We start from the raw sequence: 177,568 nt of genomic DNA, 5'->3' as shown, positions 1-177,568 counted from the left end.
CCCCAACAAAAACGACCAATGCGTCGGAAAGACCTTATTGATCGACCGCTTCGCGAACGCCGCGGCACGATACCGCTCATCCGCCTCGCTGGCTTGCGCGGTGATCGTGGAAGTCGAATCCACAGCCATGACCGACACTCCGCCCTCCTGAGAGCGCTACCCGCCCCCTACTACAGACGGTAGCAGAGCTACATGGTGGAATCGATGGGTTTCTCCGGCGAATTGTGAAACAAGATCGTATGTATGTGTCCTGGTGTGCCGAGGGCTCGCCACGGAGTCGATATCGTCCTACTCGTGAGCGCGATAGCACCGCAGGACGCGACCATATACTGGTTATCGGAACGCACCCGCAACGACATATTTCTGCTGTACTGCTTCACCGATCGCGGACAACCCACCGAGGAACTGCGCGCCGTGGTCGTCGAACGCAGTGCGCGCATCCCCGACCTGCGGGTCCATCTCCGCGAACTGCCAGCGGATATCGATTATCCTTCCTGGGCGTACTGCGGATTCGCCGCCGAGCAATTCATGGAACATCAACTGGTGAAACCTGATTGGTCGCATCTGCTGGAAGCGCTCGGCGAACTGCTCGGTACCGGCGTCGACGCCGCCGTGCGTCCTTGGCGCTTGCATGTGTTCCGCGGAATCGTCGATGCGCCGGGACCAGGAGATGGGTCCGCGCTGGTGGCAGTACTGCAGCTGTCGCACGCGCTGGCCGATGGCAGGCGAGCCTCGGCGATCGGACGCGCGCTGTTCAGCGAGTCCGATGTAGCCGGTGTGGCTCTCGCGAGTCCGGCGAGGCAGAGTCCGGCGAGGCAGAGGTGGCCGTTATCGTCCTTGATCGCTCGCGGTCGTGAGGTCGGCACGCTGGTGCTCACCCATAGCGCGCGGACGGATCCGGTGGTGCGGGCACGCCGGCAGGGGATTTCCGCCGCAGCAGTGGCAGGCTCGGCGCTCGGGGCGCTGCGCCTGCCGGTTCGACTGGTGACAACGGTATTGCGTGGGTATCAAGCCATGCGAGCACAGCGACAGCTCACGCAATTGACCGCGACAGGCCAGGTGCCACCACCTGGACCAGGTTTTCCGCCGTGTCTGGTGAACAGACCTGTGGCGGAACCGCAGGCAAAGCGCGGGGTGCGGATGCTGGTATTCGGGTCCGCGGAGGTGCGGGTACCTGGGCGCACTGTCACCGTGGTGGTTCTGACCGCGGTATCCGTGGCACTCGCCCGCTATCTGGACGACCGGGGTGAGCCGGTGCCGCGTCTCGGCGCCCAAGTGCCGATGGCTCTGCCGGAGCAGCCAACCGGACGTGGTGTCCACCCGCGCAATAGCTACCGAAGCCTTGGTGTCGACTTGTTCATCGACGAACCCGACCTGCGTCTGCGGGCCGACAAGATCGCAGCCGCGCTCGCCGACCGCCGCCTGCGGGCACAGCACCCGCTCCTATCCGTACAGGGTCGGGTCACCGCGACCGTGCCCGCGCCGCTGCTGCGCCGCGACGTCGCACGCTATCCCCTGGACACGGTCCCCGATTCGGTCGCAGGCCACACCGTCGTCTCCAGTGTCGACCGTGGCCGCGCCGATCTCACCTTCGGCGGCGGTGCGGTGCGCTTCACCGCCGGATTCCCGGCGCTCGGCTCGGTCATGCACCTCACCCACGGTGTGCACGGTCTCGGCGATACCGTCACTGTCTCCCTGCATGCCGATCCGGCGGTCCTGCCTGACCTCGACGCCTACGCGCACCATCTCCGCCACGCGCTGGCCGCCGTTCATGACGCACATCGCCCTGAGCCGGATCCGGTCTCGCGCGGGACACCGCCGCGGTAATGCCCGACCCCCGGTGAAGCCGGTGATTCAGGCTCGGGTGAGGGCGGGCTGCGGCGTAGGGTGCTGGAGCTCGTTGGAGATCTTGATGTCCAGATCGGTCCGAGCCGCGTTGATCACCGAGCGTTCTTCTTCGATGGTGTTCTCGATCGCCCGCGACCACAGTGCCTGAATTTCCGCGACTTCCTCGGCAGTGGCCTCACCATCGAGTTCGACCCCGCGGCGCTGCACGGTGATGTGCAGCGCCGCGGTGAGCGTGCGCATCAAGTCCTCGCAGCGATTGGGAATCTTGCGCTGCGACACCACGCGTAGGCCACTGATGAAGCCGCTCGACCCGGTGATGGTCCGGCGAAGCTCTTCGCCGACCCGATCCAGCTCCTCGGCTTCCCAGCGCTCGCAGTGCAGCAACTGCTGCCGGACATCATTGGATATCGCCAGTACCGCGGACACCGCGGACAGCACGGATTCCCGCCGCCACTTCTCGTGATCGCGGTGCGCCGCTGCCGCGTTGGTCAACTCCACACTGCGCTGCGCGGCATCGAGCGTCACCCGATTCCGCTCATCCGCGGCATCGACCGCGGCACGATTGGTGCGGTTGCCGACCAGTACGCCGACCAATGCCGCACCGGCGACGACGAGGGAACCGAGAAGTGGAAGCCACTGAGTCACGGGAACGATCATCGCATCGTAATCGGAAGCCACGCAGCCTCGATCGGTGAAGCCCTGTTCATGGCATCGGTAACCGGGTGATGGTTCGGCGGGGTCCGTTGATGTCGTATGGGCCGATGTCGAAGTCGCCGTAGCGCCGCGCATAGCTGTACCGTCGGTCTCCTTCCGCATCGAACCAGCTCGAGTAGCGGGGTGGCTGGGGCGCCGTGCGCGACGATGATTGAGCTTGGTGCAGTTCAGGATTGGGCTGCGGAGCATTACTCGGCGAGTGTGATGCGTGAGCCGGATATGTTGCGTAGGGTCTGTGATATGCGGGCGTATGTAGTCGGATACGTGCCGTGGTGGTGCGGAGGGCGTGATCGACTCGAGTGCCAAGGTTGTGCACGAACGGTAGGACTGGGGGGCTTTCATGTCGGGTGACGATGGGAAAATCGAGTCTCCGTTACTTGCCTGGCCGAGTGAATGGGGAAAGGAGCGTCTGCCCGGCAAGCTGTTGTTTTTTCTCGGGGTGCTCGGCGTCATTATTATTCTGCTGATACCGGAAGCAATCGATCATGCCGATAGCGGGGATTTGTCCGGGGCGGTATTCCTGGTTGTCGGCGGAGTGGGGATGCTGGCTCTCTTCGCCCCGGTGGCGCGAAACATACGTGTGCGGAGAAGTGGGCTACCGCACGATATCGATGCTCGTTGCCGTGACGGCGATCGGATGGGTTTGCGGATAAAGACCGAAGCCTATTGGAAGCCGGTTTTCCTCATCTGGCTCGTTGCGTCGGCGGTTTTCCTCGTCTATCATGGGTTTCTCCTCGTAACGAGGCTATCGGACGAGGACGTGTCCGGGTGGTCGGATGTGACCATCGGTGGACTCGTCGCAGTGCCCGTCGCCCTCGGTGCGATCGTATTTCTATTCTACTACTTGTTATGGGGGAATCGTCGTAGGGAATTCGTCTTCCTGAGTGGCGACGGCATATCCCAGGAAAGTGGGAGATCCAGGAAATACATTTCCTGGGCTGATATCGCCGGTGTTTCGCCGCTTATTGTCAACAGCTCACATGTTGTGCGGATTATACCGGTATCGGATATCAATATTCGTGTCGATACCAGCGAAAGATTTATCGATCGTCTGCAACGGGGGCAGCTCGAGCGCAGTATGGATTTCTATCCGTGGACTCTGAACGTCGACCCCGCGCTGTTCCTGCATCTCGTCCGGTTCTACTGGCGGCACCCTGATGCTCGGCATGAGCTCGGGACCGATGCGGCGATAGGCCGGATACGGCGCGGCGCTCTGTTCGACTGAGGACGGAGTTCGACTGAGGACGGAGCTCGGCTGAGGACGGAGCTCGGCTGAGGACGGAGCTCGGCTGAAGGGTGGACCGGATGAGGTGCGCGTACCGAGCGGTGGGCGGCCGTTGGTAACAGAATGGCCGGGTGGGTGCTACCGCACCCACCCGGCCATTCTTCGGCGGAGGATAGGGGATTTGAACCCCTGAGGGCGTTAACCCAACCCGCGTTCCAGGCGAGCGCCATAGGCCACTAGGCGAATCCTCCGTGGAGCAGCATACCGGTAAGCCCCACCCAGGTGCCAAATAGGGCGCCGCGATCGGATGAAATACCTGGTGGAGCGGGGTGGTGAACCCGGGAGTATGGAGTTGGGCGGCCGACCCGCTACACTGACCAACGGATCCCGCGCGGCGCGCATCCTGTGAACTCCCCCAGGGCCGGAAGGCAGCAAGGGTCAACGGGCTCTGCCGGGTGCGCGGGGTCCCCTTTCGAGGGACCCCGTGGCCGGAGGTCCCCGCCGTAGGACACAACGCATCCGATTTCGCGTGGCGTCCGAGTGGCGCCCGGGTAACGTGAACATCGGTCGCCGCCGCACATCGGCCCGGCCAGGTCCTCGCCCCTTCAGTCCTTGAAAGGCTACCCAGGATGCCCCGGCAAACGCAGATCGGTTTGATGAGCCATACGGAACTCGTGCGCGAGCACGAGGCCCAGTCCGCGAACTACGCGAAGCTCGGGGCCGAGAAGCTCACGCTGGACCTGACCAGGGGGAAACCTTCACCGGAACAACTCGACTTGTCCGCCGCACTGCTCGAGCTGCCTGGTGCGGACGATTTCCGGGACGGCGCCGGTACCGATTGCCGTAATTACGGTGGCTTACACGGTCTCCCCGAGCTGCGCGCGATCTTCGGTGAGTTGCTCCATATCCCGGTGGACAACCTGCTCGCGGGCAATAACGCCAGTCTAGAGCTGATGCACGATGTGATCACCTACGCGATGCTGTACGGCACCCCCGACTCCGAACGGCGTTGGGTCGCCGAGGACACCGTGAAATTCCTGTGTCCTGTCCCCGGTTACGACCGGCACTTCGCGATCACCGAGGCGCTCGGTGTCGAGATGATCCCGATTCCGATGCACCACGATGGCCCTGATATTCGCGTCATCGCCGATCTATTGGCGAACGATCCGCAGATCAAGGGTTTGTGGGCGGTACCGAACTACTCCAACCCCACCGGTGTCTGCTTCTCCGAAGAGGTTGTTCGCGAACTGGTTTCCCTGCCTGCCGCGGCGCCGGACTTCCGGTTGTTCTGGGACAACGCGTACGCGGTACATCCGCTCACCGATACCGCGGCTCCGGTATTCGATGTACTCGGTATGGCCGCCGCGGCCGGAAACCCCAACCGCCCACTGGTATTCGCCTCGACATCGAAGATCACCTTCGCCGGTGCCGGAGTGAGCTTCTTCGGCGGTTCGACGGCGAACTCGGACTGGTATCTGCGCCATGTGGCGCGTAAGAGTATCGGGCCGGACAAGATCAATCAGCTGCGCCATCTGCGTTTCTTCCGGGACGCCGACGGGGTGCGCACGCATATGCAGCGGCACCGCGCGATTCTGGAGCCGAAATTCGCTCTGGTGCTGCAGATTCTGGCCGACCGCCTCGGTCCGTCCAAGGTGGCTTCCTGGACCGAGCCGAAGGGTGGCTACTTCATCAGCCTGGATGTGCTGGAGGGCACCGCGACGCGGGTGATTTCGCTCGCGAAGGATGCCGGGATCGCGCTGACCGCCGCGGGCTCGGCTTTCCCGTACCGGAAAGATCCGGAGGATAAGAACATCCGGATCGCGCCGAGCTTTCCGAAGCTGCCCGAATTGGAGAAGGCGATGGATGGTCTGGCGACCTGTGTGCTGCTCGCGGCTACCGAGAAGCTGCTCGGCCAGTAGGAATACCGCATTATCGCATCGGACTCGCAGAATCCGATCGGAACCGGCCCGCGCCGGGCACGGGGTACCGTGCCCGGCGCGGGCTATCCATCGGTGCTCATCGATCCGTTCAGTGTGGTTTATGCGCGAGAACGGCGAACATGGTGACCGAGAGATGGATATCGCCGCCGGCCGCGGCTGCCTCCAGATCGGCGAGCAGTTGATCGCGCTGTGCTTCGGTGATCGCGCCGCGCGCGACCGTCATCGCGGAGATCCTGGTGACCAGTGCGCCCGCGCCGACACTGCGGTCCTGCACCAGGGCGTGTGAGCCGATATCGTCGACTACCAGTCCTGCTTCGGTGAGCAGGCCGGGGATGCGTCGCCCGGACAGCGGGTTGGTGGTCGCCGAAATCAGTGTGTCGATCACCGCGCGGGTAACCCGCAGTTCACCGGGATGCACGATCGCGGTGTCCCAGTCGCTGTCCACCACCACGACCCGTCCACCTGGCCGCAGCACCCGTGCTATCTCATCGGCCGCACGGGCTGGGGTGGTCAGGTGTTGAAAGACGCGCTCGCACAGGGCGGCGTCGAAGCTGTTCGCGCCGAACGGTATGCCATAGGAATCGCCGGGGTGGAATTTGACCGTGGCGCCGACTCGTGCGGCGCGGCGCTCGGCGGCGGCGAGCAGCTGTGGGTCCGGCTCTACCCCGACCGCGCTACCGCTCGGGCCGACGGCTTCGGCGAAGGTGATGACCTCGGTGCCGGTGCCGGAACCGATATCCACGGCGTGTTCGCCGGGTCGCAGCGCGAGCGCTTCGTGTGCCCAGGCGCGCAATCTGCGGATGCCAGGTAGTGCGGCCTTGAGATCGCGGACATCGACGAGTTGGTCTTGACCTGCTTGATCGAACCGATCTGGGCGTAATGCGTAGGCGTCCATGAACCCGTGTCCATCCCCGGCCGTTGCCGTCGTACTCGTCGATGTCGCCGTCATCGGAGGCATGGCCTGGAGCCTACGTGGCGGTTCGGTTACTCGCGCGTTAGAACTGTGATGTAGGTCACTATTGATATCACGGTATGGCGCGTATCGCGACTCCTGCTGTCACCTCCGGCGAAGATGACGGTTTTCATGCTAGCGATGTGAATCGTCCGCGCTGGTGAGCAGCACTGCCGATGCGGTGCTGAAGAACAGGAAGTCAATCGCGAAGCATGCGACCGAATGCGACACGTTCATCGCGCAGGGGAGTTCGGTGCGATGAACGGCTGACACCCCGCGTCCGCATCGGGAACGGTTGCGGTGTTTCCGGCGACTGCCGGGGTGTCGCTCGATGCACTCAGACCGCTCGGTCGTCTTCCAGTGGGCGGCCGAGGTGCCCCTCGCCGAGCCTGCGCTGCGCATGTCCGTGCACTCCTTCGGCATATGCCGTTTCGGCGTGCAGGGCGAAGTCGATACCCGCGGTTTCATCCTCCTTGCCGACCCGGAACCCGATCAGCTTGTCGATGCCTTTACCGAGTGTGAACGAGATCCCGAATGCGTAAGCCCCGACCACCAGCACTGCCACCAGTTGCTTGCCGAGCTGGGTGAAGCCTCCACCGAAGAGCAGCCCTTCGACGCCTCCGGTCATCACCTGGGTGGCGAGCAGGCCGATCAGCACGGTGCCGACGATGCCGCCGACCAGGTGCACGCCCACCACATCCAAGGAATCGTCGTAGCCCGCCTTGAACTTCCAGCCGACGGCGAACGAGCACACCACACCCGCGGTGAGACCGACGAGCAGCGCGCCGAGGGTATTGACCGATCCGCAGGAAGGGGTGATGGCGACCAGACCGGCCACTACACCGGAAGCCGCACCGAAGGTCGTGGGTTTGCCATCGCGAATCTGTTCCACCGCGAGCCAGCCCAACATGCCCAAGCAGCCTGCGACCAGAGTATTCAGGAAGACTGCCGCGGCGAGGCCGTCCGCGGCCAGTGCCGAACCGGCGTTGAAGCCGAACCAGCCGAACCACAGTAAGCCCGCGCCGAGTAGCACGAAAGGCAGATTGTGCGGGCGCATCGCGTCGATCTTGAAACCGATACGTGGGCCGATTACCAGGGCAAGTGCTAAGGCCGATGCGCCGGAGGCGATCTCGACCACCAGGCCGCCCGCGTAGTCCAACGCTCCGAATGAGGCGATCCAGCCATCCGGACCCCATACCCAGTGGGCAATCGGCGCGTACACCGCCAGTACCCAGAGCGGTACGAAGATCATCCATGCGGCGAACTTGGCTCGGTCGGCGATGGCGCCGCTGATCAGGGCGGCGGTCAGGATGGCGAAGGTTAACTGAAATGTTGCGAAAAGCAGTTCAGGAACCGAGCCCTGCATCGAATTCGGATCTATGCCGGCCATTCCGATATGGCTCAGATCACCGATCAGACCACCGCCGGCATCATCGCCGAAGGCGAAACTGTAGCCGAACAGTAACCATGTCACGGTTACCAGCGGAATGCTGATGAAGCTCATCATCAGCATGTTGAGTACGCCGGTCGAGCGCACCATCCCACCGTAGAAGATGGCCAGGCCCGGGGTCATCAGCAGGACCAGTGCCGTGCTGATGAGCAGCCAGGCGGTGGCCGCTGGATCGATGGTTGAGGACACGGTTGACTCCTTTCACGCGTACATGCGTTGCGAGAAAGTTACCGAATGGTCACGGTCGGTTCGACGGCTGTGTGGCGCGAGAGCCGGCCCGGTCGGGTCGCAGCCTGATCGCGACGGGGGTGCCGCGCATCGGTCCGTGTCTGAAATGAGTATTTCGTGAGGATTGCTTCATGAGCGCTGTGGCCGCTGTGAACATGATTGTCCACCACTGCTCATGTCCGCCCCGCGGTCTCCGTCGCACGAGTTCTGGTGGTTTCCTCGTCCTCGTTCAGCCCGATCGCGGCGTGTAGGCGGACAAGCGGCCCTGGCGCCCACCAGTTGACAGGCCCGAGCAGCCGCATGAGCGCAGGCGCGAGCAGGAGACGGATGATCGTGGCGTCGACCAGCACGGTCAGCGTGAGTCCGAGGCCCATCAGCTTGATGAATGACACCCCTGAGGTGACCAGGGCGCCGAATACGATAGCCATCAGCAGGGCCGCCGCGGTGAAGATCCGGCCGGTACGCGCTACCCCGGCCGCGATCGCATGGGTGTTGTCATGGGTGGCCAGCCATTCCTCCCGTACCCGCGACAGCAGGAACACCTCGTAGTCCATCGACAGGCCGAAGGCAAGGCAGAACATCAGGATCGGGATGGTCGGGATCAGATAGCCCGTCGCGGTGAAGCCGAGTAACCCGGACAGATGTCCCTCCTGGAACACCCATACCATCGCGCCGAATGCCGCACCGAGGGACAGTGTGCTCAGTGCGAGTGCTTTGATCGGCAGCACAACGCTTCCGGTGAACAGGAACAGCACGATGAATGTGGTCAGCGCGATCAGCGTACCCGCGAGTGGAAGCCGGTCGGACAGTGCCTTCAGGGAGTCGGCGTTGATCGCCGAAGTACCGCCGTAGAGCGCGGGGCCAGGCGGGGGTATCGCCTGGACCGTCCGCAGCTGCTGCGCACCGGCCGGTGTGGCAGGATCGACCGTGGTGACGAGATTCAGGTAGGTTCCGGCGTCATTGGCTATACCAGGCGGAGCTGAGGTGACGCGGGTTCCGGAGATATAGATCCCGGCACTGGACAGCACTGCGGCCACGTCGTCGACCCGGGATAGTTCGGTGGCATACGTGCCGATCGTCGCAGTATCGCCGCGGTAGCCTTTCAGCACGATTGTGATGTTGTCCCCTGGGTTGGCCTGCGGGAACTCGGCGCGCAGTATGTCACCGACCTGGCGGCTGGTGGTGTCGGCAGGTAGTACCTGATCGTCGGGGTAGCCGAATCGCACCGAAAGGAACGGGTAGCCGAGCGCCAGCAGTACCGCGATGATCACGATCGCGACCGGTGCCGCGTGCCGCATCACCAGGCTGACCAGTCGGTACCATCTGGTCTGCTCAGAGGGCAGGGGGCCGGGCGCCGGAGCTTCGCGGTGGAACAGGCGGCGCAGGGGAACTCTCAGGTCGAGTGCGTTCACCCGGGGACCGAGCAGGATGAGCGCCGCGGGCAGGAACAGGATCGCCGCGACCGCCGCCGCGCCGACGACCGCGACACCCGCGTAGGCGAAGGACTTCAGAAAGTAGACATCGAACACACTCAGAACAGCCATCGAGAGAGCCACGGTGATCGCGGAGAACAGCACGGTGCGTCCTGCGGTCTGCACAGCCCGGACGGTGGCCGCGGTCGGGTCGAGACCATTGCCGAGTTCTTCCCTGAAGCGGCTGACGATGAACAGGCTGTAGTCGATGGCCAGTGCCAAGCCCATCGCTGTCGTGAGGTTCAGCGCGTAGATCGAGACATCGGTGAACAGGGTGAACAGGCGCAGGATCGCCAGTGCCGCCACAATGGCGAACAGGCCGACGGCCACCGGAAGGGCGGCTGCGATCAGGCTGCCGAACACCAGGATCAGCACGATCAACGACAGGGGTACCGCGATGCCCTCCGCTATCGCGAGGTCCCGGGTGATCTGCGTATTCAGATCGTGATACAGCGAGGCGAGGCCGCCTTGTTTGACGGTGATGCCGTCGAAATCGCCGGTGAGTTGCTTCTCCAGTTCACCCGCGGTCTGCTCCATGTCGTTCTCATCACCTTGGAGATAGGCGATGACCAGGGCGTACTCACCATTGCTGCTGCGCAGCGAGTTCGCCATGAAGGAAGGAGCGGTCCAGTAGGAATTGACACCTTCGATATCCGGGCGCGCTTTCAGCGCCTCTGTCAGTTCGACACCCTTCGCCGCGGTGGCTGGATCGTCTACGCCTGCATCCGAGCTGACCAGCAGAGTGAAGTTGGGTACAGCGCCGCCGAATTCATCGGCCATGATCTGGAGTACCCGGGCGGACTCGGCGTCGGGAGAGATGAACCCGCCTGCTTTCAGATGCGAGGCCGCGGTCGCGCCGAAGGCGCCGCACAGCACGGTGACCAGAAACGCCACTGCCAGTATGGTGCGTGGCATCCGGGTTGCCAGCCGGGCTGTCCTGGTCAGCACTACCGCTCTGTTCGATATCTGATGGCGGGTAGGTCACACCGGGTCTCACCACTGTAAGGACAGCTCAGCATGGCGCTGGTCACCCGCGAGACTTGCGAATTGCCCGCATCCCCCTGCGGCCGGGCACGGGGAGGTCGTCGCGCATGTCAACCCACTCCGCGGTGGTCAACCAGAGCTGCTGGGCGCGCGCGTCGGCGGTGTTGTGGAAGATCCGCCGCCCACGGTCGTCGCGCAGTTCCTGCGCGACGACCGACCAGCGCGGTGGGTGGCCGTGCTCGTTCAGGTAATCGGCGAGATAGGTCGCGATCACAGTTCCGATGGTGTTCACCGGGCGCAGCGAGACCCGGTTACCGTATTGGGCGGCATGAAAGCGCCTGCCCGCGCACAGGGACCGTGGATTGGCATTCGAGGCTATCCAGCCTGCGCGCTGTGCCCGCTCGATCAGCCAGAGGTGTTTGACCGCGGCGGGTGCGATATCACCGACCCTGGCGCGGATCAGCGTCATGATCTGCTCACTGCACAGCACATCGCGGCGGGTGGGACCATAGCCGTGTGCGGTCCAGTGCGCGTCGGCGAGTTTGGCGAGCACCCGGCCGAAGTCGTCGATGCTGCGCTGGGCGCGGCGGCCGAGGCGTTCGATGCGTTCGGCCTCGCGGCGCATCTCGTTCTGCGTGGTCAGGGTGCGAATCGCGGCCATGGTCGGCACTTGGCCACGTTCGAGGAGTTCGAGGATGGCGGAGGCGGTGGCCGGGTCGGCCGCCGCGGTCACCGGTAGTGAATCGCGTTTGATCGCGAAATCCTGCGGGCTGATGGCCCGGCTCAACAGGGCGACAGCGGAATGGTCGCCCGCGAACTCGGTGCTGGACAGCCAGGCGGCGGCGATGTTGTCACACGACGGCACGGTGGAGGTTCCTCCGGTGGAAGTGTGGAAATCGGCACGGATGTCACCCCGGGCCGAACGTATTGGTTGTGCCCCGGTCGGGATGAGGGACCGGCCGGGGTCACCAACCTGATGAAGGTTTGGCTACCGAAGTTGCCGCTTGCCACGTTAGCTAGCGGATTGCATCGCTGTCACCCGTGGTGACGGATTCGTTATCTCGGAAAAGTCGCCGTTATCCGGGGCGTTAGTTCATATTTTTGGGATACAAGGGGTTATGTGACCTGTGAGGTCCGATTTAATCCAGGCGACATGAGTGATTGCTGTGAAGTTGCCTTCCGGTGTTCCCTGGTTGGCCGCTGAAGAAGTCGTGACGTATGTTGTGATGTGAATCACAGTTTGAGATGTGAATGTGTTGTGCGGTTATCGGGATGGGGAGGGATATCGCTCGTCGGCGGTCACCGGTAACCTCTGGCCGTGGCTCTGTACCGGAAGTACCGACCGGCAACGTTCGCTGAGGTGGTGGGTCAGGAGCACGTCACCGACCCGCTGAGTACCGCGCTCGACACGGGCCGGATCAGTCACGCCTATCTGTTCTCGGGTCCACGCGGCTGTGGCAAGACCTCATCCGCGCGAATTCTCGCCAGGTCGCTGAATTGTGCGCAGGGGCCGACCTCGACACCGTGTGGTGTCTGTCCGTCCTGCGTGGCGCTCGGCCCCGGTGGGCCGGGCAATCTGGACGTGGTGGAACTCGATGCCGCGAGTCACGGCGGTGTCGACGACACCCGCGAACTACGTGATCGTGCCTTCTACGCACCTGCCGAGTCCAGATACCGGGTGTTCATCGTCGACGAGGCGCATATGGTGACCACCGCGGGCTTCAACGCTCTGCTCAAGATCGTTGAGGAGCCGCCGGCGCATCTGATCTTCATCTTCGCGACCACCGAGCCGGAGAAGGTGCTGCCGACCATCCGTTCACGCACGCACCACTACCCGTTCCGGTTGCTGCCACCAGCGATCATGCGCGGTCTGCTCGGGCGGATCTGCGAGCAGGAGCGTGTTCCGGTGGAAGAAGCGGTATACCCCTTGGTGATTCGCGCAGGCGGTGGCTCACCGCGCGACAGCCTGAGTGTGCTCGACCAGCTGTTGGCGGGCGCGGGCACGGAGGGCGTGACCTATTCCAGGGCGGTCGCTTTGCTCGGCGTCACCGATGTGGCGTTGATCGATGACGCCGTCGAGGCACTGGCCGCCGGAGACGGGGCCGCACTGTTCGGCACGGTCGACAGGGTGATGGAGGCTGGGCATGATCCACGCCGTTTCACCGCCGACCTGCTCGACCGTTTCCGTGACCTGATCCTGCTGCGTGCGGTGCCCGACGCCGCGGAGCGCGGTCTGGTCACCGGTCCAGGCGATGTGCTCGACCGGATGCGCGGACAAGCCGAGCGTTCGGGTCCGGCCACCTTGACCAGGTATGCCGAGTTGTTGCACGAGGGGCTCGGCGAGATGCGCGGCGCCACGGCACCGCGATTGTTGCTGGAAGTGGTCTGTGCCCGCATGCTGCTGCCAGCGGCATCGGATACCGAATCCGCCACTCTGCAGCGGCTGGAACGGCTGGAGCGGGGATTGGCGAGCGGCTCTCCCGGCACCGGGCTCGCCACACCGACGACTGTGTCGTCCGCTCCCGTGGCAACGGATATGCCATCTGCTCCCGCGACAACGGGAATGCCCGCCGCCGCGCCGCCGCGCCGCCGCGGCGCGGAGGCATTGGCCGCCATTCGCCGGGAAAGCCGTGGGAGCGGCGGCACCGATATGAGTGGGGGGCAGGAGCGAGGTACCTCCGCCACTGATGCCGCTGTGGCCACTGATGCCGCTGTGACTTCCGATACCGGGGATGCCGGTCGGCGGGCTCCGCACGGTGGTCTGTCGGCCGGTAGCACCGAACCGGAGGCGCCGCTCGACGATACGGAGAGCGGGGTGAGTCGAGCCGCTCCCGACCACGGGCAGGCAGCGCCCGCGACGGCGGCGACACCTATGAGCGCGGCGCCACGAGCCGCACCGGAAGCGCCACCGGCCGCTGTCGCTGCCGCCAGTGCGCCGCCGCGTGAAGGCGATCCGCTGCGCGAAGAAGTGGAAGCGGCCTGGGCGGAGATCAAGACCGCGGTGCGGGAATTCGGTGCGGCCGTGCAGGCGATGCTCGCCGGTGCGTCGGTCGCGCGGGTCGAGGGCGCGGTGATCGTGTTCGCGCATCAGCACCCACCGCTGGCGCAGCGGTTATCGGACCCGCGGAACCTGGCGGCGGTACGGTCGGCAGTGCGTGTGGTGCTCGGACATGACTATGAGGTGCGCTGGGAAGTAGGCACGGCGTCGCCCCGGCCTGCAGCGTCGTCCCGATCCGGCGGCGCGGGGCAGCGTGCTCGTGGGCGCGGGGGTAGTCAGGCGGCCGGGCGTGAACCAGGGAACGTGGCCGGGCGTGCCGGGGCGGATTCCGCCCCGCCGCGTTATTCGCGCCCGAGTCGAGTGGGGAACGCGGGCGCGGGCAGGCCGGTCGACGAGGAGCGAGCGCGCCCGGGTGGCACCGCCGAGAGGCCGTATGCCGAAGACGATATTCCGCCGCCCGATTACCCCGACCTGCCGGACGATCCAGGGCCTGCGGACTACCGACGGTACGACGGTGCGCCGAGTGCCGAGGCTTCGCCGGATAGGGGTTGGTCGGGTAGCGGTGCGGTTCCGGCCGCGACGCCGGAAGAGGAGCAGGAGATGCTGGCCGCAGCAGCTGATCCGGTGTCTCCGAGCGACCGGCGCGACCCGGACGAGGTCGCCTTGGAATTGCTGAAGAGCGAACTCGGTGCCACGCCTCTCGACGGTTGACAACCACCGTTCCGAAGACGTTAAGTTAACCAGAGTTCGCACATCTCGCGGTAGTATGAACGGGTAGTCGCGAGCTTCGGCACGACGACGCTCTAAGGTATGCCCAGGCGTACGACCGAGTCGTGTGGCTGCTGTTCCTGCCTGTTTTTGTACAGCGTTAGGACCGGGTGGTCGCAGGGACGGTCGGCGAGGTCAGCCGCAGTTATGCCGCACCAGCGGTGTTGCCGCACCCCGGCGCTCGGACGGACGAAGGTCCGGCCCGCCGCACCCTAAGGAAGGAACACTCCGATATGACCACAGAGGCCTACATTTACGAGGCCATCCGCACTCCGCGCGGCCGCGGCAAGAAGACCGGCTCGCTGCACTCGGTCAAGCCGATCGACTTGACTGTTGGTCTGATCCAGGAACTGCGTGGCCGTTTCCCGAACCTCGACGAGGAGCGGATCTCCGACGTGATCCTCGGCGTGGTCGCGCCGGTCGGCGACCAGGGCGCCGATATCGCTCGCACGGCGGTCAACGCGGCCGGTCTGCCGGATACCGTCGGCGGCGTCCAGATCAACCGTTTCTGCGCCTCCGGCCTCGAGGCGGTGAACATGGCCGCGCAGAAGGTGCGCTCCGGCTTCGACGACCTGGTCCTCGCCGGTGGTGTCGAGTCCATGTCCCGCGTGCCGATGGGCTCCGATGGCGGCCCCTGGGCGCTGGACCCGGCCACCAACTACGACACCTACTTCGTTCCGCAGGGTGTGTCCGCCGATCTGATCGCCACCATCGAGGGCTTCTCCCGCGATGATGTCGACGCGTACGCGGTGCGTTCGCAGGAGCTGGCCGCCAAGGCCAGCACCGGTGGATACTTCGCCAAGTCGATCGTCCCGGTCAAGGATCAGAACGGCATCGTCGTGCTGGACCGGGACGAGCACATGCGGCCGGGCACGACCGCAGAGGACTTGGCCAAGCTGCAGCCGTCCTTCGCCACGATCGGCGAGATGGGTGGTTTCGACGCGGTGGCGCTGCAGAAGTACTACTTCGTCGAGAAGATCAACCACGTGCATCACGGCGGCAACAGCTCCGGCATCGTCGACGGTGCCGCGCTCGTGCTGGTCGGCTCAGAGGAAGCGGGCAAGGCCTCCGGTCTCACCCCGCGTGCGCGGGTCGTCGCGACCGCGACCAGCGGCGCCGACTCCACCATCATGCTCACCGGGCCGACTCCGGCCACCAAGAAGGTGCTGGCCAAGGCGGGGCTGACCATCGAGGACATGGACCTCGTCGAGATCAACGAGGCGTTCGCCTCCGTGGTGCTGAAGTTCCAGAAGGATCTGAACATCCCGGATGAGAAGCTGAACGTGAACGGTGGTGCGATCGCGATGGGCCACCCGCTGGGTGCCACCGGTGCGATGATCACCGGCACCATGGTCGACGAACTGGAGCGCCGCAACGGCCGCTACGCGCTGGTCACTCTGTGCATCGGCGGCGGTATGGGCGTGGCCACCATCATCGAGCGGGTCTGATTCCCAACCGGCAGCGGATAACGGCGGTGTGCGTATCGGTCCAGGAGGCGGTGGCCTCCATGATCACCGCGGGCCTGCGCACACCGCGCATTCACCAAGGAGACACAAAGCTGTGAGCGAAACCAACATGATCGGTTGGGAGCAGGATTCGGACGGCATCGTCGTGCTGACGATGGACGACCCGAACCAGGGCGCCAACACGATGAACGATCTGTACAAGAAGTCGATGGCAGCCACCGTCGATCGGCTGGAGGCGGAGAAGGACACCATCACCGGTGTCGTGCTGACCTCCGCGAAGAAGACCTTCTTCGCCGGCGGCGATCTGAAGAACATGATGAAGGTCGGCCCGGACGATGCCGCGGCCCTGATGGACGAACTCGGCGAGATCAAGGGTTCGCTGCGGCGCCTGGAACAGCTGGGCAAGCCGGTCGTGGCCGCCATCAACGGCGCCGCGCTCGGCGGTGGACTGGAGATCGCGCTGGCGACCCACCACCGCATCGCGGCTGATGTGCCCGGTTCGCAGATCGGTCTGCCGGAGGTCACCCTCGGCCTGCTGCCCGCGGGTGGCGGCGTTATCCGTACCGTGCGCATGCTCGGCCTGCAGAACGCTCTGATGCAGGTGCTGCTGCAGGGCCAGCGCAATAAGCCGGCCAAGGCAAAGCAGATCGGTCTGGTCGACGAACTCGTCGGTTCGGTCGAGGAGCTGATTCCCGCCGCCAAGGCGTGGATCAAGGCCAACCCCGAATCCGGTGTGCAGCCCTGGGACAAGAAGGGCTTCAAGATCCCCGGCGGTACCCCGTCCTCGCCCGCTTTCGCGGCGAACCTGCCCGCGTTCCCGGCGAACCTGCGCAAGCAGCTCAAGGGTGCGAACATGCCCGCACCGCGCGCCATCATGTCGGCCGCGGTGGAGAGCGCGCAGGTCGATATCGACAATGCGTCGCTGATCGAGTCCCGCTACTTCGTGAACCTGCTCACCGGCCCGGTCGCGAAGAACATGATCCAGGCGTTCTTCTTCGACCTGCAGCACATCAACAACGGTGGCTCGCGGCCGAAGGACGTGCCGAAGAAGGAGATCAAGAAGGTCGGCGTGCTCGGCGCCGGCATGATGGGCGCCGGTATCGCCTACGTCTCCGCCAAGGCAGGCTACGAGGTCGTGCTGAAGGACGTCTCGCTGGAGGCGGCCGAGCGCGGCAAGGACTACTCGGTGAAGCTGGAGGAGAAGGCGCTCTCCCGCGGTAAGACCACCGAGGAGAAGTCCAAGGCGCTGCTGGACCGGATCACGCCGACCGCCGACGCGGCCGACCTCGCCGGAGTCGACTTCGTCGTCGAGGCCGTTTTCGAGAACACCGAACTGAAGCACAAGGTGTTCAAGGAGATCGAGGACGTCGTCACCCCCGACGCGCTGCTCGGCTCGAACACCTCCACGCTGCCCATCACCGGTCTGGCGGCCGGGGTGAAGCGCCAGGAAGACTTCATCGGCATCCACTTCTTCTCGCCGGTCGACAAGATGCCGCTGGTCGAGATCATCCGGGGTGAGAAGACCTCGGATGAGGCGCTGGCCAGGGTGTACGACTACACGCTCGCGATCAAGAAGACCCCGATCGTGGTCAACGACAGCCGTGGTTTCTTCACCTCGCGCGTGATCGGCACCTTCGTCAACGAGGCGATCGCCATGCTCGGCGAGGGCATCGAGCCCGCGACCATCGAGCAGGCCGGTCTGCAGGCGGGCTACCCGGCCCCGCCGCTGCAGTTGTCGGATGAGCTCAACATGAAGCTCATGCTGAAGATCGCCAGGGAGACCCAGGAAGCCGCGGCAGCGGGCGACACAACCATGGGTTCCAAGCCGCATCCGGCGCAGGAAGTCATCAGCTACATGGTCGAGGCGGGGCGTCCTGGCCGTCTGGAGAAGGCAGGCTTCTACGAGTACGACGAGAACGGCAAGCGCACCGGTCTGTGGCCGGGCCTGCGTGAGCACTTCAAGACCACGGCGGGCTTCACCGCTCCGTTGCAGGATCTGATCGACCGCATGCTCTTCGCGGAGGCGATCGAGACCCAGAAGTGCTTCGACGAGGGCGTGCTGACCTCGACCGCCGACGCCAATATCGGTTCGATCTTCGGCATCGGCTTCCCGGCATGGACCGGTGGTGTGCACCAGTTCATTGTCGGCTACCCGGGTGGTCAGGAGGCCTTCGTGGCCCGCGCCGACTACCTCGCCAAGACCTACGGCGAGCGTTTCGAGGTTCCGGCTTCGCTGCGCAAGTAGTCTTCGCGCCGAGTACTGCGAAGAAACCCGCCACCGTTTTCGCGGTGGCGGGTTTCGCCGTCTGTGTGGACGATCACCTGCCCTCGAAACTTCTCCCGTGTGCTCTCCCGCCGCGCTAGGTTGGATTATGTGCGGACCTGCCGGAAACCACGGTGCTCGGCTCAGACGCGGAGATGATCTCTGATTCGATGTGAGACGAGGTGATCACATGAATCCACAGACGAATTCGGGAAGCAAGGGCCCCGAATCGACTGCGGACGAATCGAATACGAATATTCAGGTACTTACCGACTTCACCGATGAACTGGAGGCGATGGGCCTGTCGGGCGCGGTGGAGATCGGTCGTGGCGGGTTCGGGGTGGTGTATCGCTGCATCCAGACCACGTTGGACCGGGTAGTCGCGGTGAAAGTGCTGTTTCCGGAGATCGACGCGGAGGGCAGAGAGCGTTTCTTGCGCGAAGAGCAGGCCATGGGCAGGTTGTCCGGTCATCCGAACATCGTCGACATTCTCCAGGTGGATGTCACCGCCACCGGTATGCCACTCATCGTGATGCCCTACTGCATGCGGGGGTCCCTGGAAAGACTCCTGCGTGAGCAGGGACCCTTGACTTGGTCGGACTCGTTACGGGCCGGGGTGAAGCTGGCCGGCGCTATCGAGAGCGCGCATCGTGCCCGGATTCTGCACCGAGATGTGAAACCGGCCAATGTCCTGCTCAGCGGTTACGGTGAGCCGCAGCTGACCGATTTCGGCATCTCGCGCATCCAGGGCGGGTTCCGTACCTCGAGCAGAATGATCACCGGTTCACCCGCGTTCACCGCGCCGGAGGTGCTCAAAGGGGAAGAGCCCACCGTCCGCTCCGATATCTATGGCCTCGGCGCGACATTGTTCGCGTTACTCACCGGGCACGCGGCGTTCGAGCGGCAGGCCGGTGAGCGAGTGGTCGCGCAGTTCCTGCGGATCACTACCCAGTCGGCACCGGATCTGCGCGAATACGATATTCCGCCGGATGTGGCAGCCATCGTCGAAAAAGCCATGTCGCAGAATCCGCGGGATCGCCCGCCCAGTGCCTATGCGTTCGGCGAAATGCTCCGCGAGGCGCAACGTGATCACGCTCAGCTGCCCGATGAGATGGCGCTGTTGAGTACCGCGCCCGAGCCGGAGTCGAAGCCGGCGGCCGCGGAGGCAGTAGGCGAGCCGACTGTGGCATGGACCGGTTCCCCGCCCGCGGTCACCGCACGGCGTAGCTGGCCATTGTCATTGCGACCCGCGGCCTCCCCCCAGGGTGGGGTAGCGGCCGCTACATCCATGCCACCGTCGGCGGCGACGAAATTTCGTCCACCGACACCGACCCATGAGCCGATACCTCGGCCACTTTTACTGGAGACCCTGCGCGCGGCCGGTCGGCGCAGGCTCGTGGTGATTCACGCACCCGCGGGATTCGGTAAGAGCATCCTTGCCGCGCAGTGGCGTGCTGAGCTCACCGAGCAGGGGGTCGCGGTCGCCTGGCTCGGTATCGACCGCTATGACGACAACGAGATCTGGTTTTTGGCCCATTTGCTCCAGACGATCCGCCGGGTACGTCCGGATATCGGTAACGGGCTGGATCAAATGCTGGAGGAACGGCCCGCCGACGCCGCCGCGTTCGTGATTCCCACGCTTATCAACGAGATCCACACCGCGGGTAAGACAATTGTCGTAATCGTCGACGACTGGCATCGAGTCACCGACCCTGGTGCGCAACAAGCGATGGAGGCCCTGTTGGACAGCGGCTGTCATCACCTGCGTTTCGTGGTGACCAGCCGGGAACAGACCGGGTTGCCGACCGGACGGATGCGCGTGGAGGACGAACTCGTCGAAATCGGCTCGGCCGCGTTACGCCTGACCGAGGCACAGGTCAACGAGATCTTGGTGGAACGTAACGGTTTTGTACTCACTCCCGAGCAGGTCAACGAGATCTATACGGCCACAGACGGCTGGCCCGCCGCCATCCAGCTCATGAGTCTTTCATTACGTGGTGCCGCTGACCCGGAGGAGCTGATCGCCACCTTATCGGCAGGCAATCACGGCATCCGTGAGTACCTTGCCGAGAATGTACTGGCCACATTGGAGCCGGGCATGCTCGAGTTCCTGATCTCGATCGCCGTGACCGAGCGGGTATGCGGTTCGCTCGCCGCGGCGCTATCCGGTGAGAAGGACGCCGAACAGTTACTCGAGCAGGCCGAGCAGCGTGAACTGTTCCTGCGGCGGATCGAGCACGACCCGGAATGGTTCCGGATGCAGCCGTTGTTCGCCGAGCATCTGCGCAACAAGGTCGAACGCACTGATCCGGAGAAATTGAAGTCGTTGCACCGCAAGGCTTCACGGTGGTACTCCGAGCACCGGATGTTGCGGAAGGCGGTTGATCACGCGCTGGCGGCTACTGATCTGGAGATGGCGCTGGACCTGCTCGAAGGCGGCGGCATGGACCTGATCGATGCGTCCAGGATGGCCACATTGCTGGACAGTGTGTCGAAACTACCAGCGCAGCAAGTGGCTTCGCGATCGAAACTATTGATGGCGGTGGCCAGGGCCAATGTCAGCATGCAGCAGTCAGGCGCGGCGCGTGTCGCATTGAGCAGGTTGTCGAACATCTTGTCCCACAGCTCGCCCGGTGATACCGATGTGCGGGTACAGCGCTGCCAGGCAGCGGTGCTCAGCGCGTGGGAACAGATCGCCCGTGACAATACCGAGGGCGTACTGGATCGGGCTACGAACTGCTTGCAGCACTCGGATGAATTGCCCGGGTGGGCGGTCTCGGCCGCGGCGAACTTGATCACCTTCATACGTTTGTGCGAGTTCGACTTCGAGGGCGCGACGAAGATCCAGGAATGGGCCGAGGAGTATCACCAGAGCTCCAGGGATCCGCTCAGTATCGTCTTCGGGCGATGTGGTCTCGGCGCCGCCGCCTACGAGCAGCTCGATATCACCACCTCCACCCGACGCCTCGAGGAGGCGTGTCAGTCGGCCAAGACGCGTGCGGGCCCCCGTTCGCAGGCGATGCGCACCGCTACCGCGCTGTTCGGCGAGCTGACCTACCGCCGTGGCGACCTGAAAACCGCTGATCAGCTCCTCGACGTGAGCTATGAATTGGCCGCGAGGATGGGATCGGTGGATTCGCTGATCTATATTTTCGTCGTCGGCGCCAAGGTCAAGGCGGCCAGCGGCGACCTGTATGCCGCGGCCACCAGGCTGGAGGCTGGTGCTCGTATCGCCGCGGATAAACAGCTGCCCCGGCTACGCGCGTACGTCCACGCCGAACAGTTTCGGCTGGGACTGCCGGTAGCCGCGGAGGATCGCGGGTACACCGATGTGGTCGAGTTCATGCCGCTGCAGATGGGCCACCGGCTGACCGGTATCGCCTTGCTCACCGCCGAAGCCGAGGAAATCGCCGCGATTCGCGCGCTGCTCGCCGAACGCTGGTTCGGCGCCAAAGACCAAGCGGTGCGCCGCGCCCGCGCCCTGCACGGCCACACGCTGGAGAAACATCGTCCACGCGCACAACTGGACGCTGCGATACTGCTCGCGGAATGTCTGGCTGCCGCGGGGTGGGTCGGCGAAGCGACCAATCTGCTGCTGCCTGCCCTGACGACCTGCGCGGATCTCGACTGGACCCGGCCGCTGCTCGACGCGGGACCCGGTGTGGTCGGCATCCTGCATGTGTTGCGCGCCGGCCTGCCCAAGGCGGCCGAGCTCGGCAACACCGAACTGCCCGCCGCGTTCCTGGGGAAACTGCTGAACGAGGCGGGCAATCAGGCCTTGTGACGAATTGGATTACGGCTGCCACCAGGGACGAAGTGGCACCGTCCAGTTGCCGTCGGCGGGCAGTTTGACGCCGAGCACCTGATGCAGTTGCACGACGTTGCGTTGGAAGCCCAGCTGGGATCCCGCCATATACAGACCCCATACTTTCGCGGTGCCCTCACCGGCTTCCGCGACGCAGGCATCCCAATTGGCGGTCAGGTTCTCGCACCATTCGCGCAGTGTCAACGCGTAGTGTTCGCGCAGGTTCTCCTCGTGCAAGACTTCGAGCCCGGTGTTCTGGATCTCGGAGATGATCCGGCCGGAACCGATCAGCTCGCCATCGGGGAACACGTAGCGGTCGATGAAATCGCCTGCCCTGGTGGTGCGGGTATTGTCAGGGCGAGTGATGCAGTGGTTCAGGAACAGGCCGCCGTCGCGCAGCTTGCTTTTGACGTAGCCGAAATAGGACGGATAGTTCTGCACGCCGATATGCTCGGTGAGGCCGATCGAGGACACCGCGTCGAAGCCGCTCTCCGGTACATCGCGGTAGTCGGAATGACGCACCTCGGCCAGCTCGGTCAAGCCCTCCTCGGCGAGTTTCCGCTGCGCCCACTCCGCCTGCGCGGCCGAGAGCGTCGCGCCGATGACCCGGACACCGCGCTTCGCGGCGTAGCGCACCATGCCGCCCCATCCGCAGCCGATGTCCAACAGCCGATCGCCTTCCCGCAACCGTAACTTCTCGAACACCAAGCGGTACTTGTTCTCCTGCGCCTGCTCCAGCGACCAGTCTTCCTTCCCGTAGACCGCGCAGGTATATGTCATGGACGGGCCGAGCACATGCTCGTAGAAGGTGTTCGAGACATCGTAGTGATGCTGGATGGCTCCGGCGTCCCTGGTTTTGGAGTGGAGCAGTCCCTCCAAGGCGATACGGCGCCAGCGCGGCAGGGTCTCCTGGGGCGGCGGAGCGATCGGCTTGATCCGCTCCCAGCCGAGTGAGCGTGCGATGGTCACCAGTGCCAGCGCCGACGGGCGGCGAAACTTCAGCTGGTTCATCGCCCGCAGGATGTCGTACGGATTGCCAGGGTGCACGCCGCCGACGGACATATCGCCTGCGATGTAGGCACGGGCCATACCCAGATCACCGGGGGCGTTCACCAAGTAATTGATGCCACGGGGGGTCCTGATGTCCAGTTGGAACTCGGAATTCTCCGGACCGGTAGCACTGCCGTCATAGGCGGTCAGCCGGATGGGGACGCTGCCATCGACGAGGGTCTCGAAGATCTCGGCAATGCTGAGCTTGGTTCCGAGGTCAGCGAAGACATCGGAGCGATCCTTGAATGTCGTCATCTGCGTTGCACCGCCTTCGAATACAAATCCAGTAAGCGCTGGTCCGGGTCATAACGTTGCTTCAGCTCGGTATAGGTGTTTCCGCCGTAGAGTGCGGCGAATTCATCGGGTTCGTAGAAGGAATCCGAGTACAGCGATTTGTGTCCGTGGAATTCGGTCACCACGCGTTCGATAGCGCGGTTGGTCGCTCCCTCCGGCTCTCCCGTCACCGTGGGTACCGCCGACCAGAATCCGACATTCACGTAGGTCCGGTTCGGTTCCAGCGGATACAGCGGCCAAGACCTTACCGCGGGCGTATCGGCCGCAACGCGGGTATCCGCTGGATTCGGGGTCTCGCGTAAGCGCAGCGGGCACAGCCAGATCGGTTCGATCGGAATCTCGCGCAGAAACCATTCCACGAAATCGGCGGTATGTTCTACCGGCACTTCGATGTCCTGTACCACTCGTTCGCGCGGCGGATTGCCCTTGCGGGCCTCCAGCTTGTCGCCGATGTGATATTTGTGATCGAGCGCTACGAGTTTCCAGTAGAAACTGCTGCGCCGGTAGCGTTTCGGCCAGAATCTGCGGATCCGCGGATTCTGTGCGCCGAACGCGCGGGAACACCAGAACCAATCGGTATCCCAGCGCCACAGATAATCGTGGATGGTCAGCCGGTCGTATGCGGCCGCCGCAGCGCCGTCCCCGGGCGCAGCGCCGTCATGCCGGATCGATTGGTAGAAGATGTCCATCCCGGTGTAGTCGCTGATCGGGCCCGGCTCGTCGGTCTGGCGGCCGAGCGTCAGGTAGCTCTCCTCGGCGGAGAACACCACACCGTCGAGATAGTCGACCCGCTCACCCGCGTAGGTTTTGTCCGTGACGATCGCCGCGAGAGTCGCTTCCAGTTCACGCAGATCATGAAAGCGTAGGTGCCGCAGGGCGACATACGGTTGTACCCGCTCCAGCTCGATTTTCAACCGCACGGTGTAGCCCAGCGTGCCGTAGGAGTTCGGGAACCCGCGAAAGAGATCGGCGTGCTCGTTGTCCGGTGTCGCGGTCACGAGCTCGCCCGCGCCGGTCAGGACATCCATCTCCAGTACCGACTCATGGGGCAGGCCATTGCGGAACGAGGTGGATTCGATACCGAGCCCGGTGACAGCTCCACCCAGTGTGATCGTCTTGAGCTGCGGAACGACAAGGGGCGCCAGCCCGTAGCGCAGAGTGGTGGCCACGAGATCCTCGTAGGTGGTCATTCCCGCGACATCGGCGGTCCTCGCCACCGGATCCACCGCGATGACCTGGGTCAGGCCGGAGACGTCGAGCCCGGGCGCGGTGGTCTCGGCCCTGGCACGGAAAAGGTTCGAGGTCTTCTTGGCCAACCGGACGTCGGCATGCGCGGGGATCGCGTGGTAACTCGCCAGGAGACGGTCCACGCCCGCTCGATGCGCGGCAAATCCTGATTCGTGTACGGCCGGTGCGTGTCCGGCCCTCCCTAACAGACTCACTGCCACCCCTAGAAGTTAGTACGGACCAAACCGCAAGGCCACCGGATAACCGCGATCACGGAGAAATGTCACTCATACGTTCTGTAATGGGATACCGAATTGTCCGGAGAAGTTCGCCACACGCCGCGCCCGTCCCGCTTTCTTCTGGTTGGACAGGGCAGGATGGAGATCCGTCGAGACAATTGCGGCAGGACACATCACAGCAGGACAAGGAGCTCATTGTGGGATTGGTCAGCGCCAGTAGTTCGATCGTGGTAGCGGCGCAGCCGCAACGGGTGCTCGAGGCGATCGCCGACTACGACACGGTGCGCCCGCGCATTCTCTCCGCGCACTACCGCGATTACGCGGTGCTGGAGGGCGGCAAGGGCGCGGGAACCGTCGCGCAGTGGACCCTGCAGGCCACCCAGAAGCGCTCCCGTAATGTCCACGCGGTGGTTTCGGTATCGGATTCCGCTGTCACCGAGCGTGATTCGAACTCCACGATGGTCAACACCTGGACTGTTGCCCCGGAAGGCGCCGGTACGCGGGTCACGGCGCGTACGACCTGGCAGGGCGCGGGAGGTATCTCCGGGATCTTCGAGGGGATCTTCGCGCCGTCGGGGCTGAAGAAGATCCAAGCCGAGGTGCTCGGGAATCTGCAGCGCGAACTGTCCTGATTCGCGCGGGCGACAGCCCGGGATCGGGCTGTCGCCCGGGGTGGCTAGGCCGCGCCGATATCGAAGAGGTTGCCTTCCGGGTCGGCCAGTGTCACCCACTTCACGCCGTACTCGTCGAAATCGCCGATACGCTTGGCACCGAGGGCGATCACCCGGTCTACCTGATCGTGCCAGTCGGTGGCGCTCAGGTCCAGATGGATCACATTCTTACCCGGGTTCTTATCGGGTACGCGGAGGAACATCAGAACCGGAGTGGCGCCCGCGGTCCGGCCGACGGTGGCGAACTGTGTATTGGCGCCGGGGTCGACCGGCACCTCCAGCAGTTGCGACCAGAAACCGGCGAGCGCGGCCGCGTCTGCGCAGTCGATGGTGATGTGGGCGAAAGTGATCGGCATGAATATCCTCCTTGTTCACGGCTGGGCGATGGGCCAGCACACTTCGGTTCGGTAGGTGGTCGGATCATCGGACTGGCCAGGGCCGTGCAGGTACAGCTCCCGGATCGGAGCGGGCACCGTGACGTCGTATTCGGCGACGTAGCTGCCCAATGCGCCGTAGGTGCGGTCGACATCTTCGAAGGGGCCATCGTGCACGGCGACGGCGAAACGGTGTTCGGGCATGTCGATGGCGGAGAGCTGCGGCGGCAGAACAATATTCGGATCGGCAACAGGGACGAACGCGACGACCTCGCCCGCATCCGCTTCGAAGAAGTCGTCGGCGAAAGTGGCTCCGCCAACTCCGGCGGGCGCGATACCAGCTGTGGCCAGGGTTGTATACAGCAGCGAGAACGTCGTATGGCACCACTCGCTGATACCGTCCTTGGCTACCACCGCGCGGATACCTGCCGCGGAAAACGCCGGGGTCGTGCGGTACTCCACGGTGATCGGTGGTCTTGGTGTCAGCAGCGAGCGCAGCGACGCCACCACCGCCCTGGTGCGGTCCAGCTCTTCTTCCATCCGGGTCAGATGCGTGCGCAGCGCGGTATTGCGGGTGTCCTCATCCGGTGCGTCGAGCACCGCGCGGATCTCCGGAAGCGGCATATCCAATTCGCGGAGCCGCCGGATCAGCTGTGCTTGCGCGACCTGCGATATCGAGTAGCGCCGGTAGCCCGAATTCGTGTCGACGCCGATCGGAGTCAGTAGTTCGATCTCGTGGTAGTAGCGCAATGTCTTCACGCTGAGGTGACTCAGCCTGGAGAACTCCCCGATGGGGACGATTGCTGTCATGGTTTCAGCCAATACCCTCCAGTGGTGGGAGGGTCAACTTCCCGGCTGACTCGGGTCGTGCCCGACGGCTGCCGCGACAGGACTAGGCTGACCGGTGACACCTTCTTCAGAGAGGATCCTCCGTGCAGCCAGGTGGTCAGTTCGATATGCAGCAGTTACTCGCCCAGGCGCAGCAGATGCAGCAGGCGGTACTGGAAGCCCAGGCCGAGATCGCGGCGACCGAGGTAGACGGCGCGGCCGGTGGTGGGCTGGTCAAGGTCACTATCAAAGCGACCGGTGAAGTGGTGTCGCTGACCATCGACCCCAAAGCCGTCGATCCTGATGATGTAGAGACCTTGCAGGATCTGGTGATCGGTGCGGTCAACGAGGCGATGGCCACGGCGCAACGCCTCGCCACGGAGCGGCTCGGACCATTGTCCGGTGGCCTCGGTGGCGGTTCGCTGCCCGGTCTCTGAGCCGGAGCGGCAGGTGTACGAGGGGCCGGTCCAGGATCTGATCGACGAATTGGGCAAGTTGCCCGGCGTCGGTCCGAAGAGTGCGCAGCGTATCGCCTTTCACTTGCTTCAGGTGGAACCGCCGGAGATCGATCGGTTGCAGGTCGCTTTGCAGAAAGTGCGTGATGGCATCAGGTTCTGCGCGCTGTGCGGGACCGTCGCCGACGGTGAGCTGTGTCGTATCTGCGCCGACCCGCGCCGAGACCGATCCATGATCTGTGTGGTCGAAGAGCCCAAGGACGTGCAGGCGATCGAACGCACCAGGGAGTTCGGTGGTCGCTACCACGTACTCGGCGGTGCACTCGATCCACTCAGCGGTATCGGCCCCGACCAGCTGCGGATCCGGGAGCTGTTGGCGCGCATCGGCAACCAGGAGGACGGCATCGATATCACCGAGGTGATTATCGCGACCGATCCCAATACCGAAGGTGAGGCCACCGCCACCTACCTGGTTCGGATGCTGCGTGATTTCCCAGGCTTGCGCGTGACCAGACTGGCCTCGGGTCTGCCGATGGGTGGCGATCTGGAATTCGCCGACGAGCTGACCCTCGGCCGCGCGCTGTCCGGGCGCCGTGCGTTGTAACCGGTTCTCCGGACCAGGTCCTACGGCTGCGGGTACCGAGCGGTGGCCGTGGGCGGGGATAGCTGACGGCAGAGTTCTCAGAGTTGGTTGCCGTTGTCACAGCATGACACGGGACCAGGTCGGGTCCGTGAAGTGAGTGCGGTTGTCGTTGGCCCAATCCCAGATGAGAGCGGAGACAGTGGCGGGGTCGGTGATCGTGGTGCCGAAGTGCTTATCGGGAGAACCGTCTCGGTATTCGAGTGTGTACATACCGGAGCTGTCGCGATAAGTCTGGATGTAGAACTGCGCCTCGCGCTCGACAATCAGATACGGATTCGGCGGGAGCAATTCCGGTACCCACTGTTCGGCAAGTGCCTTGGTCAGATAAGGGAATTCGCCTGCGCCGCCGTGGGTGACCTTGGCCGCGATATGCCCGGAGGGGTCGATCAGCCAGGCCAGCTGCGGGTCGTAGACGGCGTAGTCCAGCGGCGTCGCGAGTTCGAACAGTAGACGGCGGACGAAGCCGACCGAATCATAGGGGCAGGGCACATACAGCGCTGTGCCGGTACTCGCACCGCCTACCGGGATGGTGCTGAGAAAGCTGTCTTCTTCGGGCAGCGCCTCGTTGCGTTTGTTCAGCTCGGCCGCGATATCCGAGACCGTCCCCGCCTCGGGGATACCCTGTTGAGTGCTCAGATAAGCCTCGACCTGCTCGATCGATGACGCGAACCCGGATGGCAGCAGTACGTGGTCATAGCTCATTCGGGCCAGGGTACGGAAGTGCGTAGGCGCGGCGGCGGACCGTATCGTCCTCGGCGCACCGGCAGCCGCCCGCGAGATTGTGGCAATCGATGACGAAGGCGTGCCTGGAGTGGGTGGAATCGATGCACTGCTCCTCGGTGCATTCGGTGATCCAGCTCGCGTGCACGATCAGGGTGCCGTGGCAATGATTCGATGTGGTTTCGCGAGATGAACAACTTGGTGTACGCATGCGACCTCCTCGCAAGATCAGAGTTGTTGTTCTGTGCTGTCGTTGTGGGCACCAGATCTGATTCCCGGTACCTCCCCGGCGTCGCGCCTACTGGACGCCACTGCCATTTCCGACCATCTCGCAACCATTCCGCAATCTTCGGGCTGCGACCGTAAGCGTTTCGCTATCTCGCTGGATCATACGGTCCTACATGCGAAAATTACAGCAAGGTTTATCGAATTTATGCCAAGAGATACTGAGGCTGAACGTGGAAGGGGGCATATGGGCGGGAGTTGGCGATCATCAGGCAACAATGCGTTGTCGCGGCACGATCGGCGTGGTGACGTTGGGTGAGCGGTGGCAGGAGGAAGTGACCGCTACGCGGGAGCGTGCGCGGTTCGCGTCTTCCCGCGCGGCGGGAGTCGAGTCCACCGCCTATGCCGAATGCGGCCGTCCGGCTGATGCGTGCGGCGCTCATGGCGCGGGCTACTGCGACGAATCGGTGGATGCCCGCGGTATGGTACGGCCGCTGTGGGGCGCATTGTCCCGTGCGCTCGCCTGCCTCGGTCACGATGGCCTCGGCGTACTGGACAGCCGGGTACGCAGGCGGATCGCTGCCGATGGCATCACCTCCCCCGAGACCGATACCGCGGTTGAGACCGCGACACCGAGACCATGGTGTATCGATCCGATTCCCCTGATGCTCTCCGCGGCCGACTGGACTCGGCTGGCGGCGGGCTTGGAACAGCGCTCACGGCTGCTCGATGCGGTGCTCACCGACGTGTACGGTCCACGAAGGACACTCAGTTCCGGTTTGCTCGCACCGGAGGTGGTGTTCGGCAGCCGCGGGTATATCCGGGCCGCGCACGGCATCACCGTGCCGGGACACAATCAGCTGTTCATATACGGCTGCGATCTCAGCCGATGGAGCGATGGGCGATTCCGGGTATTCGCCGACCGGGCCCGGATACCGTCCGGGATCGGATACGCGGCGGCGGGCCGCGAGGTTGTCGCTGCGGCGTTTCCGGAGTTGCTCGAGCACGTGAATCCGCGTCCGTTGATGCCTTTCGCCAGGATGATGCGGTCGATGCTGATCGAATCGGCGCGCGCCGCCGACGAGCCGGTGGTCGTGGTGTTCAGCCCGAGCGTGTGCGCGGAGACCGCGTTCGAGCAGGTCTATCTCGCATCGATGCTCGGTTTTCCGCTGGTGGACAGTGCGGATCTGGTGGTGAGCGACGGAGCGCTGCGGCTTCGGTCGTTCGGCAGGTCGCGGCGGGTCGATGTAGTGCTGCGTTGGGTGGACGCCGAGTTCACCGATCCGTTGGATCTGTGCCAGGAAGCACGGTTCGGTGTGCCAGGACTGGTCGATGTGGCCCGTCGTGGTGCGGTGACCGTGGTGAATACCCTGGGTAGCGGGTTGTTGGAGAGCCCGGCGCTGGCCGGTTTTCTGCCAAGGATGTCGCGGGCGTTGCTCGGTGAGGAATTGCTGTTGGAGAGTGTGCCTTCGTATTGGGGTGGCGACGACCGAGAGCGTAAGTACCTGCTCGCGAATCTGGACACGTTGATCATCCGCTCCACGGTCGATGGGGTCATCCTGTCCGGTCCGGAATTGAGCCGTGCGCAGCGAGACAGCTTGAAAAGCAGGATCGATGCGTGCGGATGGCAGTGGGTCGGCCGAGAACCGGCGCAGTTCTCCGTCGCACCCTCGGTACGGGATCGATGCGGGCTTGCCTCGGTGCCGATCGGTATACAACTTTTCGCATTGGCCCACCGCGGTGGCTATACCGTGATGCCAGGCGGCCTCGGCCATAACGCGGCCCGGCCACTACAGCGCAGCCTGCCCGACCGCGTTATGACCGAGGCCGCCGCCAAAGATATCTGGGTGTGCTCCGCGCCGTCCGCCGCGCCGCCATCGGCGGAACGCGACCAGCGCGTTATTCCCGGCACGGCCGGTATACCACCACGGTGAGGTAGCGCATGGATCGCCGAGTGAGTGCTACCGGTGGCGCTGTACGGCGCTATCAGGCAGAGCACCGCACCACATACTCCTACTCCGGAGAGGTCGGCAGCTCATATGGACGTGCGTATCTGACGCCACGTGATACGCGAGGTCAGCGATTGCTCGCGCACGATATCCACATCGACCCCGCGCCGTCGGACCGATCGGTCGGCACGGATGTCTACGGCAATATCACTTCCTACTTCCATATCACCGCCACCCACCGCGTTCTCACAGTGCGTGGTGAGTCGTTGGTCGAGGTGGACTCGTCCACGGGTAATACAGCCGACCACGCCGTGCTTCCATGGGAGCAAGCACGCCCGAACAGCGAGAACGGGGTGTTCGCCGTGGATTACGCCCTCGATGATTACGCCTTCGATCGGCATCCGTCGGAGGTCGCTCGGGAGATCATCGCGTACGCGGCCGAATCGCTGCTACCCGGCAGGCCACTCGGCGCTGCGCTGGCTGAGCTGAACACCCGCATATACACCGATTTTCGATACAAGTCCGGTGCCACGACAGTGTCCACCGAGGTAGCTGAGCTGTTCGTGGCACGCGCGGGCGTCTGTCAGGACTTCGCGCGCCTGGTCATAGCCTGCTTACGGTCGCACGGCCTCGCCGCCAGATATGTATCCGGCTATCTGGCCACCGATCAGCCGCCGGGAAGGGCAGGCAGGCTCGGCACTGCCGCCACACACGCTTGGGCGGCGGTATGGGTGCCAGGCGCAGGCGAGTACGACCGCACCGGTTACTGGATCGACCTCGACCCGACCAATGACCAGTTCGGTGACGAGCGGTACATCACCCTCGCATGGGGCCGGGACTATACCGATATTCCTCCGTTGCGCGGCGTCAGCTATACCGACGCGAAAGACAGCACGATCACCGTTTCGGTCGATGTCCGCGTGGTCGAGGTGTGATCAGGCGCGTAAGCGTTCCCGGCGGAGCTGCTCGACCTCGGGAAGTTCGAGCGGGGCCAGCTCGGTGACACCGAGTGCGCGCATCAGCAGCAGATCGGCGAGCTCGGGGTTCCGAGCGAGCACGGGACCGTGTAGATAGGTTCCGATCACCGAACCCTGCACCGCTCCCTCCAGCCCATCGCCGACGCCATTGCCGACGCCCCGGCTGACCCTGGCGAGGCCGGTCGCCTCGGTGCCGAGTTCGGTGCCACCGCGATGGTTCTCGAAGCCGGTGAGCGCCATGGTGAGCCCGTCGAGCAGCGGCGTGGTGGTCACCTCACCGATGGCGCGTTTATGCCGTGGGGTGGTGGTGGCATCGAGCATGCCGACGCCGTCCACTCGCTCGCCCGCAGAGGTCTCATACCATTGGCCTAGTACCTGGATGGCCGCGCAGATCGCGAGCACCGGAGCGCCTTTCGCGGCTGCCCGTTGTAAGCCGGGATAACGCTGCAGATGCCTGGTGGCCAACCGCTGTGCGGAATCCTCCGCACCGCCGAGGGTGTAGAGATCCAGTGAATCGGGCACCGGCTCGGGCAGGTTGATATCGATGATCTCGGCGGCATAGCCGCGCATCCGCAGCCGTTGGCACAGCACGAGCGCATTGCCGCCGTCGCCGTAGGTGCCCATGACATCCGGCAGTACCAGACCGATACGAACAGTTGATTCGCTCACGCGGGTTGCTCCTCTAGCGCTCGGTTCAGGTCACGGAATGCGGTGTAGTTCGCCAAGACCTCGACGTGGCCTGCCGGGCAGGAGGCGATGGCGCGCACCGGATCCGGCACCGTGGTGTGTGATACGCCAGCGTAGGTGAGTCGTACCGAGAGGTCGGTTGCGCGTTCGCCCGCCGCGACCACCTGTACGCCTTCGAAGTGTTCGAACCGTACGTCCCACAGCCAGGACAGGTCTTCGCCGTCGGGTACTTGGCCGTTCACCGCGATCACCAGCCCCGCCGAGGTGGGTTCGATCATCGACAACGCTTCTTGCCACCCGGCCGGGTTCTTCGCCAACAGCAGTCGTGCGTCGTGCTCGCCGACCTGCACCGTGCGATAGCGGCCCGCGATCTCCCGCACGGTGCCGGTGGCCGCGGCCGCTTGTCCGGCATCGGCGCCCAGCGCGACCGCGGCGGCCACTGCCTGCGCGGCATTACCGCGATTGGCCCGGCCGGGCAAAGCGAGTTTCAAGGGAAAGCGCTCCCCTCGCGGGCCGATCAGCTCATCTCCGTCGAGCCACCAATCCGGTTCGGGACGGTGGAAATCCGCGCCGGTGCTGTGCCAGTGGGTGCCTTCCCAGAGGATCGGCTCTCCACTGCGCGGGCAACTGGTGGCGTCTACTGCCCAGCCACTGCCCGCGGCGACCCACACCACATTGGGGTGGTCGTAGGCGATCGAGGTGACCAGTACGTCGTCGCAGTTCGCGATCACCACAGTGGCCGGGTGCCGCGCCAGTCCCGCCCGCAGTTTGCGCTCGATCATGTTGATCTCGCCGACCCGGTCGAGCTGATCTCGGCTGAGATTGAGCAGCACTACCGCCGAGGGGTTCAGCGAGTCGGTGACGTGTGGCAGATGCAGTTCGTCCACCTCGATCGCGGCCAGCGGCGCGGATCGGTGCGCGTTGAGCGCGGCGACGATACCCGCGTCCATATTGGCGCCATCGGCCTGGGTCGCGACCGCGCCGAGGGTGCTGAGCGCGGCCGTGGTCATCCTGGTGGTGGTGGATTTACCGTTGGTGCCGGTCACCAGCACGGTGCGCCGTCGCTGTCCGAGCTGGTCCATAACCGTCGGGTCGATCTTCAAAGCGATCAAGCCGCCGATCATCGAACCTTTGCCGCGACCTGCCTTTTGCGAGGCCCACGACGCCGCGGCTGCCGCCGTCAGCGCGAGTCGCCCGCGCACCGATATATCTGCCACGCCGAGAGTCTATGTTCGCCTCGTGATCCGGGCGCGCCGCGGGCGGAGTGGAGCGGTGTCGTGCCGTACCGGCGGCTCAGCCGCGGTAGAGCTTGGCCGCGTAGTGTTCCGCGTAGTAGCGCTCCAGCTCTTCGGCCGTCTCGGTGACGTTCGCTTGCACCTCTTTGACCAGGCGGGCTTGGCTGGGCAGCGTATCTTGCGGCCAGTTCTCCGGCTCCCACAGATGACTCCGGAGGAACGCTTTGGCGCAGTGGAAGAAGATCTGATCGATATCCACTTCGACGGCGAGGATGGGGCGGTGACCGCGCACCACCATGTCATCGAAGTACGGCGCGTCCCGAACCAGCCGGGCGCGGCCGTTGATCCGCAGCGTCTCGCCGCGGCCGGGAATCATGAACAGCAGGCCGATATGCGGGTTGGACAAGATGTTGAGATACCCGTCGGCACGCCGGTTGCCAGGGCGTTCCGGGATGGCGATGGTGGTGTCGTCGAGTACTCGGACGAAGCCGGCTGGATCACCCTTGGGGGAGGCATCGCAGTTGCCGTTCGCGTCGCTGGTGCACACCACCAGGAACGGCGTGTTCGCGATCCACTCCCGGTCTCTGGTGTGTAGCGCCTTCCGCTCCTTGGCTGCGACTCTCGGCGCGACTTCGCCGAGCAACTGCCGTAGGTCTGTCGGATCGGTGATTTCGTTAGCGACTGTGTTCTCGGCCATACTCCGATTCAAGCATCCGCCGCCTGAGCCCCGCTCGAAATATTTCGGCTGTGGGGTGGCGATCGGCGGTGGCAGGCCGCGGTGTAGCCGATATGGCGGCGAAGGCGCCTGCTAGTACGACGACTCCACCGGCCACGGACACCGGGCTCGGGGTTTCCCCGAGGATGGCCCATGCGGCGGCGATCCCGATGATCGGGACGAGCAAGGAGAATGGTGCGACCAGACCGGCCGGATAGCGGCTGAGCAAAGTGGTCCACAATCCGGTACCGACGACTGTGGCGAGGATGGCGATATAGGCGAGGGCTACCAGAGCGGATCTGCCCTCGGGGGTGAATGCCGTGGTAAGGGCGTGCAGTCCGGTCGTGGGCCCCTCGGCGAGCACCGATAGCGCGAAGAGGGGTAACGGCGGTATGACGGTGATCCACAGCATCAGGTGTAGCGGGTTGATGCCAGGAGTCTCGGTGCTTGCCAGCCGCGCACCGATATTTCCGAATGCCCAGCCGAGCCCGCCTGCCAAGGTCAGCAGTACTGGTAATACGGTGGCGTGTTCCAGCCGATCCCAGCCGATCACCGCCATTCCGGCCATCGCGACGGCGATGCCAGTAACCTGCACCGGCCGTATCTGTTCGCGCAGCAGCAGCGCACCGAGTAGCACGGTGAACGGTGCGGAGGACTGCAGTACCAGCGAGGCGAGTCCGGTCGGCATGCCCGCGCGCATAGCGGCGAACAGGAAGGCGAATTGCAGGATGCCGAAACCTGTGCCGTACAACAAGAGCCAGCGTATCCGCACTGGTGGACGGGGGATGAACAGCAAGGCGGGAATCGCGAGTACCGCGAAACGCAGGGCCGCGAAGAAGAACGGTGGGAAGTGATCGAGCCCTATCCGGATGGCTATGAAGTTCAGTCCCCAGAGCAGGACGATGGTGCAGCCGAGCAGGCGATCGCGGTTGGTCACGCACTTCATCGTGCAGTTAAGAAATCATCAGAACAATAGAATAAATATGCACTAATAAAGTAGCGTTGCTTAATGGTTTTCAGGGTGGATCACGCTGCTCCCGGTCCGACCATGGCGCTGGAGCGGTTGCGGGTGCTGCGCGAACTCGCTGATCGCGGCACTGTCGCCGCTGTCGCCGCAGCGCTGTCGATGACTCCGTCGGCGGTATCGCAGCAACTCAAGGTGCTGGCCAGAGAAGCGGGTGTGGCGCTGCTCGAACCCGACGGCAGGCGGGTCCGGCTCACCGATGCCGGTCACGCGCTGGTGATGCGTGCCGACGAGGTGCTGGCGGCGATGGATCGCGCGGTCGCGGAGATGGCGCACTATCGCGGCTGTCCGCGTGGCCGGGTCAGGGTCGCGGTTTTTCCTTCGGGTGGCGCATTGCTCCTGCCGTATGTGCTGCCAGGTATGGCGGACAGCGGGGTGGATGTGGTGACCTCGGACGAGGACGAGCCGCCGTCCGAGGTGACTCGCCTGCTCGCCGACTATGACGTAGTACTGACACACCGGGACGAACGCGCCGCGCCGATCGCCGATCCGCGCGTTGTGACCCGAGTGCTCATGCGGGAACCCATCGATGTGGTTGTCGCGCGGACACATCGGCTCGCCGATCGTTCGGCTGTCGCGCCGAAGGAACTGGCCGAGGAGACCTGGTTGAGTGTTCGTGGTGGTTTCCCGGTCGACGATGTATTGCGTTCTATTGCCACCGTGACCGGTGTGCAGCCACGTATAGCGCAGCGCCTCAATGATTTTCGTGTCATCGAGACGCTGGTGGCCACTGGTTACGGTGTCGCGCTCATGCCGCGTTACGCGGTAAGCGATCCCGCGCTCGCGGTGCTGCGGCTGTCCGGCGTGCGTGCCGCGAGGAGGTACGAACTGGCCACTCGCCCACGCGCCGATGACCGCCCGGCTATTGCCGCTGTGCTCGCGGCCTTCGAATCGGCCGCCGCAGAGGTGACCTCGGACACTGGAACGGCAAGGGGCTGAACCGTTTCCGCAACGGTTCAGTGGATGTTCCTACCGGACGAGTCCCTTCGCGGGCTGCGCGCCGATTACATTCCCGGTGGCCCGGGCGGACGGTAGGGGTGCTGGGACATCGAGCTGACATAGCCGAAATCGTCGGCCACCATCGCGGCCAGCTCCAACAGCGCTCGCCGGGTCGGTTTGCTCACCAGTTCCAGGTCGATCTCCGCGCCTTCGGCGAGGTGGTCGTCGAACGGCACCACCTGCACCGCGCGCGTGCGATCGAGGAACAGCTTGCGCAGCTGGTCGAGATCGACGGTGGACGCACCGCGCCGAGAAGCGTTCACCACCACGACCGTGCGTTCCACCAGTTTGCTGTAACCATGGTGGTCGAGCCAGTCCAGGGTGGCCGACGCACTGCGCGCGCCATCGATGGCAGGCGACGTGACCAGTACCAGCGAACTGGCCATATCCAGCACACCGGACATCGCGGAGTGCATCAAACCGGTACCGCAGTCGGTCAAGATGATGTTGTAGAACGATTGCAGGATGCTGATCGCTTTGCGGTAGTCCGCCTCGCTGAACGCTTCGGATACCGCTGGATCCTGTTCGCTGGCGAGCACTTCCAGACGGCTCGGTGCCTGCGAGGTATGCGCCCGCACATCCGAGTACCTGGTGATGTGATCGTCTTCCAGCAGGTTACGCACGGTAGAGCGGGTCTGTCGCGGTACTCGGTGCGCGAGGGTACCCAGGTCGGGATTGGCGTCGATCGCGATGACCCGGTCACCGCGCAGTGACGCGAAGGTGGAACCGAGACCAACCGTGGTCGTGGTTTTGCCGACCCCGCCCTTCAGCGAGAGGATCGCGATCCGATAGTCACCGCGGACCGGCTGATTCACTCGCTCGACGAGGTCTCGGTGGACGATATCGGCTGCCGATTCACCGGGGTTGATCATCCCGCCAGAGGCTTTGTGCATGGCGCGGCGCCATCCGCTGCGTGGCGCTCGCCGGGCCCGCTTGAGCAGGTTGAGGTCGTTCACCGAGTGTCCTGGCTGGCCTGGCTGCGGCACATGCTGCGGTTGGAACGGCGGTGCGGGCTGGTGCGGATTCGGTCCACCCTGCCAGTGCGGCCCCGGCTGCGGCCCGGCTTGCGGTGGCGGTTGATAGGCGGGTGGTGGTTGTTGCGGCATCGGCGGAGGTGGTGGCGCCCAGCTGTAGATCGGTCCGCTCGCGGACTGATCGGGTTGCGGCGTAACGTGTTCCGGCGGCATGGAGTCGACGGGCACGCGCCGGACGAAGCCGTCGCTGCCGATTTCCTGGCGGTAGTCGCGGTATCCGCCCTCCGGTCCTTGGTCTTCCGGCGCGGCAGGAGAATAGCTACCGATAGTATTCGGTGCCGGTGGCGCACCGGCCGAGAACGGTTCCGCGGGAAATGATGTCGGTGCCGGATACCCGCCTGCGCCAGGCGATCCGTACGGTTCGGCGAAACCGGATGGACCGTGGCCGTAGGGCTGTGCGGGTCCGGTCTGTGGATAGGCGGTGGTCTGTTCCGTCGGATCGCGCGGATCCGGTTGGTCCCGGTGTGCGTCCGGTTGTGTCTGCCGGTCCGAGCCGTCGGTTCCCTGCACCTCCGCGGCATCGGCGGGCTCGGTAGCCGCTGTCGTCGATGACTCCGCCCCGGTCACGTCGGCCGTGTCCACGGAATGATTCTGTAGCCAGGGCGGCGAGGTCGGATTGTGGTCATTTGTTGTCACGGTTCCCCCATCTGCTCGGGAATTCGAGCAGAGAGCTCGGCGCTTGAAGTGCGAACCAACGCTAGCACGGGGTGCGTCGTATCGTGCCGCGGTAGGCACGGTGGCACCCGCGCAGCGGCAGACCTGCCGTGGCGGCATACTCCCGATATGTGGTCTGTGTCAGTGGGTTCGGCACCCGGGCGCCGCGGTCGAACTGCCGCGACGCCCGAGCGGACGTTTTATGGAGTACGTGTGTTCAGTGCGCTCGGTTCACCGCGGACACCACTGCGCGCAGCGAGGCGGTGGTGATCGAGGTGGCGATGCCGACGCCCCACACCACTTTGTCGCCGATCGCGCATTCCACGTAGGCGGCGGCCTGCGCGTCGTCCCCGGCGGACATCGCGTGCTCGGAGTAATCCAGGACCTCGACGTCGAAGCCGACGCAGGCGATGGCGTCGACGAACGCCGCCAGCGGTCCATTGCCCTGACCCGAGATCTCCTGCTCGACGCCGTCGACCTTCACCACCGCCGCGATCGAATCGACCCCGCCGTCGGTCTCCGACGCGGTGACTTTCTGTCGGATCCGCTCCAGCGGACGGATCGGGCTCAGGTACTCCCCGGAGAAGACATCCCACATCTGCTTGGGTGTCACCTCGCCACCCTCACCGTCGGTGATCTTCTGGATCGCCCTGGAGAACTCGATCTGCAACCGCCGGGGCAGCGCCAGTCCGTGGTCGGTCTTCATGATGTAGGCCACACCCCCCTTACCCGACTGCGAGTTGACCCGGATGACCGCTTCGTAGGTGCGGCCGACATCCTTCGGGTCGATCGGCAGGTAGGGCACTTCCCAGATGATGTCGTCGACGTCGGAGCCGGTGGTGTCGGCCACCGCCTTCATCGCGTCCAACCCCTTGTTGATGGCGTCCTGGTGGCTGCCGGAGAACGCGGTGTAGACCAGATCGCCGCCGTAGGGATGGCGCTCGGGTACCGGAAGCTGGTTGCAGTACTCGACCGTGCGGCGGATCTCATCGATATCGGAGAAGTTGATCTGGGGGTCGATGCCGCGGGAGAACAGGTTCATCCCCAGGGTGACCAGGCAGACATTGCCGGTGCGCTCACCGTTGCCGAACAGGCAGCCCTCGATCCGGTCGGCGCCGGCCTGGAAGCCGAGCTCGGCGGCGGCCACCGCGGTGCCGCGATCGTTGTGCGGGTGCAGTGACAATACGATCGCGTCACGGCGGGCCAGATTACGGCTCATCCACTCGATGGAGTCGGCGTAGACGTTCGGCGTCGCCATCTCCACGGTGGCGGGCAGGTTGATGATCAGCGGCTTGTCCGGTGTCGGTGCGATGATCTCCGATACCGCGTCGCAGACCTCTTTGGCGTATGCCAGCTCGGTGCCGGTATAGGACTCCGGGCTGTACTCATAGCGCCAGCTGGTCTCCGGATAACGCTTCTCGATCTCCAAGCACAGTGCGGCGGCGTCGGTAGCGATCTTCTCGATCGCGGCGCGTTCGGCGCGGAACACCACCCTCCGCTGCAGGATCGAGGTCGAGTTGTAGAAGTGCACGATCACATGCTGCGCGCCCGCGCATGCTTCGAAGGTGCGTTCGATCAGCTCGGGGCGGCACTGGGTCAGTACCTGGATGGTCACGTCATCGGGGATAGCGCCCTCTTCGATGATCTCGCGGACGAAATCGAAATCGGTCTGGCTCGCGGAGGGGAAACCGACCTCGATCTCCTTGTACCCCATCCGCACCAGCAGATCGAACATCCGGCGCTTGCGGGCCGGGCTCATCGGATCGATGAGCGCCTGATTGCCATCGCGCAGATCGACCGCGCACCAACTGGGCGCCCGGTCGATCACCCGGTCCGGCCAGGTGCGATCGGGCAGGGTGATCGGCTCGACCTCCTCGGCGAACGGCCGGTAGCGGAACGCGGGCATCGAGGAGTTCTTCTGCCTGTTCCAGGAGGGTTGATCGGCGGGAGCGGGCTTGCCCGGCGCCACGATGGTTCGGGTACCGGATACGAAAGCGTCTGCGGGAGTCATGGGCGGTTTCTCCAAGGGTTCCGAGGATGTGGTTTTTCCCAATGGTCTGGGGCGACCGGCATAACAGAACCCCGCGGCGGGAGCCGGTCCGATCAGACCCCGTCGCGGCGGCCGAGAAGAAGTGCCCGCTGCATGATGGGGCGAGTTTACCGTGCCGCAATACCACTCGGAAAGGTGGTCCAGTCAGCGAGCGATCGCAGACCGGTTACCGTTCGGTCGGTAAGGGACAGCGCTGGTACGGACCGGTGTCCGCCGGAACGGCGAAGGATTGGTTATGACCTGGCTGGAGCAAATAGCCGTCTTCGGTGCTGGTATCGCGGCGGGCGGCATCAACACCATCGTCGGATCGGGAACCCTGATCACGTTTCCGGTGCTACTCGCGTTCGGCCTGCCTCCGGTCACCGCGAATGTCTCCAATACCGTCGGCCTGGTTCCCGGCGCGATCAGTGGCGTACACGGATACCGACGCGAACTCGCCGGTCAGCGAGCCAGGCTGCTCCGATTGGGTACCGCGTCGCTGCTCGGTGGCATCACGGGGGCGGTGCTGCTGCTCGTACTTCCCCCTGATGCGTTCATCGCGATCGTGCCTGTGCTCATCATCGTGGCATTGGTACTGGTCGTAGTCCAGCCGCGGCTGGCGAGCTGGGTCAGGCGCAGACGAGCGAACGACGGCGCCCAGGTTCCGGAATACGGCGGCCCGGTACTCTTCGTCGCGATCTTCGCGACCGGTGTCTACGGCGGATACTTCGGTGCGGCGCAGGGTGTGCTGCTGATCGGGCTGCTCGGGGTCTTCGTACACGACGATATCCAGCGTCTCAATGGACTGAAGAACGCGCTCGCCCTCCTGGTGAACGGGGTATCGGCACTGATCTTCATTGTGATCGCTGACGTGGATTGGCGTGCGGCGGCGTTGATCGCGCTGGGTTCGATCATCGGGGGTCAGTTGGGGGCGCGGATGGGCAGGCGGCTGCCACCGGTCGTGCTGCGCGCGGTCATCGTCGTGGTCGGCCTCATCGCAGTGATCCGACTTGTGGTGTTCTAGGAGATGGCTGATGACATGGGAGGGCGATGCGGTGTCCAGAGAATCTCAGGGTCGGATGTCAGTCTCGAGAAGGACGACGATTGCCCGCGTACCGCACAGGATGATTTCTGTGCGTAGCTGGAAGATCCTCGCCATTGCCATGCTCGCCGGCCTACTGCCCGTGGTCGGCGGGTGTACCGCGCTGCCGAGCGAACACGAATCCGCGGTCGCGGACCTGGTCGCACAGGCCGATGCCGTAGCGACGCCACAGCTGGATTGGGTCGAGTGCGCCCAACCGCGGCTGAGCGGCTACCAGTGCGCGACAGCGGCAGTGCCGGTGGATTACGCGAATCCCGCGGGTCCGATACTCGAGCTGGCGCTGGTGCGGCAGCAGGCCGCCGATCAGCAACGGCGAATCGGTACCTTGTTCGCCGCGGTCGGTGGTCCTGGTGGTTCCGGACTGAGCTGGGCTGCTGCGGGGGAGCTGTTCGACGGCGAGATCGCGAACCGCTTCGATGTGGTCACCTTCGATCAGCGTGGCGTCGGTGCGAGCGGACAGGTGCGGTGTTTCGCGAACGTCGATCAGCAACGGCAGTTCTGGTCCAGCGTATGGCTGCCGCCGGTGGACCAGGAGCAGGAGAATGCCGCCGAGGCGGCGAGCCGTGAGCTGGCCGCGGGGTGCGCGGCACACAGCGGTGCGTTGCTCGGGCACTTGACCACTGTCGACGCCGCGCGCGATCTGGACCTGCTGCGCCGTGCGGTTGGCGATGCGGAGCTGACCTATACCGGCGGCTCCTATGCGAGTTATCTGGGACAGGTGTACGGTGCGCTGTTCGGTGACCGGGTACGTGCGCTGCACCTCCAGTCGATGATCGATCCGGACGCGTATACCAACGACACTCGCAGCGCGATCGAGAGTACTGCGCAGGCGACCGAGGAGGTGCTCGGCGAATTCCTGCGACTGTGTGCGGAAGCGGGCAGGCCACAGTGCGTCTTCGCGGCCGAGGATGGCCAGAGCGATGCCGAGCCGCAGGAGAATCTCGATAATCTGGACAATTCAGATGATGTCGACCGGTCTGCCGAGTTGCGCGCCCGGAATGACGCTGTGCTGCGGCGTCTGCAGGAGGGACCCCTCGTGATCGGAGAGGGAGAGCGAACCCGGGTGCTCACCTATCCCGAGGTGCTCTCAGCGCACGCACTACTGCTGTACGACCCCGTGGCGGGCTGGCCCGCGCTGGCCGAACTGCTCGTCGAACTGGAGCGCGGACCCTCGGGTGACCCGGACACCGTCGGCGAGATCTTGGCCGCCGCTACTCAACCGTTCGATGATCTCGACTCTTTTATCGCCATCTCCTGCGCGGACAACACTTTTCCTCGTGATCCCGGCCGCTGGCCTGCGCTGGCGGCGGAGCTCGCTGAGGTCAGTCCGACCTATGGCGCGTTCTGGTGGTATCTGCGGCAGCCCTGCGCTGTGTGGCCGGCTCCCGCCGAGGGGTATGCCCAGCGTTACACCGGACCATGGATCTTGCGCTCGAATACTCCGGCTCTGCTGATCAATAATCAGTTCGACCCGGTGACTCCGCTGTCCGCCGCACGGCACGCGCAGCAGGAATTGGTAAACGCCAGACTGGTCGTCGTGGCGGAGGGATACGGGCATAACACACTCAACGATTGCACCAGGTCGTTGCGGGAGCGCTATCTCGTCGACCTGCACCTGCCCGCTCCTGGAGCGACCTGCCGCCCCGACGCACAGCCCTTCGACCGGTAGCTCCCGCTGTAATCGGTAGCCCCCTCCGTCGTGCGCCGGTGGGGGGATCCCGGTAGTCTGCCCACGCTAGAGCTTGATGATGAAGGGTGACCGGGGTTTGCGTAGACGCGCCTTGTTCAAGGCGGCGGGCACGGCCGCGTTACTCGGTGCCATGGGTGTGGCGGCAGGGACCAGCCGTGCGGTTACGGATCCGATGTGGGAAGCCATGTTCCGCGCCTGGGTGCCGGAGATCTTCGCACCGCTTCCCGACCCACCCGAGCATTCGCCTGCGATAGTCATCGGTTCGGGTTTCGGCGCCGCGGTGACCGCCTTGCGCCTTGCCGAGGCCGGGATCGCCACTACCGTGCTGGAGCGTGGTTCGCGCTGGCCGAACGATCCGTGGCGGGAGATCTTCACCGGTGACGATCTGCCCGACGGCCGTGGTTTCTGGCACCGCACCGACTTCACCGGCGTCACCAAGGTACCGATGCGGTTCACCGACTTCGGCGGGGTGCTCGACTGCACCGAGTACCCGGGTATCGACGTCTGGCGCGCGGCGGCGGTCGGCGGCGGTTCGGTGATCTTCACCGGCGCCATGATCGCGCCGGAACGCCGCTTCTTCGATCACATCTTCGGCGGAACCGTCGACTACGCCGAAATGGAACGCGTCTACTACCCGCGGGTGCGCGAGATGCTGCGGCTGAGCCCGATGCCTGCGGATATCTATCGTTCCGTGCCGTTCACCCATGCCAGGGCCTGGGATGAGCAGGTGCGTAAGGCCGGTTACCAGCCGAGGGCGAACGATTCGATCTTCAACTGGGATATCGTGCGTGCCGAACTCGACGGAACCGTGCGGCCTTCGGCCACAGTGGGCAGGAGCAGCCTGGGCAACTCGAACGGTGCCAAGTTCGATCTGAATCAGAACTACTTGAAATACGCTCAGAACACCGGGCTGTGCGCGATCTTCCCCGGTCACCGGGTCGAGGCCATCGCGAAGGAAGCCGGTGACCGCTATGCGGTCACGGTGACGAAACTATCGCCGACCGGTACGGAGCTTTCCACCCGAACGCTCACCTGTGACCGGCTGTTTCTCGGCGCCGGTTCGATCGGCACCTCCGAGTTGCTTGTCCGTGCGCAGGCCACCGGTACGCTGCCGCGGCTGAACGAGCACATCGGTGATGGCTGGGGCACCAATGGTGATGTAGTGCTCGCCAGAGGTGCCAGTGCGCTGGCCGGTTACGGTCAGGGGGCGCCGAGTGCGAGCCGGATCTTCGATGCTTCCGTGGCGCCTTTGACCCTGGAGAACTGGTACATCCCCGGAGTGCCGTTCGAGACCGGTGCTCTCGCTTCGCTCGGGATGGTGCTCGACTCGGCCCGTACCCGGTTCGGCTATGACCGGAGCACGGACCGGGTCGGGCTCAGTTGGCCGGTGCGTAACCAGGATCAGGTTGTGGCCGCGGCAAGGGAGGTCGACCACCGGATCGCCGAACGTGCGGATGCGCTCATCGATTACGGTGCCCTCGGCTATGACGCGAACGCGTTGTTCACCGCGCATCCGCTCGGCGGAGCGGTACTGGGGCGGGCTACCGACAACTACGGGCGGGTGCTCGGCCATCCCGGCTTGTATGTGATGGACGGTGCGGCGATTCCTGGCAGTACCGGAACGGTCAATCCGTCGCTCACTATTGCCGCACTGGCCGAACGGAATATCGAAGCGATCATCCGAGCCGGTCGCTGAGCATATCTTCGTTGGCGAAGTAACACTTCTCGGCGGGTGTTGTCGACTGCACCGAGTGCGCGCTGTGCGTACTACTGTCGGCGGCACCGGTCGGCGTCGAAGGGATTTGCAGTGTCCGCTCCCACCCCCAACTCGGGCATCGACCACGGTCAGTGGAAGTCGACGCGGGCACAGGAATATCCGCGCAAGCCACCGAGGCTTTGGACCGACTTTCTGATGCTCGGACTGGCCATTGTCTCCGTGACACTCGTCGTCGTGATCACCTTCTTTCCGGTCGAAGGGCAGACCAGGCAGACGATGGTGTTCATCGACTGGTCACTGTGCGCGGTGTTCGCGGGGGAGTTCCTATGGCGCTGGCGCCGAGCGGGCTGGCCATGGACCTTTCCGATCATCTACTGGTACGAGGTCCTCGGTATGGTTCCGGTGACCAGCCCGTTCTTCCGTAGTTTCCGGTTGTTGCGGATTGTGGTGATCGCCGTCAGGTTGGCCAGGGTAGCCGACCGCGTATTCGGCGATCGGATAACCGCCGCGCTGGTGAATCGCTCCGTGACGACCATTGTGGACACCATCCGCAGGCCGATGACCATCGCGGTGATGGACGAGGTGGCGCAGGTGCTACGCACCGGTCACTACACCCGCAATATCGCCGCCGCGCTAGAGGTGAACCGGGCCGAACTGGATGAGATGATCCTCGAACTGATCAAGAAGGACCCACAGGCAGGCCGGGTGCGCTACATCCCGTTCCACGACGAAATCATCCGGCTGATCGCCGATACCACCTTTCGTATCGTATTCCAGGTACTGGCCGATCCACGTACCGATGAGCTCGTATCGGATTTGCTGCGTGAGAACATCGATCAGATGCGCGATGCGGTCCGTAGTGGTATACGCATGCCGCTGCCCACGGTCGATCAGACGCCTATCGAAGAAGATCTGGATCTGGGTAAACGCTGATCTTTACAGGACATTTACCTCTGGTTATTCGTTTCCGCTATATGGATTGGTAGCTTTCCGATTCCGGGAATCGCTCGGCGAAATCGATGAAGCAATCCACTACCACTTCATTGGCCTTGCGGACGGTGCGTTTGAGTAGAAAACCGGGAACCGGGATGGGGAGATAGAGCTCGGTGTGATACCAGACATCGGTGCCTTCGATGCCGTCGGAGATCTCGAACCAGCCGCCGCCCCGGACGCCCCTGGTGCTGTCGGTGACGGTCCAGGACGACCGGGAGTCGGTCCATTCGTATTCCAGCACTTGCAGATCCGAGCTGCCGAGGAGTTCCGCTTTGACGAAGACGCGTCGCGGCATTCGCTGCGCGTCGCGTGAAGCGATCCGGACATCGCGATAGGAAGGCGACCATTCCGGGAGTGATTCGATGGCGGTCAGGGCATCCATGACCTGTGCCGGATGGGCATCGACGAAGAATCGGATATCCGTTGTGGTGCGCATGGCATACCTCCGACCCCCGGGTGGACAAGTGGGCCGATTCTCTCCATCACGTGAGGGATTCGTCAACCTCATGGTCGATAGCCGATTCTCGGCTAACCGGATAACGTGACTTTATCAGGTCGAGATCGGCGATCGGCAACTGTTTCAACAATTTCCGGATGGAAGCTTCGGGGGAAGATGCTCTCGCGCCGAGCCGGTTCATCTACGATTGAATCAGAAAATCTGGCGTGGCCGGTCAGGGTGGGAGGCTGTCGTGAAATACGCGGAACTGTTGGCGCAGGCGCGGGACTCGATCACCGTGCGCCGGGTTTACGGGGAGCCGTATCTATCCGAGGGCGCGGTGATCGTTCCCGCCGCCTCGATCCGGGGTGGCGGGGGTGGCGGAGGCGGAACCGGGAATGCGGAGGAGGGCGAGGGCGCCGGGTTCGGGTTCACCGCCCGGCCCGCTGGTGCGTACGTACTGCGGGACGGTCGGCTCACCTGGCACCCGGCTGTCGACGTCGACGCGATCGTCCAGACGGTCGGCAAGGTGCTGATCGTGGGGATTCTTGCTTTCGTATTGAAGCGGTCTTCGCGTGGACGCGCCGCATGTGGTGCGTCCGGATCATTCCGGTGAGGTGTTCAGTCCGATGTCGAGGGCTCGACGATCGCGTCGGGCCCCGGATATACCAGCGACTCGTGACCATCGGGGAACCGCACCATATAGGGCGGCGTCCCATCCGGCCCGCGGACCTCGATGATCTCGGCCAGGTGATCCACTTCTCCCACCACGTGTCCGTGCACGCAGAGTCGATCTCCTACATGTGCCATCATCGCCCCATTATCGAACGCAGTGGCGCGTGTCACAACCATTTCGATGGCTGTGCGGGTCACCGGCGCAGATCGCCGCTACCGATCGGCGCGGGGTACCGACTCGGCTGTTCGAACCGATCGACATACGTATCGGAGGTATTCAGCCCGCGTCGGTGAGAAACGATAGCCGCACCTGCCGGTCTGGGTTGTCCACATTGAGATCGACCAGCGCGATCGACTGCCAGGTGCCGAGCGCGAGCTTCCCGCCGAGCACCGGGATCGTCGTTTGCGGCGCGATCATCGCGGGCATCACATGGGTGCGTCCATGCCCTGGCGAGCCGTGGGCGTGCCGCCACCGGTCGTCAGGGGGTAGCAGATCGCGCAGTGCGGCCAGCAGATCGTCATCGCTGCCCGCGCCGAGTTCCATGATCGCGACGCCCGCGGTGGCGTGCGGTACGAAGATATGGAGAAGCCCGTCTGTGCCCGCCTCGCGGACGAATGCCGCGCATTGCCGTGTGATGTCTCGCACCACTTCGTCGCGGCCCGTTGTCACCTCGAACAGTGTGCTCTTCATGTCGCATATCGTCCTCCGTCGCGCCACGCTTCGGGCCCGGGTTCCGGGATCGGCGTGAGTGTGGGCTATTGCACAAGCGGGTAGGTAGAAGCAAAACCGCTGGCTTCCGGTCGGTAGGCTGGGTTGCTGTTATCAGTTTGTTGTCGACTTTGGAGGACCCTGTCGTGGCTCTCGTAGTTCAGAAGTACGGAGGATCCTCGGTGGCGACTGCCGAGCGGATCCGGCGCGTCGCTGAACGGATCGTGGAGACGAAGAAGCAGGGCCATGATGTGGTGGTCGTCTGCTCTGCCATGGGCGACACCACCGATGAGTTGCTCGATCTCGCTCAGCAGGTGGCGCCGGCGGCTCCGGCCCGCGAGATGGACATGCTGCTCACCTCCGGTGAGCGCATCTCCAACGCACTGGTCGCTATGGCGATTCATTCCCTCGGCGCCGAGGCCCGGTCGTTCACCGGTTCGCAGGCGGGCGTGATCACCACGAGCGTGCACGGTAAGGCCAAGATCATCGACGTGACCCCTGGCCGGGTCCGCGAGGCGCTCGACGAAGGCCTCGTCGTGCTGGTCGCGGGTTTCCAGGGGGTCAGTCAGGACAGCAGGGACGTCACCACGCTCGGGCGCGGTGGCTCGGACACCACCGCGGTCGCGCTGGCCGCCGCGTTGAACGCGGATGTCTGCGAGATCTACACCGATGTCGACGGTGTTTTCACCGCCGACCCGCGGATCGTGTCCGACGCGCAGAAACTGGATCAGGTCTCCTATGAGGAGATGCTCGAGCTGGCGGCCTGCGGCGCCAAAGTGCTGATGCTGCGCTGTGTCGAATACGCCCGCCGCTACAACGTGCCCGTGCATGTGCGTTCGTCCTATACCGACAAGCAGGGCACCTACGTTTCCGGATCGATGGAGGACATCCCCTTGGAGCAAGCAATCCTCACCGGCGTCGCGCACGACCGCAGCGAGGCCAAGGTGACCGTGGTCGGACTGTCGGACGAGCCGGGTTACGCCGCCAAGGTGTTCCGCGCTGTCGCCGACGCCGAGATCAACATCGACATGGTCTTGCAGAACATCTCGAAGGTCGAGACCGGCAAGACCGATATCACTTTCACGTTGCCGAAGACCGACGGCGCGCGCGCGGTCGAGATGCTGACCAAGCGCCAGGCCGAGATCGGTTTCTCCCAGGTGGTCTATGACGATCACATCGGGAAGGTGTCGCTGGTCGGTGCGGGCATGAAGAGCCACCCAGGCGTCACCGCCACCTTCTGTGAGGCGCTGGCCAACGCTGGGGTGAACATCGATCTCATCTCCACTTCGGAGATCCGGATCTCCGTACTGGTCAAGGACACCGAATTGGATGAGGCCGTCGCCGTACTGCATAAGGCGTTCGACCTCGGTGGCGACGAAGTCGCGGTGGTCCACGCGGGAACGGGGCGATAAGCCATGGGTGTACGCGTAGGAGTGGTCGGCGCGACCGGGCAGGTCGGCGCCGTTATGCGGAAACTGCTGGAAGAGCGGAACTTCCCGGCCGATGAGGTGCGGTTCTTCGCGTCCGCGCGCTCGGCGGGCAAGACGCTGCCCTGGCGCGGCGGTGAGATCGTTGTCGAGGACACCGAGACCGCCGATCCGTCCGGGCTGGACATCGCGTTGTTCTCCGCGGGCGCCACTATGTCCAGGGTGCAGGCCCCGCGTTTCGCGGCGGCGGGCGTTACGGTGATCGACAACTCCTCGGCCTGGCGTAAGGACCCAGAGGTGCCGCTGGTGGTCAGCGAGGTCAATCCCGAGCAGACCCGCAACTTGGCCAAGGGCATCATCGCGAATCCGAACTGCACCACCATGGCCGCGATGCCGGTGCTCAAGCCGCTGCACGACATCGCGGGGCTGCGCCGCCTGATCGTGTCCAGCTACCAGGCGGTATCCGGCAGTGGCTTGGCCGGCGTGGAAGAGTTGGTGAGTCAGGCGCGCGCGGTGATCGGTGCGGCCGAGAAGCTTACCCACGACGGTCGCGCCGTGGATTTCCCCGAGCCGAACAAGTACGTCGCGCCGATCGCGTTCAATGTGCTTCCTTTGGCCGGTTCGCTGGTCGACGACGGTTCCGGAGAGACCGACGAGGATCAGAAACTGCGTAACGAGAGCCGCAAGATCCTCGGCCTCCCGGATCTCGCGGTGAGCGGTACCTGCGTACGGGTGCCGGTCTTCACCGGCCACTCGCTGTCGGTGAACGCCGAATTCGCCGAACCGCTCTCGGTCGAGCAGGCCACGGAGATCCTGGCGAAGGCCCCCGGTGTGCAGTTGACCGATGTGCCGACCCCGCTCGGGGCGGCGGGCATCGATGATTCGCTGGTCGGCCGGATCCGGCAGGATCCAGGTGTGCCGGACGGGCGCGGGCTCGCGCTGTTCATCTCCGGCGACAATCTGCGCAAGGGCGCTGCCCTCAATACGATTCAGATTGCCGAGGTCCTGCTCAGCAACCGCTGAGATCGCGCTGGGCACGGTGACGTACCGCCCGATAGGGCGTGGTTCCGCAGATACTCAACCCACTGGTACCATATCAAGTACCAGTGGGTTGGGAGGATTCATGGCTGCGGCGATTACTGCGAGTGAGGCACGGAAAAACCTTTTCCCCCTGGTCCGGCAGGTCAATGAGGATCACGACACGATAGAGATCGTATCCAAGGGGGGCAATGCGGTGCTGATGTCCAAGGAAGATTACGACTCGCTGATGACCACGGTCGAGTTACTGAGCGGTCGTGATGGGGCGCGTCTGCGCCGATCGGTTCAGGAGCTGGAGGCCGGTGGTGGCGTCGAACGCGACCTCATCGAATGAGAGTCGTCTTCTCCGCTTCCGCATGGGAGGAATACTCCGTATGGCTGCAACGTGACCGTCTCCTCCTGAAGAAGGTCAACGTACTGATCGAAGCTATTCTTTGTGATCCGTTCGAAGGCATCGGTAAGCCGGAGCCCTTGAAGCACGATCTCGCCGGATACTGGTCTCGGCGAATCACGCAAGAGCATCGCATCGTCTACAAGGTGGTGGATGATGCGATCTGGATAGCCAAGGTCGGCAAGCACTACGACTGACTGCGCGGCAGCTGAAAAAACTTTCTTCGCCGGTCGGTCCGGCTGCTAGCCTACGCCGATGGCGAATCCCCATCCCCATGTGTATTTCGGCGACCGGATCGTCGCCGCCGACGCGGCCACGATCGGCATCGCCTCGTCGGCGGTGCTGTACGGCCTGAGTGTCTACACCGTCTTTCCCGTGCATGTGGCAGGGGCGGCGCGCACCGCGTTCCGCCTGGAAGATCACTTCCGGCGGCTAGAGGAGTCCTGCAAGATCATCGGGATCGATCGATTCGCCGCCGAATGGGATTTCGCCGGGTTCCACGCGGCGGTCGTGGCGCTGATCGAGCGGAACGCACCGCAGACGGATGTCTTCGTGCGGGCGACGGTGCACGTGGTGGAGTCCATTCCCGGTACAAGGGTGCGCGGCTGCGCGATCCAGGTCAGCATGTTCGTCTACGACGCGGTACCGATCGTTCCGCAAGACGGTATGCGCCTGAAGTCGAGCCCGTGGCGACGCATTCCGGATAACGCGATTCCTTCCCGTGCCAAAGTCAACGGCGCCTATGTGAATTCGGTGCTGGCGAAGCAGGACGCTATCGACAGCGGCTACGACGATTGTGTCTTTCTCGACGGGAACGGGCATGTCTGTGAACTCAGCGCGGCCAATATCTTCCTGGTCCGCAACGGCACCCTGATCACGCCGGATGTCTCCTGTGACATCCTCGACGGGATCAACCGCAGAACCGTGCTCACTATGGCGGCCGAGGACGGGATTCCGGTGGTGGAACGCACCGTTGACCTCACCGAGTTGTATATCGCCGACGAGGTGTTCGTGACCGGGACTTCCTCCGGGGTCGCCCCGGTTGTGGAGGTGGACGGCCGTTTGGTCGCCGAAGGCACGCCAGGACCGATCTCCCAGGCTCTGCGTAAACGCCACCACGCAGCGTTGCGGACCGATGATGTGCACGGCTGGGTTACGAATCTCGCTGCGGTAGGAGCGGTCCAGTCTTCCCGCTCGTGATATTCACGCTGACCTGAAGGCAGGATATTCCGACCACACAAGGTTGCGCCGTACTTCTGTGGGTGGGTCCCCGCCGCTGCGGGCAATGACTTGTGGCGACGACCGCATAGCCCGGAAAGGGGGGCATTCGGTCTTCGCTTGCCGAGTAGCACTGGTGCGGCGCTGGAGAGGGGAAACTTGTCGGCACCGCACCAGTGGTCTCGGTGACCGCTACACGTAGGTGAAGCCGTTGAGCAGGAAACTCGCACCTAATGCGGTGGTGACTCCGACGGATGCCTGCCCGATGGGGTTCGCGGGGGTAACCGCACTGATGCTGTTATCGGAGTTGACCACGAACGCTGCCGGTACGCCACCGAATGTCACCGAGGTGGTCCCGGTGAAGCCGGAGCCGGAGATCAATACGGCGGTACCCCCGGCTGCCGGACCGGTATTCGGTCCGACCACGGTGACAGCGGGGTCCTGGGCGTAGGTGAACAGGACCGGATTGCTGGTGCCGCCCGGTGTGGTCACGGTGACCCCGACGAGCCCGAGCGCACCTGGGGGAGCGGTGGCGGTGATCTGGGTATCGGAGTCGACTGTGAACCCAGCCGCCGGTGTGACGCCGAAGGTGACTGCGGTGGCCCCGGTGAAACCGGTACCGGTGAGTGTTACCACGGTGCCACCTATATTCGAACCCGTGGTCGGGCTGACCGAGAGCAGAGTCGGTACCGAGACATAGGCGTAGATGATGGGGGTGCTGGTACCGCCCGGTGTGCTCACGGTGACTCCGACCGGACCGACCGCGCCTGCGGGTGCGATAGCGGTGATCTGGGTGGCCGAGTCAACGGTGAACGAGACCGCCGGTGTCCCGCCGAAGGTGACCGCGGTGGCTCCGGTGAGGTTCGTGCCGGTGAGTACGACGATGTTGCCGCCGGTGGTCAGGCCCGCAGTTGGTGCGATCGCGGTCAGGGTCGGTATGGCGGGGGCGCCGTAGGTGTAGGGCACGCCGTTGCTGACTCCGCCGGAGTTGATCACGGTGACCAGGACGGTGCCGGATCCGGGTGGGGCAAGTGCGGTGATCTGGGCGGGGTTGTCCTGGACGAAGGTGGTGGCGGTGCCACCGAAGTAGACCGAGGTCGGTCCGACGAACCCGATGCCGGTGATAACGACGAAGTTCCCACCCGAGGGTGGACCGAACGTCGGGAAGATGGCGGTGATGGTAGGCATGACATGCCCCTTGGGTGAGTGTGCTGGTTACCGTTCACCGGGGGGTGCCCGACGTATGTTGTTGGCCCGGCTTATTCCATTAACACGCTGGTAATGGTTTCCGGACAAGGGGTTTCGTGGTCTGGTTTTGTCCATTTTCAGATTACTGCCCGGATCGCTGTCAGTTCCGGCCTGACCATGATCGGGTAATGCGTCGCGGCATGGAGAGCCGGAACAGACTGTGGCGCAGGCTGTTGGATCGGCTATGTGGGAGAGAGCCGGAGTAGTTCAGCGAATGCCGGGGGTGCGTGGATCGGGACCCAGGCAGACCAGGACGGCACAACCTGGTGGGATGCCTTCGAACGGCGGAGCCAGTGGGTAATTCAGGCAGGCGAAAACATTGCAGCCCGGATACGCCGCGGGACCGATCCCGAACACCGACATCAGGATGTCCCAGTCGACGAACACCCGGGCATCCACTCGCGCGGGTGGTTCGATGAACGGCCCCGGATCGGGCATCGGTCGCTCATCGAACGCATCGAACACCTTGCGGAAGAATTCGTGCGACAGTTCCTGGGTGTTCTGCACGATCCCTGATATACCCTGACTGCTGACATTACCGAAGATGCCTGTCCACATGACAGTGAGATCCAGGCTCGGAATGATGAAGATGTTCTGCATGCCGAGGCCGGACATCGAGTAGGTGTCCGCGGGCAGGAACCCGGGAACGTCGGCGCAGCCGGGCCCGATCCAGAACAGGTAGCCATAGCACTGGTTTCTGGGTGATGGGGTGCGCGCCTTATGCAGATAATCGGAGGAGACGATCCGCTGTGCCCCCCACTGTCCGTTATTGCTCACCAGCAGACCGAGTTTGGCGAAATTTTTCGGCGGAATCATCAGATGCGCGTAGCCGTAGGTGTTTTCGGAGCGATCTGTGGCCCAGTAGTAGTCGCTACGGGGGATGCCGAGCGGATCGAACAATTCTCGTTGCGCGAATTGCTGCAGTGGTTCCCCGATGGCCAGTTCGATCACGAAGGACAGTAGGTCGACATTGCGCTGGCTATAGGTGAAGACGGTTCCCGGTGGATGGATCAGCGGCATGCCGAGCGCCTGTACCGCACTGTTCGGGTCGATGGGAATCACGCCGGTTATACCCTCTGTCAGCACCCCGACCTGCATACCCGAGGTTTCGGTCAGCAGATTCTCCACGGTGATCGACCGGTGTGCTCGGCTGCCGAGCCCAGCGGGAAGGTACCGATCTATCGGTGCCTCGAGTTCGAGATTCCCACGGTCCCATGCGATTCCGGCGAGAATGGAGACGATGCTTTTGGTGGAACTCCAGATATTCCACGCGATATTGTCGGTCCGTTCGTTCTTCAACCCTTCGCCGATCAGGCAATTATTCCGGAAAACCTGCACGTTGAACCGATTCCGTTCGGCTGCGAACACCATCGCATCGTGCAGTCGCGCGGAATTCATCCCGACCTGCTCCGGCGTGGCCCGCTGTGGATCGCGGGTCGAGGTGACCGCGCAGTGCACCGGTTCACCGGGCGTGGCATTCGCGCTCACCGAGAACAAATTTCCCAAAAGTAGCGAAACAGTCATAATTCCTATCGAGAACCCACCGAGACGCCCCATGGGCATGAGGCTAGCGCGCTACGGCGGAATTATCTGTGAATAGGCGGGATGAGACCGGACGTGTCTTAATCGGGGCAGTTGAATGCGGAGCGGACAAGCATTGTGCCGGTTCGGCTCGGCCTGCGTGGCTGTCGGCAGGGCGGCAGGGCTGTGTCGGCGTCCTGCAAGCGCCTCTCGGCGAGTGGTCGCTCGAAGCGACGAAGGGGTGCGGCCCGGGGCTGCCAGGACGCCGACAGCGCTCTGCAACGACCCGCCGACCGGACCTATTCCACGACCGTTTTGTGACATATGCCACTACACTGCACTCGGGGGTATTGCGGATAAGGTCTCTTTCTTGATGGACACCAGTTCTTTTCTTGACTAATTCCAGAAAAGAGGCACAATCGAGATATGCACACCAACGGCACCGACCCTCGCCTGTGGTTGCGCGCTGCGGGTCTGCGGGTCACTGCTCCGCGGATCGCGGTATTGAACGCGGTTGCGACACAGCCGCATGCGGATGCCGATCGGGTGGCTGCCACGGTTCGTCAAGTGCTGGGTTCGGTATCCACCCAGGCGGTCTACGACGTCTTGCACGCGTGCGTGCGCGCCGGGATTCTGCGACGGATCGAGCCTGCGGGCTCGGCCGCGCTGTATGAAACCCGGATCGGGGACAACCATCACCATTTGGTGTGCCGCAGTTGCGGCATGGTCGTCGATGTCGACTGTGCCGTGGGCGCAGCTCCTTGCCTGGAACCTTCGGATGATCACGGATTCGTGGTCGATGAGGCCGAGGTCGTTTTCTGGGGTTTGTGCCCGATGTGCCGTTCTACGGAGCGGCCGACATCTTGACCCCCGGGGCAACCCATCCCGGGATGTTGTTCATCAGCTGAGGAGGCTTATATGACCAAGCCGACAACCACGAACACCGGAACCCCGGTGGAGAGCGACAACGAATCGCTTACCGCGGGTACGCAAGGCCCGATTCTGCTGCACGACCATTACCTCATCGAGAAGCTGGCCCAGTTCAACCGGGAACGCGTGCCCGAGCGCATCGTGCACGCCAAGGGCGCAGGCGCATACGGTGAGCTGGTCGTGACCAATGATGTCAGCAAGTACACCAAGGCCAAGCTGTTCCAGCCCGGTGCTCGGACGGAGTCGCTGGTCCGGTTCTCTACTGTCGCTGGTGAACAGGGCAGCCCGGATACCTGGCGTGACCCGCGCGGTTTCGCGGTGAAGTTCTACACCGAGGACGGCAATTACGATCTGGTCGGCAACAACACGCCGATCTTCTTCATCAAGGACCCGATCAAGTTCCCCGACTTCATCCGGTCGCAGAAGCGGCTGCCCGGTAATGGTCTGCGTGATCACAATATGCAGTGGGATTTCTGGACCCTGCGTCCGGAAACCGCGCATCAGGTGACCTGGCTGATGGGCGACCGCGGCATTCCGAAGACCTACCGGCATATGAACGGCTACGGTTCGCACACCTACCAGTGGATCAACGCCGCGGGCGAACGCTTCTGGGTGAAGTATCACTTCAAGACCGACCAGGGCAACGAGTTCCTGACCCAGGCCGAGGCCGATCGCTTGGCCGGTTCCGATCCCGACTACCACCGTCAGGATCTGTGGGAGGCGATCGAACGCGGCGAGTACCCGAGCTGGACCTTGTATGTGCAGGTCATGCCGGTCGCAGAGGCTGAGGGTTACCGATTCAACCCGTTCGATCTGACCAAGGTGTGGTCGCATAAGGACTACCCGCTGATCGAGGTCGGTAAGTGGACGTTGAACCGCAACCCGGGCAACTACTTCGTCGATATCGAGCAGGCCGCGTTCGAACCGTCGAATGTCGTCCCCGGTATCGGTTTCTCACCGGACAAGATGTTGCTCGGCCGGGTCTTTTCCTATGCGGACGCGCACCGTTACCGTATCGGCACCAACTACGCGCAGCTGCCGCCGAACCAGGCCAGGGCCGCGGAGGTGAACTCCTACTCCAAGGAGGGCGCCATGCGATACCACTACAACGACGCGAGTGTGCCGGTGTACGCGCCGAATTCGTTCGGCGGTCCGCATGCCGATCCCGAGCGGGCACCCGACGGCGGTAGCTGGGAATTCGACCCGACCATGGTGCGGGCCGATTACATCCAGCACGCCGAGGACGGTGACTTCACCCAGGCGGGCACCATGGTGCGCGAGGTACTCGACGACGCGCAGCGCGAGCGGCTGGTGAACAATATCGTCGGCCATGTGCTCGGCGGAGTGCGGGAGCCGGTGCTCAGCCGGGTCTTCGAGTACTGGAAGAATGTGGACACCGATCTCGGTAAGCGGGTCGAGGAAGGCGTACGCGCCGGGCTCAACGGCAGCTAGATCCCATCGCGGGGCCGACAGCGGATGGTAGAGAGGTAGGTGCGCGCCGCAGGGGTGTGCACCTGCCTTCGCCATAGTGGAAACACACCTCGTCGCCGGTGGAACGCGCGGATACCAGGGGATTTCCAGCTGTTGGGCAGGTACCGAGTGGTTCTGGCCGCTGTACCGCCCCTGTCGATCTCCGCGCGTGGGCGATGCGGAAACCGTTACGGCTCGAGTCATCGAGCCGTAACGGCCGCCGACATGCTCGGTATGCTCGGTGCACGCACGCGATCAGTCGATGCCTGGTTTGAAGGGAAATACCTTGTGCGGCGAGCACATCCGTGCGGACTTTCCCACAGGCCGGATCACCGGCAACGAGAACCGCTCCGGAGCGCAGGGAAGTCGATCACGGCAACCACTCGATGGCTGCGGTGTCTTCGTGGGAGAAAATCACGGTGCACTGTGGTGGAACCAGCCAGGGGCGGCCTGAATTTTATTCAGTTACAGCAGCGCACACCCTTGAACCTTAAAAGGGAAGGGGTGCCAGTCGACCTTGAAGCATAGACATCAACCAGGACAGTACATCCATTTTCACTCCTAATTTCTGATGCGAATTCCCCGCTGGCCTCCGATTTGTGACAGATACGGAGAAAATTTTCGGGCGCGCATGTGTAGAACTCGACCACCTGTATTGCCGATGTCACGCGGATGTAGATCCGTGTCGTGCCGCATCCTTCGAGGAAGTCATCCCGCGGAATCGCCGATCAGTGTGGCGTCTTCGTGCAAGAAAATCACGATGAATTGTTGTGGACCAAGCCGAGGTAGCAGCCAGATTTTCCTGGCTACAGCAGACCTCACTCCTAAAAGGGTACCAACCACCCTTGGAACCCTTGGAACAAAGACAGTAGCCGGATTCTCAGTTCATCCATTATCACTCCCATTTTCGACGTGTTTATCCGCATTGTACTCCGTTTTATGGAATGAGGGTGAAAATTTTTGAGCACTCTCGTGGGGCCCAGTTACCTGTGGTGCCGAAGCGTCGAGTCCTGGTAGAGGATGTTTTTGTTGGACCACCTTCTACCGGTACTTTGTGTTTTCTTGTTGCACCCCGGCGACTTTCGGTGAGTCGGTAGCTTGCTGTTCTGGCTCGGGAGCTATCAGGAGGGGTTCGGTTCGGTAAAACTACATGGGTCGGAGAGGGTGTGTACCTGCTTTCGCCATAGTGGAAACATGCCTCGTTGCCGGTGGCACGCGCGGATACCAGAGGGGTTTCCAGCTGTTGGGCAGGTGTACCGAGTGGTTCTGGCCGCTGCACGGTCTCTGTCGGTCCTCGCCGGGTGCGGTACGGAAGCCGATACGGCCCAAGCCATCGAGCTGTGACGATCGCCAATGTGCTCGGTGCACGTACGCGATCAGTCGAATGTATGGCCGAAGGAGAATGCCTCGTGCAGCAAGCGCATTCGTAGCTGTCTGCCCACAGGTCGGATCGCCGGCAACGGAAACCGCTCCGGGGCCCAGGGAAGTCGATCGCGGCGATCCCTCGATGGATTCGATGTCTTCGTGCGAGAAAATCGCGATGGATTATCGTAGACCCGGCCGAAGGCGGTCAGAATTTCATTCAGTTACAGCAGCTCGCACCCTTAAAAGGGAAAGGCGCGTCGAAAGCCTTCAAACCCTTGAAACATGGATAGTAGCCAGGAAAATGCATCCATTGTCACTCCTAATTTCTGATACAACCTCCCTATTTTACTCCGATTGTGGCAAAATGGAGAAAATTTTCGGGCTTGCATGTGCGGAGTTCGGCTACCTGTATTGCCGATGTTACGTGGATGTAGATCCGTGTCGCGCTGCATCTTTCGGGGAAGTCATCGAAGTCGTCCCGCGGAATCGCTGATGGGTGTGGTGTCTTCGTATGCGGAGATCGCGATGGGCCGTCGTGGACCTGGCCGGGATCGGCGGCCAGGTCCTGTTCGATTACAGCAGGCCCCACCAGTAGATCAAACTGGCCAGTATCCAGACCATTACGGTATCCATCCTTGCTCCCAACTCCTGACGTACCTGTCTCTATCATCTCGCGATCTGTGGTGGGTGGGGAAACTTGTTTCGCTATCGCTCGATAGAGCACGGCTACCTGCGGTTTCCGGCTTTCTCGGCGGCCGAGGCGAGCGGGCTCATGGTGCCTATACCCGAGGCGGCCCATGGGTGTGCGGTGCTGGACCCAGTGCAGAAAGGGGTGGGAAGCTTCGCGACAGTCGATCTAGAACCTGTTCTAGACAAATTAAGGTGATTGTCTTACACTTGATACGTGGGAAGCAATAAGTATCGGAAGGTTCCGATATTCGAACTCCGCTCCGACTCCACCTGGGCGTCTCCCTGGGGGATGTACGCCGCGCTGCGTGAGCAAGATCCGGTGCATCATGTTGTGCCTGACGGACAACCCGAGCGTGATTACTGGGTGCTCACCCGGCACGAACATGTATTCGCGGCAGCGCGCGATAGCGAGACATACTCTTCACGTGACGGGCTGACCGTGGAATACGGTGAACTCGACGCGATCGGACTGACCGACAATCCGCCATTGGTCATGCAAGATCCACCGCAGCACAGCGACTTTCGCAAGCTGGTCGCCCGTGGATTCACCCCTCGCCAGGTCGAGGAGGTCGAGCCGGTGGTCCGCCGGTTCATCCGCGACCGCCTCGACGGCATAGCCGCTGATGGTGGCGGCGATATCGTCAAGCAGCTGTTCAAGCCGCTGCCGAGCATGGTGGTTGCGCACTATCTCGGGGTCCCCGAGCAGGACCGGGAAAGGTTCGATGAGTGGACCGATGCGGTCGTCGCGGGCAGTATCGACCGGTCGAACCCCAGGGCGCAAGCAGCATCGGCGGAAATGATGGGTTACTTCGCCGAGCTGATCAAACGCCGGCGCACCGACCCCGGCGACGACACTGTATCCCTGCTGGTGCAGGCGGGAATGGCTGCCGACGATACGGACGTGCCCGGAATGGTTCAGATCCTCGCGTACGCATGGACCATGGTCGCGGGTGGAAACGACACCACGACCGGCTTGCTCGGCGGTGCGGTGCAGCTGCTGCAGCAGCATCCCGACCAGCGTGCCGCGCTCGCCGCGGACCCCGGCCGGATTCGTCTTGCGGTGGAGGAATTCGCCCGGCTGACCTCGCCGGTGCAGGGATTGGCACGGACGACGACGTGTGATGTCGAGCTGGCTGGTAAGACGGTGCCAGCGGGCCGCAAAGTGCTGCTGGTGTACGGGTCGGCCAACCGGGACGAGCAGGCTTTCGGCGCCGATGCCGCTGTACTCGATATCGACCGGAACCCGCAGCGTATCCTCACCTTCGGGCACGGTCCGCATCATTGTCTCGGCGCGGCTGCCGCCAGGATGCAGGCCCGGGTCGCGCTAGAGGAATTGCTCGAGCGTTTCCCCGGCTACGTGGTCGATATCGATGCGGTCGAGTATGCGAACGGTCCTTATGTGCGACGGCCGACCACCGTGCCGTTCCGGTGTGCCGCATGACCGGTGACTGGCTGGCGCGGGACCGTGCCGAACTGGCCGCTGAACGTATTCTGGACGCGGTCCGCGAGCTGTTCATCGACAAAGGGGTCGCTGGTGTCGGGATGGCCGAAGTCGCTGATGCGGCAGGTTGTTCCAGGGCTACGCTGTACCGCTATTTCGAGAATCGGCAAGCGCTCTACGTGGCTTTTGCCGGCCGCGAGGCGCGGCAGCTGGCCCAGCGGGTATGGCGGGATCGGCCGTTTCCGGTGCATGCGCCGCCTGCGGAGTGGTTGCTCGATATGTTGACCGAGCTGCTTGCCGAGGTGCGTAAGACACCGTATCTGGCGGTGTGGTTCGAGCCGTCCAATGCCGGAATTGTTGCTCAGCTGGCTGATTCGCCTGGTGTGGTCGATGCGTTGGCTGCGAATTTCGTCGTCGGATTCCGTCCAGGGTTGCCCGCTCCCGCGGCCAGGAGGGTGGGGCAGTGGGTGGTGCGTGCCATGGTGTCGCTGTTGACGTTGCCCGGCGCGGGCGAGGACGAGGAACGTGCGATGTTGCGGAACTTCGTGCTGCCGTTCCTGCTGGATGGCCGGACCGTGATCGATTGACGTGGGTGCTGCCGGGATAGCGGTGATCACGCCGATCCTCCATAGGTAAGGGATGACTCACCGCAGAGCTTCGAATATGGTTTCGAGCTCGAGAGCTATCAGGAAGAGCTCGGTTTGACAAAGCTATATGGGCTGGAGAGGGTGTACACGAATATCCGCAGTTACGAAACATACAGTGCGAGGGGGGAATCCGATGCTGATTTCCGAGCGGGTAGCGCAGGCCCGCGGTCGTTGTGAGGTGCCGCGATGGTGATCCAACCTCATTTCAACCACTACGATGATGATGGCTGGGACGAGGAGCCTTGGGACGAGGAGCCTGTCGCCGCGAGTGCTCCGGTTTCTCCGGCGCAGGCCTGGAGTTCATCGGGTTCCTCGTTCGCCACGATGCAACTCGATGCTGCTCTTCTTCCGGTCCGTGTCGAGCTGAGCAAGCAGTGGAGCCGGTATGTGGAGCCTCGGGATGTCGGCGACGAGCTGATGCGTGCGTATCAGGGCGCGGTCAATGAGCGTGTGGCGCAACGGTTCTCCTCGGGAGCGTGGCCATCGCTGGCTTCGGTTTCAGAAGGGGCCGTTCCGCCGTACCGGACGATGCTGATGCTCTTACTGGAGACAGAAACCTGGGAACAGTATCGCGAAACCTGTAGCGCGGTGGTCCGTAGCGGTGACTATCGCGCCCATGGTCGCGCCGAGATCTATGACGAACCCGCAGTGCTGGTGCGCGCGGATCGGATTTCGCTGCTTTCCATCACCGTGTGGCAGGAATGGGCGCAACAAGCCGATCGTCTGCAGATAGCCGACGAGATCTTGTGGTGTGCCGATGAGATTCGATCACTGCGCCCGAAGCTGGTTGTCAGAGGTGATTTCTCACGGTATTCCGAGGAAGATCTCGAGTTTCGACTGGAACGCCACCGACAGAGGTTGTTCGAAGACAGGGTGATTTAGCATGGCTGCACCGAGTTCCGATCAGATACACGCTGCACTGGCACAGTTGCGGGCCACTGCCAACTTTTGGGAGCAAGCAGCCGATTTCCTGGATACAGCGTGCAAGCTAACCGAGGAAGTCAAGTTCACTCGTTTGGAAGCGGGAATCTTCGCACCGGCATTCGACAAGTACGAACCTGCGCCAGGATACGTAGGCGACAGGGCCAGAGAAGGTGTGAATGCGTGCCGAGAGATCGCTGATACGTTGCGGCATGTAGCCAATGTCTACGAAGAAGAAGACCGGCGCGGCGAACATGCCCTGCGGCAACTGTACTAGGGGGCGGAAATGAGCGTACCTGTAGGAACTGAAAGTAGTTTACGAGCGAAGATCGATGAGATCGAATCGAATATAAGTGAAATAAACGATCTCCCGCAGAGGGTGCAGGCCGGATTCGGTGAACTGGTCAAGGTGGTTCGTATAGTCGGTCATACGGGGTCCATCCTGAATCCATTCGGCTATTTTGTCACCGAGGAAATCGTTGATAAGATTTGGGAAAATCGCGACAAGATCCACGAAGCGATGGGCAAGATCATCGAGAAGTTGGGTGAATTTCTCAAAGGTATTGCCGTGCCGATCACGTTCATAAATTATGCCGATGAATGGCGGAATATCCAGGGGGCGTTCGATGACGCCCACAATGAATACGGGTATACATCACTACGTTCTGATTGGCAGGGTATCGCCGCTGATCGATACAGGGATATGCGTGAGATCCATGACAGTGCGTATACCGCCATGTCGGCGATGTGTGCGCAAGTATCCGAGAATCTCGAGTCTATCGCTGTCTCCACTCTAGAATTATATTCCGATATCGCAGCGAATACCTTCGAGTTGGTATCTAATACGCAGCAGTCTCTAGCCGATATCGCTAGCCAGGGCCCACTGGCCGTCCTGGAGACAGACGAGCTCGTGACGATTGTCCTCGGTCTCCAGAAATTTATTCTGGACAACGTCAGTGACGTTATGAAGACCGCCCAGAAACTGATGATCGCGGGGAATCGCATCGCACAGGCCACTTCGGTGCAAGATGGGATACCGAATAATAGGTGGCCTTCGGCTGTTACCGGCCGAGTCGTGACCAACGGGGTTGTCGAGAATCCGGGTGAAGTGTACGACGACGGAACGGTGACCGACGGCAACAACAAATGGTCCGTCAAGACGGACAGGATTACACAGTGAGACGTCTGAAACAGGTAGCGATCGCCGCGGTGGCGCTGTCGGTTCTCGTGGCGTGCTCGGGGGAGCAGACAGAGAGTTGGGGTACCTCCCCCGCCGCGATCACGCCTGTGCATGCTGAGCACACCATGCGGGATCTCTGTGAACCGACGATGAAATTGGTCCGCGACGAACTACGGTTGGCTCCTTACTTGCGAATCAGAACGCCCAAAGATTTGGACGCTGCATTCGGTAGAAATGGGAATTGTAGCTTAATAGATGATGTCTCACCTGCATATGATATCTCTTTTATAGCATTCGTGTGGGTGCGCCGTATAACTGATGAAGATTTATTGGATCGCATACAAGGATATCAGAAATCGTCTGATTACTCCGAAGAAATGTGGATCGAAGAAACACGTAGTCGGATCGAGTTCGTGACAACCGTGGACGGCTGGATGGGCATCTTCCAAATCGGTGAACCACGTACCGATGTGACCGATGGTTTACTCGAGTTGACGGAAGAGCAGAAGAAGAGGGCCGGAGAGTTCATCATCGAGCTGATGCGCACGCTGAAATCCTGAGCTATACCTCGGCGTTCACCCCTTCGTGGCCAGTGCATCCTGCGAGTTCGATACGGGTCGGTGTCATGGGGCGGGAGACGGCCACAGAGGGTGTGGGAATTGTTGCCCGGCTGGCTGCTTCGCCGGGTACGGTCGATGCGCTGGCTGCGAATTTCGTCCTGGATCGCCTATCCCGCAACCCGGCGGGGCAGTGGATAGTGCGTGCCATGGTGTCGCTGCTGACGTTGCCCGGTGCGGGCGAGGGCGAGGAACGTGCGACGCTACAGAACTTTGTGCTGCTGTTCCTGTTCGGCGACCGGACTGTGATCGACTGACGCATGTGCTATCGAGTCAGCGGCGGCCGGTCGGTGATTTTCAAAGTTGTTGAAGCGCAATACATTAGCCATTCATCTGGAAGAATCCGCAGAACTGGGTGGTAGCGGATGTGAGCTGTTCGCGTTTTCCGGTGCGGAAGATTCGCGATGACATCCGATTACGGGGTGGCTCAACGGGTGCTAGAGGTTTAGATTGAGAGCGCGAGTCTTGTTCTTTCGCAGTGGATTCGCACGTTGTGTTATCAGCTGATGGGGATATTCATGCACGACCAGCAGGACAGTGATGCCGTCGAACCTGTTGTGCCGCAACCAGATCCGGGGCCGATGGTTTCTGCTGATGTCGCGGGGTCGCGGCGGGGGAACAGGTTGGTGTGGTCGGCGCTGGTCGCGGTGATCGTGCTCGCGGTGGCGGCGGGGGTCACCGGGTATGTGCTGACGCGTTCGGAGCCGGTGGCGCTGGCGGTCGAGGATTGTGTAGGCATCGATACCGGAGTTCCTGTCGAATACGGCTGTACCGATAACAATGCGCTGTATCGCATCGTGGCTCGGGAAGCTGCGCTGCGGCCGTTGTACTCGGCCTGTATGAAGTACCCCGATGTCACCAAGGCTGTCGCCGAGCCGGTCGAGGCCGATGTATCACCCGAGGTGGTGTTGTGTCTGGCGCCCACCCATTTCAACGCGATGGACCCGGGAGCAGTCCAGGTGGGTGATTGCATAACTGTCGAAGATGCGGGCGAGACGGTAATCCGTCTCCCTTGCGGTTCGAGCAGCTCCGTGACCAAGGTGATCGCTACTGAGCTGCATACGCAGGTCCCGGTCATCGACCAGGCGTGTCGCGCTCATCCACAGGCAAGGGAGGCCTTCGCGCATGCTTCGCTCGGTGGTCGCGCCATCGTGCTGTGCACTGTCTCTATCAACCCGTACAGCCTCGACAGTGCCGTGGTCGGCGATTGCACCGACAAGAACCTGCGCACGTTGGTGCCCTGCGATAGGTCCGACGCGTATCTGCGGGTCCTGACAGTGCGTACGCTGTATCAGAAACCGATTCGGCCGCAATGTCTCGATGTCTTCGGCGCCAACGCGTTCTCGATGCAGCACAACGATAAAACAGATCTGGTTCTGGCGTTCTGTCTCGGCCCTGCCGATGAAAGTCACGCGCGGTACGCACGAGCAGGCGACTGCCTTCTCGACCGTGGCGCAGGCGAATCGGCACGGCTGAAACTGATCGACTGTGCCGATCCCGCGGCCGATTACCGGGTGATCGAACTACATGAGCCCGACGATGGTATGTGTCCATCCGGGATCTCGGCGAGGATTACCTACGATCCCGGCGTGACCAATGGCTGGACTGTCTGCCTGGGCCGTAACTGATTGGTTCTGTTCCGTTATCGAGAGCGCGAGTCTTGTTTTTTCGCAGTGAATTCGCGCATTGTGTTATCAGCTGATGGGGATAGTTATGCACGACCAACAGGACAACCATGCCGCCGAACCCGCGGTACCGCCACCGGGTCCGGACCCGGTAGTCGCTGTCGACGGCGCGGTGGCGCGGCGGGGTAATGGCTTGATGTGGTTGGTTCTGGTCTCGGTGATCATGCTCGCTGTGGCAGCGGGGGTCACTGGGTACGTATTGACGCGTTCGGAGCCGGTGGCACTGGCGGTCGAGGATTGTGTCCGCCTCGAAAGCGAGGCACCTATCGAATACGGCTGCACCGAAAGCAATGCGCTGTATCGCATCGTGGCTCGGGAACCTGTGCTGTGGCCGCTGGCGTCGGCCTGCGTGAAGTACTCCGACGCGACCAAGGCCGTTGCCGAGCCGGTCGAGGCCGGTGCATCGCCTGAGGTGGTGCTGTGTCTGGCGCCCACCCGTTTCAATATGACGGACCCTGGCGCTCTTCAGGTGGGTGATTGTGTCGAGGTCGAGGACGCGGGTGAAAAGGTGACCCGTAATCCATGTGGATCCAATGCTTTCGAGGTCAAGGTGGTCGCTACCGAGCTGCATCCGCAGGTCCCGGTCACCGATCAGGCGTGCCGCGCTCAGCCGCAAGCCAGGCAGGCCTTCGCGCATACCTCGCTCGGTGGGCGCGCGATCGTGCTGTGTGTTGTCTATACCGACCCGGACGATATCGCCAGTGCGGTGGTCGACGACTGCATCAGCAGTAATCGGTATATGCGGGTGCCCTGCGATAGCTCCGATGCATCTCTGCGAGTTCTGACAGTGCATACGCTGTATCAGAAACCAGCTCAACCGCAGTGTCCGGATGTGGTCGGCGCCAGCGGGTTCTCGATGAGGCACAACGAAAAAACGGATCTGGTTCTGGCGATCTGCCTTGGACCTGTCGATAAGGACGATACGGGGTACGCGAATATCGGTGATTGTGTTGCCGTCGACCGTAGCGGGACATCCATAGAGTCGAGACGGGTCGATTGTGCCGATCCCACGGCCGAGCTGAAGGTGATCGAGCGGTACGAGACCGAGGGGGTCGAGTGTCCATCGAGAGCGGATGCGAGACTCACCATCGAGTCACGGGTAACCAATGGGGCGACGATCTGTTTCAGCTCGAGGTGATGCGGACCGTGGCGGCTCCGATTCAACGCCAACCGCGGCGCAGGACGGGTAACCACAACAATCCGAATACGGTCAGCCCGAGCGCATGCCACGGTAACCGCCACCACCACCCGACCACTGCGCCGAATACATCGTCCTGCTCTCGTGGAGCCGAGTAGGACCTGGCCAGAAAGGCATCGCCGACCGGAAGCATCCCGAAGCCGTACCGCTTGCCCGAACCAAGGGAAACCGGTATCCCCAGCGCCTCACCCAGATCGGTGAGTGGTCCGGACAGCGCCCGGTCGCCGTGCACACGCGCGGCGACCGGGCGTCACCGCCGAGGCGGACAAGCCCGCTCCGAACAGCAGCGGTCCGGAGTCGACCCCGCCTTCCCCATCGATTCCGTGCGGGTACTCCCGCACGGCGGGCAGACCGAGCGGCTGGGCTACGAATGCCGAACGGAACAGCCGATACTGGGCACTTGCCCAGTCTTCGTCATCGATCTGACGCGCACTATGAAGTCCTGACCTGCCACCGAACCCGGCAATGAGGTCGTCTGCTTCATCGAACACCGAACGCCGAACGCGGTACCGGATTCAACGGTCGCGGCGCAGATAACCCAGCCAGCTCGCATAGTGGGTGATATCGGTGGCGGTACGCGCGGCCTCGTTGGTGCAGGTGAATCCGATGACGCTGCGGCCGTCATCGAGTTCGACGCTGGTCAGTGCCATAGGGGCGGGGAGATCGGCGAGGAAACGGCCGAGCCCGGCCTCGGAGACGCGGAAGAGTTCACCGGCGATCGGTGCGCCTTCGCCGTTACCGTGCCGCACCAGTCCCGGTTTGGGCGGGGTGGTGTTCAAGGCGACCAGGCGGTAGGCGTCGGTGGTCCGGATCTCGTCGAGGAAGCGGGCACCGAGCTGTTCCAGCTGCCGGTGCAGCGGTTGCCCACGCAGATGGGCGCCGAAGACCGCGAGGTCGACACCGCGGTCGACCAGCAGCGGAGGGTGTTCGATGCCGAGCAGGCGGGCGGCGAGATCGATGGCTATCTGATCGCAGAAGGCCGGGGTGACCAGCATGACGCCGAATGGCGCGCCGTCGGCGGTGGGTGCGCCTGGGATGGCGACGGCGGCCATATCCAGCAGGTTGCAGAAATTGGTGTAGGTGCCCATCCGCCGGTTGATCCCGATCGGATCCGCCAGCACCTCGGCGATACTCGGATGCTCGGTGGTCGTCGGCAGCAGTAGTGCGTCAAAGCCGTGCAACAGTTCGGTCGCCGCTGCGCCTGCGCGAGCTATGGCGTCGAGATCGGCGGCGAATGCCGGGGCGGTCCGCTCCCGCGCCGCGTTGATGATGGCGGTGACCGTTGGGTCGGCGCCCGCGGGTGCGGTGTCGAGGAAGGCGCCGACCGCCGCGAAGCGTTCTGCGACGATCGCACCGTCGTAGAGCAGCAGTGCGGCGTCGAGCAGGACGGAGATATCGATCTCCTCGATTTTCCCGCCCCGCTCGGCCATCTCGCCGACGGTGCGGGTGAACGCATCGCGATACGGTGCGCTGAGCGCGGTCAAATCCGCGGCGCGCGGTACGGCGATACTCGGTATGAGCGGGGCGGCCAGCCGGATGTCGGCGGGCCAGGTGCGGCTGCGCGGGTCCCGTGGTTCCGGTCCGGCCATTACCGCCGCCGCGGTCACGGCAGGGGCGAGGTCGTCGGCGAAGACCGTCACCGCGTCGTAGTCGGCACATGCGGGCACTGTCGCGTGCGCCGGGATGATGCCGAGAGTGGCTTTGATGCCGACGATGCCGTGTAGTGCGGCGGGTACGCGGCCGGAGCCCGCGGTATCGGTGCCGATCCCGAGATCGGCGATGCCGAGTGCCACAGCCACCGCCGATCCCGAACTGGAGCCACCCGAGATCAGCCGAGGGTCGAAGGCGTTGCGCACCGCGCCGTAGGGGCTGCGCGTGCCGACCAGCCCGGTGGCGAACTGGTCGAGGTTCGTTTTGCCGAGAACGAGTGCGCCCGCCGCGATCAGCCGCGCGACCGCGGCCGCGGTCACCTCAGGCCGGTAGGCGTATTCCGGACAGGCCGCGGTCGTCGGCAGACCCGCCACGTCGATATTGTCCTTCACCGCTACCAGCAACCCGGCCAGTGGCAGGAACTCGCCGGCGGCGAGCCGCCGTTCCAGCCCGGCGGCCTCGGCGCCGACCTCGGCTTCCGGCCGCAGCGTTATCCATATTTCGGGACGATCCACTTCGGCGATCCGCCGGTAGGCGGCGGTAACCCGCGCACAGGGCCCGGCGGCTGCCGTGCTGCTCAGCGGGCCTGGTGGCATTCAGTCGACTCCGATCACTGCTAGCGGTGTTCCCGGTTCCACCTTGGCGCCGGGAGCGATGAGTACCTTCAGTACCGTGCCGGTGGCAGGGCTCGGTACCGGTAATTCGAGTTTCATCGCCTCCAGGATGGCTACCGGTTCGCCTGCCGTGAGCCGTTGCCCTGGCTGGGTTTCCACTCGCCAGACGTTGCCACTCATCGGCGCGGTCACCACGGTCGCATCGGTGGGCAGATCGGCCAGCGGATCGGCGGTCGGTGTCGTTGCGGGGATGTGGGTGGTGCGTTCGAATTCGCCTGCCGCCAGCCACGCGGCCTTTTCCGCTTCGAATGCGGCGGTCTGCCCGGCCTCGAATTCGGCGATGGAGTCGGCTTCGGTACGCAGCAGCCGCATATGGTCGGCGAGCGCGAAGCTGCCCTCGCTCACTTCGGCGTCGAATCTGCCCGCCGTGGCCGCGGCACGATACTCGAGCAGTTCCTCCGCGCCGACCGGTTCCCAGACGATGCGATCGAAGAACCGGAACAGCCATGGGGTTCCCGGCTCGAATGGTGGACGCTGGCGGTAGCTCGACCAGATCGGCACGGTACGGCCGATCAGTTGGTAGCCACCTGGAGAGGCCATCCCGTAGACGCACAGGTATTTGCCGCCGATACCAACGGCATCGGCCGGGGTCCAGGTGCGCGCCGGATTGTATTTGGTGGTGATCAGGCGGTGTCGCGGATCGAGTGGAACGGCAAGCGGTGCACCGAGATACACGTCACCGAGTCCGAGTACCAGGTATTCGGCGGCGAATACGGTTGCCCGCACCTCGGCTATGCTGTCGAGCCCATTGACGCGGCGAATGAACTCGATATTCGACGGCAGCCAGGGCGCGGTGTCCCGTACCCCGCTGCGGTAACGGTCGATGGCTTCCGCGATGGACGGGTCGTCGAACGATAACGGCAGCCGGATGGTGCGGCTCGGTACCACCAGGTCGGTACAGGCGGGGAGTTCCAGTTCGAGTTCGGCCAGTGCGCCGAGCAGCCGGTACTGCGGTAGCAGTGCGGGATCGAAGTGGATGTGCAGGGAACGGACCCCAGGCGTCACGTCGAGAATGCCGGGCAGGCACGCGTAGGCGAGCGCTTCGGCCAGTGCGTGCACCCGCATACGCAATCCGAGATCGAGCACCATCTCGCCGTATTCGACCAAGATGTTGTCATCGCCGCCGCGCAGGTACCGCACGCGCGGCCGGTCCGCCGATGCTTCGACACCACCGAGAATGCCGCGATCACGCAGGGCGGCATGGGAATCGGGAATAAGCTCGGCCACCCGGCCACCGATGGTGGTACGCAGCTGTATCGCTCGCGCATCGTCGACCGGTGTGAACCGCACCGTATCGCCGGGCCGGAGCTGGCCGAGCCGCCAGCGATGCGCGGACACCACGGTCAACGGGCAGGCGAAGCCACCGAGGCTCGGACCGTCCGGGCCGAGCAGGATGGGGGTGTCGCCGGAGATATTCAGCGCGCCGACACTGTAGGGGTTGTCGTGCAGATTGGACGGGTGTAGCCCGGCCGCGCCGCCGTCGGTACGCGACCACGCCGGTTTCGGGCCTTCCAGCCGGATGCCTGTGCGGTTGGCATGGCTGCCGACCCGCCACGTATGCGTACAGAACTGGTCCATATCGGCATCGGTGAAATACGCGGGCGCGGTCTGCGGCCCCACTCCGACCGCGAGCTGCCAATCATGGGTGAATACCGGCCGTTGGTTCGGTGGGGTCGCGGCGGGAACACCGAGCGCGCCCGCGATGGTGGAGGCGATGCCGAGCACGTCACCGGCGGCTATCGCCCGGCCGGTGACCCCGCCGAAACCGCCGAGGGTGAAGGTGGCGGCGCTACCGTGATAGAGCGGAGCATCGATGCCGCCGCGTACTGCCAGATAGCTGCGCAGACCGGTATCGGCGGGCGTGCCGATATCCAGTTCGGCGCCCGCGGGTACGGTGAATGGTTCCCATAGTGCTATCGGCCGGCCGTCCACGGTGACCGGTGTCGGCGCGCCGGTCACGCAGACGACGGTGGGCTCGCAGAAGCGCAATCGGGGGCCCTGCAGGGTGCATTCGAGCGCGGGAAGTCCGATCGGATTGCCTACCGCGGTATTGGCGAGGGTGAACGACAGATCGTCCATCGGACCCGACGGCGGTATCCCGATCTCCCATAGCCCGGTTCGGCCCGGATAGTCCTGCACCGTGGTCATCGTTCCGCCGCGCAGTACGTCGATGCGGTTGCCGACCGGGTGGATATCGGCCAAGGTGGCCGTGGTATGCGCGGTGCGAAGCACCCTGGCGTCGGTGGCCGCTCGGCGAAGCTGCGCAAGGTTCGTCTGCACGCCGTAGATCCGGGTCTCACCGAGTGCGGTGCGTAATGCCGTGAAAGCATCCGCGCGGTTCGGGCCGCGGCTGATCACCTTGGCGAGCAACGGGTCGTAGTACGGACTGATCTCGGAGCCGGTGCCGATCCAGGTATCGACGCGGGCCGAGGCCGGGAAGCACGCGGCCGTGATGCGACCCGCGCTGGGGCGATAATCGTGCCAAGGGTCCTCCGCGTAGACGCGAGCCTCGACGGCGTGCCCGGTGACCGGTGGCCCGCTGTCCGGTTCGCCGTCGAGCATCGAGGTATCGCCACCAGCCAGCCGCAGCATCCACGCGACCAAGTCGATACCGGTGACCGCTTCGGTAACCGGATGTTCCACCTGCAGACGAGTGTTCATTTCCAGGAATGCGGCGGTGCCGTTGTCGGTGTCGTAGATGAACTCCACGGTTCCCGCCGAGCGGTAGCCGACCGATCGGGCGAGTTCCCGAGCCGCGGCGAGCATATGCTCCGACAGTTCCGCGGACAGATCCGGTGCGGGCGCCTCCTCGATCACCTTCTGGTTCCGGCGTTGCAGCGAGCAGTCTCTGGTGCCGAGGCTGACGACCCTGCCATCGCCATCGCCGAACAGCTGTACTTCGATATGTCTGGCCCGCACGATGAAACGCTCCAGGAAGACTTCGGTCGAGCCGAAGCCGGCGGCGGCGATACGCCGCACCCGCTGGTAAGCGCTCCGTAACTCGTCAGGATCGGAACATGCTTGCATACCGATCCCGCCACCGCCGCCGACTGCCTTCAGCATGACCGGGAAGCCGATCCGCTCCGCCTCCGCCACCGCGTGCTCTACCGAGCCGAGCAGCTCACTACCCGCGATGATCGGCACGTTCGCCGCCTGCGCCGCCGCCCGAGCGGTGTGTTTGTCACCGAAGACGCGTAAGTGCTGCGGGGTCGGGCCTGCGAAAGCGATTCCCGCGGCAGTCACCTCGGCGGCGAAATCGGCATTCTCCGAGAGGAAACCGTAGCCGGGGTGGATGGCTCCGGCGCCGGTCGCCAGCGCTGCCTCCAACACCAGGTCGGCGCGCAGATAGGATTCCGCCGCTCGGCTCGAACCCAGATATACCGCGATATCGGCGATTTCGACATGTTCGGCACCGATATCGGCATCGGAGTAGACGGCGACGGTCTTCAGACCGAGTGTTTCGGCGGTGCGCATGATGCGGCAGGCGATCTCGCCGCGGTTGGCGACGAGCACCGTATCGAATTCCAATGCCATGGCCGAGTCCGCTAGTCCGTGGCCAGCGACATCGCCGCGATCGCCCTGGTGACCCGTTCGAGAACCACGTCGAGAGATTCACCGATATGCGTATGCAGCAGCCGGTAGGCGAGAGCGAGGTCATCCGTCAGCACGGCATCGAGAATGCCGAGATGTTCGGCAATGGTGGTCTCGATCCGGTTGTTGACCATGAAGTCGTACATCCGCACATGCCGGATACGGGAGTTCACCGCGCGCAGGGCACGGACCATCTCGGTATTGCCCGCCGAGGTGAGCAGCGTGACATGGAATTCCTCATCGCGCACTACGAAACCCGGTTCCTGCTCCGGAGGATCGGCGCGCAGTTCCAGCCAGGCGGCCTGCTCGGCCTCGAGTAGTTGCCGGTCGTGGGTGACGGCTCGGTTGGTCATGACGCGCTGTAAACCACCGAGCTCCAAGGTGATCCGCAGCTCGTATAGGTCTCGGATCAGCGGGATGCTCGGCCGTACCGGGCTGAAGCCGTACTCTTCCCGACGTAGCAGGCCGTCCGAACACAGGACGGTGAGTGCTTCGCGGATCGGTGTGCGGGAGATGCCGAATCGTGCCGAGAGTTTCGGTTCGGTCAGCCGCTCACCGAATTTGATATCCCCGTTCATGAGCTCGCTGCGCAGCGCCGAGTACACCACATCACGCAAGGGTTTTCCCGCCGCCCCCGCTGGCGCGTCCGTCGGTGTCGACATGCCCGTATACGCTATTGCCCCTGAATGTCCAGGGGGTGTCTATACGTTATCGCTATGTTAGCGTCTGCTCACCGCTCTGGTCGAGGTGAGCCGCTTCGGCCTGGCTGGGTACGTGCGGGAGTGAAACATATCCGACGCCGTTCGGGACGCCATTCGGCAGGGCTGTCGGACCAGTTTGTCCACAGAGCTCACCAAGGAGATGGTATGAAGCGCAGCACGAAGTTCGCCGGAGCACTCGCCGCCGCGACTATGGCGCCGATCATCGCGGTCGGCGCCGCCGAGGCGGATACCGGCACGGTCTATTTCTCGGTAAGTGGCGCGGACTGCGCGATTTTCCAGGACGGCTCGCTCGGCTGCGATTTCGCCCGTCCGGTGCAGCTGAGCTATTACCTCGGCGATATCTACCTGCCGCTGCCGGTAACGGTGAACGAGATAGTGATCGACCAGCCGTGGTTGCCCGCACACCCGACCTACAACCCCGTGTTACGGCACACGATGGCAGGTGGCAATCCCGGTATCGCCACAGTGAAGACCGGTTCGGGCCAGTGGGGTCCGATCATCGAGCACGCGGGTTCGTCGTGCCAGGTCGGCTACCTGGGTAGCTTCACCTGTCAGGCGATGGGTCAGGGGTTCGCCTCGTACGGCGCCACCATTGTGGCGTAGTCGCCGCCCGTGCTGGTCGGTGCTGCCGGACCACGGCTGTGCCGATCAGCACAACGCGCTGCCATAACCGATCCGGCCGCGAGCCGGAGCTATTCGGCGCGGTTGATCCGGATGGACTGTCCGGTGACTGTGCTCGCCGCGTCCCCGGCCAGATAAGCGATCACCGCTATCGGCTCGACCGGTCGCATCGCGGCCATGGCAGCGGCGAGTTCGGCGTTTTCCGTGGTACCGACCCCATGGCTGACCGTATTGACGGTGATCCGTTTGGCCGCGAAGTCCGGAGCCACAGCGTGGCCGAGTTGCTCGACCGCGCCACGGGTGGTGTCGTAGATCGCGCCGCCCGGTTCGGCACCGTGGCAGAGAGTGATGATCCGGCCACCATCGGCCAGGTGCTGCCACGCCAGCTGCATACCGTGGAAGACCCCCTTGACCGTCAGCGCGAAGTCCACATCGAATGTGTCCGGGCTGATCTGGGCGAATGGCTCGGCGTTCGGAACTGTGGCGGTGTTGACCAGAAGGTCCCATCCGCCGCAGTCCTCCAGCAGCACCTGCACCAGATCCTCGTATTCGGCGCGGTCCGCGATATCCGCCGCGAGCTCGAGCGCGCTACCGCCCGCGGATTCGATCTCCTCGACCACCTCCGCGGCAGGTTCGGGGAAATGCGGATGTTGCACCACAACCAGTGCGCCCTGCGCGGCAAGCATTTTCGCGATCGACTTACCTATTCCGGTGTAGGCCACTGTGACCAGCCCGGTCTTCCCCGACAGTGGTTTTCCGGCGGGTAGGTCGTCTGTGGGCCTGCTCATCTGCCGCCCTTTCATCGATTACGGAGGTATGCCTCAGGATGGTATTCCGGTTACGGCCGTGCCCGGCCTCACTGCCGCGGGCTTGGTGCCGAGTTCCCTGACCCGCCATGCGAGGGCGCGGAGATACTCGACGAACTGATCGGACCCCATCGGGGTCACGGTGTAGCTGGTGCTGTCCGCACGGACGTAATAGCGGCCGTCGCCAGGGAAGTCCATCCAGAAAAAGCCTTCGACGCCGTCGGTGCGGTTATCGAGGAACGGCCCTGGATAGCAGAGCACTTCTCCCCATTCGGTGCGGGACCGGGAGAAGAAAGCCTCGATGCGCTCGCGCAGGGTGGGTGGACGGTTCCAGCCGCCGACCCAATCGGGTTCGATATCGAGCTCGGATTTCAGTCCGGTGAGCCGGTGGCGGCCCTGACGTTGTTCCGGCAATGTGCCGGCCAGCAGCACGAATGCCTGGTGTGGGCTGCACAGACTGACCGTTATCTCGCCACTGACACCGGGCTCCTCGTCCTGGTCCTGAATCGCCACCGCCGCGATGGACGGTCCGAAACCGGCGTAGCCGCGCGATCGGGTTCCGTGGTCGGCCGGATCGTCGCCGCCGCGGCCGTGCATATGCACCCGCACCTGCGGATCGGCCAAAGTGTGCATCAGGCGGGCGAAGTCGTCGTCCAGCCGGGGCAGCAGCGTGTCGATGGCCGTACGGCGCCGCTGCCCGAGGTCGGCTTCGTTCTCGGCGCGTACCGTGTTCCGGATCGGATAAGGCAAGCGGTCGCGCCGCATGGCGAAGAACGCCGCTTCGAACTGCTGGCTGGTGAGCCGCCAATGGATCACCGGTGTTCCCCCCGCGCTCCGCCGTGCCCGGAAGAATTCGGCTGCTGTGGATCCTGAGCTGCCCGCGGGGATGGCTCACCGATGACACCGTAGGCGGGGAGTACCCGCTGTCCGTCGTCGATCCACTCCTCCAGGTGCCGTCCGCGCAGCAGATCGGAGGATTCGTGCTCGGCGTCATCATCGGATTTGCCGCGGCCACCGGGTGCCATCGCGCCCGGCATCATGCCCGGCGCCCCCGGCATACCCGCTCGGGCCGCACCGGAGGACGCGGCGGCAGGTGGGAGACCCTGGGATGGGCTGCCTGGAAGGCTGATCCCCGGTCTTCCCTGCGGTGCGGACCCGCTGCCTGAGCCCCCGAATCCTGAGCGGCCAGAGCCCCCGAATCCCGATCCTCCGAATCCCGATCCCCTGAATCCCGAGCGACCTGGCCCACCGAGCCCCGGATTTCCGGAGCTACCCGAGCCTGGGAAGGACGGGGTTCCGGTGGAGCGGGCGTTCGGATCGTGGCCGGGCGGGGTGGACGAGGCGGCAGGGTTGCCGAGTTCCTGGGTGGAGCCGAAGCCCGCGGGTGTGGTGGCCGCGGCCTCGGTGCTTTGTGTCGAAGCGTCCTGTCCGGGCGTGGTGGCCGTTCGCCCACCCTCTGCAGCCGGCTGCTGATCCCCTGGCACTGCCGGGGCCGGGGTGGTCGTGCTCGGTGTTGTGGCGGTCGGTCCGGAGGCAGCCGACCCGCCTGCGGTACCGGACGATGCCGGTCCGGAGATGGTCGGCCCTGGCACGGGTGTCGCCGGATCGGCGGCAGGCTGGACCGGCGGGAGTACGGGCACGCCCTCGTCACCGCCACGGATACCGGGGGAGTACACATTGCGCAGGATCTGCAGACACGCCTGCCGGGCCTCCTCCCGTTGGGATTCGGCATCCTGCTGAGCGCCGAGGACCGGAATCGACGGCGTCGAGGTGCTGCTCGCCGGGGCGCCGGACGGCAGCGGCGCCACCACGGCCAGCACCGGACTCAGCATCCGGAAGGTTTCATCGCTGCCGCGCTGCGCGAACGCCACTTTCATGCCGACCAGTTCGGCCGACTGCGCGATAGTGCCGGAGGTGCCGAGAAACCGGCCGAGCGACTGGGCGGCCTGCCCGGCAGCCTGCCCTTCCCAATGCTCGGCGATGGTGGTGCGCAGGCCGTCACTGAGGGCACGGGTGGCATCGGCGAGTCCGGCGCCGATCTTGTCCCACGCCTCCACGACCGCATGCACCATATCGGGTTTGATCTGGTAGGTCAGATCGCGAATCTGCTCCAGGGTCAGCTGCTCGAAATCGTCTGGGCCGGTCACTCTTCTGGGATCCACACCGGTATTCACCTGCTCGGCCAGATCATTGATCCGCAGCTGTAGCGCCAGCTGGTCGGCATCCCATGCCTCGGTACGTTCGGGTGCCACCATGGTCGCGTAGATATCGTTCCGCATCGTCTCGAGCTGGGCGCGTAGATTCTCGCCGCTGCTCTGATCCAGATAGCTCGACGGCTGCCGCGGGGACGGTGAAGTCATGCCGGGGTCTCTTGCCGCAGTACGTCGGCGAACGCTTGATCGGTCTCGGCGTAGGCGACAGCGGCCTTGCGCAGCGTGTCCTGGATAGCCTCGGCCTCGTCGATCAGCTCTTTGAGCCGCTGCCGGATGGATTCGGCACCGCCACCCTTCTCGGTGAACTTCTGCTCCAACTGCAGGCCGATCGGAAAGCCACCCAAACCGGAGACTTCGGCGACCGTCTGTACATGTATCTGGAGATCGTCGATGTAGTTGATGTAGTTTTGCAGGTGCTTCACTGCGGCATCCAGACCCTCGCGGTGCACCTTCAGTTTCAGGTTGCCCTGTGCGACCTCATCAGCGAGCTGTCGCCACACATACAGTTCCGACATGAAACGTACCTTCCCCCTGTCTACTTGTCGGCCGGCAGATTCTCTAGCAGCGCTTCGGCGATCCGCATCACCTCGGCGCACGAGTCGCCGACCGTGTCCGCACTGAGCTTCGGAATGAGGTCGAATTTCACGGGGCCGCTGATCGTGTCGAAGACCAAGCCGCACCCTTCCGGGAGGTTCAACAGATCCAGCATGACGGCGCTGCGTCCGCCCACAGCCACCGGGTGAGGGTTGCGGTAGTTGTTGGTGTTGTTCACGATCTCGTCGAATGTGTGGGCATTCGTCGAGTACACATTTATCCCGTACCAGCTGTCGCTATTCCAACCACAAATGTCCCAGCCGGGGAACTTCGCGCCGTACTGGCCGGTATCGGCGACTCTTCTCTCCGGGTTGAGTCCAGCCGCCGCGATATCGGCGTCAGGGATGGAGCAGGGGTTCCAGGCGGTGTTGGAGGGAGGTGTCGAGGAGGCCGGCGCGCCACTGGCGGATGTGGCCGAGGTATCGGCGGCGATAGGCGTTCCCTCGATGGAACACCCGACCATTCCGGCCACTGTGCCGACAGCGAGCCCCGCGGCCAGGAATCGTGTGACTGTCCGCATCCTGTTACGTTGCTTATGCTTCCGCCCCATGTCTCCCGTCCCGGTTGTCGGCGTACCGGGGCGCTCATACGGCGGTCCCCCCGCATAGCTGGACTATATAACAGCCAGGTCCCTGCCGCTGGAGCGCGGAACCCATTCGGCGCCGAGTCAAGCACAAATGGCCGCTGTGCTCGAAGGCATGATCCCGACCGGCCGATTTCGAGCCCCGAAAGGTCGAGCGTCGATAGATCCGACCTGCGATAGAATGCCGAAACGCCTCTGTGCATATCGGCGCGACCAGCGATACGGGCGAGGTAGACCAGCCGTGCGGCGACCGGACAATAGTGGCCGATTCTCCCTTCCACCTGCGTATCTCAGCAGAGCAACGCGGAACTTGCTCTCGTGCGGCGCAATTCATCAGCAGGATAAAAGCCACCCTGCCCCGGTTCCGGCATACCGGGGCAGTTTCGCCGTATCAGGCCGGAACGACGTCCGGATTCACTGTGGCCGCGATGGCATCGGCCAGTTCTGCTCCCTTGATCTCGAAATGCCTTGTGAAGTAAGTCAGATGCTCTTCGTGCTCGTGGAAGTGGTGCGGGGTGAGGACCGCCGAGAACACCGGGACATCGGTATCGAGCTGCACTCGCATGAGCGCGTCCACCACCGTCGCCGCCACGAAGTCGTGCCGGTAGATACCGCCATCGACTACCAGTGCGCAACCGGCGAGCGCGGCGTACCGTCCGCTGGCGGCCAATCGCTTGACGCGCAAAGGTATTTCGAAGGCTCCTGGGACCTCGATCACATCGATGTCGACGAATCCGCGCTCGGCGAGGCGGGAACGGCAGGCGGCCACCGCTCGGTCGACGATATCGGCGTGCCAGCGCGCGGCAACGACAGCGATACGGTTCGGGACGGGTGACATGAAGTTTCCTCCTGTTCGCTATGTCACCCAGGGCAAACAACGCGAACAGGGATCACCCGCGTGCGGATGCTCCTGCGCCGCGTTCTCTTTCATCCGGACTATGACCGTCGGCTCCGGAATCGCACCGGAATCTGCTCGACCCACGGCATCTATCACCGCCGTGGCGCTCGCGGGCTCGTGCACCCGGATCTATCCGGATGCCATTACCGCCGGTGGGGAATTCCACCCCGCCCTGAGAACGTGTACAGGGCGGACCGTACCAAGGCCGCCGAAGCGGGCGCAATACCAGTCCGGTGCGTCGTCATGGCTGTGCGGAGGCCGGGAAACCGGTGAAGAGTACAATAGCCACCCCCGCGATGACAGTGATGGCGAACAGGGTCGCCACAATCAAGATCATCCATCCGAGCGCGTCGGCGACCGTGATCACCGTGCGCAGCCATCGCCGAGATCCGTGATCCCGTTGTGTGCCTGCCTCGACCCGCCGCTGATCGGAAGTCACTTACGTCATTGTGGCAGGAAAGGGTGACACGGGATGTCTTTTCAGGTCGAAGCTGTGGCCGATCCAGAGACGGTCGGGCCGAGGCTCGGTGACCGAGGTCCGTAGCACACCTAGATATCAATCAGACCCCCGGCTGATCGACGGACCATCCCCGCGTGCGCGGGGCCTGCGGTGTGGTGCAGGGTGTTGCGGGCGGTGACGACTTCGCCGACCAGCCTGAGCCGGATTCGTCGATAACGATGGGTGGGGTCGGGATCGCGGTGATCTCACAGTTCCGGATCGTCCGGGCTCTCCCGGTCGGTCGACGACGACTCGGGCCTACCGGCTGCGGCGACGACCTCAGCGAGCCGCCGCCGCAGGAACGCCCGTTCCGGCTCGTTGCCGACCAGGTCGAGTGCCCGACGGTATGCCGCCGCGGCCTCCTCGACCCGACCCAGTCGACGCAGCAGGTCCGCCCGGGCTGCCGGCAGCAGGTGGTACCCGGCCAGCCGGCCCTGATCGTCGAGCGTGTCGAGCAGCCGCAACCCGGCGGCCGGACCGTCCCGCAGCGCCATCGCCACCGCCCGGTTCAGTTCCACCAGCGGTGACGGCGCCAGCCGGGCCAGTACGTCGTAGAGCGCGACCACCTGGGGCCAGTCCGTACCGGCCACGTCGGCGGCCTCGCTGTGCAGTGCGGCGATCGCGGCCTGTACCGCGTACGGGCCGGGGCCGTTGGCCAGCGCGTCGGGTACGAGTCGACGACCCTCCTCGATCTGGTCGCGGTCCCAGAGTGTGCGGTCCTGCTCGTCGAGGAGTACGAGGTCGCCCTCGGCGGTGCACCGGGCGGCCCGGCGGGCGTCGACCAGCAGCAGCAGGGCGAGCAGCCCGGTCACCTCCGGCTGCCGGGGCAGCAGCCGGTGCAGGAGCCGGGCCAGCCGGATCGCCTCGTCCGCCAGCTCGGTCCGGACAAGCTGCGGACCGCTGCTCGCCGCGTACCCCTCGGTGAAGATCACATAGATCACCCGGAGCACCCTGGGGAGCCGGGCCGGCAGTTCGGTGGCGTCCGGAACCCGGAACGGGATCCGGGCGGCCCGGATCTTCTGCTTCGCCCGGCCGATCCGCTGGGCCATCGTCGGCACCGGGACCAGGAACGCCCGTGCGACCTCGGCAGTGGTGAGTCCGGCCAGGTAGCGCAGGGTCAACGTGATCTGCGTCTCGCCGGGCAGCGCCGGATGGCAGCAGGTGAAGAAGAGCGCCAGCCGCTCGTCCGGCAGGTCGTCGCCGTCGCCCGGCTGGGGCGCGGCCGGCTCTTGCCGGACGGCCTCGGCCTGGAGTACGGCCAGCCGGGCCGCGTAGGCGCGGTCCCGGCGGAGCCGGTCGATGGCCCGCCGCCGGGCGGTGGTGAGCAGCCAGGCCGCCGGACGGCTCGGCACACCCCGCACCGGCCAGTGCAGCAGGGCTGCCTCGATCGCGTCCGAGGCGACCTCTTCGGCGAGGTCGAGGTCGCCGAAGTGCCGGACCAGGGTGGCGAGCAGCCGCCCGCGCTCCTCCCGGAACACCCGCTCCAGAACATCGGGGGCCGGCAGCTCGCCATCGGACACGTCTATCCGCCCAGACCGTCGTCGACAGCGCCGGTCACGGCTGCTCGAACTCCAGGATCGGTCGAATCTCGACCTTGCCGCGCTTCGCGGCGGGGCAGCGGGTGGCCCAGCTGATGGCGGCGTCCAGGTCCGGTACGTCGACCAGGTAGTAGCCGCCGAGGATCTCCCTGGTCTCCGCGAACGGCCCGTCGGTGATGGTCGGCTCGCCCTGCTCGGGGGCCTGCACCGTCGTGGCGGTCTCGGTGCCCTGCAACGCGTGGCCGTCGAGAATCACCCCCGCGTCGGCGAGCAGTTTGTCGTACGCCGAGTACGTGTCGATCTCCGCCTGCATCGCGTCCGGGTCGGTCGGTTCCTGAGCCGGGTCGCCGTAGAGCAGAAACAGGTATTTCACGCGAACTCCTCCGTCTTCGTTCCATCCGGATCCTGAGGCCGGCGTCACCGACTCGTTCCGGATTGACAGCGCAGCGACTGCTGCACAGCATGACAACGAACGGGTCTGGTCGGGAACGACAGCCCCAACCAACTTTTTGCCGGCCGGCCTCGAACGTACCCAGAGCGGAGAATGGTGGGATCCGCATCGCGGTGACCGGCGGGGCCGGGACGGTCGGACGGTCCGTGGTCGACCATGCCCTGGCCGATGCGCACACCGTGGGGGACTGACCTTGAAGTCTAAAGTTTGACCAGCTCCGAAATAGATCCGGCCCCTGACCATATCAGCTGGTCAGGGGCCGATTCGTGTCTCAACCACACGAGTCGGGGTGGCGGGATTTGAACCCACGACCTCTTCGTCCCGAACGAAGCGCGCTACCAAGCTGCGCCACACCCCGTGAAGTGGACCTGCAGTAGCTTACAACACGGTGGCCTGAGTCGTTAAACCTGCAGGTCAATCAGTTGTGGAGCGGACGAATACTGGTACAGATCCGCTTCGCGGTCGCGGCGTCGAGTGCGTGCGGAACACCGGTGTCAGCGGCGATCACCATAATGAAGTTCCCCTGCTCGTTGGGGAATGCGGCGGTGTAGACGGAATACGCCGTCGCGCACCCGGGCTTGGCCTCGGTGACTGTGCCGGTGGTCGCCACGAACACGCCGCGCTGTGATCCGTCCAACGAGGTCAGCGGCTCGGGTGTGCCCGGTGCGCCGGGGGCGGACCGGTAGGCGAGCAGGGCGGTCTTCGTGCCGAGTTCGGTTGCCGCGATTGCCGGGTCGGTGATGTCCGAGCCGGTCAGGAAGGCGATAGTCCTGGTCGAGCCTGGGCAATAGCCTTTGCCTTCGCTGGCGTAGCCCTTACCTGCCACGACGTCGGGAGGCTTACCGAAACCGCCGATAGCGCGTGGCGGGGCAATGGTCCAATCGGCGGGCACGTCGTAGGCCGCCGCGTTATCGGGTGCCACGACCACGCGGTAGCCGGGAATGCGCGGGGTCTGATCGTTCACCCTGTTCGTGGTCAGGGGCGTTGTGGGCCCAGCGTTTGTTGTCGTCGCTTGTGGTGCGCCTGTGCTGAGCGCGCTCACCATCGAGGGTGGGCTGCCATGGGCGGAATCGCCGGCTTCGGGTTCGGCCGGTGCCAGGGCTCCTATCGTGACGGCGGCAACCAGCAGCACGACCGCTCCGGTCAGCAGTGCGATCTTTCCTCGGCCGCGGCCATTCGGCTGATGATGCGGTGGCGATCCGTTGGGTGGCCACCGCATCTGTCCAGTCGGGCCGGAGCTCGGCTCCGGGTTCGGTGGCGACTGTCCCGGCCACATCCGCTTGCCGGGGAATCCGGCCTGCGGCGACGGGTCATCGTGCCTATCGCCGAATCCACGCACAACCGCCCCCGCTCGACCTGTCCCCGCTCGACCTACGTCTGGACAGGAGACTCTAGTGCGCGGCGGCTGCCGAGGTGGACACATCCTGGCCGGTATCGGTTCCCGGCCGCTTCGGTGGTGCGGCGACCAGCGTCAACAGTGTCGCCTCCGGACGGCAGCAGAAACGGTACGGCGCCCACGGGGAAGTGCCGATCCCCGCGGAGACGTGCAACTGGGTGTGCTCGCCCCACTGCGACGGTCCCTTCACCCTGGACCGATCGATACCGCAGTTGGTGACGAGCGCGCCATAACCGGGCAGGCACAGCTGGCCACCGTGGGTGTGCCCGGCCAGTACCAGGTCGTAACCGTCGCCCGCGAAGCGGTCGAGCACCCGCGGCTCGGGTGAGTGCGTGAGACCGATCCGCAGATCGGCCATCGGGTTCGGGGCGCCCGCGATGGTGTCGTAGCGATCCCGGTGCAGATGCGGATCGTCGACACCGGCGGTGGCGATCCGGATGCCCGCTACTTCGAGGTCGCGGCGCACATGGGTCAGGTCGAGCCATCCGCGCTCGGTGAACGCCGCGCGCAGGTCTTTCCACGGCAGCGGCGGGCCGTAGGTGCGGCGGTGATCCTTCTTGAAGTATTTCAGCGGGTTCTTCGGTACCGGTGCGAAGTAGTCGTTGCTGCCGAAAACGAAAAGACCGGGCCGGGAAAGCAATCCGCTCAGAGCCTGGACTACCGCTGGCACCGATTTCGGATGCGACAGGTTGTCACCGGTGTTGACCACCAGATCCGGCTCCAGTCGGTCGAGTTCGCGCAGCCACTGCTGTTTGAGCTTCTGGCCCGGCATCATGTGCAGGTCGCTGAGATGGAGTATCCGCAGTGACGATGATCCTGGCGCCAGCACCGGCATGGTCGTCTCCCGTAGCACGAAGGCGTTGCGCTCGACCAGCGAGGCGTAGCCGATTCCTGCCACAGCGGCTCCAGCGGCACTCAGCGCGGTCGTGCGGACAACAGAAGTCGAGATTACGGGCATTTGCCCAGCATAGGTGACCTCGGGTGTGTGTGCCGAGTGCGCATAGCTACGAGCCCGCCTGCCCGCGGCGGAAAACCGGACAGCACGGGAAATGAAGTAGGTCCGGCGTGTCGGACCGGCTACCGTGAGCGGCATGTCGGAACTCAAATCGCAGCTGAGGGCGGATATGACCGCCGCGATGAAAGCCAAGGACACGCTGCGCCTTGCCACGTTGCGGATGCTGTTGTCCGCGATCCAGACCGCTGAAGTCGCAGGCACGGAGGCACGTGAGCTCACCGACGCCGAAGTCATCGCCGTATTGCAGCGCGAGTCGAAGAAGCGCAATGAATCGGCCGAGGTCTACACGCAGGCCGGGCGCGGCGAACTGGCGGCGAACGAGCACGCCGAGGCGCGCATCATCGACGAGTATCTGCCGACCCAGCTGACCGAGGCCGAGGTCGCCGATCTCGCCGACACCGCTATCGCGCAGGTCGCCGAGGAGATCGGCGAGCGACCGGGAATGCGCCAGATGGGTCAGGTCATGAAGATCGCCACCGGACTCGCGGCGGGTAAGGCCGACGGCTCGCGGATCTCGGCCGCGGTGAAGGCCCGACTGTAGTGCCGAAACTCGAGTGGGGCCGCACACCGGACGGTGCGCGGCCCCACTCGTTTGCTCAGCGTGGGAGCGGAATCGGGATCGGAATCGGTGGCAGCCGCGGTAGTGGCGGCGGCCCTGGCGCCGGTGGTGCGGATGGTGGGGCGGGTTCCGGTGTAGGCCGTACGGTGCCGTCGCTGATGTAGAGCGTGATCACCGAACCAGGGATCGCCGAGCCGTTCGGCGCGGTTCCCATCACTGTGCCTTTGGGTTCCGCCCCCGGCCCGGTGACAGTTGTCACTTTGAAGCCGGCGGCTCTCAGCGTGGAGGTGGCCGCATCCCTGGATTTACCGGTGACATCGGGCACTTGGGCGTTGTCCGCGCCGCGCACGTATTTGTCGTCCAGTGGCGGCAGCGCGGGTGGTGGGAACAACCCGATCACCGGTTTGACGGCGCTGAACCAGGTGCGTGCCGGTTCGTTACCGCCGAACAGGTCACCGTCACCGCAGTTACGCAGCGGGAACGAGCAGATCTCACCGGGTGTCGGACTGTCGCCGTATACATAGGCGGCAGCGGCCAACGAGTTGGTGAACCCGAGGAAGGCCGAGGAGCGGTGGCTCTCGGTAGTGCCGGTCTTGCCCGAGGTCGGGAAGTTCCAGCCCACCGCCCGTGCCGCACCTGCCGCCGTGCCCGAGATATCGTCTTTGCTCATCGCGTTGGCGAGGGTGTGCGCCAAGCCGGGTTCGACCACCTGCTCGCACGCTTGCTGGGTCAGTGGTACCTGCTTGCCTTCACGGTCGACGATCTCTTTGATCGGGCTCGGTGGGCACCACCGGCCACCCGAGCTCAGCGTCGCGGCGACATTGGACAGCTCCAGCGGGTTGATCGCGACCGGACCCAGGGTGAACGAGCCGAGGTTCTGCTCTTTGATCATATCGGCCAGGCTCTGGTTGCTGTGGCCGGAGGAGCCGGGTTGGGTGTACGAGCGCATGCCGAGCCGGACCGCCATATCGACGGTCGGGGCGACCCCAACGGCTTGGATCAGCTTGACGAACGCGGTGTTCGGCGAGGTGGCCAAGGCCTCGGTCACCGACATGGGGGACTTGTACCTGCCAACGTTCTCGACGCAGTAGGTGGCGGGTGGGCACCCGCGCGCACCGCCGTCACCCATGCCTTTTGCCTCGAACCGGCCTGGCACATCGAGCTTGGCATCGATGCCGAGGCCTTTCTCCATGGCCGCGGCAGTGGTGAAGACCTTGAAGATCGAGCCGGCGCCGTCGCCGACCATCGAGTACGGCTGCGGTTGCACGGTCTCGTGGAGATCCTGATTCAGGCCGTAGGTGCGGCTGCTGGCCATCGCGACCACCGGATGTGCGTCCTGACCAGGGGCGATCACCGACATGACCTCGGCGATATTCTTCAGATTCGGGTCGGCCGCTTCGGTCACCGCCCGCTTCACCGAATCCTGCACGACCGGGTCGAGGGTGGTCCTGATCAAATAGCCGCCCTTGTCGATCTGCTCCCGGCTGATCCCCGAGTCGGCCAGGTACTGCAGGGCGTAGTCGCAGAAGAAGCCGCGGTCGCCTGCCGCGATGCAGCCGCGTGGCAGGCCACGTGGCTCCGGTAGCACACCGAGTGGCATGGTCTTGGCTTCGCGGAACTCGTCGGCCCGGCTGGGGATGTTCTGGATCATGGTGTCCAGTACGGTGTTGCGCCGCAGCAGCACCCCCTCGGGATTGGTGTAGGGGTTCAGTTTCGACGAACTCTGCACCATGCCGGCCAGCATCGCTGATTGCGGCACGTTCAGATCGGCCGCGTCGATGCCGAAGTAGGTTTGCGCGGCGTCCTGGATGCCATAGGAAGCGTTACCGAAGGGGACCAGGTTGAGGTACCGGGTGAGTATCTCGTCCTTGGTCAGCTCGCGATCCAGGGTGAGCGCCATCCGGATCTCCCGGATTTTGCGTGCCGGGGTGGTCTCGACAGCGGCGCGGCGTTCGGCATCGGTTTTGGCCACCACGAGCAGCTGGAAATTCTTCACATACTGCTGATCGATGGTCGACGCACCCTGTTGGACCTCGCCGCTGGTGGTGTTGGTCAGGAACGCGCGTAGCGTGCCCTGCCAGTCGACGCCATCGTGCTCGGCGAAGCGCCGGTCCTCGATGGACACGATGGCCAGCTTCATATCGTTGGAGATCCGATCGCTCGGAACCTCGAAACGGCGCTGCTCGTATAGCCAGGCGATCGGATTGCCCGCCGCGTCGACCATGGTCGAGACCGCGGGGGCGGTTCCTTCCAGTAGTTCCGCGGAGACGTTGTCGACGGCGTCGGCAGCGCGGTTGGATACGAGCCCGAATCCGCCGGCGAGTGGGAACAGCAATCCGGCGACGAGCACGGCGGCCAGCACGCAGCTGCCGGCCAGCCGTGCGAGCGAATGTGTGATCGGCACTGATCAAGACTAAAGGGTGGACTCTCGGCCTTCTTGGCGGCATTTGTCCGAAGCCGGGAACCCATGGTGTGCGGGCCTGGCGTGTCGCGCAATTGCGCCCGGCGTGTCGAGCACGGTGGCGGATGTGATCAGCCTCACCGCCACGGCTGTATCCTGCGACGCAGGGACGGGCGTACCAGAAAATCTCGGGACGGTCTTGCGCAAGCGCCATACCTTTACCTAGATTGAGAACCCAGTGTGATAGAGCTAACACTCAAAGTGGAATGTGGTGCACTTCGCAGCAGAGCACCGGTGCTGCGAAGTGGCAACGCGATTCTGGAGCGCCGTTGATCGGTGTTCGGACTGCAAAGGGGCACACCAAATGCACATGACAACCCCCATCGCTCGATTGGACGTGGAGCAGGCCGAAGCGAGGATCGCCTGGGTAGCCCAGGCCCGATGCAAGGAAGTGGATCCCGATCAGTTGTTCGTCCGCGGCGCGGCGCAGCGCAAAGCGGCGACGATTTGCAGGCACTGCCCGGTGTTGATGCAGTGCGGTGCCGACGCTCTCGATAACCGTGTCGAGTTCGGCGTATGGGGCGGGATGACGGAACGGCAGCGGCGCGCCCTGCTGAAACAGCATCCGGAAGTCACTTCATGGGCCGATTTCTTCCAGGCACAGCGCCAGCATCAGGTGGCGATGTAGCCGTCCAGGTACACGACGTAGTCCAGGCACACAGTGAAACGGAGCCCGCGTGAGCGGGCTCGGTTTCGTTTCGGAGTGGTTTCCTTTCGGGCGGTTCTGTCCAGTCGAAGTCCGCTCGGGATGTTCGAGCTATAGCCGAGCCGTCTGATTATCCGGCGGTGGCCGGTGCCGTACGGATCAGTTGGTCACCGACCGCCCGTAGTGCGTCCAGATCGGATACCTCGAAGGGGAGTGCGGTGATCGCGGCGATCGGTACGCGCGGATGCGCACCGGTGAAGCGATGCAGCAGATGCTGCTCGCGCTTATCGGTGGCGACCCGCTGAGCGTGCACTCGCAGCACGGCGGCGGTGAGCGGATCGGATTCCGCCAGCCGGTCGGCGGCAGTCAGCGCGTGATCGGCGGGCAGTGAGCTGTGTACCGGATGTGTCCGATTCAAGACCAGTCCGGCCAGCGGCATGCGCTCAGTGGATAGCCGGTCGACGAAGAAGGAGGCTTCCCGCAGTGCGTCCGGTTCCGGCGCCGCTACGACGAGAAAGTGGGTACCCGGTTCGGACAACATCGCGTAGGTCCGGTCGGCTCGCTCCTGGAAGCCGCCGAACAGCGATTCCAGGGACTGCAGGAAGGTCGACGCGTCCTTGAGCATCTGTCCGCCGACCACGGTGGAAACACCGCGCAGCGCGAGGCTCATCGCACCGGTCACGAACCGGGTCACGCCTCGGCCCGGCGCCATGATCAGCCGGATCATCCGGCCGTTGAGGAAGGTGCCGAGCCGTTTGGGTGCGTCGAGGAAGTCGAGGGCATTTCGGGAGGGCGGAGTGTCCACCACGATCAGGTCCCATTCGCGGCGCTGGGCCAGCTGCCCCAGCTTCTCCATCGCCATGTATTCCTGCGTGCCCCCGAAGGAAGAGGCGACAGTTTGATAGAAGGGGTTGGCGAAGATCTGTTCCGCTTTTTCCCGGCTGGTGTGCTCGAGCACCATATCGTCGAACGTACGGCGCATATTGAGCATCATCGCGTACAGCTCCCCCTCGACCTCGGGGCCGAGTGCCACCCGTTGTGGGCTGTTGCCGAGATCGGCGACACCGAGTGATTGAGCGAGTCTGCGCGCGGGGTCGATGGTGAGGACCACCACTTTGCGTCCGAGCTCGGCAGCGCGCAGCGCGATGGCGGCGGCGGTCGTCGTCTTGCCGACGCCGCCGGAGCCGCAGCACACCATCACGCGGGCCGAGGGGTCGGCGATGATCCGGGAAATCTCCAGCGGCGTGGCCATGGGCTGGTTCGGCGTACTCATCGGACTCCCTGTGCGCTGAGACATTCGGCTAATTCATACAACCCGCCCAGGTCCATCCCGTCCGGGAGAGCGGGCAGATAGAGCCGGGAGATATCGACTTCGGCGAGTTCCCCGGCGCTGTCCTGTTGGGCCTGCAGCGTGGCCGAATGCTCGATGGTCTCGGTGAGTAGTCCTTCGAAGTCACTGTCGGACAAGGTGATCCCCGCGGTAGCGAGTCCTGCGCGAATGCTGTCGGCATCCAGGTCGCCCTGTGCGGCCTTGGCGCGCAGGGCGGGCGGCAGGTAGTTCTCGGTCGCCCGATTCACGATTACCGTGCCGATGCGCAAGTCGGCGGCACGGAGTTCGGCGACGGCATCGGCCGTCTCCTGTACTGGCAGTGCTTCCAGCAGCGTGACCAGGTGGATCATGGTCTGATCTGAGTGCAGTAGCCGGGAAACGCCTTCGGCCTGCCCTGCGATCGGCCCCCCTTTGGCTACCTCGGCCATGGCTTTGGTGACATCGAGAAAACTGGCGATCCGGCCGGTCGGTGGTGCGTCGACCACGACCTCGTCATAGACCCGTCTGCCGGACTTGTCCACCCGAACCGCGCATTCCTTGATCTTTCCCGTCAGGATGACATCGCGCAGACCTGGTGCGATGGTGGTGACGAACTCGATGGCACCCATCCGCCGCATCGCCCGGCCCGCGAAACCCAAGTTATAGAACATATCGAGGTATTCGAGGAAGGCGTGCTCGATATCGAGCGCCAGCGCGACTACTTCGCCGCCGCCGTCGGCGGTGGCGATCCTGGTTTCGGTCGGTGGTAGCGGCGGCAGATCGAACAGCTGCGCGATCGACTGCCTGCTTTCCACCTCCACCAACAGCACGCGCCGTCCGCCTGCGGCCAGTGCCAATGCGAGTGCTCCGGCAACCGTTGATTTCCCGGTGCCGCCTTTACCCGAGACGTAGTGCAAGCGAGCCTGCTCAGCGCGCTTCGGCCACCCTGTGTCCAGTTCCGACTCCGCCGAAAACGGCACTGCTGTTGGTAGTCCCACGCTCGCGAGCCTATAACCCGGTTGGCGGTTATGTCCGAAGACTCCAGCTACTACCGGCCCGGTCGGCGAACAGGGCTACGCTCTCGCACATGAGTGATACGACCCTCTGGGAGTACGCGACCGTGCCATTGCTGACACACGCGACGAAGCAGATTCTCGATCAATGGGGCGCTGATGGCTGGGAGTTGGTCACCGTTTTGCCCGGCCCGACCGGGGAACAGCATGTCGCCTACCTCAAGCGGCCCAAGTAGCTCGATCCGAGTAGCACGAGTAGCGAAGGAGAGATGACGCGATGATCCAGTGGGAGAAGAACCTCGCCGAGCTCGGGCTGGCGCTGCCGCCGGTCGCGGCCCCGGTCGCGGCGTATATCCCTGCGATCCGTACCGGGTCGCTGGTGTACACCTCCGGTCAGTTGCCGTTCGTGGACGGTCAGCTGTCCGCGGTGGGCAAGGTCGGCGCAGAGGTATCGGTCGAGGCGGCCACGGAGGCTGCCCGATGGTGTGCGCTGAACGCACTGGCAGCGGTGCATGATCTGGTGGGACTCGACGCCGTGGTGCGTATCGTGAAAGTCGTCGGATTCGTCGCCTCCGCGCCGGGGTTCGGCGACCAACCGGTGGTCATCAACGGCGCTTCGGAGTTCCTCGGTCAGGTTTTCGGCGACGCGGGCGCGCATGCGCGTTCTGCCGTCGGGGTCGCTGAACTGCCGAAGAACACTCCGGTCGAGGTCGAACTGATCGTCGAGGTTCGTTAGCGCGGATCGTCCGGCAACTCAGCTATCGAGGTTTGCGATGACATTGACACACCCCGCCTACGGGCAGCTCAGACAGGTCACCGAGACAGCGGCGGTACTACTGGCCGATAATCCGGGGCGGATGACTCTGGAGGGAACCAATACCTGGGTCTTGCGTGCCCCTGGACGCTCGGACTGCGTGGTGGTCGACCCAGGGCCTGCGGACAAATCGCACGGCCGGGCGATCGTCGAGGCGGTGGGCGGTGAGATCGCCCTCACCCTGATCACCCACCGCCATCACGATCACACCGGCGGTATCGACCGGCTGGCCAAGGTAACCGGTACTGCTGTGCGAGCCAAGGATCCCGCTTTCCTGCGCGGCTCGGACGTGCCGCTGGCACACGGTGAAGTGATCGAGGCCGCGGGGCTGCGGATCACGGTGCTCGGCACACCGGGGCATACCGCCGATTCGGTGAGTTTCGTTCTCGACGACGCGGTGCTGACCGGTGACACCATTCTCGGCGCGGGCACTACAGTGCTGGATTCCAGGGACGGCACTCTCGCCGACTATCTGTCGTCGCTGGACCGGCTGGTCGAAGCGGGGAAGGGTAAGGCGCTGCTTCCCGCGCACGGACCGGACCATCCGGATCTGGAGCCGGTCGCGCGCTATTACATCGCGCACCGGCATGAGCGCCTCGACCAAGTGCGGGAGGCGTTGCGGGAGCTCGGCCCCGATCCTGGGGCGCTGGCTGTGGTGCGACGGGTGTACGCCGATGTGGACAAACGGCTGTGGCCTGCCGCACGTAGTTCGGTGCAGGCCCAGCTGGAATATCTGCGCACGCACGGTTAGCCGGGGAACCGAGCCGGGTTCAGCGTTGAGCCGAACCCGGCCTTCCTGGTGCGTGAGTTACCGAGCGCGGCGGGCGAGCCGCTCGGAGTCGGAGATGAGCACGCTCTTGCCTTCCAGACGCAGCCAGCCGCGGTGCGCGAAGTCGGCGAGCGCCTTGTTCACCGTCTCCCTGGAGGCGCCTACCAGCTGGGCGATCTCCTCCTGGGTCAGATCGTGGGTGACTCGCAGTGCTCCGGCCTCCTGTGTACCGAACCGCTGCGCCAGCTGCAGCAAGGCTTTGGCTACCCGGCCCGGTACATCGGTGAAGATCAGATCGGCCAGATTGTTGTTGGTCCGGCGCAGGCGGCGGGCGAGCACGCGCAGCAGTTGCTCGGCGATCTCGGGCCGTTGATCGATCCAGGCTTTCAGGGCTTCGCGGTCCATCGTCACCGCACGCACCTCGGTGACCGTGGTGGCTGTGGAAGTACGTGGGCCGGGATCGAAGATCGACAGTTCGCCGAACATATCGGACGGACCCATGATGGTCAGCAGGTTCTCCCTGCCATCGGGGGAGCGACGGCCGATCTTCACCTTGCCGGATGTGATGATGTACAGCCGGTCGCCCGGTTCACCCTCATTGAAGATGACATGGCCGCGTGGAAAGTCCACCGGCTGCAGTTGCTTGGCGAGGGCGGCCACCGCAGTGGGCTCGACGCCCTGGAAGATGCCTGCTCTGGCGAGGGCCTCGTCCACGAATGTGCTCCTTATGGGAAATGGCTCTGTGCTGGGCCGAAGCAACTCGGCCAACAGCGCAGTCTACGCGGCGTGATGGCAGCGCAGTGGCGGACACCACGTAACGAGTGGATTGTGGCGCAGCGGAGAACCGTACCAGTATTCTCAGCGGCCTTCGCGGGTCCCCTTCCGTTTGCCTGCGATCTCGGGGGCCTGGCCGCTGTGCTCGCCGGGATCAGCTCGCGCGTGCGACATCCATTTCTTCGCCGCGGGAGCGGCGCTTGCGCATCTTGGCAACGGCCGCGGGCAGGCCGAGCTTGGTCAACTCCTTCACCTCGGCATTGCTTGCTTTGTCCAGGTACTGCTGAACCTCTTCGTCGGGTTCCAGAAGCTTGCGGAGCCGATTTTCGACCCGCTCCATTCCCAGCGCGAACAGCATCAACGCCACTGGGAAGAGCACCACAGCGAGTCCTTGCATGACGAGCAGTAAACACTGTCGAGGTCTCAGATGGAACACGGCAACCGAACTGGAAGGGCAACGTTGGTCGGCAGTTCCGTATTGTGGACGGGTGCGCGTTTCTTCCCCTACTGCCGCTGAGAACGGGCTTTCCACCGACACCGGGCTCGCCGCGGCGAAGCAGGGCGCCGGCGCTGCGCCGAACCGGAAAAATAGGGCGCGACAGGCGGAAACTCGCCTCGGTCTTGTCCGAAGGGCGCGGCGGATGAATCGGGCGCTCGCGGTCGCGTTCCCCGACGCGCATTGTGAGCTGAATTTCACCACCCCGCTCGAACTCGCGGTCGCGACCATCCTTTCCGCGCAGTGCACCGATGAGCGAGTGAATCTCACCACTCCAGCACTGTTCGCCAGGTATCCGGACGCCCGCGCCTATGCCGAGGCCAACCGTGCGGAGCTGGAGGAATGCATCCGGTCCACGGGGTTCTATCGCAATAAGGCCGCCGCGCTGATCGGGCTGGGGCAGGCGCTGCTCGAACACTACGATGGTGAGTTGCCTCACACCCTGCCCGAACTCGTCCAGCTACCCGGCATCGGGCGCAAGACCGCGAACGTCATCCTCGGCAATGCCTTCGGGGTGCCCGGCATCACCGTCGATACGCATTTCGGCAGGCTGGTGCGGCGTTGGCAGTGGACCGCGGTGGAAGATCCGGTGAAGGTCGAGCACATTGTCGGCGAGCTGATCGAGCGCAAAGAGTGGACAATGCTCTCGCACCGGGTGATCTTCCACGGCAGGCGGGTGTGTCATGCGCGTAAGCCCGCGTGCGGAGCGTGCCTCTTGGCCAAGGACTGCCCATCGTTCGGCGTCGGCCCGACCGATCCGGCGGCCGCGGCCGAGCTGGTGAAAGGTCCGGAGCGGGAGCATCTGCTCGAACTGGTGGGCCAGTGAGTTCGAACTCTCCTGGTGATCGAGCGGGACATGCGTGGCGTTGGGCACTTGCCGGTCTGGTCGCGGTGGTGGCATTGGCGGCCGCGGTGTGGCCACGCGGCGACGACGGAGGGGCCGCGCCGGTAACGGGGCAGCAGCCCGCCCGCAGCGTTTCCGGGGTGTCCGGTGAACTGCGCGCCGCTGCCGGACTGGCCGAGTGCCCGGACGAGACCGCACCGGGTAGTGGCCCGCTGGCCGGGGTTACGGTGCGCTGCCTGGCGGATGGCAGGCCGATCGATATGGCCGCCGTGCTGGCAGGCAAGCCCGCCCTGCTGAACTTGTGGGCGTACTGGTGCGCGCCGTGTGCCGAGGAGTTGCCATATGTGCAGCAATACGCGCAGCGCGCGGGGAACGCTATTACCGTGTTGACCGTGCACAGCGACTCCGATGAGGCCAAAGCGTTGTCCAGGCTGACAGGCCTGAACATACATCTGCCTGGTGTGTTCGATCCGGACGCGCGCGTGCGCACCGCCGTCGGAGCCCCTGCGGTGCTACCGCTCTCGGTGCTCATCCGGGCCGACGGTTCGATCGCCGATATCGTCGTGCGGGCCTTCGACAGTGTCGACGACATCGCGAATACGGTCGCGGAGGAACTCGGAGTGGCCGCATGAAGATGCCGATGGATCACGATTCGGTGATGACGATTCCGGTGCGGGGATGTACTGGAGTCGGCGAGTACGCGCACGGGGGTGGCTCGCGATGACCGTCGAGTTGCCCGCACAGCTTCCCGAGTGGTTGACCAGGGCGGCGGATCCGGCCGCGGATGCTGTCAGCAGCTCGGCGAAAGCACGTGCGTTGCGCCGGATCTTCGCCTTGACCTCGACTCCGCGGCAAGCCGCTGTACTTGTGCTGTTCGGTGGCTCGCCGACACCGGACCCGGATGCGCCGGGCGGACTACCCGCCGATGCGGAGGTATTGCTCACTCAGCGCGCCGCCACCATGCGGCAGCACCGCGGCCAGGTCGCGTTTCCCGGCGGGGCGGTGGACCCAGGCGATTCGGGGCCGATCGCCACCGCTCTGCGTGAGGCAGGTGAGGAGACCGGACTCGACCCCGCTGGGGTGGAGCCCTTCGCGGTGCTACCGAAACTGTTCGTGCCGCCGTCCCGGTTCGATGTCGCACCGGTGCTCGCCTACTGGCGCACACCCGGCGATGTCCGGGTGGTCGACGAGGGCGAGACCGAACGGGTCGTGCGGGTTCCGCTTGCTCAATTGCTCGATCCGGCGAACCGGTTCTCGGTCCGGAGCCCGATGGGCTACCAGAGCCCGGCATTCCAGGTGGACGGGATGCTGGTCTGGGGTCTTACCGGTGGCATCCTCGCCGGGATCAGCGAAATCGCCTGCTGGGATCAGGAGTGGGACCGCGGAGATGTTCGTGACCTGGAGACCGCACTCGCCGCCGTGGGCATGACTTTATGAGCTCATCGATCTGGCTCGATATAGCTGTGGTGTTGCTTGCTCTGTTCGCTGCCTCGTCGGGCTGGCGGCAGGGCGCGGTGGCCTCGGCATTGGCCTTTCTCGGGGTGGTGCTCGGCGCGGTCGCGGGCATCCTGATCGCACCGCACATTCTGGTCCATATCGAGGAGGGCCGCACCAGGGTGCTCACCGGCGTGCTGCTCATCGTGGTGCTGGTGATCATCGGTGAGGTCGCGGGTATGGTGCTCGGGCGCGCCGCGCGCAGCGGTATGCGCCATCCATTCGCCAGGGGCATGGACAGCGTGGTCGGTGCCGGGGTGCAGGCGGCCGCTGTACTGGCTATCGCCTGGTTGCTGGCGCTGCCGTTGGCCACCTCGTCACAGCCTGCCATCGCTACCGCGATCAATGGCTCGCGGGTGCTCGCCGATGTCAACGACGTCGCACCGACTTGGCTGCGCCGCCTGCCCAACGAGTTCTCCCAACTGCTCAACACCTCGGGCCTGCCCGATGTGATCGGACCGTTCGGCCGCGCGCCGATCACCGCTGTCGAGCCGCCCGATCCGAGCGTGCTCGCCAGTCCGGTCGCCGCGTCGCTACAGCAGAGCGTGCTGCGGATCCGTGGCGTCGCACCGAGCTGTCAGCGGGCGCTGGAGGGCTCGGGTTTCGTGGTCGCACCGGAGCGTGTGATGACCAACGCCCATGTCGTCGCAGGCACAAGCAGTGTCGAGGTGGACACCGCGGTGGGGCCGCTGCGTGCCACGGTCGTGCTGTTCGATCCGGCTACCGATATCGCCGTCCTCGCGGTGCCAGGACTCACCGCTCCGGTCATCCCACGAACGTCGGTTCCCGCGCGTTCGGGGGACAGCGCGATCGTGCTCGGCTATCCCGGTGGTGGTCGATATACGGCGAGCGCGGCGCGGATACGCGAGACCCTGGACCTGAGCGGACCGAACATCTATCGCGATGGCACCGTTGAGCGTGAGGTGTATACGGTGCGTGGGATGGTCAGGGCGGGGAATTCCGGGGGGCCGCTCGTCGATACCGAGGGGCGAGTGCTCGGTGTCGTTTTCGGCGCCGCCGTTACCGACAACGACACCGGCTATGTACTCACTCTCGATGAAGTCAGCGCGCAGCTCAATGCCGCCGTCGGCTCCGCACTGCCGGTCACAACGGGTTCGTGTGTGCTCAGCTGAACAGCGGGGCCTGCTCTCGGATCCCATCGCACCGGTGGGCTGATCGAGCGCTCAGGCGAGGAATTTCGCGAGTTCGGCTGTGACCGCGTCCGGGCTCTCCTGGTGTGCGTAATGCGCGGCTTCGGCGACAGTGACCAGCCGGCGATGCGGCGACCACTGTTCTCCGCGCTGAAGTGTGGAACGCAGCATATAGGTGTCCAGCTCGCCGTGTAGGGCAAGAACCGGGATCTCGATGGGGTCATGCATGGTCGCCATGAATCTGCGGCCGTCCGGCCGCCACTGGCTGCGAAATGCCCAGCGCTGGTATTCCAGCCCGCAGTGCGCGGCACCAGGGATCTGGATGGCCGAGCGCATCCGCCGGGCGGTATCACGGAATTCGGTGGTTTCCGACCAGTTCGTGCTCACGCGCTGCCGCAACAGCCGCTCAACCTCTCGGCCATCGGAGGTGGTGAGCAGGCGCTCACCATAGCGGGGCGGCTGATAGCGCAGGAAGTTCGGCAACCAGGCCGACCGCTGGTGGCGGTCGCGCAATACGGCACTTTTCAGTGCCGCCGGATGCGGTGAGCTGACCAGCGCGATCGAGCGGATCAGCCGAGGATGCAGCACCGCGGTGGCCCAGCAGACCAGGCCGCCGTCGGCGTGTCCGGCCAGCGTGGCCTCAGTGCAGCCGAGCGCACGGATCAGCCCGGCGATATCGCCTGCCAGCGTCCAGCCGTCGTAGCCTCGCGGCGGCTTGTCACTGTCGCCGTAACCACGCAGATCGACGGCCACAGTGCGGTAGCCGAGTTCGGCGAGGCCGATCAGCTGGTGCCGCCACGACCACCAGAAGTCCGCGAAGCCGTGCAACAGCACGACCAGCGGGGCATTCGGGTACGGCTCGGCTTCCACGACGTGGAAGCGGATACCGTTGGCGCGCACATCCCGATGCGTCCACGGTCCCCCGTAACGGACGCTGGACGGATCCGGAAGCAGATTCGCCGACACGCCGATGCAGCCTAATAGCCGCGGTACGGCCCCGTGAACGCGCGTCTAGGAAGCCGGCTTTTCCAGGGTGAGCTGGTCCTCGTGCGCAGCAGCCCCGCGGGAGCTCGGAAGCACCGTCTTGGCCTGCTTGAGCGAGTCGATGGTCTTCTCCGGCGCGCGCAGTTTCTTCACCCGCCGCCACCCGAGAAACGCCAGTGCCCCGGCCCCGACCACCATCAGCAGGAAGACGATCAGGAAGGCCGCCCAGCGGGGCATCCACACGTCGAGCAGCTCGCCGAGGAAGAAGAAAAAGAAGAAGGTGCTGAACAACAGCACAGTCAGCGCCAGGATGAAGTAGCCGCTGCCTTGCAGTCCCTTTTTGATCTCACCGGTGACCTCGGCCTTGGCCAGTTCGACCTCGGCACGGACCAGGGTCGACACCTGTTCGGCGGCTTCCCTGACCAGGGTGCCGAAGCTCGCGGAGCCGAGTGTATCGGCGTCTGTGAGGGGGATGGAGGTCACCGTACGACCGCGCTGCGCGTCGTTTCCGTTACCACCGTGGTTGAAACTCACTTGGTCGACCCTTCTCCCTGTCCCGGCACTGCTCGGCCTCACTGTTCACGATGTAGCGTGCGGGCGTCCCGCCGTGCCTGGTGGACACGCCCACGTCGCCACAGTAGTGCCGAACCGGCGAGCGAGGCCGCCATTGACGTGACCAACACCGCGGCTTTCGCCAATTCGACGGCGGACCCGTCTCCGATGTCATCCAGCGCGAGTTCCGCCACGAGAAGGCTAACGGTGAAGCCGATCGCGCCGAGCACCGACAGGGCGAATACGTCGCGCCAGTCGAGTCCGCGCGGGCGTGTCGCGATGCCCAACCGGATTGCCACCCAGCTCATCCCGAAGATGCCGAGGGGCTTGCCGATCAGCAGAGCGAGGATAACGGCGAGGGCGAGCCGGTCGGTGAACAGTTCACCGAAAAGTGCGGCGTGAAACGGAACTCCGGCGGCGAACAGCGCGAACAGCGGAACGCACAGTCCGGCGGAGACCGGTTGGAACAGGTGTTCCAACCGGGTGGCAGGCGCCTCTCGCTCATCCGGGTCAGGGCGCACTCTGGTGAGCAGGCCGAGAACGACACCGGCCAAGGTGGGGTGGACACCGGCTTGGTGCAGTGCGTACCAGGACACCAGCGCCAACGGCAGATAGAGCGCCGGGGTGCTGATCCGTTTGTGCTGTGCCAGCGCCCAGCCTGCGAAACACCCGAATGCGGCGAGCAACCACAGTAAGGACAACGTTGTGGTGAACAGCACCGCGATCAGGAGGATCGCCATCATGTCATCGACCACCGCGAGGCTGAGCAGGAATACTCGGGCGCCAGGGGGAATCCGTGAGCCGGTCAGCGCGAGCACCGCGAGCGCGAACGCGATATCGGTGGCGACCGGAATGGCCCAGCCACGTTCCATACCGGGGATGCCGAATCCGATGATCCCGGCCATTATTCCTGGGGTAACCACACCGCCGATCGCCGCGATGACCGGCAGAGTGGCACGTTTGCGGTCGGCGAGTTCGCCGACAACGAGCTCACGTTTGAGTTCCAGTCCGACGACGAAGAAGAACACGGCGAGCAGACCGTCCCCGACCCAGTGGTCGAGGGTCAATTCCAGGTGGAGTGGCCGGATCGAGACAACGGTATGGACCATGGCCGAATAGCTCTCGCCCCACGGCGAGTTGACCCACAGCAATGCTACTGCCGCTGCGATCAGAATGAGTGCGCCACCAACGGTTTCGGTGCGAAGATAACGAGATAGCTCTGAGCGCACCTGCCTGATCACGGGAAACCTTTCGGCCAGCAGCCGACGGAGCGGGCACGGCTCGCACCGGAGCCGGTGTGCACATGACTCCTACCGGAGCCGGTGTTCGGGGTGCGCGACCGCTCGCCGACAGATTTTCCGGCACTCTCCCGCCATTCTAACGGGTGTGGCCAGGGCAGACACCGGCCCCGGCCACACCACTGCGCACGGTTGACCCGTGTTCGTCAGTCCTTATCAGCCGGCTTCCTTACTTGCCCGGATCGCCTCGAAGACGCTTGGGTCGACAAGGGTGGAGGTATCGCCGAGCTGACGTCCTTCCGCGGTATCGCGAAGGAGCCGACGCATGATCTTCCCGCTGCGGGTTTTGGGTAGTTCTGGTACCACGTGGATTTCGCGGGGCCGGGCGATCGGGCTGATCTCCTTGGCTACTCCGGTTTTGAGTTCCTCGATGAGTGCGCTACCGGTATCGGTGGCTTCGGTGGTGAGGATGACGAAGGCGACGATGCCTTGGCCGGTGGTCGGGTCCTCGGCGCCGACAACGGCGGCTTCGGCGACGCTCGGGTGCGCGACGAGCGCGGATTCGACTTCGGCGGTGGAGATTCGGTGTCCGGAGACATTCATGACGTCATCGACGCGGCCGAGAACCCACAAGTCGCCGTCGGTGTCGAGTTTGGCGCCGTCTCCGGCGAAATACCACCCTTGTTCGGCGAAGCGCTCCCAGTAGGTGGCCCGGTACCGTTCCATATCGCCCCAGATGCCGCGCAGCATCGATGGCCAGGGCTGGTCGATCACGAGATATCCGTTGGCCTCGGTTTCACCGTGGGATACCGGTTCGCCCATTTCGTCGACCACTCGTGCGGAGATACCGGGAAGCGGGGTCATGGCGGCACCAGGTTTGGTAGTGGTGACGCCGGGCAGCGGGGAGATCATGATGGCGCCGGTTTCGGTTTGCCACCAGGTGTCGACCACGGGGGTGCGGTTGGCGCCGATGACTTCCCGGTACCAGCGCCAGGCTTCGGGATTGATCGGTTCGCCGACCGACCCGAGCAACCGGATACTGGACAGGTCGTGCGCGGTGGGGATGGCTCTGCCCCATTTCATGAAGGTGCGCACCAGGGTGGGGGCGGTGTAGTAGATGGTGACGCCGTATTTCTCGATGATCTGCCAGTGGCGGTGCTCATCGGGGAAGTTCGGGGTGCCTTCGTAGACGACCTGGGTGGTGCGGTTGGCGAGAGGGCCGTAGACGATGTAGCTGTGCCCGGTGATCCAGCCGATATCGGCAGTGCACCAGTAGACGTCTCGGCCGGGTTTGTGGTCGAAGACGGCGTGGTGGGTGTACGAAGTCTGGGTGAGGTAGCCACCGGTGGTGTGCAGGATGCCCTTGGGCTTTCCGGTCGTGCCGGAGGTGTAGAGGATGAACAAGGGGTGCTCGGCCTCGAAAGGCTCGGCCTGGTGCTCGGGGGAGGCCGGGGTGACGGTTTCGTGCCACCACAGATCGCGGCCTTCGGTCCAGGGCACCTCGATACCGGTACGGCGGACCACGAGCACGTGTTCGACGCTGGACGGGGTGCCGCCGTGCGCGTAGAGGGCCTCGTCGACCGCTTCTTTCAGCGGTGCGGATTTACCGCGCCGCCATTGGCCGTCCGCGGTGATCACCAGCCTGGCTCTGGCGTCGTCTACGCGCTGGCGCAGGGCGGTGGGGGAGAAGCCTGCGAAGACCACCGAGTGCGGCAGGCCGAGGCGGGCGCAGGCGAGCATGGCCACGATCGCTTCTGGGATCATCGGCATATAGATGGCAACCCGATCGCCTGCGACAAGGCCGAGTTCGGTGAGGTAGTTGGCCGCGCGGGAGACCTCGGCGAGTAGTTCGCGGTAGGTGATGGCGCGGGAATCGCCAGGCTCGCCTTCCCAGTGGATGGCGACCTGGTCGCCATGTCCGGCCAGGACATGCCGGTCCACACAGTTGTAGGCGACATTGAGCCTGCCGCCGACGAACCACTGCGCTACCGGGGCCGCGCTCCAGTCGAGCACCCGCTCGAACGGTTGCTGCCAATCCAGCCGCCCGGCTTGTTCGGCCCAGAACGCATCGCGATCGGCCGCCGCCTGGTCGTACAGTTCCTGGCCCGCGTTCGCCGTCGCGGCGAATGCCGCGGCCGGTGGATACGAGCCTCGTGGGTCGGCGGTGGTTTCAGTCATCTCGTCTCTTCCTTACCCGTAGCCTGAGCGCGCGGTTCGACGCAGCCGAGTTCCGACAGTAATCAACTGTGACCTACGTCGCGCTATGCGTCGATGGGTTCGAACCTTCCCGGTCGTGTCATGCGCCGCGCGTCTGCGCTCACCGTCGTACCCGCACCACCCCCATCGACTCGCCCGGCTCGCATTCTCGTAGGCAATGTTTCGAATGTTGCGCTGCTTCAGCACAAATTTTGTGGTGTTTCAGCCGTATTGCTGGATTGATAAAAAATATGACTGAATGGCCGAATGCGATGACACTGCAGGCACCGATGGTTACTCTGCCAACCACACAGGTGGGCTGAGGTGGCATGTATTGGTAGATCCCGAGTAGTGTCGCCCGGCTCTCCCCTTCTGGTATCGGGAGTACGCGTTGAAATTCCACAGAGCGATGGCGCTGACGGCGGCAGCATTACTGGCCACGAGTCTCGGCTTGGCCGCCTGTTCCTCTGGTGACGGCGCCGATGCCGGCATCGTCACCGTGCACGGCGGTGAACCGCAGAATCCGTTGGTACCGACCAATACCAACGAGGTCATGGGCGGACGAGTAGTAGACCGGCTCTTCGCGGGACTGAAGTACTACGACGCCGACGGTGAAGCGCACAACGAGGTGGCCGAGTCGATCGAGACCACCGATCGCAAGAACTATCGGGTAACCCTGGAGCCGGACTGGAAGTTCACCGATGGCACTCCGGTGACGGCCGAATCGTTCGTCGACGCATGGAACTACGGTGCGCTCAGCACCAATGCGCAACTGCAGAACTACGTATTCGGCTCTATCGTCGGTTTCGACGAGGTGTCCGCGGAACAGCCGACGGCACAGACGATGTCGGGGCTGAAGGTGATCGATGACCGCACCTTCACCATCGAGCTGAAGGCGCCATCGATCGATTTCGAGACCGCGCTCGGATACGCGCCGTTCTACCCTCTGCCCGAAGTCGCCTTCGCGAACATGGAGGAGTTCGGCAAGCATCCGATCGGCAACGGCCCCTACAAGTTCGAGACGTGGGAGCACAACGTCAAGATCGACGTGGTGCCCAATCCGGACTACCAGGGTGGCCGCCCGGCGAAGAACGAGGGACTGCGGTTCGTGATGTACCAGTCCTACGACACCGCTTATGCGGACCTGCTGGCGGGTAATCTCGACGTGCTCGACAACTTCCCCGATAGTGCGCTCAGTTCCTATGAGCAAGACCTCGGCGACCGGGCGATCACCAAGCCGACCGCGCAGAACCAGCAGATCGGTGTCCAGTCGGGCCTCCCGCATTTCGCCGGAGACGAAGGTGTGCTGCGGCGCCGGGCGATTTCGATGGCGATCAACCGAGAACAGATCGCCGAGAACATCTTCCAGGGCACACGTGTCCCCGCCCGCGACTTCACCGCGAGTACCCTTCCTGGCTTCGATCCGGATCTGCCAGGCGCCGAGGTCTTGGAGTACAACCCCGATGAGGCCAAGAAGGTATGGGCACAGGCCGACGCGATCTCACCATGGTCGGGCCGCTACGAGATCGCCTACAACGCCGATGGCGGACACCAGGCATGGATCGAGGCTGTCGCGAACAGTGTGAAGAACACGCTCGGCATCGATGCCATCGGCGTGCCCTATCCGACCTTCGGCAACTTCCGCGAAGAGGTGACCTCGGACACCATCGGCAAGGCATTCCGGTTCGGCTGGCAGGGTGATTACCCGACGATGCTGCAGTTCCTCATCCCGAACTACCGCAGTTACTCCGAGACCAACGATGTCGACTACAACAACCCCCAGTTCGACCGGCTTCTCGACGCGGCGCTGGCGGCTCCGAACGAGGCGGAAAGCTATGAACTCATCGCCGAGGCGCAGACCCTGCTGATCCGGGATATGGCCAGCATCCCGGTGTTCAACTATGTGGCAACCGCGGGTCATTCCGAACAGGTCAGCAAGGTCGAACTCTCCTGGAACGGGCAGTTCGACTACGAGAACATCGAGAAGTAGCCGCCGGTCATCCCGCGCCACCTCGCTGGGTGGCGCGGGATGACGCCGACCCCAGGAGACGATATGGCCTGGTATATCTTGCGGCGTCTGCTTCAAATGATCCCCGTTTTCCTCGGGGCGACGTTGCTCATCTATGCCCTGGTGTTCCTCATCCCAGGAGATCCGATCCAAGCGCTGGCCGGTGACAAGCCGATGACGCCTGCGGTGGAGAAACAACTGCGGGAGCGCTATAACCTCGATGAGCCCTTCATCGTGCAGTACCTGCTCTACTTGAAGGGCATTGTCACATTGGACTTCGGTACCGCCTTCTCCGGTAGGCCGGTGCGCGATGAACTGGTGCGGGCATTCCCGATCACCTTCAAGCTCGCCTCTCTCGCTGTACTCATCGAGGCCGTGTTCGGCATTGTGTTCGGCCTGATCGCGGGGCTGCGCAAGGGGAAGCTTTTCGATTCGACGATGCTGGTGATCAGCTTGATCGTGATCGCGGTGCCGCTTTTCGTGATCGGTTTCCTCGCGCAGTTCCTGCTCGGGGTGAAATGGGGGATCGCGCCGGTGACCGTCTCCGGGCAGGCGACGATCGGCGAACTGCTCGTGCCCGCGTTCGTGCTCGGCTCGCTCTCGTTCGCCTACGTTTTGCGGTTGACCAGGAATTCGGTGGCGGAGAGCATGTCCGCCGATTACGTGCGTACCGCGACGGCGAAGGGGCTCAGCAGACCTCGGGTGGTGTCGGTGCACATCTTGCGTAATTCGATGATCCCGGTGATCACTTTCCTCGGTACCGATCTCGGTGCCTTGATGGGTGGCGCGATCATCACCGAGGGCATCTTCAACATCTCCGGTGTGGGTGGCACGCTCTACCAGGCAGTCATCCGGGGAGAGCCACCGACCGTGGTCTCGTTCGTCACCGTGCTCATCGTCATCTTCCTGCTCACCAATCTGATCGTCGATCTGCTCTACGCCGTACTCGACCCGAGGATTCGCTATGCCTGACCCGAGCGCCGTAGCCGGTCCGGAACGCCGTGGACAAGGACACTTCGTCTCACCGCCCGACGAGGTCGAGGTGCTTGCCACCGATGTGGTGGTGGATTCAGGTGCCCCGAGCAGCGTATGGCGCGATGCGTGGCGACAACTGCGACGCAACCCGATCTTCGTCATCGCGACGGTATTGATCGCGTTCGTGCTGCTCGTTGTGGCCTGGCCGGAGCTGTTCACCAGCCAGGATCCGCGTTACTGCAACGGAGATTTCAGCATGGACCCAGGCAGCGCGGGGCATCCATTCGGTTTCGACAAACAGGGATGCGATATCTACGCAAGGACGGTCTACGGTGCGCGAGCTTCCGTCCTGACCGGGATCGGCGCTACCGCGCTGTTCGTGCTGATCGGTGGGACACTCGGGGCGCTGGCCGGCTTCTACGGCGGGCTGCTGGACTCGGTCGTATCCAGGATTTCCGAGATCTTCTACGCGATCCCGTTGATGCTGGCCGCGATCGTGGTCATGCAGTTGCTGGATTCCCGCACCATCTGGACGGTTATCGTCATTCTCGCCGGCTTCACCTGGCCGCAAGCGGCTCGAATCGCCCGCAGCGCGGTCATCCAGGCGAAGAACAGCGACTACGTCATGGCGGCAACGGCATTGGGTCTGTCCCGGCTGAAGATACTGCTGCGACACGTGCTACCGAACGCGGCAGGCCCATTGATCGTGGTCACCACATTGTGGCTCGGTGTCTTCATCGTCACCGAGGCGACACTGTCCTATCTTGGTGTCGGCCTGCCGCGCACGGTGGTGTCCTGGGGTGGCGATATCGCTACCGGACAGAATGAGATCCGTACCTCGGGGATTCTGTTCTATCCCGCGACCGCGCTGGCGTTGACCGTACTGAGTTTCATCATGCTCGGCGATGCGGTGCGTGACGCCTTGGACCCGAAGGCGAGGAAGCGATGAACGAGGCCGCGCAGCAACAACCGCTGCTGGAAATCACTGATCTCAATGTGTGTTTCACCGCCGATGGGGCGCGGTTACCCGCGGTCAGAGGTGCGAGCCTGACGATATACCCGGGCCAGACCGTGGCGATCGTCGGCGAATCCGGCTCGGGCAAGTCGACGACGGCGCATGCCATCATCGATCTCCTGCCAGGAACAGGGCGGGTCACCTCAGGGTCGATCACGTTCGACGGCAAGGACCTCACCACGGCTTCGAAGCGCGATATCGTCGCCCTCAGGGGCAGCGGCATCGGTTTGGTGCCGCAGGACCCGATGTCGAATCTGAATCCGGTGTGGAAGATCGGGTTCCAGATCCGCGAGACCTTGGTGGCCAACGGTATCGCGCGGGGTAAGGCGGCCGAGGCGCGGGCAGTGGAGCTACTGGAGGAGGCCGGGATACCCGATGCGCGGCGGCGGGCAGACCAGTATCCCCACGAATTCTCCGGCGGTATGCGGCAGCGGGCACTGATCGCGATCGGCCTGGCCTGCCGCCCCGAGCTGCTCATCGCGGATGAGCCGACTTCGGCGCTGGATGTGACGGTGCAGCGGCAGATTCTCGATCACCTCGACGGACTCACCGCCGAGCTCGGTACCGCGGTGCTGCTCATCACCCATGACCTCGGCCTTGCCGCGGAGCGTGCGGATCACTTGGTGGTGATGTATCGCGGACAGGTTGTGGAATCCGGTCCTGCGCTGCGCATTCTGCGTGATCCGCGGCATCTGTACACCCAGCGCCTGGTGAGTTCGGCCCCTTCACTGGCTGCGCAACGGGTGTCCTCGGTACGGCAACGAGCCGAGATCCGCACCGAGGGCGATCAGGTGGCGGTACCGGAGGTGCTCTCGGATGCGGTGATCGTGGCCGATCGGCTGACCAAGAAGTTCCGTATGCGCGATCGGGTGCCGTGGAAGTCGACCGATTTCGTCGCGGCCGATGAGGTGTCGTTTCGGCTGCGGCGCGGTTCGACCATGGCGATTGTCGGCGAATCCGGCTCGGGTAAAACGACAGTGGCGCACATGGTTCTCGGCCTGCTCGCACCGACGTCCGGATCGGTGACTTTCGACGGGAAAACGGTGGCGACACTCGACCGTAAGGGCACCTTCGCCTTCCGGCGCCGGGTACAGCCGATTTTCCAGGATCCCTACGGCTCTCTCGATCCGATGTACACCATCTACCGCACCATCGAGGAGCCATTGCGCATCCACCGAATCGGTACCACCGCGGAGCGGGAGGCGACTGTCCGGGAACTGCTCGACAAGGTGGCGCTGCCGTCCAGCGTACTGCGCCGTTACCCCAACGAGTTGTCCGGTGGCCAGCGCCAGCGGGTGGCCATCGCACGGGCGCTCGCCCTCCGGCCGGAGGTGGTGGTGTGCGATGAGGCGGTATCGGCACTCGATGTGCTGGTGCAGGCGCAGATCCTGGGATTGCTCGATGAGCTGCAGGCCGAGCTGGGGCTGACGTACCTGTTCATCACTCATGATCTGGCTGTAGTCCGGCAGATCGCCGACGATGTGCTGGTCATGCAGCGCGGCAGAGTGGTCGAGGCGGCGACGGCGGATGAGGTGTTCGATACTCCCAGACAGGAGTACACCCGGAAGCTACTCGACGCGATACCGGGGCGTGGACTGCTGGCGGGGTAGCGGCGGGCGGACCTGCCGGGTGAGCGGATCGGCCTGCTCCGGCACAAGTAGCCTCGTATGCCGTGACCGATCCGCTACAGCCCCTCCTCGACCTGCCCGGTGTCCTGGACGCGGCCGACCGTGCTCGCATCGCGCTGGCCGAGGTACATCGGCACAAGGCGAACCGCCGTGGCTGGCCGACCACAGCGGCAGAGGCCGCGGTGCGCGCGGCCCGTTCCTCGGCCGCTATCGACGGCGGTAGCACGGAACTCCCCGCGGACGGCCGGGTAGCTGATCCGATTCTCGCCGGTTCGTTACGGGTCGGGCAGGCACTGGACGGCGAAGCGCTCCGGAACTCGGTGGCCACCTGGCAGCGGGCGCCGCTGCAGGCGCTGGCGCGGCTACATCTGCTCGCCGCCGCGGATGTGGTGCCGGAGCAGGAATCGCTCGGCAGGCCACGTAGTGCGCCCGGTATTGCGGAACGGCTGGATCTGCTGGCGCAGACGGTGCTCGGTACGCAGGTGCCCGCGCCGGTGATCGCCGCCGTAGTACATGGCGAGCTACTGGCGCTGCGGCCGTTCGGCACAGCCGACGGTATCGTCGCGCGGGCGGCTTCGCGCCTGGTCGCGGTGTCGAGCGGACTCGACCCGCACAGTCTCGGTGTACCGGAGGTGTTCTGGCGGAGCAGGCGCCAGGCCTATCTGGATGCGGCCACCGGATTCGGCACCGGGGATCCGGATGCTGTGGGCAGCTGGGTGATCTTCTGCTGCGGCGCATTCGAGGATGGGGCGCGGGAGGCCACCTCGATCGCGGACTCCGCGGTGGGATAACGGAGTCCACGCACATCAAAGCGGGCGGCGTTGTCTGTCGACATCACCGCCCGCTAGCACGGACCACCCGGTTACCAAGCGTGCTGGGTGGGTTGTGTTCTGCGGCCTCGGCGACAATCCGGACATCGAAAGCTCATCCCCGCAACCTGTGCGAGGCTATCGCTGCCGAATACCCGTATTTCGCAGGCCCACAACGCTTCTGCCCTTGTCGCGGCGCGCTCCGCGTGGGTGCCTGGCGTCCGTGCCGGGAAAGGTGGGCGGGAGACAGGCCCTTCTCTTCCGGCCCTGCCTTGGCCTTCCGCCTTCCCGTAATTACCTTTCTACACTCTGCTAGCACTCACAGCAAGGGGATCGGAAGCATAGTACTTCCAGCGGTTTTATCGGTGATTTGTCCGATTTCTCTGGTTTTTCGGGGTCTGCCGAAAGGTCGCTCACGCTCTGGGTGCGGTAGGCGGGTTCATGGTAAATATTCTCGTGGCGAACATCTTCGGGGCGCGCGTATTCATGCGGGATGTAGGCGGAGGCTCGCTCTGTGGCCGCTCGGTTGTCCGGCCCTCAATGTTTCCTGCGCAGGACCCGGTAGCTGACCGCGCCTGCGATCAGTGCGCTCGAGCAGGCCGCGACCGTCGCGGCCAGTGTGGTAGGGGACGGTGTCTGCAGGCGCGACCACAGTGACACGGGATTGGTGAATGTCAGCACGGGCCAGTCGTTGGCAGTGGCCGCGCGGCGTAGGTTGCGATCCGGATTGACCGCTGTCGGGTGCCCTACTGCCGTCAACAGGGGTAGGTCGGTGATCGAATCGGAGTAGGCGTAGCAGCGCGATAGGTCGTAACCCTCGGTAGTGGCGAGCTTTTCGACAGCATCGACCTTCCCGGTGCCGTAGCAATAGAACTCCACTTCACCGGTGTACTTACCATCGGCAACGACCATCCGGGTGGCGGCAATGTGTGCGGCGCCGAGCGCTCGGGCGATCGGGCCGACGATCTCCTCCCCGGATGCCGAGACGATCACCACATCGTGGCCCCGGATCTTGTGGTCGGCGATCAGATCGGTCGCCTCCGCGTAGATCAGCGGTTCGATCAGTTCGTGCAATGTCTCGGCGACAATGGCCTTCACCTGTTCGACCTCCCATCCGGCGCACATGGTGGTCAGATGGGCACGCATCCGCTCCATCTGCTCATGGTCGGCGCCGGACAACAGGAACAGGAAGTGGGCGTAGCTGCTTTCCAGGACGGCGCGCCGGTTCAACAGCCCCTGCGCGTAGAAGGGCTTACTGAAGACGAATGTGCTCGATTTGGCGATCACGGTCTTGTCGAGATCGAAGAAAGCGGCGACGCGTCCACCTGAGGTGGCTGGTTTGTCCACTCGACCAGGATAGGCATGTGGGGTCGAGGGAGGGTCGTGTCGGGCACCCGCATCAGGGCCGTCGGTTCGCTTCCGTCTGTCGGCGCGGTGAGCCGTGAAGTTCTCCGATGGCGGACTTGCGCTATAGCCCGGGCTTGGGTGTAGTATTGCTGACACCTGGACATGGTCCAGGCGCGTTCAGCCCGACCCCCCGGGGCTGAACCCCGACGGCCCCAGCCTCCTCCCCCCCCGGCTGGGGTCGTCCTCTATTTTCAGGACTGTTCGTCGAGCGTTGGGTGGAAATATCCCCAGTCGGCGAGTTATCCACATTCGGTACGGGACCGCTTCCGCGCCCACTCATTGTCGACAACGCTGACCGGTATGAATTTCGAAGCATCAGCGCTGGACGGAGTGCCACCCGCGCTTGTGCTCGTCCAAGACGACCGCCTGTGCGAGGAAGTCCGGCGCATCGCTGCTGCCGCGGAACGAAGTCTCGACGAACAGGGCGGGCTTGTCGGCAGGCATGCTTGGATGAGCGCTCCTCTGGTGATTCTGGATACCGCTGCGGCGCAGGGGGCGGCAGCGGGGCGTTATCCGCGCCGGACGGGTGTAGTGCTGGTCACCGGCGGTGAGCCGGACCTACCGGATTGGCAGGCCGCGGCATCGGCGGGCGCGGAGCGAGTTATCGCCTTACCTGGCGCCGCGGTGGAGCTTATCGAGATGTTCGCCGAGTACGGCGAACAGCGCGCGGGTGATGGTGCGGTGGTCGTCATCGCGGGTGCCTGCGGTGGGGCCGGGGCGTCCACATTGGCTGTCGCGCTCGCATTGCGGGGTGCTGCCGAGAGGTTCTGGCATGAGACCTTGCTGGTCGACGGCGCCCCTTTCGGCGGGGGACTCGATCTGCTGCTCGGTATCGAGACGGTGGCGGGTCTGCGTTGGCCGGATCTCGTCGTCGAGGATGGGCGGGTGTCCGCGGCCGCGCTGCACGGTGCGCTGCCTGCCGCGGCCCCCGGACTCGCGGTGCTGTCCTGCGGCCGGTGTGGTGTGGGTGGGGCGCCGAGCGAGCTCGGTCCCGCTGGTGTCCGTGCCGTGGTCGAAGCAGGCCGTGCCGCAGGTGATCTCGTCGTATGCGATATCTCCTGCGAGCGGGGTCCGCATGCCGACCAGATGCTCGACTCGGCGGATCTCGTTGTCCTGGTCGTTCCTGCCCTGCTGCGGGCGGTCGCCGCCGCCGAAGCGGTATCGGCGCATATCGCACGCCGAAATCCGAATCAGGGTTTGATCGTCCGTGGTCCCGCGCCAGGTGGACTACGTGGCGATGAAGTCGCCGGGGTGCTCGACCTCCCCCTGCTCGCTGCCGTTCGTGCCCAGTCGGGGTTGGCGCATCGCTTGGAGCGCGGCGGGGTCTCGGTGCGCCGCCGCGGCCCGCTGCGCGATGCCGCCGATGCGGTCCTCGGCGTGCTCAGCACATCGGCCGGGCAATGGCAGTGAGGAGGCGATATGAGTGCGTTGCTGACGCGTGAGTTGCTGGATCGGGTGCGGGAACGACTGGCCGCGAAAACAGGGGATCCGGATCCGGCGCAGGTTGCCGCCGCGATCCGGACCGAGGCGGGCGGGGTGCTGAGTGATACCGATCTGTTGCGGGCGTTACGGCTGTTGCAGACCGAGATGACCGGTGTCGGCGTGCTCGAACCTTTGTTACACGATCCGCATATCGCGGATGTCCTGGTTACCGGTCCGGACGCGGTGTGGATCGATCGCGGGCACGGATTGGAGAAAACCTCTCTCACCTTTCCCGACGAGAACGCGGTACGGCGGCTCGCGCAGCGTTTGGCCCTATCGGCAGGACGGCGGCTCGACGACGCACAGCCTTGGGTGGATGGTCGTCTGGCCGGAACCGATGCGGTGCTGGGGGATTCGTTCGGTGTCCGGCTACACGCGGTACTCGCGCCGATCGCGCACGGCGGTACCTGCCTTTCGCTACGGGTACTTCGCCCGGCCACCCAGGGGCTGGATACGCTGGCCGCGTTGGGTGCGATGCCCGCGGATGCGAAGCTCCTGCTGGAACGCATCATCCAGGCGCGTCTGGCGTTCCTCGTGGTCGGCGGTACGGGTGCTGGGAAGACGACGCTCCTATCCGGTTTGCTCGCCACAGTGAGTCCGGCCGAGCGGATCATCTGTATCGAGGACGCTGCTGAGCTGGCACCACCGCATCCGCATGTGGTCAGGTTGGTCGCCAGGACCGCGAATGTGGAGGGCGCCGGTGCGGTTACCGTGCGCGACCTGCTCCGTCAGGCACTGCGCATGCGGCCGGATCGGATCGTGGTCGGTGAGGTCAGGGGCGCCGAGGTTGTCGATTTGCTGACCGCGTTGAACACAGGTCATGAGGGTAGTGCGGGCACCGTGCACGCCAATTCGCCGCGGGAAGTCCCAGCACGCCTGGAAGCACTTGCCGCGCTTGGCGGAATGGACCGGATGGCGCTGCACAGTCAACTCGCCGCCGCGGTCCAGGTTGTCCTGCATGTGCACCGCCGAGCCGATGGTTCGCGCGGGTTGTGCGAGATCGGCCTTGTGGATCGCACCGGAAGCGGTCGGGTGCGGATCACGCCCGCGTGGCACGCGACGGCAGCGGCTCCTGCCGCAGCGGAGTTATCCGATCTGCTTGCCGAACGGATCGACCGATGAGTCTCGTTCTGGTGTGTATCGCGATGGCGTTGGTGGTGGCCCCGGCGCCGATAGCGCGGCGGCGGTTCGTACGGATATTCCGCACAGCAGGCAACCGTGGGAAGCCAGAAAAGGCTGTGGTGCTCCGGGTCGGTGCGAGCGCAGGTCTCGCGGCTGTGCTCGCTTTCCTCGGACCGGGCCCATTCCTCGCAGCGGTCATGATCACCGGAACGGCTGGTCTGCGACTCCATTCCGCGATACGGGACCGGCGCAGGAGTATCGAGCGCGGACACCTGCTCGACGCACTGGAAGCGATGATCGCCGAATTACGGGTTGGCGCGCATCCGGGAGCAGCCGCCGAGGTCGTGGCGCATGAGGTGCGTGGTGAACCGGCGCAAGCCTTCGCTGTCGGCGCGGCGCGCAGCAAGCTCGGTGGTTCCGTGGCGGAGGGTCTGTACCGGCCGGACTCCCTTATCGCGGCAGAGTTGTCTCGTATCGCAGGTGCCTGGCAGGTCGCCGAGCGGCATGGTCTGGCCCTCGGTGAGCTGCTGGCAGCATCCCGCGTCGATCTCGCTGGACGCATTCGATTCCAGGGCCGCACCACTGCGGCGCTGGCAGGTGCGCGTGCCACCGCGGTAGTTCTGGCCTGTCTGCCATGTCTTGGCATAGCGCTCGGTCATGTGATGGGGGCTTCGCCGCTACATGTTCTCTTCGGTTCGCCCGTTGGGGCGGTACTGCTGCCACTCGGTGCCGGGCTGGTCTGTACCGGCTTGCTGTGGACCGATGCCATCACCCGAAAGGTGCTGGTATGAGTCCGGTTTCCGGGAGCAGCCGAGTCCGATCCGTAGTCCCCCTCCGCGGGGATCGGTCGAGGTTCGCTAGAGCTGCTTCGGCACTGGGAAAGGGGGAGGATTGTGTCCACCGGGATGGTTGTTCCCTTACTGCTGTGCGCGGCCGCGTCGATGGTCCTGCCGGGACGGGTTGCGGTGACTCGCCGGCTGCGTTCGCTGCGCCATCAGGACGATCAGCAGGCCGAATCGTCACGAGGAGTGCGCCCGAGCACCGATCCCATGGCCTTGGCCTCGGTTTTCGATCTGCTGGCGGCGTGCTTGCGTGCCGGGCTCCCTGTGGCCGGCGCGGCACGGGCGGTGGCTCCAGAAGCTCCGGCGTCGTTCGGCGAAGCCCTGCGACGGGCGGGGGATCTGCTCGCGCTCGGCGCCGACGCGGCCACAGCGTGGGAACAAGTCGCACGGGATCGGACCGGCAGTTCGGGTGCCGAGGAGATCGAGTCATTGGCCCGGATCATCCGTCGTTCGGCACGGTCCGGTGCGTCACTGGCAGTCGCGGTAGGGGAGTTGGCCGAACACTGCAGAGCCACGGCCGAAGATGTGGCTGCCACGAAGGCAGAGCGCGCGGGCGTCTTGATCGGTGGGCCGCTCGGCTTGTGCTTTCTTCCCGCATTCGTCTGTCTGGGCATCGTGCCCGTGGTAGCAGGCCTGGCAGACCGGATCCTGGACGGCGGTCTGTGGTGACTTCGTCGCTCGCCGTCGCGCGGTCGCGGTGGTTGGTGGCGGTGCCGCACGCCTCGCCGATGAAAGCGTGCTCGTGCGGACCCGCCGCACGAGCCGGAATGAGAGGGGAATCGGGTGGTGCGTATCGATCATGCGTCGAGGTCGGGAGGTCGGAGACCAGGGAGCGTATGGATGGGCCTGCGTGCTCGTCTGGTGCAGGTGGTGGTCGCGGAGGACGGTATGAGCACAGCGGAGTACGCGATCGGAACGATCGCGGCCGCGGCGTTCGGCGCTGTGCTCTATGGGGTGGTAACAGGCGACAGCATTGTGAACGCGCTGACCAGCATCATCGATCGGGCGCTGAACACCGGGGTGTAGGCGCTGCTCTCGGTCGAGGAGAGCGTCGTGGCGTACTCGGGCTGCGTGATGACTCTGGTGCGGTGACAGTCGAGGCCGCTGTCGCGCTCACCGCGGTTGTCGTCGCCGTCGTGCTGTGCCTCGGCGCCTTGTTCGCGGCGTCGGCACAAGTCCGATGTGTCGACGCCGCGAGAGAGGCGGCCCGGCTGGCCGCGCGGGGCGATCAGGCCAACGCGGTCATCGCGGCAGAACAGATCGCCCCGCCGTCGGCCGATATCGCTCTCCGTGCGGAGGGCACTCGCGTCGTGGCTGTGGTCTCCGCACGGACTCCGCTTCTTCCTCTGCTCACGCTTCGGGCGGAAGCGGTCGCCACCATGGAGCCAGGAGTGTTTCCATGAGCGCGGGTACCCGGCTCCGGTGCGTCTCCGGACCGGGCAGGCGGACAGCCTGCCGGAGACGGGTGGTGCGGGCCTGGTCCGAGCGGCAGATAAGAGCTCGGGCCTGGTGCCGGACACAACATTCGAGATTCGCTGTAGCGATTCGTCGGGTATCCGGTGAGGCGGGAGTAGCCACCGTGTTCACGTGTCTCGGTTTAGTGGCGTTGCTCAGCGTGACAGTCGTAATCGCTCAGGTCGGTGTCGTAATTGTGGCACGGCATCGAGCACAAGCGGCAGCGGATATGGCGGCGTTGGCAGGCGCGGGCACATTGGTGGATGGAACGGAGATCGCGTGCGCGGAGGCAGAAGATGTCGCCAGGCGAATGGGAGCGCGGATCCAGAACTGTGAAGTCACAGAGTGGGACATGACAATCACTACCGAAAGAAATGTACCAATAGGTCTGTATGGAGATCGTATCGTCCGGGCGATCGCCCGTGCCGGACCTGTCGTTGAGTGAGAGAGTTCAATATGCACTACCTCATGACTCGTCGTGCCGCTGGGAATCGGCAATACTACTGGCCAGTTAAAAAGCCTTGGAGAATTCTCCACTCGGGGTGAGTATAGAAAAAAATTAAGGTATGTACGTGCTGCCGATAATGGGGCAATGGTCTGGTTATTGGAATGGCTATCGCTTTGTTTCGAGAGGTGAAAGGGCGCTGTTTCGTTGCGGTTGTCTTCTGCTCCCGGCGGGCGCACCGGTAACAGACCCCTGATGACCTGCGGTGTTCTGTGTCAGTCCTCATGAATCGCGGGTCTGGTTCACATCGGGGGACAGTTCGGTCAGTACGGCGCTGAGTAAGCGTGCCGCTCCCGCCTTGTCCAGTGGCTGGTTCCCGGTACCGCATCGGGGTGATTGGACGCAGGACGGACAGCCCGCCACACAACTGCACGATTCGATGGTTGCCGAGGTCGCCGAAAGCCACTGCTGTAGCCGAGCGAACCCGCGCTCGGCGAAACCGGTCCCACCTGCCTGGTTGTCGTAGACGAAGACGGTGGCCAGCCCGGTATCCGGATGTTCGGCGGTGGAGACGCTGCCGATGTCCCAGTGGTCGCACGCCGCTACCAGCGGCAACAGGCCGATTGCCGCGTGTTCGGCCGCATGGAGGGCGCCGGGGACGTGGTGGGGTTCGATGCCTGCCAGTGTCAACAACTCCGGCGTAACCGTGTACAACACGGCCTTGGTCGGCAGGGTCTGCGGCGGCAGGTCGAGTTCGACAAGGCCGGCTATCTCGCCGGTGACGAGTGTGCGCAGGTAGCCGATCACCTGACTGGTGACTCGCACCTGCGCCAGGCTGATCGTCACATGGCCGTGTTCGTGCTGTTCGAGCACCGTATCGATGACGATCGAGGTCACCTCCCTCGCGCTGGTGGTCCACCCGGGTTCGGCCGCGTGCACCAAGGCGATGCCCTCGTCGAGATCCAGTTCGTCGACCACGTAGGTCTCACCCTGGTGCAGGTAGACGGCATCCTGATGCAGCGTCGCCGGTGCGGGCCCGGCGTCGACGGTGCCGAGCAGCCTGCCGGTCTCGCCGTCGACGACAGCCACCGCGGTACCGATTCCGCCCCTGATATCGACTGTGTCGTGTGGCAATGTCTGCGCGGTGAGGTGCCATCGGCCGCGGTCCGGTGTCCCACGCCGCCGGATCAGCCCGTGCGCGATCAGATCGGGCAGGACCTCGTGCGCACCGAATTCGTCCATCTCGGTATCAGTGAGCGGCAGTTCCAGTGCGGCGCACAGCAGGTGCGGGCCGAGTACGTAGGGATTGCGCGGATCGGTGACAGTGGCCTCGACCGGCTTGTCCAGTAGCGCCTCCGGATGGCGCACCAGGTAGGTGTCCAGTGGATCGTCCCGCGCTATCAACAGGACCAGTGATCCCTGTGCGCGGCGTCCCGCACGCCCAGCTTGTTGCCAGAACGACGCGACCGTGCCGGGGAAACCTGAGACGATGACCGCGTCCAGCCCCGCGATATCGATACCGAGTTCCAATGCGTTGGTAGTCGCGACGCCGAGCAGTGACCCGTCCGACAGCGCCGCTTCCAGCCCGCGCCGGTCCTCGGCCAGGTATCCCGCACGGTAGGACGCTACCCGCCCTGCGAGGTCGGGATGGGTTTCGGCCAGCAGTTTCCCCGTCTCCATCGCGGTCAGCTCGGCGGCCCGGCGTGAGCGCACGAATGTCAAGGTCCGTGCCCCTTCGGCCACCAGATCCGCCATGATCCGCGCTGCCTCCATAGTGGTCGAGCGGCGGATCGGGGCTCCGTTTTCACCTGGCGCCGTGGTGTGCGGCGGTGGCTCCAAGAGCGCGACCGTGCGCGGTCCCCGTGGCGAGCCGTCCTGGGTGACCGCGGCGCAGGGTGCGCCGATCAGCCTGGACGCGGCGGCCGCGGGATCAGCGGTGGTCGCCGAGCACAACACGAACACCGGATCGGCGCCGTATCGTGCCGCGATCCGCCGTAGCCTGCGCAGAACCAGCGCGACGTGCGAACCGAAAACTCCCCGGTAGGCGTGGCATTCGTCGACCACCACATACCGCAATCCGCGCAGCACGCGGGCCCAGCGCTGGTGCGATCGCAAAATTCCCAGGTGGAGCAGGTCCGGATTGGTGAATATCCAGCGTGCGTTGGCGCGTACCCACCGTCGGATCTCGGCAGGGGTGTCGCCGTCGTAGCCGGCCGGATGGATATCGCGCAGCGGGTGCTCCTGGGTCAGCGCCCCGATCGCACGCAGCTGGTCGGCGCCGAGCGCCTTCGTCGGCGCCAGATACAACGCGGTGGCTTTCGGGTCCGCGTGTAACGCGGTGAGCACGGGCAGCTGATATCCGAGCGATTTGCCCGATGCGGTCCCGGTGCTCACCACCACATGCTCGCCTCGGAACGCCAGCTCCGCTGTCTCGGCTTGGTGACTCCACGGGCAGTCGATGCCCGTACCGCGTAAGGCCGCGAGTACTTCCGGCGCTGTCCAGGCAGGCCAGGCGGCATATGTGGCGGCAAGTGCGGGCAGCTCTACGACATGGGTCGCCTCGGGATCGTGTGACGTTTGTGTGTGGACACGATTCAGCAACGAAGCGCCATAGCCGAAAGCGGTTCGCGACTGCACTCCAGCCGCCGGGTCCGCCGGATTCATGCCTCGAGTTCCGCGACACGCTCGGATACTGCGAAACCTGTGTACTGGGAGCACGCCACTCGGGATTTCGATGCCGAATAGCGACCTTGGTCACAGCTCGATTGCCAAACGTTCACTCGGTTATCAGAAGGCAAACGAACCTGGAGTACAGATTCTTGCATTGTGTTCCTCACCTGTACATTCGCAAGATCAACTTTTTTGCAAATTGTCGGTAACTCGACTGTTGAATTGCTCGAAGACATGGTTCACTGGTTCCTGGTCGCAAGCTTCTGTGTTCGAGGGACGGATCCAAATCCAAACCGTCAGCAGGATCGATGTTGCGAACGGTGTGCTTGGTGCTTTCCTGCAGGGGGAAACCAACAGTACAGCGGTCGGAACGGACCCGGTGGACGAACCCAGTTGTCCGCCGTTCCGGTAAGAAAAGAGAAGGAACAGAATGGCACAGGGAACTGTGAAGTGGTTCAACGCGGAGAAGGGGTTCGGCTTCATCGCGCCCGAGGACGGCTCCGCTGACGTCTTCGTCCACTACTCCGAGATCCAAGGGTCGGGATTCCGCACCCTCGAGGAGAACCAGAAGGTCGAGTTCGAAGTCGGCCAGGGCACGAAGGGCCCGCAGGCCACTGGAGTGCGTGCGCTCAGCTGAGCGCACGTGTGTAACTACTACTGCTCGTCCCTCACCACCGGTTCCCGGGGTGAGGGACGAGCTATATCTGGGGTAGCTCGATATCTGGGGTGGCCGTGAGCCGTGTGACCTGGAAGAACCGTCCGCGCGGCACGCCGAGGCGGCGATGTGGTCCACGGACAAGGCATACTGATTCGAACCGACGCGCGTACGCTCAGTGGTTCGAGTCGTAACGCCCGACCACACGCAGCGTCACGGTATAAACGTGTCTGGCAGCGCGACGCCTAGCCGTCGTAGCCGCTTACCCCAGCCGCGCGCAGCGGGAACAACGTGGCGCGGGTCGATTGAGGAAAGGTGTATTCGCCGGTGGCAACACGAGACCGCGGTGTAGCCGACCAGGGGCGTCCCCTGCGTCGTCTCGTGATCGTCGAGTCCCCGACCAAAGCCCGTAAGATCGCGCCATACCTCGGCAGGAACTACACGGTCGAGGCGTCGGTCGGTCATATCCGGGACCTGCCACGTGGCGCCGCGGATGTCCCGGCCAAGTACAAGGGACAGTCCTGGGCGCGTCTCGGTGTGGATGTGGACAACGATTTCGAACCCATCTACATCGTGAACCCGGATAAGAAAGCCAAGGTCACCGAGCTCAAGAGCCTGTTGAAGGACGCGGACGAGCTCTATCTGGCGACCGACCCCGATCGCGAGGGCGAAGCCATCGCCTGGCACCTGCTGGAGACGCTCAAACCCAAGGTGCCGGTCCGGCGGATGGTGTTCCACGAGATCACCGAGCCCGCGATCCGGGCCGCCGCGGCGGACACCCGCGAACTCGACAGCGATCTGGTCGACGCCCAGGAGACCCGCCGCATCCTCGACCGGCTCTACGGCTACGAGGTCAGCCCGGTGCTGTGGAAGAAGGTCATGCCGCGCTTATCGGCGGGCCGCGTGCAATCGGTCGCGACTCGGGTGATCGTGCAGCGTGAGCGCGAGCGCATGGCGTTCCGCTCGGCCGAGTACTGGGATATCGCCGCCAAACTGGACGCGGGTACCGGCGAGGAGAGCGATGCCACCAACCCGAGGACCTTCGGTGCGCGGCTGATCACCGTCGATGGCGCCAGGGTCGCATCGGGGCGGGATTTCGGCTCGGACGGCAGGCTCAAAGCCGCCGATCAGAATACTGCCGACCAGCAAGCCCCTACGCCAGACCGGGCGCCCGGCGTCATCGTGCTGGACGAAGGCTATGCCCGGCGGCTCGCCGAGGCGTTGGACGGCACCGACCTGGTGGTCTCCTCGGCGGAGTCCAAGCCCTACAGCCGTAAGCCCTACGCGCCGTTCATGACCTCGACATTGCAGCAGGAGGCGGGGCGCAAGCTACGTTTCACCTCCGAGCGGACGATGCGGGTGGCGCAGCGGCTGTACGAGAACGGCTACATCACCTATATGCGTACCGACTCGACCACGCTGTCGGAGTCGGCGATCGCCGCGGCCCGTGCCCAGGCGACCCAGCTCTACGGCACCGAGTACGTGCACCCGACCGCGCGGCAATACAACCGCAAGGTGAAGAACGCGCAGGAGGCACACGAGGCGATCCGGCCCGCGGGCGATACCTTCGCCACTCCGGGGCAGTTGCACTCCCGATTGGATAACGATGAGTTCCGCCTCTACGAACTCATCTGGCAGCGCACCGTCGCCTCGCAGATGGCCGATGCCAAGGGCACTACGCTGACCCTGCGCATCACCGGCATCGCGGGCACCGGCGAGGAGTGCGTGTTCTCCGCCTCCGGCCGCACCATCACCTTCCCCGGTTTCCTGCGGGCCTATGTGGAGAGTGTCGACGAGGAAGTCGGCGGCCAATCCGACGATGCCGAATCCAGGCTGCCCGCACTGTCGGAAGGCCAGGCGGTCACCGCGGTCGAGCTGAATCCCGATGGGCACAGCACGAATCCGCCCGCGCGCTATACCGAGGCATCGTTGATCAAGATGCTCGAAGAGCTCGGTATCGGCCGCCCGTCGACGTATTCGTCGATTATCAAGACCATCCTCGATCGCGGCTATGTGTACAAGCGTGGCAACGCCCTGGTGCCGTCCTGGGTGGCGTTCGCAGTCATCGGCTTGCTGGAGGAGCATTTCGGCCGACTGGTCGATTTCGACTTCACCGCCGCCATGGAGGACGATCTCGATGCTATCGCGGGCGGACGCCAACAGCGCGGAAATTGGTTGTCCAGCTTCTATTTCGGCGGCGAGCACGGGGTAGAGGGATCGGTCGCGCGATCCGGTGGGCTGAAGAAGATGGTCGGTGAGCGGCTCGACGATATCGATGCCCGCGAGATCAACTCCATCAAACTGTTCAACGATTCCGATGGACGTGACGTCGTCGTCCGGGTCGGTAGATACGGGCCGTATCTGGAACGGATGGTCGCCGATCCCAATGCTCCGGACAGTGCTCCGGTATCCCAGCGGGCCAACCTACCGGATGATCTTCCACCGGATGAGCTGACCCGAGAGGTCGCCGAGAAGCTTTTCGCGACACCGCAGGAGGGGCGGGTACTCGGCGCCGATCCGGCGACCGGCCACCAGATCGTGGCCAAGGAGGGGCGTTTCGGTCCATACGTCACCGAGATTCTGCCCAGCCCGCAGGCCGATGAGGCAGCGGAGCCTGCCAAGAAGACCGCGAAGAAGGCCGCCGCGCCCAAACCGCGCACCGGTTCCCTCTTCCGGTCCATGGACCTGTCCACCATCACGCTCGACGACGCACTCCAGCTGCTGTCCCTACCGCGGGTGGTCGGTACCGATCCGGCCACCGGCGAGGAGATCACCGCGCAGAACGGACGCTATGGGCCATATCTGAAGAAGGGCACCGACTCACGGTCGCTGAACACCGAGGACCAGATCTTCACCGTGACGCTGGAGGAAGCGCTGAAGATCTACGCGGAGCCGAAGCGGCGTGGCAGACAGGCTTCGGCCGCAGCCCCGTTGCGTGAGCTCGGCACCGACTCGGCCACCGGTAAGCCGATGGTGATCAAGGACGGCCGTTTCGGGCCGTATGTCACCGATGGCGAGACCAATGCGACGCTGCGCAAAGGTGATGAGATCGAGTCGATCACCCCGGAGCGGGCCATGGAGTTGCTCGCCGATCGGCGGGCGCGCGGCCCGGTGAAGAAGGCGGCCAAGAAGACCGCGGCGAAGAAGGCTCCGGCCAAGAAGACCGCGGCGAAGAAGGCTCCGGCCAAGAAAGCCGCGGCGAAGAAGACCGCGGAGAAAGCCGCGGCTAAGAAGACAGCGGCGAAGAAGACCACCGCGGAGAAAGCTCCGGCCAAGAAGACCGCGGCGAAGAAGACGGCAACCACCGAAGTGCTGGCCGAATAGGTGGTGGCGGAGGAAACCGGCGCGGGGAAGTCGTAAGCTCTCGGCTCGCGGTGCCAGCGGTATCCTGATCGCCGCTCCACCCGCCCGCAGCGGTGGGCACTGCGCGCGGGAGCTGGTGGTGCGGGCGGCTAGGGTGTACAGCGTGGCGGGTGTCTTCGATCGGTTGGTCGGCCAGGAGGCGGTCGAATCCGAGCTGATGGCTGCGGCCATCGCGGCGCGCGGAGGTAAGGCCGAGGGGGCGATGACGCATTCGTGGTTGTTCACCGGTCCACCCGGATCGGGCAGATCCATCGCGGCATTGTGCTTCGCGGCCGCATTGCAGTGCACCGACCCGAATGCTCCTGGATGTGGTAGCTGCCATGCCTGCACTACCACCATGGCGGGTACACACGGCGATGTTCGCCGGGTGGTGCCCGAGGGGCTGAGTATCAGCACCAAGGAGATGCGCGGGATTGTGCCGATCGCCTCGCGGCGGCCGACCACAGGGCGTTGGCAGGTGGTGGTCGTCGAGGATGCCGACCGCTTGACCGAGGCAGCGGGCAATGTACTGCTCAAAGTGGTGGAGGAACCGCCGGACCGGACGGTATTCCTGCTGTGCGCACCCTCGGTGGACCCAGAGGACATCTCGGTCACCCTGCGTTCTCGCTGTAGGCACGTACCTCTGGTGACGCCATCGGTGCCCGCCATCGCGCGAGTACTTCAGGAACGTGACGAGCTCGACGAGAAAACCGCGATCTGGGCCGCATCGATCAGCGGCGGGCATATCGGTCGGGCTCGCAGGCTTGCCACCGACGACGAGGCACGTGCCCGGCGCAAACGCGCCCTGGCCTTGGCCGCCGCGATCAGCGATCCCGGAGCAGCCTATGCCGCCGCTGACGAGCTGGTACGAGCAGCCGACGACGAGGCCAAGCAGATGAACGCCACTCGCGATGAGCGAGAGCGCGCGGAACTCGCGACCGCGCTGGGCGCAGGTGGTACCGGCAAGGGCACGGCAAGTGCGACCCGAGGTTCCGCCGGCGTGCTGAAGGACCTGGAAAGACGGCAGAAATCCAGGACTACCCGCACCAGCCGCGACGCTCTCGACCGCTCGCTGATCGATATGGCCGGCGTCTACCGTGATGCGCTGGCCGTCCGTTTCGGCGCCGCCAGGCCCGAGTCCGGCATCGCGCTCACTCACCCGGACCTTGCCGAGCAGACCTATGACCTGGCCAGGCGAGTACGCCCCGAAGGCCTGCTCACTTCCCTCGAAGCGGTCCTCGCCTGCCGCGAAGCCCTCGACCGGAACGTCAAACCCCGCTTCGCCCTCGCCTCGATGGCGGCGACCCTGATCGCGGCCCGATCGCAGTAGCCGTGACCACCCGTTTTCGTGATCGGACCATGAGACGATAGACTCACCTGGCCGAAAGGCACGCCGCCTTAGCTCAGTCGGTAGAGCGCTTCACTCGTAATGAAAAGGTCGGGGGTTCGATTCCCCCAGGCGGCTCCACCCGGAAACCGGTTCTAACCAGCCGATTTACGCCCCCGTCGACGTTTCCGGCGAGATGCCGCAGCACCCGCCTTGTCACGGTTTGTCACAACGGCCTCCAGCGTGCCCGCTGCGGTGGCCAGTGCATCGTTCTGGGAATGCACGTAGGTGCGCATCGTGAACGCGCTGTCAGCGTGCCCCAGCCACTCCGATATCACCGCGATCGGCACCCCCTGAAGATGCATCAACGTCCCGCAGGTATGACGAGCATCGTGCAACCGAATCCGATGCACTCGCGCCGCCTTGGTGATCTTCTCCCAGTAATCGGTGAGGGTATCCGGATGGTACGAGCAGCCTGCCGCATCAACCACCACGTGTGTCCCAGGTCCGTATGCCTCACCGAGTGCCAGTTTCTCCGCAGCTTGCCGCTTCCGTGCTGCCTTCAACTCGGCCTTCAACGTCGGCGTCAATGGCAGTGTCCGGTCCGAGTCCTCCGACTTCGTTTCGTACTCCTCAGCCTTACCGTTCACCGATACCCGATTGTTGGCGATAGTCAGGGTTCCGGCCTCCAGGTTGATGTCCGACCACCGTAATCCGCCGATCTCGCCACGTCGAAGGCCGGACAATGCTAGGTGCCAGGCATGGCCATTACGATCTTTCGACGCCACCGCCAGCACCTTTCGTACTTCATCCTCGGAGAAGGTGTTGTGCCGCTTCTTCCGCTTGACCGGCACTCTGTCGACCAGCGAGGCGACGTTACGGACCAGCTTCCCCTCTGCTACAAGCGAATCCAGCACGGACTCGAACCGGTCCAAGGTGGCATTGACCGTTTCCGGCGCCCAAGGCCTCCTGTCCCGACCATTGGACTTCTTGGCTGTACCGGCGAGGAGATCGGTAACCAGGTCGTCCAAGTGCCGTTTCGACAGCTTCTGCACAGGTTCTTCGCCATAGCGATCCCTGACCGGCTGTAGCGCGTTTGCGTAGTTCATGGCAGTCGTTCCACGAACCCGCTTGCCTGCCAGCCAATCAGAGCATGCCTGATCCACCGTCAACGCCGAATTCGGGACGTAGGTCCCCCGACGAACAGCGGTCGAAGTCTCGGCCAGCGCGTCACGGGCCTCCTTCTCGGTGCGATACCGCTTCCGTGTTTGCCGCCGCTTGCCTGTCTCCGGATCAACGCCTGCTTCGGCGGTGACCTGGTAGCGGACAGCGCCGCTCTTGAGCGTGATCTTCTCGATCTGCGGCGGTAGCTGCCGTCTACTCACGCTGCCGCCTCCTGGTCGAGTCCGGCGATGTAGTCGGTCACGGCCTGTTCGGTGACGAAGCGGCGTCGGCCGATCTTGACCGACCGCAGTGCGCCCGAGCCGATGAGTTCGTAGTACTTGCTGTGCCCGATCGGGATCAGCTTGCGTACCTCGGCCTCGTTGAGCAGTCTCGACATGACGGGTCCCTCCCTATGCTGCTTGTGATTGCTGAATGAACGAATCCTGTTGCCCTGCCCGGTTGTCCAACGAGCCACCGCCGTCACCCGGTGGTCCTTCAGCCATCGCGAGACGAGCCATCGTGTACTGGGCACGCTGGGTGATCCGGGCCGAGACCAGCGCCATCACCAGATGCGAACGCGGAGGCGCGTCCCTATCGCCAGGGCGTACTGGGGTGATCCGCAGATGCGAGGTATCCGGTGGGATGATGCCGATGGCGGCGAGTTCGTTGCGGACGAATTCCAGTCGTTCGGCCTTGTGGTCGGGAATGGTCTTACCGCTCCACTTCGTGGAGGACACACAGCGTTTCCCGGGGACGCCGAGCAGGTCACGGCGATGGTTGCGGCCCCGGCAGCGACCCGGCTGGGTTTTCTCGCTGGCGCCCTTGGGCACGATGCCGTAGCGCAGCCATACCGCGCAGGTCGGTGAACACGGGGTGCGCTGGAGTTCGGCGTGTAAACGCTCGTAGTGGCGGTTGACGCGGGGACTGTCGGAGTCCAGCACTTCGGCGACGGACTTGGTGAGGTATTTGGTCAGATAGCCGATTTTGCGATCCATCTCCGGAGTGCCCGCGATGATCTGAATCGGTTTGGACTGGCCACCGAACCGCAGCGTGTGCGCAGGCTCGATGTCGTCGACGGAATCGATGATCTCCAGCGCGTCATCCCAATAGGTCAACGCCTGCCTGGTCGTCGGATCCACGAACGTCCCGGCGGTCTCGTCCCAGACCGGCATGTGCTCGTCGGTGTAGACCTCTTGGTCGAAGTGCGGCCACCAGATGCTGCGGTAGGTCGCTGCGGTCACCTGATAGAGCAGCTTGGTGGGGATCGAGCCCCGGATGGCCAGATGGATGTGCGGGGCGCCGCGTTTCTGTGGTTCGACCGAGCCCCAGTACTGCACGTTCCAGCCCACCGCGCGCCGCAGGTTCTGTATCCACCGGTCGAACAGGGCTTTGACGTGCATGATGTCACGGGCAGCCCGCGCGTAGTCGTAGGAGTCCGGATCGCGTGGGGAACCATCCGACACCATTTCCCCGGTCTCCTCGTCACGGACCCGGTTGATTCCCCCGTAGGAATCCACGGTCAGGGTGTGGAACGTCGAGGGCCGATACCTACCGTTGGCGTAGGCGGTGCCGACCGTGGTGCGCGCGATCTTCTTTCGAGGCAGGTCCGGCAGGTCGTCACGCCGCCGGGTCGATTTGGCTTTACGGCGTGGTTTTTCCTCGAGGGCTGGGAGACGGCCACGCACACCGAGTTCCCGAAGCTCGGTATCGAGATCCGCGACCAGCGTCTTCACCGCGTCGGCGAGTTCGTCATCCCCGTCGCGGCGGGCCTCGTGATACTGGGTGAACAGCTCGGCCCGCGCAGCCAACACCTGTTCCTGTGTTTCGGTCACCACCGGTTCCGGTTGCACCGGTTCGTGGTCGGCGCACCAACCCTCCCGCAACTGGGTCACCCGCACGTACTTGTTGGCCTTCGCGCATGCCGGGCACGTCGAGGCCACGGTGGACTTACACGGGGCACCGACGTAGGAGACACGGCCGGTGTTGGTGTCGATGGCCCGCATCGGCACCACGCGGGCACATACGTCGTGTTGTTCGGCGGCAGCTTCGGCGATATCGCGTAGGTCGGGCATCGCGCGGCGTTCGGCGGCGGTCTGATGTTTCGGCGCGACGGCACCGACCGGAGCGGACACGGCGGTCATGGTCAGGCGGCTTCCTTCTCGTCCCAGAGCCATTCGACGGTGGCTGTCGGCAGCGGGGTCGGTTCGGCGAGGGCATCCCGGCGCCGGAAGGCCAGTTCGATCGTGGACGGCGCGACAACACCCGCGCGGCATTCGGAGACACCGAAGGCATGCGCCAGGGCGATGGCGGCACCGGTGTAGGTGTCCGGGGACTGGCCGGGCAACATCCGCACCCGCAGCCGGTCCACGGACTCGCCGATGGTCACCGACAACAAGCGTGGGTGGTGGGTTACCTCCTCGGTGCGGATGCCCAGCCTGCACGCGATCGAGAGCCGAGCCCAGCGACGGCGGTACCACCACCAGGCTTGTGCCCGGGTGCGGGCGCGGTGGGTGAGCCAGCGTCGGAACGAGTGCGGTCCCAGGACCCGCCAGCCGATCAGCGCGGCACCCGATGCGACAGCGAGGAGGAGCCCGGCAGGCCATCCCGCCCACAGCCAGGCCGCGACCGTAGCAGCGGCCGGAACACTGACCATCGGGAACAGCACCGCCCACTTCACCACGACAGCGACACCAGTGACAGCGGCGATGAGGACGTGCCCGAGACCGGTCAGGATCAGTTCAGTGGGATCGGTGGTGGTGGTCGCGGTAGTGGTGACGGTCTTCACGGCTGGCTCTCCTGCTGGTCATGCGGGTCGAACAGCGATAGCTGTCCGGGGACGGAGTCATAGAGGCGGGTGGGAACAGCAGCGGTGCGGGTGCGGCGTGCGCGGACCCTGGTGGCGGCTTCGGCCACGGTCGGGTTGACCGGTGCGGCAACCGGTTTCGGTGCGGTCATGCCGCCCACCCGCCGTCGTCGGTATCGGTGTCCTCGGCGATGTCCCAGTCCGGGAGGAGGCCGGTGTCGGCGACGAGGCCGAGGGCGACCGTGACCGGATCGGCGCCACGACGCTCCAGCAGGCCGCGACGGCGGGCGGCGAGGTCGATCACGTTCTCGCGGTAGCCGGTGGTGGGGATGGTGTTGCGGGCCATGGTGTTTCTCCGTTCAGAGGTCGATGTACTCAGGCGTGTGGTCGGTGGCGCGGCAGGCGTGGCACAGGACGCGGTCGCCGTCGTAGACCCAGCCCACCGCCGTGGAGCGGGCGTTGATGTAGTGCACGGCTTGGGCGATGGAGTCGAAGCAGGTTTCTTCGGCGTCGGCGTAACCACCCGGGGTGGACTCGGTGTAGGGCTCCCCGCAGCCGTCGCAGTAGACGAGGACATGGGTTTCGGTCACGAATCCCCGTTTCACGCCGCCACCGGCCCGTCTTCGTCGCCGAGGTCGTCGGGATCGAACCCGCAGTAGTCACCCTGCGGGGCCAGGTCGACCTCACGCGCCGGGGAGAAGGTGGCCACGATGTGATCGATGGCGGTATCGGAGACGCAGAACGCCCGCACCCGCGTGAACGCTGTCGAGCCGTCTTCGCCGACGTAGCCGACACCGGGTGTGTGTTCGCTGATCTCGTCACAGCGGGCACCACGATCCCGCGCGCCGTGTCCGTGCACCATCGCGGTTTGCGTCGGTTCGTCCAGGCGCAGGCCGATGCGGACGGGGAACAGTTGCCGGTTGGGCATCGTCTCCTTCGACGGGTCCTGCAACGCCGCCACCACACTGACCGCCGCCGCGCGACCCTGCGACAGGATCAGACCGGTCAACCGCCGGAACTCTTGCTGTTCCTCGCGTTCGGCATACGAGGACAACGCTGCCGCCTCATCGATGATGATCAGGATCAACGGCTGCTCGACGGTCGGCACATGCTTACGCGAACCCGTGGCCCGCATATGCGCCAGCCGGTCTTGCAGCACGGTGACGGCCTTGCGCAGCATCGCCAGGATGGTGTCGGTATCGGTAGCGAACTCCACGAACAACCGGCCCTCGCCCTTGCCGAACTCCGCCCCACCCTTCGGGTCGGCCATGAACACATCCACCAGGCCGTCACGGATCACCGGCCCCAGTGCGGCCAGGATCGACCACAACACCGACCCTTTCCCCGAACCGGTAGCACCGGCGAGCAAGATGTGGCCGTAAAGGACCCGCAGCCGCCACAGTTCGTGGTCCTCGGTGACCCCGACCGGGACCGCTTCCAGATCCACCGCCGCCGCCGATGCCGGGATCGGCGCCACTGCCGCCAGGGTGTCGAAGGCCCGCAGATCCAGGCGCACCACACCGGGATCGGGGAAGCTCACCGTGATCTCGGGCACCGCCAGAATTTGGGCCAGGGCATCACGGGTCTCCTCCGCCGACCAGTCACGGGAGGACTGCCCTGCCAGCATGAGCAGATCCACCCGAAGACCGTGCTCGGTGTACACCCAGTCCTCGACCGGCGGGAACCCGTGCTCCAACGAGCCCAGACCACACGCGATCCACATATGCGCCCGCTGCCGATCATCAGCCAACACGAACACCGCCGTGCGCAGCTGCACCGGCGCGCTGGCAGCTACCCGGACCGGGTCGGAGGGTTTCACCGCCGCACCGAGGGACCGCCACCACCACATCGCTCCCGACGCGACAGCAGCACCGCCACCGAGGAGCACGACATCCGAGATCATCATCAACCTCCGACAGGGACAGCGATCGGCAACATGGTCTGCGCCGGTCGCGAAGAACGAACAGAATCGGAATGAATCGACGCAGCAGGCGCCGAACGAACCTCCGCCACCCGCACCGGCTCCGGCGCAGGTGAGGCAGCAGGATCGGAAACAGGCTCAGGCGTGGTAGTCGGCTGTGGCGTCACAGGCTCGACCACCGCCACCGGATCGGCTACCGCACTGCGGTGTGCCGCACGGATCAACAACGCCAACCCGTGTGTGTCGGCCAGCAGGGAAATCGGGGCGATCGCCGCTACCAACGCCGACGCCCACCACGGCAACTCCCGACCCGCAGCCACCGCATGCAGTGAGTTACCCGCCACCGACACAATCGAGCCGATAACCAACACCGCGACGAAGAACCGGCGTTCAGGCGCATGCGCCAACACCAGCAACCCGAACGTCGCCAGCAGGATGGTGCCGTCCACGATCACCGGGAACAGCCACGCATCCCCGGCCGGGATATGCGCCAGGACAGCGAGATCCTTCAGCGTCGCGAACGACAACCGAAACGCCGCCGCCCCGACCGCGATAATGATGACCACGGCAGACCAGCGCGCCCAACGCATTCCCACCGTCCTCGTCTGGTCCGCCGTGCTCATCTAGATCACGCAGCCTTCGACGGCCGAGCCGCACCCGGATCAACCGGAGGTTGCTTGCTACCAGAGTTGTCGCCCTTGATGCCGGTAGCGCGGATATACCAGCCGATGCTCTTGAACTCCCCCGAACCGACCATCCTCGGCTTGATCTCCAAACCCTCCAGCTCGATCGGAGTCATCCCCGGAACGATCTCCGCCACCGCCGGAACCGGCTGCACATCAGACACGAACGTCACGTCATAACTGGCGTTCTTCGCATTCGCCGCCGCCGGATCGGTCACCGTGCCCTTCCACAACCGCTTACCGGTCCCATTGCCCTCACGGTCGTAGTCCAGCTTGTGGATCTTCGGTGCGTTGCGGTCCTTGTTGAACTCGGTCACCGGCTCGATATCCCCCAACAGGAACAAACCCTTGGGGAACGCCTCACGAAACTCCGGACGAAACCACACATCCTTCAGTGCCATTCTCGAAACTCCTTGCATCGGTTGGTATTACGAGAGCCCAGCGGCTCATGTAACTTCCTGCACAACAAGAATCCCGCGACACATAGGGACGAAATAACCCAAGATTTGGGACATTTGGGGACACTTTGCATGTAAAATAGGGACATGCCCAATGAACGGCTCCGGGGCGCAATGGCCGCCGCGAACTTCACGAAACATTCCCTGGCAGAACAACTTGAAGTCAGCACGAAGACCGTCGAGCGCTGGATCACACAGGACCGATGCCCACATCCCGGCTTGCGATTGAAGGCCGCCCGAGCACTGGACCGTGACGAGACCTATCTTTGGCCTGACCTGCTGGCCGACAGCAGGTCCACGACCGCTTCACTGTCAGAGCTGGTCCAGATATGGCCGACTCGGCCTGAAGTGCCACATGAGGTTTGGCGCTCGCTCATGAAGCAGTCCAGCGATCACATCGATGTTCTGGTCTACGCAGGAGGATTCCTGGTCGAATCTCTCGACTTCGTGAACGTCGTGCGCGCCAAGGCCCAAGCCGGTGTCCAGATCCGAATACTCCTGGGTGAAAGCGACTCACCGGAGGTCAAAGCGCGAAGCCACGAAGAAGGCTTGCCCTCATTGCCACAACGGTGCCAGTCGACTCTGGAATATCTCCGGGAAACGACAGATCTGCCGATGGTCGATATCCGAACCCACCGAACAACCCTCTACAACAGCATCTACCGGTTCGGGGACTCGATGCTGGTCAACACTCACAGCTACGGGGCCTATGCTGCAAAGTCTCCGGTTCAGCACCTTCAAAAAGTCCCCGGCGGCCGTCTCTTCTCCTACTACCTGGACTCATTCGAGGCTGCCTGGAAAACAGGACGAACCCCAGTAACCTGACCTCATGGGACGTCGAATCGACTATCACCAGGACCCTCAAGCACCGACCGCCAACAGCGTCCGGCCGAGTGCAGCAGCATTCGTCCAAAAGGACGGGAAGGTCTTGTTGATATGCAGGTCAGATAACGGGAACTGGTCCATGCCAGGAGGCGCGCATGATCCAGGTGAGTCGCTCAGCCGCACTGCCGTCCGCGAGACGCAAGAAGAGACCGGCGTTGATGTCCACGCAACCGGCGTTGTCGGCATCTTCACAGACCCGTCCCATGTCATCCACTACACGAGCAATGACGAGGTCCGCCAGGAGTTCACTGTGGTGTATCGCGGCGAGTTCATCGGCGGGCATCCCACGACAAGCAACGAAAGCACGCGCGTGGAGTGGGTTCCAGTTGAGCAGATCCCAGCCCTACCCATGGACCGCAGCCAGCGGAAGCGAATCGACTGGGCACTGAACGAGAGCGAACCCTACATAGATCCAGATGCCCGCTGAGCCGCCGCCCGAAGTCGTGGTTCAGCCTGCGTGATAGCGGTGTGAACAATACTCCCCGGCTCATATCGTCTCAGAATTTCCGCCAGTCGCTCATCCACCGTGAAATCCTGACCGTTCGGCCCCGTCGAGAGATCGGACCACCATAGGAAGTCATCAGCCTTATCGAGCTCGGCCACGCCCGTGAGTCGGAAATCATCGAAAACGGCCGCGTTCAAGCCTCGCACCCCGGCCTCGACCTCTGCTGCCGTATGAAACGCGACCATATGGCACACAACCCGCGAGTACCCGAGTGTTTGCAGCAATCGGGCACCATCGATCGGATGGAAACCGAGATCAGGGTGTCCGTATCCCACATCGTGTAGGTACGCGGCGATGACTGCATCGGCACGTAGTTCGGCTGGCAATAGCTCTGCGACGGTCTCCATCCGCCGTCCCACCGCGATCGAGTGAGCTCGACGTGATTCTGTCAGCGGCGCCAGCAGTTCAGCCATAGCCTGATTCACGGCCGCCATGTTACGCCCGGCGCATTCACAGAGTTGTTGCCGAATTTGGCTATATAGGATCAAGAGCGCCTGCGGCGCCGCGTACGCGGCGCCGCCGCGCTTCGACGCGCAACGCTAGCTGATGAAGCGCCGCCCGCGGCGCGTCGGCACGTCGGCCCCGCGTCCGCGGCGTGGCAGAACGTTCCTGATTCCTATCTGGCCACTTTCTCAACGTCCTGGCAGTGCTGGGCACGACGAAAGCCGTACCCGACTGGCCTCCCGCAGCCGAGCCCGAATCCGCCGGCATCCTGCCCGGTCCACCGGCTGTGGTCCCGCCATCCGAACTCAGACAGGACCGATCGTCACGTTGATACTGCCGGTGTTCGTTCTGCAGCGGACCGTCTGACCTGGACGGATGTATTGCTGAAAGATTCTGCGGCGATGGGTTGGTATTCCGCGACCTCCGGCCGCGTGGCCCTGCTGGATGGTGGCCTGCATTGTGTTCCCGTGCCCCTCCAGCGTCAAGAGCGCCTGTCGGCGTCACTACGCGATGGCTACGCCACTCTTGACCCCGGAGCCTCTACGCGAGAAGGGCAGGCCCTACGGGGCAGGCGGGTAGCCAGCCCCCGGTGTGTACAGCCCACCACCCAACATGGCCATTGGAAGGCCGCGTTCTCTAGCTTTCTCTCGGTGAGAAGATCCAGCGCACAAGAAGATTCATCCTAAGGTGCGTACGGTCAGCTATGTGATTACTGCCTTGATCGCTATCGCTGGCACGCTCCTTGGTGCGGCTGTTACCCACTACTTTCAGCGGGTCAACGCGGACAGGACCATGCGTCAGAACTTCGCCGAGAGGCTAAGACAGGACCGCCTCACCGCTTATCACGACTTCGCGAACGCGGTTGTCGAGTACCGTCACTACCAGATCAAGCGATGGCACCGGCTCAACCAGGATCCAGGAGCCGAAGCAAACACACGGTCCGAGGCGTACGACAAGAAGGCGGTCGCCCAATCGCAACTGCTGCGGATCAAGCTCCTCACTAGCGATGAGCGACTAACCCAGCTGGCAGACGAAGCGATCGAGTCATCGCGAGCTATTCAACGAGGCAGAGTCGCCCCAACGACGGCTGAGGAGCACAGAGCGCGCTACGAGCAGGCAACCGCCGCGATCGACGCATTCGTTCGACATGCCGGGAACGATGTGCAGAAGCCCTTCCAAGCGAGTCTGCCGACGCGACGACAAGCGAGGCTTTCTCGATGAGCTCAATTTCGAGTTCTATTTCGACATGGCACGCCGCCACCCAGAGGGCCCGTTGTCACCAAGTTGTCACAAGTCACCCGAACAACCCCGGACGCGGCAGGACCCCCACAGAGGCGTATTACCACCTCACGTAGGAGTACGGACACCGGCAAGACCAGCGTGGGCACCATGTATTCGACTCGTAATGAAAAGGTCGGGGGTTCGATTCCCCCAGGCGGCTCCAGTGTTTAGGCTGGTAGCACCCGATAAACCGGACTGTCGCCAGGCTCGTGTCCACACGGGCAGTGGTCCGCCGTGAATCTGAGGGGATTTCGGCGCCGACCCGAGAGGCCCCGCTGTGTCCACAGTGCCCCGTCCCCGCAAAGAGGGCATCATCGGTTATCGAGTCAGGTACCGCATAGACAGAGGCGCCGGTAAACCAGTCCAGTCGTCACATAGTTCGGCGCCGGCACCTCGGCGTCCATCATGCTCTTTGAATGGTTGCGCCGCTACATCGACCACCGCACTGGCGTAGAGGGGGCAACGAAAGACAAGTACCGACGTTTCGTCGATCTCGATATCGCACCGTCCTTCGGCTCGACCCTGCCGGTCGATGCCCTGACACAGGACCTGGATGCCGCTTGGGTCGTCCACCTAGAGCAGGAGGTGGGCAACGGGCCGAAGATCATCGCCAGCAAGCATGGTTTTCTGAGTGCAGCGGTGGCCTCGGCTGTCCGGTAGCGGCCGGAGCCGTTGGTGCCGTTCAATCCTGCGCGGACACCCGTAGGAGGTGTGTCGCGACGTTTACGTCGGAGTCCTTCTCCTCTTGTATACGTACGTCAGCCAGGAAAGCGTCTCCACCGTGGTTCCACACGGGGATTTCGGGAGGGAGCGTTTCAGTACCAGTCGGCTTGACGATGAGTGCCCGACCCGATGGCGATTCGGTTCTATGTGGACTGCTGTCGACCTCCTGGCGTCCATGCTTTCTGTCTCCACGAATGACCGCGAAGTCTGTTTCACCACAGGTATTCTCGAACAGTCGCACTCGGACGGGGGGTGCGACCGCAGGGGTCGCAGGAGGTTTCGGGGTGGCACGCAAGTGGTCGTACTGGACCAAGAACAAGCTTCAAATCTTGGGGGACTATGTACCCGCATTCAACAAAGCTTCGGCGAGAAGTTCTGAGCGGTTGTATCTGGACCTGATGGCAGGACAGCCTGAGAACGAAGAGCGCTACACAGGCAAAGTGATCGATGGATCACCGCGTCGGGTGCTCGCCGCGGATCCAGGGTTCACCCAGCACGTGTTCTTCGAGCTACCTGCCAATGCTGCTCGATTGAAGGCGGTGCTCGATATCGAGTTTCCTGGTAAGGAGTTCGAGGTTATCCCAGGTGACAGCAACCTGGAGATCGATGCGGCGCTAAAGGCTCTGGAGCCGATCAAATGGGCACCGGCATTCGCGTTCATCGACCAGCAAGCTGCCGAAGTCTGGTGGGAAACGCTGGTCAAGATCGCTCGGTTCAAAGGGGTGCGGGCGAGAACGAAGCCAGAGTTGTGGTTGCTGATGTCCCCCACGATGACCGTCAAAGGGGTGTCCCGCCGCGGGACGAACAGCGCTGCGTTTCGAGAACGGGTGACTCGGCTGTATGGCACCCGAAACTGGCTGAATATCCAGGAAGCTCGAGAGACGAGCGTTATCACGGCCGACCAGTACCGCGAAGAGATGACGAACTTCATGCGCTTCCGACTGGCCGAAGCGCTCGGTTATAAGTACACCAACCGCATACCCATGCGGATGGAAAACGGCACGACCATCTACGACATGGTGTTCGCGAGTGACCACTATGTCGGCGACAAGATTATGTCCCATCTCTATGCCAAGGCTGCCGAGCGAGAGCCGGCGATGCAGCGGGAGGCGCGGCGGCTGGCGAAGATGGATCGAGAACACAAGGCGGGCACCGAGGGCCTGTTCGAGATTCCGGCGTCAGCGGAGCCGGAGGTCAGCGGTGCTATTCTCTGGCGGCCGGAGCCGTACTGGAATCCCGCTGAGCGCGAGTGGTGGACCGAACGCGACTGACGGCCGAAACGAGTGCTGCCGATACGACCGGGATGCTGTGTCAGGCAGTCATTTCGGGCATGCCGTCCCAGAGTTGGCCATCCAGTTCGCGACCCAGCGCTTTCGGAGTACGTCCGCCCCACTGCTTGAAGAAGAAGGGAACTTCTGCCTGCTCGCAGGCATCGCGTATGCCACGGACCCATTCTGGATCCAGGGGGCGATGCCCTGGTCCGGACTCGCCGCCGGCGATTACCCAGTCGATATCGTCGAGCTGCAGATCATCGAGCGGCCCAAGGAGCGGTTCGCAGGACAGGAACCGTACTGCCGCGGGGATGGCTCGTAGGTGGTCAATCCGATCCACGTGGTCGGCGTTCTCGACTGATACGCCCATCCAAACGTTGGTGGGCCATTCCAGCTGATTCGCAAGGCGCTTCAGCCGCAGTGATCTCTTGGTCAGCACCTGGTAGGTATGTTGCGGCGTTCGCCGCATGACATCGAATACATCCTGGATGAAACCGACCGGCACTTTTGCGTGGAACAGGTCGGACATGCTGTTGACGAACACGACTCTCGGTTGTCGCCACTGCAGGGGAACGTCAAGCGTTGACGGGTGGATGGTTACACCGAAGCCCGGACCGGATGTGCGTGGATCACCGTCGTGCTGATACTTCTCCGCCCCCATGGCCTTCAATCTCTTGGCCAGGGTCATGGCGTAGCAGTGATCGCAGCCCGCCGAGACGCGATCGCAGCCAGTGACGGGATTCCATGTCGCCTCAGTCCATTCGATACGAGATCCGTCCGCCATAGCACCTCCAATCGGATTGTTCTGACAGTACCCGCACTACGACGCTCTGTAGGCGAGCGCCACGGATGACCACAACCGACGACGACCGGATACAACGCCACTCAGGAAAACCTCATGGAATCTCTGAGCATCCACCATATCCGAAAGTTTGTTCGATTTCTGTCACAACGGCTCCCAGTTGCCCGCTGCGGTAGTCAGTACACCGTTCAGTACTCCTCGGCTTTCCGCTTACCGATACCTGATCGTTGGCGCTGCTCAGGGGCTCGTCCCGCCTTCCATGTCGGTGTCCGGCCATTGCGGTTCGCCGATCTCGCCGCACCGAAGGCCGGATAACACCACTTCTCGGCGGGATCACCTGAACTATGCGATTGCCGGGTGTATTGAGCATTTGCGGGCTGAGGTTCACCTGGGCCGGATAGGTGAAGCATTCAGTGCAGGGATCTCACCAATAGCATTGTGCGGTAAAGGCATACGTCCGGATCGCCCCGGTGGGTAAGGTGGGTTCTCGGTTGGTGTATCGGATGAGGAGGGGCATATGCGTATCCACCACTTGGACGCTGGAGGAACCCGTCCCTTCGGAGGTCGCTTGTTCGACGGTCGGCCGGGAGTGTTACGTAAGGCCGACAGCGCGTGTCATTGCTTGTTGATCGAGCACTCCGCCGGGCTGGTTCTGATCGATACCGGTTACGGTGAGCAGGCGTTGGTTCAGCCGGATGTCTGGGTGGGCAGGCAACTCATTCGGCAATCGAATCCGCTTCTCGACCATCCGATTGCCCGTCAGGTGGAGGCACTCGGGTTCTCCCGTAACGATGTTCGCGACATCATCGTGACGCATCTGGATCTGGATCACGCTGGGGGACTGGCGGATTTTCCGGACGCCACTGTGCATGTTCATCAGGCTGAACTGGAAGCCTTTTCGGGTGTATCCGGCCGTCGTGAGCGATTCCGGTATCGGCCGGTGCAGGTTGCCCACGGCCCCAAGTGGTCCTCGTACGCGGAGTCCGATAGTCGTGATGACGATTGGTTCGGCTTTCGAGCGGTTCAGGAGTTGCGTGGTCTGCCGACGGAGATCCTGATGGTGCCGTTGGCGGGACACTCCCGCGGGCATATCGGGGTAGCGGTGAATGACGGCACCGGTTGGTTGTTGCATGCCGGAGACTCGTACACCTATCACGGTCAGCTGGCGGAGAAACCGTCGATGCCGCCGGGGGCCCGAGTATTCCAATGGATCATGGACACTCGGCGCGAGCTGCGGATCGAGAACCAGCGGCGATTGCGGGGGCTGGTGGGTGATTACGGCGATGCGGTAGCAGTGTTCTCGTCACACTGTGCAACGGAGTTCGAGCGTCATCGTCGGCAGCTGCGAGACGGAAACTGAGTCGCACCGTCAGCCGGTATGGCCGAACGGGGTGTGCGCTCCTCGCCGATCCAGGTCGCTTCGGTAGTGCGGGTGCGGATAGGTGGGTGATCCGATCCGGGCGAGTCGAGCTTCGCGTATGGCCACCCACCTCTTCGCGCAGTCTGTATATATGCCGGATTCGGTCGGGAGCAACAGCGGAAATCATCCATTGCTAAATAGTTGCTGATGGTTGATTTCTTGGTGTTGATCGGCATCCTGACCGGCTTGTCGTCCAGCGATGGCGCATGAGTGGGGAAGCTGAACCGGCGTGGCAGGTGGAGCGCTCGAATGGATTGAAGGCTTTTACCAGTATGAAGACATGCCGAAGAAGGGTGGGTGAATGGTGTGTCGAATCGGGTTCGCCGAGGTGGGGGGCTGCGCCTTGACCTTTTCGTCGCTATTGCTAAATTGTTGCGACGAAGTTGCTGCGCATCCATGATGCTTCGGTAAGAATGAGTCCGGTCCAACGAGTCTGTCCACTCAACCAATTGAAGGGAAGCTCACATGGCGCAAGATACGCTGACCGACTCGAAGCGCGGCGAGGTCCAGGACATCCGGGACATCGATATGCTGCGGTTCGCTGTCGACGAGGCGCGGCAGGAAGCTCAGAACGCTCGGCAGTACGCCCAGCAGGCGCAGAACCTTGCCCGGCAGGCGCAGCAGCAGACACGTCAGGTCCATCATCAGGCGCAGCTGGCGCAGCACGAAGCCAATCAGGCCAACCAGCAGGCGCAGCAGGCTCGCCAGCAGGCCCTCGTGGCGCAGAACCAGGCCCAGCAGGCGCAGAGCGAGGCCGACCGGGCGCAGAACCAGGCCCAGCAGGCGCAGAGCGAGGCCAGCCAGTCCAACCAGCGGGCGCAGTCCGCGCAGGACCAGGCCGATCAGGCTACGCAGCTGGCCCAGCAGGCCGAGGATCAGGCCTCACGCAGCCAGGACCGGGCCATTCAGTGGGAAATGCAGCTGCATCAGCTGCGCCAGCAGGCCCGCCAGATGCAGTCGCGGTAACGGCTGGTTTTTCCGTCACTGAACAACGTCGGCGAAAGGGGCCACCGCGTACGCGGGTGTTCCCTTTCGCCGACCGGTGAAAGGGCGTCGCTCATGAGTGAACCGGCCCTGCCTCCGCCCGATGTCGAGGTGATCGTGCCGGAGGCATTGAGTGCTGGCACTTATGCCAATGGGTTCACCTGCTGGTACAACCGCACCGATTTCACCATCGATTTCTTGGTGTATTTGCCGACCGAACAGGGGACGGACGAGGCGGGCCGGTTAGTGGTACGGCAACCAACGCAGGTGGTCTCCCGGGTGAAATTTCCACCAGCGCTGATCTTCCGGTTGATGCAGATCTTGAACGACAGCATGAGCAACTATGAGCACCAGTTCGGCTCGATCGTCCACCTCGGGGATTAGCTCTCGGGGGAATGACCTCTCGGGGAATAATTCGGACAGGAGAAGCGCATTGTTCGTATCCAGCCCCGTAACCATCCTGGCAAGCCGGCACGATCGAACCGTCATGATGGACCCTGCGGTCCATTACCGGCCCGACCGGATCGGCGGCAGACGATACCGCCCGACTGTCACCTTCGCGCAGCCGACCGAGGCACCCGCCGCCGAGTGATCGCCGCCGTGGAGCGCTCCCGCCGGTGGAATCGTGAATATCGCGGGGCCGGTCGCGAGTGCGCTAACGGCTGGAGCCCAGTTTGTGGAGGGCCGTGAACGCACTCGCCGACTCTGAGCTGGACATCATCGGCCAGCTCTTACTTACTTCCGGGTTGGGCGCCATTGCCTGGCTCGGAAGCAGGTTCGGTGGGTCAGCCGACGGCGGCGGAGCGTGAGTGAGCACGTCCGGCTATATCGGCCAATTCCGCGTTGAAATGATCCTCGGCTTCGATATTGCCCAAGTGGCCGGTGGGCCACACACGGTATGCGGTCAGGTATCCGGTGCTTGCGAGCGCTTCGGCGATGTTGCGCGACATGCGCTCGGGCAGCAAGCGATCGTGCTTGCCCGCGATCACCGTGGTCGGCACGGTGAGAGACGCGGCGGTTTCGGTGAGATCCATATCCGCCAGCGCCGCGGCATGCCTGCCCCGGGTGAGGGGACGGCAGGACCGCAGGATGCCCAGTGCGAAGTCCACCTGATCGGCGGTCGCCCGCCTTGACATCACGCGCGCCTTGAGTAGCGCGCCGACCGGCCACCCGCCTGGTAGCGGTACCGGAGCGGTGAGCAGTGTCTCGGAGACGATCATCGGCATCCGTACGGTGTTACCGAGTACGGTGATCGGCCGATCCGCTAAGGTCAGCGGCTTGTTCAGCAAGGGAATCAGATCGCTGCCGTATCGGATATCGCCCGAACTGGTATTCGCGAGGACAGCCGCGGCGGCCCGCTGCCGAACCTGCTCCGGATATTGCCCTGCCCACGCCTGGATGGTTATCCCGCCCATGCTGTGCCCGACCAGCACCGCGCGCTGACCTGGGCGCAGTGTGGCATCGAGGACGGCCGACAGATCTTGGGCCAGTGTTTCCCTGCCCGGCGTCGTTCTACCGAGTTCGCTGGTGCCGTGGCCCCGCTGGTCGTAGCAGACCACCCGATACTGGTCGGCGAAGGCATTGATCTGCGGGTTCCAGTATTCGATACTGCAGCTCCACCCGTGGATCAGCACGATCACATCGCCATCGGCCGGGCCGTAGGCATGCACTCGGAGACGTGCTCCGTCCGCGGAGGTGACCGGGATGACGGCGTAGGGATGCGTGGGGGCGTTCAGCGACGCGGTCCGGAAGGTGCGAGAACGCAGTCCCGCACGGTAAGGGGCGGTGAGCGCGCCATTACGCGCGTCCGCCAGAGTCTTCATCGACTTCACCAGCATCGCGCACTCCTTTGTGTCTAACACCACAGTACTCTGCAAGCACAGTGCTTGCTAGTGCAAGCACTGTGGCAGGCATTCCTGGCCTGTACCGTTGAGTACCCATAATGCGCGTCGGACCGAGAACATGTTCGCAAAACCGGAAATAAATATTTTCGAGTACACCTTGCGTGCGGATCGGATCTGTATCAGGGTCTGCGCGAATCTGTTCGGCCCGCTGGCGACCCTGGGCGCCGCGCGGTTACGGTTGACCTCGTGGACACCGCGCACACTGCCCCCGGACCCCGATCAGGATCCGTTGGGGAAAGCGAGTCGAGGGCCGGATGGCGGGGTATGATATCCCCTTTGCTGGTGGCAGGCGTAGGCGTCGGCGTCGGGGTGCTGCTGCACCTGCGTGACCCGCATATCGAAGGTTCCTACGGCAGCTGCCCGTCGTATGTGCTGACCGGCTGGTATTGCCCGGGCTGTGGCGGTATGCGCGCGGTGCACGATCTCACTGATGGGCGGGTCATCGATGCCCTGCACAGCAACCTGCTCGCGATTCCGCTGGTGCTCGCCTTCGTGGTGTGGGTAGTGGACTGGACGATACGGGCTCGACGTGGTCAGCAGATGCGGCTGCCATCGATCGGCCCGGTGGTCATGTGGGTCTTCTTCGCGTTGCTGGCGGTGTACACCGTCTTGCGCAATACACAGTGGGGGACCATGCTCACCCCGGTTTGATGTCCTCCCGGCGTAGTCGCTGTGTGTGCAGGCAAGCTGGATGTATGAGTGATTCACTGAAGAATCGGATACGGATGAAGTTGCTACGCCAACTCGCCGAGGACGGGCCGCGTGATGCCGAGCATGACGACCCACGTCAGATCGCGCTGGAAACCGATCTCGACGCGCTCGACACCCTCACGGAAGACGATCCGCTGATCGAAGAACTGGCCGCGCGTTATCTGGTGTTCTGATCAGGATGGCGCGTTGCCGCCACTGGGTGGCAGCTGGGGTAGGGGCATGGCGAGCAGCCAGCTATCCCAGAGCGACTGTAGCGGTACCGCACTGTAGCGGCCCGACAGATCGATGAATTCTCCGGTGTCCACCGAGGCGTGACGATAGCGGATCGTCCATTCGCGCAGCAGATCGAAGAACGCCGCATCGCCGAGTTCCAGGCGCAGTGCGTGCAGAGTCAATGCGCCGCGTTTGTAGACACGATCATCGAACATGCGCAGCGGCCCAGGGTCGCCGATCACGATGTCCTGCGGCTCTCGGGACAGACTGTGCCGCGCGGCCCTGGCCAACTGGTCGGTGGTCGGCCCGCCCGCCGCTTCTGACCAAATCCATTCCGCGTAGCAGGCGAATCCCTCGTGTAGCCAGATATCCCGCCACTGCCGGATGGTCAGGCTGTTGCCGAACCACTGGTGCGCCAGTTCATGGGCGACCAGTCGTTCGGCACCGCGGCGACCGTCGCAGTGGTTGGCCCCGAAGATGGACAGCCCCTGTGCTTCGATCGGGATTTCCAGTTCGTCGTCGGTGACGACCACGGTGTATCCCTCGAACGGATAAGGACCGAACGCCTCGGTGAAGACTTCGAGCATCTTCGGTTGTCTGGCGAAGTCGTAGTCGAAGGCGGTACGCAACCGAGGTGGCAGGACAGCCTGCATCGGCACCTGGGCGTGCGCGGAGCCGATGTGCTGTTTGTGATAAGGGCCGATCTGAATGGTGGCCAGATAGCTCGACATCGGCTCGGACTGCTCGTACACCCATGTGGTCTGACTGGCTTTCGTCTGCTTGCGCAGTAAAGTGCCATTGGCCACCGCGTAGTACGGCGAATCGGTGGTGATCGAAATCCGGTAGCTGGCTTTGGAACTCGGGTGGTCGTCACACGGAAACCAGGATGCCGCGCCATTGGGCTGGCCGGCTACCATCGCACCCTCGGCAAGTTCTTCCCAGCCGACTTCACCCCATGGTCCGCGCACCGGTTTCGGGGTGCCGCTGTAGTGCACCACCAGCGACAAGACGCCGCCGACCGGAATCCGTTGCTGCGGCGTGATCACCAATTTGCCTTGCTGGTGGCGGTATTTCGCGGCTTTTGTTGCATTGACGAACACTTTCGAGACGCTCAGCGTCTGGGCGAGGTCGAGCGCGAACCGCGTGCGTGTCTCGGTGGTCACCGCGGTGATCGTGGCGCGCCCGGTAAGCCGGTTGCTCGGCACTCGGTAAGCCAGTTCGAGTTCGTACCGGGAAACCCGATAGCCCCGATTACCGTTCTGCGGTAGGTACTCGTCGATGGGGGCGTCGGAGAACTTGTCCGGCATCAGCGCGCTCCAGGATCGCCCGTGAACCAGGGCGCGATCGGATTGCCCCACCAGCGTGTCGAGTCGGGTACGGTATCGCCGCGCATGACCAGCGAGGCCGGGCCGATGGTCGCACCGTCTCCGAGCGCCGAGGCAGGCAGAGCGACGCAGTGCGGGCCGAGAGTGGCGCCGGTACCGAGGGTGACCGTGTCCATGGCCATGATCCGGTCGTGGAACAGGTGGGTCTGCACCACGCAGCCGCGTTCCACTGTCGCGCCGTCACTGAGAGTCACCAGGTCTGCCTCCGGGAGCCAATAGGACTCGCACCATACCCCGCGGCCGATATTCGCGCCGAGTGCGCGAAGCCACAGGTTCAGTACGGGTGTCCCGGTCGCCGCGCGCGCGAACCACGGTGCGGCGACCGTTTCCACGAAGGTGTCGGATACCTCGTTACGCCATACGAACCAACTCCATAGCGGATGCTCTTCCTGTCGGATTCGACCTACCAGCAGCCATTTCGCGGCCACCGTCACTACCCCTGCGATAGCGCCTGCGGCAAGCAACACCATGCCGCTGAGCAGCCCGGCGGCCAGGTGGCCGAAGATCCGCGCGAGCCACGCGAGGGTGAACAGCACGCCGAGCCCGATGGCGAAGGTCACCAGAACCGGGAACAATCGGCAGGTTTCGACGAAACCACGCGCGATACGCAGCCGGGTCGGCGGGTCGAAGGTGCGCGTGGTGTCGGCGTTTCCCGCGGCCCGGCGCAGCCGGACCGGGGGGCTGCCGAGCCAGGAGGAGCCTGCCTTCGCTTTGGACGGTGCCGCGGAAAGGACGGCGACCAGGCCGTTTTTCGGAACCCGTCGGCCGGGTGCGGTCATCCCGGAGTTACCGAGAAACGCGCGCTTACCGACCTTGGCCGCACCGATGTGCAGCCAGCCACCGCCGAGTTCGTAACCGGCGATCATGGTGTCGTCGGCGAGGAACGCGCCGTCGGCCACCGTGGTGAACTTCGGCAACAGCAGCACGGTGGATGCCTCGACGCTTTTGCCGATCTTCGCGCCGAGTAACCGCAGCCATACCGGCGTGAGCAAGCTCGCGTACAGCGGGAACAGGAAGGTGCGTGCGGAATCGAGGAGCCGCTCGGTGGCCCAGGCCTGCCAGCCGATACGGCTGCGCACCGGGTGATAGCCCTCGGTCAGGCCGATACTCAACAGCCGGACCGCGGCGATGATCGCCACGGCGTACACCCCGAGGCTGAGCAGGACGGCCACGGGAAGGATCGCGAAGGCACGGCCGACGGCTTGTGCCTGTGCGGTGGTATCGCGGACGAACCAGGCGATGAACGCGCCGCCGACGCCGAGGGCGAGGACCGGCAAGGCGGCCGATGCCATCGATGTAACGCCGAAAACGGCGACCCAGCGTCTGGCCCGGTCGGGCGTATGCGCGGGCCAGCGGTGCTGGGCCTTGCCGACTTTCACCGCGGGCGAGCCCGCCCACGCCTGTTCGGCTTTCACCATGCCCGATACCGCGGAACCGGGCGCTATCTCGGCATTCTTGCCGATCTTCGTGCCGGGCAGCAGGATCGAACGTGAGCCGACCACCGCGCCTGAACCGATACTGATCGGGCCGAGATGCACCACATCGCCGTCGATCCAGTAACCGGACAGGTCTACTTCCGGCTCTACGCTGCACCCGTCACCCAGTTCGAGCATGCCGGTCACCGGAGGCAAGGAGTGCAGGTCGACGCCTTTGCCGATCCGCGCACCGAGGGCTCGGGCGAACGGCACCATCCATGGGGCGCCGGAGAGGTTCTCGGCTCCGCTGGCCTCGGACAGTCGGACGGCCGCCCAGAGCCGCAGGTGCACGGAGCCGCCGCGTGGATACTGCCCCGGCCGGACGCCACGCAACAGTAATCGCGCACCGGCCACACAGAGTGCCATACGACCCGGTGGCGAGATGAACAGTACGAACGCGACTATCGTCCACCACAAGGACAGCTGCGGCAGCCATGGCAGTGCGCCGAACCAGGCTGCGATATGGCCCGCGATCGCCAGCCAGGTGAACCACTGCAGGCCGGTGAGCGTTGTCAGCGGTACGGTGGCCAGCACTTGTACCGCTTGCGCGCGTAGTGGTGTCGGACGCACGACCCGTTCGGTGGCGGCGACCGCGGGTGTGGTGCGCTCCAGCAGATCCACCAAGGCGCCGAGCCTGGGGTGGTCGTAGAGATCGGCGACGGTGATCTGGGGATAGCGTTCGCGGAGGGCGGCGACCAGCAGGGCCGCTGCGAGTGAGCCGCCGCCGAGATCGAAGAAGTCGGCCGTGAGATCGCCGACCTTCGCTCCAAGGATCGAATCCCACAGTCCGGCAACCCATTGTGCCGTGCCGGTCAGGTCGTTGTCGTCGTCCTCCGAGGTATCGGGCAGTGGCCATGGCAGGGCGTCGCGGTCGACCTTGCCCGAGGTCCGGGTGGGGAGTTCGGGGACAACCGCGAGCCGGGGGACCAGCGGAGCCGGTAGGTGTTCGAGGAGAACGGCGCGCGCCGCTTCGGCATCGAAACCGAGCTCGGGCCCGGTCAGGTAGCCGACCAGGATTTTATTGCCTGCTTTGGTGGTCCGGATCGCGGCAGCGGCACCGGTGACGTCGGGCAGCTGCCGTAGCGCGTTATCGATTTCGCCGAGCTCGATGCGCCGGCCGCCGAGTTTGATCTGGTCGTCGGCGCGACCGAGGAAGACCAGGCCCGCACTGTCGTTACGAACGAGATCGCCGCTGCGATAGGCGCGGTCCCAGCCCACGGAGGGTAGTGGCGCATACTGCTGCGCGTCCTTCGCCGGGTCGAGATAGCGAGCCAGGCCGACGCCGCCGATCACCAATTCGCCGGATTCGCCCTCGGCCACCGGGTTGCCCGACTGGTCGACCACGACGAGATCCCAACCGTTGAGTGGAAGGCCGATCCGGATCGGCTCCTGGCCGTCCAGTTGTGCGGCGCAGGCGACGACCGTCGCTTCGGTGGGGCCGTAGGTGTTCCATACCTCGCGTCCTGCTCCGGCAAGGCGTTCGGCGAGTTCCGGTGGTACCGCCTCACCGCCGAAGATCAGCAGGCGTACCGCTTCCAACGCCTCGACCGGCCAGGTCGCCGCCAGGGTCGGTACGGTCGAGACGATGCTGATCTCACGGCGTACCAGCCAGGGGCCGAGGTCGGCACCGGTACGTACCAGCTCCCGAGGGGCAGGCACCAGACAGGCGCCATGGCGCCATGCCAGCCACATTTCCTCGCAGGAGGCGTCGAAGGCGACCGAGAGACCGGCCAGGACCCGGTCGCCGGGGCCGATCGGCGCATCGCGGAGGAACAGGTCGGCTTCGGCATCGACGAAGGCGGCGGCGTTGCGGTGCGTGACGGCAACCCCTTTCGGGGTTCCGGTCGAGCCGGAGGTGAAGATGATCCAGGCGTCGTCGCCGGGAGTGGGCAGCTTCGAGTGGGTATTCGCATGCCGGTGTTTTTCCATGGCGCGGATACCGGCTGCTGTGGTCTCGATGCCCGCGGCGGTCACGATCGCGGTGACCTGCGCCTCACCGAAGACCAAAAGGGCGCGTTCTTCCGGGTCATCGGCATCGACCGGTACATAGGCGGCGCCTGCGTGGAGAACAGCCAGGATTGTGACGTAGAGCTCGTGACTACCCGATGGCATCCGTACGCCGACCCGATCGCCGCGGCGTACACCCGCCGCCGCGAGACGGTCCGCGACCTTCTCGATCTCGCCTGCCAGTTCGAGGTAGGACAGTGTTACGCGACCGTCATCGATAGCGGGGGCGTCGGGGTGGGTGGCCACCGTCGCGGTCAGGATGTCGACGAGTGTCCTTGCCTCGGCTGCGCGTTCGCCACGCAATAAGGGGCCTGCTTGTGCCTCCAGCGCGGTCTGCAGCAGGGTGCTCTGCGCACCTCCCATCGACTTGCCTCACACTTTCTATATCGCGTTGTCAGGGGGCCGCCATGATAGGAAAAGCTACGATGGCCGACTGATAACGGTACCCGGCGCCGTTTTCGTCAATCCCCGAGCGCGCTGGGGCGGTAATAGCGTCCGTTGTAGTAGAGCAGTGGGGCCGCGGCAGGTTTTTCGTCGGTGTCGTCGTGCACACGGGTGACCAGACCGGCGACCACGGTGTGATCGCCGATGGGGATGAGCCGGTGCACGGTGGTGCGCAGCCAGATGGGGGTGCCGTGCAGCACCGGCTCGCCGGTGTCGAGGGTGGTCCACAGGGACGGGTCGGTGAATCGCTCCGCCGCGGTCCGGGAAAACCGGTGCGCCAAATGCTGTTGGTGCTCACCGAGGAAGTGGATGACCACGGATTCGGCGTCCAATAGGGCGGACAGGCTGGAGGAGGTATGTGCGATATTGAACGAGACCAGGGGTGGGTCCAGTGACAGCGAGGCGAAAGAGGTCGCGGTGAAGCCGACCGGTCCGCGCGGTGAGCTCAGTGTGACGATGGTGACGCCGGCAGGGTAGTGGCGCATGGAGGCGCGGTACTGCTCAGCGGTGATACCGCTGAGATCATCGGGGACCATAAAATCTGTCTCGGGCCGGGGTGTTTCGGTCACATGACGAAACTACGCCCGGATTCCCGCTGCGGCACACTCGAGTCGTGCTACCACTGCGGACGGGACCTGATGGGGCGGTATAGCGCAAGCTTCCGCTGTCTCGATACGCTGTATAAATGACAGATTGGCAGGCTTTCACGGTCGAAACGAAGGACAACGTCGCCCAGGTGACGCTGACCGGTCCCGGTAAAGGTAACGCGATGGGGCCGGATTTCTGGCGCGAGTTGCCGGAGATCTTCCAGGCGCTGGACGCCGACCCCGAGGTGCGGGCGATCGTGCTGACCGGCTCGGGAAAGCATTTCTCCTACGGACTCGATCTGCCCGCGATGAGCAGTACGTTCGGCCCGCTGCTCGCTGACCGTGCCCTGGCCGCGCCGCGCACCGAATTCCTGAACGAGGTGCGCCGATTGCAGGCCGCGATCACGGCGGTGGCGGACTGTCGCAAGCCGGTGATCGCAGCGGTATCCGGTTGGTGCATCGGCGGTGGGCTGGATCTGATCGCAGCCGCCGACCTGCGCTACGCCAGCGCGGAGGCCAAGTTCAGCCTGCGTGAGGCCAAAGTCGCGATTGTCGCCGACGTCGGGTCGCTGCACCGGCTGCCCGACATCATCAGTGAGGGGCATCTGCGGGAGCTCGCTTACACCGGCAAGGACATCGATGCCGCGCGGGCGGAGAAGATCGGTTTGGTCAACGATGTCTTCGCGGATCAGGAGGCGGTACTCGACGCGGCACACGCCACCGCGAGGGAGATCGCCGCGAACCCGCCGTTGGTGGTGCAGGGCGTGAAGGATGTGCTGGATCAGCGCCGTAAGGATGAGATCGCCGCTGGTCTGCGCTATGTCTCCGCGTGGAATGCCGCGTTCTTGCCTTCGGAGGATCTCACCGAGGCGATTCAGGCTGTCTTCGAAAAGCGCGCGCCCGAGTTCCGCGGTAAGTAAGCCCACCGTGACCGAATCCTTTCCGGTGTTGCCGGAAAGGTAGTGCACCGGATAGCCGGGGGTCCGGATTTACCGGACGCCCGGCTGCTCCACGGATTTCAGTGTCCGCCCTGGTCCTTCAGGCGCTGGATGGATGCTTCGATCTCGGCTTCGGCCTCGGCGCGTCCGACCCACTCGGAGCCTTTGACGAACTTGCCCGGCTCGAGATCCTTGTAGCGCTCGAAGAAATGCTTGATCGAGGAAAGCTCGAACTCCGGGACATCCTTCAGATCCTGGATGTGGTCCCACCGCGGGTCACCGGCGGGTACACACAGGATCTTGTCGTCGCCGCCTGCTTCATCGGTCATTTTGTACATCGCGACCGGGCGGGCCTCGACGATGACACCGGGGAATACCGAGTCCGGCAACAGGACCAGCGCGTCCAGCGGGTCGCCGTCCTCGCCGAGAGTGTCCTCGATGTAGCCGTAGTCGGCGGGATAGACCATGGAGGTGTACAGGAACCGATCGAGCCGGACCCGGCCGGTCTTATGGTCGACTTCGTACTTGTTTCGGGACCCCTTGGGGATCTCGATGGTGACGTCGAACTCCACGACATCTCCTTCACTGCGTCGGTGCCGAGCCGGGACCCGGCTACTTATGGGTGACTGCCGATTCGGCCGTGGTGGAACCGCCGACTCGCCAGGTTGTGCATAGGAACAGTTGCGCAACGAGGATAGTGTGGTCGGCGAGGGCACGGATGCGGCAGGCGGCTGCTGCGGGAATCGGTCAGGAGCGCGGCGGCGACGTGTTTGGTAGCAACGGAAACATGGGTGTGTTGGCTGCCAGGCGGCGCCGCAACAGGTTGGTCTGGGGATCGGCCGTCCTGGTGGTATTGCTCGTGCTCGCTGTGGTGGCCGCGGCCATGGTGCGGCCGTGGACCGAGGAATTCCGGCACGGTGGGCTGATCGTTGCTGCCCCACCCGCACTGGTCGATCCCACCTCGCGGCTCGGTCCGGCCTTGTCGAACGCGCCCGCACCGACCCCTGCTGGGATCACCGCCGCACTCGCCCCGGTGATCGGAAACCCGGGGCTCGGGGTATTCGCGGGCCGGATAACCGATGTCGGCAGCGGCACGGTGCTGTGGAGCAGCGCGGCGGACGAACCGATGGTCCCCTCGTCCACCGCCAAGATTCTCACCGCGGCGGCTGCTCTGCTCACACTGCCTGCCGAGCACCGGGTGAGCACCAGGGTCGTCACCGGTGCCGTGCCGAATGAACTGGTTCTGGTCGGCGGCGGTGATCCGACGCTCACCGCACAGCCGGATGGCAAGGGCTACTACCCGAATGGGCCACGTCTGGCCGATCTGGTGGCACAGATCAGGACGGTGGACCGCCCAGTGGACACGATCATCGTCGATACCTCCGCCTACGCTGGACCGACCATGGCACGGGGCTGGGACCCGATCGACATCCCCGAGGGTTCGATCGCCCCGATCGAACCGGTGATGCTCGACGGCGGCCGCCTGCAACCGCTCGTCGAGTACTCGCCGCGTACCAAGACCCCCGCGCTGGACGCGGGGCGGCGTCTGGCGACCGAGTTGGGGCTGGACCCGGCTCTGGTCCGGATGGGTACCGCGCCCGCCGATGCGATCGAGGTCGCCGCCGTATGGTCGGCACCGTTGCGGGATCGGCTGCGCGATATGCTCGTCCACTCCGATAACGTGCTGGCCGAGGCGGTCGGGCGGGAAATCGCGATGGCGAACGGCGGCGAGGCATCGTTCAATGGCGCCGTTACCGCGGTGCATGGGGCGTTGAACGCGGCCGGTTTCGATCTCACCGGTTCGGATATGCACGATAGCAGCGGTCTTTCGGTGGACGATCGGATTCCGGCACGGCTTCTCGACCAAGTGATGGCGACCGCGGCCAAGCCGACCGGCGCCAACCTGATACAGCCGGCGGGCACCAAGGCAAGGCCGGAACAGGACCGGATCGCTGCTACCTTGGCGCCGATGCTCGATGATCTGCCGGTCGCGGGCGCTACTGGCTCGCTGAGCAGCCGTTATGTCGTCCAGGATCGGCAGGCGGCGGGCTGGGCACGGGCTAAGACCGGAACTTTATCGATATCGAGTGCGTTGGTCGGGTATGTGCTGGACGCAGATGGTCGGGTACTGACCTTCGCGCTGATGTCGAACGATCGGCCACCGGAGGTGAGTAGACCGGCGTTGGACGCGATCGTAGGCACGCTGCGAAACTGTGGATGCTCATGACGGGTGGTTGACCATGACCCAGCAAGGTTCTGACACAGCCGAATTCGGTCCCGCGTCTGCGGTCGAACGGCACAAGGGTCGCTCCGGCCTTTCCGGGCTGGTCGATTGGCGTCTGGCCGCACGAACCGGTTCGGTTCTGGTGCCGGCGGGCCCGCGTACTTCGCGCTATTCGGCCGAGCAGGTTGTCGCGGAACTCGCTACCGCCTCCGAACGCGCCGAAGGGCCGGTCCGCGAGGTGAGCGGACTGCTGGACGACAGGCAGGTACCCGAGGCGAGGATCGTCGACCGGCCGGGTTGGATCACGGCCGCCGCCGATTCCATGGCTCAGCTCACCGGCACAGATGTAGCGCATGGGGAGTGGAAGCTGTTCGCGGGCAAGCCCGCAGGCGTGCAGGCGGGCGCGATGCTCGCCTTCCTATCCACCGCGATCCTCGGTCAGTACGACCCGTTCACCGGACCGGACGGAACTCTGCTGCTGGTCGCGCCCAATATTGTGGCGGTAGAACGTGCGCTCGGGGTGTCGCCGAGTGATTTCCGGTTCTGGGTTTGCTTGCACGAAGTGACGCATCGGGTGCAGTTCTCTTCCGCTCCGTGGCTCGCGGAGTACATGCGCGCCAATGTCGGTGTACTCGGTGAAGCCGGTGATGAGCCGTTGGCCGAGATGCTCTCCCGATTGGTCGAGGAGATTCGGGACCGTCGCCGCGGCGCCGTTCCCGACGATCCCGCGGCCCGCGGTGTGGTCGGACTGTTGCGCGCCACCCAGGCGCCGCCGCAGCGGGAGGCGCTCGACCGGCTGCTTATGCTCGGTACCTTGCTGGAGGGGCACGCCGATCACGTCATGGACGCGGTCGGTCCCGCGGTTGTCCCGACGGTCCAGCAGATCCGCACCGCCTTCGATCAGCGGCGCAAGCGTCCGGCGAATCCGGTGCAACGCCTGCTGCGCGCCCTGCTCGGCGTTGACGCGAAGGTGGCCCAGTATGTGCGCGGTAAGCAGTTCGTCGACGAGGTGGTCGACCGGGTCGGCATGACGCGGTTCAACACCGTGTGGACGGAGGCGAACACCCTGCCGCGCGCCGACGAGATCGAGAATCCGCAGCGCTGGATCGAGCGAGTACTCGGCTGACCACCGCGGCGGTGCCTGTCGGGCCTGCTACTGCGGTATCACCCGGTGGGTACGGTCGGTAGGCTGCGGCGCATGGGGCGCGCGCCGGAAACGACATCGAAAGGTCTCGGATCGGCAGCCGGGATACCAGGGGGTGGGCGTTTGCCCGAAACCGCTGCTGTGCTCGCTGTCCGCAGGGCGGTGCGGGATTGGCTGACCCGCTATGGCCGCTCCGGAAGCGAGCGGCGGGCGGTGGCGGTGGGATTGTCCGGTGGCGCGGATTCGCTGGCGCTCACCGCGGCGGCGGTGGCCGAAGCGCCCGCGGTCGACGCGCTGGTGATCGATCACCGGCTGCAGCCTGGGTCGGATGTGGTCGCTGCCGAGGCGACGACAAGGGCGCTCGCGCTCGGTTGCCGGTCGGCACGGGTGCTCGAGGTCGAGGTCGGCGCCGCGGGTGGTCTCGAGGCGGCTGCGCGCCGGGCCAGGTACAGCGCATTGGACGCGGCGCGTGACGGCCTTCCGGTGCTGCTCGGGCATACCCTCGATGATCAGGCGGAAACGGTGTTGCTCGGACTCGCGCGCGGGTCGGGAGGCCGTTCGATCCAGGGGATGGCCGCGTATACCGAGCCATGGGGTAGGCCGCTGCTCGGCGTGCGCCGGGAAACGACTCGGCAGCTGTGCGCCGACCTGGGCATGTCGCCGCATGACGACCCGCACAATGTGACGCCGGATTTCACCAGGGTTCGGCTGCGGCTGGAGGCACTGCCGTTGCTGGAGCAGATTCTCGGCGGTGGCGTTGCCCCGGCATTGGCGCGCACGGCCGAGCAGTTGCGGGAAGACGGCGCGGTACTCGACGCGCTTGCCGCCGAATTACTACACAGCGCGAGTGATGGGCGAACGCTTGTGATCGAGACGCTCGCCACCGCTCCCGCGGCCCTGCGTAAACGGGCAATTAGGGCATGGCTGCTGGCCAATGGCGGGAAAGCTCTGACCGCCAAGCATTTACGGGCCGTCGATGATCTGGTGATCGCATGGCGCGGTCAGGGTGGCGTCGCGATCGGTGGCGGAAGTCAGGGGACCAGGTTGGTTGCCGGGCGGGAACATGGCAGGCTGACACTGCGGCTGGAATAGGAATGGTCATCGGAGGCGATGAGGCAGACCGACCGGTCCAACGGGCTCACTCACCACGGAAGGGAATTCAGCTGACGTGTACGGGGACGACATCGCGTCGGTACTGATCACCGAGGAACAGATCGCCGCCAAGACCGAGGAGTTGGCCGGACTCATCGCTGAGCGGTTCCCCGCTGGTGCCGCTGAGGGTGATCTGCTACTGGTCGGCGTGCTCAAGGGCGCGATCTTCTTCATGACCGACCTGGCCAAGGCATTGCCGATCCCGACCCAGATGGAGTTCATGGCCGTCTCGTCCTACGGATCGTCCACCTCGTCCTCCGGCGTGGTGCGCATCATGAAGGACTTGGACAAGGACATCGCGGGTCGTAATGTCCTGATCGTCGAGGACATCATCGATTCGGGGCTCACTCTGTCGTGGCTCAAGCGCAACCTGTCCACCCGTAATCCGGCTTCGCTCGAGGTGGTCACGCTGCTGCGTAAGCCCGATGCGCTGCGCACACCCGTTGATGTCGCGCATGTGGGCTTCGACATCCCGAACGAGTTCGTCGTCGGCTATGGTCTCGACTACGCGGAACGCTACCGTGACCTGCCCTATATCGGCACCTTGGACCCGAAAGTCTACGGCGGCTGATCCGTATCGGGCAGGATACCGAAAACTGTCGCGGGGGAGCCGGATCCGCGACGATAGATCGGACCGCCAACCAGTATCCACGCCCCTGAGGCGGGCAATGCGGCGAGGTTGGCCAGGCATTCCAAGCTGATCCGATGCTCGCCGTAGATCAGCTTGGACACCGCGTAGGTCGTGTCGGTGCCTACATCAGGGCCGAAGGTGTCGATCCCGAGTGCGCCACGACGGCCGAGCCTGCCTGTGCGTAACAGCCATGCCACGGTCGCTACTGCGAAACCGGGCTGATGGCCCGCCGCCGCGCCGGTACCGATGAACTCCGGGGTACCCCATTCGGCGTCCCATCCGGTCCAGGCGATCAGTGCGGCACCATCCGGAATCCGGCCGTGTTCGGCTTCCCAGTGCTGTAGATCCTCGACCGTGATCGCGTAGTCGCGATCCCGCGCGCAGTGCTGCCGCACGTCGATCTTTACCGCGGGTAGCAGCAGATCGTCCAGGTCCAGCTCGTCCGCGGCAAGGCCGTCGGTATCGAAATGGATCGGCGCACCCCAGTGGGTTCCGGTGTGTTCGCCGTGCTGGAGGTAGCGCAGATAGTAGCCGTCCTCGGCGATCGTAGCCACGGTGTCGGTGCGGAATTCCGGATCGCCGGGGTACAGCGGCGTGGTAGCTGGATCGTGTATGTGCGATAAGTTCACCAGCCGACCGAACGGGCGCGGCGCGCTCACCGTGTCCGCTGTGGAATCGCCCTGGTCAGGGCCAGCAGATCGGCCTCTAAGACGCGGAAGAGCCGGTAGGTGAGCACGAATGCCAGGATGCCACTCACACTGAGGATGCGCACCGGAACGATCACATAGGGCAGGTCGTCGGCGGCGACGAAGGTCGCGCTCGCCACTCCGAGCAGGGGAACCGATGCCGCGACGCCGAGGTAGAAATTGCCTCGCCCGGCCAGTGCGCGCAGCTGGTTTCGGTCATCGGGGCCGATCTCGCCGCGCGCCAGAAGCTGTGGATAGATCGAGTGCAGTGCGTACACCGTGATCGGGAAGAACGGATAGGCCAGCGCGATGGCCGCGCACACCACTTGCGCGGTGAAGAAATGCACGAATGTCCGTGGCGGCAGATCGACACCGGACAGCGCCAGCCCCAAGGGCCAGATGATGCCAGCGAGCACCCAGAATCCGAATGGCACCCATACCGCCCAATCACCCATCAGCAGGGTGTCCCGGCGCGCTTTCGCGAGCGTGCGAGTGGAGTACTGGCGTCCGCGGGCAAGTAGATGTGTGAGGGTGAGCGGGCGCCAGGTCAGAAACACCAGGAGCACCGCGGCCAGCGGAAAGGCGATCAGATTGTTGATCAGACCGACCGTCTCGAATTTATCCTGATCGGCTGCCGACATGCGCTCGATGATCAAATTCTGGTTCAGCCGGATGTTGTAGACACTCGCCAGCACATTGGGCACGCCGACGCACAGCGCTGCCAGCGGAAGCAGCCAGCCCCTCGCCCGGTAGGCGAGGCTTTCCGGTGGGGGATCGACGAGATCGCGGGCGTGCGTGTCGAGGCATAACTGGAGTTGCGCGGCGAGTTCGGCGCCGCTGCGCCAGCGGCGCGCGGGGTCGGCATGCAAACAATCCAGCAGCACCCGGCGCAGCGCGGCGGGGGTCTCCTCTGGCAGGCGTGCCAGTGCTGCCGCACCGACACCTGCGCAGCGTACCGCCAGCATCCCCGCGTACATATCGCCTGCGGTGTCGTACTGTTCGGGCGGCGGGTCATCGAACGGGCTCGCACCCGTCAGTAATTCCCAGAGCAATACACCGAGGGAGTAGATATCGCTGCGGTTGTCCGGTGCCTGCGCGTCGTGATCGAGATAGCGGGCCAGCTGCTCCGGGGAACGGTAGGCCAGTGCGTCCGCCGTGGTGGTCTGGTGTGTTGTGGTTGTGCGCCCGCCTGATTCGTCGAGCGCGAAATCCGCGAGTTTCGGGATGCCTTCGGCAGTGAACAGGATGTTGGCCGGTTTGATGTCGTGGTGCAGCACGCCGTGGTGTTCGGCGTAATCCAGGGCATCGGCGAGTCGTCCGCCTATCCACGCGATAGTTTCCGGCCAGCTGAGCTGCGCGATCTCGGCACGAACGCTCGAGTCCGATGGCCGGATCTCGCCCTTGGCCTCCATAGCGGTATCCACCGCGCGCAGTAGCAGCCTGCCACCGTCGGAGATCGGGCCGTGACGACGTTGCTCCAGCAGCACATCCGCGGTGCCACCAGGGAGGTACTGCATATAGACCAGGTACGAGAAAACGGTAGTCGGCGCCGTGGTGTCCGAAACAGCCGAGGTGAGTCCTGGCAGGCCCTGACCATAACTGGTGTGGGTTCTGTCCGCTACCGTGGTGTCGTCGGCACCGAGCTGCTCGCGGCTTGCCGAGCTGCTCATAAGGGGGACTCGGGTGCCGGTTGACCTACCGGGGTGCGGCGGCCCGGCGACAGTCGGATTCCTGGTGGCGTCGATGCCGAGCATCCGCTGGTCGAAGATCCGCACGATATGCGGATGATCGAGCTGGGCCATGGTCAGCGGGGTATCCGCTCGTCCTGCTGAAAAGCGTACGGCGACGAGCCGTTGCATGGATCGTTGTCTAGCGAGGAAGACCCGGCCGAGTGGACCGGTGCCGAGATCGGTGAGCAGATCGAAGTCATCGATGCGCCGACCGGGCGTGAGCTCGGCCAGTGCGGCAGTGACTTCGCTCGTTTCGGCAGCACTGATGGTCTCGACGTCGTCGGTTGAGCCGGTGAGGCGTTCGCCGATCCGGTCGGCCAGGTCCGGGTATTCGGCGAGGAAATCCGTCACCGGCAGTGGTGTGCGCTCGCGGCGTGTCAGGAACTCCGCGCACACCAGATCGACGAGCTGGGGGCTGTCGTTCAGCTCGGGGAACTCTTCGCGGTACTCGGCTATACGTTTTCCGCGGCCTTTCCGCTCCCAGCGTCGCCGCATATCGATGCGCACCAGTTCGGTGAGCACGCGTACGCGGATCTGCCTGCCATCAGGTACATAGTCGTCGATCTGTGGTGGTAACCGCTCGCCGTAGTGGCTGTGCTGCCAATCGGTGTCGAACCTGGCGACGGCATCGATAGCCGAGTAGATCACGTGTTGTTCTCCGCGGCTCCCACCGTATGTTGTTCGATTCGCGGCTGCTTGCCCGCGATATCCGGTACAGCGGACTCGGGGTCGACCACTCGTTCCAGCGCCTGTAGATCTGCTTCCAGCGCTCTGAACAGGAGGTAGGTGCCGACGAATGCGATGATGCCGCCGAGGCACAGCAACCGCACCGCGGAGAGCACCGAAGGGATGTCGTCGGGACGCAAGAAGGTGACTCCAGCGACCGCGAGCAGCGGCACGGAGGCGGCGACCGCGAGATACCAGTTGCACCGTCGATCCAGGCCACGCAGCCATACCCCGTCTTCCGGACTGATGTCTCCGTGCCGGAGGAACAGTGGATAGATGCACCGGACCATGTAGAACGTCAACAGGAAGAACGGATAGGCGACCGCGACCGCACCACAGACCACCAGTGAGACCAGGAAGTGCACCACGGCCCGCGCCGGCATGGCCCCGGTGGCCAGTTCCAGCGCGATCGGGAAGATGATGCCTGCCAGTACCCACAGAGAGAATGCCACGGCGACGGCGCGGTCACCGAGCAGCAGCGCATCCCGTCTGGCTCGCCGCAGAGTGCCCGGGTCGTATCGGTATCCCTTGCGCAGCCCTGACGGCACTTTCAGCACATATCTGGACATATAGAGCACGAGCGCGATGCCGACAGGGAAGAAGACCGTATTCACCGTGCCGGTGATGATGAGGAAAGTTTGCTGGGCTTCACGGTCCATCCGATCGATGATCAGATTCTGGTTGTGTTGGATGTTGTACAGCGATGCGAGCACATTCGGTAGCGCCACCGAGAGCAAGGCCACTGGCAAGAAATAGTGGCGCAGGCGCCGCCGCCAGCTGTGCGGTGCCGGGTCGACCAGCTCCCGCGCGCGGTGGTCGAGGCACATCTCCAACTGCCTGGCCAGGGTGGCGCCGCTGGACCAGCGTTTTGTCCGTTCCGGTGCGAGGCAGGTCAGCAGTATCCGGCGCAGTGCGGCCGGGCAATCCGGCGGAACCCGATCCAGTGCGGCGGGCTCCACGCCGACGCTGCGTCGCTCCAGCATGGTCTCCAAGGTGGTGTTGTCGCCCTGGTCGGCCGCGTCCGCCGTGCTGTCGTCGAATGGTTTGGCACCGGTGAGCAGCTCCCACAGCACCACACCGAGCGAGTAGATATCGGCGCGGGTATCCAAGTCGGTGGCGCCGCGGTCGTAGCCGGGGTGACAGGCCTCCAGTTGCTCCGGTGACATATAGGCCAGCGATCCACCGAAGTAGGCCACCGGACTGGCGCCGGCCACATTACGACTGAAGCTGATATTGAAGTCGGCTAATTTCGGTACTCCCTCGGTAGTGAGTAGGACATTGGCCGGTTTGACATCGCGGTGGAGTACGCCGTGCGTCGATGCGTACTCTAAGGCTTCGGCCAGCCGCTTGCCCAGCCATGCCACAGTTTCCGGCCAGCTGAGTTGCGCGATCTCGGCACGAACGCTGGAGTCGGTCGGCCGGATCTCCCCCTTCTCCTCCATCGCCGCGTCGACGGCGTCGAGCAGCAGCCTGCCGTTGCGCTCATGCGGCGGGGTCGCCCGCACCCAGCGCAGCACTCCGAGCAGTGTGCCTCCGGGTAAGAACTGCATGTACAGCAGGCGCAAACGATGCATGGTGCCTGCCGTGGTGTCCTCGAGGAGCCGCTGATCGAAGACCCGCACGATGTAGTCGTGGTCGAGCTGGGCGAGCGTCTGTGGCTCGGTGCCGTGATCGGTGGAGATCTTGACCGCGACCAGTCGCTGTAATGAGCGCTGCCTGGCGAGGAAGACTCGGGCGAATGCGCCGCTGCCCAAAGCGGTCAGCAGATCGAAATCATCGATCCGCTGGCCGATATCGATGCGATCGAGCGCGATATCGCTTTCCGGTACCGGCCCGATCGTGGGGGGAGTGGCGGTGGCCGTGCCTGCCAGTCGGGTGGCGGTCGAGTTGTTCATCTCCGAATCACTCACCTCCGAACCACGAGTCGATCGGAGGGTTCGGTTCGAACCGGTATCGGCGAGGGCAGTGCGGGTGCGGTCGAAAGTAGTTTGCGTGGAATTCGCTCGCGTCGTGCGGCGGGTGCTCTGATCTATCTCATCGGTATTCAGCAGCGCGCGCAGTTCCTTCGCCTGGTGTGGGTATTCGCGCAGGCATTCGCGTGGATCGACCCGTTCTCCGCTGTGGCGGCGGATGACGAACTCTTCATATACCAGACCGGCTGGGATCTCTTCTGGGGTGAGTTCGGGAAATTCGGCACAGTAATCGGCCAAGCGTTTACGCGCGGCCGGTTTCGGTGTGGCGCCTGTAGTCGTCGATGCGCGATGCAGCCAGCGATTGCGCAGGTCGACACGGATCAGCTCGAGCAGTGCCTCACGTCGTAAGGTGCTCGCGTCGGGCAGATAAGCGGCAATCCGCGGTGGCTGCCATGCCGATTCCCAGGCCGCGGTGAACGCGGTGACCGCGTCGAATTCCGCGTGGGGCAAGTCGCTGTACTCAGCGCCAGTGCGCGCACCCGTGCCGGAATCGAATCTTTTCTCAGAGTTCGCACTCATGCTCGGACCTATCGGCTCGGCGGACGCCGCGGAATCCACGGTGGCTGCTCATTGGGTGTGCCGGAAAATCGCGCGACACCCAACACCATCATCCCCCGCGCCGTATTTGAAATGATAACTTGCGGCTCGACAGCGGATCACCCGATTTCGATAACGATGCGACGGGGGACGACCAGCACATGTCTGACGAGATCGCGGCGGTGGCGGATGGTTCGATCTCGACCGGCTCGATCCAGACAGCCGTACCGCGAACAATCCGGGATGTTTCCGCCGCAGATCTACCGGACCAGCCCTCCGCGACTGGCGGCTCCCATCGCCCTCGCGGCCGCGCCTGCGAATCCGGCATCGAATGCGGTCCGGCATCCACGATCGCGGCAGGCGTGCGCGATGGTTGCTTGCTTCCCAGCCGGGTGGTAGCGGATGCTCTGACGCGGATCTCGATAGCGCGCCGGGAATCGAATGCGTTCGCCGCCGACCGCATTGCCGAGCGGGCTATGGCCGAAGCTGCCGCAGTTGAACAGCGCGATGACCTCGACGTGCTGCCGTTGGCCGGCGTACCGGTGGTCGTCGAGCCACCGTTGTCGGGCTCGACGACCACCGCGGATCATCCGATACCGGCCAGGTTGCGTGCCGCTGGTGCGGTGATCGTCGGTATCGTCCCCACAGCCGAGCAGGGGCGCCGGGGTGGAAACGATGCCGCGGAGCAGGTTATCGGCAACCCCTGGAACACCACCCGCATCGCGGGTGGCTCGGCAGGTGCACTGGTCGCGGCAGGGCTGGTTCCCTTGGGGTACGGCGATAACGGTCTCGGTTCGGTATGCGTGGCCGCGGCCTGCTGTGGGGTCTTCGCTATCACTCCGGGACGCTATCCCCTCGCCGATGCGCGCTTCTGTTCGAGCCCGGTCGAACAGGGTGTACTCGCGACGACGGTCGATGATGCGGCACTAGCGCTGGCAGTCCTCGCGGCCCGCCCTGATCTGGCAGAGGTCGATCCGCCGGGCAGACTCCGGATCGGGCTGGTCGTCGATCCGCCATCGCGGCTGGTCCGCCTCGACTGGCATTGGATCGCCGCGGCAAGGAGAGCGGCCTCGATCGCCGCAGCAGCAGGTCATCTTGTCGAACCGGCTGTGTTGCCCTATGGCAACGCCATAACCGCGGTTCTGCTCCGCAGGCTGGCCGTTGGCGGTGGTGCCACCCCGGCGCCACCCTGTTCGGCTCACTTGTCCTATCGCGCCGGAAGCCGGTCGGCTTTCGGCTGGTCGGCACGCGGAGTGTTGCGCGAGCGTCCAGATCGGATCGAGCGGGTAGAGGCACGGTTACTGGAGTTCTTCGACTGCTACGACGTGGTGATCACTCCTACACTCGCCGTCCCGCCACCGAAGAAACGCGGCAGCCGCCTACTACGCCGGTCGGTTCCGGCACTCGCGGATCTTCGGTTCGCACCTTTCCCACCCGTATGGGATCTGGTCGGCATGCCCACCGTTTCGTTACCGATGGGCATGCACCCCGAATCGAGAACGCCGGTGGCTGCTCAGCTCGCGGGTCCGCCAGGCAGTGAATCGACCCTGTTGCGGTTGTCCGCGCAGCTGGAGACGAACTACCCCTGGCAGCGCACCGCATCCTGAGCGTGGCAGCGCCGTATCAGACGCTGACCGGGGACCGCTGTGCGGCGAATCCGCCTTCGATGGCGCGGCCGGCGAATTCCAGGATGGTCGGTCGATGGTCGTCGGCTCGCCACGCCACCGCGAGCTCACATGGCGCGAGCCCGGAGACCGGGCGTGCGGCCACTCCGGGCCAGCGATACATCGGCACGTTGTTTTCGGCGAGTAAACAGACGCCGAGGCCGAGGCTTACGGCTTCCAGCCGGTCTTCGGGGGTCGCGGCCTCCGCGCCGATCTTCGGGGGACGGCCGCCGCGTCCATCGTTACCGAGCCAGAAGTCGCGGACCGCACCGGCTTCGGTGGGCAGCGCGATGAACGGTTCATCGAGCAGATCGGTGAACTCGACGGTCGAGGAGATCGCCAGCGGATGGTTCTCCGGGAGCAGCACCCAGCGTGGCTCGGTACGCAGCACCTGCCAGCGGTAGCGGTTCAGCTCCGGTAACGGCAGCCAGACCAGAGCGAGATCGGCCTGGCGGCCTGCGAGTCCACTGGATGGGTCGGTCCATGCCGCCGAGTGCAGTGCGAGGCGGTGTCCGCTTGCGCTCTCCAGGTCGTTGAGCAGACCGCGGCCGAGTGTGGCCTGGATGCCGACGCGCAGCACTTCGCCCGCTTCTTTCAGCGAGATATTGGTGGTCTCCCACAATTCCAGGATTTTGCGGGCGCCTTCGAGCAGTTCTTTGCCCGCGACAGTCAACGCGACACTGCGCTGGTTGCGGTCGAACAGGACCACGTCGAGCTGGCGTTCCAGCTGCCGGATCTGACGCGACAGGGTGGGTTGAGCGATGTGCAGCCGCTGAGCGGCGTTGGTGAAATGCAGTTCCTCAGCGACGGCGACAAAATACCGCAGGTCGCGCAAGTGCGGGTCCATAGCCTCTTGCTATCAGAATCGGTCTTGATTTTCCAGCCTTATCAGGCTGAGAAGTTCTTATGAGGCGGATAAACAGCCATCAGGTTTGTTAAAGACAGCATATTGCTTGCCGTGATCTCGTGCACCATGCGGTCGGCTGATATGCCCGCATCTGTCGGTTCACTCCAGTCCTTCATGGTATGAACGGGCGCCTGACCAGCATTGACAGAGCTATGGTTCGAGTGCCCTCGGGGAATCGCTGTCTTTGTGTTCACCGGGAGGGGTGGGCCGGAAACGCCTCGTGGAGCGCCCGGCGCGCATATCGGGGAAGAGATGTTAGATTAATCACACTACGGTCGATGTCGTCGGCCGGTCCGCCGTGCAGTGTGCTGAACCGCACGGCGCCGCCGCCGGGATCCCGGCGGCGGCGCCTGATCATTGCGACCATCACGCGTTGCGAGCGCGTTCCTCGTATGTTCTACGTTTCTCGTCTTCGGCAGCATCGAGGAACAGATGATCCGCACCGAGGGCCCGGCCGATACGGTCCGCGAGCCCCTGTGGCAGCAGGCCCATGGTCTGGGTGATGAAACCGGCCAGAGCGGTCACCCTGACCTTCGCCTTCGGCTTGGCTATCAGCTTGGCGATGGCATCGGCGATTTCCTCCGGTTCGGCCGCACGCACCGGAGTGGTGAGACCGGAGCCGAGTTCGGTATTGGTCAGCGTTGGCAGCACCGAGGAGAAGTGCAGGCCGGTGCCCCGATATTCCTCGCGCAGGGTATCGGTGAACCCGAGCACCGCGTGTTTGCTGGCGTTATAGGTGGCCAAGCCGGAGACGTGTGATTCGCCCGCGAGTGAGGCGATATTGATGATGTGCCCGCGGCCGCGCGGCAGCATCCGGTGCAGGCCGAGCTTGGAGCCGAGAATCACCCCGTAGACATTGATATCGAGGATGCGACGGGTAACCCGGTCCGGCTCGTCGGCCAGCTTGCCGATCGGCATGATGCCCGCGTTGTTGATCAGTACATCGATCGGTCCGAGGGTGCGCTCTACCTCGTCGAGGAAATTCTCGAAAGAGGACTGGTCGGTCACGTCGAGCTTGCCGTAGAACTCGAAATCGCGTGTCGAACCGGAGTCCTTGGCGGCGGCCTCGTCGATATCACCGATGGCGATCCGTGCGCCGAGGGCCTGCAGCGCGGTGGCGGTGGCCAATCCGATACCGCGGGCGCCGCCGGTTATAACGACTATCTTGCCTCTGATCTGCACGGCGCTGCTCACTTGTTTCCTCCCCTGAGTTTCAGGACGGCTGGAAGGTCCAGACGGCGAATTCCACGCGCACCGGCCGCGCGCATGGCGGCGACTGCGAGAAGAATCTTCGGCACCGAATAGGGCTGCCAGAACAGTTCTTTCTGGGCAGGCGGCAGGATCGGTGTGGTGATGGCCTGCTGACGGCAGTACTTGCGCACGCCCTCGGCCCCGCCCCAGCGAGCGCCGACCCCGGATAGCCTCCAGCCGCCCATCGGCAGCGCGTAGCTGAACAGATTGGCGAATACATCGTTGATATTGACCGCACCAACGTCCAACTGCCGGGCGATTCGCGCACCACGTTCTTTATCGCCCGTCCAGACCGATGCCGACAGACCATAGATCGAGTCATTGGCCAGCCGGATAGCCTCCGCCTCGTCGGCCACCTTTATCACCGGCAGGGTCGGGCCGAAAGTCTCCTCGGTGATACAGGACATGGTGTGGTCGACGTCGACGAGTACGGTCGGTTCGAACGCGGTGCCGAACCCGGCGCGCTTGCCGCCGGTCAGCGCCTTCGCGCCGGCCGCGATGGCCTCATCGACATGGCGTTGCACAATAGCCGTCTGATTCTCATTGGCCAGCGCGCCGACGTCGTACTTCGGAACGCGGCCGTCCAAGCCTTGGCGTAGGGCCTTGACATTGGCGGTCAGCTTGGCGACGAACTCGTCGTACACCGGCGCTTCGACATAGACCCGCTCCACCGAGAGACACACTTGCCCGGAGTTGAACATGCCACCGAAGGTGATGCCGTGCGCTGCGCGGTCGATATCGGCGTCTGCCAGCACGATGGCCGGGTCCTTACCGCCCAGTTCGAGGCTGTAGGGGATCATGCGCTCCGCGCAGGCGACGGCGATCTTGCGTCCGGTCGCGGTAGAGCCGGTGAACTGGACGTAGTCGACATTGTCGATGACCGCCGCTCCGGTCGCACCAGCCCCGGTGGCTACGGAGAAGACCGGTGGGGCGCCGATTTCCGCCCAGCCCGCGGCCAACTCCAGCGCCGAGAGCGGGGTCACTTCCGAAGGTTTGAGCAGCACGGCCGCACCCGCGGCAAGCGCGGGGAAGGCGTCCATTACCGGCATGGCCATCGGGAAGTTCCACGGTGTGATCACGCCGACCACCGGATAAGGCCGGTAGACCGTGCTCAGCCGCTTGACCTTGGCCAGCGGGCTATGTGGTGTCGGGTGTTCGTCGGCGAGGAATTCGCCTGCGCGGCGCGCGTAGTAGCCGATCACATCCGCCGAGAAGCTCGGGTCGATCAGGGCATCAACCCGTGCCTTCCCTGTCTCCGATTGCAGGATGGTGGCCAGCCGGTCGGTGTTGTCGAACAACCAATCCTGGAACTTCAGCAGCAAGACCTTACGGCCCTCGGGACCGATTTCTTCCCATTCCGGCTGGTAGAGCCGTAATTCGCGGACTTTTGCCGCGACCGAGTCCGCGGTTTCGTCCGGTACCGTGCCGACGATTTCCCCGGTGCCAGGGTTGCGCACTTGAATGCTGGAGGGGTCTGCGGCCTTCGTGGTCGCCGTGCGGGCTGAGGACTTCCTGGTCGGACCGGGCGCTGATTCGGTATTGGTCACTGCTGTTCTCCCACTGACATTGTGTTGAACCGCGGTTTGCTGACTTCAGTGAGTCAGACCACTGAACTATGATCGTGACACAATAAGAGCAGACATTCTTGGCTTATTTTGTCAATTGGATCGAGAATATTTGTACTCAGAGTACAAATTCTGGCCTGGGTAATTCGCTCGAGCCAAAGGAGAGGGCAATGGCTGTTCCGGCTTCGGATATCCCGGCTTCGATTGCGGCGGTTCCGCTGGACGGTGTGCCGAGGCCGAGCCCGGCACCCGATGAAGTGCGTGATTGGCTGACCGATTACGTCTACGAGACGATGCGGGTCGAGACGCTCGAACAGATCGTCACCCGGCTCGACGGCGTCATCCTCGAGCACATCCCCGAACTGACCGATCGCGATATGCGCCGTGACCTCGCGGCGAGCACCAGGGCCCATGCGCGGATCGTGCTCAGCCGCTTGGCCAGCGACACCTTCGAGTTCTCGCTTCCGGAAGAGGCGCACGCGTTCGCGCGTAGCGTGGCGCGGCGCGGGTTCGAGTTGCGGCTGCTGTTGCGGGTTTATCACATCGGTTTGGAGGCGGTGCTCGGCTATCTGACCGAAATGATCGAGCAGCAGCGGGTGCCGCCCGAGCTGGAGCGGATGGTGCTGCTGCGGCTGTTCGAGCGGGCTACCAAATGGATGAGCGCCTCGGTCGAATTGCTCACCGGCACGTATATGGAAGAACGTGAGCAGGTTCTGCGTGCTGCGCTCAACCGGCGCACCGAGACCGTCCGGGCCCTGCTCGCCGGTGATGAAGTGGATGCGGGGCAGGCCTCGGTGCGGCTGGGTTACCGGTTGTTGCAGCAGCACCTGGCTTTTGTGCTGTGGACCGATGAGCAGACCGGGGAGCCGGGATCCGCTGACGCGGAAGCGACCGGGCTGCTCGACCAGGTCGCGGCGCGGCTGGCCGCGATCGTGGGCAGCAGCAGAGTGCTCACCATTCCGTCCGGTGCCAATGCGGTGTGGGCGTGGGCCGGATGGGATGATGCCGGGCACAGTGCCGGGCTTGCGGTGCCGGGACAGGTGGAACGGTTGCTGGCGGCTCGGGTCGAGGCCCCGGTCCGGGTCGCGTTCGGAGTTCCTTCTGGTGGGGTCGCGGGTTTTCGGCAGAGTCATCGTGAGGCTGTCGCCGCGCGACATGTCGCTGAGCGCATGTCGGTGAGTGACCGACGGGTTACCGGGTATCGCACGGTGGAGATCGCCTATGTGGCTGGTGCGGACGATGCGGCTATGCGTGGGTTGGTGCGGCGGGAACTGGGCGCGCTGACGGGCCGAGATGCGAACACTGTGCGCTTACGTGAGACATTGCACGCTTATCTGCGTAGCCATCGCAGCCCGGAGACGACGGCGAAACTGCTCCGTGTGCACAAGAACACGATCCGCTACCGCATACAGCGGATCGAACACCTGCTGGGATTTCCGATCGAGGAGCGCAGTCTGCCGCTGGAGATCGCATTGGACTGTGTTGCTGTCTACGGCGCCGACGCCCTGTCCTGAGCCGGATCGGCTATTCCCCCGCCGCGGCTTCGCGCGCGGCTATCCGGCGCAGCGGCGGTTCTGTGGTCGGTGCGACTCTGCGGGCGGGCAGTTCGGCGAGCAATGTGGTGGTCGCCTCCGCGATGGCCGCGACGGCCTTGTCCACCGCGGGCTTGGTAGTCGAACTCAGACCGGAAATGCCACCGACCTTACGCACATATTGCAGTGCGGCGGCATAGATCTCCTGCTCGGTCGCGGCAGGTTCCAGGCCACGCAGGACGGTGATATTTCTACACATGCCAGCACACTAGCTCCGGATCGCCACGAGTGTCAGTACAAGTGGGAGACACTGGAGAAATCGCTCATACGATGGTCGTGCCACCCGCGGGCCCGGGTCGGTGAGCAGGTGGCATCCTCCGAATACCCGGTGCCCAGCGCCTGCGATAGGGAACAATTGGGACATGGCTTCGCGCGGTGTACCCACCTTGACGACGTTCCCGTATCCGGAGTTGGACGAGCGGGAGGAAGACCATTGGTCCGGCGCCGCGGTGTCCGGTGACGAGCTGCGGGCGCTGGCACTCGGTGCTTTCTACTCGGCGCGTTGGGATGCCTTTCATGATGCGTTGTTACTCGGGCCGGAACGTGAGCATCCGCTCGGTGATCGGCGTGAGCTGGCCATCGATACATTGACCGGCGCGTGGGGCATTACCGACGGAACCGAGGCGCAGGCGTCGATGGAACAGTTGCTCGACGGTATGCACGCTCCGCTCTACGCGCTGGTGCATCCGCTCGTCACGGCCTCGATCAATGCCGGCGAACGTGATCGCTTCGGTGAACGGGCCGATCGGCACCGGGCGTTCCTGCGACAGGTCGGCGCGTTCCGCGGTATGGACAATCCCGAGGCGCTGGTTCGCGACTACGATATCTGGGCACAGGCGATCAAGATCGGTTTCACCGATCATCTGGTCCGGCCGTTACCGAGCGATATCCATGCCTGGGATCTGGCCAGAGTGGTCGCAGTGGCGCGAATGGCCTACACCGCAGGCTATCTCGATGCCGAGGTGGCTTGGGGTTATCTCCGGCGCGCGCTGCCGCTGGCGCAGCGTAAATACCGCAACTGGCGCCAGTTCGGGGACGCCTATCTCACCGGTTGGACCTACTGGCAGGCTTGTGAGGATCTGGCCGAACTGCAGGACGGCGGCGTCGACCGGCGCAAGGAACTGCTGCGACTATGGCTACGTCCGACCAGCCCGTGGCGGCGTATCGCGCTGCACTCAGCTTCCGTCGGGGAGTGAGCGCAGAATGCCACGACCGTAGCGCTGGAACTGCGCATCGTCGACCATGCCGAGGGAGTGCCGCTCCACCAGCAGTTCCCATTCCGAATACAGCTGGGCGACCCCTGGATCAGCGGGACTGATGGCGCCGTCGGCGGATTCGCGGCGTACTGCGAAGTTCGCCGCGCGGGTGATCCGTTCGGTATCGGTGCGGTCGGCGCCGACGAAGCACAGTGTCCGGTTGCCGTCGTGCACTTCGATGCTTGTCGTGCTGCGTCCGGTGCCGATCTCGCCGGAGCCTGTGGCAGGGGTATCAGTGGTATGTGTCCACATGATCATCGGAATGGGCAACTCGTAGGCACAGTGGGGTGTGCCGATCGAGATGAACAGCAATCGCACGGTGGTAGCGGCCAGGAGGCCGAGGCCGGGGCCCGCCGGTGGCAGTGCGTGCACGACGGCGGTCTCCAGCACGTACTCTTCCGGTGTCACAGAGCGGTGCAGGGTCGCTATCGCCTGTTTCGCCTCGCGTCGCGGTGTCATCCTGCGTACGGCCCGTTCCACGTCCGCGCGGGTAGGGCCGTCTTTGTCCCAGCTGGGAGCCGGTGGGCGCAGATCGGGGGCGGCCACATCGATGCGCTGGGTCGCCAGAATGTGCGTGTTGATCCGGTCTACCATCTCGGTGGCCGCGAGGACGTCGTGCTCGGCGATCAGGACCGGCAACGGCGTGCGATCAGCGGGTACCCCGGTGAGCACCGGTGTCGGGTATCGCAGGTAGATCTCGATGACGACCGCGTCGTCCGCCCGTCGGTTCAACCGGACCTCGAGCAGGTCCGAGACCGGAACATCGAGCACACGCTCGCCATCGGACTCGGGTCGCAGCACGATCAGCCTGCCGTGGCCGTGCCGCAGTATCGCTGTGGGTGTCCGTAGCTCGACTATGTCGATACCCCCTTGCGCTCGTATCCGATCAGCGGTGCTCCCTGGCGCTTTCGTGGTCAGTGAGCTACCGCTTCCGTGCCTGCCGTTCGCGGCGCGATATTGTGTCGTCGCTCACGATAGGCGGAACATGTCATGATTGTTGCCACTTGGAGATTGTTACCACGTGGAGGAAGCCGGGCAGGAGACCCCGGGAACCACCTTCGGTCCCCGCCCGTTTACCTCTTTGACTGCACCTGCAGCTGAACTACGCGATGTATCGAATAGACCGTACGCGGTAACGTGGCATGTCCGCATCCGAATCCGCATGGAACCGGATGCGCCAGACGCATCGCTAGGCAAGAACCGGAGACACCGGAAAGGACTGGCCGCCCCGGCCGACGCTCTATGAACCGCAAGAATGTGTTTCGCACCCTGGCCATAGTCTCGGGCATCTTGCTCGTGATCTATGTGTTCAGCTACTTCGGCAACGACACGCGGGGCTGGAAGAGCGTCGATACGTCGGTTGCCCTGAGCCAGCTCGAGAACAAGAGCAACGTTCAGAAAGTTCAGATAGACGATCGTGAGCAGCAGCTACGCATCGAGCTGAAGTCGGGCAACGACGCCACCGAGGGTGAAAGCAAGATCATCACCAAGTATCCGGGTGGCAGCGAGACTTCCGCGCAGATCTTCGATGCCGTGAAGAACTCCGGTGCCGACTACAACACCGTGGTCAAGCAGGAGAGCTGGTTCACCCAGATCCTGCTGTTCGTGTTGCCGATGGTGATCCTGCTCGGCCTGTTCATCTTCGTGATGGCCCGTATGCAGGGTGGTGGCCGCGGCGGCATGATGGGGTTCGGGAAATCGAAAGCCAAACAGCTGTCCAAGGATATGCCCAAGACCACCTTCGCCGATGTGGCCGGTGCCGATGAGGCGGTCGAGGAGCTCTACGAGATCAAGGACTTCTTGCAGAGCCCGGTACGGTACCAAGCACTCGGGGCCAAGATTCCCAAGGGTGTTCTGCTCTACGGTCCACCGGGCACCGGTAAGACCTTGCTGGCGCGTGCCGTCGCAGGTGAGGCGGGCGTGCCGTTCTTCACCATCTCCGGCTCGGATTTCGTCGAGATGTTCGTCGGCGTCGGAGCTTCCCGGGTGCGTGATCTGTTCGAGCAGGCCAAGCAGAACAGCCCCTGCATTATTTTCGTCGACGAGATCGACGCGGTCGGCCGTCAGCGCGGCGCGGGCCTCGGTGGCGGTCACGACGAACGTGAGCAAACCCTCAACCAGCTATTGGTGGAGATGGACGGCTTCGGCGATCGCACCGGCATCATCTTGATCGCCGCGACCAACCGTCCCGATATCCTCGACCCCGCGCTGTTGCGTCCGGGTCGATTCGATCGGCAGATCCCGGTCAGCAATCCAGACCTCGCCGGACGTCGCGCCATTCTCCGGGTGCACTCGCAAGGTAAGCCGATTTCACCGGAAGCCGATCTGGACGGGCTGGCCAAGCGCACTGTCGGTATGTCGGGTGCGGACCTGGCCAATGTGATCAATGAGGCCGCGCTGCTCACCGCCAGGGAGAACGGTGCGGTGATCACCGGTGAATCGCTGGAGGAATCGGTCGATCGGGTGATCGGCGGACCACGCCGTAAGAGCCGGATCATCAGCGAGCACGAGAAGAAGATCACCGCTTACCACGAGGGCGGCCATACCTTGGCCGCGTGGGCCATGCCGGATATCGAGCCGGTCTACAAGGTCACCATCTTGGCGCGTGGCCGCACCGGTGGTCACGCCATGACGGTGCCGGAGGACGATAAGGGCCTGATGACTCGTTCGGAGATGATCGCCCGCCTGGTCATGGCGATGGGTGGGCGTGCGGCCGAGGAACTGGTGTTCCATGAGCCGACCACCGGCGCGTCCTCCGATATCGACCAAGCCACCAAGATCGCGCGTGCGATGGTCACCGAATACGGTATGAGTGCTCGGCTCGGTGCGGTCAGGTACGGCCAGGAACAGGGTGATCCGTTCCTCGGGCGTTCGATGGGGATGGGTTCGGAGTATTCGCACGAGGTGGCAGGGGCGATCGACGAAGAGGTGCGTAACCTGATCGAGGCCGCGCACACCGAGGCGTGGGCCATTCTCAATGAGTACCGCGATGTGCTCGACGATCTGGCCACCGCGTTGCTGGAGCGGGAGACCCTGCATCGCAAAGACCTCGAGCAGATTCTCGCCGCGGTGCACAAGCGTCCGCGGATCACCGCGTTCAACGACTTCGGCGATCGTGTCCCCTCGGACAAGCCGCCGGTGAAGACTCCGGGTGAGCTCGCCGCCGAACGCGGCGAGACGTGGCCGCCGGAACCATTGGTCAAACCGGTAGCCGCGGCCGCGCAACGCGAACAGCAGGCCGCCAATGGCTATCCGCCACACGGGAGCGGTTACGGTGCGCCGCCACAATACGGTCGTTCGCCCGCACCCGGGTACCCGCTGCCGCAAGCGCCTGCCCCGGCCTATCCGCACCACCAGGGCACGCATGGTTCGCGGCCGGACTACGGTGCGCCCGCGGGGTGGTCTGCTCCCGGCTGGCCGCCACGGGACGAGCCGCAGGGGCAGCCAAGTGGCTGGGGTAACCCGCAGCAGCCACCGCCCGGCTATCCACAGTGGGGACCCCAGCAAGGGGGCCCGCAGCAGAGTGCGCCCGCGGAAGGCTACGGCCAGGGTGGGTATGGCGACCACGGCGGCAGTAACGACAGCAATGAGCCGCACCACACCGATCCGAACGGTGAGGGTAATAACGGCGAATGGGATGGACCGAACGGTCGACACTGACCCGTGCCGATTAGGCTCGACTCGGGAGTGCCTGGTAACGACAGGCACCCCGAGATTTTGGAGGTGTCCTCGATTGTCGGCCAACAATCACGACGGTGGTTATATCCTCGCCCAGGCGGATGACGCTCAGTTGGTTAATGCTGAATATCGCGGTATCGGTGCGGGTAGCGCCGAGCCTGGACTGGTCGCGCTGGAAACCGGCAGGTCATTCGATCAGCGTCGGGCCGAAGCCGCGGTACGGGAGTTGCTGATCGCCGTCGGTGAGGATCCGGATCGGCCCGGTCTGCGTGACACACCCGCTCGTGTCGCGCGCGCGTACCGCGAGACTTTCGCCGGTCTCTACCTAGAACCGGATTCGGTGCTCGACACCACCTTCGATGAGGGACATCAGGAGCTCGTGCTGGTTCGGGATATCCCGTTGTACTCCACCTGCGAGCACCACTTGGTGTCGTTCCACGGTGTCGCCCACGTCGGCTATATCCCAGGTCCACACGGCCGGGTCACCGGTTTATCCAAGCTGGCGAGGCTGGTTGATCTCTATGCCAAGCGGCCCCAAGTTCAGGAACGTCTGACCAGCCAGATCGCCGAAGCGGTTATGCGCAAGCTCGATCCGCGCGGCACGATCGTTGTGGTCGAGGCCGAACATCTCTGTATGGCGATGCGTGGCATCCGTAAACCGGGCGCGAGCACCACCACTTCCGCCGTGCGCGGACTACTCCAGTCCAACGCCGCCTCGCGCGCCGAGGCGCTCGATCTCATCCTGCGGAAGTGAGCGAGGCCGAGGCGAACGGGCTCGCGGGCGTGGTGCCACGCGGCGGTCGCTGTTGTGCGGTGCTCGGCGTAGTGAATGTCACCAGCGATTCGTTCTCCGATGGCGGTAGATACCTGGCTCTGGAAGCTGCTATCGCACACGGTGTGCGGCTTTATGAGGCGGGCGCGGACCTCATCGATGTAGGTGGGGAGTCGACAAGGCCGGGTGCGGTGCGCGTTGACGCGGCGACCGAAGCCGCGCGGGTGTTGCCGGTTATCCGCGGCCTGGCCGCTGCTGGTGTGCCGACCAGCGTGGATACTATGCGGGCCGTGGTGGCCGAGGCGGCGATCGAAGCCGGGGTATCGGTGGTGAACGACGTTTCCGGCGGCCGCGCCGATCCCGATATGGCTCGGGTGGTCGCCTCCGCCCGGGTTCCGTGGATTCTCATGCACTGGCGGGCAGGTGTCGACTACCGGCATACCGGCCCCGCCGACCACTATGACGACGTGGTCGCCGAGGTACTCGCCGAACTGACCGTTCAGGCCGATCTGGCCGTGGCCGCGGGGGTGGACCCGTCCCGGTTGATCCTCGATCCTGGGCTGGGTTTCGCGAAGAATGCCGAACACAACTGGGCACTACTCGGCGCGCTGCCCGAACTGGTCGCCACCGGACTGCCGATCCTGATCGGTGCTTCGCGCAAGCGTTTCCTCGGCACATTGCTCGCCGACGACACGGGGCCGCGTCCACCGGACGGCCGGGAGACAGCCACTGCGACCATTTCCGCGCTTGCCGCCCTGCACGGCGCATGGGGAGTGCGTGTACACGACGTACGCGCCTCGCTGGATGCGATCACCGTCACCACCGTATGGCAGAACGCCGCGGGGCAGCGCGTCGTACAGCATGGCACGACCCGATCGACAGCTGGAGGAGCTCACCGATGAACCGATCCTCGGTCCGTACCGAAGAGGATGCGCCGCCGCGGAATTCTCCGCTCCGGCGGGGCACTGATCGAATCGAGCTGCGCGGCCTGCGTGTCTACGGGCGACATGGGGTATTCGAGCATGAGCGTCGCGACGGTCAGGAATTCGTGATCGACCTGACGGTATGGGTGGATTGCACGGCTGCCGCGGCGTCCGACGATTTGGTGGCCACCGTCGACTACGGCGCATTGGCCGAGCGGGCGGTGCGTATCGTCCAGGGCAGCCCGCGCAACCTCATCGAGACGGTAGCCGCGGAGATCGCCGACGATGTGATGGCCGATTCGCGGATCGAGTCGGTCGAGGTGGTTGTGCACAAGCCCGCCGCGCCGATCCCGCATACCTTCGCCGATGTCCGGGTGGTCACCTCCCGTTACCGGCAGGAGCCCGTCGAATGAGCGAACGAAGTCCGGACACGGCCGCGCGCTCGAGTCGGCCGAGCCCTGCTGGAGCCCATCGATGACCCGTGCGGTGCTGTCCATCGGATCGAACCTGGGTGACCGACTTGCCCACCTGCGCAGTGTTCTGGACGGATTGGGGCATCGGGTACTGGCCGTTTCCGCGGTGTACACGACCGAGCCATGGGGCGGTGTCCCGCAGGACGACTACCTCAACGCGGCTGTGTTGGTATCGGACCAGGACTTCGACTGTATGGACTGGCTGCGTCGCGGCCGAGAGCTGGAGGATGCCGCGGGGCGTATCCGTGATACGCGATGGGGAGCGCGGACGCTCGACGTGGACGTGGTGTGGTGCGCGCGGCTGGGCGAGGGTGGTATGCCGGTCGCTTGCCGCAGCACCGATCCGGAGCTGATCCTGCCGCACCCACAGGCGCACCGCCGGGCTTTTGTCCTGGTGCCGTGGCTGGATGTGGTGCCGGACGCGATGTTGGAGATCAATGGTGTCACCCACCCTGTCGCGGATCTGCTGGCGCGGCTCGATCCGGCCGAGCGTGCCGGGGTGCGCCGAACCGAGTTCTCGCTGGCGGGTGCGGCATCGTGAAATTGAAGCCGACCCGCGTCCTCGACCTGGTAGCGAATGTGTTCGTCGCCGCGCTTGTCACCTGGATCGCCACCAGGATGGCCTACGACAGTTTTCCACCGATCTCGATTTTCGCGGGCGCCTCGCTCTATCCGGTGGCCGTTATCGAAGTGGTGCTCGCTTTTGTGATCCGAGCCAGAGTAAACGATCACCAGATCGGCGACGGTCGCCACCAGTTGCATCCGATCACCGCGGCCCGTGCCGTGGCGTTGGCCAAGGCATCAGCTCAGGTGGGGTCCATCGCGGGCGGTGTTTGGCTCGGCTTCCTGTGCTGGGTTCTCCCGCAGCGTGACACTATGCGCGCGGCGGCCGCCGATAGTCCCGGTGCGATTGTCGGGATGCTGGCTGGAGTGGTTCTGGTTGCCGCGGCTCTCTGGCTGGAGTACTGCTGCCGTGCTCCGGAGGACCCGACCGATGATGCGGCGCCTACCTAGATGGCCTGATTACCTGGGTGGCAACTGCGTAGCTAGTTTTCCGAGGCGACTTACGCGAGCGCATTCTGCGCATGGCTCATTGTTTTGGCTACTCTGGCTGGCATGGTTTCACCTTCCCGGAGCAGCGCCTCCAGTCGACAGCGAGACGACGCGGGAAGATTTTTCATCGGCGTCTTGATCGTCTTGGGTCTGGTTGCCAGCGTTTTCCTGATATTCAGTGACAACGTGCAGCTCGTTCGGACAGGCCTGGTCGTGGCGCTGTGGGCTGCGGCCATCGGCGCGCTGGCCGCGACAAGGTACCGCAAGGAAGCGACGATAGACAAGGCCAAGGTCCGCGATATGCAGACGGTCTACGAGTTGCAACTGGAGCGGGAGGTCACCGCGCGGCGCGAGTACGAACTCGGTATCGAGGCGAGGATCCGGGAGGAAGTGGGAGCCGACGTGGCCGAACTCGTGGCGCTGCGTGCGGAGCTCACTGTGCTCCGCAAGAGCCTGCAGCGGCTGTATGACGGAGAGCTGCCGATGGATCGCCCGGCATTGCGGGCCGATGCGACTAGAATCCACGAGCTGACCAGCTCGAACACGGAATCGGCCGATAACGGCTCAGCAGATGCCGAGGCTTGGCCCGCTTCCGCTGAGCAACAACGGGGTGGCAGTTTTACGCCGATCTTCCAGGCGGATCATCCCGAGCGGCCGATCTTCGCCAGCCCCTTCGACGAGCCGGTCACCGCCGAGACCACCATCGTCTCCTCTGATATCGACGACTCCGAACTCACCGATGCCGAGCAGGCCTGGTTCACCCAGTCGCGTGGCTGGATCGACGCATTCGCCGGGTCCATGGACGAATCGCCCGACGAACCCCGGTCGCAGCAGGCAAGGCGGCCGGAGTCCGAGCGGGTCGGACGGCCCGGTTCGAAGGATGCTGGGCGGCCCGAGTCGAAGGCCGAGCGCTCCGAGCCGAACCAAGCCGGGCAGCCCGAGCCGCGCCAGGAATCTACGCGACAGTCACTCCCCGCGACCCCGGTGGGCACATCGGGCAACGGCAGGAGGCACCGGCGTAGGGCCGACGACAACACCGAGGCATCGGAGCAGCGGCTCTCCGTCGCGGAGATCATGGCCAATTTGCAGTCCGAAGGGCGGCAACAGCGGTAAACGAACACTGACCCGTCATGTGTTCGAGAGCAGTGCGGCCTAAATCACGTGACCCCCGGTGGCATCGGCCTGCGGCGTGCCGATATTCTCGCACCGTACCGTCCGGTACCCGCATGGCGGGACTGGAACGTCATCGAGAGGACGCCGTTGACCTCGAGGAGCATCGATTCCGACGATGTGATGCCGGGCTGTGACCTGCCCCCCGCCCGGTTGACCGTCGGCGTCATTTCGGCAGGACGTGTCGGTTCGGCACTCGGTGCCGCGTTGGAGCGGACCGGCCATGTGGTGTTCGGGGTCTGCGCGGTCTCCGATGCCTCGGTGCGCCGTGCCGGAACCCGGCTACCGGATTCGAAGATTCTGCCTGCCGAAGAGGTGGCCGCGCACAGCGAGCTGCTGTTGCTCGCGGTACCCGACATCGAACTCGCCGGCCTGGTTCGGGGTCTGGCCTGCGCGGGCGTGGTCCGTCCTGGCACCATCGTTGCGCATACTTCCGGGGCGAACGGTATCGGAGTACTCGCCCCACTCACCGAAATCGGCGCACTCCCGCTGGCGATCCACCCCGCCATGACCTTCACCGGTCATGAGGAGGATCTGACCAGGCTGGGTAACGCTTGTTTCGGTATTACCGCGGCCGACGAGGTCGGCTACGCCATCGCGCAGTCGCTGGTGATCGAGATGGGCGGTGAACCGGTCCGGGTGCCGGAGGAGCACCGGCAGCTGTACCACGCCGCGCTCGTGCATGGCAGCGGTCATCTGTTGACAGTGGTTCTCGACGCACTGGACGCACTGCGAGCTGCATTGGCTGGGCCAGGATTGCTCGGGCAGCAGACGGTCGACGATCAGCCGGGTGGCCTGGCCGAACGGCTGCTCGCTCCCTTGGCTTCGGCCGCGCTGGACAACGCGTTACGCCGGGGCCAGGCCGGGTTGACCGGCCCGGTCGCTCGTGGTGACGCCGACGCGGTGGCCGCGCATCTGGCGGCGCTGACCCCGGTGGACCCCAGGTTGGCGGCGGGGTATCGGGGATTGTCGTTGCGCACCGCGGAACGGGCGGGCACCGCCCCCGCCGTTATCGAGCTATTGGAAGGACATTGATGTTCGATCCGACATTGCGCGGTGCTTACCGGCCTGGTGAGCTGACCGTGCACCATGACCCCGCGGTGCTCGGTGCCGTATCCGGCGCCCTGCGCGGTGTCGGTCGCACAGTAGCGCTGGTTCCGACGATGGGCGCGCTCCACGAGGGTCATCTGGAGATCGTGCGGCTGGCCAAGCGGACCAACCAGGTGGTTATCGTCTCGATCTTCGTCAACCCCTTGCAATTCAGCGCGAACGAGGACCTGGACAGCTATCCCCGCACCGTGGACTCCGATGTCGAGCTGCTGCGTGCGGAGGGAGTCGATCTGGTGTTCGCGCCGAGCGTATCCGATATGTATCCGGACGGCCCGCGTACTACGGTGCTCCCCGGTCCGCTCGGGGCCGAGCTGGAGGGAGCCAGTAGGCCGACTCATTTCACGGGCATGCTCACTGTGGTCGCCAAACTGCTGCAGATCGCCCGCCCGACCGAGGCGTTCTTCGGGGAGAAGGATTACCAGCAGCTCACGCTGATCCGGCAGCTGGTCCGTGACCTGAACTTCGATGTGAAGATCACTCCGGTGGTCACCGTGCGCGAACCCGATGGTCTGGCGATGTCCTCACGTAATCGCTATCTCGATGCGGCGCAGCGTGAATCGGCGCTTGCTCTATCGGCCGCACTGGTGGCGGGCAAGCACGCGGGCGGTGCGGGCGCTGATGCGGTGCTCGCCGCCGCCGAGCAGGTGCTCGCTGCCGCGAGTGGCATCGAACTCGATTATCTGGAGCTGCGCTCGGCCACTCTCGGGCCTGCCCCGATAACCGGGAATGCCAGGTTGCTGATCGCGGCGCGGATCGGCACCACCCGGCTCATCGACAATATCGCCGTTACGCTCGGTGCTCCGATCGATGGCCATCCCCATGCCAGCGGTTCGCGGTCCGGCGCGGACGCTGCCGAGCCTGCCCCGGCGGTGCCAGATCCCGCCCTGCTTCCTCCCACGAACTAGAAAGGGCGACACCATGCTGCGCACCATGATGAAGTCGAAAATCCACCGCGCCACCGTGACCCATGCCGATCTGCACTACGTGGGTTCGGTCACCGTGGACCAGGACTTGCTCGATGCGGCGGATCTGCTGGAAGGTGAGCAGGTCTGCATCGTCGACATCGATAACGGCGCCAGGTTGGAGACCTACGTCATCGCGGGTGAGCGGGGTTCCGGCGTGATCGGTATCAACGGCGCCGCAGCCCATCTGGTCCACCCCGGCGATCTGGTGATCTTGATCGCCTACGGTCAGCTGAACGAGCAGGAACTGGCGGAGTACGACCCCAAGGTTGTGTTCGTCGATAAGCGAAATCGTCTGGTCGAGCTGGGTGCGGATCCAGCACACGCACCAGAGGGTTCTGGTCTGACCTCGCCGCGCGGCCTGTCCGTCGTCTGAGGACCGGCGGACTCGGCATGTTACTGACCATCGATGTTCGCAGTACCAGTATCGAACTCGGGCTGTTCTCCGGCACTGGAGCACATGCGAAATTGGTTCGGTACTGGCGCATGCACACCAACCCGTTACTGACCGCCGATGAATTCGCCATGCAGGTGCGGGGATTGGTCGGGGCGCAGCTGGACGAGGTGATCGGTGTCTGTGCACTCTCCACTGTGCCGCCGGTGCTGCGCGAACTGCGCGGCATGCTCAGCCAGTACTGGGAGCATGTGCCGCACGTGTTGGTGGAACCGGGTATACGCACCGGTATTCCACTGCTGGTCGACAATCCGAAAGAAGTCGGCGCGGATCGTATCGTCAATTGTCTTGCCGCTTACCAGCGGTATTCCGCTCCGGTGATTGTCGTCGACTTCGGTACGGCGATCTGCGTGGATCTGGTGTCGAAGAAGGGGGAATTCCTTGGCGGGATCATCGCTCCTGGTGTAGAGATCGCCACCGATGCGCTGGTGGAACGCAGTGCGCTGCGGAGAGCCGAGTTGACCAAGCCACGTTCGGTGCTGGGGAAGAACAGTATGGAATGCATGCAATCCGGCGCGGTATTCGGTTTCGCCGGATTGGTGGACGGACTGATCGATCGGATTCGCGACGAGTTCGATACTTTCGCAGGTCCCGATGTCGTGGTGGTGGCGACCGGGGCGACCGCGCCGTTGATCGTCCCGGAATCGGAGACGATCGACCATCATGATCCGCATCTCACGCTGACCGGTTTGCGGCTGGTGTACGAGCGCAATCAGCGACGTAAGGGAAGTACGTGACCTAGG

163 protein-coding genes, 3 tRNA genes, 1 other RNA gene and 1 riboswitch are annotated in these 177,568 nt (G+C 64.3%); of the genes, 91 read left to right on the top strand and 76 right to left on the bottom strand.

What is annotated here, in order from left to right; translation table 11 throughout:
• The first annotated feature begins 294 nt into the window (after positions 1-294).
• Positions 295-1,827 carry a WS/DGAT domain-containing protein gene (locus ACL02S_RS16955; RefSeq protein ID WP_412803391.1) on the top strand — a complete coding sequence of 511 codons (1,533 nt, stop codon included), beginning with the start codon at positions 295-297 and terminating at the stop codon, positions 1,825-1,827.
• A gap of 27 nt (positions 1,828-1,854) precedes the next feature.
• Here ACL02S_RS16955 and ACL02S_RS16950 read toward each other — a convergent pair whose 3' ends face one another.
• The gene (locus tag ACL02S_RS16950; protein ID WP_412803390.1) at positions 1,855-2,493 is read right to left on the bottom strand and encodes a hypothetical protein; all 639 of its coding nucleotides are present in this window, start codon (positions 2,491-2,493) and stop codon (positions 1,855-1,857) included.
• A gap of 409 nt (positions 2,494-2,902) precedes the next feature.
• Here ACL02S_RS16950 and ACL02S_RS16945 point away from each other — a divergent pair, with 409 nt between their 5' ends.
• On the top strand, positions 2,903-3,787 hold the full coding sequence (locus tag ACL02S_RS16945) for a hypothetical protein (RefSeq protein ID WP_412803389.1): 885 nt from the start codon (positions 2,903-2,905) through the stop codon (positions 3,785-3,787).
• Positions 3,788-3,953: 166 nt separating this feature from the next.
• On the opposite strand, the gene ACL02S_RS16940 is transcribed toward ACL02S_RS16945, so the two are convergent.
• Positions 3,954-4,038, bottom strand: a tRNA-Ser gene (locus ACL02S_RS16940).
• Between the two features lie 128 nt (positions 4,039-4,166).
• Here ACL02S_RS16940 and ffs point away from each other — a divergent pair.
• Together ffs and ACL02S_RS16930 are read left to right on the top strand one after the other, a co-directional pair.
• Positions 4,167-4,261, top strand: an RNA gene (ffs, locus tag ACL02S_RS16935) — signal recognition particle sRNA small type.
• Positions 4,262-4,416: 155 nt separating this feature from the next.
• A complete protein-coding gene (locus ACL02S_RS16930) occupies positions 4,417-5,706 on the top strand; it encodes an aspartate aminotransferase type Ic (protein WP_412803388.1) in 1,290 nt (429 codons plus the stop codon).
• 109 nt (positions 5,707-5,815) lie between these two features.
• Here the strand turns inward: ACL02S_RS16930 and ACL02S_RS16925 are convergent, their stop codons facing one another.
• The 4 genes from ACL02S_RS16925 to ACL02S_RS16910 all read right to left on the bottom strand — a co-directional run bounded on the left by ACL02S_RS16925 (position 5,816) and on the right by ACL02S_RS16910 (position 11,678).
• On the bottom strand, positions 5,816-6,622 hold the full coding sequence (locus ACL02S_RS16925; protein WP_412803405.1) for a methyltransferase domain-containing protein: 807 nt from the start codon (positions 6,620-6,622) through the stop codon (positions 5,816-5,818).
• Positions 6,623-7,016: 394 nt separating this feature from the next.
• On the bottom strand, positions 7,017-8,252 hold the full coding sequence (locus ACL02S_RS16920) for an ammonium transporter (RefSeq protein ID WP_412803404.1): 1,236 nt from the start codon (positions 8,250-8,252) through the stop codon (positions 7,017-7,019).
• A 278-nt stretch (positions 8,253-8,530) separates the two neighbouring features.
• Positions 8,531-10,777: an MMPL family transporter gene (locus ACL02S_RS16915; protein WP_412803387.1), complete on the bottom strand. Its 2,247-nt coding sequence runs from the start codon at positions 10,775-10,777 to the stop codon at positions 8,531-8,533.
• A 79-nt stretch (positions 10,778-10,856) separates the two neighbouring features.
• The gene (locus ACL02S_RS16910) at positions 10,857-11,678 is read right to left on the bottom strand and encodes a hypothetical protein (protein WP_412803386.1); all 822 of its coding nucleotides are present in this window, start codon (positions 11,676-11,678) and stop codon (positions 10,857-10,859) included.
• 453 nt (positions 11,679-12,131) lie between these two features.
• On the opposite strand from ACL02S_RS16910, the gene ACL02S_RS16905 reads away from it, so the two are divergent.
• The 4 genes from ACL02S_RS16905 (at position 12,132) to ACL02S_RS16890 (ending at position 22,092) form a co-directional block, all read left to right on the top strand.
• Positions 12,132-14,522 (top strand): DNA polymerase III subunit gamma and tau, encoded by a 2,391-nt coding sequence (locus ACL02S_RS16905; RefSeq protein WP_412803385.1) that lies wholly within the window; start codon positions 12,132-12,134, stop codon positions 14,520-14,522.
• 290 nt (positions 14,523-14,812) lie between these two features.
• Positions 14,813-16,027: an acetyl-CoA C-acetyltransferase gene (locus ACL02S_RS16900; protein ID WP_412803384.1), complete on the top strand. Its 1,215-nt coding sequence runs from the start codon at positions 14,813-14,815 to the stop codon at positions 16,025-16,027.
• 112 nt (positions 16,028-16,139) lie between these two features.
• Positions 16,140-18,290 (top strand): 3-hydroxyacyl-CoA dehydrogenase NAD-binding domain-containing protein, encoded by a 2,151-nt coding sequence (locus ACL02S_RS16895; RefSeq protein ID WP_412803383.1) that lies wholly within the window; start codon positions 16,140-16,142, stop codon positions 18,288-18,290.
• Positions 18,291-18,498: 208 nt separating this feature from the next.
• On the top strand, positions 18,499-22,092 hold the full coding sequence (locus ACL02S_RS16890) for a protein kinase domain-containing protein (protein WP_412803382.1): 3,594 nt from the start codon (positions 18,499-18,501) through the stop codon (positions 22,090-22,092).
• Positions 22,093-22,101: 9 nt separating this feature from the next.
• Here the strand turns inward: ACL02S_RS16890 and ACL02S_RS16885 are convergent, their stop codons facing one another.
• Both ACL02S_RS16885 and ACL02S_RS16880 read right to left on the bottom strand, forming a co-directional pair.
• A complete protein-coding gene (locus ACL02S_RS16885) occupies positions 22,102-23,418 on the bottom strand; it encodes a class I SAM-dependent methyltransferase (RefSeq protein WP_412803381.1) in 1,317 nt (438 codons plus the stop codon).
• Positions 23,415-24,899, bottom strand: a complete 1,485-nt coding sequence (locus ACL02S_RS16880) for an FAD-binding oxidoreductase (RefSeq protein ID WP_412803380.1) — start codon at positions 24,897-24,899, stop codon at positions 23,415-23,417. The genes ACL02S_RS16885 and ACL02S_RS16880 overlap by 4 nt, the downstream gene beginning before the upstream one ends.
• A gap of 221 nt (positions 24,900-25,120) precedes the next feature.
• Here ACL02S_RS16880 and ACL02S_RS16875 point away from each other — a divergent pair, with 221 nt between their 5' ends.
• Positions 25,121-25,555 (top strand): SRPBCC family protein, encoded by a 435-nt coding sequence (locus ACL02S_RS16875; protein ID WP_412803379.1) that lies wholly within the window; start codon positions 25,121-25,123, stop codon positions 25,553-25,555.
• A 44-nt stretch (positions 25,556-25,599) separates the two neighbouring features.
• Here the strand turns inward: ACL02S_RS16875 and ACL02S_RS16870 are convergent, their stop codons facing one another.
• Positions 25,600-25,950, bottom strand: a complete 351-nt coding sequence (locus ACL02S_RS16870) for a VOC family protein (RefSeq protein WP_412803378.1) — start codon at positions 25,948-25,950, stop codon at positions 25,600-25,602.
• 15 nt (positions 25,951-25,965) lie between these two features.
• Positions 25,966-26,778 (bottom strand): MerR family transcriptional regulator, encoded by an 813-nt coding sequence (locus tag ACL02S_RS16865; protein WP_412803377.1) that lies wholly within the window; start codon positions 26,776-26,778, stop codon positions 25,966-25,968.
• A gap of 122 nt (positions 26,779-26,900) precedes the next feature.
• Between ACL02S_RS16865 and ACL02S_RS16860 the strand changes: the two genes are divergently transcribed.
• Both ACL02S_RS16860 and recR read left to right on the top strand, forming a co-directional pair.
• A complete protein-coding gene (locus ACL02S_RS16860; protein WP_412803376.1) occupies positions 26,901-27,233 on the top strand; it encodes a YbaB/EbfC family nucleoid-associated protein in 333 nt (110 codons plus the stop codon).
• A gap of 13 nt (positions 27,234-27,246) precedes the next feature.
• Entirely contained in the window at positions 27,247-27,855 is a 609-nt protein-coding gene (recR, locus tag ACL02S_RS16855; RefSeq protein WP_412803375.1) for a recombination mediator RecR, read from the top strand.
• Positions 27,856-27,951: 96 nt separating this feature from the next.
• On the opposite strand, the gene ACL02S_RS16850 is transcribed toward recR, so the two are convergent.
• Positions 27,952-28,596, bottom strand: a complete 645-nt coding sequence (locus ACL02S_RS16850; RefSeq protein WP_412803374.1) for a hypothetical protein — start codon at positions 28,594-28,596, stop codon at positions 27,952-27,954.
• A complete protein-coding gene (locus ACL02S_RS16845) occupies positions 28,586-28,825 on the bottom strand; it encodes a hypothetical protein (protein WP_412803373.1) in 240 nt (79 codons plus the stop codon). Before ACL02S_RS16845 ends, ACL02S_RS16850 begins: the two co-directional genes overlap by 11 nt.
• A 319-nt stretch (positions 28,826-29,144) precedes the next feature.
• Here ACL02S_RS16845 and ACL02S_RS16840 point away from each other — a divergent pair, with 319 nt between their 5' ends.
• Entirely contained in the window at positions 29,145-30,773 is a 1,629-nt protein-coding gene (locus tag ACL02S_RS16840) for a circularly permuted type 2 ATP-grasp protein (protein WP_412803372.1), read from the top strand.
• A 20-nt stretch (positions 30,774-30,793) separates the two neighbouring features.
• Complete coding sequence (locus tag ACL02S_RS16835) at positions 30,794-31,723, top strand: transglutaminase family protein (protein ID WP_412803371.1); 930 nt, start codon at positions 30,794-30,796, stop codon at positions 31,721-31,723.
• Here the strand turns inward: ACL02S_RS16835 and ACL02S_RS16830 are convergent, their stop codons facing one another.
• The 4 genes from ACL02S_RS16830 to ACL02S_RS16815 all read right to left on the bottom strand — a co-directional run bounded on the left by ACL02S_RS16830 (position 31,724) and on the right by ACL02S_RS16815 (position 35,339).
• Positions 31,724-32,434, bottom strand: a complete 711-nt coding sequence (locus tag ACL02S_RS16830) for a type 1 glutamine amidotransferase (RefSeq protein ID WP_412803370.1) — start codon at positions 32,432-32,434, stop codon at positions 31,724-31,726. It lies immediately after the preceding gene.
• Positions 32,431-33,669 (bottom strand): MurT ligase domain-containing protein, encoded by a 1,239-nt coding sequence (locus ACL02S_RS16825; protein WP_412803369.1) that lies wholly within the window; start codon positions 33,667-33,669, stop codon positions 32,431-32,433. Before ACL02S_RS16825 ends, ACL02S_RS16830 begins: the two co-directional genes overlap by 4 nt.
• A 76-nt stretch (positions 33,670-33,745) precedes the next feature.
• Positions 33,746-34,384 carry a pyridoxamine 5'-phosphate oxidase family protein gene (locus tag ACL02S_RS16820; RefSeq protein ID WP_412803368.1) on the bottom strand — a complete coding sequence of 213 codons (639 nt, stop codon included), beginning with the start codon at positions 34,382-34,384 and terminating at the stop codon, positions 33,746-33,748.
• Positions 34,362-35,339, bottom strand: a complete 978-nt coding sequence (locus ACL02S_RS16815) for an EamA family transporter (RefSeq protein WP_412803367.1) — start codon at positions 35,337-35,339, stop codon at positions 34,362-34,364. Before ACL02S_RS16815 ends, ACL02S_RS16820 begins: the two co-directional genes overlap by 23 nt.
• 111 nt (positions 35,340-35,450) lie before the next feature.
• Between ACL02S_RS16815 and ACL02S_RS16810 the strand changes: the two genes are divergently transcribed.
• Positions 35,451-36,365, top strand: coding sequence for a LysR family transcriptional regulator (locus ACL02S_RS16810; protein ID WP_412803403.1), 915 nt, complete (start codon positions 35,451-35,453; stop codon positions 36,363-36,365).
• Between the two features lie 65 nt (positions 36,366-36,430).
• Here ACL02S_RS16810 and ACL02S_RS16805 read toward each other — a convergent pair whose 3' ends face one another.
• On the bottom strand, positions 36,431-38,041 hold the full coding sequence (locus tag ACL02S_RS16805; protein WP_412803366.1) for a MinD/ParA family ATP-binding protein: 1,611 nt from the start codon (positions 38,039-38,041) through the stop codon (positions 36,431-36,433).
• Positions 38,042-38,330: 289 nt separating this feature from the next.
• The gene (gene leuA / locus ACL02S_RS16800) at positions 38,331-40,124 is read right to left on the bottom strand and encodes a 2-isopropylmalate synthase (RefSeq protein ID WP_412803365.1); all 1,794 of its coding nucleotides are present in this window, start codon (positions 40,122-40,124) and stop codon (positions 38,331-38,333) included.
• 274 nt (positions 40,125-40,398) lie between these two features.
• Here leuA and ACL02S_RS16795 point away from each other — a divergent pair, with 274 nt between their 5' ends.
• The 4 genes from ACL02S_RS16795 to ACL02S_RS16780 all read left to right on the top strand — a co-directional run bounded on the left by ACL02S_RS16795 (position 40,399) and on the right by ACL02S_RS16780 (position 45,584).
• A complete protein-coding gene (locus ACL02S_RS16795; protein ID WP_412803364.1) occupies positions 40,399-41,166 on the top strand; it encodes a sulfite exporter TauE/SafE family protein in 768 nt (255 codons plus the stop codon).
• A gap of 100 nt (positions 41,167-41,266) precedes the next feature.
• Positions 41,267-42,913 (top strand): alpha/beta hydrolase, encoded by a 1,647-nt coding sequence (locus tag ACL02S_RS16790; RefSeq protein WP_412803363.1) that lies wholly within the window; start codon positions 41,267-41,269, stop codon positions 42,911-42,913.
• 76 nt (positions 42,914-42,989) lie between these two features.
• Positions 42,990-44,630 carry a GMC oxidoreductase gene (locus tag ACL02S_RS16785; RefSeq protein WP_412803362.1) on the top strand — a complete coding sequence of 547 codons (1,641 nt, stop codon included), beginning with the start codon at positions 42,990-42,992 and terminating at the stop codon, positions 44,628-44,630.
• Between the two features lie 111 nt (positions 44,631-44,741).
• A complete protein-coding gene (locus ACL02S_RS16780) occupies positions 44,742-45,584 on the top strand; it encodes an ion transporter (RefSeq protein WP_412803361.1) in 843 nt (280 codons plus the stop codon).
• A 37-nt stretch (positions 45,585-45,621) separates the two neighbouring features.
• On the opposite strand, the gene ACL02S_RS16775 is transcribed toward ACL02S_RS16780, so the two are convergent.
• A complete protein-coding gene (locus ACL02S_RS16775) occupies positions 45,622-46,080 on the bottom strand; it encodes an SRPBCC family protein (RefSeq protein ID WP_412803360.1) in 459 nt (152 codons plus the stop codon).
• Between the two features lie 253 nt (positions 46,081-46,333).
• Between ACL02S_RS16775 and ACL02S_RS16770 the strand changes: the two genes are divergently transcribed.
• A complete protein-coding gene (locus ACL02S_RS16770) occupies positions 46,334-46,696 on the top strand; it encodes a sporulation protein (RefSeq protein WP_412803359.1) in 363 nt (120 codons plus the stop codon).
• A 5-nt stretch (positions 46,697-46,701) separates the two neighbouring features.
• On the opposite strand, the gene ACL02S_RS16765 is transcribed toward ACL02S_RS16770, so the two are convergent.
• Both ACL02S_RS16765 and ACL02S_RS16760 read right to left on the bottom strand, forming a co-directional pair.
• Positions 46,702-46,893, bottom strand: a complete 192-nt coding sequence (locus ACL02S_RS16765) for a DUF1918 domain-containing protein (RefSeq protein WP_412803358.1) — start codon at positions 46,891-46,893, stop codon at positions 46,702-46,704.
• A 139-nt stretch (positions 46,894-47,032) separates the two neighbouring features.
• Positions 47,033-47,446, bottom strand: a complete 414-nt coding sequence (locus ACL02S_RS16760) for a secondary thiamine-phosphate synthase enzyme YjbQ (protein ID WP_412803357.1) — start codon at positions 47,444-47,446, stop codon at positions 47,033-47,035.
• Between the two features lie 164 nt (positions 47,447-47,610).
• Between ACL02S_RS16760 and ACL02S_RS16755 the strand changes: the two genes are divergently transcribed.
• The 5 genes from ACL02S_RS16755 to ACL02S_RS16735 all read left to right on the top strand — a co-directional run bounded on the left by ACL02S_RS16755 (position 47,611) and on the right by ACL02S_RS16735 (position 51,520).
• Positions 47,611-48,876, top strand: coding sequence for an aspartate kinase (locus ACL02S_RS16755; RefSeq protein ID WP_412803356.1), 1,266 nt, complete (start codon positions 47,611-47,613; stop codon positions 48,874-48,876).
• A gap of 3 nt (positions 48,877-48,879) precedes the next feature.
• Complete coding sequence (locus ACL02S_RS16750; protein ID WP_412803355.1) at positions 48,880-49,914, top strand: aspartate-semialdehyde dehydrogenase; 1,035 nt, start codon at positions 48,880-48,882, stop codon at positions 49,912-49,914.
• A 100-nt stretch (positions 49,915-50,014) separates the two neighbouring features.
• A complete protein-coding gene (locus ACL02S_RS16745) occupies positions 50,015-50,263 on the top strand; it encodes a type II toxin-antitoxin system Phd/YefM family antitoxin (protein ID WP_412803354.1) in 249 nt (82 codons plus the stop codon).
• Positions 50,260-50,517: a Txe/YoeB family addiction module toxin gene (locus ACL02S_RS16740; RefSeq protein ID WP_412803353.1), complete on the top strand. Its 258-nt coding sequence runs from the start codon at positions 50,260-50,262 to the stop codon at positions 50,515-50,517. Before ACL02S_RS16745 ends, ACL02S_RS16740 begins: the two co-directional genes overlap by 4 nt.
• A 58-nt stretch (positions 50,518-50,575) precedes the next feature.
• Positions 50,576-51,520 (top strand): aminotransferase class IV, encoded by a 945-nt coding sequence (locus ACL02S_RS16735; RefSeq protein ID WP_412803352.1) that lies wholly within the window; start codon positions 50,576-50,578, stop codon positions 51,518-51,520.
• A 210-nt stretch (positions 51,521-51,730) separates the two neighbouring features.
• On the opposite strand, the gene ACL02S_RS16730 is transcribed toward ACL02S_RS16735, so the two are convergent.
• Both ACL02S_RS16730 and ACL02S_RS16725 read right to left on the bottom strand, forming a co-directional pair.
• Positions 51,731-52,726 (bottom strand): IPT/TIG domain-containing protein, encoded by a 996-nt coding sequence (locus tag ACL02S_RS16730; protein WP_412803351.1) that lies wholly within the window; start codon positions 52,724-52,726, stop codon positions 51,731-51,733.
• A 267-nt stretch (positions 52,727-52,993) separates the two neighbouring features.
• Positions 52,994-54,310 carry a serine hydrolase domain-containing protein gene (locus tag ACL02S_RS16725; protein ID WP_412803350.1) on the bottom strand — a complete coding sequence of 439 codons (1,317 nt, stop codon included), beginning with the start codon at positions 54,308-54,310 and terminating at the stop codon, positions 52,994-52,996.
• A gap of 423 nt (positions 54,311-54,733) precedes the next feature.
• Between ACL02S_RS16725 and ACL02S_RS16720 the strand changes: the two genes are divergently transcribed.
• The 11 genes from ACL02S_RS16720 (at position 54,734) to ACL02S_RS16670 (ending at position 66,391) form a co-directional block, all read left to right on the top strand.
• A complete protein-coding gene (locus ACL02S_RS16720; protein WP_412803349.1) occupies positions 54,734-55,174 on the top strand; it encodes a Fur family transcriptional regulator in 441 nt (146 codons plus the stop codon).
• A 51-nt stretch (positions 55,175-55,225) separates the two neighbouring features.
• Positions 55,226-56,689, top strand: a complete 1,464-nt coding sequence (locus ACL02S_RS16715; protein WP_412803348.1) for a catalase — start codon at positions 55,226-55,228, stop codon at positions 56,687-56,689.
• A gap of 2,362 nt (positions 56,690-59,051) precedes the next feature.
• A complete protein-coding gene (locus tag ACL02S_RS16710) occupies positions 59,052-60,203 on the top strand; it encodes a cytochrome P450 (protein ID WP_412803402.1) in 1,152 nt (383 codons plus the stop codon).
• Entirely contained in the window at positions 60,200-60,790 is a 591-nt protein-coding gene (locus ACL02S_RS16705) for a TetR/AcrR family transcriptional regulator (RefSeq protein ID WP_412803347.1), read from the top strand. Before ACL02S_RS16710 ends, ACL02S_RS16705 begins: the two co-directional genes overlap by 4 nt.
• Positions 60,791-61,036: 246 nt before the next feature.
• Positions 61,037-61,732: a hypothetical protein gene (locus tag ACL02S_RS16700; RefSeq protein WP_412803346.1), complete on the top strand. Its 696-nt coding sequence runs from the start codon at positions 61,037-61,039 to the stop codon at positions 61,730-61,732.
• A gap of 1 nt (position 61,733) precedes the next feature.
• Positions 61,734-62,048 carry a hypothetical protein gene (locus ACL02S_RS16695; RefSeq protein WP_412803345.1) on the top strand — a complete coding sequence of 105 codons (315 nt, stop codon included), beginning with the start codon at positions 61,734-61,736 and terminating at the stop codon, positions 62,046-62,048.
• Between the two features lie 9 nt (positions 62,049-62,057).
• Entirely contained in the window at positions 62,058-62,951 is an 894-nt protein-coding gene (locus ACL02S_RS16690) for a WXG100 family type VII secretion target (protein WP_412803344.1), read from the top strand.
• Entirely contained in the window at positions 62,948-63,511 is a 564-nt protein-coding gene (locus tag ACL02S_RS16685) for a hypothetical protein (RefSeq protein ID WP_412803343.1), read from the top strand. Before ACL02S_RS16690 ends, ACL02S_RS16685 begins: the two co-directional genes overlap by 4 nt.
• A gap of 65 nt (positions 63,512-63,576) precedes the next feature.
• On the top strand, positions 63,577-63,825 hold the full coding sequence (locus ACL02S_RS16680; RefSeq protein ID WP_412803342.1) for a hypothetical protein: 249 nt from the start codon (positions 63,577-63,579) through the stop codon (positions 63,823-63,825).
• Between the two features lie 249 nt (positions 63,826-64,074).
• Positions 64,075-65,196, top strand: coding sequence for an LppU/SCO3897 family protein (locus ACL02S_RS16675; RefSeq protein WP_412803341.1), 1,122 nt, complete (start codon positions 64,075-64,077; stop codon positions 65,194-65,196).
• Positions 65,197-65,269: 73 nt separating this feature from the next.
• Complete coding sequence (locus ACL02S_RS16670; RefSeq protein WP_412803340.1) at positions 65,270-66,391, top strand: LppU/SCO3897 family protein; 1,122 nt, start codon at positions 65,270-65,272, stop codon at positions 66,389-66,391.
• A 22-nt stretch (positions 66,392-66,413) separates the two neighbouring features.
• Here the strand turns inward: ACL02S_RS16670 and ACL02S_RS16665 are convergent, their stop codons facing one another.
• The 4 genes from ACL02S_RS16665 to ACL02S_RS16650 form a co-directional block, all read right to left on the bottom strand.
• Entirely contained in the window at positions 66,414-66,683 is a 270-nt protein-coding gene (locus ACL02S_RS16665; protein WP_412803339.1) for a hypothetical protein, read from the bottom strand.
• Between the two features lie 283 nt (positions 66,684-66,966).
• Positions 66,967-68,697: an allophanate hydrolase gene (atzF, locus tag ACL02S_RS16660; protein WP_412803338.1), complete on the bottom strand. Its 1,731-nt coding sequence runs from the start codon at positions 68,695-68,697 to the stop codon at positions 66,967-66,969.
• On the bottom strand, positions 68,698-72,309 hold the full coding sequence (gene uca, locus ACL02S_RS16655) for an urea carboxylase (RefSeq protein ID WP_412803337.1): 3,612 nt from the start codon (positions 72,307-72,309) through the stop codon (positions 68,698-68,700).
• A gap of 11 nt (positions 72,310-72,320) precedes the next feature.
• Positions 72,321-73,028, bottom strand: a complete 708-nt coding sequence (locus tag ACL02S_RS16650; RefSeq protein ID WP_412803336.1) for a GntR family transcriptional regulator — start codon at positions 73,026-73,028, stop codon at positions 72,321-72,323.
• A 204-nt stretch (positions 73,029-73,232) separates the two neighbouring features.
• Here ACL02S_RS16650 and ACL02S_RS16645 point away from each other — a divergent pair, with 204 nt between their 5' ends.
• Positions 73,233-73,691, top strand: coding sequence for a hypothetical protein (locus tag ACL02S_RS16645; RefSeq protein WP_412803335.1), 459 nt, complete (start codon positions 73,233-73,235; stop codon positions 73,689-73,691).
• 89 nt (positions 73,692-73,780) lie between these two features.
• On the opposite strand, the gene ACL02S_RS16640 is transcribed toward ACL02S_RS16645, so the two are convergent.
• From ACL02S_RS16640 to ACL02S_RS16585, 12 genes are all read right to left on the bottom strand, one after another.
• Complete coding sequence (locus ACL02S_RS16640; RefSeq protein ID WP_412803334.1) at positions 73,781-74,497, bottom strand: SDR family NAD(P)-dependent oxidoreductase; 717 nt, start codon at positions 74,495-74,497, stop codon at positions 73,781-73,783.
• Between the two features lie 33 nt (positions 74,498-74,530).
• A complete protein-coding gene (locus ACL02S_RS16635) occupies positions 74,531-75,331 on the bottom strand; it encodes an ESX secretion-associated protein EspG (RefSeq protein ID WP_412803333.1) in 801 nt (266 codons plus the stop codon).
• Positions 75,328-76,875, bottom strand: coding sequence for a hypothetical protein (locus ACL02S_RS16630; RefSeq protein WP_412803332.1), 1,548 nt, complete (start codon positions 76,873-76,875; stop codon positions 75,328-75,330). Before ACL02S_RS16630 ends, ACL02S_RS16635 begins: the two co-directional genes overlap by 4 nt.
• Positions 76,872-77,243: a hypothetical protein gene (locus ACL02S_RS16625; RefSeq protein WP_412803331.1), complete on the bottom strand. Its 372-nt coding sequence runs from the start codon at positions 77,241-77,243 to the stop codon at positions 76,872-76,874. Before ACL02S_RS16625 ends, ACL02S_RS16630 begins: the two co-directional genes overlap by 4 nt.
• 20 nt (positions 77,244-77,263) lie before the next feature.
• Positions 77,264-77,842: a DUF3558 domain-containing protein gene (locus tag ACL02S_RS16620; RefSeq protein ID WP_412803330.1), complete on the bottom strand. Its 579-nt coding sequence runs from the start codon at positions 77,840-77,842 to the stop codon at positions 77,264-77,266.
• A gap of 454 nt (positions 77,843-78,296) precedes the next feature.
• The gene (locus ACL02S_RS16615) at positions 78,297-78,743 is read right to left on the bottom strand and encodes a 6,7-dimethyl-8-ribityllumazine synthase (protein WP_412803329.1); all 447 of its coding nucleotides are present in this window, start codon (positions 78,741-78,743) and stop codon (positions 78,297-78,299) included.
• Between the two features lie 77 nt (positions 78,744-78,820).
• A riboswitch (FMN riboswitch) is annotated at positions 78,821-78,987 on the bottom strand.
• A 57-nt stretch (positions 78,988-79,044) separates the two neighbouring features.
• Positions 79,045-79,242, bottom strand: coding sequence for a hypothetical protein (locus ACL02S_RS16610; RefSeq protein WP_412803328.1), 198 nt, complete (start codon positions 79,240-79,242; stop codon positions 79,045-79,047).
• A gap of 266 nt (positions 79,243-79,508) precedes the next feature.
• On the bottom strand, positions 79,509-80,822 hold the full coding sequence (locus tag ACL02S_RS16605) for an RNA polymerase sigma factor (RefSeq protein ID WP_412803327.1): 1,314 nt from the start codon (positions 80,820-80,822) through the stop codon (positions 79,509-79,511).
• A gap of 34 nt (positions 80,823-80,856) precedes the next feature.
• A complete protein-coding gene (locus tag ACL02S_RS16600) occupies positions 80,857-81,213 on the bottom strand; it encodes a YciI family protein (protein WP_412803326.1) in 357 nt (118 codons plus the stop codon).
• 362 nt (positions 81,214-81,575) lie between these two features.
• A tRNA-Pro gene (locus ACL02S_RS16595) sits at positions 81,576-81,649 on the bottom strand.
• A gap of 60 nt (positions 81,650-81,709) precedes the next feature.
• Positions 81,710-82,510 carry a DUF8017 domain-containing protein gene (locus ACL02S_RS16590; protein WP_412803325.1) on the bottom strand — a complete coding sequence of 267 codons (801 nt, stop codon included), beginning with the start codon at positions 82,508-82,510 and terminating at the stop codon, positions 81,710-81,712.
• Positions 82,511-82,682: 172 nt separating this feature from the next.
• Complete coding sequence (locus ACL02S_RS16585; RefSeq protein ID WP_412803324.1) at positions 82,683-83,645, bottom strand: metallophosphoesterase; 963 nt, start codon at positions 83,643-83,645, stop codon at positions 82,683-82,685.
• A 133-nt stretch (positions 83,646-83,778) separates the two neighbouring features.
• Here ACL02S_RS16585 and ACL02S_RS16580 point away from each other — a divergent pair, with 133 nt between their 5' ends.
• On the top strand, positions 83,779-84,243 hold the full coding sequence (locus ACL02S_RS16580; RefSeq protein WP_412803323.1) for a GatB/YqeY domain-containing protein: 465 nt from the start codon (positions 83,779-83,781) through the stop codon (positions 84,241-84,243).
• 55 nt (positions 84,244-84,298) lie between these two features.
• Here the strand turns inward: ACL02S_RS16580 and ACL02S_RS16575 are convergent, their stop codons facing one another.
• Positions 84,299-86,665: a penicillin-binding protein gene (locus ACL02S_RS16575; protein WP_412803322.1), complete on the bottom strand. Its 2,367-nt coding sequence runs from the start codon at positions 86,663-86,665 to the stop codon at positions 84,299-84,301.
• A gap of 361 nt (positions 86,666-87,026) precedes the next feature.
• Here ACL02S_RS16575 and ACL02S_RS16570 point away from each other — a divergent pair, with 361 nt between their 5' ends.
• On the top strand, positions 87,027-87,350 hold the full coding sequence (locus ACL02S_RS16570) for a WhiB family transcriptional regulator (RefSeq protein WP_014981178.1): 324 nt from the start codon (positions 87,027-87,029) through the stop codon (positions 87,348-87,350).
• 148 nt (positions 87,351-87,498) lie between these two features.
• On the opposite strand, the gene bagB is transcribed toward ACL02S_RS16570, so the two are convergent.
• On the bottom strand, positions 87,499-88,620 hold the full coding sequence (bagB, locus tag ACL02S_RS16565) for an ATPase BagB (protein ID WP_412803401.1): 1,122 nt from the start codon (positions 88,618-88,620) through the stop codon (positions 87,499-87,501).
• A 17-nt stretch (positions 88,621-88,637) separates the two neighbouring features.
• The gene (bagA, locus tag ACL02S_RS16560; RefSeq protein ID WP_412803400.1) at positions 88,638-89,657 is read right to left on the bottom strand and encodes an ATPase BagA; all 1,020 of its coding nucleotides are present in this window, start codon (positions 89,655-89,657) and stop codon (positions 88,638-88,640) included.
• Positions 89,658-89,764: 107 nt separating this feature from the next.
• Here bagA and sp36 point away from each other — a divergent pair, with 107 nt between their 5' ends.
• The 3 genes from sp36 to ACL02S_RS16545 are packed head-to-tail and all read left to right on the top strand — an operon-like array spanning position 89,765 to position 91,255.
• Positions 89,765-89,926, top strand: coding sequence for a Sp36 family protein (gene sp36, locus ACL02S_RS16555; protein ID WP_085994820.1), 162 nt, complete (start codon positions 89,765-89,767; stop codon positions 89,924-89,926).
• 41 nt (positions 89,927-89,967) lie between these two features.
• Positions 89,968-90,426, top strand: a complete 459-nt coding sequence (locus ACL02S_RS16550; RefSeq protein ID WP_412803321.1) for a RidA family protein — start codon at positions 89,968-89,970, stop codon at positions 90,424-90,426.
• 37 nt (positions 90,427-90,463) lie between these two features.
• On the top strand, positions 90,464-91,255 hold the full coding sequence (locus ACL02S_RS16545) for an MBL fold metallo-hydrolase (RefSeq protein ID WP_412803320.1): 792 nt from the start codon (positions 90,464-90,466) through the stop codon (positions 91,253-91,255).
• 57 nt (positions 91,256-91,312) lie between these two features.
• Here the strand turns inward: ACL02S_RS16545 and ACL02S_RS16540 are convergent, their stop codons facing one another.
• Positions 91,313-91,987, bottom strand: a complete 675-nt coding sequence (locus tag ACL02S_RS16540; protein ID WP_379206808.1) for a Crp/Fnr family transcriptional regulator — start codon at positions 91,985-91,987, stop codon at positions 91,313-91,315.
• A 214-nt stretch (positions 91,988-92,201) separates the two neighbouring features.
• The gene (locus tag ACL02S_RS16535) at positions 92,202-92,444 is read right to left on the bottom strand and encodes a hypothetical protein (RefSeq protein WP_412803319.1); all 243 of its coding nucleotides are present in this window, start codon (positions 92,442-92,444) and stop codon (positions 92,202-92,204) included.
• A gap of 91 nt (positions 92,445-92,535) precedes the next feature.
• Here ACL02S_RS16535 and nth point away from each other — a divergent pair, with 91 nt between their 5' ends.
• From nth to ACL02S_RS16515, 4 genes are all read left to right on the top strand, one after another.
• Positions 92,536-93,369 (top strand): endonuclease III, encoded by an 834-nt coding sequence (nth, locus tag ACL02S_RS16530; RefSeq protein ID WP_412803318.1) that lies wholly within the window; start codon positions 92,536-92,538, stop codon positions 93,367-93,369.
• Positions 93,366-94,019: a TlpA family protein disulfide reductase gene (locus ACL02S_RS16525; RefSeq protein ID WP_412803317.1), complete on the top strand. Its 654-nt coding sequence runs from the start codon at positions 93,366-93,368 to the stop codon at positions 94,017-94,019. The genes nth and ACL02S_RS16525 overlap by 4 nt, the downstream gene beginning before the upstream one ends.
• An 88-nt stretch (positions 94,020-94,107) precedes the next feature.
• Entirely contained in the window at positions 94,108-94,824 is a 717-nt protein-coding gene (locus ACL02S_RS16520) for an NUDIX hydrolase (protein ID WP_412803316.1), read from the top strand.
• On the top strand, positions 94,821-96,014 hold the full coding sequence (locus ACL02S_RS16515; RefSeq protein ID WP_412803315.1) for a MarP family serine protease: 1,194 nt from the start codon (positions 94,821-94,823) through the stop codon (positions 96,012-96,014). Before ACL02S_RS16520 ends, ACL02S_RS16515 begins: the two co-directional genes overlap by 4 nt.
• Before the next feature lie 51 nt (positions 96,015-96,065).
• Here ACL02S_RS16515 and ACL02S_RS16510 read toward each other — a convergent pair whose 3' ends face one another.
• The 4 genes from ACL02S_RS16510 to acs form a co-directional block, all read right to left on the bottom strand.
• Complete coding sequence (locus tag ACL02S_RS16510; protein WP_412803314.1) at positions 96,066-96,998, bottom strand: alpha/beta fold hydrolase; 933 nt, start codon at positions 96,996-96,998, stop codon at positions 96,066-96,068.
• A 45-nt stretch (positions 96,999-97,043) separates the two neighbouring features.
• A complete protein-coding gene (locus ACL02S_RS16505; RefSeq protein ID WP_412803313.1) occupies positions 97,044-97,550 on the bottom strand; it encodes a phage holin family protein in 507 nt (168 codons plus the stop codon).
• Between the two features lie 38 nt (positions 97,551-97,588).
• Positions 97,589-98,809 carry a Na+/H+ antiporter NhaA gene (nhaA, locus tag ACL02S_RS16500; RefSeq protein ID WP_412803312.1) on the bottom strand — a complete coding sequence of 407 codons (1,221 nt, stop codon included), beginning with the start codon at positions 98,807-98,809 and terminating at the stop codon, positions 97,589-97,591.
• A 213-nt stretch (positions 98,810-99,022) separates the two neighbouring features.
• Positions 99,023-100,984, bottom strand: a complete 1,962-nt coding sequence (acs, locus tag ACL02S_RS16495) for an acetate--CoA ligase (RefSeq protein ID WP_412803311.1) — start codon at positions 100,982-100,984, stop codon at positions 99,023-99,025.
• 427 nt (positions 100,985-101,411) lie between these two features.
• On the opposite strand from acs, the gene ACL02S_RS16490 reads away from it, so the two are divergent.
• The 5 genes from ACL02S_RS16490 to ACL02S_RS16470 all read left to right on the top strand — a co-directional run bounded on the left by ACL02S_RS16490 (position 101,412) and on the right by ACL02S_RS16470 (position 107,419).
• Positions 101,412-102,992 carry a peptide ABC transporter substrate-binding protein gene (locus ACL02S_RS16490; protein WP_412803399.1) on the top strand — a complete coding sequence of 527 codons (1,581 nt, stop codon included), beginning with the start codon at positions 101,412-101,414 and terminating at the stop codon, positions 102,990-102,992.
• Between the two features lie 63 nt (positions 102,993-103,055).
• On the top strand, positions 103,056-103,982 hold the full coding sequence (locus tag ACL02S_RS16485) for an ABC transporter permease (protein ID WP_412803310.1): 927 nt from the start codon (positions 103,056-103,058) through the stop codon (positions 103,980-103,982).
• The gene (locus ACL02S_RS16480) at positions 103,975-104,934 is read left to right on the top strand and encodes an ABC transporter permease (protein ID WP_412803309.1); all 960 of its coding nucleotides are present in this window, start codon (positions 103,975-103,977) and stop codon (positions 104,932-104,934) included. The genes ACL02S_RS16485 and ACL02S_RS16480 overlap by 8 nt, the downstream gene beginning before the upstream one ends.
• Positions 104,931-106,610 (top strand): dipeptide ABC transporter ATP-binding protein, encoded by a 1,680-nt coding sequence (locus ACL02S_RS16475; RefSeq protein WP_412803308.1) that lies wholly within the window; start codon positions 104,931-104,933, stop codon positions 106,608-106,610. The genes ACL02S_RS16480 and ACL02S_RS16475 overlap by 4 nt, the downstream gene beginning before the upstream one ends.
• A 62-nt stretch (positions 106,611-106,672) precedes the next feature.
• A complete protein-coding gene (locus ACL02S_RS16470) occupies positions 106,673-107,419 on the top strand; it encodes a Fic family protein (RefSeq protein WP_412803307.1) in 747 nt (248 codons plus the stop codon).
• A gap of 555 nt (positions 107,420-107,974) precedes the next feature.
• Here the strand turns inward: ACL02S_RS16470 and ACL02S_RS16465 are convergent.
• Together ACL02S_RS16465 and ACL02S_RS16460 are read right to left on the bottom strand one after the other, a co-directional pair.
• Complete coding sequence (locus ACL02S_RS16465) at positions 107,975-108,784, bottom strand: HAD-IB family hydrolase (protein WP_412803306.1); 810 nt, start codon at positions 108,782-108,784, stop codon at positions 107,975-107,977.
• A gap of 375 nt (positions 108,785-109,159) precedes the next feature.
• Entirely contained in the window at positions 109,160-109,288 is a 129-nt protein-coding gene (locus tag ACL02S_RS16460) for a hypothetical protein (protein WP_412803406.1), read from the bottom strand.
• Between ACL02S_RS16460 and ssd the strand changes: the two genes are divergently transcribed.
• The 7 genes from ssd (at position 109,232) to ACL02S_RS16425 (ending at position 114,190) form a co-directional block, all read left to right on the top strand.
• Positions 109,232-110,254 (top strand): septum site-determining protein Ssd, encoded by a 1,023-nt coding sequence (ssd, locus tag ACL02S_RS16455; RefSeq protein ID WP_412803398.1) that lies wholly within the window; start codon positions 109,232-109,234, stop codon positions 110,252-110,254. The genes ACL02S_RS16460 and ssd overlap by 57 nt on opposite strands.
• Before the next feature lie 9 nt (positions 110,255-110,263).
• Complete coding sequence (locus ACL02S_RS16450; protein ID WP_412803305.1) at positions 110,264-111,448, top strand: TadA family conjugal transfer-associated ATPase; 1,185 nt, start codon at positions 110,264-110,266, stop codon at positions 111,446-111,448.
• On the top strand, positions 111,445-112,239 hold the full coding sequence (locus tag ACL02S_RS16445) for a type II secretion system F family protein (RefSeq protein WP_412803304.1): 795 nt from the start codon (positions 111,445-111,447) through the stop codon (positions 112,237-112,239). The genes ACL02S_RS16450 and ACL02S_RS16445 overlap by 4 nt, the downstream gene beginning before the upstream one ends.
• A gap of 114 nt (positions 112,240-112,353) precedes the next feature.
• On the top strand, positions 112,354-112,959 hold the full coding sequence (locus ACL02S_RS16440; RefSeq protein WP_412803397.1) for a type II secretion system F family protein: 606 nt from the start codon (positions 112,354-112,356) through the stop codon (positions 112,957-112,959).
• A 171-nt stretch (positions 112,960-113,130) separates the two neighbouring features.
• A complete protein-coding gene (locus ACL02S_RS16435) occupies positions 113,131-113,316 on the top strand; it encodes a DUF4244 domain-containing protein (RefSeq protein WP_412803303.1) in 186 nt (61 codons plus the stop codon).
• 62 nt (positions 113,317-113,378) lie between these two features.
• Positions 113,379-113,693, top strand: a complete 315-nt coding sequence (locus tag ACL02S_RS16430) for a TadE family type IV pilus minor pilin (protein WP_412803302.1) — start codon at positions 113,379-113,381, stop codon at positions 113,691-113,693.
• Positions 113,690-114,190 carry an Rv3654c family TadE-like protein gene (locus ACL02S_RS16425; protein WP_412803301.1) on the top strand — a complete coding sequence of 167 codons (501 nt, stop codon included), beginning with the start codon at positions 113,690-113,692 and terminating at the stop codon, positions 114,188-114,190. Before ACL02S_RS16430 ends, ACL02S_RS16425 begins: the two co-directional genes overlap by 4 nt.
• Positions 114,191-114,472: 282 nt before the next feature.
• Here the strand turns inward: ACL02S_RS16425 and ACL02S_RS16420 are convergent, their stop codons facing one another.
• Positions 114,473-116,854: a DEAD/DEAH box helicase gene (locus tag ACL02S_RS16420; RefSeq protein ID WP_412803300.1), complete on the bottom strand. Its 2,382-nt coding sequence runs from the start codon at positions 116,852-116,854 to the stop codon at positions 114,473-114,475.
• Between the two features lie 436 nt (positions 116,855-117,290).
• Between ACL02S_RS16420 and ACL02S_RS16415 the strand changes: the two genes are divergently transcribed.
• The 4 genes from ACL02S_RS16415 to ACL02S_RS16400 all read left to right on the top strand — a co-directional run bounded on the left by ACL02S_RS16415 (position 117,291) and on the right by ACL02S_RS16400 (position 122,325).
• On the top strand, positions 117,291-117,497 hold the full coding sequence (locus tag ACL02S_RS16415) for a cold-shock protein (RefSeq protein WP_011206895.1): 207 nt from the start codon (positions 117,291-117,293) through the stop codon (positions 117,495-117,497).
• Between the two features lie 345 nt (positions 117,498-117,842).
• A complete protein-coding gene (gene topA / locus ACL02S_RS16410) occupies positions 117,843-120,839 on the top strand; it encodes a type I DNA topoisomerase (RefSeq protein WP_412803299.1) in 2,997 nt (998 codons plus the stop codon).
• 142 nt (positions 120,840-120,981) lie between these two features.
• Positions 120,982-122,187, top strand: a complete 1,206-nt coding sequence (locus tag ACL02S_RS16405; protein WP_412803298.1) for a DNA polymerase III subunit delta' — start codon at positions 120,982-120,984, stop codon at positions 122,185-122,187.
• A 62-nt stretch (positions 122,188-122,249) separates the two neighbouring features.
• Positions 122,250-122,325: transfer RNA gene (locus ACL02S_RS16400), tRNA-Thr, on the top strand.
• A gap of 14 nt (positions 122,326-122,339) precedes the next feature.
• On the opposite strand, the gene ACL02S_RS16395 is transcribed toward ACL02S_RS16400, so the two are convergent.
• From ACL02S_RS16395 to ACL02S_RS16350, 10 genes are read right to left on the bottom strand one after another with little or no spacing between them, the layout of a single operon-like run.
• Complete coding sequence (locus ACL02S_RS16395) at positions 122,340-123,569, bottom strand: site-specific integrase (RefSeq protein WP_412803297.1); 1,230 nt, start codon at positions 123,567-123,569, stop codon at positions 122,340-122,342.
• On the bottom strand, positions 123,566-123,745 hold the full coding sequence (locus ACL02S_RS16390; protein WP_412803296.1) for a hypothetical protein: 180 nt from the start codon (positions 123,743-123,745) through the stop codon (positions 123,566-123,568). Before ACL02S_RS16390 ends, ACL02S_RS16395 begins: the two co-directional genes overlap by 4 nt.
• A 13-nt stretch (positions 123,746-123,758) precedes the next feature.
• Positions 123,759-125,489, bottom strand: coding sequence for a replication initiator (locus ACL02S_RS16385; RefSeq protein ID WP_412803295.1), 1,731 nt, complete (start codon positions 125,487-125,489; stop codon positions 123,759-123,761).
• A gap of 2 nt (positions 125,490-125,491) precedes the next feature.
• Positions 125,492-126,133: a hypothetical protein gene (locus ACL02S_RS16380; protein WP_412803294.1), complete on the bottom strand. Its 642-nt coding sequence runs from the start codon at positions 126,131-126,133 to the stop codon at positions 125,492-125,494.
• Positions 126,130-126,303, bottom strand: coding sequence for a hypothetical protein (locus tag ACL02S_RS16375; RefSeq protein WP_412803293.1), 174 nt, complete (start codon positions 126,301-126,303; stop codon positions 126,130-126,132). Before ACL02S_RS16375 ends, ACL02S_RS16380 begins: the two co-directional genes overlap by 4 nt.
• Positions 126,300-126,497 carry a hypothetical protein gene (locus ACL02S_RS16370; protein WP_412803292.1) on the bottom strand — a complete coding sequence of 66 codons (198 nt, stop codon included), beginning with the start codon at positions 126,495-126,497 and terminating at the stop codon, positions 126,300-126,302. Before ACL02S_RS16370 ends, ACL02S_RS16375 begins: the two co-directional genes overlap by 4 nt.
• 13 nt (positions 126,498-126,510) lie before the next feature.
• Positions 126,511-126,756: a hypothetical protein gene (locus tag ACL02S_RS16365; protein ID WP_412803291.1), complete on the bottom strand. Its 246-nt coding sequence runs from the start codon at positions 126,754-126,756 to the stop codon at positions 126,511-126,513.
• A complete protein-coding gene (locus ACL02S_RS16360) occupies positions 126,753-128,057 on the bottom strand; it encodes an FtsK/SpoIIIE domain-containing protein (RefSeq protein WP_412803290.1) in 1,305 nt (434 codons plus the stop codon). The genes ACL02S_RS16365 and ACL02S_RS16360 overlap by 4 nt, the downstream gene beginning before the upstream one ends.
• Positions 128,057-128,695 carry a DUF2637 domain-containing protein gene (locus ACL02S_RS16355; protein ID WP_412803289.1) on the bottom strand — a complete coding sequence of 213 codons (639 nt, stop codon included), beginning with the start codon at positions 128,693-128,695 and terminating at the stop codon, positions 128,057-128,059. Before ACL02S_RS16355 ends, ACL02S_RS16360 begins: the two co-directional genes overlap by 1 nt.
• A 5-nt stretch (positions 128,696-128,700) precedes the next feature.
• The gene (locus tag ACL02S_RS16350) at positions 128,701-129,156 is read right to left on the bottom strand and encodes a hypothetical protein (RefSeq protein ID WP_412803288.1); all 456 of its coding nucleotides are present in this window, start codon (positions 129,154-129,156) and stop codon (positions 128,701-128,703) included.
• A 144-nt stretch (positions 129,157-129,300) separates the two neighbouring features.
• On the opposite strand from ACL02S_RS16350, the gene ACL02S_RS16345 reads away from it, so the two are divergent.
• The gene (locus ACL02S_RS16345; protein WP_412803287.1) at positions 129,301-130,038 is read left to right on the top strand and encodes an XRE family transcriptional regulator; all 738 of its coding nucleotides are present in this window, start codon (positions 129,301-129,303) and stop codon (positions 130,036-130,038) included.
• Between the two features lie 4 nt (positions 130,039-130,042).
• Positions 130,043-130,525 carry an NUDIX hydrolase gene (locus ACL02S_RS16340; protein ID WP_412803286.1) on the top strand — a complete coding sequence of 161 codons (483 nt, stop codon included), beginning with the start codon at positions 130,043-130,045 and terminating at the stop codon, positions 130,523-130,525.
• Here ACL02S_RS16340 and ACL02S_RS16335 read toward each other — a convergent pair.
• Positions 130,501-131,028: an HD domain-containing protein gene (locus tag ACL02S_RS16335; RefSeq protein ID WP_412803285.1), complete on the bottom strand. Its 528-nt coding sequence runs from the start codon at positions 131,026-131,028 to the stop codon at positions 130,501-130,503. The two genes, ACL02S_RS16340 and ACL02S_RS16335, sit on opposite strands and share 25 nt — an antisense overlap.
• Positions 131,029-131,752: 724 nt before the next feature.
• Here ACL02S_RS16335 and kilB point away from each other — a divergent pair.
• From kilB to tcmP, 3 genes are all read left to right on the top strand, one after another.
• Entirely contained in the window at positions 131,753-132,268 is a 516-nt protein-coding gene (gene kilB, locus ACL02S_RS16330) for a plasmid transfer protein KilB (RefSeq protein WP_412803284.1), read from the top strand.
• 465 nt (positions 132,269-132,733) lie between these two features.
• A complete protein-coding gene (locus tag ACL02S_RS16325; RefSeq protein WP_412803283.1) occupies positions 132,734-132,988 on the top strand; it encodes a hypothetical protein in 255 nt (84 codons plus the stop codon).
• Between the two features lie 347 nt (positions 132,989-133,335).
• Positions 133,336-134,322: a three-Cys-motif partner protein TcmP gene (gene tcmP / locus ACL02S_RS16320; protein WP_412803282.1), complete on the top strand. Its 987-nt coding sequence runs from the start codon at positions 133,336-133,338 to the stop codon at positions 134,320-134,322.
• Positions 134,323-134,362: 40 nt separating this feature from the next.
• Here the strand turns inward: tcmP and ACL02S_RS16315 are convergent, their stop codons facing one another.
• On the bottom strand, positions 134,363-135,106 hold the full coding sequence (locus ACL02S_RS16315; protein WP_412803281.1) for a DUF5131 family protein: 744 nt from the start codon (positions 135,104-135,106) through the stop codon (positions 134,363-134,365).
• A gap of 535 nt (positions 135,107-135,641) precedes the next feature.
• On the opposite strand from ACL02S_RS16315, the gene ACL02S_RS16310 reads away from it, so the two are divergent.
• The 3 genes from ACL02S_RS16310 (at position 135,642) to ACL02S_RS16300 (ending at position 137,912) form a co-directional block, all read left to right on the top strand.
• Positions 135,642-136,484 carry an MBL fold metallo-hydrolase gene (locus tag ACL02S_RS16310; protein WP_412803280.1) on the top strand — a complete coding sequence of 281 codons (843 nt, stop codon included), beginning with the start codon at positions 135,642-135,644 and terminating at the stop codon, positions 136,482-136,484.
• A gap of 525 nt (positions 136,485-137,009) precedes the next feature.
• Positions 137,010-137,510, top strand: coding sequence for a hypothetical protein (locus tag ACL02S_RS16305; protein WP_412803279.1), 501 nt, complete (start codon positions 137,010-137,012; stop codon positions 137,508-137,510).
• A 93-nt stretch (positions 137,511-137,603) separates the two neighbouring features.
• Entirely contained in the window at positions 137,604-137,912 is a 309-nt protein-coding gene (locus ACL02S_RS16300) for a DUF3467 domain-containing protein (protein ID WP_412803278.1), read from the top strand.
• Between the two features lie 401 nt (positions 137,913-138,313).
• On the opposite strand, the gene ACL02S_RS16295 is transcribed toward ACL02S_RS16300, so the two are convergent.
• Positions 138,314-139,366, bottom strand: a complete 1,053-nt coding sequence (locus tag ACL02S_RS16295; protein ID WP_412803277.1) for an alpha/beta fold hydrolase — start codon at positions 139,364-139,366, stop codon at positions 138,314-138,316.
• A gap of 124 nt (positions 139,367-139,490) precedes the next feature.
• Here ACL02S_RS16295 and ACL02S_RS16290 point away from each other — a divergent pair, with 124 nt between their 5' ends.
• From ACL02S_RS16290 to ACL02S_RS16280, 3 genes are read left to right on the top strand one after another with little or no spacing between them, the layout of a single operon-like run.
• On the top strand, positions 139,491-139,700 hold the full coding sequence (locus ACL02S_RS16290; protein WP_412803276.1) for a hypothetical protein: 210 nt from the start codon (positions 139,491-139,493) through the stop codon (positions 139,698-139,700).
• Positions 139,697-140,083: a DUF2752 domain-containing protein gene (locus tag ACL02S_RS16285; protein WP_412803275.1), complete on the top strand. Its 387-nt coding sequence runs from the start codon at positions 139,697-139,699 to the stop codon at positions 140,081-140,083. The genes ACL02S_RS16290 and ACL02S_RS16285 overlap by 4 nt, the downstream gene beginning before the upstream one ends.
• A gap of 44 nt (positions 140,084-140,127) precedes the next feature.
• Positions 140,128-140,316: a hypothetical protein gene (locus ACL02S_RS16280; RefSeq protein ID WP_412803274.1), complete on the top strand. Its 189-nt coding sequence runs from the start codon at positions 140,128-140,130 to the stop codon at positions 140,314-140,316.
• Here the strand turns inward: ACL02S_RS16280 and ACL02S_RS16275 are convergent, their stop codons facing one another.
• From ACL02S_RS16275 to ACL02S_RS16265, 3 genes are all read right to left on the bottom strand, one after another.
• Positions 140,317-141,663 carry a M1 family metallopeptidase gene (locus tag ACL02S_RS16275; protein WP_412803273.1) on the bottom strand — a complete coding sequence of 449 codons (1,347 nt, stop codon included), beginning with the start codon at positions 141,661-141,663 and terminating at the stop codon, positions 140,317-140,319.
• Positions 141,663-145,586: a Pls/PosA family non-ribosomal peptide synthetase gene (locus ACL02S_RS16270; protein ID WP_412803272.1), complete on the bottom strand. Its 3,924-nt coding sequence runs from the start codon at positions 145,584-145,586 to the stop codon at positions 141,663-141,665. Before ACL02S_RS16270 ends, ACL02S_RS16275 begins: the two co-directional genes overlap by 1 nt.
• A gap of 98 nt (positions 145,587-145,684) precedes the next feature.
• Positions 145,685-146,203: a flavin reductase family protein gene (locus ACL02S_RS16265; protein WP_412803396.1), complete on the bottom strand. Its 519-nt coding sequence runs from the start codon at positions 146,201-146,203 to the stop codon at positions 145,685-145,687.
• Positions 146,204-146,352: 149 nt separating this feature from the next.
• On the opposite strand from ACL02S_RS16265, the gene ACL02S_RS16260 reads away from it, so the two are divergent.
• Positions 146,353-147,174, top strand: coding sequence for a crotonase/enoyl-CoA hydratase family protein (locus tag ACL02S_RS16260; protein WP_412803271.1), 822 nt, complete (start codon positions 146,353-146,355; stop codon positions 147,172-147,174).
• 98 nt (positions 147,175-147,272) lie between these two features.
• Here ACL02S_RS16260 and ACL02S_RS16255 read toward each other — a convergent pair whose 3' ends face one another.
• Positions 147,273-147,764, bottom strand: coding sequence for an inorganic diphosphatase (locus ACL02S_RS16255; protein WP_412803270.1), 492 nt, complete (start codon positions 147,762-147,764; stop codon positions 147,273-147,275).
• A 215-nt stretch (positions 147,765-147,979) separates the two neighbouring features.
• On the opposite strand from ACL02S_RS16255, the gene dacB reads away from it, so the two are divergent.
• The 4 genes from dacB (at position 147,980) to hpt (ending at position 152,283) form a co-directional block, all read left to right on the top strand.
• Positions 147,980-149,419: a D-alanyl-D-alanine carboxypeptidase/D-alanyl-D-alanine endopeptidase gene (dacB, locus tag ACL02S_RS16250; protein ID WP_412803269.1), complete on the top strand. Its 1,440-nt coding sequence runs from the start codon at positions 147,980-147,982 to the stop codon at positions 149,417-149,419.
• A gap of 13 nt (positions 149,420-149,432) precedes the next feature.
• Positions 149,433-150,542: an Rv3626c family coenzyme F420 biosynthesis-associated protein gene (locus tag ACL02S_RS16245; RefSeq protein ID WP_412803268.1), complete on the top strand. Its 1,110-nt coding sequence runs from the start codon at positions 149,433-149,435 to the stop codon at positions 150,540-150,542.
• A 72-nt stretch (positions 150,543-150,614) separates the two neighbouring features.
• Positions 150,615-151,652 (top strand): tRNA lysidine(34) synthetase TilS, encoded by a 1,038-nt coding sequence (gene tilS, locus ACL02S_RS16240; protein WP_412803267.1) that lies wholly within the window; start codon positions 150,615-150,617, stop codon positions 151,650-151,652.
• Between the two features lie 76 nt (positions 151,653-151,728).
• The gene (gene hpt / locus ACL02S_RS16235) at positions 151,729-152,283 is read left to right on the top strand and encodes a hypoxanthine phosphoribosyltransferase (RefSeq protein ID WP_412803266.1); all 555 of its coding nucleotides are present in this window, start codon (positions 151,729-151,731) and stop codon (positions 152,281-152,283) included.
• On the opposite strand, the gene ACL02S_RS16230 is transcribed toward hpt, so the two are convergent.
• The 3 genes from ACL02S_RS16230 to ACL02S_RS16220 are packed head-to-tail and all read right to left on the bottom strand — an operon-like array spanning position 152,271 to position 157,977.
• Complete coding sequence (locus ACL02S_RS16230) at positions 152,271-153,002, bottom strand: cyclase family protein (protein WP_412803265.1); 732 nt, start codon at positions 153,000-153,002, stop codon at positions 152,271-152,273. The two genes, hpt and ACL02S_RS16230, sit on opposite strands and share 13 nt — an antisense overlap.
• Positions 152,999-155,407, bottom strand: a complete 2,409-nt coding sequence (locus ACL02S_RS16225; protein WP_412803264.1) for a serine/threonine-protein kinase — start codon at positions 155,405-155,407, stop codon at positions 152,999-153,001. The genes ACL02S_RS16230 and ACL02S_RS16225 overlap by 4 nt, the downstream gene beginning before the upstream one ends.
• The gene (locus ACL02S_RS16220) at positions 155,404-157,977 is read right to left on the bottom strand and encodes a serine/threonine-protein kinase (RefSeq protein WP_412803263.1); all 2,574 of its coding nucleotides are present in this window, start codon (positions 157,975-157,977) and stop codon (positions 155,404-155,406) included. The genes ACL02S_RS16225 and ACL02S_RS16220 overlap by 4 nt, the downstream gene beginning before the upstream one ends.
• 179 nt (positions 157,978-158,156) lie before the next feature.
• Between ACL02S_RS16220 and ACL02S_RS16215 the strand changes: the two genes are divergently transcribed.
• Positions 158,157-159,602, top strand: a complete 1,446-nt coding sequence (locus tag ACL02S_RS16215) for an amidase family protein (protein ID WP_412803262.1) — start codon at positions 158,157-158,159, stop codon at positions 159,600-159,602.
• A gap of 16 nt (positions 159,603-159,618) precedes the next feature.
• Here the strand turns inward: ACL02S_RS16215 and ACL02S_RS16210 are convergent, their stop codons facing one another.
• The 3 genes from ACL02S_RS16210 to ACL02S_RS16200 form a co-directional block, all read right to left on the bottom strand.
• Positions 159,619-160,506, bottom strand: coding sequence for a LysR family transcriptional regulator (locus ACL02S_RS16210; RefSeq protein WP_412803261.1), 888 nt, complete (start codon positions 160,504-160,506; stop codon positions 159,619-159,621).
• 426 nt (positions 160,507-160,932) lie between these two features.
• Positions 160,933-161,760: an SDR family oxidoreductase gene (locus tag ACL02S_RS16205; RefSeq protein WP_412803260.1), complete on the bottom strand. Its 828-nt coding sequence runs from the start codon at positions 161,758-161,760 to the stop codon at positions 160,933-160,935.
• Positions 161,757-163,364 carry an aldehyde dehydrogenase family protein gene (locus tag ACL02S_RS16200; RefSeq protein ID WP_412803259.1) on the bottom strand — a complete coding sequence of 536 codons (1,608 nt, stop codon included), beginning with the start codon at positions 163,362-163,364 and terminating at the stop codon, positions 161,757-161,759. Before ACL02S_RS16200 ends, ACL02S_RS16205 begins: the two co-directional genes overlap by 4 nt.
• A 188-nt stretch (positions 163,365-163,552) precedes the next feature.
• Between ACL02S_RS16200 and ACL02S_RS16195 the strand changes: the two genes are divergently transcribed.
• On the top strand, positions 163,553-164,896 hold the full coding sequence (locus ACL02S_RS16195) for a PucR family transcriptional regulator (RefSeq protein WP_412803258.1): 1,344 nt from the start codon (positions 163,553-163,555) through the stop codon (positions 164,894-164,896).
• A gap of 10 nt (positions 164,897-164,906) precedes the next feature.
• On the opposite strand, the gene ACL02S_RS16190 is transcribed toward ACL02S_RS16195, so the two are convergent.
• Complete coding sequence (locus ACL02S_RS16190) at positions 164,907-165,173, bottom strand: DUF2277 domain-containing protein (protein ID WP_412803257.1); 267 nt, start codon at positions 165,171-165,173, stop codon at positions 164,907-164,909.
• Positions 165,174-165,336: 163 nt separating this feature from the next.
• Between ACL02S_RS16190 and ACL02S_RS16185 the strand changes: the two genes are divergently transcribed.
• Positions 165,337-166,170, top strand: a complete 834-nt coding sequence (locus ACL02S_RS16185) for a DUF1266 domain-containing protein (RefSeq protein WP_412803256.1) — start codon at positions 165,337-165,339, stop codon at positions 166,168-166,170.
• Here the strand turns inward: ACL02S_RS16185 and ACL02S_RS16180 are convergent.
• Entirely contained in the window at positions 166,150-167,031 is an 882-nt protein-coding gene (locus tag ACL02S_RS16180) for a hypothetical protein (RefSeq protein ID WP_412803255.1), read from the bottom strand. The genes ACL02S_RS16185 and ACL02S_RS16180 overlap by 21 nt on opposite strands.
• Positions 167,032-167,472: 441 nt before the next feature.
• On the opposite strand from ACL02S_RS16180, the gene ftsH reads away from it, so the two are divergent.
• The 11 genes from ftsH (at position 167,473) to ACL02S_RS16125 (ending at position 177,562) form a co-directional block, all read left to right on the top strand.
• Entirely contained in the window at positions 167,473-169,890 is a 2,418-nt protein-coding gene (gene ftsH / locus ACL02S_RS16175; protein ID WP_412803254.1) for an ATP-dependent zinc metalloprotease FtsH, read from the top strand.
• A gap of 130 nt (positions 169,891-170,020) precedes the next feature.
• Entirely contained in the window at positions 170,021-170,662 is a 642-nt protein-coding gene (gene folE / locus ACL02S_RS16170) for a GTP cyclohydrolase I FolE (protein ID WP_412803395.1), read from the top strand.
• A complete protein-coding gene (folP, locus tag ACL02S_RS16165; RefSeq protein ID WP_503129065.1) occupies positions 170,659-171,582 on the top strand; it encodes a dihydropteroate synthase in 924 nt (307 codons plus the stop codon). The genes folE and folP overlap by 4 nt, the downstream gene beginning before the upstream one ends.
• A complete protein-coding gene (folB, locus tag ACL02S_RS16160) occupies positions 171,579-172,016 on the top strand; it encodes a dihydroneopterin aldolase (protein ID WP_412803253.1) in 438 nt (145 codons plus the stop codon). The genes folP and folB overlap by 4 nt, the downstream gene beginning before the upstream one ends.
• A gap of 61 nt (positions 172,017-172,077) precedes the next feature.
• Positions 172,078-172,617, top strand: coding sequence for a 2-amino-4-hydroxy-6-hydroxymethyldihydropteridine diphosphokinase (gene folK, locus ACL02S_RS16155; protein WP_412803252.1), 540 nt, complete (start codon positions 172,078-172,080; stop codon positions 172,615-172,617).
• 2 nt (positions 172,618-172,619) lie between these two features.
• The gene (locus ACL02S_RS16150; protein WP_412803393.1) at positions 172,620-173,090 is read left to right on the top strand and encodes a DUF3180 domain-containing protein; all 471 of its coding nucleotides are present in this window, start codon (positions 172,620-172,622) and stop codon (positions 173,088-173,090) included.
• 102 nt (positions 173,091-173,192) lie between these two features.
• On the top strand, positions 173,193-174,242 hold the full coding sequence (locus ACL02S_RS16145; protein WP_412803251.1) for a DUF6779 domain-containing protein: 1,050 nt from the start codon (positions 173,193-173,195) through the stop codon (positions 174,240-174,242).
• Positions 174,243-174,422: 180 nt separating this feature from the next.
• Positions 174,423-175,334, top strand: coding sequence for a Rossmann-like and DUF2520 domain-containing protein (locus tag ACL02S_RS16140; protein ID WP_412803392.1), 912 nt, complete (start codon positions 174,423-174,425; stop codon positions 175,332-175,334).
• The gene (gene panC, locus ACL02S_RS16135) at positions 175,334-176,314 is read left to right on the top strand and encodes a pantoate--beta-alanine ligase (RefSeq protein WP_412803250.1); all 981 of its coding nucleotides are present in this window, start codon (positions 175,334-175,336) and stop codon (positions 176,312-176,314) included. The genes ACL02S_RS16140 and panC overlap by 1 nt, the downstream gene beginning before the upstream one ends.
• Before the next feature lie 13 nt (positions 176,315-176,327).
• Complete coding sequence (gene panD / locus ACL02S_RS16130; RefSeq protein WP_412803249.1) at positions 176,328-176,747, top strand: aspartate 1-decarboxylase; 420 nt, start codon at positions 176,328-176,330, stop codon at positions 176,745-176,747.
• Positions 176,748-176,764: 17 nt separating this feature from the next.
• Complete coding sequence (locus ACL02S_RS16125) at positions 176,765-177,562, top strand: type III pantothenate kinase (protein ID WP_412803248.1); 798 nt, start codon at positions 176,765-176,767, stop codon at positions 177,560-177,562.
• Positions 177,563-177,568: the final 6 nt, after the last annotated feature.

Origin of the sequence: Nocardia spongicola, assembly GCF_047200775.1 — a bacterium.
GTDB lineage: Bacteria > Actinomycetota > Actinomycetes > Mycobacteriales > Mycobacteriaceae > Nocardia.
Note: the sequence above shows the minus strand (reverse complement) of the source record. Positions and strands in the feature narration are given on the sequence as shown.

Bases quoted from the DNA above. Each gene is read 5' to 3' on its own strand.
- ACL02S_RS16945 (WP_412803389.1), top strand. From the start codon at position 2,903: ATGTCGGGTGACGATGGGAAAATCGAGTCTCCGTTACTTGCCTGGCCG.
- ACL02S_RS16930 (WP_412803388.1), top strand. From the start codon at position 4,417: ATGCCCCGGCAAACGCAGATCGGTTTGATGAGCCATACGGAACTCGTG.
- ACL02S_RS16925 (WP_412803405.1), bottom strand. From the start codon at position 6,622: ATGGACGCCTACGCATTACGCCCAGATCGGTTCGATCAAGCAGGTCAA.
- ACL02S_RS16920 (WP_412803404.1), bottom strand. From the start codon at position 8,252: ATGACCCCGGGCCTGGCCATCTTCTACGGTGGGATGGTGCGCTCGACC.
- ACL02S_RS16900 (WP_412803384.1), top strand. From the start codon at position 14,813: ATGACCACAGAGGCCTACATTTACGAGGCCATCCGCACTCCGCGCGGC.
- ACL02S_RS16890 (WP_412803382.1), top strand. From the start codon at position 18,499: ATGAATCCACAGACGAATTCGGGAAGCAAGGGCCCCGAATCGACTGCG.
- ACL02S_RS16885 (WP_412803381.1), bottom strand. From the start codon at position 23,418: ATGACGACATTCAAGGATCGCTCCGATGTCTTCGCTGACCTCGGAACC.
- ACL02S_RS16870 (WP_412803378.1), bottom strand. From the start codon at position 25,950: ATGCCGATCACTTTCGCCCACATCACCATCGACTGCGCAGACGCGGCC.
- ACL02S_RS16865 (WP_412803377.1), bottom strand. From the start codon at position 26,778: ATGACAGCAATCGTCCCCATCGGGGAGTTCTCCAGGCTGAGTCACCTC.
- ACL02S_RS16850 (WP_412803374.1), bottom strand. From the start codon at position 28,596: ATGAGCTATGACCACGTACTGCTGCCATCCGGGTTCGCGTCATCGATC.
- ACL02S_RS16845 (WP_412803373.1), bottom strand. From the start codon at position 28,825: ATGCGTACACCAAGTTGTTCATCTCGCGAAACCACATCGAATCATTGC.
- ACL02S_RS16820 (WP_412803368.1), bottom strand. From the start codon at position 34,384: ATGGCCGAGAACACAGTCGCTAACGAAATCACCGATCCGACAGACCTA.
- ACL02S_RS16810 (WP_412803403.1), top strand. From the start codon at position 35,451: ATGGCGCTGGAGCGGTTGCGGGTGCTGCGCGAACTCGCTGATCGCGGC.
- leuA (WP_412803365.1), bottom strand. From the start codon at position 40,124: ATGACTCCCGCAGACGCTTTCGTATCCGGTACCCGAACCATCGTGGCG.
- ACL02S_RS16795 (WP_412803364.1), top strand. From the start codon at position 40,399: ATGACCTGGCTGGAGCAAATAGCCGTCTTCGGTGCTGGTATCGCGGCG.
- ACL02S_RS16790 (WP_412803363.1), top strand. From the start codon at position 41,267: ATGATTTCTGTGCGTAGCTGGAAGATCCTCGCCATTGCCATGCTCGCC.
- ACL02S_RS16785 (WP_412803362.1), top strand. From the start codon at position 42,990: ATGATGAAGGGTGACCGGGGTTTGCGTAGACGCGCCTTGTTCAAGGCG.
- ACL02S_RS16775 (WP_412803360.1), bottom strand. From the start codon at position 46,080: ATGCGCACCACAACGGATATCCGATTCTTCGTCGATGCCCATCCGGCA.
- ACL02S_RS16765 (WP_412803358.1), bottom strand. From the start codon at position 46,893: ATGATGGCACATGTAGGAGATCGACTCTGCGTGCACGGACACGTGGTG.
- ACL02S_RS16760 (WP_412803357.1), bottom strand. From the start codon at position 47,446: ATGAAGAGCACACTGTTCGAGGTGACAACGGGCCGCGACGAAGTGGTG.
- ACL02S_RS16750 (WP_412803355.1), top strand. From the start codon at position 48,880: ATGGGTGTACGCGTAGGAGTGGTCGGCGCGACCGGGCAGGTCGGCGCC.
- ACL02S_RS16745 (WP_412803354.1), top strand. From the start codon at position 50,015: ATGGCTGCGGCGATTACTGCGAGTGAGGCACGGAAAAACCTTTTCCCC.
- ACL02S_RS16740 (WP_412803353.1), top strand. From the start codon at position 50,260: ATGAGAGTCGTCTTCTCCGCTTCCGCATGGGAGGAATACTCCGTATGG.
- ACL02S_RS16735 (WP_412803352.1), top strand. From the start codon at position 50,576: ATGGCGAATCCCCATCCCCATGTGTATTTCGGCGACCGGATCGTCGCC.
- ACL02S_RS16730 (WP_412803351.1), bottom strand. From the start codon at position 52,726: ATGCCTACCATCACCGCCATCTTCCCGACGTTCGGTCCACCCTCGGGT.
- ACL02S_RS16725 (WP_412803350.1), bottom strand. From the start codon at position 54,310: ATGACTGTTTCGCTACTTTTGGGAAATTTGTTCTCGGTGAGCGCGAAT.
- ACL02S_RS16720 (WP_412803349.1), top strand. From the start codon at position 54,734: ATGCACACCAACGGCACCGACCCTCGCCTGTGGTTGCGCGCTGCGGGT.
- ACL02S_RS16715 (WP_412803348.1), top strand. From the start codon at position 55,226: ATGACCAAGCCGACAACCACGAACACCGGAACCCCGGTGGAGAGCGAC.
- ACL02S_RS16710 (WP_412803402.1), top strand. From the start codon at position 59,052: ATGTACGCCGCGCTGCGTGAGCAAGATCCGGTGCATCATGTTGTGCCT.
- ACL02S_RS16705 (WP_412803347.1), top strand. From the start codon at position 60,200: ATGACCGGTGACTGGCTGGCGCGGGACCGTGCCGAACTGGCCGCTGAA.
- ACL02S_RS16700 (WP_412803346.1), top strand. From the start codon at position 61,037: ATGGTGATCCAACCTCATTTCAACCACTACGATGATGATGGCTGGGAC.
- ACL02S_RS16695 (WP_412803345.1), top strand. From the start codon at position 61,734: ATGGCTGCACCGAGTTCCGATCAGATACACGCTGCACTGGCACAGTTG.
- ACL02S_RS16690 (WP_412803344.1), top strand. From the start codon at position 62,058: ATGAGCGTACCTGTAGGAACTGAAAGTAGTTTACGAGCGAAGATCGAT.
- ACL02S_RS16680 (WP_412803342.1), top strand. From the start codon at position 63,577: ATGGGGCGGGAGACGGCCACAGAGGGTGTGGGAATTGTTGCCCGGCTG.
- ACL02S_RS16675 (WP_412803341.1), top strand. From the start codon at position 64,075: ATGGGGATATTCATGCACGACCAGCAGGACAGTGATGCCGTCGAACCT.
- ACL02S_RS16670 (WP_412803340.1), top strand. From the start codon at position 65,270: ATGGGGATAGTTATGCACGACCAACAGGACAACCATGCCGCCGAACCC.
- atzF (WP_412803338.1), bottom strand. From the start codon at position 68,697: ATGCCACCAGGCCCGCTGAGCAGCACGGCAGCCGCCGGGCCCTGTGCG.
- uca (WP_412803337.1), bottom strand. From the start codon at position 72,309: ATGGCATTGGAATTCGATACGGTGCTCGTCGCCAACCGCGGCGAGATC.
- ACL02S_RS16650 (WP_412803336.1), bottom strand. From the start codon at position 73,028: ATGTCGACACCGACGGACGCGCCAGCGGGGGCGGCGGGAAAACCCTTG.
- ACL02S_RS16645 (WP_412803335.1), top strand. From the start codon at position 73,233: ATGAAGCGCAGCACGAAGTTCGCCGGAGCACTCGCCGCCGCGACTATG.
- ACL02S_RS16640 (WP_412803334.1), bottom strand. From the start codon at position 74,497: ATGAGCAGGCCCACAGACGACCTACCCGCCGGAAAACCACTGTCGGGG.
- ACL02S_RS16630 (WP_412803332.1), bottom strand. From the start codon at position 76,875: ATGACTTCACCGTCCCCGCGGCAGCCGTCGAGCTATCTGGATCAGAGC.
- ACL02S_RS16625 (WP_412803331.1), bottom strand. From the start codon at position 77,243: ATGTCGGAACTGTATGTGTGGCGACAGCTCGCTGATGAGGTCGCACAG.
- ACL02S_RS16620 (WP_412803330.1), bottom strand. From the start codon at position 77,842: ATGCGGACAGTCACACGATTCCTGGCCGCGGGGCTCGCTGTCGGCACA.
- ACL02S_RS16615 (WP_412803329.1), bottom strand. From the start codon at position 78,743: ATGTCACCCGTCCCGAACCGTATCGCTGTCGTTGCCGCGCGCTGGCAC.
- ACL02S_RS16590 (WP_412803325.1), bottom strand. From the start codon at position 82,510: ATGCGGTGGCCACCCAACGGATCGCCACCGCATCATCAGCCGAATGGC.
- ACL02S_RS16585 (WP_412803324.1), bottom strand. From the start codon at position 83,645: ATGCCCGTAATCTCGACTTCTGTTGTCCGCACGACCGCGCTGAGTGCC.
- ACL02S_RS16580 (WP_412803323.1), top strand. From the start codon at position 83,779: ATGTCGGAACTCAAATCGCAGCTGAGGGCGGATATGACCGCCGCGATG.
- ACL02S_RS16570 (WP_014981178.1), top strand. From the start codon at position 87,027: ATGCACATGACAACCCCCATCGCTCGATTGGACGTGGAGCAGGCCGAA.
- bagB (WP_412803401.1), bottom strand. From the start codon at position 88,620: ATGGCCACGCCGCTGGAGATTTCCCGGATCATCGCCGACCCCTCGGCC.
- sp36 (WP_085994820.1), top strand. From the start codon at position 89,765: ATGAGTGATACGACCCTCTGGGAGTACGCGACCGTGCCATTGCTGACA.
- ACL02S_RS16550 (WP_412803321.1), top strand. From the start codon at position 89,968: ATGATCCAGTGGGAGAAGAACCTCGCCGAGCTCGGGCTGGCGCTGCCG.
- ACL02S_RS16545 (WP_412803320.1), top strand. From the start codon at position 90,464: ATGACATTGACACACCCCGCCTACGGGCAGCTCAGACAGGTCACCGAG.
- ACL02S_RS16535 (WP_412803319.1), bottom strand. From the start codon at position 92,444: ATGCAAGGACTCGCTGTGGTGCTCTTCCCAGTGGCGTTGATGCTGTTC.
- ACL02S_RS16520 (WP_412803316.1), top strand. From the start codon at position 94,108: ATGACCGTCGAGTTGCCCGCACAGCTTCCCGAGTGGTTGACCAGGGCG.
- ACL02S_RS16515 (WP_412803315.1), top strand. From the start codon at position 94,821: ATGAGCTCATCGATCTGGCTCGATATAGCTGTGGTGTTGCTTGCTCTG.
- acs (WP_412803311.1), bottom strand. From the start codon at position 100,984: ATGACTGAAACCACCGCCGACCCACGAGGCTCGTATCCACCGGCCGCG.
- ACL02S_RS16490 (WP_412803399.1), top strand. From the start codon at position 101,412: ATGGCGCTGACGGCGGCAGCATTACTGGCCACGAGTCTCGGCTTGGCC.
- ACL02S_RS16485 (WP_412803310.1), top strand. From the start codon at position 103,056: ATGGCCTGGTATATCTTGCGGCGTCTGCTTCAAATGATCCCCGTTTTC.
- ACL02S_RS16480 (WP_412803309.1), top strand. From the start codon at position 103,975: ATGCCTGACCCGAGCGCCGTAGCCGGTCCGGAACGCCGTGGACAAGGA.
- ACL02S_RS16475 (WP_412803308.1), top strand. From the start codon at position 104,931: ATGAACGAGGCCGCGCAGCAACAACCGCTGCTGGAAATCACTGATCTC.
- ACL02S_RS16460 (WP_412803406.1), bottom strand. From the start codon at position 109,288: ATGCCTGCCGACAAGCCCGCCCTGTTCGTCGAGACTTCGTTCCGCGGC.
- ACL02S_RS16450 (WP_412803305.1), top strand. From the start codon at position 110,264: ATGAGTGCGTTGCTGACGCGTGAGTTGCTGGATCGGGTGCGGGAACGA.
- ACL02S_RS16445 (WP_412803304.1), top strand. From the start codon at position 111,445: ATGAGTCTCGTTCTGGTGTGTATCGCGATGGCGTTGGTGGTGGCCCCG.
- ACL02S_RS16440 (WP_412803397.1), top strand. From the start codon at position 112,354: ATGGTTGTTCCCTTACTGCTGTGCGCGGCCGCGTCGATGGTCCTGCCG.
- ACL02S_RS16435 (WP_412803303.1), top strand. From the start codon at position 113,131: ATGGGCCTGCGTGCTCGTCTGGTGCAGGTGGTGGTCGCGGAGGACGGT.
- ACL02S_RS16425 (WP_412803301.1), top strand. From the start codon at position 113,690: ATGAGCGCGGGTACCCGGCTCCGGTGCGTCTCCGGACCGGGCAGGCGG.
- ACL02S_RS16420 (WP_412803300.1), bottom strand. From the start codon at position 116,854: ATGAATCCGGCGGACCCGGCGGCTGGAGTGCAGTCGCGAACCGCTTTC.
- ACL02S_RS16415 (WP_011206895.1), top strand. From the start codon at position 117,291: ATGGCACAGGGAACTGTGAAGTGGTTCAACGCGGAGAAGGGGTTCGGC.
- ACL02S_RS16390 (WP_412803296.1), bottom strand. From the start codon at position 123,745: ATGTCGAGACTGCTCAACGAGGCCGAGGTACGCAAGCTGATCCCGATC.
- ACL02S_RS16385 (WP_412803295.1), bottom strand. From the start codon at position 125,489: ATGACCGCCGTGTCCGCTCCGGTCGGTGCCGTCGCGCCGAAACATCAG.
- ACL02S_RS16375 (WP_412803293.1), bottom strand. From the start codon at position 126,303: ATGACCGCACCGAAACCGGTTGCCGCACCGGTCAACCCGACCGTGGCC.
- ACL02S_RS16370 (WP_412803292.1), bottom strand. From the start codon at position 126,497: ATGGCCCGCAACACCATCCCCACCACCGGCTACCGCGAGAACGTGATC.
- ACL02S_RS16360 (WP_412803290.1), bottom strand. From the start codon at position 128,057: ATGATGATCTCGGATGTCGTGCTCCTCGGTGGCGGTGCTGCTGTCGCG.
- ACL02S_RS16355 (WP_412803289.1), bottom strand. From the start codon at position 128,695: ATGAGCACGGCGGACCAGACGAGGACGGTGGGAATGCGTTGGGCGCGC.
- ACL02S_RS16350 (WP_412803288.1), bottom strand. From the start codon at position 129,156: ATGGCACTGAAGGATGTGTGGTTTCGTCCGGAGTTTCGTGAGGCGTTC.
- ACL02S_RS16345 (WP_412803287.1), top strand. From the start codon at position 129,301: ATGCCCAATGAACGGCTCCGGGGCGCAATGGCCGCCGCGAACTTCACG.
- ACL02S_RS16340 (WP_412803286.1), top strand. From the start codon at position 130,043: ATGGGACGTCGAATCGACTATCACCAGGACCCTCAAGCACCGACCGCC.
- ACL02S_RS16325 (WP_412803283.1), top strand. From the start codon at position 132,734: ATGCTCTTTGAATGGTTGCGCCGCTACATCGACCACCGCACTGGCGTA.
- ACL02S_RS16315 (WP_412803281.1), bottom strand. From the start codon at position 135,106: ATGGCGGACGGATCTCGTATCGAATGGACTGAGGCGACATGGAATCCC.
- ACL02S_RS16310 (WP_412803280.1), top strand. From the start codon at position 135,642: ATGCGTATCCACCACTTGGACGCTGGAGGAACCCGTCCCTTCGGAGGT.
- ACL02S_RS16305 (WP_412803279.1), top strand. From the start codon at position 137,010: ATGGCGCAAGATACGCTGACCGACTCGAAGCGCGGCGAGGTCCAGGAC.
- ACL02S_RS16300 (WP_412803278.1), top strand. From the start codon at position 137,604: ATGAGTGAACCGGCCCTGCCTCCGCCCGATGTCGAGGTGATCGTGCCG.
- ACL02S_RS16295 (WP_412803277.1), bottom strand. From the start codon at position 139,366: ATGCTGGTGAAGTCGATGAAGACTCTGGCGGACGCGCGTAATGGCGCG.
- ACL02S_RS16290 (WP_412803276.1), top strand. From the start codon at position 139,491: ATGTTCGCAAAACCGGAAATAAATATTTTCGAGTACACCTTGCGTGCG.
- ACL02S_RS16285 (WP_412803275.1), top strand. From the start codon at position 139,697: ATGATATCCCCTTTGCTGGTGGCAGGCGTAGGCGTCGGCGTCGGGGTG.
- ACL02S_RS16280 (WP_412803274.1), top strand. From the start codon at position 140,128: ATGAGTGATTCACTGAAGAATCGGATACGGATGAAGTTGCTACGCCAA.
- ACL02S_RS16275 (WP_412803273.1), bottom strand. From the start codon at position 141,663: ATGCCGGACAAGTTCTCCGACGCCCCCATCGACGAGTACCTACCGCAG.
- ACL02S_RS16270 (WP_412803272.1), bottom strand. From the start codon at position 145,586: ATGGGAGGTGCGCAGAGCACCCTGCTGCAGACCGCGCTGGAGGCACAA.
- ACL02S_RS16265 (WP_412803396.1), bottom strand. From the start codon at position 146,203: ATGGTCCCCGATGATCTCAGCGGTATCACCGCTGAGCAGTACCGCGCC.
- ACL02S_RS16260 (WP_412803271.1), top strand. From the start codon at position 146,353: ATGACAGATTGGCAGGCTTTCACGGTCGAAACGAAGGACAACGTCGCC.
- dacB (WP_412803269.1), top strand. From the start codon at position 147,980: ATGGGTGTGTTGGCTGCCAGGCGGCGCCGCAACAGGTTGGTCTGGGGA.
- ACL02S_RS16245 (WP_412803268.1), top strand. From the start codon at position 149,433: ATGACCCAGCAAGGTTCTGACACAGCCGAATTCGGTCCCGCGTCTGCG.
- tilS (WP_412803267.1), top strand. From the start codon at position 150,615: ATGGGGCGCGCGCCGGAAACGACATCGAAAGGTCTCGGATCGGCAGCC.
- ACL02S_RS16220 (WP_412803263.1), bottom strand. From the start codon at position 157,977: ATGAGTGCGAACTCTGAGAAAAGATTCGATTCCGGCACGGGTGCGCGC.
- ACL02S_RS16215 (WP_412803262.1), top strand. From the start codon at position 158,157: ATGTCTGACGAGATCGCGGCGGTGGCGGATGGTTCGATCTCGACCGGC.
- ACL02S_RS16210 (WP_412803261.1), bottom strand. From the start codon at position 160,506: ATGGACCCGCACTTGCGCGACCTGCGGTATTTTGTCGCCGTCGCTGAG.
- ACL02S_RS16195 (WP_412803258.1), top strand. From the start codon at position 163,553: ATGGCTGTTCCGGCTTCGGATATCCCGGCTTCGATTGCGGCGGTTCCG.
- ACL02S_RS16190 (WP_412803257.1), bottom strand. From the start codon at position 165,173: ATGTGTAGAAATATCACCGTCCTGCGTGGCCTGGAACCTGCCGCGACC.
- ACL02S_RS16185 (WP_412803256.1), top strand. From the start codon at position 165,337: ATGGCTTCGCGCGGTGTACCCACCTTGACGACGTTCCCGTATCCGGAG.
- ftsH (WP_412803254.1), top strand. From the start codon at position 167,473: ATGAACCGCAAGAATGTGTTTCGCACCCTGGCCATAGTCTCGGGCATC.
- folB (WP_412803253.1), top strand. From the start codon at position 171,579: ATGAACCGATCCTCGGTCCGTACCGAAGAGGATGCGCCGCCGCGGAAT.
- folK (WP_412803252.1), top strand. From the start codon at position 172,078: ATGACCCGTGCGGTGCTGTCCATCGGATCGAACCTGGGTGACCGACTT.
- ACL02S_RS16145 (WP_412803251.1), top strand. From the start codon at position 173,193: ATGGTTTCACCTTCCCGGAGCAGCGCCTCCAGTCGACAGCGAGACGAC.
- ACL02S_RS16140 (WP_412803392.1), top strand. From the start codon at position 174,423: ATGCCGGGCTGTGACCTGCCCCCCGCCCGGTTGACCGTCGGCGTCATT.
- panC (WP_412803250.1), top strand. From the start codon at position 175,334: ATGTTCGATCCGACATTGCGCGGTGCTTACCGGCCTGGTGAGCTGACC.
- panD (WP_412803249.1), top strand. From the start codon at position 176,328: ATGCTGCGCACCATGATGAAGTCGAAAATCCACCGCGCCACCGTGACC.
- ACL02S_RS16125 (WP_412803248.1), top strand. From the start codon at position 176,765: ATGTTACTGACCATCGATGTTCGCAGTACCAGTATCGAACTCGGGCTG.